At 55.4% G+C, this 230,686-nt stretch carries 194 protein-coding genes (2 of these 194 only partly in view); 121 read left to right on the top strand and 73 right to left on the bottom strand.

The annotated features are described in order from the left end of the window. The 3 genes in view from L1F30_RS00845 to L1F30_RS00855 are tightly spaced (at most 45 nt apart) and all read left to right on the top strand, a layout consistent with a single transcriptional unit that may run on beyond the window. A protein-coding gene (locus tag L1F30_RS00845; protein ID WP_253358302.1) for a bifunctional diguanylate cyclase/phosphodiesterase crosses the window boundary here: on the top strand, positions 1 to 1,621 show its 3' portion. It extends 671 nt beyond the left edge of the window; the window shows 1,621 of its 2,292 coding nt (coding positions 672-2,292); the start codon falls outside the window, past its left edge; it ends in the stop codon at positions 1,619 to 1,621. Between the two features lie 45 nt (positions 1,622 to 1,666). Beyond that, the gene (locus L1F30_RS00850) at positions 1,667 to 2,545 is read left to right on the top strand and encodes a DUF3034 family protein (RefSeq protein ID WP_253358303.1); all 879 of its coding nucleotides are present in this window, start codon (positions 1,667 to 1,669) and stop codon (positions 2,543 to 2,545) included. 35 nt (positions 2,546 to 2,580) lie between these two features. After that, positions 2,581 to 3,000 (top strand): group 1 truncated hemoglobin, encoded by a 420-nt coding sequence (locus tag L1F30_RS00855; RefSeq protein WP_253358304.1) that lies wholly within the window; start codon positions 2,581 to 2,583, stop codon positions 2,998 to 3,000. A gap of 10 nt (positions 3,001 to 3,010) precedes the next feature. Here the strand turns inward: L1F30_RS00855 and metE are convergent, their stop codons facing one another. Further along, positions 3,011 to 5,311: a 5-methyltetrahydropteroyltriglutamate--homocysteine S-methyltransferase gene (metE, locus tag L1F30_RS00860; RefSeq protein ID WP_253358305.1), complete on the bottom strand. Its 2,301-nt coding sequence runs from the start codon at positions 5,309 to 5,311 to the stop codon at positions 3,011 to 3,013. A 117-nt stretch (positions 5,312 to 5,428) separates the two neighbouring features. Here metE and L1F30_RS00865 point away from each other — a divergent pair, with 117 nt between their 5' ends. Further along, positions 5,429 to 6,358: a LysR family transcriptional regulator gene (locus L1F30_RS00865; protein ID WP_253358306.1), complete on the top strand. Its 930-nt coding sequence runs from the start codon at positions 5,429 to 5,431 to the stop codon at positions 6,356 to 6,358. 27 nt (positions 6,359 to 6,385) lie between these two features. Beyond that, positions 6,386 to 8,113, top strand: coding sequence for a DUF3592 domain-containing protein (locus L1F30_RS00870; protein ID WP_253358307.1), 1,728 nt, complete (start codon positions 6,386 to 6,388; stop codon positions 8,111 to 8,113). Positions 8,114 to 8,124: 11 nt separating this feature from the next. Here L1F30_RS00870 and L1F30_RS00875 read toward each other — a convergent pair whose 3' ends face one another. Further along, positions 8,125 to 8,982 carry an HDOD domain-containing protein gene (locus L1F30_RS00875; RefSeq protein WP_253358309.1) on the bottom strand — a complete coding sequence of 286 codons (858 nt, stop codon included), beginning with the start codon at positions 8,980 to 8,982 and terminating at the stop codon, positions 8,125 to 8,127. Between the two features lie 188 nt (positions 8,983 to 9,170). On the opposite strand from L1F30_RS00875, the gene L1F30_RS00880 reads away from it, so the two are divergent. Then, positions 9,171 to 10,364 carry a class I SAM-dependent rRNA methyltransferase gene (locus L1F30_RS00880; protein ID WP_253358311.1) on the top strand — a complete coding sequence of 398 codons (1,194 nt, stop codon included), beginning with the start codon at positions 9,171 to 9,173 and terminating at the stop codon, positions 10,362 to 10,364. Positions 10,365 to 10,485: 121 nt separating this feature from the next. On the opposite strand, the gene L1F30_RS00885 is transcribed toward L1F30_RS00880, so the two are convergent. Both L1F30_RS00885 and L1F30_RS00890 read right to left on the bottom strand, forming a co-directional pair. Then, complete coding sequence (locus tag L1F30_RS00885; RefSeq protein ID WP_253358312.1) at positions 10,486 to 11,637, bottom strand: imelysin family protein; 1,152 nt, start codon at positions 11,635 to 11,637, stop codon at positions 10,486 to 10,488. 17 nt (positions 11,638 to 11,654) lie between these two features. Continuing rightward, entirely contained in the window at positions 11,655 to 12,308 is a 654-nt protein-coding gene (locus tag L1F30_RS00890; RefSeq protein ID WP_253358314.1) for an HAD family phosphatase, read from the bottom strand. Positions 12,309 to 12,464: 156 nt separating this feature from the next. Between L1F30_RS00890 and rppH the strand changes: the two genes are divergently transcribed. Both rppH and ptsP read left to right on the top strand, forming a co-directional pair. Continuing rightward, positions 12,465 to 13,031 (top strand): RNA pyrophosphohydrolase, encoded by a 567-nt coding sequence (rppH, locus tag L1F30_RS00895; RefSeq protein ID WP_253358316.1) that lies wholly within the window; start codon positions 12,465 to 12,467, stop codon positions 13,029 to 13,031. 23 nt (positions 13,032 to 13,054) lie between these two features. Further along, positions 13,055 to 15,310, top strand: a complete 2,256-nt coding sequence (gene ptsP, locus L1F30_RS00900) for a phosphoenolpyruvate--protein phosphotransferase (protein WP_253358318.1) — start codon at positions 13,055 to 13,057, stop codon at positions 15,308 to 15,310. Between the two features lie 322 nt (positions 15,311 to 15,632). Here the strand turns inward: ptsP and L1F30_RS00905 are convergent, their stop codons facing one another. Then, the gene (locus L1F30_RS00905; RefSeq protein ID WP_253358319.1) at positions 15,633 to 16,448 is read right to left on the bottom strand and encodes an NRDE family protein; all 816 of its coding nucleotides are present in this window, start codon (positions 16,446 to 16,448) and stop codon (positions 15,633 to 15,635) included. A gap of 76 nt (positions 16,449 to 16,524) precedes the next feature. Here L1F30_RS00905 and lgt point away from each other — a divergent pair, with 76 nt between their 5' ends. From lgt to L1F30_RS00950, 9 genes are all read left to right on the top strand, one after another. Continuing rightward, on the top strand, positions 16,525 to 17,358 hold the full coding sequence (lgt, locus tag L1F30_RS00910) for a prolipoprotein diacylglyceryl transferase (RefSeq protein ID WP_253358320.1): 834 nt from the start codon (positions 16,525 to 16,527) through the stop codon (positions 17,356 to 17,358). A gap of 13 nt (positions 17,359 to 17,371) precedes the next feature. After that, the gene (locus L1F30_RS00915; RefSeq protein WP_253358321.1) at positions 17,372 to 18,205 is read left to right on the top strand and encodes a thymidylate synthase; all 834 of its coding nucleotides are present in this window, start codon (positions 17,372 to 17,374) and stop codon (positions 18,203 to 18,205) included. Between the two features lie 8 nt (positions 18,206 to 18,213). After that, complete coding sequence (gene folA, locus L1F30_RS00920; RefSeq protein ID WP_253358322.1) at positions 18,214 to 18,720, top strand: type 3 dihydrofolate reductase; 507 nt, start codon at positions 18,214 to 18,216, stop codon at positions 18,718 to 18,720. A gap of 294 nt (positions 18,721 to 19,014) precedes the next feature. Beyond that, positions 19,015 to 19,797: a DUF3450 domain-containing protein gene (locus L1F30_RS00925; RefSeq protein WP_253358323.1), complete on the top strand. Its 783-nt coding sequence runs from the start codon at positions 19,015 to 19,017 to the stop codon at positions 19,795 to 19,797. Continuing rightward, positions 19,797 to 21,170 carry a MotA/TolQ/ExbB proton channel family protein gene (locus L1F30_RS00930; protein WP_253358324.1) on the top strand — a complete coding sequence of 458 codons (1,374 nt, stop codon included), beginning with the start codon at positions 19,797 to 19,799 and terminating at the stop codon, positions 21,168 to 21,170. Before L1F30_RS00925 ends, L1F30_RS00930 begins: the two co-directional genes overlap by 1 nt. Positions 21,171 to 21,180: 10 nt before the next feature. Then, positions 21,181 to 21,708 (top strand): MotA/TolQ/ExbB proton channel family protein, encoded by a 528-nt coding sequence (locus L1F30_RS00935; RefSeq protein WP_253358325.1) that lies wholly within the window; start codon positions 21,181 to 21,183, stop codon positions 21,706 to 21,708. Between the two features lie 74 nt (positions 21,709 to 21,782). Further along, positions 21,783 to 22,181 carry a biopolymer transporter ExbD gene (locus L1F30_RS00940; protein ID WP_253358326.1) on the top strand — a complete coding sequence of 133 codons (399 nt, stop codon included), beginning with the start codon at positions 21,783 to 21,785 and terminating at the stop codon, positions 22,179 to 22,181. Positions 22,182 to 22,187: 6 nt separating this feature from the next. Continuing rightward, positions 22,188 to 22,796 (top strand): energy transducer TonB, encoded by a 609-nt coding sequence (locus L1F30_RS00945; RefSeq protein WP_253358328.1) that lies wholly within the window; start codon positions 22,188 to 22,190, stop codon positions 22,794 to 22,796. Positions 22,797 to 22,811: 15 nt separating this feature from the next. After that, the gene (locus tag L1F30_RS00950; protein ID WP_253358330.1) at positions 22,812 to 24,161 is read left to right on the top strand and encodes a lipopolysaccharide assembly protein LapB; all 1,350 of its coding nucleotides are present in this window, start codon (positions 22,812 to 22,814) and stop codon (positions 24,159 to 24,161) included. Positions 24,162 to 24,456: 295 nt separating this feature from the next. On the opposite strand, the gene L1F30_RS00955 is transcribed toward L1F30_RS00950, so the two are convergent. The 7 genes from L1F30_RS00955 to L1F30_RS00985 form a co-directional block, all read right to left on the bottom strand. Beyond that, the gene (locus L1F30_RS00955; RefSeq protein ID WP_253358331.1) at positions 24,457 to 27,084 is read right to left on the bottom strand and encodes a TonB-dependent receptor; all 2,628 of its coding nucleotides are present in this window, start codon (positions 27,082 to 27,084) and stop codon (positions 24,457 to 24,459) included. 556 nt (positions 27,085 to 27,640) lie between these two features. Beyond that, a complete protein-coding gene (gene ilvD / locus L1F30_RS00960) occupies positions 27,641 to 29,485 on the bottom strand; it encodes a dihydroxy-acid dehydratase (protein ID WP_253358332.1) in 1,845 nt (614 codons plus the stop codon). A gap of 104 nt (positions 29,486 to 29,589) precedes the next feature. Beyond that, positions 29,590 to 30,927 (bottom strand): amino-acid N-acetyltransferase, encoded by a 1,338-nt coding sequence (gene argA / locus L1F30_RS00965; protein ID WP_253358333.1) that lies wholly within the window; start codon positions 30,925 to 30,927, stop codon positions 29,590 to 29,592. 40 nt (positions 30,928 to 30,967) lie between these two features. Further along, positions 30,968 to 32,116, bottom strand: a complete 1,149-nt coding sequence (gene argE, locus L1F30_RS00970) for an acetylornithine deacetylase (RefSeq protein WP_253358334.1) — start codon at positions 32,114 to 32,116, stop codon at positions 30,968 to 30,970. Between the two features lie 60 nt (positions 32,117 to 32,176). Continuing rightward, the gene (locus tag L1F30_RS00975; RefSeq protein ID WP_253358335.1) at positions 32,177 to 32,983 is read right to left on the bottom strand and encodes a PhzF family phenazine biosynthesis protein; all 807 of its coding nucleotides are present in this window, start codon (positions 32,981 to 32,983) and stop codon (positions 32,177 to 32,179) included. 344 nt (positions 32,984 to 33,327) lie between these two features. Beyond that, complete coding sequence (locus L1F30_RS00980) at positions 33,328 to 34,596, bottom strand: inorganic phosphate transporter (RefSeq protein ID WP_253358336.1); 1,269 nt, start codon at positions 34,594 to 34,596, stop codon at positions 33,328 to 33,330. 31 nt (positions 34,597 to 34,627) lie between these two features. Further along, complete coding sequence (locus L1F30_RS00985; protein WP_253358337.1) at positions 34,628 to 35,308, bottom strand: TIGR00153 family protein; 681 nt, start codon at positions 35,306 to 35,308, stop codon at positions 34,628 to 34,630. Positions 35,309 to 35,463: 155 nt separating this feature from the next. On the opposite strand from L1F30_RS00985, the gene L1F30_RS00990 reads away from it, so the two are divergent. The 12 genes from L1F30_RS00990 to hldE all read left to right on the top strand — a co-directional run bounded on the left by L1F30_RS00990 (position 35,464) and on the right by hldE (position 50,308). Further along, positions 35,464 to 37,233, top strand: coding sequence for a GspE/PulE family protein (locus L1F30_RS00990; RefSeq protein ID WP_253358339.1), 1,770 nt, complete (start codon positions 35,464 to 35,466; stop codon positions 37,231 to 37,233). A gap of 24 nt (positions 37,234 to 37,257) precedes the next feature. Then, entirely contained in the window at positions 37,258 to 37,842 is a 585-nt protein-coding gene (locus L1F30_RS00995; protein WP_253358341.1) for a hypothetical protein, read from the top strand. Positions 37,843 to 38,001: 159 nt separating this feature from the next. Further along, positions 38,002 to 38,346 (top strand): hypothetical protein, encoded by a 345-nt coding sequence (locus tag L1F30_RS01000; RefSeq protein ID WP_253358343.1) that lies wholly within the window; start codon positions 38,002 to 38,004, stop codon positions 38,344 to 38,346. 65 nt (positions 38,347 to 38,411) lie between these two features. Beyond that, positions 38,412 to 41,348 carry a bifunctional [glutamate--ammonia ligase]-adenylyl-L-tyrosine phosphorylase/[glutamate--ammonia-ligase] adenylyltransferase gene (glnE, locus tag L1F30_RS01005; RefSeq protein ID WP_253358345.1) on the top strand — a complete coding sequence of 979 codons (2,937 nt, stop codon included), beginning with the start codon at positions 38,412 to 38,414 and terminating at the stop codon, positions 41,346 to 41,348. A gap of 34 nt (positions 41,349 to 41,382) precedes the next feature. Then, positions 41,383 to 42,312: a branched-chain amino acid transaminase gene (locus tag L1F30_RS01010; protein ID WP_253358346.1), complete on the top strand. Its 930-nt coding sequence runs from the start codon at positions 41,383 to 41,385 to the stop codon at positions 42,310 to 42,312. 64 nt (positions 42,313 to 42,376) lie between these two features. After that, a complete protein-coding gene (locus tag L1F30_RS01015) occupies positions 42,377 to 43,504 on the top strand; it encodes a glycosyltransferase family 4 protein (RefSeq protein ID WP_253358348.1) in 1,128 nt (375 codons plus the stop codon). A 10-nt stretch (positions 43,505 to 43,514) separates the two neighbouring features. Further along, positions 43,515 to 44,273 (top strand): lipopolysaccharide kinase InaA family protein, encoded by a 759-nt coding sequence (locus tag L1F30_RS01020; protein ID WP_253358350.1) that lies wholly within the window; start codon positions 43,515 to 43,517, stop codon positions 44,271 to 44,273. Between the two features lie 10 nt (positions 44,274 to 44,283). Then, entirely contained in the window at positions 44,284 to 45,294 is a 1,011-nt protein-coding gene (locus L1F30_RS01025; RefSeq protein ID WP_253358352.1) for a dTDP-glucose 4,6-dehydratase, read from the top strand. A gap of 67 nt (positions 45,295 to 45,361) precedes the next feature. Continuing rightward, positions 45,362 to 45,913, top strand: coding sequence for a dTDP-4-dehydrorhamnose 3,5-epimerase (gene rfbC, locus L1F30_RS01030; protein ID WP_253358354.1), 552 nt, complete (start codon positions 45,362 to 45,364; stop codon positions 45,911 to 45,913). 88 nt (positions 45,914 to 46,001) lie between these two features. Then, on the top strand, positions 46,002 to 46,916 hold the full coding sequence (gene rfbD, locus L1F30_RS01035) for a dTDP-4-dehydrorhamnose reductase (protein WP_253358356.1): 915 nt from the start codon (positions 46,002 to 46,004) through the stop codon (positions 46,914 to 46,916). A 156-nt stretch (positions 46,917 to 47,072) separates the two neighbouring features. After that, a complete protein-coding gene (gene msbA, locus L1F30_RS01040; protein ID WP_253358357.1) occupies positions 47,073 to 48,854 on the top strand; it encodes a lipid A export permease/ATP-binding protein MsbA in 1,782 nt (593 codons plus the stop codon). A gap of 14 nt (positions 48,855 to 48,868) precedes the next feature. Then, a complete protein-coding gene (hldE, locus tag L1F30_RS01045) occupies positions 48,869 to 50,308 on the top strand; it encodes a bifunctional D-glycero-beta-D-manno-heptose-7-phosphate kinase/D-glycero-beta-D-manno-heptose 1-phosphate adenylyltransferase HldE (RefSeq protein ID WP_253358359.1) in 1,440 nt (479 codons plus the stop codon). Positions 50,309 to 50,406: 98 nt separating this feature from the next. Here the strand turns inward: hldE and L1F30_RS01050 are convergent, their stop codons facing one another. Continuing rightward, a complete protein-coding gene (locus L1F30_RS01050; RefSeq protein ID WP_253358361.1) occupies positions 50,407 to 51,522 on the bottom strand; it encodes an integron integrase in 1,116 nt (371 codons plus the stop codon). 348 nt (positions 51,523 to 51,870) lie between these two features. On the opposite strand from L1F30_RS01050, the gene L1F30_RS01055 reads away from it, so the two are divergent. The 15 genes from L1F30_RS01055 (at position 51,871) to L1F30_RS01125 (ending at position 64,121) form a co-directional block, all read left to right on the top strand. After that, entirely contained in the window at positions 51,871 to 52,464 is a 594-nt protein-coding gene (locus L1F30_RS01055) for an SLATT domain-containing protein (RefSeq protein ID WP_253358363.1), read from the top strand. A 19-nt stretch (positions 52,465 to 52,483) separates the two neighbouring features. Continuing rightward, on the top strand, positions 52,484 to 52,945 hold the full coding sequence (locus L1F30_RS01060) for a hypothetical protein (protein ID WP_253358364.1): 462 nt from the start codon (positions 52,484 to 52,486) through the stop codon (positions 52,943 to 52,945). A 503-nt stretch (positions 52,946 to 53,448) separates the two neighbouring features. After that, positions 53,449 to 53,871 carry a hypothetical protein gene (locus L1F30_RS01065; protein ID WP_253358366.1) on the top strand — a complete coding sequence of 141 codons (423 nt, stop codon included), beginning with the start codon at positions 53,449 to 53,451 and terminating at the stop codon, positions 53,869 to 53,871. 91 nt (positions 53,872 to 53,962) lie between these two features. Further along, on the top strand, positions 53,963 to 54,559 hold the full coding sequence (locus L1F30_RS01070; RefSeq protein WP_253358370.1) for a hypothetical protein: 597 nt from the start codon (positions 53,963 to 53,965) through the stop codon (positions 54,557 to 54,559). Between the two features lie 55 nt (positions 54,560 to 54,614). Then, a complete protein-coding gene (locus L1F30_RS01075; protein ID WP_253358372.1) occupies positions 54,615 to 54,947 on the top strand; it encodes a hypothetical protein in 333 nt (110 codons plus the stop codon). Positions 54,948 to 56,881: 1,934 nt separating this feature from the next. Further along, the gene (locus tag L1F30_RS01080) at positions 56,882 to 57,337 is read left to right on the top strand and encodes a lysozyme inhibitor LprI family protein (RefSeq protein ID WP_253358373.1); all 456 of its coding nucleotides are present in this window, start codon (positions 56,882 to 56,884) and stop codon (positions 57,335 to 57,337) included. 116 nt (positions 57,338 to 57,453) lie between these two features. Continuing rightward, the gene (locus tag L1F30_RS01085) at positions 57,454 to 57,666 is read left to right on the top strand and encodes a hypothetical protein (RefSeq protein WP_253358375.1); all 213 of its coding nucleotides are present in this window, start codon (positions 57,454 to 57,456) and stop codon (positions 57,664 to 57,666) included. A gap of 936 nt (positions 57,667 to 58,602) precedes the next feature. Further along, positions 58,603 to 59,115, top strand: coding sequence for a glutaredoxin (locus L1F30_RS01090; RefSeq protein ID WP_253358376.1), 513 nt, complete (start codon positions 58,603 to 58,605; stop codon positions 59,113 to 59,115). A 483-nt stretch (positions 59,116 to 59,598) separates the two neighbouring features. Beyond that, entirely contained in the window at positions 59,599 to 60,021 is a 423-nt protein-coding gene (locus tag L1F30_RS01095; protein WP_253358377.1) for a hypothetical protein, read from the top strand. Positions 60,022 to 60,489: 468 nt separating this feature from the next. Continuing rightward, positions 60,490 to 60,798, top strand: coding sequence for a hypothetical protein (locus tag L1F30_RS01100; RefSeq protein WP_253358379.1), 309 nt, complete (start codon positions 60,490 to 60,492; stop codon positions 60,796 to 60,798). An 852-nt stretch (positions 60,799 to 61,650) separates the two neighbouring features. Next, on the top strand, positions 61,651 to 62,205 hold the full coding sequence (locus L1F30_RS01105; protein WP_253358381.1) for a hypothetical protein: 555 nt from the start codon (positions 61,651 to 61,653) through the stop codon (positions 62,203 to 62,205). Between the two features lie 70 nt (positions 62,206 to 62,275). After that, positions 62,276 to 62,758: a hypothetical protein gene (locus L1F30_RS01110; protein ID WP_253358383.1), complete on the top strand. Its 483-nt coding sequence runs from the start codon at positions 62,276 to 62,278 to the stop codon at positions 62,756 to 62,758. A 91-nt stretch (positions 62,759 to 62,849) separates the two neighbouring features. Beyond that, positions 62,850 to 63,248 (top strand): hypothetical protein, encoded by a 399-nt coding sequence (locus L1F30_RS01115; RefSeq protein WP_253358385.1) that lies wholly within the window; start codon positions 62,850 to 62,852, stop codon positions 63,246 to 63,248. A gap of 319 nt (positions 63,249 to 63,567) precedes the next feature. Next, positions 63,568 to 63,834 carry a CopG family ribbon-helix-helix protein gene (locus L1F30_RS01120; protein WP_253358386.1) on the top strand — a complete coding sequence of 89 codons (267 nt, stop codon included), beginning with the start codon at positions 63,568 to 63,570 and terminating at the stop codon, positions 63,832 to 63,834. A 32-nt stretch (positions 63,835 to 63,866) separates the two neighbouring features. Further along, complete coding sequence (locus L1F30_RS01125; protein ID WP_253358388.1) at positions 63,867 to 64,121, top strand: type II toxin-antitoxin system RelE/ParE family toxin; 255 nt, start codon at positions 63,867 to 63,869, stop codon at positions 64,119 to 64,121. Positions 64,122 to 64,354: 233 nt separating this feature from the next. On the opposite strand, the gene L1F30_RS01130 is transcribed toward L1F30_RS01125, so the two are convergent. Together L1F30_RS01130 and L1F30_RS01135 are read right to left on the bottom strand one after the other, a co-directional pair. Then, entirely contained in the window at positions 64,355 to 64,627 is a 273-nt protein-coding gene (locus tag L1F30_RS01130; protein ID WP_253358390.1) for a Txe/YoeB family addiction module toxin, read from the bottom strand. Next, the gene (locus tag L1F30_RS01135; RefSeq protein WP_253358392.1) at positions 64,608 to 64,880 is read right to left on the bottom strand and encodes a type II toxin-antitoxin system Phd/YefM family antitoxin; all 273 of its coding nucleotides are present in this window, start codon (positions 64,878 to 64,880) and stop codon (positions 64,608 to 64,610) included. Before L1F30_RS01135 ends, L1F30_RS01130 begins: the two co-directional genes overlap by 20 nt. A gap of 334 nt (positions 64,881 to 65,214) precedes the next feature. Between L1F30_RS01135 and L1F30_RS01140 the strand changes: the two genes are divergently transcribed. After that, entirely contained in the window at positions 65,215 to 65,682 is a 468-nt protein-coding gene (locus L1F30_RS01140; RefSeq protein WP_253358394.1) for an OsmC family protein, read from the top strand. A 71-nt stretch (positions 65,683 to 65,753) separates the two neighbouring features. On the opposite strand, the gene L1F30_RS01145 is transcribed toward L1F30_RS01140, so the two are convergent. Genes L1F30_RS01145 through L1F30_RS01160 form a run of 4 tightly spaced genes read right to left on the bottom strand, consistent with a single transcriptional unit; the run spans position 65,754 to position 72,046 of the window. Beyond that, a complete protein-coding gene (locus tag L1F30_RS01145; protein WP_253358396.1) occupies positions 65,754 to 66,104 on the bottom strand; it encodes a hypothetical protein in 351 nt (116 codons plus the stop codon). Positions 66,105 to 66,140: 36 nt separating this feature from the next. Continuing rightward, the gene (locus tag L1F30_RS01150) at positions 66,141 to 68,087 is read right to left on the bottom strand and encodes a patatin-like phospholipase family protein (RefSeq protein WP_253358400.1); all 1,947 of its coding nucleotides are present in this window, start codon (positions 68,085 to 68,087) and stop codon (positions 66,141 to 66,143) included. Then, positions 68,087 to 70,366, bottom strand: a complete 2,280-nt coding sequence (locus tag L1F30_RS01155) for a cytochrome c (RefSeq protein ID WP_253358401.1) — start codon at positions 70,364 to 70,366, stop codon at positions 68,087 to 68,089. The genes L1F30_RS01150 and L1F30_RS01155 overlap by 1 nt, the downstream gene beginning before the upstream one ends. A 33-nt stretch (positions 70,367 to 70,399) precedes the next feature. Continuing rightward, the gene (locus L1F30_RS01160) at positions 70,400 to 72,046 is read right to left on the bottom strand and encodes a di-heme-cytochrome C peroxidase (RefSeq protein WP_253358404.1); all 1,647 of its coding nucleotides are present in this window, start codon (positions 72,044 to 72,046) and stop codon (positions 70,400 to 70,402) included. 247 nt (positions 72,047 to 72,293) lie between these two features. Here L1F30_RS01160 and L1F30_RS01165 point away from each other — a divergent pair, with 247 nt between their 5' ends. After that, entirely contained in the window at positions 72,294 to 74,006 is a 1,713-nt protein-coding gene (locus tag L1F30_RS01165; protein WP_253358407.1) for a diguanylate cyclase, read from the top strand. An 87-nt stretch (positions 74,007 to 74,093) separates the two neighbouring features. On the opposite strand, the gene L1F30_RS17520 is transcribed toward L1F30_RS01165, so the two are convergent. From L1F30_RS17520 to L1F30_RS01175, 3 genes are all read right to left on the bottom strand, one after another. Then, positions 74,094 to 74,222, bottom strand: a complete 129-nt coding sequence (locus tag L1F30_RS17520) for a hypothetical protein (RefSeq protein WP_256476016.1) — start codon at positions 74,220 to 74,222, stop codon at positions 74,094 to 74,096. A 497-nt stretch (positions 74,223 to 74,719) separates the two neighbouring features. Then, positions 74,720 to 75,049 carry a TfoX/Sxy family protein gene (locus L1F30_RS01170; RefSeq protein ID WP_253358409.1) on the bottom strand — a complete coding sequence of 110 codons (330 nt, stop codon included), beginning with the start codon at positions 75,047 to 75,049 and terminating at the stop codon, positions 74,720 to 74,722. Further along, the gene (locus L1F30_RS01175; RefSeq protein ID WP_253358411.1) at positions 75,046 to 75,663 is read right to left on the bottom strand and encodes a GlxA family transcriptional regulator; all 618 of its coding nucleotides are present in this window, start codon (positions 75,661 to 75,663) and stop codon (positions 75,046 to 75,048) included. The genes L1F30_RS01170 and L1F30_RS01175 overlap by 4 nt, the downstream gene beginning before the upstream one ends. Before the next feature lie 979 nt (positions 75,664 to 76,642). Between L1F30_RS01175 and L1F30_RS01180 the strand changes: the two genes are divergently transcribed. After that, complete coding sequence (locus tag L1F30_RS01180) at positions 76,643 to 77,539, top strand: DUF4382 domain-containing protein (RefSeq protein ID WP_253358413.1); 897 nt, start codon at positions 76,643 to 76,645, stop codon at positions 77,537 to 77,539. Between the two features lie 53 nt (positions 77,540 to 77,592). Here L1F30_RS01180 and L1F30_RS01185 read toward each other — a convergent pair whose 3' ends face one another. The 3 genes from L1F30_RS01185 to L1F30_RS01195 are packed head-to-tail and all read right to left on the bottom strand — an operon-like array spanning position 77,593 to position 82,113. Continuing rightward, positions 77,593 to 78,738, bottom strand: coding sequence for an acyl-CoA dehydrogenase family protein (locus tag L1F30_RS01185; protein ID WP_253358414.1), 1,146 nt, complete (start codon positions 78,736 to 78,738; stop codon positions 77,593 to 77,595). Further along, on the bottom strand, positions 78,728 to 80,893 hold the full coding sequence (locus L1F30_RS01190) for a 3-hydroxyacyl-CoA dehydrogenase NAD-binding domain-containing protein (protein WP_253358415.1): 2,166 nt from the start codon (positions 80,891 to 80,893) through the stop codon (positions 78,728 to 78,730). The genes L1F30_RS01185 and L1F30_RS01190 overlap by 11 nt, the downstream gene beginning before the upstream one ends. After that, positions 80,890 to 82,113 carry an acetyl-CoA C-acetyltransferase gene (locus tag L1F30_RS01195; RefSeq protein ID WP_253358416.1) on the bottom strand — a complete coding sequence of 408 codons (1,224 nt, stop codon included), beginning with the start codon at positions 82,111 to 82,113 and terminating at the stop codon, positions 80,890 to 80,892. The genes L1F30_RS01190 and L1F30_RS01195 overlap by 4 nt, the downstream gene beginning before the upstream one ends. Before the next feature lie 148 nt (positions 82,114 to 82,261). Here L1F30_RS01195 and L1F30_RS01200 point away from each other — a divergent pair, with 148 nt between their 5' ends. Both L1F30_RS01200 and L1F30_RS01205 read left to right on the top strand, forming a co-directional pair. Further along, positions 82,262 to 83,170 (top strand): histone deacetylase, encoded by a 909-nt coding sequence (locus L1F30_RS01200; RefSeq protein WP_253358417.1) that lies wholly within the window; start codon positions 82,262 to 82,264, stop codon positions 83,168 to 83,170. 43 nt (positions 83,171 to 83,213) lie between these two features. Beyond that, positions 83,214 to 83,780, top strand: coding sequence for an alkylphosphonate utilization protein (locus L1F30_RS01205; RefSeq protein WP_253358418.1), 567 nt, complete (start codon positions 83,214 to 83,216; stop codon positions 83,778 to 83,780). Between the two features lie 156 nt (positions 83,781 to 83,936). Here the strand turns inward: L1F30_RS01205 and L1F30_RS01210 are convergent, their stop codons facing one another. The 3 genes from L1F30_RS01210 to L1F30_RS01220 form a co-directional block, all read right to left on the bottom strand. Beyond that, positions 83,937 to 84,530: a PEP-CTERM sorting domain-containing protein gene (locus L1F30_RS01210; RefSeq protein ID WP_253358419.1), complete on the bottom strand. Its 594-nt coding sequence runs from the start codon at positions 84,528 to 84,530 to the stop codon at positions 83,937 to 83,939. Positions 84,531 to 84,727: 197 nt separating this feature from the next. After that, the gene (locus tag L1F30_RS01215) at positions 84,728 to 85,516 is read right to left on the bottom strand and encodes an aldo/keto reductase (RefSeq protein WP_253358420.1); all 789 of its coding nucleotides are present in this window, start codon (positions 85,514 to 85,516) and stop codon (positions 84,728 to 84,730) included. Further along, positions 85,513 to 86,748 carry an FAD-dependent oxidoreductase gene (locus L1F30_RS01220; protein WP_253358422.1) on the bottom strand — a complete coding sequence of 412 codons (1,236 nt, stop codon included), beginning with the start codon at positions 86,746 to 86,748 and terminating at the stop codon, positions 85,513 to 85,515. The genes L1F30_RS01215 and L1F30_RS01220 overlap by 4 nt, the downstream gene beginning before the upstream one ends. Positions 86,749 to 86,871: 123 nt before the next feature. Here L1F30_RS01220 and waaA point away from each other — a divergent pair, with 123 nt between their 5' ends. Beyond that, positions 86,872 to 88,131 (top strand): lipid IV(A) 3-deoxy-D-manno-octulosonic acid transferase, encoded by a 1,260-nt coding sequence (waaA, locus tag L1F30_RS01225; protein WP_253361869.1) that lies wholly within the window; start codon positions 86,872 to 86,874, stop codon positions 88,129 to 88,131. Positions 88,132 to 89,076: 945 nt separating this feature from the next. Here waaA and L1F30_RS01230 read toward each other — a convergent pair. Beyond that, positions 89,077 to 90,450, bottom strand: coding sequence for a TolC family outer membrane protein (locus L1F30_RS01230; protein ID WP_253358424.1), 1,374 nt, complete (start codon positions 90,448 to 90,450; stop codon positions 89,077 to 89,079). A 136-nt stretch (positions 90,451 to 90,586) separates the two neighbouring features. Next, on the bottom strand, positions 90,587 to 91,606 hold the full coding sequence (locus L1F30_RS01235; protein WP_253358426.1) for an AraC family transcriptional regulator: 1,020 nt from the start codon (positions 91,604 to 91,606) through the stop codon (positions 90,587 to 90,589). A gap of 163 nt (positions 91,607 to 91,769) precedes the next feature. Between L1F30_RS01235 and L1F30_RS01240 the strand changes: the two genes are divergently transcribed. From L1F30_RS01240 to L1F30_RS01305, 14 genes are all read left to right on the top strand, one after another. Then, complete coding sequence (locus L1F30_RS01240) at positions 91,770 to 93,413, top strand: GMC family oxidoreductase (RefSeq protein ID WP_253358428.1); 1,644 nt, start codon at positions 91,770 to 91,772, stop codon at positions 93,411 to 93,413. 155 nt (positions 93,414 to 93,568) lie between these two features. Next, positions 93,569 to 94,234, top strand: coding sequence for a DUF3313 family protein (locus tag L1F30_RS01245; protein ID WP_253358430.1), 666 nt, complete (start codon positions 93,569 to 93,571; stop codon positions 94,232 to 94,234). 128 nt (positions 94,235 to 94,362) lie between these two features. Further along, positions 94,363 to 94,938, top strand: a complete 576-nt coding sequence (locus L1F30_RS01250; protein ID WP_253358432.1) for a hypothetical protein — start codon at positions 94,363 to 94,365, stop codon at positions 94,936 to 94,938. A 19-nt stretch (positions 94,939 to 94,957) separates the two neighbouring features. Then, positions 94,958 to 95,575, top strand: a complete 618-nt coding sequence (locus L1F30_RS01255; RefSeq protein ID WP_253358433.1) for an NUDIX domain-containing protein — start codon at positions 94,958 to 94,960, stop codon at positions 95,573 to 95,575. 72 nt (positions 95,576 to 95,647) lie between these two features. Continuing rightward, the gene (locus tag L1F30_RS01260; RefSeq protein WP_253358434.1) at positions 95,648 to 96,118 is read left to right on the top strand and encodes a DUF1249 domain-containing protein; all 471 of its coding nucleotides are present in this window, start codon (positions 95,648 to 95,650) and stop codon (positions 96,116 to 96,118) included. 36 nt (positions 96,119 to 96,154) lie between these two features. Beyond that, positions 96,155 to 96,964, top strand: a complete 810-nt coding sequence (gene cpdA, locus L1F30_RS01265) for a 3',5'-cyclic-AMP phosphodiesterase (protein ID WP_253358435.1) — start codon at positions 96,155 to 96,157, stop codon at positions 96,962 to 96,964. After that, positions 96,964 to 97,548: a YqiA/YcfP family alpha/beta fold hydrolase gene (locus tag L1F30_RS01270; RefSeq protein ID WP_253358436.1), complete on the top strand. Its 585-nt coding sequence runs from the start codon at positions 96,964 to 96,966 to the stop codon at positions 97,546 to 97,548. Before cpdA ends, L1F30_RS01270 begins: the two co-directional genes overlap by 1 nt. After that, positions 97,549 to 98,604 carry a phospholipase A gene (locus L1F30_RS01275; RefSeq protein ID WP_253358437.1) on the top strand — a complete coding sequence of 352 codons (1,056 nt, stop codon included), beginning with the start codon at positions 97,549 to 97,551 and terminating at the stop codon, positions 98,602 to 98,604. A 75-nt stretch (positions 98,605 to 98,679) separates the two neighbouring features. After that, positions 98,680 to 100,569, top strand: a complete 1,890-nt coding sequence (parE, locus tag L1F30_RS01280) for a DNA topoisomerase IV subunit B (RefSeq protein WP_253361871.1) — start codon at positions 98,680 to 98,682, stop codon at positions 100,567 to 100,569. 85 nt (positions 100,570 to 100,654) lie between these two features. Continuing rightward, positions 100,655 to 101,236 carry a DUF4136 domain-containing protein gene (locus L1F30_RS01285; RefSeq protein WP_253358438.1) on the top strand — a complete coding sequence of 194 codons (582 nt, stop codon included), beginning with the start codon at positions 100,655 to 100,657 and terminating at the stop codon, positions 101,234 to 101,236. Between the two features lie 139 nt (positions 101,237 to 101,375). Further along, entirely contained in the window at positions 101,376 to 102,023 is a 648-nt protein-coding gene (locus tag L1F30_RS01290; protein WP_305879914.1) for an MBL fold metallo-hydrolase, read from the top strand. Next, positions 102,023 to 102,460 (top strand): hotdog fold thioesterase, encoded by a 438-nt coding sequence (locus L1F30_RS01295; protein WP_253358440.1) that lies wholly within the window; start codon positions 102,023 to 102,025, stop codon positions 102,458 to 102,460. The genes L1F30_RS01290 and L1F30_RS01295 overlap by 1 nt, the downstream gene beginning before the upstream one ends. Continuing rightward, positions 102,457 to 103,173 (top strand): M48 family metallopeptidase, encoded by a 717-nt coding sequence (locus L1F30_RS01300; RefSeq protein ID WP_253358442.1) that lies wholly within the window; start codon positions 102,457 to 102,459, stop codon positions 103,171 to 103,173. The genes L1F30_RS01295 and L1F30_RS01300 overlap by 4 nt, the downstream gene beginning before the upstream one ends. A 73-nt stretch (positions 103,174 to 103,246) precedes the next feature. Further along, entirely contained in the window at positions 103,247 to 103,609 is a 363-nt protein-coding gene (locus L1F30_RS01305) for a DUF2750 domain-containing protein (RefSeq protein ID WP_253358444.1), read from the top strand. A gap of 236 nt (positions 103,610 to 103,845) precedes the next feature. Here the strand turns inward: L1F30_RS01305 and L1F30_RS01310 are convergent, their stop codons facing one another. From L1F30_RS01310 to mnmH, 7 genes are all read right to left on the bottom strand, one after another. After that, positions 103,846 to 104,322 (bottom strand): hypothetical protein, encoded by a 477-nt coding sequence (locus L1F30_RS01310; RefSeq protein ID WP_253358446.1) that lies wholly within the window; start codon positions 104,320 to 104,322, stop codon positions 103,846 to 103,848. 108 nt (positions 104,323 to 104,430) lie between these two features. Then, positions 104,431 to 106,650, bottom strand: coding sequence for a selenide, water dikinase SelD (gene selD, locus L1F30_RS01315; RefSeq protein ID WP_253358448.1), 2,220 nt, complete (start codon positions 106,648 to 106,650; stop codon positions 104,431 to 104,433). Between the two features lie 54 nt (positions 106,651 to 106,704). Then, a complete protein-coding gene (locus L1F30_RS01320) occupies positions 106,705 to 106,977 on the bottom strand; it encodes a hypothetical protein (RefSeq protein ID WP_253358450.1) in 273 nt (90 codons plus the stop codon). Between the two features lie 201 nt (positions 106,978 to 107,178). After that, complete coding sequence (locus tag L1F30_RS01325; protein WP_253358452.1) at positions 107,179 to 108,660, bottom strand: ABC transporter permease; 1,482 nt, start codon at positions 108,658 to 108,660, stop codon at positions 107,179 to 107,181. After that, on the bottom strand, positions 108,645 to 109,295 hold the full coding sequence (locus tag L1F30_RS01330; RefSeq protein ID WP_253358454.1) for an ATP-binding cassette domain-containing protein: 651 nt from the start codon (positions 109,293 to 109,295) through the stop codon (positions 108,645 to 108,647). Before L1F30_RS01330 ends, L1F30_RS01325 begins: the two co-directional genes overlap by 16 nt. Before the next feature lies 1 nt (position 109,296). Next, positions 109,297 to 110,166, bottom strand: a complete 870-nt coding sequence (locus tag L1F30_RS01335; RefSeq protein ID WP_253358463.1) for a putative selenate ABC transporter substrate-binding protein — start codon at positions 110,164 to 110,166, stop codon at positions 109,297 to 109,299. Positions 110,167 to 110,279: 113 nt separating this feature from the next. Continuing rightward, positions 110,280 to 111,404 (bottom strand): tRNA 2-selenouridine(34) synthase MnmH, encoded by a 1,125-nt coding sequence (mnmH, locus tag L1F30_RS01340; RefSeq protein ID WP_253358464.1) that lies wholly within the window; start codon positions 111,402 to 111,404, stop codon positions 110,280 to 110,282. A 222-nt stretch (positions 111,405 to 111,626) separates the two neighbouring features. Between mnmH and ppc the strand changes: the two genes are divergently transcribed. Beyond that, a complete protein-coding gene (ppc, locus tag L1F30_RS01345) occupies positions 111,627 to 114,242 on the top strand; it encodes a phosphoenolpyruvate carboxylase (RefSeq protein WP_253358466.1) in 2,616 nt (871 codons plus the stop codon). A 55-nt stretch (positions 114,243 to 114,297) separates the two neighbouring features. Here the strand turns inward: ppc and L1F30_RS01350 are convergent, their stop codons facing one another. Beyond that, the gene (locus L1F30_RS01350) at positions 114,298 to 115,170 is read right to left on the bottom strand and encodes a hypothetical protein (protein WP_253358468.1); all 873 of its coding nucleotides are present in this window, start codon (positions 115,168 to 115,170) and stop codon (positions 114,298 to 114,300) included. A gap of 414 nt (positions 115,171 to 115,584) precedes the next feature. Here L1F30_RS01350 and L1F30_RS01355 point away from each other — a divergent pair, with 414 nt between their 5' ends. Both L1F30_RS01355 and L1F30_RS01360 read left to right on the top strand, forming a co-directional pair. Continuing rightward, positions 115,585 to 116,529 (top strand): cation diffusion facilitator family transporter, encoded by a 945-nt coding sequence (locus L1F30_RS01355; RefSeq protein ID WP_253358470.1) that lies wholly within the window; start codon positions 115,585 to 115,587, stop codon positions 116,527 to 116,529. Between the two features lie 151 nt (positions 116,530 to 116,680). Beyond that, complete coding sequence (locus L1F30_RS01360; RefSeq protein WP_253358472.1) at positions 116,681 to 116,998, top strand: hypothetical protein; 318 nt, start codon at positions 116,681 to 116,683, stop codon at positions 116,996 to 116,998. 308 nt (positions 116,999 to 117,306) lie between these two features. Here L1F30_RS01360 and L1F30_RS01365 read toward each other — a convergent pair whose 3' ends face one another. After that, positions 117,307 to 118,509: a TonB family protein gene (locus tag L1F30_RS01365; RefSeq protein ID WP_253358473.1), complete on the bottom strand. Its 1,203-nt coding sequence runs from the start codon at positions 118,507 to 118,509 to the stop codon at positions 117,307 to 117,309. Between the two features lie 243 nt (positions 118,510 to 118,752). On the opposite strand from L1F30_RS01365, the gene L1F30_RS01370 reads away from it, so the two are divergent. Continuing rightward, a complete protein-coding gene (locus L1F30_RS01370) occupies positions 118,753 to 120,171 on the top strand; it encodes a sodium:solute symporter family protein (RefSeq protein ID WP_253358474.1) in 1,419 nt (472 codons plus the stop codon). On the opposite strand, the gene L1F30_RS01375 is transcribed toward L1F30_RS01370, so the two are convergent. The 6 genes from L1F30_RS01375 to ppk1 form a co-directional block, all read right to left on the bottom strand. Then, positions 120,168 to 122,354 (bottom strand): patatin-like phospholipase family protein, encoded by a 2,187-nt coding sequence (locus L1F30_RS01375; RefSeq protein ID WP_253358475.1) that lies wholly within the window; start codon positions 122,352 to 122,354, stop codon positions 120,168 to 120,170. The two genes, L1F30_RS01370 and L1F30_RS01375, sit on opposite strands and share 4 nt — an antisense overlap. A 3-nt stretch (positions 122,355 to 122,357) precedes the next feature. Then, positions 122,358 to 123,833 carry a 4-hydroxy-3-polyprenylbenzoate decarboxylase gene (ubiD, locus tag L1F30_RS01380; protein WP_253358476.1) on the bottom strand — a complete coding sequence of 492 codons (1,476 nt, stop codon included), beginning with the start codon at positions 123,831 to 123,833 and terminating at the stop codon, positions 122,358 to 122,360. Between the two features lie 50 nt (positions 123,834 to 123,883). Continuing rightward, complete coding sequence (locus L1F30_RS01385) at positions 123,884 to 124,699, bottom strand: mechanosensitive ion channel family protein (protein ID WP_253358477.1); 816 nt, start codon at positions 124,697 to 124,699, stop codon at positions 123,884 to 123,886. 273 nt (positions 124,700 to 124,972) lie between these two features. Next, positions 124,973 to 126,232 carry a transcription termination factor Rho gene (rho, locus tag L1F30_RS01390; RefSeq protein WP_253358478.1) on the bottom strand — a complete coding sequence of 420 codons (1,260 nt, stop codon included), beginning with the start codon at positions 126,230 to 126,232 and terminating at the stop codon, positions 124,973 to 124,975. A gap of 372 nt (positions 126,233 to 126,604) precedes the next feature. Then, entirely contained in the window at positions 126,605 to 126,931 is a 327-nt protein-coding gene (gene trxA / locus L1F30_RS01395; protein ID WP_253358479.1) for a thioredoxin TrxA, read from the bottom strand. A 157-nt stretch (positions 126,932 to 127,088) separates the two neighbouring features. Next, positions 127,089 to 129,164, bottom strand: coding sequence for a polyphosphate kinase 1 (gene ppk1, locus L1F30_RS01400; protein WP_253358486.1), 2,076 nt, complete (start codon positions 129,162 to 129,164; stop codon positions 127,089 to 127,091). 197 nt (positions 129,165 to 129,361) lie between these two features. Between ppk1 and L1F30_RS01405 the strand changes: the two genes are divergently transcribed. The 3 genes from L1F30_RS01405 to L1F30_RS01415 all read left to right on the top strand — a co-directional run bounded on the left by L1F30_RS01405 (position 129,362) and on the right by L1F30_RS01415 (position 135,378). Further along, on the top strand, positions 129,362 to 131,473 hold the full coding sequence (locus tag L1F30_RS01405; protein WP_253358488.1) for an FAD-dependent oxidoreductase: 2,112 nt from the start codon (positions 129,362 to 129,364) through the stop codon (positions 131,471 to 131,473). A 70-nt stretch (positions 131,474 to 131,543) separates the two neighbouring features. Next, complete coding sequence (locus tag L1F30_RS01410) at positions 131,544 to 132,122, top strand: isochorismatase family protein (protein ID WP_253358490.1); 579 nt, start codon at positions 131,544 to 131,546, stop codon at positions 132,120 to 132,122. 202 nt (positions 132,123 to 132,324) lie between these two features. Beyond that, on the top strand, positions 132,325 to 135,378 hold the full coding sequence (locus L1F30_RS01415; protein ID WP_253358492.1) for an ATP-binding protein: 3,054 nt from the start codon (positions 132,325 to 132,327) through the stop codon (positions 135,376 to 135,378). A 172-nt stretch (positions 135,379 to 135,550) separates the two neighbouring features. Here L1F30_RS01415 and L1F30_RS01420 read toward each other — a convergent pair whose 3' ends face one another. The 7 genes from L1F30_RS01420 to L1F30_RS01450 all read right to left on the bottom strand — a co-directional run bounded on the left by L1F30_RS01420 (position 135,551) and on the right by L1F30_RS01450 (position 144,137). Next, entirely contained in the window at positions 135,551 to 137,944 is a 2,394-nt protein-coding gene (locus L1F30_RS01420) for a response regulator (RefSeq protein ID WP_253358494.1), read from the bottom strand. Between the two features lie 91 nt (positions 137,945 to 138,035). After that, on the bottom strand, positions 138,036 to 139,217 hold the full coding sequence (gene hemW, locus L1F30_RS01425; protein ID WP_371922642.1) for a radical SAM family heme chaperone HemW: 1,182 nt from the start codon (positions 139,215 to 139,217) through the stop codon (positions 138,036 to 138,038). Positions 139,218 to 139,224: 7 nt separating this feature from the next. Beyond that, entirely contained in the window at positions 139,225 to 139,836 is a 612-nt protein-coding gene (locus tag L1F30_RS01430) for an XTP/dITP diphosphatase (RefSeq protein ID WP_253358495.1), read from the bottom strand. Then, a complete protein-coding gene (locus tag L1F30_RS01435; RefSeq protein WP_253358497.1) occupies positions 139,820 to 140,299 on the bottom strand; it encodes a DUF4426 domain-containing protein in 480 nt (159 codons plus the stop codon). Before L1F30_RS01435 ends, L1F30_RS01430 begins: the two co-directional genes overlap by 17 nt. A gap of 2 nt (positions 140,300 to 140,301) precedes the next feature. After that, a complete protein-coding gene (metW, locus tag L1F30_RS01440; protein ID WP_253361876.1) occupies positions 140,302 to 140,889 on the bottom strand; it encodes a methionine biosynthesis protein MetW in 588 nt (195 codons plus the stop codon). Positions 140,890 to 140,891: 2 nt separating this feature from the next. Further along, positions 140,892 to 142,049: a homoserine O-acetyltransferase gene (locus tag L1F30_RS01445; protein WP_253358501.1), complete on the bottom strand. Its 1,158-nt coding sequence runs from the start codon at positions 142,047 to 142,049 to the stop codon at positions 140,892 to 140,894. A gap of 102 nt (positions 142,050 to 142,151) precedes the next feature. Continuing rightward, positions 142,152 to 144,137 (bottom strand): dynamin family protein, encoded by a 1,986-nt coding sequence (locus L1F30_RS01450; RefSeq protein ID WP_253358503.1) that lies wholly within the window; start codon positions 144,135 to 144,137, stop codon positions 142,152 to 142,154. A gap of 243 nt (positions 144,138 to 144,380) precedes the next feature. Here L1F30_RS01450 and L1F30_RS01455 point away from each other — a divergent pair, with 243 nt between their 5' ends. Then, positions 144,381 to 145,346, top strand: coding sequence for a calcium/sodium antiporter (locus L1F30_RS01455; RefSeq protein ID WP_253358505.1), 966 nt, complete (start codon positions 144,381 to 144,383; stop codon positions 145,344 to 145,346). Positions 145,347 to 145,503: 157 nt separating this feature from the next. Here the strand turns inward: L1F30_RS01455 and L1F30_RS01460 are convergent, their stop codons facing one another. From L1F30_RS01460 to L1F30_RS01470, 3 genes are read right to left on the bottom strand one after another with little or no spacing between them, the layout of a single operon-like run. Then, positions 145,504 to 146,094, bottom strand: coding sequence for a YggT family protein (locus tag L1F30_RS01460; protein ID WP_253358507.1), 591 nt, complete (start codon positions 146,092 to 146,094; stop codon positions 145,504 to 145,506). Positions 146,095 to 146,097: 3 nt separating this feature from the next. Continuing rightward, positions 146,098 to 146,913 (bottom strand): pyrroline-5-carboxylate reductase, encoded by an 816-nt coding sequence (proC, locus tag L1F30_RS01465; protein ID WP_253358509.1) that lies wholly within the window; start codon positions 146,911 to 146,913, stop codon positions 146,098 to 146,100. Positions 146,914 to 146,973: 60 nt separating this feature from the next. After that, complete coding sequence (locus tag L1F30_RS01470; protein WP_253358511.1) at positions 146,974 to 147,663, bottom strand: YggS family pyridoxal phosphate-dependent enzyme; 690 nt, start codon at positions 147,661 to 147,663, stop codon at positions 146,974 to 146,976. A gap of 137 nt (positions 147,664 to 147,800) precedes the next feature. Here L1F30_RS01470 and L1F30_RS01475 point away from each other — a divergent pair, with 137 nt between their 5' ends. Beyond that, a complete protein-coding gene (locus L1F30_RS01475; protein ID WP_253358513.1) occupies positions 147,801 to 148,835 on the top strand; it encodes a type IV pilus twitching motility protein PilT in 1,035 nt (344 codons plus the stop codon). Between the two features lie 12 nt (positions 148,836 to 148,847). Then, positions 148,848 to 149,990, top strand: coding sequence for a PilT/PilU family type 4a pilus ATPase (locus L1F30_RS01480; RefSeq protein ID WP_253358515.1), 1,143 nt, complete (start codon positions 148,848 to 148,850; stop codon positions 149,988 to 149,990). 13 nt (positions 149,991 to 150,003) lie between these two features. On the opposite strand, the gene ruvX is transcribed toward L1F30_RS01480, so the two are convergent. The 4 genes from ruvX to gshB all read right to left on the bottom strand — a co-directional run bounded on the left by ruvX (position 150,004) and on the right by gshB (position 153,053). Continuing rightward, on the bottom strand, positions 150,004 to 150,420 hold the full coding sequence (ruvX, locus tag L1F30_RS01485) for a Holliday junction resolvase RuvX (RefSeq protein ID WP_253358517.1): 417 nt from the start codon (positions 150,418 to 150,420) through the stop codon (positions 150,004 to 150,006). A 111-nt stretch (positions 150,421 to 150,531) separates the two neighbouring features. Continuing rightward, positions 150,532 to 151,125, bottom strand: a complete 594-nt coding sequence (locus L1F30_RS01490) for a YqgE/AlgH family protein (RefSeq protein ID WP_253358519.1) — start codon at positions 151,123 to 151,125, stop codon at positions 150,532 to 150,534. A gap of 50 nt (positions 151,126 to 151,175) precedes the next feature. After that, positions 151,176 to 152,081: an energy transducer TonB gene (locus tag L1F30_RS01495; RefSeq protein WP_253358521.1), complete on the bottom strand. Its 906-nt coding sequence runs from the start codon at positions 152,079 to 152,081 to the stop codon at positions 151,176 to 151,178. Between the two features lie 3 nt (positions 152,082 to 152,084). Continuing rightward, positions 152,085 to 153,053, bottom strand: a complete 969-nt coding sequence (gene gshB, locus L1F30_RS01500; RefSeq protein ID WP_253358523.1) for a glutathione synthase — start codon at positions 153,051 to 153,053, stop codon at positions 152,085 to 152,087. A gap of 299 nt (positions 153,054 to 153,352) precedes the next feature. On the opposite strand from gshB, the gene pilG reads away from it, so the two are divergent. The 8 genes from pilG (at position 153,353) to L1F30_RS01540 (ending at position 165,716) form a co-directional block, all read left to right on the top strand. After that, positions 153,353 to 153,748: a twitching motility response regulator PilG gene (gene pilG / locus L1F30_RS01505; protein WP_253358525.1), complete on the top strand. Its 396-nt coding sequence runs from the start codon at positions 153,353 to 153,355 to the stop codon at positions 153,746 to 153,748. A gap of 61 nt (positions 153,749 to 153,809) precedes the next feature. Next, positions 153,810 to 154,172 (top strand): twitching motility response regulator PilH, encoded by a 363-nt coding sequence (gene pilH, locus L1F30_RS01510; protein ID WP_253358527.1) that lies wholly within the window; start codon positions 153,810 to 153,812, stop codon positions 154,170 to 154,172. Between the two features lie 31 nt (positions 154,173 to 154,203). Further along, entirely contained in the window at positions 154,204 to 154,758 is a 555-nt protein-coding gene (locus L1F30_RS01515; RefSeq protein WP_253358529.1) for a chemotaxis protein CheW, read from the top strand. A 70-nt stretch (positions 154,759 to 154,828) separates the two neighbouring features. Beyond that, complete coding sequence (locus tag L1F30_RS01520) at positions 154,829 to 157,003, top strand: methyl-accepting chemotaxis protein (RefSeq protein WP_253358531.1); 2,175 nt, start codon at positions 154,829 to 154,831, stop codon at positions 157,001 to 157,003. Between the two features lie 18 nt (positions 157,004 to 157,021). Then, positions 157,022 to 157,891 carry a protein-glutamate O-methyltransferase CheR gene (locus L1F30_RS01525; RefSeq protein WP_253358533.1) on the top strand — a complete coding sequence of 290 codons (870 nt, stop codon included), beginning with the start codon at positions 157,022 to 157,024 and terminating at the stop codon, positions 157,889 to 157,891. Between the two features lie 15 nt (positions 157,892 to 157,906). Further along, positions 157,907 to 164,212 carry an Hpt domain-containing protein gene (locus L1F30_RS01530; protein WP_253358537.1) on the top strand — a complete coding sequence of 2,102 codons (6,306 nt, stop codon included), beginning with the start codon at positions 157,907 to 157,909 and terminating at the stop codon, positions 164,210 to 164,212. Between the two features lie 23 nt (positions 164,213 to 164,235). Next, the gene (locus tag L1F30_RS01535; protein ID WP_253358539.1) at positions 164,236 to 165,147 is read left to right on the top strand and encodes a chemotaxis protein CheB; all 912 of its coding nucleotides are present in this window, start codon (positions 164,236 to 164,238) and stop codon (positions 165,145 to 165,147) included. Between the two features lie 77 nt (positions 165,148 to 165,224). Next, positions 165,225 to 165,716, top strand: coding sequence for a chemotaxis protein CheW (locus L1F30_RS01540; RefSeq protein ID WP_253358541.1), 492 nt, complete (start codon positions 165,225 to 165,227; stop codon positions 165,714 to 165,716). Positions 165,717 to 165,720: 4 nt separating this feature from the next. Here L1F30_RS01540 and L1F30_RS01545 read toward each other — a convergent pair whose 3' ends face one another. The 5 genes from L1F30_RS01545 to L1F30_RS01565 form a co-directional block, all read right to left on the bottom strand. Continuing rightward, positions 165,721 to 166,446, bottom strand: coding sequence for a 16S rRNA (uracil(1498)-N(3))-methyltransferase (locus L1F30_RS01545; protein WP_253358543.1), 726 nt, complete (start codon positions 166,444 to 166,446; stop codon positions 165,721 to 165,723). Between the two features lie 13 nt (positions 166,447 to 166,459). After that, positions 166,460 to 167,296 carry a methylenetetrahydrofolate reductase [NAD(P)H] gene (gene metF, locus L1F30_RS01550; RefSeq protein ID WP_253358545.1) on the bottom strand — a complete coding sequence of 279 codons (837 nt, stop codon included), beginning with the start codon at positions 167,294 to 167,296 and terminating at the stop codon, positions 166,460 to 166,462. Between the two features lie 81 nt (positions 167,297 to 167,377). Next, positions 167,378 to 168,802 (bottom strand): adenosylhomocysteinase, encoded by a 1,425-nt coding sequence (gene ahcY, locus L1F30_RS01555; RefSeq protein WP_253358547.1) that lies wholly within the window; start codon positions 168,800 to 168,802, stop codon positions 167,378 to 167,380. A gap of 71 nt (positions 168,803 to 168,873) precedes the next feature. Beyond that, a complete protein-coding gene (gene metK / locus L1F30_RS01560) occupies positions 168,874 to 170,028 on the bottom strand; it encodes a methionine adenosyltransferase (protein ID WP_253358555.1) in 1,155 nt (384 codons plus the stop codon). A 29-nt stretch (positions 170,029 to 170,057) separates the two neighbouring features. Further along, positions 170,058 to 171,041: a metalloregulator ArsR/SmtB family transcription factor gene (locus tag L1F30_RS01565; RefSeq protein ID WP_253358563.1), complete on the bottom strand. Its 984-nt coding sequence runs from the start codon at positions 171,039 to 171,041 to the stop codon at positions 170,058 to 170,060. A gap of 283 nt (positions 171,042 to 171,324) precedes the next feature. On the opposite strand from L1F30_RS01565, the gene L1F30_RS01570 reads away from it, so the two are divergent. Beyond that, on the top strand, positions 171,325 to 174,186 hold the full coding sequence (locus tag L1F30_RS01570) for a S8 family serine peptidase (RefSeq protein WP_253358565.1): 2,862 nt from the start codon (positions 171,325 to 171,327) through the stop codon (positions 174,184 to 174,186). Positions 174,187 to 174,256: 70 nt separating this feature from the next. Here the strand turns inward: L1F30_RS01570 and L1F30_RS01575 are convergent, their stop codons facing one another. The 3 genes from L1F30_RS01575 to L1F30_RS01585 form a co-directional block, all read right to left on the bottom strand. Then, a complete protein-coding gene (locus L1F30_RS01575; protein ID WP_253358567.1) occupies positions 174,257 to 174,874 on the bottom strand; it encodes an energy transducer TonB in 618 nt (205 codons plus the stop codon). Positions 174,875 to 174,951: 77 nt separating this feature from the next. Continuing rightward, positions 174,952 to 176,424 (bottom strand): M56 family metallopeptidase, encoded by a 1,473-nt coding sequence (locus L1F30_RS01580; RefSeq protein WP_253358569.1) that lies wholly within the window; start codon positions 176,422 to 176,424, stop codon positions 174,952 to 174,954. A gap of 18 nt (positions 176,425 to 176,442) precedes the next feature. Further along, positions 176,443 to 176,829 (bottom strand): BlaI/MecI/CopY family transcriptional regulator, encoded by a 387-nt coding sequence (locus L1F30_RS01585; protein ID WP_253358571.1) that lies wholly within the window; start codon positions 176,827 to 176,829, stop codon positions 176,443 to 176,445. 263 nt (positions 176,830 to 177,092) lie between these two features. On the opposite strand from L1F30_RS01585, the gene tkt reads away from it, so the two are divergent. The 19 genes from tkt to L1F30_RS01680 all read left to right on the top strand — a co-directional run bounded on the left by tkt (position 177,093) and on the right by L1F30_RS01680 (position 195,383). Continuing rightward, positions 177,093 to 179,093 (top strand): transketolase, encoded by a 2,001-nt coding sequence (gene tkt / locus L1F30_RS01590; protein WP_253358573.1) that lies wholly within the window; start codon positions 177,093 to 177,095, stop codon positions 179,091 to 179,093. Positions 179,094 to 179,363: 270 nt separating this feature from the next. Next, entirely contained in the window at positions 179,364 to 180,392 is a 1,029-nt protein-coding gene (locus tag L1F30_RS01595; protein WP_253358575.1) for a type I glyceraldehyde-3-phosphate dehydrogenase, read from the top strand. A gap of 84 nt (positions 180,393 to 180,476) precedes the next feature. Continuing rightward, positions 180,477 to 181,640 carry a phosphoglycerate kinase gene (locus L1F30_RS01600; protein WP_253358577.1) on the top strand — a complete coding sequence of 388 codons (1,164 nt, stop codon included), beginning with the start codon at positions 180,477 to 180,479 and terminating at the stop codon, positions 181,638 to 181,640. Between the two features lie 302 nt (positions 181,641 to 181,942). Then, positions 181,943 to 183,007, top strand: coding sequence for a class II fructose-bisphosphate aldolase (gene fba / locus L1F30_RS01605; protein ID WP_253358578.1), 1,065 nt, complete (start codon positions 181,943 to 181,945; stop codon positions 183,005 to 183,007). A gap of 36 nt (positions 183,008 to 183,043) precedes the next feature. Further along, the gene (locus tag L1F30_RS01610) at positions 183,044 to 184,072 is read left to right on the top strand and encodes an alpha/beta fold hydrolase (RefSeq protein WP_253358580.1); all 1,029 of its coding nucleotides are present in this window, start codon (positions 183,044 to 183,046) and stop codon (positions 184,070 to 184,072) included. A gap of 725 nt (positions 184,073 to 184,797) precedes the next feature. Further along, positions 184,798 to 185,106: a hypothetical protein gene (locus L1F30_RS01615; protein ID WP_253358582.1), complete on the top strand. Its 309-nt coding sequence runs from the start codon at positions 184,798 to 184,800 to the stop codon at positions 185,104 to 185,106. Between the two features lie 154 nt (positions 185,107 to 185,260). Next, entirely contained in the window at positions 185,261 to 185,632 is a 372-nt protein-coding gene (locus tag L1F30_RS01620) for a hypothetical protein (protein WP_253358584.1), read from the top strand. Between the two features lie 130 nt (positions 185,633 to 185,762). Continuing rightward, positions 185,763 to 186,218 carry a hypothetical protein gene (locus L1F30_RS01625; protein WP_253358586.1) on the top strand — a complete coding sequence of 152 codons (456 nt, stop codon included), beginning with the start codon at positions 185,763 to 185,765 and terminating at the stop codon, positions 186,216 to 186,218. 773 nt (positions 186,219 to 186,991) lie between these two features. Continuing rightward, entirely contained in the window at positions 186,992 to 187,369 is a 378-nt protein-coding gene (locus tag L1F30_RS01630) for a hypothetical protein (protein ID WP_253358588.1), read from the top strand. Between the two features lie 453 nt (positions 187,370 to 187,822). After that, positions 187,823 to 188,128: a hypothetical protein gene (locus tag L1F30_RS01635; RefSeq protein WP_253358590.1), complete on the top strand. Its 306-nt coding sequence runs from the start codon at positions 187,823 to 187,825 to the stop codon at positions 188,126 to 188,128. 165 nt (positions 188,129 to 188,293) lie between these two features. Continuing rightward, entirely contained in the window at positions 188,294 to 189,241 is a 948-nt protein-coding gene (locus L1F30_RS01640; RefSeq protein WP_253358592.1) for an RDD family protein, read from the top strand. A gap of 138 nt (positions 189,242 to 189,379) precedes the next feature. After that, positions 189,380 to 189,751 (top strand): hypothetical protein, encoded by a 372-nt coding sequence (locus L1F30_RS01645; RefSeq protein ID WP_253358593.1) that lies wholly within the window; start codon positions 189,380 to 189,382, stop codon positions 189,749 to 189,751. A 507-nt stretch (positions 189,752 to 190,258) separates the two neighbouring features. Continuing rightward, positions 190,259 to 190,870 (top strand): hypothetical protein, encoded by a 612-nt coding sequence (locus tag L1F30_RS01650; RefSeq protein ID WP_253358594.1) that lies wholly within the window; start codon positions 190,259 to 190,261, stop codon positions 190,868 to 190,870. A 929-nt stretch (positions 190,871 to 191,799) separates the two neighbouring features. Beyond that, a complete protein-coding gene (locus tag L1F30_RS01655; protein WP_253358595.1) occupies positions 191,800 to 192,171 on the top strand; it encodes a hypothetical protein in 372 nt (123 codons plus the stop codon). A 153-nt stretch (positions 192,172 to 192,324) separates the two neighbouring features. Continuing rightward, positions 192,325 to 192,633: a transposase gene (locus tag L1F30_RS01660; RefSeq protein WP_253358596.1), complete on the top strand. Its 309-nt coding sequence runs from the start codon at positions 192,325 to 192,327 to the stop codon at positions 192,631 to 192,633. Then, on the top strand, positions 192,630 to 193,496 hold the full coding sequence (locus L1F30_RS01665; RefSeq protein ID WP_253358597.1) for an IS3 family transposase: 867 nt from the start codon (positions 192,630 to 192,632) through the stop codon (positions 193,494 to 193,496). Before L1F30_RS01660 ends, L1F30_RS01665 begins: the two co-directional genes overlap by 4 nt. A gap of 48 nt (positions 193,497 to 193,544) precedes the next feature. Then, complete coding sequence (locus L1F30_RS01670) at positions 193,545 to 194,546, top strand: hypothetical protein (RefSeq protein ID WP_253358598.1); 1,002 nt, start codon at positions 193,545 to 193,547, stop codon at positions 194,544 to 194,546. Positions 194,547 to 194,580: 34 nt separating this feature from the next. Further along, positions 194,581 to 194,877 carry a barstar family protein gene (locus L1F30_RS01675; RefSeq protein WP_253358600.1) on the top strand — a complete coding sequence of 99 codons (297 nt, stop codon included), beginning with the start codon at positions 194,581 to 194,583 and terminating at the stop codon, positions 194,875 to 194,877. 125 nt (positions 194,878 to 195,002) lie between these two features. Continuing rightward, on the top strand, positions 195,003 to 195,383 hold the full coding sequence (locus L1F30_RS01680; RefSeq protein WP_253358601.1) for a VOC family protein: 381 nt from the start codon (positions 195,003 to 195,005) through the stop codon (positions 195,381 to 195,383). Positions 195,384 to 195,821: 438 nt separating this feature from the next. On the opposite strand, the gene L1F30_RS01685 is transcribed toward L1F30_RS01680, so the two are convergent. After that, entirely contained in the window at positions 195,822 to 197,366 is a 1,545-nt protein-coding gene (locus tag L1F30_RS01685) for a bifunctional aminoglycoside phosphotransferase/ATP-binding protein (RefSeq protein WP_253358603.1), read from the bottom strand. Positions 197,367 to 197,667: 301 nt separating this feature from the next. On the opposite strand from L1F30_RS01685, the gene L1F30_RS01690 reads away from it, so the two are divergent. From L1F30_RS01690 to L1F30_RS01730, 9 genes are all read left to right on the top strand, one after another. Further along, positions 197,668 to 198,882 (top strand): NupC/NupG family nucleoside CNT transporter, encoded by a 1,215-nt coding sequence (locus tag L1F30_RS01690; RefSeq protein ID WP_253358605.1) that lies wholly within the window; start codon positions 197,668 to 197,670, stop codon positions 198,880 to 198,882. Between the two features lie 31 nt (positions 198,883 to 198,913). Next, positions 198,914 to 200,176 carry a phosphopentomutase gene (locus L1F30_RS01695; RefSeq protein ID WP_253358607.1) on the top strand — a complete coding sequence of 421 codons (1,263 nt, stop codon included), beginning with the start codon at positions 198,914 to 198,916 and terminating at the stop codon, positions 200,174 to 200,176. Further along, complete coding sequence (gene deoD / locus L1F30_RS01700) at positions 200,173 to 200,883, top strand: purine-nucleoside phosphorylase (RefSeq protein WP_253358609.1); 711 nt, start codon at positions 200,173 to 200,175, stop codon at positions 200,881 to 200,883. Before L1F30_RS01695 ends, deoD begins: the two co-directional genes overlap by 4 nt. Before the next feature lie 3 nt (positions 200,884 to 200,886). Next, positions 200,887 to 201,513 (top strand): uracil phosphoribosyltransferase, encoded by a 627-nt coding sequence (gene upp, locus L1F30_RS01705; RefSeq protein WP_253358611.1) that lies wholly within the window; start codon positions 200,887 to 200,889, stop codon positions 201,511 to 201,513. Between the two features lie 97 nt (positions 201,514 to 201,610). Beyond that, a complete protein-coding gene (deoA, locus tag L1F30_RS01710) occupies positions 201,611 to 202,936 on the top strand; it encodes a thymidine phosphorylase (RefSeq protein WP_253358613.1) in 1,326 nt (441 codons plus the stop codon). Between the two features lie 90 nt (positions 202,937 to 203,026). Then, positions 203,027 to 204,064, top strand: coding sequence for a deoxyribose-phosphate aldolase (deoC, locus tag L1F30_RS01715; RefSeq protein WP_253358615.1), 1,038 nt, complete (start codon positions 203,027 to 203,029; stop codon positions 204,062 to 204,064). A gap of 9 nt (positions 204,065 to 204,073) precedes the next feature. Beyond that, the gene (locus L1F30_RS01720; RefSeq protein ID WP_253358617.1) at positions 204,074 to 206,470 is read left to right on the top strand and encodes an aldehyde dehydrogenase family protein; all 2,397 of its coding nucleotides are present in this window, start codon (positions 204,074 to 204,076) and stop codon (positions 206,468 to 206,470) included. A 170-nt stretch (positions 206,471 to 206,640) separates the two neighbouring features. Further along, positions 206,641 to 208,860 (top strand): TonB-dependent receptor, encoded by a 2,220-nt coding sequence (locus L1F30_RS01725; protein ID WP_253358619.1) that lies wholly within the window; start codon positions 206,641 to 206,643, stop codon positions 208,858 to 208,860. A 58-nt stretch (positions 208,861 to 208,918) separates the two neighbouring features. Beyond that, complete coding sequence (locus L1F30_RS01730) at positions 208,919 to 209,941, top strand: S1C family serine protease (RefSeq protein WP_253358621.1); 1,023 nt, start codon at positions 208,919 to 208,921, stop codon at positions 209,939 to 209,941. A 299-nt stretch (positions 209,942 to 210,240) separates the two neighbouring features. Here L1F30_RS01730 and L1F30_RS01735 read toward each other — a convergent pair whose 3' ends face one another. Together L1F30_RS01735 and L1F30_RS01740 are read right to left on the bottom strand one after the other, a co-directional pair. Next, entirely contained in the window at positions 210,241 to 212,388 is a 2,148-nt protein-coding gene (locus tag L1F30_RS01735) for a TonB-dependent receptor (RefSeq protein ID WP_253358622.1), read from the bottom strand. Positions 212,389 to 212,609: 221 nt separating this feature from the next. Further along, positions 212,610 to 213,191: a phosphoribosyltransferase gene (locus tag L1F30_RS01740; RefSeq protein ID WP_253358623.1), complete on the bottom strand. Its 582-nt coding sequence runs from the start codon at positions 213,189 to 213,191 to the stop codon at positions 212,610 to 212,612. Between the two features lie 665 nt (positions 213,192 to 213,856). Between L1F30_RS01740 and L1F30_RS01745 the strand changes: the two genes are divergently transcribed. Together L1F30_RS01745 and L1F30_RS01750 are read left to right on the top strand one after the other, a co-directional pair. Continuing rightward, on the top strand, positions 213,857 to 216,985 hold the full coding sequence (locus tag L1F30_RS01745) for a TonB-dependent receptor (protein ID WP_253358624.1): 3,129 nt from the start codon (positions 213,857 to 213,859) through the stop codon (positions 216,983 to 216,985). A 249-nt stretch (positions 216,986 to 217,234) separates the two neighbouring features. Further along, positions 217,235 to 218,533 (top strand): endonuclease, encoded by a 1,299-nt coding sequence (locus tag L1F30_RS01750; RefSeq protein ID WP_253358625.1) that lies wholly within the window; start codon positions 217,235 to 217,237, stop codon positions 218,531 to 218,533. 39 nt (positions 218,534 to 218,572) lie between these two features. Here L1F30_RS01750 and L1F30_RS01755 read toward each other — a convergent pair whose 3' ends face one another. Continuing rightward, a complete protein-coding gene (locus tag L1F30_RS01755) occupies positions 218,573 to 219,262 on the bottom strand; it encodes a TetR/AcrR family transcriptional regulator (protein ID WP_253358627.1) in 690 nt (229 codons plus the stop codon). A 215-nt stretch (positions 219,263 to 219,477) separates the two neighbouring features. Between L1F30_RS01755 and xdhA the strand changes: the two genes are divergently transcribed. From xdhA to L1F30_RS01790, 7 genes are read left to right on the top strand one after another with little or no spacing between them, the layout of a single operon-like run. After that, positions 219,478 to 220,896, top strand: a complete 1,419-nt coding sequence (gene xdhA / locus L1F30_RS01760) for a xanthine dehydrogenase small subunit (RefSeq protein ID WP_253358634.1) — start codon at positions 219,478 to 219,480, stop codon at positions 220,894 to 220,896. Further along, the gene (gene xdhB / locus L1F30_RS01765; protein WP_253358636.1) at positions 220,889 to 223,291 is read left to right on the top strand and encodes a xanthine dehydrogenase molybdopterin binding subunit; all 2,403 of its coding nucleotides are present in this window, start codon (positions 220,889 to 220,891) and stop codon (positions 223,289 to 223,291) included. The genes xdhA and xdhB overlap by 8 nt, the downstream gene beginning before the upstream one ends. Continuing rightward, positions 223,284 to 224,153: a xanthine dehydrogenase accessory protein XdhC gene (gene xdhC / locus L1F30_RS01770; RefSeq protein ID WP_253358638.1), complete on the top strand. Its 870-nt coding sequence runs from the start codon at positions 223,284 to 223,286 to the stop codon at positions 224,151 to 224,153. Before xdhB ends, xdhC begins: the two co-directional genes overlap by 8 nt. After that, a complete protein-coding gene (gene uraD / locus L1F30_RS01775; RefSeq protein ID WP_253358641.1) occupies positions 224,140 to 224,643 on the top strand; it encodes a 2-oxo-4-hydroxy-4-carboxy-5-ureidoimidazoline decarboxylase in 504 nt (167 codons plus the stop codon). The genes xdhC and uraD overlap by 14 nt, the downstream gene beginning before the upstream one ends. 19 nt (positions 224,644 to 224,662) lie before the next feature. Further along, the gene (uraH, locus tag L1F30_RS01780) at positions 224,663 to 225,076 is read left to right on the top strand and encodes a hydroxyisourate hydrolase (protein WP_253358643.1); all 414 of its coding nucleotides are present in this window, start codon (positions 224,663 to 224,665) and stop codon (positions 225,074 to 225,076) included. 2 nt (positions 225,077 to 225,078) lie between these two features. Continuing rightward, positions 225,079 to 226,404 (top strand): guanine deaminase, encoded by a 1,326-nt coding sequence (guaD, locus tag L1F30_RS01785; protein WP_253358645.1) that lies wholly within the window; start codon positions 225,079 to 225,081, stop codon positions 226,402 to 226,404. 10 nt (positions 226,405 to 226,414) lie between these two features. After that, complete coding sequence (locus tag L1F30_RS01790) at positions 226,415 to 227,695, top strand: urate hydroxylase PuuD (RefSeq protein WP_253358647.1); 1,281 nt, start codon at positions 226,415 to 226,417, stop codon at positions 227,693 to 227,695. A gap of 15 nt (positions 227,696 to 227,710) precedes the next feature. On the opposite strand, the gene L1F30_RS01795 is transcribed toward L1F30_RS01790, so the two are convergent. Together L1F30_RS01795 and puuE are read right to left on the bottom strand one after the other, a co-directional pair. Beyond that, positions 227,711 to 228,958, bottom strand: a complete 1,248-nt coding sequence (locus tag L1F30_RS01795; protein ID WP_253358649.1) for an ectonucleotide pyrophosphatase/phosphodiesterase — start codon at positions 228,956 to 228,958, stop codon at positions 227,711 to 227,713. Positions 228,959 to 229,118: 160 nt separating this feature from the next. Then, positions 229,119 to 230,045 (bottom strand): allantoinase PuuE, encoded by a 927-nt coding sequence (puuE, locus tag L1F30_RS01800; protein ID WP_253358651.1) that lies wholly within the window; start codon positions 230,043 to 230,045, stop codon positions 229,119 to 229,121. 274 nt (positions 230,046 to 230,319) lie between these two features. Between puuE and L1F30_RS01805 the strand changes: the two genes are divergently transcribed. Beyond that, a protein-coding gene (locus L1F30_RS01805; RefSeq protein ID WP_253358653.1) for an ExeM/NucH family extracellular endonuclease crosses the window boundary here: on the top strand, positions 230,320 to 230,686 show its 5' end (the start). Its footprint extends 2,042 nt past the window's final position; only the first 367 of its 2,409 coding nucleotides appear in the window; its start codon is at positions 230,320 to 230,322; its stop codon lies beyond the right edge, outside the window.

Below are 230,686 nucleotides of genomic sequence, written 5' to 3' on the forward strand. Positions count from 1 at the left end.
CGTCTGGCTTTCTGGCGCCGGGGGCGATGAACTCAGCGCATTGCTCACGGTTTCTGCCTCAGATATAAAGGCGCAATTTAATCAGTTGCAACGCCGGTTGGTGATCATTGCAGCGGTCACGTTAATACTAATTATTCTTGCTGTGTTCAGTATTGCCAACGGCTTAAGCCGGCCGCTTTCGGTGTTGGCGGCGGCGGCAGATCGCATGGCCGCCGGCGACTATGGGCGCGAAATTTCTTTTAGCCGCGCCGATGAAATCGGCCAGCTGGCAAGTTCTTTAAACAGTATGCAGGCGGCCATTAAAGACCGTGAGGCACACATTACCTATGTAGCCGAGCACGATGAGCGTACCGGCCTGCCCAATCGCGAGAAGGCCCAGCAAATTCTCAATGAACTGTTTGATGAGGGCACAAGTTTTACCGGGGTATTGCTGCGGGTAACCAATATAAAGCGCCTTAACGATCTTTACGGCATCTTGTTTGTGCAACGCTTTGTACCCCTAATGGCCGAGCGCATGCGCAATGAAGTAACAGCCTGTGGCACACTCGCGCGCTTGGGTAGCGACGAATTTTTACTCATCATGACCGCAGGTTCAGTGATTAACCGCCAGGAAATCACGGCCTTGGCTGAATGTTTCAAGCACCCTTTTAGCCTTGATGGCGTGCAAATTGTATTTGAAGCCGCAGCCGGCGTAATAGAGTGCCCGGAGCAGGCGGCAAATTATGAGGAGCTGATTCGCCGCAGCAATATCGCCTTGGCAGAATCCGTGCGGGCAGGCAAAAACTTCTACGACTATCAAGCCGGTGCCGATGAATCGCACTTAAGAAAGCTCAACATCACCGCGCGGTTGCAGCAGGCCATTGCCAATCATGGTTTTGAGTTGTTTTATCAGCCCCAGCAATCATTGCTAGACGACTCCATTGAAGGCCTTGAGGCATTGATTCGCTGGGAAGATGAGGTTTTGGGGAAAGTGTTTCCTGATGAATTTATCCCTCTGGCCGAGGAGTCTGGCCTGATCAGCGATATTACCCGCTGGGTGCTTGCCCAAGTGCAACAGGACCTAAAGCACATTGGCGAGGCCGGGGGTGCGATAGAAGTGAGCATTAATTTATCGGCGAAAGATATTCTTGATACCGATATGCTCGATACCCTAACCCGGGCCGCTACCCAAACGATGCCGGCCGGCTGCAGCCTGGCTTATGAAATCACGGAAACGGCTCTGGTGACCGATGCACATTCGGCTCGCGAGAATTTGCTGGTATTACAGCGCGCCGGCATCCGGCTTTCCATGGATGATTTTGGCACGGGCTTTTCTTCGCTTTCGCAGTTGAAGATGTTGCCGGTTTCCAAACTGAAAATAGATAAATCTTTTGTGCTTGAATTGGCCAAAGATCAGGATGATCAGAAAATTGTTGAGGCAACACTGGGGCTTGCCAGGGCACTGAACCTCTCGGTAATTGCCGAGGGTGTAGAAGATGAACAGGCAAAAGCCCTGCTGCGGCGATGGGGCTGCCAAAGTATTCAGGGCTACTATCTGGCAAGGCCAATGACCCTTGCTGCCACACTAAAATGGCTGACGGAATACAACAGCGCATCCATGGAAAGCCGCACGCATTCCTGATAGTGAACCCAACCCAATGTCCGTGTCTGCATGAGAGGATGTTAAATGAAAATAAAGTTACGCCAACTGGTGCTATTGCTGTTGTGTAGCTGGCTGTTGCCGGCGGCCGCGCAACACCGCATTCTGGCAACCCCCGGGGCCATGCAGCTTGAGGGTAGCGCCGGCGGTGGTTTGGTGCCTTGGGCTGTGATTGGCAGCTACGCGCACCGGGACGAATGGGCGGCCTCCGCTGCCCTTACGGCAGTGCAGCTAGAGGATTTCACACTTTCCCAGGCGGCACTGTTAGTTGGTTGGGACAACCGGCTAGAGCTTAGCTACGCACATCAAACCCTGCGCCTTGGCGATCGTGCCGCCGATGAGCTGGCCGCTATCACCGGCGGCGCCTTTTCAAGCCTTACCATCGAGCAGGATGTGTGGGGTGCGAAGGTGCGCCTGGCAGGTGATGTGATCTATGGCGCCCTGCCACAGGTGAGCGCAGGCGTGCAATACAAAATAAATCGCAATCCGGCGATTGCCACCAAGGTGCTGGGCGCAAAATCTGATACCGGCATCGACTATTACCTGGCGGCCTCAAAGCTTTACCTGGATGCCCTCTGGGGCCGCAACGTTTTACTGAATGCAACGGTGCGTCATACCAAGGCTAACCAACTCGGCTTGTTAGGCTTTGGTGGCGATGGTGATGCAAGGCTGCATGCAGAGCTTGCAGCCGCTGTGTTTTTTAATCCGCACTGGGCAATGGGCGTGGAATATCGCCAAAAGCCGGACCTGTTAGCCGCAGTAAAAGAAGACCCTTGGGCCGATGCCTTTGTGGCGTGGTTTCCCAGTAAGCGGCTATCAATAGTGGCGGCCTACGCAAATCTTGGCAATATTGCGCTGTGGGATAACCAGCGCGGTTGGTATTTATCGGTACAGGTAAATAACTGATGTTGGGAAAATTATTAATAATACGGGCAGGTTTTTTGGCCGCGGGTTTAGCGCTTGCAGCCTGCGTTCAGGCGCCGCACAACCAGGATGCCAATAGCCTCTATCAGCGGCTTGGAAAAACCCCGGGCATTAGCGCGCTGGTAGATAATTTTTTATATGAAATTGGCGATAGCGAATTATTGCGCCCGCACTTTGAGCAAACGGATCTCGAGCGCTTTCGTGAAAAGCTCATCGAGCAGCTGTGTGAAGTAAGCGGTGGCCCCTGTGAATACACCGGCGACTCCATGCAGGAAGTACACAGCGGTATGGCCATTAATAATCGCCACTTCGATGCCACAGTAGCGGCACTTATACGTGCCATGAACGCCACAGGTATAGATGTAGCAAGCCAGAATGCTCTCTTGAAGCGGCTTGCCGCCATGCACCCCGAGGTGATGGCGGAGACTTTGGATTAACAGTTTGATGTTATGCCGCGGCGCCTTCTAGCTTTTTTCTGAGGCTCTTTGCCGCCTGTACCATTACCGTTAATGCCGCTTTGGTTTCAGGCCAGCCGCGGGTTTTTAAGCCGCAGTCAGGGTTAATCCATAGATTTTGTGCGGGTATTTTTTCAGCCGCCCGGGTAATCAGGCCTTCAATCCAGCCTTGGTTTGGCACATTGGGCGAATGAATATCGTACACACCCGGGCCTATGTGATTGGGGTAGGCAAAGTGATTAAAGGCATCCAACAGTTCCATTTTCGAACGCGATGTTTCGATAGTGATCACATCGGCATCGAGTGCGGTAATGGCCTCCATGATGTCGTTGAACTCTGCGTAGCACATGTGGGTGTGAATTTGGGTGTGGTCTGCCACTTCGGCGCAGCATACGCGAAAGGCGTGCGTGGCCCAGGCGAGATAATGTGGCCAATCCTTTTTGCGCAGCGGTAAACCCTCGCGCAGTGCTGGCTCATCGATTTGAATGATGCCAATGCCCGCAGCCTCTAAGTCTTGCACTTCATCGCGTATGGCTAGCGCAATTTGTTGGGCCGTGGTGCTGCGTGGTTGATCGTCGCGCACGAAAGACCAGCACAAAATAGTCACGGGCCCCGTGAGCATGCCCTTCACGGGTTTGTTAGTAAGGCTTTGGGCGTAGCGGGCCCACTCAACGGTGATGGGCTGGGCTCGCGCAACATCACCCACAATAATGGGCGGCTTTACGCAGCGTGAGCCGTAGCTTTGCACCCAGCCGCACTGGGTAAATACAAAGCCTTCCAGTTGTTCGCCAAAGTACTCCACCATGTCGTTGCGCTCGGCTTCGCCGTGTACCAGTACATCCAGGCCGATCTCTTCCTGCACGCGGATGGCGTGTTTGATTTCCTGTTGCATGAGCGCGGTGTAGTCGCGCTCGCTGAGTTCCTGGGCTTTGTAAAGCCTGCGTGCCCTGCGGATTTCGGCCGTTTGCGGAAACGAGCCAATGGTTGTGGTGGGCAGTGGTGGCAATGTGAATGTTTGCTGCTGGATTTTAATGCGCTCTTTAAAGGCTGTTGGGCGCAGTGCGTTGTGATCACCCAGGCGCGCAACCCGGGTGTGTACCGCGCGCTGATTTATGCGCGGCGATTGTTGGCGAAGCGCGCGTTGTGCACGGTTTTCTGCCAGCGCCGCTTGCACCTCGGGGTTTGCCGGTTCACGCAGTGCGCGCGCAAGTAATGCAAGCTCCTCAAGCTTTTGCTGGGCAAAGGCAAGCCAGGGCTTTACATCTTCTGGCAGCGCTGTTTCAGCCGCTAAATCTACGGGCACGTGCAGTAGCGAGCACGAAGGTGCAAGCCATAGCCTGTCGCCCAGCCGCTCGGCAATGGGCACAAGGCGCTCAAGGGCGGCGTTAAGGTCTGTGCGCCAGATGTTGCGCCCGTTAATAATCCCCACACTTAATACCTTGTGCGGGCTCAGGCGATCGAGCAGGCGATTGATGTCTTCGGCGCCGCGCACGGCATCAATGTGCAGGCCTGCAACGGGCAGTTGCAGCGCTACCGACAAATTATTGCCCAGTGAGCCAAAGTAATTCGCCACCAGTTGATTGAGCCCGCGAATTTGCAATTTGTGATAGCAGGGCTCAAAGGCCTGTGCCCACTCTATGGGCAAATCGAGCGACAGTATGGGTTCATCTATTTGTACCCATTGGGCACCGGCATCGTGTAGCTCTTGCAGCAATTGACGATACACAGGCAGCAAGTTTTCCAAGAGTGAAAGTTTATCTGTTGCAGGCTCTGTGCATTTGCCCAGCCACAAATAAGTGAGCGGGCCGATGATTACGGGCTTGGCGTTACGGCCTTGGGCGCGGGCTTCGCGGGTTTCATCAATGATCTGCCGGTAGCTCAGTCGAAATTGCTGGTTGGCTTCAAACTCTGGCACCAGATAGTGGTAATTGGTATCGAACCATTTGGTCATCTCGCTGGCGGCATTGGCCGCGCAGCAATCCTTTTGAGCGCGCCCGCGAGCCACGCGAAAAATAGTATCCAAGTCCACCGGCTGGCCCGGCGTGAAGCCCGCTCGTGCCGGTATTACACCCAGTGTGGCAGAGAGGCTTAGCACCTGGTCGTACCAGGCGAAATCCCCCACGGGCACCCAGTTAAGCTGTGCTTGGCGCTGCCAATGGGCGCGTCGCAAGTTTTCGCCGGTTGCAAGGAGTGTGGGCAGATCGCTGTTGCCGGCCCAATAGGCCTCTAGGGCGAACTTGAGTTCTCGCTTGGCGCCAATGCGCGGAAAGCCTAGGTTGTGTATCTGTGCCATGAGGTGCCTGCCTGTTGAAAAGTTAACGTGGCGGCATTGTGCGAAGCCTGATAGGGTGAATCAAACTGATTGTTTTTCTATTTAAAGTGAAATTAATTCATATATCTGCGAACCCCAATGAACCTTGAAATTCGTCAACTGAAAACCCTGGTGGCCCTGCGCGAAACGGGCACGCTGGTTGAAGCTGCGCACAGGTTGTGCTTAACCCAATCGGCACTGTCGCACCAAATGAAAGAGCTGGAGCTGCAACTGGGCGGCCCGGTATTCGTGCGCAAGAGCCGCCCCATTCGCTTTACGGGCGCGGGCCTCAGGCTTTTGGCGCTGGCCGATACGGTGTTGGGTGCGCTCGCTGATGCCGAGCGCGATATTCAAAAGCTGGTGCACGGTGAAGCAGGGCGGCTATTTATGGCCATTGAGTGCCACAGCTGCTTTAACTGGCTGATGCCGGTGATAGACGCGTATCGCCCCCACTGGCCGCAGGTGGAGCTGGATTTTTCCGGTGGCTTTACCTTTGAGCCACTGCCTGCCTTGGTGCAGGGGGAGGTGGATCTTGTGATTACCACCGACCCGCAGCCCCTCAAAGGTATAGTGTATGCACCCCTGTTTGACTGTGAAATGCGCCTGGCCGTGGCGCCCGGCCACCCCCTTGCCTGCCGTGAGCGGGTTGAGGCCGCCGATATTGCGCAAGAAACATTGATTACCTACCCGGTATTGCCAGATAGGCTTGATATTATTTCCCGCTTTCTGGCGCCAAAGGGTGTGGCACCGGCCATTCGCACCACCGAGCTTACACTGATGATGGTGCAAATGGTGGCCTCGGGCCGGGGCGTGTGCTGCTTGCCCAATTGGGTGCTGGATGAATACGCTAACCTTGGCAAGCTGGTGAGCCTGCCCCTTGGTGATGGCATGTGGAGCCGGGTGCAACTGGCCATGCGCGCAGACACCCAGGCCACCGCTTATGCGCAAGATTTCATTCGCCTGGCGCGCGCGCATTGCTTTGCCAGCCTCTCGGGTATTCGCCCGGTGCAGTTAGAATCAGACAGTTAATCAAAAATAAGAAAAGGGATGAACGCTATGGCGCCCACCAAACCGAAAAAAACCAATACCCGCGGCGCCTGGCTGCTGAGTTTGTTCGCCCTGCCCTTTGCCTGCGTGGGCGTGGGCTTTTTGCTGTTCAGTATTATTCCATCGGTTGTTGAATGGGCCCAGATGCAAAGCTGGCAGCCTGTGAGTGCCGAAGTTCTGAGCGCCAATACGCGGGTGAGTCGCGGCGACGACAGCACCACCTACGAAGCCCAGGCGCGCTATCGCTACGTGTACCAAGGTGGGCAATATGAAAGCGCGCGCGTGGGCATTATGTCTGGCGCAGATAACATTGGCCGTTGGCAGCAAGCGCGTGGCGCCGAGCTCAAGCGCGCGTTACAAAACAAGCGCGCTATTACGGTGTATGTGAACCCAAATGAACCGCAGGAGGCCGTGGTCTACCGCGAGCTGCGCTGGGGCATGCTCGCCTTTAAAAGTATTTTTGTGGTGGTGTTTGGGGGCGTGGGCATCGGCCTGATTTGGCTTGCCTGGCGCAAGGCCGATGAGCCGGCAAGCCTTGAAGGGGAGCCCGAGCCTTGGCGGCTTCGCAAGGCGTGGGCAAACCCCGTGCACTCCAACAGCAAGCTGGGGCTGTATGTGATCACGGGGTTTGCGATTGTATGGAATGCGCTGTCGCTGCCGGTGGTGTTTGTGGTGCCAGAGGAGTTGGCCAAAGGAAATCAGGCAATACTTTTTGCATTGGTTTTTCCGCTGGTGGGAGCCGGTTTAATTATTGCGGCCATAGTGAAGTGGCGCCAGTGGTTGCGCTTCGGTGCCGTGCCCTTGCACATGAACCCCTGGCCCGCGCAATTGGGTGGCCAACTGGCGGGCAAGCTGGCCTTTGCCCTGCCCTATAACCCGCATGCGCGCGTAGAGTTACGCTTAAGTTGTATTCACAGCTATTACAGCGGCACCGGAAAAAATCGCGAGCGCAGAGAAAAAATAGTTTGGCAGGCAGAAGGTTATGCCAACACAGAGCCCGCACCGGTAGGCAGCGCTGTTGAGTTTGCCTTTGATATTCCGGCCGACCTACCCCATTCGCAACTGCCGGATGAGCGCTACCATTTTTGGCGTTTGGATGTGTCTGCCAATATTCCGGGTGCCGATTTTTCACAGCAATATGAGGTGCCGGTATTTGCCACAGGTGAGGCGCCTGCGCGCCGAATGGCTTGTGCGAGCGCGCACCCGGAAATGGCAGCCCTGCGTGAGCAGCGCCTTGAAAAGCTGCTGAATGCGCGGCAAATTCCTGAGGGTATCGAATTGTTTTATGGCATCGGCAGACGCCTGGTGGGGCGCACCATCGGCTTGGTGATCGGCGCGGGAATGGCCGTTGGCGGTTGGATGATGGGCAGCTCAAATGCGCCCATTATTTTCCCCATTGTGCTGGTTGGCATAGGCGCAATTATGGCCTTGGTGTGTGCCTATGGTTTGTTAAACAGCTATTTGGTGAAGGTGGGCACGCGCGGTTTGTACACCGAGCGACGCCTGCTAGGGGTGGTGGTAGCCAAGGGTTTTATCGCGCCGGCTGAAATCAAAGGGCTGGAAATAAAATCCAAGGGCAGCTCGCAGGTTGGCACTAAACACACAGAGCACTTTGTTATTGATGCATTGTTGAATAATAAAAAGCGCGTGCGTGTAGTGGAAGATCTGGATGGCCGGGCTATGGCCGAGCAGGCGCTGGAAGCGGTTAGTTTGCTAAGTGGCGTGAGGCCACTTTAGTGCCGCAGGTTTTACAACAAGCCCTGATCACTCAATTGCTGGCGCAGGTTTTCGAAATCGTATTGGCTAAGGCCCACGTAAATAAGAATTTGTTCTTGCAGCCGCTGCCATTCGTGATCTTCGGTTTGCTGGCCAAATATTTTGTAGTTGCCGCAAAAATGCTCGGCAATTTTTAATACTGCAAGCAGGTTTTTTTCGCGGCTATCTACGCTATCGCTCACCAGTTGTTGCGCCACTTGGTGATGATTGTGAATGGCCTGGCACAGATGCTGGGGCAGCTTCCACGAGCGCGCCACATAGTAACCCACCACGCAATGGTTGGTGTGTAACTCGGCATTTTCGGTGGCGTTAATGGTGTTGATCGGGTCTGCGTAGGCGCGCTGCATCACCTCCGGGTAGTTTTCGTAGCGCATCATCAACAGCGGGATGCCGCAGTTGTGAAATAACCCCAAGGTATAGGCTTCTTCCGGTGAATCTATGCCTATCTGCTTGGCGACGTGGGTGGCCACCTGGGCGATGTCTATGGCGGTATCCCAAAATTTGCCGAGCGCAATAATTTGTTCGTCAGACAGGGCACCTCGAATGGAGTGCGCATTTACCAGGCTGATTACACTGTCTATGCCAAGCAAGTTCACTGCCTGCTGGATAGACGAAATTTTATTGGTGAGGTTAAAAAACGGCGAGTTCACGGTTTTTAACACCGCCCCTGCCAAGCCCACGTCCTGGCTGATAATTTTGGCCAGCGCGTTAATGGAGCACTGCGGGTCGAGCTGCTCCATCTGCAGGTCTACTAGCACCTGCGGTTGGGGGGGGATGTTAATCCCCTTCAGGAGCGAAGAAATTTGTGCGTCTGTCAGTTCCTGGGGCATGAAATGTTCCGGCTGGTTGGCAGGTTCAGTTTAGATGATGGCTGCGAAAACGCAGCCCGAACACTAGTTTTTTGTGGCATAAAAAGTGGCCAGGCCTGAACCGACGCGGCCCGCCCGCCCGGCAACACAAAGCGCGCACGCCCAGGCCCCAGCGGCTATACTGCGCGCTTTTACGCTGAGGTGGCGCCATGTCTCTTCCTGTTTTACAGCTTAAATCGCAGGCCGATCGCCGGTTGCGTAAAGGCCATTTGTGGATTTACAGCAATGAGGTGGATGTGGGTGCCACACCGCTCAAGGCATTGGCTGCCGGTGATCAGGTAGAGGTCACCAGTGCCAATGGCAAAAGCCTGGGGGTTGCCACGGTGAACCCCGCCAACCTGATTTGCGCGCGCTTGGTGAGCCGCGATACGCGCTACCCGCTGGATAAGTCGCTGCTGGTGCACCGCGTAAAACAGGCGCTCGCCCTGCGCGAAAGTTTTTTCCCGGCGCCTTACTACCGGTTGGTGTATGGCGATAGCGACCTGCTGCCGGGGCTGGTGGTAGATCGCTTTGGCGATGTGCTGGTGGTGCAGATTGCCAGTGCCGGTATGGAGCGGGTGCGCGATGACATAGTGGCGGCAATGGTGCAGGTGTTAAAACCTGCGGGCGTATTGCTGGCCAATGAACACAGCGCGCGCGAGCTGGAGCAGCTGCCGCTGTATACAGAAGTCGCCTACGGTGAGGTGCCCGCGGAAGTCGAGCTGACAGAAAACCACACCCGCTTTTTGGCGCCGGTGCGCAGCGGCCAAAAAACCGGCTGGTTTTATGATCACCGGTTAAACCGTGCGCGGCTTCAGCAATTTGCCCCCGGCAAGCGCGTGCTGGATGTGTTTTCCTACATTGGCGGTTGGGGCCTGGCGGCGGCACAGGCCGGTGCCCGCGAGGTGGTGTGCGTAGATGCCTCTGAAGCTGCCATGGCGGGTGTGGCGGCCAACGCCGCGCTGAACGGTTTTAGAGAGCGCGTAAGTACATTGCAGGGCAAGGCGATTGCCGTGATGAAGCAGCTGATTGATCAGGGCGAAGTGTTCGACATTGTGGTGCTGGACCCGCCTGCATTTATCAAAAAGCGCAAAGACCACAAGGCGGGCCTGGCGGCCTACCGGCACATCAACGAGCTGGGCATGCGGCTGCTGGGGCGCGATGGCCTGTTAGTCTCTGGCTCTTGCTCTATGCATTTGGCCACCGGTGAGCTTGAGTTGTGTATTCAGGGGGCGGCGCGCCACCTGGATCGGCAGGCGCAGTTAATCGCCCGTGGCAGCCAGGGGCCCGATCACCCGGTGCACAGCGCCATTGCGGAAACGGAATATTTGAAAGCCCTGTTTTACCGCGTGTATCACGCCTAGGCCGAGTGCCCATTGCAGCGTTGGGCGTGTCCACAGTGCGATAGACGCCTGCACTTTCACCTTCTTGGCTATGGTGGCTGGCGTAAAAAGATCGGCTGTAAGCTGTAAGTTGGCCCGGGCGCTAGTGCACCTGGGGCTCGGGTTTCAAGGGTTCGGCCAGCTGTTGCAGCGCGGCAATGGCGGCCACCCACTGGGTTTCTGTGGCATCACCTTCCTCCGGCAATTTACTCACCAGGCGCACCGCCGCCTGCCACTGGTTGCGCCAGCTTGCGCTTGCGCCCTTGGTCCAGTGATCCAGCAAGGCGTTGGCTGACGGTGTGTCTTGCGCCAACAGCGCAAGGCTTCCCAATTGGGCGCTCAGGGCATTGCGCCCGCGCCCGCTGTAGGCGTTGTGGGGCTGATAATCCAGCTCGGGCATCGCCTGCACATCTAATTGCGGTTGCAGTTGTTGGTTGATCAATTGTTGCTCTATTAAGTAAAGCGTTGACGCCCTCAGTATTTCCGCCCGCTGATGAGGGGTCAGCTGCAGGTAGGTTTGCGCAAGCGCACCTTCTGCAGCCCAATGGCTTTGCAAGCGGGTAACGTCTTCAATGGCGAGTTCAACCATTAACCCCAGCAACGCACGGCGCCGGTTGTTGGGCATGTCTGCCACTTTGGGGGCATCTTTGCCTGCCGCGGCCGGGGTTTGTGGCGCATAGTCTGAGGCCGGGCGCTGGCCGTTGCTGCCCCATAGCAGGTAAGCGATGGGGTGCAGGCCAAGGGCGCGATCTTGTTCATCAAACTGTTGGTGGGCCTCACGCAGGGCTTTGGCGGTTACTGCAATGGCGATGTCGTTCACCAGCCCCGAGTGGGTGTAAACATCGTAGTAGTCCAGAAATCCCGGTTGAATAGGCCAGCCATCCAGGTAGTTGTATTGGGTGTCCAGCGGTACCAAGAGCCCCGGGTGGGCTTCAGCCATGGCAAAAAACAGGCTCAACGCCTGCAGGCTGTCGTGGGCCTGGTGCCATTGATCGCGCGCCTTGGCCAGCTGCGTGGCATCGGGGTTGGCCAGCAGTGCCGCCACCGCTTCACGCAGCACCACCAGTTGTTCGTGGCTTTGGGCAAGTAACGGCGTGCCTGCCTCCCAGATGGCGCGCGAGGGTTCATCCAGCTGGGGCTGAGGGCTCGCCTTGGCGGGTGCGGCTACTTCGGTGGGCGCCGGCGTTTCGGATTTCTCCTGGCAGGCGGCTAAACACAGGCTGGCCAAGGCCAGGGCAATAATGAGCGTGCGCATGGTTCGATCCTGAACGGTTATCGCAAACTGATAATAGGCCAGCCCCGTTGTTCGGCGGCGGCGCTGAGCTGTGGGCATGGGTCTACAGCTATGGGGTGGTCCACTTCGGCAAGCAAGGGTAGGTCATTTATGGAGTCGCTGTAAAAGTAGCAGGTCTCACCTTGGCGTTTTTGATCGGCCATAAAGCCTTGCCAGCGCGCCACCTTGCCCGCCTGGTAGCAGGGCGGGTCGATAATTTCGCCGGAAAACTGCCCGTCGATGACCTCGGGCTCGGTGGCGATCAGCTGGTCCACGCCCAGTGCCTTGGCAATGGGCGCGGTAATAAAGCTGTTAGTGGCCGTGATAATCAGCAAATAATGGCCCTGGGCGCGGTGGCTGGCCAGCAGTTCGCGGGCTTTGGGCAGCATCAGGGGCGCAATTTTGGTTTGCATGAAATCTGCCAGCAGCGCCGCGCGCTGGGCGCTACTGAACGCGGCCACCTGGGTGAGCACAAAGCGCTGGTAGGCGTGAATGTCCAGCTCGCCACGCTGGTAGTCGGCGTAGAATTGATCGTTGGCGCGCCGGTAGTGATCGGCATCAACCAGCTCGCGCTCCACCAGAAACTCGCCCCAGCTGTGATCGGAATCGCCGGCAATGAGGGTGTTGTCTAGGTCAAAAATCGCTACAGTCACGGCTTTTCCAGGGTTGTTTTGTGGGCGCGGCAAGGATAGCGACTTGGCTCGGGCCATACAATGGATTGTTATCAGGCGTGCGAGCGTGCGGTTAAATTGCTGAATACACAGCAGTTATGGAACAATAGCCGGCAGCATGAATAAAAGGATCACACCGTGATAGACAGTGATGGCTTCAGACCCAATGTGGGTATCATCGTAGCGAATGATCACGGGCAGGTATTGTGGGCGCGCCGCATCGGCGGCCAGGATGCCTGGCAGTTCCCCCAGGGGGGGATCAACCCTAACGAATCTGCCGAGCAGGCGCTGTTTCGCGAGCTCTATGAAGAAGTGGGCCTGGCCCCGGACGATGTAGAAATTGTCGGAAGTACGCGGGGTTGGCTACGCTATCTACTGCCAAAAAAATTATTGCGCCGCGGCTCTAGCCCGCTGTGCATTGGCCAGAAGCAGCGCTGGTACCTCTTGCGCTTAAAGGCCGATGAATCAAAGATCGACTTGCATACCCAGAAAAAAGACGAGTTCGATCACTGGCGCTGGGTAAATTATTGGTACCCGCTCGGCAAAGTGGTGTCGTTCAAGCGCGATGTGTACCGCAAAGCGCTGCGCGAGCTGTCGCCTTTGATGTGCCGGCTGCAGCGCGAGGGCGAGCAGCCCGCACCTGCCAATGGGAGCAAGGCTGCCGGGCCCAAGCCCGCATCAACCACCGGAACCTACGGAACATAGGAGCGTAAACTTTGGCCGCGAGCATGCTCAATTCGCTGCGCAATATCGTGCAGGAAGTTAACGCCGCTCGCGATCTGCAGTCTGCGCTGAATATTATTGTGGCGCGCATCAAGGCCGCCATGCACACCCAGGTGTGCTCGGTTTACCTGCGCAACGACCAGCGCCAATACGTGCTCATGGCCACCGACGGCCTGCACCCGAAGGCGGTGGGCAAGGTCAGCCTCAAATCCGAAGAGGGCCTGGTGGGGCGCGTGGTGAGTCGCGAAGAGCCGCTCAACCTCGAGCACGCCGAAACCCACCCCAGCTACCAGTATTTCCCTGAAACCGGCGAAGAGCGCTTCAGCTCATTTTTGGGTGTGCCCATTATTCACCACCGCGAAGTGTTGGGGGTGTTGGTGGTGCAGCAGGTGGAGCGGCGCCGGTTTGATGAAGGCGACGAGGCCTTTTTGGTCACCCTTTCCGCCCAGCTTGCCGGGGTGATTGCCCATGCCGAGGCCACCGGCGTGGTGGTGGCGGTGGCACAGGGCAAGGGCGAGGCCAAATTCATAGGCACCTCTGGCTGTGCGGGCGTGGCCATTGGTGAGGCAGTGGTGATCAGCCCGCCGGCGGACCTGAACTCTGTGCCTTATCAGGTGGTGTCTGACATAGAAGAGGAAACCGCCTTCTTCTACCGTTGCCTGGGTGCGGTGCGCGACGACATCCGGCGCATGGGCGATGAGCTGCGCAGCCGCCTGTCGCGCGAAGAGCAGGCGCTCTTTGATGCCTACCTCGCCATGCTCGACGATGCCTCCCTCGGGCGCGAAGTGATCGAGCGCATCAATCAGGGCGTGTGTGCGCCCTATGCCTGGGCTGAAGTGATTCTCGAGCACGAGCGCAACTTTTCCTCCATGAACGATGCCTACCTGCGCGATCGCGCCGCCGATGTGCGCGATCTGGGGCGCCGCGTGCTGGCCTACCTGCAGGAATCGGCGCAGCTTTGTAAGGTCTACCCGGACAACACCATTTTGGTGGGCGAAGAGCTCACCGCCTCCATGCTTGGCGAAGTGCCGGCAGAAAAGCTTGCAGGCCTTGTGTCTGTTGAGGGTTCGCGCAACTCCCACGTGGCCATTCTGGCGCGCGCTATGGATATTCCCACGGTGATGGGCGCGATTGATTTGCCCTACACCAAGCTCGACCAGCGCAAGCTGATTGTGGATGGCTATAACGGCATCGTGTATGCCGACCCGTCCAAGCCGCTCAAGGCCCAGTACAAGGCCATCTTCAAAGAAGAGCAGGCGCTGCAGAAAGACCTTGAAACCCTAAAAGACAAACCCTGTGAAACCACCGATGGCCACCGGCTGCGGCTGTGGGTAAACACGGGGCTGATGGCCGATGTGATGCGCTCGCTCGATCGCGGCGCCGAGGGCGTGGGCCTGTATCGCACCGAAGTGCCCTTTTTGTTGCGCGACCGCTTCCCCGGCGAGGCCGAGCAAACCAAAATCTACCGCGAGCAACTGGCGGCCTTTGCACCGCGCTCGGTTACCATGCGCACCCTCGATGTGGGCGGTGACAAAGCCCTGCCCTACTTCCCCATCGATGAGGCCAACCCCTTTTTGGGCTGGCGCGGCTTGCGTGTAACCCTCGATCACCCGGAGATCTTTCTGGTGCAGGTGCGCGCCATGTTAAAAGCCAGTGAAGGCTACGATAACCTGCGCATCATGCTGCCCATGGTTACCAATATTCCGGAACTTGAGGCGGCCACAGCGTTGATCAAGCGGGCCTTCAACGAGGTGATGGAAGAGGGCCACCGGGTGGTATTCCCGCCGGTGGGCGTGATGGTGGAAGTGCCGGCGGCTGTGTATCAGGCGCGCGAATTTGCCGCCCGCTCGGATTTTTTGTCGGTGGGCAGCAACGATCTCACCCAGTACCTGTTGGCGGTTGATCGCAACAACGCCCGGGTGGCCGACATCTACCAGAGCATGCACCCGGCGGTGCTGCGCGCACTCATCCAAGTGGTTGAAGGCGCCCACGCCGAGCAGGTGGATGTGTCTATTTGTGGCGAAATGGCCGGCGACCCGGGTGCTGCAGTGCTGCTGATGGCCATGGGCTTTGATGTGCTCTCCATGAGTGCTACCAACCTGCCCAAGGTGAAATCGGTGCTGCGGGCTATCTCCAAGGTGCAGGCCGAAGACCTGCTGGCCGAGGTGATGCAGTTGTGCACCGCCGAAGAAGTAGAGGCCACGCTTAATGATCGCATGCAAACCATGGGCATCAAGCGGCTGTACCGGCCCAACGTTTAGCGGGCTGACGGAAAACTGCCTCGCCTTTAACCGCTGTTCCACCGTTCTTGAGACTTGAGACTTGAGACTTGAGACTTGGGATTCGGGATGAGGTTTGTGTCCGTCACCCGCATGGGTTTATGCAACTGTTGGCAAAGCTTTGCTTTGTGGTTGCTTAAACGCCAGCAAGCAGCGCTTACAGGCCGGCCCCGGTGGGTATTCACGCCGTGTCGCAAACCTCATGCCGGATTCCACGTCCTGCCAGTAGTTAGGGGCCTGCGCTGAAGGTATGTCCTGTATCCATTGAGTATTGAACGTAAAAAATGGATGAGCGATGACTGCGTCAGGGTTTTTCACTCAAGGCAAAGTTAAAGCTGACCTCGCCCGTACAGGCGCCCTGCCTATCAAAACTCCGTTCCAGAAACGCCACATGGCCCAAGGCGTCGCACAGCAGCAGGGTGCTGGCCCGGGTGCCGTATTCGGGCGAGACGATAAACCGGCTCGACAACAGGCGCTCCGCAGTCTGACCCACGCCTGTGTCGGGCAATTGGTCTGCCGGTGCCTGGCTGCAATCGGCCAGTAAATCCCACAGGCTGTGCTTCAATTGGGCCGGATCCGGTGAGCTGGCCACTAGGCGTTCGAGCGCGCGCTTGCCGGTTGCCACTTTGGGCCAGGGCGTGTTCAGGCTGGCGTTGCTAAGGCCGTGCAGCCCCGGTTTTAGTTGCTGCTGATAAAGCCCCTCCGCAACGGTGCGATTGCTGCCGATGTGCAGCTGCCAGTGGCCGCCGGGATGGGTCGTATCGGGCAGCCATTGCCCCACCAGCAGGTTGAAACCGGTGAATTGGTTGGCGTCGATACCGCCCAAGTAGCCGGCCGGCGACTGCCCGCTGGCCAGATACCCCGTCACCAGCTCGCCCCGGCTGCGGCTGCCCTGGGGTTGGCTTGGGTTGCGTACATTGGTGAGCAGTGCCAGCCGCCCGGCCCGGCTCAGCGCCATCCAGCTGCCGCCGGCCGCGAGATCCCTGCCGCCCAGCCAGTCTGGCTGCTCCGGCCAAAAGCCCGCCGCGCGCGTGGGCCGGGCGTGCAGTTCATCGCGGTTTGCGGCAACGATCAGCCGCCACTGCGGGTGGTGTTGGTGGGCTATAAAAACAAGGCACATGGCTTTGGGGTTTCAGCTGGCGATGGAAGGCAGCATAATGCCCGCCTCTAGAGTGATACAACCCAATGGATGCCCTATGAAATACCCCGATTTAGACCCCGTCGCCTTTTCGATTGGCCCGGTTGAGTTGTTTGGCAGCAGTTGGGGGCCGCTCAGTGTGCATTGGTACGGGTTGATGTATCTGGCAGCGTTTTTGTGTGCAGGCTTTATTGCCAACCGCCGCGCGCGTAAAGCGCACAGCCCGGTGACGCCGGCGCAGGTGGAAGATCTCATCATGTACGGCGCCTTCGGGGTAATTCTGGGTGGGCGTTTTGGCTATGTGTTGTTCTACAACTTCGACCGCTTTCTGGAAGATCCGCTGTGGCTGATCCGCATTTGGGAAGGCGGCATGTCGTTCCACGGCGGCCTCTTGGGCGTACTGATTGCCATGTTCGTTTACGGGCGGCGCATCAACCGCGGCTTTTTCCAAATCACGGATTTTATCGCCCCTATTGTGCCCCTGGGCCTGGGCTTTGGGCGGCTCGGAAACTTTATTGGCCAGGAGTTGTGGGGCCGCCAGACGGATGGCCCATGGGGCATGGTATTCCCGCGCGACCCCGAGGCCTTGGCGCGCCATCCCTCGCAGCTTTATCAGGCGGCGCTCGAGGGCTTGCTGCTATTTATTATTCTCATTTGGTTCTCTGCCAAGCCGCGCCCGCGCATGGCTGTGAGCGGGCTTTTCCTCGTGTGTTATGGCAGCTTCCGGTTTTTGGTGGAGTTTGTGCGCGAGCCGGATAACCACATCAACTTCGACCTCTTTGGTTGGGTAACCCGCGGCCAGGTGTTGTCGGCGCCAATGATTTTGATCGGGCTGATCATGCTGGCACTGGCCTACCGCAAGGGCGCAGCCAACGCCAAAAACGCTAAATAACAAGGGGCAAATCATGCAGCAATATCTCGATTTAATGCGCCATGTGCGTGACCAGGGTGTACAAAAGGGCGATCGCACTGGCACCGGCACCAAGAGTGTATTCGGCTACCAGATGCGTTTTGATTTGGCCGAGGGTTTCCCCCTTGTGACCACCAAAAAGTGTCACCTGAAATCCATTATTCACGAGCTGTTGTGGTTTCTAAAAGGCGACACCAACACCCGCTACCTGAAACAAAACGGCGTGAAAATTTGGGATGAGTGGGCCACGGAATCGGGTGATCTAGGCCCGGTGTACGGCCATCAGTGGCGCTCCTGGGAGGGCCCCAACGGCGAGGTGGTTGATCAAATCACCGAGCTTGTGCAGATGATCAAAACCAAGCCCAATTCGCGCCGCCTGTTGATATCGGCCTGGAACCCCACCGCCCTGCCCGATGAATCCCTGTCGCCCCAGGAAAACGTGGCCCAGGGGCGCATGGCGTTGGCGCCCTGCCACACCCTGTTCCAGTTTTACGTGGCAGAGGGCAAGCTGTCTTGCCAGCTGTACCAGCGCAGCGCCGATATTTTTCTGGGGGTGCCGTTCAATATTGCCTCCTACGCGCTGCTCACATTAATGCTGGCGCAGGTATGCGACCTGGCGCCCGGTGATTTTGTGCACACCTTTGGCGATGCCCACCTCTACAGCAACCACGCAGAACAAGTAGAGCTGCAGCTTTCCCGCACACCCAAGCCTCTGCCCACCATGCGGCTCAACCCCGCGGTGAAAGACATCTTCAGCTTCACCTACGAAGACTTCGAGCTCACAGGTTACGACCCGGATCCGCACATCCCGGCACCTGTGGCCATTTAAGGATCTCCATGACAGAAATCGCACTCATCGTTGCCATGGCTGAAAACCGCACCATCGGGCGCGACAACCAGCTGCCCTGGCACCTGCCGGACGACCTGGCCTATTTCAAGCGCGTTACCCTGGGTAAGCCGATAATCATGGGTCGCAAAACCTATGAATCCATTGGGCGCCCTCTGCCGGGGCGCGCCAATCTGGTGGTTACCCGCCAGCCTGGCTGGGCCGCCGACGGTGTTACAGTCTGTAACTCTCTAGAGGCCGCCATCGCGCAGGCGCGCGCGCAAGCGCTGGCCGCGGGAGTCGACGAAGTGATGGTTATTGGCGGCAGTGAGATTTACGCACAGGCCCTGCCGGAAGCCAGCCGGTTATACTTGACCCAGGTGCACGCCCAGATAGACGGCGATGCGCATTTTCCACCGCTGGATGCGGGTCAGTGGCAGCAGGTTAGCGAAGATCGTCGGGCGTCAAGTGGTTCCAATCCGCACGACTATTCGTTTATAGTGCTGCGTCGAACGTGATTCTTGGCGCAATTTGCGGCAAGTTCACAGCGAGTCACCAAGCAGTTGTGTGTTTTTTGGGCTGGTGTTACCGCTATTGGATGTACATTCCGACAGTTGTTACCCATCTGTTACCGCGATGTTACCTAAAAGCACAAACTGATTTTGGGATTTCGTCTAGTCGTTGAATCTTGGCGAAGGGGGTCTTTACAATGCCTCCCTTAACTGTCGCCAGAGCAACGCGGATATACGTGTGTGTGGCAGTTGAACTGACGCATACAAGTTGATTGCAAAAGCACCCGAGTTGGGGGAACTATGAAGAAGCAACGATTGAAAGCCGTGGCCTTGTCCACCGTGCTTTCTGCAGGCGCACTGATTGGCAGTGTGGCCCAGGCAGACCAAACCCTGAATGCGATTCTGCAGACAGGCCAAGCTAAAACTACGGCGGCTAAGCAGTCTCAGAAGCGTATCGACAAGATCGCTGAAGACACCAACGCGCTGCTGCAGGAATTCAAAACTGTTAACAAGCAGATTGAAGGCTTGCGCGTTTACAACGCCCAGCAGGAAAAGCAGATTGCTAACCAGTTGGTGGTGTTGAAAGATCTGGAAGAGTCCATCGATCAAGTGACTGTGATGGAGCGTCAAATCCAGCCCCTGATCCTGCGCATGTTGGATGGCCTGGAGCAGTTCATCAATTTGGACGTGCCCTTCCACCTGGACGAGCGTCTGGAGCGTGTTGAACAGCTGCGCGCCAACCAGGAACGTGCCGACATTACCGTGGCCGAGAAATTCCGCCAGGTGCTTGAAGCCTACAAGATTGAATCTGAGTACGGTCGCAAGATCGATACCTACAAAGACACCCTGAACATCGGTGGTGTTGATCGCGAAGTGAACATTCTCCGCGTTGGCCGCGTTGCGTTGATGTACCAGACTACCGACACCAAGTTGTCCGGTGCCTGGGATGCCCGTCAAAAGGCATGGGTAGAGCTGGATTCCGGCGAATACCGTTCATCAATCCTGCAGGGTATCAAGATCGCCAAGAAACAAGCGACCAACGATATCATGGGCTTACCGATTCTGGCTCCGGAGGCTAAATAATGAAGATGTTTGCTAAGCGCTGCCTGATCGTTGCAGCCATGGGCTTGTTCGGCGCCAGCACTGCCGTTGCGCAGGACGACAAGGCCGCCTCACTGGACCAGCTGTTAAAGATGGTTCAAAACTCCAAAGTTTCCGAGTCTCGTGAACACAAACAGCGTGAAGCTGAGTTCCTGCGCGACAAGGCCAACCAGCAGTCTCTGCTGAACAAAGCCAAGGCCACCAAAGCGGCTGAAGAGCGTCGTTCAGAAGAGCTGGAAAAGAAATACAAAGAGCAAGAAATTCAGGTAGCAGCCAAGCGCAAGCAGCTGCAAGAGCGTTTGGGCTCACTGAAAGAATTGTTCGGCCACCTGACTTCAACTGCCGGTGACCTGCGTTCAAACGTAAACAACTCTGTTGTTTCTGCTGAGCTGGGCGATCGCACTGAATTCCTGGACACCCTGATCGACAAGATGAACTCTGCAACCAAACTGCCTTCAATCGAAGAGATTGAGCGCCTGTGGTTTGAAATGCAGCGTGAAACTATCGAAGGCGGTAAGGTTTCAAGCTTCCAGGCCAGCGTAATCAAGCCAAACGGCGACAAGTTGAATCAAACTGTTGTGCGCATCGGTAACTACAACCTGGTTTCCGAAGGCAAGTACCTGAGCTACACGCCCAAAGACGGCAAGATCGAAGAGCTGGTTCGTCAGCCCGATGATCACCTGTCTGGCGCAATGGCACTGCAAAACGCAGACAGCGGCTTTACCAAAGTAGGTATTGACCCCACTGGCCCATCAGGCGGTTCACTGCTGGCGGCGCTGATCAACAGCCCTTCACTGGAAGAGCGTTGGCACCAGGGCGGTACCGTGGGTTACATCATCTCTGCGGTGGGTGTATTCGCAGCCCTGCTGGCTCTGTGGCGCTTCATCGTGCTGATGGGTATCAGCAGCAAGGTTTCTGCCCAGCTGAAAGCACCTAAAGCCAACACCAACAACCCACTGGGTCGCGTGTTGAAAGTTGCCGAAGACAACCCAGGCATGGACGGTGAAACACTCGAGCTGAAACTCGAAGAAGCCGTACTGAAAGAGCGCCCTGCGATTGAATCTGGCCTGCAACTGTTGAAGATCATCTCTATGGTTGCCCCGCTGCTTGGTCTGTTGGGTACTGTGACCGGTATGATCGTAACCTTCCAGGCCATCACCATCTTCGGTGCAGGCGATCCTAAGGCCATGGCCGGCGGTATCTCCGGTGCTCTGGTAACTACGGTACTGGGTCTGGTAGTCGCTATTCCGACAGTTCTGATGCACACCCTGGTTAACACCAAGGCCAAGCGCGTTATCCACATTCTGGATGAGCAAAGCGCTGGCATCATTGCTGAAAACGCCGAAAAGAAGTAGGAGATAAACCATGTTGGCATTGATGGACGCGTTAGCAGCCATTGACGCCTTTATGGACTCGGGCGGCCCGATCCTTAAATGGATCGCCGTCCTGACCTTTGTCATGTGGACCCTCATTTTCGAGCGGGTTTGGTATTTCAAAGGCAGTCTGAAAGGCGACGTGCAAACTGCACTCGATAGCTGGGAGGCTCGTAAAGAGCGCAAATCCTGGGCTGCGCATCAGGTGCGGTACGCGCTGATTTCACGCATCTCGATTAAGATCAATAGCAACATGGACATGATCGCAGCAATGGTTGCGCTGTGTCCTCTGCTCGGTCTGCTCGGTACCGTGACGGGGATGATCGAGGTATTCAACATCCTGGCAGTGACCGGTGGTGGTGATGCCAAATCCATGGCGAGTGGTGTGTCTCAGGCCACCATTCCAACCATGGCTGGCATGGTAGCTGCGCTCTCGGGCGTATTTGCCAATACCTTCCTGACCCGAACAGCAGCCAATGAATCCCAGTTGCTGGCCGACCATCTCACGATGGATCATTAATCGCTAACGCGAGGCCAGGCGAAGCGGCGGGTCTTAGACCCGTCGCCCGTTAACCAGTTACAACGAGAACCGTCATGAGTAAAAGACCAACCCAAGAAGAGGAAGCCGGCGCGATCGATTTGACGCCCATGCTCGACGTGGTATTTATCATGTTGATCTTCTTCATCGTGACCGCATCGTTCATTAAAGAAGCCGGTATTGAAGTTAATCGCCCGGACGCTACTACTAGCCTCCTGAAAAAGAATGCCAACATTCTGGTTGCGATTAATGCCAATAACGAAATTTGGATTGCCAAGCAGCAAGTGGATGAGCGCGATATCAAATCGCACATTGAGCGTCTGCACGCAGAAAACCCGAAGGGTGCGTTGGTAATTCAAGCGGATAATGATGCTCAAATCGAATTTGTCCAAAAGGTTATCGAGGCTGCGCGTGAAGTGTCTGTTCTCGATGTGTCAGTCGCCACAGAGAAGTAACTCGCTATGAACATCTTTAAAATTGGTGTAGCAGCGGCACTGGCGGCGGCTACCACAGCAGGTTTGATTTTCCTGATGCAGTTTCTGATTGCCTCGAACATGAAGGCACCGGAAGAAGTTGAAGACATCAAAGTGGTCGACATTCACATGCCTGACCGCGAAATTAAAACCGAATACGACACCGACCCGGCTGTAAAGCCAGACGACCCGCAGAATCCACCGCCAGAAATGCCGGAAATGGATTTTGATACTCCCGACCTCAACCCTAACGCCATCAACATGGGCGCACCCAAAGTATCGGCTAGCCTGAAAGTGGGTGGTATTGGCGGCTTTGCCAGCGATGGTGAATACCTGCCAATCGTGAAAGTACAGCCTGTGTACCCCCGTCGCGCACTGCAGCGTGGCATTGAAGGCTATGTGATTGTTGAGTTCGTGGTTACCAAGAATGGTTCTGTACGCGACCCAGTGGTTATTGAAGCAGAGCCTGAGGGTATTTTTGATCGCGCCGCGATGAAAGCCGCACTCAAGTTCAAATACAAGCCGCGGGTTGTAGATGGCGAGCCCATCGAAGTACCTGGTGTACGTAACAAAATTTCCTTCGCGATTGCGAAGTAACTGACGGGAGTGACTATGAACGTTAAAACAGCAGTTACCCGCATCGTCAGGAACACCCTGTTTGCCGCGCCGCTTTTATTGGCGCCGGCATTAAGTGGTGTGGTGTTGCAGGACACAGTGCTGGCCAAGCAGATTTCATCAGGCGTCGCAGTGGCGCAAGATGATAAAGCCAAGCCCCAGCACAATACCCGTAAAACCCCCGCCCTGCGGGAAAACGTTTACAAGAAGCTGGCCGAAGTTCAGGTGTTCACCGATGCCGGCGATTGGAACGGTGCGCTCAAAGAGCTGAACGAGCTTAAAGGCGATACGGGCAAGTGGAACGGCTATGAAATGGCCCAGCTGTGGAACTACTACGGCTTTGTGTACTATTCCCTGGAGCGCTACGATGACGCGCTGCGTGCCTATGAGCGCGTTGTAGCCAACCCGGATGACATTCCGGTGGGTTTGGAAACAGCCACGCTCTACACCATGGCGCAGCTGGCTTTCATTCAGGAAGACTACCCAAAAGCTATTGATATGCTGACGCGCTGGATGAACATGTCGCCCATCGTAGGTGCAGATGCCTATGTGCTGCGTGGTCAGGCCTACTACTCGCTGAACAACTTCGACAAGGCGCTGCCCGATATCAACTGGGCCGTTAACGACTATGAATCCAAAGGCAAAGTGCCCAAGGAAAACTGGTTTGCCTTGCAGCGTGCGATTTACTACGAGAAAGGCGACAACAAAAAAGTTGTACAAATTCTTGAGAAGCTCGTAAAGCACTACCCTAAGGCCTCTTACTGGCGCCAGCTGGGTGGTATGTACGGCGCGGTTAATCGCGAAAAAGATCAGCTGCACGCGCTGGAAGCAGCCTACCTGATGGGCGCTGTAACCAACGAGAAAGAGCTGCTTAACATCGCTTACCTGTTCCTGGGTGAAGAAGCGCCTTATAAGGCCGCTAAAATCATCGATAAAGGCATTAAAGATAAGCGCATTGAGCCGACTTCAAAAAATCTGGAAACCTTGGCTGCCGCTTGGCGCATGGCCCAGGAAGTGAAGAAGTCGTTGCCGGAAATGGAAAAGGCTGCGGCCAAATCCGATAACGGTGATCTCTACGCCCGCTTGGCAGGCATTTACTTGGATAACGACATGTTTGACAAGTGCATTGATGCTGGCGAAGTGGCTCTCAAGCGCAAGGGCATCAAGCGCGAAGATCAATTGCAGATTGTGCTGGGCATGGCTCACGTAAACAAAAAGCAATACGATTCCGCCATTAGGGCCTTCAAGAAAGCGGCAGAAGATAAACGCTCTGCCAAGTTTGCCCGTCAGTGGATTCAGTATGCTGAAAGCGAGCGCGAGCGCGAAAAGCAACTGGCACTAGACTAGTAAACCACGCTTTAAACAAAGCCGGCGCAAGCCGGCTTTTTTGTGCCTGTTATATTTGTTGTACCTGTTGTACCTGTTGTACCTGTTGTATCAGTGTCGCCAAATCGGTTTTCAAAAAAATTATCACCAAACAACCAGCGAGTGCGGGTGCCACCCATTGGCGCGTTATATTACAGATGGCTGAGCCGATGTCGTGGTAATTGCAGCCAGCGCAGTGACCAAGAGCAACGTGAAGCGACAGCCGCATGGCAACCCCGTTTTAAGAGGCTGCCACGCAAACTACCTAAGGCCTGGGTTAGAAGCTATAGGTCACTTTACCGTACACAAAGCGTCCTCTTGGGCTGTGCTGGCCGGAAACATAGCCGTAGAGGTCTGAATCGCCATCGCCAATGGCGAAGGGCACGTCTTCATCCAGTGCGTTATCTACACCGAGCGACAGGTTTACATCGGTAAAGCCCGTGTAGCGTGCTTGCAGATTCAGCGTTACAAATGCCTCAACGGTGCGCGAGGTGTTTGATTCATAATCCAGCGTGCCATCAAAGTCGAAATCCGGCGTGTCTTCAAATTCACCTGTGTAATTAACGCTCGCGGTAAACCCGAAGTTATCCATATCCCAGTCACCGGCGGCCACCCAGCGGTGCACGGGGTATTCGTATTCACCGGCCAAATCTGTGGTTTTAAAGCTGGTGCCGTCGGAATCGAGTTCTACGCGCTCGAATTCCAACAGGTAGGCGTAGTCCAATCGCAAATTCAGGCTGCCACCGGCAAGCTCCAGCCCACTGTAGCGCGCCGCGAAATCAATGCCTGTAACATTTTGCTCGCCAATGTTGATGAATGTATTGTTGATTGACTGCAGCGCACCCAGGCTGTCGCCGGTTTGCGGTGTAGAGCGCACGCACACAGTGCTGTTTTGATCGTTACAAAATTGCGCATATATGAAGCCAAGTGGTGCGTCGTCAATTTTGCCTTCTTGCTGGATATTCCAATAATCAAGAGACAGTTGCAGGTCGTCCATCGGTTCAAAAATCACACCCAGGTTATAGGATTCTGATTCTTCGGCCTCAAGATCAGGGTTGCCTGAAAACACGATGTTGTAATCGGTGCTCGCACAATAGGCGGCGTTAATGGCGCAACCATAGGTATCAATAAAGAATTTGGATTCCTGCGATGGCCCAAGGCCGATTTGTGCAAGCGATGGCGCCCGGAAACCTGTGCCCCAGGAGCCGCGTACAGACAAGCTGTCGGTTATCTGCCAGCGGCCGTTGAGCATCGGGTTAACGGTATTGCCGAAGTCTGAATAGCTGTCGTAGCGCGTGGCCAGGCTCACGTCGAAGTTATCCATCACAGGCAGTGCAACTTCTATGTATGCCGAGGTGATGTCGCGTTTGGCTTTCGCTGAAACAGACTCAGTACCGAAGATAAGCCCGCGTTGGAATTGGTCATCGGGAATGTCGGTCGCCTTTTCTTCCCGGTATTCAACGCCTGCAGCCATAGCTGCATTGCCGCCAGCCAGCTCAAACAATTCGCCACTCACGTTGAAATCGAAGGCCGTCAGCTGCGAGGCGCCACGCCTCACCAGGCTCGTGGTTATGGCATCGATCACACTCTCAGGATTTTGGGTGCCGCCAAAGGGGTTGTAGCGGCCGGCATCTATTTCCTGTTGCAGGAAGTCGGTACGCACCCAGCCCTGGGAACGGCTACCGGTTTGCATGGATTCACTGCGGGCGCGCTGTACGCTGGTTTCCCAGCGCCAGCCATTGACTTCACCGCGCAGGCCGAATACGCCACGCAGATTGTCGGTTTCAATATCCCACTCCCGTGCGCCGGCATCAACGGTGCGGTAGCGCCCGATATCAATAGTCGTTGCGCCTGCAAAGGGGCTATCCGGATGGGAGGCGGGAACGGTAAGGCCTGCGCTTTCATCCAGCGGTGTGGGCGCACCGCGGGCGCTGGACTTGTTGTGTTGCACGGCAATTTCTGTAAAGAACTCTATGTCGTTGGTTAAATCCGTATGGCCCATTAGCGTAAGGCCTGTGCGTTCGGCAGCCGGTGTAAGCACATTCCAGGGGCCGTAGTCGTAGGCACATACATCGCCGCCACCCACTACTTGGTCTGCCGGGCAGGCCGGGTCAATGGTAATGTCGCCATCCACGTAAAAATAGCCTGGGTAGCCACGGGATGAACGGAAGTCCATGCCGCCATTGGCCGATTGATTGGCCGTACCCAGCCGCCCGCGATCTTTATTCATGAGCGCAGAATTACTGAAGTAGTCGAAGATGAGGGTTAAGTTGGAATCCTTTTCACCATTAACACCCCAGATGGCAGAAAAGGTTTTTTCGTCGTTGTCGGAATTGGTGGTGTTGCCGTACCCGGCAGACACTTCAAAGCCTTCGAAATCATTGCGCAGAACAATATTTACCACGCCGGCTACAGCGTCTGAGCCGTAAATAGCAGAGGCGCCGTCTTTCAATACTTCCACGCGTTCAAGGGCACCCACGGGGATGGTGTTGATATCCACAAAGTTGGTGGTAATGCCCTCTGCAAAGGCGCTGATGGCTACACGCCGCCCGTTTACCAGCACAAGCGTTGCGTCTGCGCCCATGCCGCGCAGGCTCACGGCGGCCGCGCCGTTAGCGGTGGAGTCCTGGTTGTTGCCGCGGGTAGAAAAGGTGCCGTTACCGGCAGCGGGGGATTTTTCAAACAACTGCTGTAAGTTGTTGTAACCGGATTTCTCGATGGTTTCCCTGTCTAGCACTTCAACGGGCGTGGGGCTGTTGAAATCGGCGCCGCGGGCAATGCGCGAGCCTACAACTGTCACTTCTTCAATGGTTGCGGTATTTTGCGCCAGTGCGGGCATGGTACCGGTTGCAGCAAGAATGGAGGCGTACATCAATGTGTGCGTAAAGCGTGTCTTGAATTCCATGTGCGTAATCTCTTTTGCTGTTGACGTTATTGTTGGCTCGATTAGCTGAGCACGCCATGGTTAGCAATATGGCTTGCAAAAATCGATAGCTAAAACGATGAGATGCAAAAAACTGGCACGAATGCACAGAAAAACACGATGAAATAAAAACTTATTGTCCCCAACTAGTACGCAGGTTTTACAGGTTGCGAATCAGAAAAAGAAACGCTCTAAACCCTTGGAAAATAAATATAAAAAAGTACTAGAGGAACTAGTCTCTTTGCCCGTAGCGCAGGGTTTTGTGTGAAGGAAAAGGCGCGTGAGAAGGCGTAAATATTGTGCAAGGTATAGCCGTAAAAAAGTAAAACCCAAAAAACTTAAATTAATCGCACAGGCTCTAAGGCCTGTAGCTGAAAAATTTGCAACGCCTGCAGCGGCTGTAAATTTTGTGCGCGGAGCATGCCCGCAAATTGACGCGTAAACGCGTGCGTAGAACGGCCGTTAAAAGCCGAACTGAAATGCGTGAAAAGATAAAGCTTATGGGAAGTGGCGGCAGCGTGCTGCTGCCGCCACGGGGTTAGTCGAGCTTGGTAAGATCACGAACTGCGCCTTTATCGGCGCTGGTAGCCAACAGGGCATAGGCCTTGAGTGAGGCAGACACCTTGCGCGGGCGCACCTTGCGGGGCTTCCAGGCGTCTGCTCCGCGGGCTTCTTCTTCGGCACGGCGGGCATCAAGCTCTGCCTGCGTGAGTTTCACGTTAATGCTGCGTTCCGGAATGTTTATTTGAATCACATCACCGGTTTTTACCAAACCAATGGCGCCGCCGGCCGCAGCTTCCGGCGATGCGTGGCCAATACTCAGGCCCGAGGTGCCGCCGGAGAATCGGCCATCGGTTAGCAGTGCGCAATGCCTGCCCAAGCCCTTCGATTTCAAATAGCTGGTGGGGTAGAGCATCTCCTGCATGCCCGGGCCACCTTTCGGCCCTTCGTAGCGAATGATGACCACGTCGCCCTCTTTTACCTTGCCGTCAAGAATGTCGGCCACGGCGTCTTCCTGGCTTTCAACCACGTAGGCGCTGCCCTCGAATACCCAGATATCTTCATCTACGCCCGAGGTTTTTACCACACAGCCGTCTTCGGCAATGTTGCCGGTAAGCACTGCCAGGCCGCCCTCCTGGCTATAGGCATGCTCAACGCTACGGATACAGCCGTTTTCGCGGTCGCCGTCCAGGCTTGGCCAGCGGGTGGCTTGAGAAAACGCCGTTTGGGTGGGAATACCGGCGGGACCTGCCATAAAAAACTGCGCAACTTTTTGATCGCCGGTTTGCACAATGTCCCACTTGGCCAGGCCTTCGGCCAGGGTATCGCTGTGCACGGTGGGCACGCTGGTGTCGAGCAGCCCGCCGCGGGCAAGTTCACCCAAAATGCCAAACACGCCGCCTGCGCGGTGCACATCTTCCATGTGGTATTTGGGTGTATTGGGGGCCACTTTGCACAGTTGCGGAATTTTGCGTGAGAGTGCGTCTATATCTTTCATATCGAAATTCACACCGCCTTCTTGCGCTGCAGCCAGCAGGTGCAAAATGGTGTTGGTAGAGCCGCCCATGGCGATGTCGAGCGCCATGGCGTTGTTGAAGGCCGCAAGGGATGCGATGTTGCGCGGCAGCAGGTGTTCCTGCTCTTGTTCATAGTAGCGCTTGGTGATGTCTACAATGCGGCGCCCGGCCTCCAGGAACAATTGCTCGCGATCGGCGTGGGTGGCCAGCATGGAGCCGTTGCCCGGCAGCGATAAACCCAGCGCCTCGGTCAGGCAGTTCATGGAGTTGGCGGTAAACATGCCAGAGCAAGAACCGCAGGTGGGGCAGGCAGAGCGCTCGTAGGCGGCGACTTTTTCATCGGATGCGCTGCTGTCGGCGGCAATCACCATGGCGTCTACCAGGTCTAACTTGTGTTCGGAGAGCGCAGTTTTACCGGCCTCCATGGGCCCACCGGAGACAAAAATCACGGGGATGTTCAGCCGCATGGCGGCCATCAACATGCCGGGGGTGATTTTGTCGCAGTTGGAAATACATACCAGGGCATCGGCGCAGTGGGCGTTCACCATGTACTCTACGCTGTCGGCAATGATGTCGCGCGAGGGTAGGCTGTAGAGCATACCGTCGTGGCCCATGGCGATGCCGTCATCAACGGCGATGGTGTTGAACTCTTTTGCCACGCCCCCGGCTTTTTCAATCTCGCGGGCCACCAGTTGGCCCATGTCTTTCAGGTGCACATGGCCTGGCACAAATTGCGTGAAAGAATTTGCCACCGCAATAATTGGCTTTTGAAAGTCGTCGTCCTTCATGCCTGTGGCGCGCCAAAGGGCTCGCGCGCCGGCCATGTTGCGGCCGTGGGTGGAAGTTTTAGAACGATAGGCTGGCATTGCGCACTCCGAAACTCAACTGGGTCGATAAAAGGTGGGCCAGCATACCAGAATCCGGTGCACTGGCCGACCCTTCGGGTGGCCTTTGTTAGCAGTAAAAAACGTTAGGGCGCCAAGCGCTTTACGAAAATTTTGGATTTGCGCTGATAGTTATACAGAGATTGCTTCTCGTCGGGCAGGGCGTTGATGTCGCCTTGCACGAAGCCCTGCTCTAAAAACCAGTGGGCGGTTTGGGTGGTGAGCACAAACAGCTCGCGAATGCCGGCGCGAATGGCTTGGCGTTCCAGCTGCGCCAGCAGCTTTGCCGCGCGCCCGCCTTTCTGGTAGCCGGGGTGGGTAACCACACAGGCCAGCTCGGCTTTGCCGGTGGCGTAGGGGTAGAGGGCGGCGCAGGCCAGCACGGTGCCGTCTTTTTCCATTACGAAAAACTTTTCTATTTCGGTTTCAAGCATTTCCCGCGAGCGGCGCACCAACACACCGGCGCGCTCGAGCGGCTCGATCAATTCAATGATGCCGCCCACGTCGTCGATGGTGGCCGTGCGCAGTTGCTCGTAGTTATCGCGGTACACCATGGAGCCTGAGCCGTCGCGGGTGAACAGCTCCTTCAAAAAGGCGCCATCTTCGCTGAACGACACGATTTGTGCGCGCGGCACGCCCTGGGTACAGGCCTGGTAGCAGGCGGTGAGCGCCAGCCGGCTGCCGTGGGCCGGGCGGCTGTTGGGGGAGTTCAGGTATTGCTCGGCCTCGTGCAGCATAAATTCCCGAATCAGCCCGCCGGTTTCGTCTTCAACGCCGCGACCCTCCACGAAGCTTACAATTTTATCGGCGTTTAAATTCACCGCCACCTGGGTGGCCACCTCGGCAAAGGAGAGATTAAACACCTCGCCCGTGGGCGAATAACCCAGCGGCGATACAATCAAAATGGCGCCCAAATCCAGCGCCTGCTGCATGGTTTTGGTGTTGATGCGCCTGACCTTGCCGGTGAATTGTAAATCGGTGCCGTTGATCACGCCCATGGGCATACCGGTGACAAAATTGCCGCTAATGGCCTGAATTTGCGCACCGTGCATGGGCGAGTTGGGCAGGCCAGTTGAGAGCGCCGCCTCTATGTCTACCCGCACTTCGCCGGCGGCCTGAATGATGGCGGTCATGGCCTCTGGGTCTGTGATGCGCAGGCTCTCGTGAAAGTGCGAGGCCATTTCATCGAGCTCTAGGCGCTCCTGAATTTGCGGGCGGCTGCCGTGCACAATGACCAGCCGCACGCCCAGGCTGTTGAGCAGTGCGATGTCGTAAATGATGTTGTGAAAATTGCTGTGGCGCACGGCCTCGCCAGGCAGCATCAGCACAAAGGTTTTACCCCTGTGGGCGTTGATGTAAGGCGAGGAGTCGCGAAACCAGTCGACATACTGCTGCGCGAGTGTGTGATTATTTTCCTGGGTCATTGCTGAGCCTGATTTAACAAAATGAACGTTGTGCGAAAATTTAGTGGCAGTAGTGGGCGATGAGTTGTCGCAACAGGTGTGTTGCCGGGGCCAATTGTGCCATGGGAATAAACTCGTTGGGCTGGTGAGCCTGATCAATAGAGCCCGGCCCCAACACCACGGTTTCCATGCCGAGGCTTTGTAAAAACGGCGCCTCGGTTGCGAAGGCGGCACTCACCGCCTGCTGGCCAGAGAAGGATTCACAGGCGCGCACCAGCGCGCTCCCGGCCGGTTGCTCGAAGGCGGGCACGTCGTCAAATAGCGCACGCAGCGTGATATCCACATTCAAGGCTTCTGCCACCGGCCGCAGCCGTGCCCCAAGTTGTGCGTGCAGCTCATCGTTATTCATGCCCGGCAGCGCACGCAAATCAAATTGCAGCTCGCAATCGCCACAAATCCGGTTGGGGTTGTCGCCGCCGTGAATGCAGCCAAGGTTTAAGGTGGGCACCTGCACGGTAAAACCCGGGTGTGAAAACTGCGCCTGTAATTCTCTGCGAAAGCGTATCAGCTCACCCATCACCTGGTGCATGGCCTCCAGCGCGTTATTGCCAAGCGCAGGGTCTGAGGAGTGGCCGCTGTGCCCGCGCACATGCACTGCCTCCATCATGATGCCTTTGTGCATGCGAATGGGTTTGAGCGCGGTGGGCTCGCCAATAATTGCCGCGCGCGCCTGAAAGCCGCCACGCAGCGCAAGGGCGCGGGCACCCGCCATGGAGGTTTCTTCATCGGCGGTGGCAATTACGGTGATAGGTGCTTGCAGCTTGTTGAGGTCCAGCCCGCGCAGGGCTGCCAGCACCACCGGGAAGAACCCTTTCATGTCGGTGGCGCCCAGGCCGTAGAGGCGATCGTCGCGCAGGGTTAAATCAAACGGATCTTGCTGCCAGCTGTGGGCGTCATAGGGCACGGTATCTGTGTGGCCAGCCAGCACCAGGCCGCCAGGGCCATGGCCGCGGGTGGCAATCAGGTTGGCCTTGTGGGGCTGATCGGGCAGGGGTTGAAGCTCGCAGGCAAAGCCAAGGTCTGCCAGCCAGTTGGCCAAAAGCTCCACCACCGCGCGGTTGCTGGTATCCAGGCTTGGCGTGGCACAGCTGACCGAGGGCAGGGCCACCAGCTGGCTTAATTCCTGTGTGTAGCGCTTGATATCCACCATACCGCAATCCTTGGGCCGTGAGCCTATAGCTTGATGGCAAGCGGCCCCGCTGGCAATGGGTTAAAGGGCAATCCGGCCCTCGAGGTATTGCACCGCATAGCCACGCAATAACACGCGCGAGGCCTGAAGCTCGCACTCAAGCTCGCCGCCGCGGGCTGACACCTGGCGTGCACTGAGCAGGTTTTTACCCAGCTGCTCGGCCCAATAGGGGGTGAGCTTGGTGTGTGCAGAGCCTGTTACCGGGTCTTCATCTACGCCCACCGCGGGTGCGAAAAACCGGCTGACAAAATCACACTCCGTACCCGGTGCCGTGGCAATAATGCCGCGGTAGGGCAGCTCTGCCAGGGCCTTTGGGTCGGGTTTGATGGCGCGCACAGAGGCTTCATCGGGGCAGCGTACCAGCAGGTCTTCATGGGCAAAGGTGGCACCACAGCTAAGCCCAAGCCCCGCGTTCAGATGCTCTTGTTCGGTGTCACTTAACAGCACCGGCGTTACCGGCTGGGCGGGGAAATCCATCTCCAGCCGGCCGTCTGCCAAGCGCCCAACCGTGAGCAGGCCGCTCTGGGTGTGAAAGTGCACCTGCGCCAAGTGGTGCTTGAGGTTCGCAAATATTACCTCCGCCGTGGCCAGCGTTGCGTGGCCGCACAGGGCAACTTCGTGGGTGGGGGTAAACCAGCGCAGGTGAAAGCCGTCGCCTTTGGCCACAAAAAACGCCGTTTCAGAGAGGTTGTTCTCGCCGGCGATGGCCTGCAGCAGGTCATCGGGTAGCCATTTATCGAGGGGAATCACCGCCGCGGGGTTGCCCTTGAAGCGCGTCTGGGTGAAGGCATCTAACTGGTAAATTGGCAGGTGGCTCACGGAACTCATAGGCCTGTGCTCTTGAGGGTGTGGCCGTGATTGTGGGCGTTTTGAGCGCGCTTGCCAAATGCAAAAAGCTCGACCCCATCAGAATTTGTACCAGGCAGGAATGTGCATGGGCGGTATTTGGTGGATGGTAATAGGTGGTGGGCGGGCTTGGGGCACAGCTGCTAGGTTGTCGCCGGCAGGGAGCCGAGAGCAGGCACACTCGCGGAAATTTTACATTTTAGGGGCTATTCCAGCGCAAAAAATCGTGATTTAGGATTGCCCTGCCACCACTCACTTGCATTTTTGTTCTATAAAAAAGCCCCGGCACAGGCCGGGGCTTTTTAATTGGCTATTGGTCCCAAACCTTAAGAGAACATGCCCTTGAAGGTAAAGAAGAACAAAATGGCCAGCAGCGCACCGGCGGGCAGCGTCACAATCCACGACAGGAAAATGCTGCCAATCACGCGCAGGTTCAATGCGCCAATGCCGCGCGCCAGGCCCACGCCCAATACCGCACCCACCAGCGTGTGGGTGGTGGAAATGGGCAGGCCGGTGCCAGAGGCCAGCACCACAGTGCCGGCGGCACCCAGCTCGGCGGCAAAGCCACGGCTTGGGGTCAGCTCGGTAATCTTTTTGCCGATGGTGGCCATCACCCGGTAACCGTAAGTGGCCAAACCAATCACAATACCAATGGCGCCCACCAGCAAAATCCAGCCAGGCATTAACGCCTTGGCGCCAATGGCACCGGTTTTCACGGTGGATACAATGGCGGCCATGGGGCCTACGGCGTTGGCTACATCGTTTGAACCGTGGGCAAAGGCCATGGAACACGCGGTGAAAATCATCAGAATGGCAAACACTTGCTCAACGTTGGCAAAGCGCGATTGCTCTGTGCTCACAGGCTTCACGCGCGACAACAAGTAAATACCAAAGCCCGCAACCAATAGGCCCACCAAAATAGAAATGCCGGTGGATTCCAGGAAGTTGAGCGACAGGCCGCTGTCTTTGAATACGTGTTTCAAGCCCTTCAGCAGGGTGACCATGCTGATTAAAAAGCCCACGAAGAACATGTACATAGGCACATATTTCTTGGCGTTCTCAAGCGGTGTGGCGGTGTTCAGAATGAGGTGTTGAACGCTTCTGAACAGCAAAAACGACATGGTGCCGGCCAGTACCGGCGAGACAATCCACGAGGCGGCAATGGTGCCCACCTTGCCCCATTCCACGGCCTGCACGGAAATACCGGCCACGGCAAAGCCCACAATGGCGCCCACAATGGAGTGGGTGGTAGACACAGGCCAGCCCAGTACCGAGGCAATCAGCAACCAGGTGCCGGCGGCCAAGAGCGCGGCCATCATGCCGTAAACCAGAAGCTCCGGGGTGTCGGCAATGGCGCTCGGGTCGATAATCCCCTTGCGAATAGTGGCGGTTACTTCACCACCGGCGAGGTAGGCGCCTAAAAACTCAAACACCATGGCGATGATGATCGCCTGCTTGATGGTCAGGGCTTTGGAGCCCACCGAGGTGCCCATGGCGTTGGCAACGTCGTTGGCGCCCACACCCCAGGCCATGAACAGACCAAAGATACAGGCCATCACAATGAAAATATGGCCGTATTCAGCAATTACTGACATGGAAAATTCTCCGCAGTTAGTGAGTTGGCGCTTAGCGCGCCAGCAGCAGCTCTAGCCGGCTGCCTACTTTTTGTGCACGGTCGGCAACATCGCCCACCCAGTCGATCACGCGGTAGAGGAACATCACATCCACCGGTGGCATTTCAGATTCCAGCGCAAACAGTGCGGCACGGATTTGAACTTCCATTTCATCAGCCCGGTTTTCCAACCGGTCCAGCTCGTCGATCATGTTGGCAACTATGTCTACCTCACGACCGGAAAAGCCGGTTTCCAGCAATTCATCCAGCTCGTTGATGGCCTTCAGCGATTGCTCCACGGTTTCCACCGCCGAGCCCACAAACTCCAGCATCTGGTCGCCCAGTGCTTTGGGCAGCTTCATTTTGCGGCCCAGCATGATGCCGGCGATGTCTTTGGCGCGGTTGGCAATGCGATCCTGGCCCGAGAGCAGCTCCAGCAAATCCGAGCGGGGCACGGGCAAGAACAGGCTTTTGGGCAGGTGCAGGCGCAGATCTTTCTTGAGCTTGTCGGCTTCGTTCTCCAGCTCGTGGATCTTGTGCTGCACGCTCTCGGCTGTGGTCCAGTCGTTGGCGATCACCGCCTCGAAGAAGGGTTTCAGCAGGCTTGCGGCATCACTCACCACGGCCATGTGTTCCTGCATGGGCTTGATGGGGGACTTGCCAAATAAAATGGCAAAAGGGTTGGCGCTCGGCATGATTTGCTCTCCCGTAGTTCAGTGCGCGCAGTATAGGGAGAGATGTGCACTGGGTCACGCAACAAATGGTCATATTTCTTTCATATGGAGACCGCAAGGCGCGTATTTCGGCGGTGTGTTACATTCTGCCTATTGCCAGAAGAGAGCGAGGGAAGATGAACCAGTTGGCCGGCCCAGACAGACCATTGGAATTGCGAAAAGTAGCACTGGCGCTGCTGGAAGACGGGCGCATCAGCCAGGGCGACGCCAACCTGCTCATGGGCACGCCGCTCTCTGAAAAGCAAAAAGCCCGCAACCCGCTCGCAATCATTGCCCAGCGCAAGCTGGCAGACCCTTCCCGCAAAGACAAACCGCTCGATGGCGAACAGCTGTCGCGCTGGTTGGCCGAGCGCAGCAATCTGGCCTGGGTAAACATAGATCCGCTGGAAGTGAACGTGGCCCGCGTGACCGAGGTGATGTCGTTCGCCTTTGCCCAGCGCCACAAAATCCTGTGTGTGAAAGTGCTGCCCGACGAGCTGGTAGTGGCCACCGCCGAGCCCCACGTAAACAACTGGGTTGAGCAGCTCACCCACACCGCCCGCAAGGGCATCACCAAGGTGATTGCAGACCCAGACGACATAGACCGCTACACGGTGGAGTTCTACTCGCTGGCCAAATCCATCTCCGGGGTGGGCGCCGGTGGCACCTCGGCTGCCAATAATTTCGAGCAGCTGCTGGAAGTGGGCGCCGCCAAAGACCCGGAGGCCAATGATCAACACATCGTCAATATTGTGGATTGGCTGCTGCAATACGCCTTCGAGCAGCGCGCCTCCGACATCCACATAGAACCCCGGCGCAACATTGGCCGGGTGCGCTTTCGTATCGATGGCGTCTTGCACCAGGTCTACGAGCTGCCCATGAACGTCACCACGGCCGTCACCTCGCGCTTGAAGGTGCTGGGCCGCATGAACGTGGCCGAAAAGCGCAAGCCGCAAGATGGCCGCATCAAAACCAAAAGCCCCGATGGCAACGAAGTGGAGTTGCGTTTATCCACACTGCCCACAGCCTTCGGCGAAAAAATGGTGATGCGTATTTTCGACCCAGACGTACTGCTGCGCTCGTTCGAGCAGCTGGGGCTGGTAGGCGATGACCTCATCCAGTGGCAAGACATGCTCGCCAACCCCAACGGCATCGTGCTGGTGACAGGCCCCACGGGCTCCGGTAAAACCACCACGCTCTATTCGTCGCTCAAGCGCCTGGCCACCGATCAGGTGAATGTCTCCACCATTGAAGACCCGATCGAAATGGTGGAAGACGCCTTCAACCAAACCCAGGTGCAGCACAACATAGGGCTCGATTTTGCCGCCGGCGTGCGCACCCTCATGCGCCAGGATCCAGACATCATCATGGTGGGTGAAATCCGCGATCTGGAAACCGCCGAGATGGCCATTCAAGCATCGCTCACAGGCCATTTGGTGCTCTCGACGCTACACACCAACGATGCGCCGGCAGCAGTGGCGCGCATGGTGGATTTAGGCGTGCCTGCCTACCTCATCAAGGCCTCGGTGTTGGGGGTGATGGCCCAGCGGCTGGTGCGCACCCTCTGCCCGCACTGCAAAGAATCGCAACCGGTAGATGCCGCCGCCTGGCAACAACTGGTCGCCCCTTGGAAGGCCGCGGCACCGGCCAAGGTGTATCAACCTGTGGGCTGCCTGGAGTGCCGCAATACAGGCTACCTTGGGCGGGTGGCCATCTACGAAATTATGGTGCTCTCAGATGCCATCAAAGCGTTGATTAAAGACGACGGCGATTTAATGGTGCTTAGAAAACAAGCCGTTAAAGAAGGCATGCGCACCCTGCGGCTTGCCGGCGCGCAAAAAGTGGGCGCGGGGCTTACCACCATTGAAGAAGTGATGCGTGTGGCACCGGCGCCGGATAAGGATTAGTTCAATAAATTAATAGGGAATGTTATGCGTTGGTATTACGGATTTTTAGTGCTGCTCATGGGTTGTAGCACAATGAAACAATCGCTACCGCAAGATGCACAAGTCAGCATGGGCAGCGCCTATATTTTTGGAAGTTTCGAGCTGGAAAGCCATAAGTTGTTGGGTTTTACCTGTGCAGGAGGAGTAGCGTTAGCCTTAAAGGGGCCTACACGGGAAGATTTCCTGGCGTTTGACGAACCAAGGCATTGGAGCCATGGTGTCAAAAGTTATTCTGTTGTGCCTGGGGAGTATCAACTGAATAAGTGGCTAGGCACGCACTCCAGAATTGGAAAAGATGGAGGCCAACATACTGGGCGAAAAGCGGTTGATTACCCTTTCAGTCTTTCCTTTACCGCCGAACCTGGAACCTTGTATTACATAGGTGATTTTGACGGACGGGCTCAATGTATGTGCGCTAGCGGTAAGCACTGTGCATACATCTCAGCGCCGAATGATAATTTTAATGCACGGTTGCAAGAGCTGCTGGAAGTGTATCCGGCTTTGAAAGATCTGCGGCCGGTTAATCTGATGCCACAGTTTGTGTATACAGGAGGCGGTGGAGATTTGTAGATGGTGGCTATGCACGGCTTTGCTGATGTAAGAGCGCCACAAACTTCGTTTCTTCGTTGGCCATAATATGTTTCGCATTGCTTGTGTTTTTACAGGTGCATTCAGCGAATGTTTACACCATTCTCGTTGTCGGGTAATGAATACAAGAGTGGCGTTTTAATGCGTCTTTTTTTGTTCTCTATCGCGCTCAGTTTACTTACCGGTTGCGCTGCTGAAGTATCATTAAGCTCTCAACAAAAAGAAATAAATGATTTCGCCCAAGCCAATTGCCTGTTTTGGTATTTCAAAGATCAGGGCTTGCCATTAGAGGATATACGCGCGATTGCCGGCGGCATGGTGGAAACCAGCAATTTACCGGCTGAGGTGTTCCAGGAGATCGCCCAAGCTGTGCAGTCTTTTACGCCTGTCACTGGCAGCAAAGCCAATATTGATCCCAATTTATCCCGTTGCTTTCAGTTGCACGAAAACGCGGCCTTGCAGGCGATAGTGAATCGCTACCCTTAGTACCTTGCAGGCTGTTTCACACCAGCAAATTCAGGCATTATCAACTCCAGGGTTAAGGAGAAGATATGACCAGGTTGGATGTGACAGCGCCACTGCAATTGCAGGCACCAAAAGACGGCTGGGGGTGCGACCTCGATGCCCTGTTGGCAGGGGTAGATGAGGTAATAGATCAGGTTAACGTACCTCACCTCCAACGCCTTTTCACCGCCAGCAACTTTGCCGCCGAGCAACTAACCAAGCACCCCGATTGGCTGCCCCACATAGCAGACGACAGCCTCTATCCAGCAGGCGCACCCACGCGCGATTTTGATGCATTGCTCAGGCAAACCCTCACCGGTGAAGAAGACGAAGACGCCTTCAACCGAGCGTTGCGATTGTTTCGCCACCGCGAGCAGGTGCGCTTTATTTATCGGGAGTTCAACGGCCTTGCACCACTGGCAGAAACCACCGCCGAGCTTTCGGCGCTGGCCAGTTGTTTGCTAAACGCCGCGCTGGCCTGGCATTACCCGCGCCTGTGTGAACAGTTGGGTGCGCCCATCGGGCGCGCCTCGGGCAAGCCGCAACCCATGGTGGTGCTGGGTATGGGCAAGCTGGGTGCCTGGGAGCTTAATTTATCGTCGGATATCGATCTGATTTTTGCCTTCCCAGAGTCCGGTGAAACCAACGGCGCGCGTGCGCTCGACAACCAACAATTTTTTACCCGCCTGGGCCAGCGGCTGATCAAAAGCCTGGATACCCTCACAGCCGAAGGCTTTTGTTTTCGTGTAGACATGCGCCTGCGCCCGCACGGCGACTCCGGAGCATTGGTGTCTAACTTCAACGCCGTGGAAGACTACTACCAAACCCAGGGCCGCGACTGGGAGCGCTTCGCCATGATCAAGGCGCGGCCCGTGGCGTGGGTGGGCGAGGGCGGTGCTGTTGCCGCCGAAAAACTCATGGCCCTGCTCACGCCATTCACCTACCGCCGCTATGTGGATTTTTCCGCCTTCGATTCACTGCGCAACATGAAAAACCTGATCAGCCGCGAAGTGCAGCGCAAGGGTTTGCAAGACGACGTCAAGCTTGGTGGTGGCGGCATTCGCGAAGTGGAATTTGTGGGCCAGGCGTTCCAGCTGATTCGCGGTGGGCGCGATATGGCCCTGCGCGAGCGCCGGGTATTGCCCCTGTTAAACCTCCTGGCCGAGTGGGAGTTACTGCCGCCCAGAGCTGCCGAAGATTTGGCCGGTGCCTATGTTTTTTTGCGCCACACAGAGCACGCCTTACAAGCGCTGGACGATCGCCAAACCCAATCGCTACCGGCCGAACCCGCCGCCCAGCAACGCCTGGCCCGGGTCATGGGTTTTGCTGATTGGCCCGCCTTTTATGCGGTGCTCAGCAAGCATCGCGCGCGCGTGCACGAAGAGTTCAAGGCCGTTATCGCAAGCCCGGATGACGAAGACGAAGCCGCCGAAGAAACCGACATCCAGCACTGGGCAGACTTTTTGGCGGGCTTGCACAAAACCGGCCAGGGTGTAGATGCCGAACAGGCACAGGCCTGGCTTGAGGCATTGGGCTTTGATGCGCCGGCGGCGGTGTTAAGCCAGCTGCAAGATTTGTATGGGTTGCGTGCATTGGCCATGATGCAGGCCAGCGGCCGCGACCGGTTTGATCACTTCATGCCGCGCTTGATGGCGGTGCTGGCGCAAACCTCGGCCAGTGCCGAAACCCTGCAGCGGGTGCTCAAACTCGTTGTGGCAGTGCTGCGGCGCTCGGCCTACCTAGTGCTGTTAATTGAAAACCCCGCCGCACTGGCGCAACTGGTTACCCTGTGCGCCGCCAGCCCCTGGATTGCCGATCAGCTCTCGCGCCACCCGGCACTGCTCGATGAACTGCTGGATACCCACAGCCTCTATCACCCGCCCAACCGCGCTGAACTTACCGACGAGTTGCGCCAGGCCACGCTGCGCATCAACCGCGATGACCTAGAGGCCCAGATGGAAGCCCTGCGTTACTTCAAGTTGGCCCACGGCCTGCGGGTTGCCGCCTCAGAGGTTGCAGGTGTACTGCCTTTGATGAAAGTGAGCGATTACTTAACCTGGCTTGCCGAGGCCATACTCGACTATGTGCAGCAGCTGGCCTGGGAGCTGATGGTGGCGCGCCACGGCTACCCGGTGGTGGCGGGCAACGCGGTTACCGAGCCCGAATTCATTGTGGTGGGCTACGGCAAGCTGGGCGGCATTGAGCTGGGGCACGGGTCAGATCTGGATTTGGTGTTTGTGCACAACACCGACATCAACGGCTACACAGACGGCGAGCGCTCGCTCGACAACCAAAGCTTCTACACCCGCATGGGCCAGAAAATCATCCACATCCTCAATACCCAAACCATTTCAGGCCAGGTGTATGAAGTGGATATGCGCCTGCGTCCTTCAGGCAATTCAGGCTTGCTGGTGACATCGCTCACAGCCTTTGAAAAATACCAGCGCAACGAAGCCTGGACATGGGAACACCAGGCCTTGGTGCGCGCGCGGGTGGTGTGCGGTGAGGCCGCCCTTGCCCGGCGCTTTGAACAGTTGCGCCTTGAACTTTTGTGCCAGCCCCGCGATCTCGCCAAATTGGCGGCTGATGTAGTGGCCATGCGCGAGAAGATGCGCGCAAGCCTGGGCTGCACCAAGGCCGGCCTGTTCCACCTCAAGCAGGATGCCGGTGGTATCGTAGATATTGAATTTATGGTTCAATACGCCGCTTTAGCTTGGGCCCACCAAGTGCCGGCGCTGGTGCGATACTCGGACAACATTCGCATACTCGGCTGTCTGGAAGAAGCAGATCTCATGGCGGCAGACGATGTTGCCAGCCTGATCCGAGCCTACAAAGCCTACCGATCAACGGGTCACGCACTGGCGTTACAACGCCAGGCAGTAACCCTTGAAGACAGCCAATTTCGCACAGAGCGCGCTGCCGTAACAGACCTATGGCAACGGTTGTTTGGGCCCGTAACCGAGACCAAGCCCCCGGGCAGTTAACCCGTGCGGGGCACCGAATTGTTAGGAGTAGGCCATGAATTTTGCCGATCGCGACGGCGTCATCTGGTTGGATGGCGAACTAATCCCCTGGCGTGACGCCAAGGTACACGTACTCACCCACACGTTGCACTACGGCATGGGTGTGTTCGAAGGCGTGCGGGCCTACAACACCGAAAGCCATGGCACGGCCATCTTCCGCCTGCAAGAGCACACAGATCGCTGGTGCCGCTCGGCCCACATCATGCGCATGGACATGCCCTTTGATAAGGCCACGCTCAACGAAGCCCAAAAACTTGTGGTGCGCGAAAATAATCTCGAAGAAGCCTACCTGCGCCCCATGGCATTCTTGGGCAGTGAAGGCATGGGCCTGCGCGCTGATAAATTGCAAACCCACGTGATGGTAGCCGCCTGGGAGTGGCCCTCGTACATGTCGCCCGAGGCGCGCGAGCAAGGCATAAAAATCCGCACCTCCAGCTACACCCGCCACCATGTGAACATCTCCATGTGCAAGGCCAAGGCCAACGGCAATTACATCAACTCCATGCTGGCACTGCGTGAGGCCATCGAGTGCGGTTGTGAAGAGGCGCTGCTGCTGGATAACGAAGGCTACGTGGCCGAAGGCAGCGGTGAAAACTTTTTCATGGTGCGCGATGGTGTGATTTACACCCCCGAGCTCACCTCCTGCCTGGACGGCATCACCCGCAACACCATTTTCCAGTTGGCGGCCGAAGCCGGTTACACCATCAAGGAAAAACGCATCACCCGCGATGAAGTGTACGTGGCCGACGAAGCCTTCTTTACCGGCACCGCCGCCGAAGTGTTGCCTATTCGCGAGCACGATGGCCGCGTAATCGGCGAAGGCCGCCGCGGGCCGATTACCACAGTATTGCAGGCGGCCTACTTTGACGCCGTGCGCGGGGTAGGCAACAAGCACCCGCAGTGGCTGGCGCCGGTAAGCGCCTGATTTATGCGCAGCGCTATAGCGCCAATGCTCTACAGTTAGCAGCAGGTTTATTTAACGGTTACCCATGGATATAGCGCTCAGCATTTATCACTACTCGCCCTTCCAGGGCCACGCGCGCCACTGTGCCAACATTGCCCGCGAACTGGTGCGCCGTGGCCACACCGTACGCGCCTATGCCATGAAGTGGGAAGGCGATGCCCCAGACGGCGTGCGCTTTGTGCAGGTGCCGGTAAAAAGCAAAGTACCTGAAGAGCGCAACGCCTTTTTCTACCGTTGGGTGCAAGCGCATTTGCAAAAATTCCCCGTGCAATGTCACGTGGGCTTTAACAAAATGCCCAAGCTGGATGTGTGCCTGGTTACCGAAGGCTGCTACAAAGCCCAAGTGGCTGAAAGCTGCACCTGGGTGCACAAGATGACACCCGCCTACAAATTTTGGGCTGGCTGTGAAGAGGCCGTGTTCGGGCCTGAATCTTCAACGCAAATCCTGTTGATGTCTGGTGCCCAGCGCGCGATTTTTGCCAACCAGTTCCCTGATGCCACCGCGCGTATGCACCTGTTGCCGCCGAGTGTAACCAGTGATCGCAAGGCCACCCTTGAAAGCGAATTGCACAAGCTGGAATTTCGCCGCCAGCAGCAGGTCAAACCCGATGAGCTGGTGTTGCTGTGCGTCATGACGCGCTTCAAGCGCCAGGGGCTCATGCGGCTCATTGAAGCCATGGCCGCGTTGCCTGCGCCATTAAAAACGCGCGTGCGCCTATGGGTGGTGGGCAATGATAAGCCAGACCCCTACGTTGCCCAGGCGGCAACCCTTGGAGTTGCAGAGAAGATTATTTTCTTTGGTGGCCGTGAAGACGTACCCCGGTTTATGCAAAGCGCCGATTTACTGGTGCACCCGGCGCACCGCGACATGACCGCCACCGTACTGCTTGAAGCCATGGCCTCGGGCCTGCCGGTACTGGCAACCACCACCTGTGGTTATGCGCCTCTGGTGAAAAAAGCCAATGCCGGTTTGGTGGCGCCTTTTCCCTATCAGCAAACGGAGTTCAATACGTTGCTGGCAAAGGCGCTCGCCACCGACGAGCGCATGGATTGGGGTAACAACGCACTGGAATTTACCGACAACCGCGATATCTACTCACTCGCCCAGAAGGCGGCAGATATCATTGAAGCCAGCGTTACCCGCGCCGGTTAGGATTAAGCCCATGTTTCATTGTGATGCCTCGCTTGAAACCCTGCTGAAAAAACACCACCTGCACGATGCCGCCCGGCTGTGGGATTGGTGTGCGCAAAAAATAAATTTCGCCCCGGGCCAGGGCTTGTCTGATAAAAAAACCGCAGACATCAACTTCGATGGTGACAGCGCAAGCTACCGCGTTTACATCAGCCAAAACCAGTTAGAGCGCAAGGGCTGGTTGTGGCAAACCCGGCCTAAGCTGCGCGAGCTTTACCAGAACCATTTGTTGTGTGAAGCCCGCGGCATCGCCACTACAGAGGCCGTGTGTTACGGCGAGCAGCGCCTGCCAGATACCCAGTGTTGGCGCGCGTTGATGCTGGTGCGCACACCCACAGATTTCAAAAGCGCACACGAGTTTGTAAAGCAATGGCCAAGCCTTGCGCTTGCAGAGCGCCAGCCAGTGCTGGATACCTGGGCCACCCACATTGCCGCTATGCACAACCAGCGCTTAGCGCACCACAATTTGCATTCGGTTAATGTGCTGATGAACGCCCAGCGCGAGGTGCGCATAGATCACCTTGAGCGCTTGGGTTATCAATGGCGCACGGTGGTGGCAAGCGTGAATGACCTTGCCTGTTTTATGCGCGGCATGGCCGCCTTCGACACCGCAGATACCGAGTATTTTTTGCAGCAGTACTGGCGCCATTGCAAGTTAGGCTTAACCTACCAGGGTTTGCGTCAGCGGGTATTGGCGCAAGCCGCAAGCACAGCAACCCAGGCCCAATAGCAGGCAACACATGCACACTGTATTGGTAACCGGGGGCTGTGGTTTTATCGGTTCGGCCTTGGTACGCAGGCTTTTGGCGCGCGGCTTTTGTGTACACAATATTGATAAGCGCACCCAGGCGGCCAACCCCTCGCTCGATCATCTGGAAGGCCCGCAATACCATTGGCACAATATCGATCTGGCCCAGGGCCCCGCGCCGGTTGCAGCACTGTTAGCGCGCACAAAGCCGCGCTTTATTTTTCATTTGGCCGCTGAAACCCACGTTGATAATTCCATTGCCGCACCCTTGGTGAGCGTGCAAAACAACGTGTTGGGTGCGGCAAATTTGTTGGAAGCGGTACGCACCAGTGGCGCGCAAGCCGCGCAAATGCTTGAAAAAATTGTGTGGGTTTCAACCGATGAAGTGTACGGCGATTGCGCAGACACAGGCCCAAACCACGCGTTTTTGGAATCTCACAAGCTGCAGCCCAGCTCGCCTTATTCGGCCTCTAAATCCGCCGCTGATCAACTGGCGCTGGCCTGGCATCGCACCTTCGGTGTGCCGGTGGTTTTATCGCGCTGCAGCAACAATTACGGGCCCTGGCAATTTCCCGAAAAATTAATCCCCAAATTTATTGCGCGGGCCTTGGTGGGCAGCCCATTGCCACTGTATGGCGATGGCTTGCAACAGCGCGAATGGCTCTATGTTGAAGATCACGTAAGCGCCTTGATGCTACTGGCTGAGCGCGGGCAATTGGGTGAAATATATAATGTGGGCAGTGACGCTCTGTGCACCAATCGCGAATTAATTAATACACTTTGCCAGCTATTGGATGCAGCCAGCCCCGCGGGCGCGCCCCACGCAACCCTTATTACACAAGTAGAAGATCGCCCCGGCCATGACCGCTGCTACAAAGTATGCTGGCAAAAGATCAAGGCGTTGGGCTGGGCGCCCGCCACGTCACTGGCTGACGGCCTGCAGCAAACCGTTGCCTGGTATTTGGCTAACCGCAAATTTTTAGCCGCAGGTGAAAGCAAATGAGTACGCGAAGGCACTTAACTTGGCAAATGCAACTCGCAAGGCAAAATCGCATCACAGGGCGCGCACTGTGAATAGCGCTGCAGTTGAGCAGATCACCATAACGCCCCTGGCGCTACCCGGTGTTTTATTATTGCGTCCGCTCACACATCGCGACAGCCGGGGAGCGTTCACCGAAACCTGGCGGGCAAGCACCTACCGCGCGCTGGGCCTGCCAGATTTTGTGCAAGATAACCTGGTGCATTCCAAGGCCTGTGTACTGCGCGGCATGCACTATCAAACCCGCAAGCCCCAGGGCAAATTAATTTGTGTATTGCAAGGCGCAGTGCAAGACATAGTGGCCGATATTAATCCGCGCAGCGCACATTTCGGGCAGCATGTTTCGGTGCAATTAGATGCACAGGCGGGCGATCAACTCTATGTGCCGCCGGGTTATGCGCACGGCTATTACACGCAATCGAACTCGGCAATGGTGCTGTATAAATGCACCGACTATTATGACCCAGAGGGCCAGGGCGGTTGCCGCTGGGACGACCCGCTACTGGCCTTGCCTTGGCAGCTAAAGGGCGCTCCCACAGTGGCACCGCGGGATGAAAAGTGGCCGCCGCTGGCAGCGCAGTAGCTGGGCCTGCACGTTTTCAGCCGATCTCGCGCGGCGATAAGACATCTGGGTTTTTTTGATTTTTTTGAAGGCTGGATTATAAAAGCGCATGCAAAATATTTTACTTTTAGGCGCAACAGGCCAAGTGGGGCAGGCATTGCGCGCAAGCCTGCCCGCAGAATATTTTTTAACAGCGCCCATGCGCGCCGAGGTAGATTTTCAGCAAGCTGGTGAGCTGGCTGCAACAGTGAGCGCCCATCGCCCGGCGCTGGTAATTAATTGCGTGGCCTACAATCAGGTCGATGGCGCCGAGCTCGATCCCGCCTTGGCTATGCGCATCAATCACAGTGCGGTGGCGGAACTTGCCGAGGCCTGCGCGGCCCATGACATTCCGCTCATTCATTTTTCAACGGATTATGTCTTTCCAGGGCGAACTGTAGAGGACGGGGCCTTGCCCGCACTTTATACCGAGGCCGATGCAGTGGGGCCCGTAAACCACTATGGCCGCAGCAAGTTGGCCGGTGAGCAGGCAGTGGCTGCCGTGGCACGCAATCTGGTGTTGCGGGTGAGCTGGGTGTTCAGCGAATTCGGCACCAACATGGGCAGCCGTATAGTGCAGCAGGCGGCACGTGGGCAGACGCTGGCAATGGCCTGCGACCAATTCGGCTCACCCACCTATGCAGGCCACATTGCCGAGGCCGTGTGGTTGCTTGCCGCCGAACTGCTAAATGGCACGCAGGGCGGGCTCTACCACCTTTCCGGCACGGCAGCGGCCAGCCGCCTTGAGCTTGCCCGTGCTTTGGTGGGTGCCGCCACCGATGCCGGCATCGCAGCCGAGGGCGTCAGCATCAAACCCGTGAGCCAGCAGCAGTTTGCAGCCCAGGCCACCTCACCCATTGCGCCAAGGCCCCAGTGGTCGCCATTGTGTGCTGCAAAGCTCGGTGAGCGCCTCGGGCGCACCTTGCCGCACTGGCGTGAAGGGCTTGCGCGAACGGTTCAGGGCCTTAAGGTGCGGGGGCTATAACGAGGTCTTTATAGAAATGATGCCTTTTTGCCTTGAACGTCCGCCAACCGCCCTTAAAAGCAGAGAAAAAAGGCTACTCTGTGGGGCTGCCTCCAACGCAGATAGTTTTGGCCTAGCCTGTTAGAATAGCGCCCTCAGTAATTCAGACCCATCACTATGAGCAAATCCAAATCCCCTAGGGTTAGCCACCCCGAAGAGGTTCAACCGCAAACCGCGGGGCAAATATACCTGCGCCTGCTTGGTTATGTGCGCGCCCATGCCGGCCTGTTTGCCATCAGCATTGTGGGGCTTGCCATATTTGCGGTATCTCAGCCTATGTATGCGTGGGTGATGGAATACCTCATCGACGAAGCCATTCCCAATAACCGCCCCGAAGACCGGTGGATAGTCCCGGCGGCACTGATTGCGATTTTCGCTGTGCGCGGCCTGGGCCAGTTTATTGGTAACTATTTTATTTCGCGGGTGTCTTACGCCATCGTACACATGCTCAGGCGCCAGCTGTTCGACCAGCTGACCCACATGCCTGGCAGCTATTTCGACAACAACAACTCAGGCCATTTAATTTCACGCATTACCTACAATGTGCAGCAAGTAACGGGCGCCGCCACAGAGGCTTTTAAAGTGGTGGTGCGCGAGGGCCTTACCGTAGTGGCCCTGATGTCGTACCTGATATACAAAGACTGGAAGCTCACGCTGATTTTTTTAGGCGTGGGCCCGTTGATTGGCCTGATTGTATGGCAGGTGGGTTTGCGCCTTCGCAAGCTTAGCGCCAAGGTGCAAGCCTCTATGGGTGATGTAACCCATGTGGCCTCAGAAATGATTAACGGCTACCGCGTCATGCGCTCATTTGGCGGCGAGCAATATGAAAAAGACCGCTTTGAAAAAGCCTCTGCGCGCAACACCAAACAAAACATAAAAATTTCTCTCACCAGTTCTGCCAATACCCCGGTTATCCAAATACTGGTGGCCGTAGCCATGGGCTTTGTGGTGTATCTGGCGCTAACATTCATGGGCACATCAGAGCCTGGCGCCTTTGTGGCCTACATCACCGCTGCCGCACTTATCCCCAAACCCATTCGCCAGTTGAGTGAAGTGAACTCCACCATTCAAAAAGGTATTGCAGCGGCCAGCACCATCTTTACCCAGCTCGATCAAATTACCGAGCAAGATACCGGCACGCACCAATCCGGCCGTGTACGCGGCGAGCTGACCATTCGCAATTTGAATTTTGCCTACGAAGGCGACAAGCGCGTTCTACACGATATCAACCTCACCGTGGCACCTGGCAAAACCGTGGCGCTGGTAGGCCGCTCAGGTAGCGGAAAAACCACACTTGCCAGCTTAATTCCACGGTTTTATCAGCACCGTGAAGGCGAGATTTTACTGGATAACCTGCCCATACAAGATTACACCTTGCAAAGCCTGCGCGAACAAATTGCGCTGGTGGGCCAGCAGGTCACCCTATTTAACGACACCATCTACAACAACATCGCCTACGGCACTTTAGCCTCTGCCAGCGAAGCAGAGGTTATGGAAGCCGCGCGCGCAGCCCATGCCCTTGAGTTCATCGAGCAAATGCCAGAGGGCATGCAAACCCTCATTGGTGAAGATGGCGTGCGGCTCTCGGGCGGCCAGCGACAGCGCTTGGCTATTGCCAGGGCACTTTTGAAAAACGCACCGCTGTTGATTTTAGATGAGGCCACCTCCGCGCTTGATACCGAATCAGAGCGCAGCATTCAATCCGCGCTGGAAGCCGTGATGCGCAACCGTACAACGCTTGTGATCGCGCACCGCTTATCGACGATTGAAAGCGCCGATCACATTGTGGTCATGGATGCCGGGCGCATCGTCGAGCAAGGCACGCACGAAACACTCATCGCCCAGCAGGGTTATTACGCCAAATTGCACTCCATGCAATTTGAAGAACACAACGAATAAGCACGAGGCTCACCATGCTGTTAAACATGCCGCAATTTACGCAATCACAGGTGCTGGTTATTGGCGATGTGATGCTCGATCGCTATTGGCATGGCGGCACCTCACGCATCTCGCCCGAAGCGCCAGTGCCGGTAGTAAAAGTTGATCAGGTAGAAGATCGCCCAGGCGGTGCTGGCAACGTTGCGCTAAACATTGCCGCACTTGGTGCTGGTTGCGCACTTGTGGGTATAGTTGGCAACGATGAAGCAGGCGATGCACTAAAAACAAGGCTTTCAGCCGCCAACGTGCATACAGATTTTCAAGTGGTGGAGGGTAAGCCCACCATTACAAAGTTACGTGTACTGAGCCGGCACCAGCAATTGCTGCGCATGGATTTTGAAGAGCCTTACGCACCGCAAGACAGCTCGGAATTTGCCGCCAAGGCCGAAGCGCTCATTGCACACATGGGTGCGGTAATTTTGTCTGACTACGCAAAAGGCAGTTTGGCTGAAGTGCAAACACTCATTGCCCTTGCCAATAAACACCAAGTGCCCGTACTGGTAGACCCTAAAGGCTCAGATTTCAGTCGCTACCAACATGCCACCTTAATGACACCCAACCTGCACGAGTTTGAAACCGTTGTGGGCAAATGTGAAACCGAAAGCCAATTGGTTGAAAAGGGCTTGGCGCTACTTGAGCAGCTGGGTTTACAAGCGCTGTTAATCACCCGTGGTGAGCACGGCATGACACTGCTTCGCAAAGGTAAAGCCGAATTGCATCTGCCCGCGCGGGCACGCGAAGTGTATGACGTCACCGGTGCCGGCGATACGGTTATATCTGTACTGGCTGCAAGTCTCGCCGCCGGCGAAGAGTTGCCACAAGCCGTGGGGCTTGCAAACCTCGCAGCCGGTATTGTAGTGGGTAAACTCGGCACGGCCACCATCAGCGCTCCCGAGCTGCGCCGCGCAGTAAAGCTTGAGCAAGGCAGCGAGCGCGGTGTGCTCATAGAAGAACAATTGCTGATGGCAATTGAAGAAGCTCGCGCTGCGGGCGAACGCATAGTATTTACCAACGGCTGCTTCGACATTATTCACGCAGGCCATGTGGGTTATCTGGAAGATACCCGCGCCCTGGGCGACCGGTTAATTGTGGCAATTAATTCCGATGCCTCGGTAAAGCGCCTTAAAGGCGCCGGCCGCCCAATCAACCCGGTAGACCGAAGAATGGCAGTACTTGCTGGTTTGGAGGCGGTAGATTGGGTGACTTTTTATGACGATGATACGCCCGAAAGGCTACTTAAACTCATCAAGCCCGATGTGCTGGTAAAAGGCGGCGACTACACAGAAGATCAAGTGGTAGGCCATGAAATTGTAAAAGCCTATGGCGGCACCGTAAAAGTGCTGAGTTTTTTTGAAAATGTCTCTACAACCGCCATTGTTGAAAAAATTCAACGTGATCATGAACGCAAAAAATAGTCACCGTTACTTTTGTGCCTAAAAAGCATTACACGCGGTGATGGCAATAAACTTTGTTAGCCTGTGTTTTCCAAAGGTCTTGTCAGCTGGCCAGACTTTTACGCTGTATGTTGAAAAGGCAGGCGAGCGTTAGTGTTAGGAAGAAAGGCTGCCGGCGTTGCAAGCCGTAATTGGTCTGGCTGTTGCACCCAATAACTTGCCGGCGCCTCACCAATTTGATCCATTGGGCTAATCACACCCAGCTTGCCCCTGTTTACTACGTGAGTATAAATCTCTGTGGTTTTCAAATCGCTGTGGCCCAACAACTCCTGAATAGTGCGTAAATCATAGCCGCGCTCTAATAGGCGTGTTGCAAAACTGTGCCTGAAAGTGTGGCAGGTTACGTATTTGTCTATATCAAGTTGCCGCACCAGCTTACGCAGGTGCTTACTTACTGCAGATTGATGCAAATGATGCCTGCGTATTTCGCCTGTGCGTGGGCAGCCTCCAACCGATGTTGCAGGAAATAAAAATTGCCACTTGGTTTCGCTACTCGCCTTCGGGAACTTCTTGGCTAGCGCATTGGGCATATACACCTCGCCGTATCCGCGGGCCTGATCATAAGCATGCAGTTTTCGTACGGCATCTATCTGTTGTGCCAGCGGGGCCATCAAGCTTGCCGGCAAAATACAGGTGCGATCTTTACGGCCTTTTCCGCTTCGCACTACCAAAATCTGATTGTCAAAATCCAAATCAAGAATACGCAGGTTCAACACTTCAGCAATTCGCAGGCCCGCGCCATACATAATCGAAAACATCAGTTGATACGGCTTCTTGGCATTGCCAATAATCAAGGCTGCCTCCCGGCTCGACAGCACAACGGGAATGCGCACGGTGGCTTTGCCAAACCGGTAGTTCAACCCTTCAATTGGGGTTTGCAAAAACTGGTTATACAAAAACATCAGCGCATTCAGCGCCACTTTTTGGGTGTTTACAGACACATTGTTATGCGCAGCCAGGTGGGTTAGAAAGGCCTCAATATCAAGAGCTTTAAGCCGCAAGGGGTGCGCCATCTTATGAAATCGAATAAATCGCACTATCCAATGGATGTATGTTTGCTCAGTTCGATAAGCCAAATTCCGGTAGCGAATAAACGCCCGTAATTGGTCCAGAAACCGAACAGGCTTTTCGGGAACATATACCGGAACATCGTCTATAGGTTCCACTTTTTGCATGGCCTTCCACCTAAAATATATATGTATATATATACAGTATATCTAAATGAGCACTTCGTCAAATACCTTTTTTCAGTAGCTATGGCTCAGTTTTCTCTGGGCATCTAATGCAGTTTTTATGTATGTTTCTTGTTAAAATTAAGAGGTTATGCGGTATATTTCGAGAAGTTCTCTCGGAGATACATTGCCAGCATTACTTTGGCGGGCATGAAATTAATGATTTAGGCGCCAGAAATATCAAGCCAAAATCAAAAATACAGGGACCCAGCGTGGAAAATGCAGATTTTTAGAAAATAAATATCCGCGCTTCGTCCGTTGAATAAGCTGTTAGTTTCTTAGGAGTATTGAATGGAATCTGTTCCATATACGATTGAAGTGATAGAGAAGTTAAGGTGGAATTCCCATCTTGGGAAGCATAGCCATTTCTATGCGTCGCAAAGTGGTCGGCACCTTCATATAATATGTGGTATTCCAATAGTCTTAATTAATTTGATTCTTGGCTCGGTATTTTTTGCACTTCTTGGCACTGAGCTTCCAGACTGGAGTAAGTGGGTTGGTGCTATATTAGCCTTAACCGCGGCTCTACTTGGTGGCGTTCAAACTTTTTTCAACTTCAAAAAAAGCTATGAAGGTCACCGTGAAATTGGCAATGAATACCTCGCCGTAGCACGAGAGTGTGAACGCCTTATTGCGCTGTATTTTGATCAAATACTCGACTTAGAGCACCTGTCCAACAAAATTGAATCTCTTAATTCTCAGTACTCTTCAATTAACCAGAGAGCTGAAGAGTACATAGTAACTGAGAAAGCATATAAAAAGGCTTTAGAGGCGCAGAATAAAAAAGCAGAAAAAGAGCCTTCTTTGGTTCAAAAGATGCAGTCTGCGAAGCCAGAAACTAACAAATCAAGCCAAGGGACGCAGCCAAGCTGCGCCCCTGCTTGAGGCGTTAGCGGTACAAAGTATGAAGCACATTACCGGTCTTATAGTTGTCCTGCTATTAAGCTTTGCCAGCGCATCACAAGGAATTGAAATGAGTGAATATCAACAAGAAATAATGAATCGGAGAGTTTCTGAAGCACGAGTGCTCTGGAATACGATGGAATCTGAAGGGTTTACTCCAGCAACTGTTGCGGCACTAGATTTTGTGTTCTTCTCAAACTCAGAGAATGAAGCTAAAGAACTAATAGAACAACTTTCTGAAAACTATTCATTAGAACTGGCACCAGCATCTGAAAAGGATTATGTACTAATCAAGGGAACTACTCGGCCATATGGCAATGAGTTCACCTTTGAACAGTGGTTAAACTGGGTGGAGTTTATGGTTTCTGTTGGATTTAGTCACAATGCAGTATTTTCAACATGGTCGGTATATGCTCAAAGTAGCAAAACCACTTGGTCCTCAGAATCTATTGAGGTTCAGTAATGTGCCAATACACCGCTAACAAGGCCATCAAAAATCGCTCCACTACGTTCCGCTGGACCTCCTTACGCTGCGCTCCAGTCGGCCCTTTATGGCGGCGTTATGCGGAAAGGCGAAATCCTGAGGTTGGTGGCACACAACTTACTTCGTAGTCATGATCAGCGCGGTATCAAAGTGAAGCGGCTCAAAGAAGTAAGGCTGCAAATAGAATTAATTAGGCTAGCCAATTGTTGATAACTTCGTAGTCAAGAAAATCTCGGCACCAAAGAGCAGCATCATAAAATATAGCGTTGTATTCTCACACTTTCTGAGTGTATGTTGTTGCTCTACAAGGTAATGGCAATGTTGGTTAAAAAGTAGTGGGTCTAAGGTAAGTCAATATTAACAAAGGGCGGTGCGTAACTAGGTCGCGCATAACAAGCGGTTCTAGGGTCGCCGCAAAAAAACGCGGCTGGGACGGCCTACGCTGACGCTCCGGCCGCCCCTAAACCGGGCGTTAACTGCCTATGAAGTATTGGAAGAAAGTCATATCTTGGACGGTAGGATTGTTTGTGTTGGCATTTGCTTTGCCAATCGCGGTTCTCTATGTGGCTGGTTTAGCTACAGGTATGTGCGCCAACCAAGAATATGCATCAATTCAGAGTCCAGCGGGAAACTATAAGGCAGTAATCTTCCAGCGAGATTGTGGTGCTACTACAGGGTACAGTACGCAAATTTCAATATTATCCGCGGGTGAATCACTCGGAAATTCCAAAGGTAACGTATATATAATTGATGGTCACCCTGACTCTGCATCGCCCAAAGTTGGCTGGGAATCCGAAAATCAACTTATAATTTATCGCCCGCTAAATGGCTCAGAATATAAAGCAAAGTCAGAGTTTGGGTGGTTTAAAAAGGTTGCAATCAAGTATGGTGCAGGCAGCAGTTAACAAGGCCATCAAGATTGACGTCTTTTCCGTTGTTTGGTTTGTGGTTTAACGCTACGCTACCACAAACCAAACAACTCCAAAGCCGCAACTTATGGCGGCGTTAGAACTTATGAAATATTTAGACAAATTATCACAAGCCCATAGCGATACAAAAAGTATCGATCTAAAGGCCCCAAAGAAAATTAAGTTTACAGCAAGCTCAAAGATATCAAGGTATAAACTTGAACAAATTCATAAGCTTTGCCTAGAAGCTTTTTCAAAGTTTGGGTGGGTAACCAGCGATCACATCCACAATCAATGTGTTTTTGCAAACACCGCTGCTTATAAAGTTATTTCTGAGGTGTTAGGTATTAAATGCTACTTAACCATTGGCTATACAAAGGCATACGGAGCAACGATAAATAAATCATCTCTCTCAGAGTTGAAATCAGAGTTAAAGTCACCAAATATTGATAACCCATTGCAGATGCATGTCTGGGTAACACTCAGCGATGGCACAATTATAGATTGGACAACTGAAGCTTTTCTAACGCATAGAGAAGGAGAAATTAAAGATATTAAGTCGTGCATGCTACATATTGATCCAGAAAAAATAAAGGAAATCTCTTATCACCCGATATTGGTTGGTGATGATTATTTAAGTAAGGTTGGCGCTTTTAGAGTTGGTTCTAACAATCACCAGCAATAGGACGCGCAAAAAAACGCGCGCCTTTGTGGTGGGCGTTAGGCAAAGCACTATGAGCATGACGAATCAAACCATCCAAATTCCGGTAGAAAGGCTTCCTCACCCTTTCGCAGATGCTCATCTGGTTTTGCGTGGAATTAGCCTTTTACGAGCCAAAGAATTAATAAAGATACCCGAATTAAATATTGTATTAGCCAATGTCGGGTTTGATTTTGAAATAGTTGATCTAACTAATCGTTATGGCATCTTCAAAAATGAAATTTCACCGAGAATCTGTACAGATCTTGAGCGCATAGAGTTATCTCAGTATCCTGGTAACTATTGTTATGTTTTGTCTGAATGGCTTTGTAAGAACGGTAGTTTTACATTGTTGGCTGAAGTGCACCACTAAATGCCTAACAAAGCGGTCAAACATCGTTCCGCTTCGCTTCACTGGACAGAATTTAAGTCGCGGTTTTGTGGTTTTGCTGCGCAAAAGTATTCCACAAACCCACAACTTAAATTCTGCCGTTTACCGCGGCGTTAAGGTGCTCTAGATAATTTTGATCAAGTAAGTATCTGGAAGAAAGTTTTTACACAGTTTCAAAGAATTCCGGCATCAGGGAGTGTGCCGCGTCAGAATCGCAGTTTCTCCCCATGCCACAAAGTAGTCCGTAGTGGCGCAGAGTTCACAGCATCGTTCGGTAAACTTTTAGGGTTAGCAAGGTGGTCTAGCTATGGCATTCTTGCGGGTAATTTTATCTAGGTTGCGGTTTCGCTGCCGCTCCACAACGTGCATGGTAGCAGGTATGGTAGATCGCATCCTTAACAAGGGTGGTCATGTCGCAGCTAACGCTGCTGGACGGCCTCCGCTGCGCTGCGGCCGCCCATGCCACCGGCGTTATGTTGAAAGGGCTCGATGAAGAAGATTAGTGTTAGGCATTTTGCGTCGAAGACCGTTCCATATAGAAGGACAGTGGACTGGGAATCTTCCCTAGTCGAAATTTTCGTAGGTTTAATGCTGGGTGTCTTTGCCTGGATTGGATACTCAGGTGGCCTAGGCCTGCTATTTGTACTTTGTGGTATTGGTCTAATTATTTGTTTGTTATCTTTTCTTCACCGCGTTTATCTTTGGGTAAGGTATGGTTGGCAAAGCTAGTTCAAACATAACAAGCGGTTCTAGTCACCGCACAAAAAACGTGCGGCTGGGACGGCCTACGCTGACGCTCTGGCCGCCCCTAAACCGGGCGTTAAAATGCTCTGCGTATTTGTGAAAGTCGCAAGAATCAAAGTGAGCACATGAAGTCTAGTATTCGGCATCAGGGAGTGTGCCAGCGTCAATATCGCAGTTTCTCCCGTGCCACGTTTAAGTCCGTAGTGGCTTACAGTTTGTAGCTTCTTTCGGTTTAATATTAAGGTTCGCAGGTTGTCCTGTTTGTGGCATTCTTGCGGGTAAAATTAATTAGGTGTGGGTTACGCTACCGCTTCACAACGCACTTTGTAGGTCGTTTGGCAGATCGCAGTTTTAACAAGGGTGGTCATGTCGCAGCTATCGCTGCTGGACGGCCTCCGCTGCGCTGCGGCCGCCCATGCCACCGGCGTTATTGAGCCAAGCCGTTTTTACAAGTAGATAGTAAGGGAATGAAATCAGCAGTGTGCCAATAGTCGGCATGCCAGTATCAAGGAGTGTGCTGTACCTAAGTACGTAGTTTTGTTCATCGTGCTGCTTAGTAGTCCCGAAGTTTCATCACAAGCATGCCTTGATTGTGGTGTGCCCTAAGCGGGTTTTAAATGGCATTCGGGTGAAGTATTCTTACCAAAATTAATTGCCGTAGGCTGCGCTGGCGCTTCGCATCGTGCGTTGTATCAAGTGGGGCAGGTGGCTTCAATAACAAGCGGTTATAATCGCCGCACAAAAAACGTGCGGCTGGGACGGCCTACGCTGACGCTCCGGCCGCCCCTAAACCGGGCGTTAAAATGCTCTGCGTTTTTGTGAAAGTCGCAAGAATCAAAGTGAGCACATGAAGTCTAGTATTCGGCATCAGGGAGTGTGCCAGCGTCAATATCGCAGTTTCTCCCCGTGCCACGTTTAAGTCCGTAGTGGCTTACAGTTTGTAGCTTCTTTCGGTTTAATATTAAGGTTCGCAGGTTGTCCTGTTTGTGGCATTCTTGCGGGTAAAATTAATTAGGTGTGGGTTACGCTGCCGCTTCACAACGCACTTTGTAGGTCGTTTGGCAGATCGCAGTTTTAACAAGGGTGGTCATGTCGCAGCTATCGCTGCTGGACGGCCTCCGCTTCGCTGCGGCCGCCCATGCCACCGGCGTTATATTTACCAAGGAAGTCCAGTGGTCATTACCAGAATAAGTTTATTAATTACTTTACTGTTTAGTCTCAATGTTTATTCCGAAGAAACAATGTCTTGTCTTGAAACGGCAATGAGTCAGCGAGATATGAATCAATGTGCAGGAATTGATTACAAAAAAGCTGAGTTCGAAATGCACCGAGTAATTAAAGAGATTCGAAGGCTATATAAAGGTGAGGTGAAATTTCTAACCAACCTAGAGAAATCGCAACAAAACTGGGAAACTCAACTTGAGTTAGATCTGGATTTGAAATACCCAAAAGCAGATGAGCCCATGTATTACGGAAGTGTTTTTCCAATGTGTTACTCTGGTTATAAAACAAGACTTACGCTTCAACGAATTGCCTTTTTGAAAGAGTGGTTAAAGGGTAGTACAGAGGGTGAAGTTTGTTCTGGTTCAGTAATGCACGAATACTATTTAAAGAATGGCAAAGGGTAAATATAACAAGCTGTTCAAGCGGGACAAATTACAGTTGGCTGGTTCCGCTTCGCTTCACATTTTAGCCAACTACAATTTGCCCCTTAACAGGGCGTTAGAAATGCAAGGAGAATTTAATGTTTAAGACTACGATAATTCCGGCGGCAGTTGGGCTTATGACTATGTTTTTGGTATGGGCTATTCTGACCATATTTAAGCCAATAGATACTGGAATAGATAAGGCTCTAGATGGATTAATTATGATGATTATAGTAATTGCTTCCTTCAGTATTCCCTATCAGATGCTACAAAAACGTGCGAAGAAAAAGCTTTTAAACCAAGATTCATAAAGTTTCTAACAAGCGGTTGTAGTGCAGCCGCTAAAGGCGCGGCTGGGACGGCTTCCGCTACGCTCCAGCCGCCCCTAAACCGGGCGTTAGCCGTACACAAATCGGCGCATGAGAAAGAAGAATTTCATGGCATTAAAAAGGCCAAAAGCGATCATAATTCACTCGCTGATTCTTGCGATTACAATTTCCTGCTCAATCGTGCCAAATAACGATTCGCAAGAGATATTTTTGTTTCCTGACAAGTATGTCGGGCAAGAAAAAACAATCTGTGGTTACGTAATTCACGAATTCGAAAATACCAACATTTGGCCAAGTCGATCGAGCCGCAAAGATGGTGTGGGCCTGTATCTTGTTAACTATCAAAACAGTAAAGAAATAGTAAAATCTAGCAAAATTAATCAAAAAAATGTTTGCCTCTATGGTGTCATTGAGTACGTAGGATGTTCGGTAGAGAGTATTTGTACATCTAGCAACTTCGCCTACGGTTTAAGAGTTATTCGTCTAGAGGAATAGTTTATAAAAAGAAGGGTTCAATGTGCTACCTGTTGCATTCCCTGTTTATAATCTACGGCTAACAAGTTGGTGTTGTGCGCCTTCGGCTGGGACGCCGCAAAAGACGCGGCGCCCCAAACCAAAGCGTTAAGGTGCTCTAGATAATTTTGATCAAGTAAGTGCCTGGAAGAAAGTCTTTACACAGTTTCAAAGAATTCCGGCATCAGGGAGTGTGCCGCGTCAGAATCGCAGTTTCTCCCCATGCCACAAAGTAGTCCGTAGTGGCGCAGAGTTCACAGCATCGTTCGGTAAACTTTTAGGGTTCGCAAGGTGGTCTAGCTATGGCATTCTTGCGGGTAATTTTATCTGGGTTGCGGTTTCGCTGCCGCTCCACAACGTGCACGGTAGCAGGTATGGTAGATCGCATCCTTAACAAGGGTGGTCATGTCGCAGCTAACGCTGCTGGACGGCCTCCGCTGCGCTGCGGCCGCCCATGCCACCGGCGTTAGAGTTCCAAGCATCATAGCCATGAGCGAGCTAAATCTAAAAATAAAAAGTTCAGTTTTAAACGCCCTGGTGGCTGTAGTCGGAGTACTGTCGCTTTCGTATACGTTATTGGAAAATTTAGAGGGCGCAACGGTTGTACTCACTGGTTTTTCATTTCTATCAGCCATGATTTTTGGCTGGTTGTTTTCCGGGTGGTATAAGCTAATTCCGGGTGAAAAATTCCAATTTGAGCCTTATGTTGTAACTGTGCTAGTAAGTTTTCCATCCGCACTAGTTTCTGGGTTGTTATATATGGGTGTAATGGCGTTAAGCTCCGGCTCAATACCAATTTCAGAAGTGTTAATGGCTGGTATATTGGGTGGCTTTATAGGAGCGGTATTTGTACTACCAATTTCAATAATTCTAGGCGTAATTTTAGGTTGGTATCTAGTTCATGGGCAAAAACTCTAACAAGGCTGTCATAGGGACATTTTTTGCTTCGCTCCGTTTTGGGGTGGCTGCGCCACTTTACCCCAAAACTCCACTACACTAAAAATGCCCCATACAGCGGCGTTATTGAGCCAAGCCATTTTTACAAGTAGATAGTAAGGGAATGAAATCAGCAGTGTGCCAACAATCGGCATGCCAGTATCAAGGATTGCACTGTACCTAAGTACGTAGTTTTGTTCATCGTGCCACTAAGAAGTCCCGAAGTTTCATCACATGCGTGCTTCGATTGTGGTGTGCCCTAAGCGGGTTTTAAATGGCATTTGGGTGAAGTATTCTTACCAAAATTAATTGCCATAGGCTGCGCTGGCGCTTCGCATCGTGCGTTGTATCAAGTGGGGCAGGTGGCTTCAATAACAAGCGGTTATAATCGCCGCACAAAAAACGTGCGGCTGGGACGGCCTACGCTGGCGCTGCGGCCGCCCCTAAACCGGGCGTTAGGCAGCCATGAGAGAAACTACCATCTTCGAAAATAAGAACCTTATCGAAATTCGAACGGGAATAAGTCATGATGAAGTTCATTCGGCTTGGAAAGATGATGCGAACGAGGGTTTTCTTTTTTGCTATTCGATTGAATTGGTTTTTGATGATCAATCTACATTCACGATTAAGCCGTGCGAAGTAGAACTGCCAGGTCGCTTTCCCGCGCTCGGGCTGAAGGTGAGTGAGGGGAAATTTCAGGAGCAGTCTTTTCTACTTGAAATGGAGGGCCTTCCTTCAAAAATATTGGAAATAAAGCAGGATGATTACCTTGGCGAGGGTGTAGAAAACCAAACGAAATTCACGCTCAAAAATGACAAAAAGGTAGTAATAAGGCATGTGTTTCCTCCGATGACACTGGGTATTAAAATCGAGGCAAGCAATGCCTAACAAACAGCTCAAACTGACCTCCACTGCGTTGCTCGTTTTGTGCTTTTCCGCTACGCTCGCACAAAACAATCAACTCCGTTCCGGCGGCTTAGCTGGGCGTTAAGGTGCTCTAGAAAATTTTGATCGAGTGAGTGCCTGGCAGGAAGTTTTACGCAGTATCAAAGAGTTCCGGCATCAGGGAGTGTGCCGCGTCAAAATCGCAGTTTCTCCTAGTGCTACAAAGTAGCTTGTAGTGGTGCGTAGCTCGTAGCAACTTTCGGCACAATTTTAGGGTTCGCAGGCTGTCCAAGCTGTGGCATTCTTGCGGGTAAATTTATTCTGGTTGCGGTTTCGCTGCCGCTCCACAACGTGCACGGTAGCAGTTATGGTAGATCGCATCCTTAACAAGGGTGGTCATGTCGCAGCTAACGCTGCTGGACGGCCTCCGCTGCGCTGCGGCCGCCCATGCCACCGGCGTTATGTGAAAGTATGAAATCTGAAGTCCGAGAAAAGCTAGAGGAAATGAGGCTTCAATTTGAAGGGAAGTCTTTCGATGATTTAAAGGCGATGGGATGGATAGATAAATCACCAATTGCCATTAATAAGAAGAAATATCACCCAGCGATCTGGTCTCAGTCTTTCGGTGATGATGAATTGCTACTGGTGGTACAACTTACTCGTTGGTATTTTTTGAAAATGATTGGTTCAACAGATTGTATAGGTTTTACCCTAACCAAAGAGGGCGAGCTAAACCACGTAGATGAATATTGGTTAATGCATGAGGTTGGGCATCCATGAAATCACATAACAAGGTGGTCAAGTTCACTCCGGCCGCAAAAAGCGCGGCCTGCGCGGGACAGCCTACGCTGCGCTCCGGCTGCCCCTTACCACGGCGTTAGCAGTACAAGGTGCATTCAATCAAAAAGCCTCTTATTTTCTGGTTTGTTTTAATTGGCTTACCTCTGATTACATTTTGCGTAATACAACTTGTTAGTTGGGGGCTAGTGCCTTTATTTATTGAGGTTATTTACTTCCTACCTATATCATGGATTGGTGAACCATTATTTGTTTATTCACCTGATATTGGGGCTAGTATAGCCACTAATATTGGCCGGTTTTGGGGTGTTATTATTTACAGCTCTATTTATTGGAGTGTATATTTTGTACTTCGTAAATATCGAAAGTACTGCTAACAAGTGTAGCCACCTGACACAAATTACTACGCGCCTTTTTGTGTTTTCGCTACGCTCAATTTTACCCAAAAAGGCACTTCGAAATTCGTGCAAGTGCTACAGGCGTTATATTTTCGGAGGATCAGGTGAGCCCGCGAAATAAATTTATATCTGTAGGCCTCATTGTTCCCCTGATGGTTCATGTAGTGTCATCGCTGGTTTATGCCTACGGTGGTTATGATGGAGTTAACTGTGCAGGTCTTCTTGATAGCGTGTGGAAATGCACTGAGTTTCAATACTACATAGATTGGCTCATAAATCCATTTGTCCTAGTTGCGCTACTTGGATGCCTTACTATTTCAGGCTTAATTACCACTATTGCTTGGTTTTCATACAAAAAATATAACAAGTCAAACCAAGCCGACGCGCAAAAAGCGCGCGCGGCTGTTTGAGGCGTTAGGCCCCTCAGGGAGGGATTATGAGATTACTGCTAGATCAGCTAGAACAATCACTGGATTCAGGAAACTATTATCTTTCGCTCTTTACAGCACTTACACTACCTGATATCGCCGGAGCACTAGACTCCGATAATGGTCTTGCTACCGGCGCAAAGTATAAGGCTTGGTATGAAAAGTGGGGCCGGCCACGAATCATGGATACGGTGTTGGCATCTATTCCAGAGCACGCACGGGAACACATTACCGACATAGAAAATCCACTAGATGGCGAAGCCTGCTACTTGTTTCGATGCTCCTTGCTACATCAAGGAAGGACAGTACATCCGAAAAGTCAGTATTCTAGAATGATATTTATAGAGCCAGGAGCAACTACAAACGTTGTGCATTATGGTGTTATGAATGATGCTCTTTGCATTGATTTGGCCTCTTTCTGTAAAGAGATGATACTCGGCGTGCGCATGTGGCTAGACGAAGTTGAAACAACAGAAAAATACCAAAAAAATTATGCAGACTTCGTTAAAAGACATCCAACAGGCCTGTCGCCATACATTGGTGGTGTGCCAGTAATAGGCTAATCGGCCTAACAAAAACAGGCATCAGGACGCTCGCAAGCTCGCGCCTCTGCTGTAAGCGTTAACTGCAACCATGAATAAAGCACTTTCAATAATTTTTAGTCTGTTCTCCGTCTCTGTATATGCAGAAGATTGTGTGTTCGATGTGGAAGAACAAAAGAAATATGTAAGTGAATACCTTGCTAAAAACCAAGAAAGCCACCTATCAGATGATGGTTTTTATATAACTATCCCAAGAGGCGAAGAGATAATTACGTTTGGGCGCGGTGGGTGTGTACATTTCGGCATACAAGTAAACTCTGAAATAAGTAGAGACAAACCATTCACGGAACAGGAGTTCTTTGAAAAGGTTGTCGCTTATGTCACCGAATTTGGCTCAGAATTGGTCAAAAAAGAAACTATAGTGAATTCTATTGAGTCAAGGTCCTATAGCACCGAGGTTAGCAATAACAGAACCTACTACTATTTTAGCGCTCCAGAAGTGGTTGGCTTTGAGGCCTCATTACACTATGAAAATGCAAGATCGTTTGTGTATGTTAGTTTCTATATCAACTAAGCAGTTAACAAGCGGCTGTTGTGCGCCGCTGAAAGGCGCGGCGGGACGCGCAAAAAGCGCGCGCCCCAAAGCCGGGCGTTAGGCGCATGATATGAGACTTTTTTCGATTTTATTGTTTTTGATAATCGCCCTCAAAGCAAATGCAACAGCTGAAGCTCAATTTAGCAATTGTGGGTATAAATCAGTGCCTATTGATTTGGTTGTTGAGAGGGAGAGAGGGGGGCTATTTTCGGTAGATATAATTGCTCCTATATATCACGAAGATGGTTACCTTCATTCAATGCAATTTAATAAAGCGGCAAATCAAATTTCTATGTATGAGGGGTACAGAGAAGAGGGTGGTGTCGCAATATACTTCATTCGTGGTTACAAAGATTTTTTGCAGGACTCTGAGATCTCTGCTTTCTATAAACCAAAAAGAAGAAAATGTTTTCATGTAGAGTTTATTCGTTGGGCCGATATCATTAAGCGTTGTAATAACTGTGAGTAAGAGCCTAACAAGGGTGGTCATGTCGCAGCTAGCGCTGCTGGACGGCCTCCGCTGCGCTGCAGCCGCCCATGCCACCGGCGTTGAGCCTGTAGAAAAACATCAGGGTCATAAGTTGTACGCGCGCTACGATAAAATCTAGGTTGGTTTAATGGTTAAACCTATACAGGCTTCAAGTTGAGGCATATTTTTAGGGTGAAATACATCCAAATTTCTAAGAAAAATATTGGCGGGGAGTTTTTCTACAGTCTCGTTATAAATCAAGTCTAGCCCTGAATCTCCTGCCGTATTACAATGTAATACAAAGTTTGTAGGAGGTTCTATGAGTATTACTAGTGTTCGCCTAAATGATGATATTGAGAAACCACTTGATCTTCTGGCTCAGAAACTCGACAGAAGTAAAAGTTACCTTATAAATCAAGCGGTTAGGGAGTTTGTCGCTAGGCAGGCAGTCGAAGAGTCTCGCTGGGAAGAAACTCTTGAAGCAATCGATTCTGTAAGGCGGGGTGAGCTTATAGACGAGTCTGAGGTGAATGCTTGGCTCAATAGCTGGGGAACCGAAAGCCTTCTGAAAGCCCCAGCAAAATGAGGCTGCATTATACACCGCAGGCGGTTGGTGACTTGAGACGCCTTCATGATTTTATGGCACCTAAAAGCCCTTTGGCTGCAAGAAAAGCTGCCATAGAAATCCAGGAAGCTGCAGAAAGACTTAAAGTGTTTCCGAAAGTTGGTCTTCCGGTTTCCCGTGCAGAAAACCCAGATCTACTTCGTGATCTATATATTGGCAACTATACCATCAGGTACCAAATATCTTCATCGGAGGCTATCAACATTCTCCGTATTTGGCACAGCAAAGAAAATGAAAAAAATTTATAACAAGGCAGTGTTGTTCGCGGCATACGCGGCCGAACTTGCTATTGCTCGCCGTAAATTGGGGCGTTCAGACTGTAGAAAAACATCAGGGTCATAAGTTGCACCCGCGCTACAATAAAATCTAGGTTGGTTTAATGGTTAAACCTATACAGGCTTCAAGCTGAGGCATATTTTTAGGGTGAAATACATCCAAATTTCTAAGAAAAATATTGGCGGGGAGTTTTTCTACGGTCTTGTTAGGGCTGATCGTAGTGTCCACCGATGGCAAAAATATAAATGGAATTTTCATCAAACCGATATATTAGCCGGTCCCTTTGAGAGATGCGCCTTGACCACAAGCCGGACAAATTATGCTTTAGCGGTTCAGGCTTGCCGGGGCCAGATGAAGGGTCCTCTGATCGGAGCATCTCTTTGAGCAATTTACAAAGCGCCTTGTGCAATTTTTTATCCTTTTCGCGCATAGCTTCATAAGCGCCCCAAGTATTGCCTTCAAATACCAGTGATCTCATTCAGTTGCTCTTCATTCGCTCTGTAGCCTTGCCCGTGTTTATGGGTCTCAAGAGAAGTAGCAATTTGCAGCATCAGATCTTTGTTCTGGAGTACATGCAGGGTCTCTTGTTCCCGCTCCCAGTCATCGGCGCTCAAAACCACAAAAGCTTCGCCGGCCCGCCGGGTCACTTTAAGCGGCTCGTGCCTGCTAACTACTTGTTCTACAAGGGTTTTCAGGTTGTCTCTAAACTTGTTTACACTAATGGTATCCATAATATCACCGTTATGTACGGAAATGCCGTACAACTATATATCAAAAGCCCTAACAACGCCAAGCACAATCGCCCAATGCCAAAAGCTGCATTGGGCTGGCTCTTGCTACCGCTCGGCCTGTGTTGGCGGCGTTGAAGCTGTAGAAAAGCGCTAAGAAAACTGACATTTTTATAAAATCTAGCATCGCTAAACAGATGCTAGGAGAGGTATTGAAGGTGGGCTGTGGTGTGGAGTTTCAAATGGTTAAGTTGATTGCCGCGCGGTTATATTCGTGTACGCAGCAAAAAAATAGATGGCTTAGTAGGCAAAGGCACGCTAGGTATAGGTCGCGTTGATGAGTGAATTTGCGGCGAAAATTTTATGGCAAAGGGCGGCGAGCGAAGCGTTTGTAGATAATCAGTATAGCCGCGCGCACCATTGGAGTTTTGATGGTGGAGTAGTGGTGCCTGCGTCTGCATCGCCCCATATTGTGCCACTGCCTTTGTCGGTGGCTGAAAACGTAGATCCTGAAGAGGCCTTTGTGGCGGCGCTTTCAAGTTGCCATATGTTGTTTTTCTTGTCTTTTGCTGCCAAAAAGCGCTATTGCGTAGATTTCTATCAAGATGATGCTAGCGGGCGTATGGCTCGTGATGCGCAGGGGCGTGAGTGGGTTGGTGAAGTTATTTTGCGCCCTGAGGCAAGATTCAGTGGTGAGCGCAGGCCCAGTGACGAAATAATTAGTAAGCTGCACCATTTGGCGCATGAGGCCTGCTTCATTGCGAACTCAGTTAAATCTAATGTACACATTGAGCCTGTAGTTTAGGCAAGTAAGTTTACGCCCCTATAAAAAAACCACCTGTCGGTGGTTTTTTTATAGGGGCAGCAGTCAGTAGTTTACTGTCCGTCTGCACCTTCGGCGGGTTCAATTTCAGTATCTTCTGCTGTAGTGTCTTGTGCATTTGATGTCGATTCACTGCCGCTTAGCTCACAAGCCCAGCCCCAGCTTGATTGTTTATCGGCAAAAGCCCGAGCTTGCGATTCACAGTAGCCGCTTTCGTTTTGCGCGCGCCAGAGGATGCGGCTTTCGCCATCTTTGGTGTACTGCACTTCACAGGGTACCGCTTGGCCAGGTTCCAGGTATACAACGCTGATGCTGCGTTCCATGCCGCCGTTGGTACACACGTAAGTTTCGGCGGTGGCTGCAGAGGTGAGTGTGATGGCGACGGCGAATAAGGCGTATTTCATGGTGTGGCTCCTTGAGTGATTGTTGCCAAGCTTAGATTAAATGTCGGCACTTGCCAGTGCAGCTTGCATGTTTTCATAGCCCAGTTTGCGATAGGCATCGAAGTGTTGTTCATCGTAAAACTGGTTGGCGGTGCTGTCGTTTGGAAATGTTGGGTCGAGTTTAGCAAAAGCCTGCACTTGCGCACTGCTGTTGGCAGTGAGTAGTGATTTGACGAACACTAAGGTGCCGGTACGCCCTGATGCATAGTGAATTTTTCCAGTTGCGTGGCAGGCATTATGGAGCCCGTTTTCAGCCAGTGTGAGCGCTGAAGTATCAATGCTGATTTGGCAGTTGAAGTCTGCTTCTGCGCGCTGGATTAACAGGCCAAGGTCGGCAAGGCTTGTGGTTGGGTCTGCCCCGGCATCGCCTGCGATAATTAACGGCACTTCTCGTCGCAACAGTTCGTAAACGCCCAAGTTTTCGAAGTGGCCGCCGTCTGTTAAATGCAAATTCTGGTATTGCTCGCCAAGGCCGGCGCCGAACATTTCACGGGCGATTAGCCAGTAAGGCATGCGTTGCCAGCGATTCACCGGCGCGCGCGGTGCCCGCACCCAGTAGCCCAAGCGAAAATTAAGCAGCGCCATTAAAAAGCTGAGGCTGCTATTGGCGGTTTGCGCGGTACCTGGGTCTACGGCCGCACCGGAGGTGGTCATGGCTTCCCCCAGAGTTAACCGGCCATATTGGAATTGCGCTGTGGGTGCAAAGCCTGTGGCGGGCGCGCCGCAATAAAGTGGCGACAAAGTAAAGCTTGCCCCGAGCCTTGCACGCCAAAGAGAAGCCGGCGAGTTACGGGTGCTAAGGGTGGTGTTTATGAGCGGCAGCGGCGCGCCTGTGCCGGGTGTGAGTGAGGCAAGCAGTGTGTCGTTTTGCTGCGCGGGTACGGCACGTATGGGGGCGAAAAATGCGTTGCACAGCTGCGCCAAATAGTAACTGTGCATAGAGGTGCGGTTGATCGACGCCCATGCCAGCAACACCAGTGCCACGCCAAGCCACAGATGAAAGAGGCGCGTATCGGCAAAGCCTATATGAAACACGCAGTGATAGGCCGCTGCCGCCAGGCCGTAGAGCAATAGCGTAAGCCCAAGCAGTGCCAAGCGTGGGCGGCTTTTCGACCGCCACAGGGTTGCCAACCCGCCCAAAAAGGGCAGGGCGTAATTCAGGTGTGTGGTCCAGTCGCCCAGTGCTTCTGATTCCGCAGCGGCAACCAAGGCATCGCCCAGTTGGGCCGCTATGGGCAGTGAACCAACAAGACCCGCCACCAGGCTAAAGCCCAGCAGCTGCCCTTGGCGGCGGCGTGCGCGAAAACTGTGATGGCGTGTGTGCTGCCGCCACAGCGCCATGGTCGGAATGCTTAATAGAAAAAGGCCCAAGCTTGCGGCTGAAAGCCAAAGCGCAATTAAATAGCCTGCGTGGCCTTCGATGTTTTCCGCACCGGGTAAATGCCAATGGCCTGGCCAGCTAATGCTTGTGTGAGGGAGGCCCGCAAGCCAAACAATAGCGAGCAATAGCGGTACCACAATGAGTAAATTAAATAGGGTACTGGCAAGCAGACCTGAGGCCAGTGTGATGCTGGATACGGATTTTCCATCGATTAAAAACTTGCCGTGTGCGCGCAGCCAATCAAGTACGGAATCGTTACCGGCCGGTTGTGAAAATAGGGTTTCGTTGTTGGCATCTGAGGCAAAATGTTTCAGCCACTGAAAACAGGCGCCGATATAACCACCGCCTGAAACGCTGGAAAGGTAGTCTACCTCGCGCAGCTTTCCTGATGCTTGCAGTGCTTGTAAAACGCCCAGGTGAAAACAAGCAGAGCGAATGCCGCCGCCGGAAAAAGCAAGCCCAAGCACGGGCTTGCTTGCGTCTACGCCGGCTTTAGACCGGCGCTCTGCAAGCCAGCCTTGTTCGGCGGCTTGTACCTGTTCGAAGGTGCTTGTCTCGGCCATTAGCGATAGCTCGCAAGGCAGGTGTTGCCAGGTACGAACTGGTAGCCTTCAGGGTTATCGCGGTGCACTTTCAAATACTCGATCAATGCCATGCGTTGTTCGTGGCTAAGTACCGGGCCAATGACACCTTTGGGCAACGGGTTGGCTTTGTAGTCTGCTTTGTAGGCAGCCCACTGCTGTTTGGAGGCACTAAAGCCGTGGCCGGTATTGTGGTTGCCGGTGATGCTGGTATCAAACCACATGCCGTCTGTTTCACGCCCGGAGGCTGGGCTTGTTACATAACCCAGATGCACGGGATCGTAATCGCGCCGGCCTACAAAAAAGCGTTTATCGCGCTCTTCAGGCGGTGTAAGCATTTGATAGATATTGGGTACAGAGCCGTTGTGCAGAAAGGGTGGTGTAGCCCATACGCCTGCAAGCGGGCGCGGTTTGTAACCGGCAATTTGCTGGGGTAAGTCCAGCGTGCCGAAACCTTCAAGGCACTGGATTTGTTCGTGGCTCAACTGGTTGTCTTCGTAGTAGCGCGCTTTAATAAGTAACCCCACAACGTTTAGCCCTACGCCTTCTGTGAGCGCCTTAGGGTCTAGCGCGTCGAGTTTTTTCGCCACTGCCGCCCGGCCGTAGTCTATATCCCACCAGAGTGCATTCACCTGGCACTGGGTGCTGCAGCCAAGCTGGCGGTAGGGTTGATAGTTGGCGTTGACTTTTTTGCTGGGCAAGTAATTGCTTGCTTGCAATGCGCTGCGAATGGCCTCGAAGGGCGCATCGTGAAAATCGTTGAGCGCAAGTTGGTCTGGGTCTGGGTAGTTAGCCGCCAGCTGGGCAAAGGGCGAATCTACAATGCCTGCCTGTTCATCGGCCTCTGCCAGTGCTTCCAGGCGTGCCAAAACATCGCGTGCCAGTTGTTTATCAAACAGTGGCGTCAGCACGGCTTTAATGGTGGCCCGATCAATTCCTGCCGGGGTGAGATCGTAGGTTTTATCCAAAAATCCGCGCGCGGCGTTCGGGTCTGTGCCTATGTGATCCAGATCAATTACTTCAATTAGCCATTGATCTTCGGTTGTGGTTTTCAGCGGTGCCTCTGCGCGCATACGCGCGGCAGTGGCGCGGTGCGGACCGTGGCATTCTACGCAGTGGTTTTCAAACAAGGCTTTGCCCTGTGCAGCCAGAGCTGCATCTGGCTCGCCAAAAATTTCTGCGGGCCACTCGGGCTCTTGCAGGGTTTGCAGCGTGTGTTCAATGCGCTCTATGTCTGGAATGCGCACAGAACTGCGAAAGCGTGCGTGTGCCGGCAGCGGGCCGCCTTCGGGGTTCATTAGGGGAATAACCGCACCTACGCCCAGTGCTTCGCCAATGTTGCGCGCCAGTGGCTGTGATACCGAGCCATTGTACTGCACCCAGTTAAATTTCCAGATGTTCCAAAGGTAGGGGTAGCTTACCGGGGCGTTGCCCACCTGCATGTTGGACTCAATCAAATGATCGCCAAACAAGGTGTTGGCAATGCGCCCGAGTGCATCGGTGCGTCCGTAGCCTTCGCGGGTGGGGTATAGATGTTTGAGCGGGTTGTTTTGTTTAATGCCCAAAAAGGCTTTAAGGGAATGGCCAAGCTGGGTTTTTAGTGCACCGCGATCACCACCATCGGCCAGTACCTTGTCGGCAAAGCGATCAAATTTTACAGGGTTTGCCCAGGTTTCCAGCAGTGCGGTGATTAAGGTGGGGCCAAAAGTGCCGCGGTTTAAATCGGTGAAGGCGTGCATGGCCTGGCCGCCGTCTACACGCACAGCGTAGTTCACGTCGCCTTTTTTGTAGTGCAGCTCTCCTGTGTGGCAGGCGGCGCAGGTGATGTCTAATACATCTTCACCCAAGTCTGTATTGAAGTGTTTAGTAAAGCCTACTGGCAGGTGATCAGGGTTGGCAGTGCTGGGCGCGGGATCTACCAAAAATTTAAACCGGCGCATATTGCCGGGCGCGGCAAAGCGCTCGGTAGATAGCGGCATTTCCAAATTTACAAACCAGCTGTAGCGCAGCGCGCCGAGATTAGCACCTTGCGGCACCGAGGTGCCCTGCGGGGTGTAGTAGTAGGTGTCTCGTGCGGTGCTATCCCAGTGTTGTTTTAAGTAGACGGTTTTATCGGTAACTTCTTCTGGCGGCTGTAGTGCTTTGGATGATTCCACAATATACACAAACGCCATGATGATAACGCCCGCCAGTGCAACAGCTATCCCGAGTAACCAACGCAGCCAGCGCAGGCCCGCTATTTTTTTTATCCAGCTTGTCATAGTGAGTTCCTTTTTGTTGGGGTGCCAGCGTGGCTACAGGGTTTTCAAATATTCAAGCAGTGCGTGCTTTTCTGCTTCAGTGAGTGCGGTGCCATACAGGTGCCCGGCGTTGCTGTTGGCGGGCAGGGTGGTATCAAAGGTGTGGGCCTGGTTTTCATCAAGCATGTTTGTGCTCAAGCCTACTTTGATAGGATCGAACTCCACTTTGCCCACGGGAAATTGCGCGGGCCTTGCGGCTGGCCCGCTGAGCATTGCGTGCAGTGTTGGCACTGAGCCGTTGTGTAAATAAGGCGCAGAAGACCAAATGCCAGACAGTGGGCGCGCCTTGTAGTAGTGGGGCGCGTGATACAGTGGCGCCTTTTCAACCTTGTGGTTGCTGAGTGCCGCCTGCCAGGTGGCGGCCAGCGGGTGGTGTAAAAGTGCACCCACGGCTGCGTGCGCAACCAGCTCAATGGTGGGCGCGGTTTCGCCAATCACATCACCGGCGGCAAAGAGTACTTTCTTGCCTTCAAAGGCACCGGTTTTTGCTGTTGCGCTGGTGAAGTTTTGCGCCATGGTTGGGTCTGTGCCAACCGCGGCAATATCCACAGCGGTACTTTTCAGAATGCGTTTCGGGTTGTTGCGATCAGATAGGGTGTGGCACTGTAAACACTCGCGTGCGTAAATACTTTCACCTTGGGCGGCCAGTGTTTTGTCTATTTTGCCCAGCACATTCTCTGGCCATTGGGGCGCGCTAAGTTGGTACCACTGATCTTGAATGGGGCCCAGATTTTCCATTTCGATGGTAGAAGGGTAGCCCAGGCCCGAGTGCTCGGCGCTCACGTTCAGGTGGCCGAACACCGCCAGTGCGGTGGTGGCATTTTGAATTAACGGGCCCGGGCCTGCATTGGGTGCCGAGGCATTCCACTGCACCAAATCCAGGTGCGAGGCATCCCACAATACGGGGTAGCTTACCGGCGCGTTCGGGTCGCGGCGGTTTTCGGGAATGTTGAGGAAATCTGCCGCCACGGCGTTGAAGATCTGGCCGAAGGCATCGAGGCGCCCATAGCCGTAGTGGCTTTGTGTGCGGTTGGTGTGTTGGCGTGCACGCAGGGTGCTGGCCCAGTTGCCCACCTCTGTGCGCAAGGCTTCAGGCTCTGCAGCTTGAAGGCGACTGGCAAAGCGCGCGAATTTTTCCGGGGTGCTTAGGGTTTCTTCCAGCGCTTCTATGGCCGCTTGCTCAAAGGCCTGGAAGTCTAACAGCGCTGCGCCGCCATCAATGTGGATGCGGGTGTTTTTATAAAATACCTGGCCCGAGTGGCAGGCCGAGCAGCCCAAGCCCAGCCATTGGTGGCCTTCGCGCTCGGGTGTGACGGTCAGTCCGATGGCGAGGTTGTTGGGGTTGGCCTCGCTGGCACCGGGCACGGCAAAGCCAAAGGCTTCAAGGTATTGTGGGTTGTTAAAGGGTGTGTTGCGCCCTGGCTGCTCAAGGGCCAAAAACCAGCTCTCGGGCATCACACGTGAACCGAAGGAGGTAAACCAGGCCTTGTTGCGGGTGGCGTCGTCCCAGTTTTGGTCTAGCAGTAACAAACCGCTGGGTGTGTGTGCATGGCGTTCAGCGGGCGAGTGGTCGCAGGCGGTGAGGCAGGTGGCGGCTATGGCCGCATAAAGGCCGAGCCTTCCCCAAGATATTCCGGTCACGGGATTTCCTTGTTATTTTTGTGGGAGTAATTTCCAGCGCGTTTTTTACCATATTTCGGCAGCTATTGCGTGCCTTACGGCCGGTTGCATGGCCGTTTGGCATTTCGCTGGCGGAATTAACTTGGCACAATAGCGCATAAGGCATGGGTGTCGTGAAAAGTCAAAGATGATTTATGCGACAATGGCGCCAGCTCGGGCGCCAGATGCCAACCGTTGCGATGACAATAACGACAAAAAGGTTGCCTTCATGAGCAAACTTCACGCGCTGTGTTTACTGCTTTGCCTTGTGTGCGGAGGCCGGGCAGAGGCCAATAGCGACTCGATACCGGTGCAGGCGAATATGCCGGTTGTAAAGCTTGCAGAGCACATGTCGCTCATGGAAGACCCAAGTGGCGAGCTGTCTTTAGCCCAGGTGATTGCAGGCGATACCCCGGGGTTTACCCGCTGGCATTCGCCGTCTGCAAATTTCGGGTTTACCGCCTCGGCCTACTGGGTGGCGCTCACCTTCGAGAATACCCAGGCGCGGCCCGCAGATTTGTTTATTCGCCAAGACTACCCCCTCATCGACTACCTGGATTTCTGGTATCAGGATGCCAATGGCAACTGGCGCAACCACGCTACAGGCGATCGGCGCCAGTTCAAAAGCCGGCCTGTGGGCGTACGCGATTTTGTATTCCCTTTGCAGGTGCCGGCACACGCAAAAATGCGCGTGTATTTCCGCTTCAAGTCAGATGGCCCCATCAACATCAGCTTGAGTGTGGCCGCGCCCGGCCCCGCGCTTACGCAGGTGGCCAGTGAGCAGCTGTTATTTGGCGCCTACTACGGCGGCTTTTTGGTGCTGGTTATTTATAACCTGATTTTATTCTTGGCCGTTAAAGATCGCGTATACGTGTTTTACATGGTGTATGTGGTGAGCTATGGCTTGTATATGTCTGTTCACAACGGTTTGTCGTTCCAGTATTTCTGGCCCAATAGCCCCTGGCTTGCCAATCAAAGCCTGCTGCTGTTGCTTGGTATTTCGCTGCTCTTTGGCTTGCAATTTTCCCGCGAGGTAAACGGCACCCAAAAGCTTGCGCCCAAAACCGACAGGGTTGCTGTGGTGCTGCAAATGGCCAGCGGCGTGTTGTTGCTGGTCACGCCCTTTCTTGCCTACCAGCAGCTGGTGCTGGCCTACTCGCTGCAAACCATTTTCGTGTGCAGTGTGATTTTGGTGTTGGGCACCTTGTGCTGGCTGCGCGGTTCTGTACCGGCGCGCTACTTCATGGCTGCCTGGCTGCTGTTTATGGTGTCGGTACTGGTGTACATGTTTAAACAGTTCGGATTGCTGCCGCACAATTTCTTTACCCAAAACAGCTTCCAGATGGGCTCGTTGCTGGAGATGGTGTTGCTGTCTTTGGCGCTGGGCGCGCGCGTAAATGAAATGCAAAAGCTCGGCTATTCCGATGCGCTCACAGGCCTGGCTAACCGTCGCCATTTTGACGAGCGTTTGCCAAAAGAGCTGGATCAGGCGCAGCGCGCCGGTGCGCCTTTGTCTTTGTTGGTATTAGATATTGATCTCTTCAAGCGCATTAACGATGCCCACGGCCACGCCAAGGGCGACCAGGTTATTGCCGCCGTTGGGCGCATACTGCGTAAGAATGTGCGCCGACCAAGCTTTGCCAGCCGCTATGGCGGTGAAGAGTTTGCGGTGCTTCTGCCCAATACGGCCATTGATCAGGCGCAAGTGCTGGCCGAGCGGTTGCGTAAGCTTGTGGAAACCGAGCGCCCAGGGGGCATGGCTATTACCGCAAGCCTCGGCGTTGCTTGCTGTGAAGATGGCCTGTTAACCGCACCGGGTGCGTTGTTTGAAGCAGCCGATACCGCACTTTATCAAGCAAAAGCCGACGGTCGAAATCAGGTGTGTTTGTACGAGGTGCCGGCAGCCAGCCGCCGGGTTGAAGAAGAGCCAGAGCGCAGTTAACAGCGGGCGTGATATTTACAGTTAGCTAACTGGTGCTTGGCGAGACTAAAAAGTGGCGGCAACTGCCGCCACCGGATGTGCGTTTTTTTACTTACCCTTTTTGCCGGGTGCGCTTTTGGCGGGCGCGGCCACTTTGCCGCTGGCTTTAGCGGGCTTTGTGGGCACTTTGGAAACAGCACTGGGAGCCGCTTTATTGCCACTCGGGGTTTTAGCCATTTCTTTCTCCTGGAAAGGATGAAGGCAGCCAAAGTCTCTTACTGTTGGCTATCGCTTCGGTTACCAACCAATTGTTGGCTCCTTAAATATATGCCCAATTTTGCGCCGCGCAAGAGGGTAAAAAAAATATATTTTCGCACAGCCCCTGCCCCTTCAACCGTACATTGAATGGCCAGCCTGCGCCCGGACAATGGGCTTTGGTGTTTGTGGTGGTGTTGGCCGTGTTTCTGAGTCGGCTGTTTGTTAGGGGCGATGGTCGTGTGCGCTGACTCAGGCCCGCGCCCTGTGTCTGGGCTTGGCTCCGAACCCGAAAGCTGAAGCCCGCTTAAACGCGATAGGTGAAACACAGTGTGGTTAATAGCTTGCAGCTACGCCGAGTTAAGGTACGTAACGCTTGTTTGAAAATGCGGGTGCTAAAGCTGTGGGTGCGCTGGTGCAATGGCCAGCTTTGATAGTTGCAAGTATTGGCTACTCGTAATAGGTACTTCTAGTGCTAGCTACTTGGGCGCCAAACTCAGGGCAAAGGATTCGCTGAGTTCAATCCAGGCGGCCAGTTGCTTTTCGGAATCTACCCCGGCTGCCGCTATGTACACCATGCCGCGCAATGGCTTGCCAGTGAAATCCATTTGCCGCACGTAAGGTACCTTAAGGCAATCTTCATAGCGCTCGGGGCCCACCCGCGCCATAAGCTCTTCGCCCACCACGCCGCAACACATGTTGCCGTTGAGCATCATGGCAAGGCCGCCAAACATTTGTTTCTCTTGATAGTTGTCGTGATGACCTAAATGCTTTCTTACGCGCGTGGCTAGCGCTTCGCTGTAGCTCATAATATTTCTTCCTCATGGGATGCGTGAGCCGCCCAGGGGTAATCCATTTGTCGGGCGGTAGCGGTGGCCAGCGGCGTTGAGCAATTGCTTGCCACCCAGTGCAGGCAGGCATCGATACCTGCGGCCACACCTGCGGTTGTAAAGGTATGGCCATGGTCAATAAAGCGGTGTTCTGGTTGAACGTTAACTTGGCTGAATTCGCGCGCCAGCTGCGCGGCATCTTCCCAATGTGTGGTTACGCTCAGGTTATCCAGCAAGCCTGCGCCTGCCAAAATAAAGGCGCCGTTACAGATGCTGGCTAAGGTGCTGATATGCGGGCGTTGGGCAATCAACCATGCGTTAAGTGCCGGGTTGTCGCGCTCGGCCTCCACTCGCCCACCGGGCACAATAAATACATCGAGTGCCGGGCAGTCTGCCAGTGAGGTGTCGGGTGTGATGTGAAGGCCTGCACGGCAGCGCACAGGCTCGCCGGATGCGCTTAGGGTGATCACCCGCAGTAGGCTAGACTTTGTTTGTTGTTCATGCAGTCGGTTGGCGGTGGTAAATACCTCCAGCGGGCCTGCAAAGTCTAACAGCTCTGCTTGGTCAAAAAGGTAAATGCCGATTGTTAGCATGGTGTCTTCGCATTTAATGCTGTTATTGCATTCATTTACGCTTTCTCATTGCGATGGTTTTCTCATTGTAACTTTGGCGCCACATTAAAAATGTATTCAAGATGGCGCAAGCAATGTTGTGTGGCAAATTCGGTTCTAACACTGGCAATGTGTAGTTGGCAGCTGGCCTGCGTTTACATGCAAAAATCAAAGAGGTATTAGGCAATGAGTGTGTCACGAAAAATGCTCGCGGCTAACAAGGCCTACGCGCCTAGAGCGCTTTTAGAGGGTGCGTGGTGATGTAAATTGCTACAGGTATACACACTGTTAACCTTTAACAAGCTGTATGCCTGCAATGAAAAGATACCTGTAAATGCCAGTGCCATTTTAGGCTTAGGTGTGGCATCTTTTAACGCATTTTCACCTTCTAGGATATTTTATTGCCTAGAATTTCACCACCCTGCCCGCGCGAAAAAAGGCTTTTATCTTTGCAGGGCTTTGCCCTAAATCTATTGGCTTATGCCAGCGCGCCTTTCGTGTAAATTTCACATTGCAGGGCTACACCCGGTTAATTGCTTGCTCTTTTACTGCATTTCTCCATTGCTTTGTAACGCTTTGTTACTTGCAGCTCAGTTATTGCATGTTTTTCTATAAAACTGCCTGCCTCTGGTGGGCGAATGTGTTGCTGGAATGCAAGCCAGCAAGCCCGCAAAACCCGAGGCATAAAAAAGTGGGCGGTGCCGATCGAAGGGCTAGAACCACCGGCACCGACGCCACACAACGCTTTCAGTTTAGCACATGATTGACGTTGCAAAGCTTGGCAGGCTGGCCGTGGTGTTAGTTAATTGCTTTTTCTCAGTCCAGCCTGAAAAAACGGCGATTGGGTTATAATGTCAGCGTTGTAAACTTGTGTGCCGGTTCACGGTAATAAATGAATGACGGCGGCACACTACTGGCGTCTAGAATTACGTCCATTTTTGGATGAGTAAGAGGTGTATAAATGCGATATCTAAGTAACGGTTTTCTTATAACACTATTGGCTACCTGTGGCCTGCTGGCTGCCTGTGGTGGCTCTTCGAGTGATGACGACAAGGCAACCTTGAACTTGGCAATAGTAGATGGCCCAGTGGATGCGGCCGATGCAGTGGTTATTGCATTTACAGAATTGGAACTGAAGCCTGCAAATGGTTCAAGTGTGGTGGTAACGCTTGATGAGGCGGCAACGTTAAATTTGCTGGATTATCAAGGTGAGGTGAGCGCGCCGCTGGTGAGCGATCTTGAATTGGATGCCGGCGAATACAATTGGGTGCGTTTAGGGGTAGACGCGGCTGCGTCTTACATTGAAATTGACGGCGCACAGTACCCGCTGGAAATCCCCAGTGCGGCACAAACCGGTTTGAAGTTGAACCGTGGTTTTACCCTGGCCGCCGGTGGCATTACCGATTTCACCATCGAGTTTGATTTGCGTAAATCGGTACACCAGGAAGGCACGGGTGATTACAAGCTGCGCCCAACGCTGCGCATGGTGAACAACCTTGAGGTGGGCACCGTGGTGGGTACGGTTAGCCGCGCGCTCATTGAAGACGTAGCCTGTGAAAACAACGGCGACAACAATGACATGGGCAATGTGGTGTATGTGTATCAGGGTGCAGATGTCACCCCGATGGATATTCAGGGTGCCGAAACTGACCCAATTACCTCTGCAACTGTCATGTACGAAGAAAGCAGCGACAGCTTTGTGTTCACCGTGGGCTTTTTGGCCGCCGGCGATTACACGCTGGCATTCACCTGTGATGGCCTGATTGACGACGCGCTAACTGCCGACGAAATTATGTTTGGTGCAACGGCCAATGCCGCTATTACCGCCAACGCGGCAACACCCATTGCGCTGCAATAGTTTTTTGTAAGCAGGCATTAAAGCGGGCTTTGCCCGCTTTTTTTATGGCTGGGTTATTTTCCTAGAAGATCGCGGGCAATAATGAGTTTCATGATTTCATTGGTGCCTGCATAAATTTTTTGCACGCGGGCATCGGCCCAGGCGCGGGCCACCGGGTACTCCCACATATAGCCGTAGCCGCCGTGCAACTGCAGGCACTCGTCGGCCACCTTGCACTGGAGTTCTGTGGCGATGAGTTTGGCTTTGGCGGCGGTGGGTACGTCTAACTTGTCTTGCACGTGTAATTCCAGGCACTTGTCGATAAACACGCGCATGGCGGTAATTTCCGCACTGAGCTGAGCCAGCACGAATTGCGTGTTCTGAAAATTGGCTACGGGCTTGCCGAAAGCGGTGCGCTCTTTTACATAGGCGAGCGTGTTGGCAAGTACGCTTTCAGCAGAGCTGATGGCGCCAATCGCCACAGACAGCCGTTCTTGTGGCAGCTCTTGCATGAGGTATACAAAGCCCTGGCCTTCTGCCCCCAGTAGATTTTCCTTCGGTACTTTTACATCCTGGAAAAAAAGCTCTGAGGTATCTTGGGCTTTCATGCCGATTTTTTCGAGATTTTTGCCTTTACTAAAGCCCGGGCTGTTGGCCTCAACCAACAGCAGGCTGGTGCCGCTGGCGCCGGCGGCTGGATCTGTTTTGGCAACCACAATCACCAGGTCTGCCAGTTGGCCATTGGTAATAAAAGTTTTGGCACCGTTTAACAGGTAGTGATCACCCTCAAGCACGGCGGTGGTTTTAACACTTTGTAAATCGGAACCGGTGCCGGGTTCTGTCATGGCAATGGCGGTTATTATGTCGCCGCTTATGCACCCCGGCAGGTATTTTTGCTTTAGCGCCGCAGAGCCGTATTTGTAGAGGTAGGGTACGGCAATGTCTGAATGCAGCCCCCAGCCAATGCCGGTAAGGCCTAAGCGCGCCACTTCTTCGTCAATAATGGCGTTGTAGCGAAAATCCACACCCAGGCCGCCATCGGCTTCGGGAATGGTGGCGCCCAGAAAGCCCTGCGCCCCGGCTTTGTGCCAAAGCGCGCGATCCACCTGGCCATGCTTTTCCCACTCGTGGTGAAAAGGCACAGCTTCGGCCTCCAGAAATTTTGCTACGCTGTCGCGAAATTGTTCGTGCTCTGTATCGTAAACGCTTCTAGCAATCATGATCGGCCTCGTTATTGTTGTCTTGAAACAGGCGGTTTTCGTGGGCGGCTTTAATGAGAATTTCAGGCGGGGTGAAGCGCTCGCCGTAGCGCTCGGCTAGTTGTTCGGCGCGGGCCAAAAACGCGGCCAGCCCCGTTTGATTTACAAATTGAATGGCGCCGCCCGTCCAGGCAGGGAAGCCGATGCCAAAAATAGAGCCGATGTTGGCATCGCGCACGGCATTGATTACACCCTCCTGGTAGCAGCGCAGGGTTTCAATGGCCATTATGTAGAGCAGCCGGTCTTTGGCGTCTTCCAGGCTTAGATTTTCCGGTTGCACATTAAATTGCGCGATCAGTTCCGGCCACAGGTGCTTGGGGCTATCTTTTGGGTAGTTGTAAAAACCTTCGCCTGCGGCTTTGCCGCGGCGGTTCAGTTCAAGCATACGATCGAGCACTGCCTCGGCCGGGTGATTGGGGTAGGCCTTGCCCTCGGCTGCCAGATCTTGCCGGGTTTGTTCGCGCACTTTTTCCAGCAGTGTGAGGCTGACTTCATCTATTACCGCAAGCGGCCCCACGGGAAAGCCTGCCAGGAAGGCGGCGTTTTCAATGAGTGCCGGGTGGCTGCCTTCGCCTAGCATGGCCATGCCCTCGTGGGTAAAGGTGCCGAATACCCGCGAGGTAAAAAAGCCACGGTTGTCGTTCACCACTATGGGGGTCTTGCCAATTTGTTGCACGAAATCGTAGGCGTGTGCGAGGGTTTCGTCGCTGGTTTGCGCGCCGCGAATAATTTCTACCAAAGGCATTTTGTGCACCGGTGAGAAAAAGTGCAGGCCAATAAAACGCGCGGCGTCGTCGGCGGCGTGGGCCAGCCCCGTGATGGGCAGGGTGGAGGTGTTGCTGGCAATAATGGCCTGGTTAGAAAGATGCGTTTGCGCCTCGCGGGTGACACTGGCTTTGAGCTCGCGGTTTTCAAATACTGCTTCAATTACCAGCTCGCAACCGCTGAAGTCTTCGGGCAAGTCGGTGGGCGTGATGCGCGCCAAAATGGCCTCGGCCTCGGCGGCTTGCAATCGCCCGCGCTCAACGCGTGCCTGCAAAATTTTCCCCGCCTGCTGCTTGCCCTTGTTGGCCGCTTGCATGTCGATATCTTTAAGCACTACTGCAATGCCGCGATTGGCGCATTCGTAGGCAATGCCGGCACCCATCATGCCCGCGCCCAGCACGGCCACTTTTTTGATAGGCGCGCGCGCTTCACCGTCGGGCCTGCTGGCGCCGCTTTTTATTTCATTGAGCTGAAACCAGAATGTATTGATGAGGTTTTTACACACCTGCCCCCGGGCCAGCGTCACTATGTGGCGCGATTCAATGCGCGTGGCCGTTTCAAAATCCACTTGTGCGCCCTCAACGGCGCAGGCCAGAATTTTTTCAGCCGCCGGTAAACAGCCGTGGGTTTTTGCGCGCACCATGGCAGGCACTATGGGCAGTGTGCGCGCCAGTGCCGGTTGCGTAGGCGTACCGCCCGGCATTTTGTAGCCCTTTTGATCCCAGGGTTGCTGCACCTCTGGGTGGGTGGCGGCCCAGGCTTCGGCGCGCGCAATGAGGCCGGTGGTGTCTTCCGCAAGTTCGTGAATCAGCCCCGCGGCGAGCGCGGCCTCGGGTGAGAGCTGCTTGCCTTCGGTTAGCAGCGGCAGGGCCGCCTGCAAGCCCAGCAAGCGCACCATGCGGGTTACGCCGCCCGCACCTGGCAACAGGCCCAGGCTCACCTCTGGCAGGCCGATCTTTACCTGCGGCTGATTGAGCGCTACCCGGTGGTGGGCAAACAAGCACATTTCCCAGCCGCCGCCGAGTGCGGCCCCGTTAATGGCGGCCACCACCGGTTTGCCGGCGGTTTCTATTTTGCGCATGCAGGCTTTCATTTGCTCAACCATGTTGAAAAAATCTGCCGCGTTGTCGTCGCAAACGTTGCACAGGGCTTTGAGATCGCCGCCGGCAAAAAAGGTGTCTTTGGCGGAGCAGAGCACGAGCCCGCGCCACTCGCTGGCAAACAGTTCATCGGTCGCTTTTTGGAAATCGTCAGCGAAGGTTTGATCCATTAAATTGGAGCGGCTGTCGGGCCTGTCGAGCAACAGGTGGTGAATGCCGTTTTCGTGTTTAACAAGTTTTACGCTGCTCATTGGCACTCCTCCACGCGTTCAATCACCGTGGCGATGCCCATGCCGCCGCCAACGCATAGGGTGATTAAGCCAAATTGTTTGTCGCGGGCTTCCAGCTCGTCCAGCAGGGTGGCAGTGAGCATGGCGCCGGTGGCACCCAGGGGGTGGCCCATGGCAATGGCGCCGCCGTTGACGTTAATTTTTTCCATGGGTACGGCAAGCTCGCGGGCAAAGCGCATAACCACCGAGGCGAAGGCTTCGTTTACTTCAAACAGGTCTATGTCGTCTGCGGTGAGGCCGGCAATGGCCAGAGCTTTTTGCGCAGCCGGTGCAGGCCCTGTGAGCATTATGGTTGGGTCTGTGCCCACCAGTGCCGTGGCGCGCACCTTCGCGCGTGGCGTTAAGCCCCATTGGCTGGCGGCATTGGCGCTGCCGAGTAATAACACTGCCGCGCCATCCACTATGCCAGAGGAATTGCCGGCGGTGTGCAGGTGATGAATGCGTTCAACTTCCGGGTATTTCGCGCGTGCCACACCGTCAAAGCCCATGGCGCCTATGTCTGCAAAGGAGGGCGTGAGCGCGCCCAGGCTTTCCAGCGATGCATCGGGGCGAATGGTTTCATCCTGGGCGAGCAGGGTAAAGCCGTTGGCATCTGTCACGGGTATGACCGAGCGATTGAACGCGCCTCTGGCCCAGGCAGCAGCAGCCTTGTGGTGCGAGTGCATGGCGAACTCGTCGAGCTGGGTGCGGCTGAAACCCGCCAGGGTGGCGATTAAATCTGCGCCTATACCCTGTGGCATGAAGCCTGTGCGCGCGTTGGTTTCCGGGTCTAGCGCCCAGGCGCCGCCATCGCTGCCCATGGGTACGCGCGACATGGATTCCACACCGCCGGCCACCACCAGGTGCTCCCAACCCGAGCGCACTTTTTGCGCGGCCATGTTGACGGCCTCAAGGCCAGATGCGCAAAAACGATTGAGCGTGACACCTGCCACATCATCGTGCCAACCGGCGGCGAGTGCTGCGGTTTTGGCGATGTCTGCGCCTTGATCGCCTATGGCGGTTACGCAGCCCAGCACTATGTCGTCTACCTGATTGGTGGGGAAACCCCCGTTGCGCGTATGCAAATGGCCGAGCAGTTGCGTGAGCAGGCTGATGGGCTTGACCTCATGCAGCGCGCCGCTCGCTTTGCCGCGCCCACGGGGTGTGCGCAGGGCATCGAAAATAAAAGCGTCTGATGTCATGGCTTGTTCACTTCCTGATGTGTGGCGTGTGGTTTTAACTATAGGCCAGCGCACAGTTGCAATTTAATGACCCTTAGTGACAATGCCAGTGATCGCAGGTCTTGTGCAACGCCGTACACGAGGCAAACCGAGCAACCAAGGAGCCCGCGTGCTGCCGCTTGTTACCCACCCAGCTTACAGCTACCCCTTTCCCGCCAAGCACCGGTTTCCCATGCAGAAATTCGGCTTGCTGCACGCCTATTTGCAAAGCCTGGGCATCGCCACGCGCACCAATACCCTGAGGCCAGGCCGTTGCCAGCCGGGGCTGCTCACCCTGGCACACGATGAGGCCTATGTGGGCCGGTTTGTGAGTGGGCAACTCACCCATGCCGAGGTGCGCCGCATGGGCCTGCCCTGGAGCGAAGGGCTTAAACTTCGCACGTGTATTTCACCGGCCGGCACCTTGCTGGCCGCGCACTATGCGTTGGAATACGGCGTGGCTTGCCACCTGGCCGGCGGCACCCACCACGCGCACCGCGATTTCGCCTCGGGCTTTTGCATCTTTAACGATTTGGCCATAACCGCGCGCGCGATGCTTGCTCACACCCGCGTGCGCAAGGTGCTGATTTTTGATGTAGACGTGCATCAGGGCGATGGCACCGCGCGCATTCTTGAAGGCGATACGCAGGCTTTTACCTGTTCAGTTCACTGCGAAAAAAACTTCCCCGTGCGCAAGGCCGCCAGTGACTTGGATATCAACTTGCCGGTGGCCATGGGCGATGATGCCTACCTCAGTGTGGTGTCGCACACCTTTGCCAAATTGCTGCGTGAAGAGCGCCCGGACTTGGTGCTTTACGACGCCGGTGTTGATGTTTACGCAGACGACCCTCTGGGCTTGTTAAATATTTCAGAGGCGGCCATTGCCGCGCGCGATCGCGATGTATTGCGCCAGGCGCGCGAGGCGGGGGTGCCCATTGCCACTGTTATTGGTGGTGGCTACGACCGCGATCAACAGGCACTGGCGCGCCGCCATGCGCTTTGTGTTGAACAGGCGGCAATGGAGTTTGCGGGCATCTAGCGGCATTGGCTGCTGGTATACTTGCGCTTTTGGGTGGTGTGTTATGTCTGTATTGGTCGCGCTGCAAGCGCGCAGCGACTGTTGTGAATTGTGCAAAGCAACCGAAAACCTGAGCGCGCTGGAAGTGGGCCCGGATGCGGCGGCCAACTCGGATCGCCAAATTCTGGCCTGCGCCACCTGTGCCAACCAATTGGGCGGCAATGAGGCACTCGATGAAAATCACTGGCGGTGCCTGAACGATGCCATGTGGAGCAGCGTGGGTGCCGTGCAAGTGCAGGCCTATCGGCAATTGCAGGTGCTGGCAACGAATGCCCACTGGGCGCAAGAGCTGCTGGATGTGATGTATTTAGCGCCCGAGCTTGAAAGCTGGGCCAAGGCGCAGGCAGCCCAGCAGTCGGTGGTGCACAAAGATTGCCACGGCAATGTGTTAAGCGCCGGCGACAGCGTGACGCTCATCAAAGATTTGCCCGTTAAGGGCGCGAATTTCACCGCCAAGCGCGGCACTGCCGTGCGCGGTATTTCATTGGTGGCCGATAACCCCGAGCACATAGAAGGCAAGGTGGAGGGCCAGCGTATTGTGATCCTCACCCAGTATGTGAAAAAGAATTAAGTGCCCACGCCATTGGGCACGCAACCGCCCAAGACAACCGGCTAAGTCAGCAACCGCTTAATACAGCGGCCGCTTAATCGGCGGGGCTAGCAACGCGCAACTAACAATGAGTCGCTCGCATCTAAATTGCTGCCCGGCCTTTCGGTAATTTACAGCTCAACTGCGCGCGGTTTTGCGGCGCGCAACGGCCAGCATCAAGGCGCCAAAAAGCATTAACAAGGCGCTGTTGGGCTCTGGCAGGTTGGTGACCATTTTAGAGGCGTAAAGGTTTATGTGAGATAAGCCGCCGCCTTTGCCAAACACATTGTGAAAGGCCCAGTCGCCACTGCTGACGCCCTGCTGGATTTCAAATACAAACCACTCGTCTGGCTGGCCGCCGGTGCCGAACTTAAAGCCGAGTGCGGCATCTTCGTAGTGGTTCCAGAAGTCGCTGTCGAAGCTCCAGGTGCCGGTGCTGGATTTGTTGGCGCCGGCCACGATGGAAAAGTTGATATTGAACGGGTCGAAGGGATCGAGCGCTGTGTCTACATCGTCTTTGCTTTTCAATACCCAAGGGTCGCTGGTGGCCAGCAGGAAGGCATCGGTGGCGGGGTTGCCGCTGATGTTGCCGGTGCCTGCGTCCAGGCAGCTCATGGCCTGGGTATCGCTCATAGACATGTAGTTATTGCTGGTGTCAGCACAGTTTATGGGGGTTGCGCTTACCTGCGCGGCCGCCAAAACCAGTGTGCAAGCGACGAGAATCCGTTTCATTTTTCTTGCCTCGCGAATTTGTAGGGTTGCCGAGCTACCGCCGGGTAGCTGTGTCGCCCATTTCAACGCAAAAAGTGTTCCCGAAAAATAAAATCTAATTAATTCAATGGCTTACGCTTTTCTCGCCACTCGACGTTTGGCGCCTATGTTAAGAAAACCGACGTTAAGAAAATCGACGTTAAGAAAATCGGCGCGCGCTAGCACTCTAGCGCCTTGTTCGCACGGGCAAGATTATCGCGCAGGTGCTGCGGGTTGATGGTGCCTACAATGGCGCTGGTAACGCCTGCAGTTTGCAGCACGAAATCCATGCTGGCTTGCACAGGATCCGCGCTTTGGCCGTTGCACAGATGGCCGCTGGCGAGCGCCTTTTTAATGAATACGCCTTTTTGGTGGCTGTGGCAGTAGTCGATAACGGGCCGCTCGGCCTGCTCGTTCAGGTTGTAGGTCACCATCACGCCATCGGCAATTTGTGCAGCCTTTAAACCGCCCTCAACGGTTTTGGTAGACATGCCAAAGGCGCGGATTTTGCCTTCGCGCTTGAGCTCGGCCAGCTGCTCCAGCGCGCCTTCTTGTTCGATAATGTGCAGGTCATCGCCGTTGGAGTGCACCAGCACTATGTCGATTACATCTGTGTTTAGCCGCTGCAGGCTGCGCTCGATGCTGTGGCGTGTGTGGGCTGCGCTGAAATCAAAATGCGATTCGCCGTTGCTGAATTCCTCGCCCACCTTCGAGCAAATAACCCATTGCTGGCGCTGGCCCTTAAGCAGGTGGCCCAGGCGCGTTTCGCTGGTGCCGTAGGCGGGGGCCGTGTCGATTAAATTTACGCCCAGCTCGCGCGCTAAATTAATGAGTGCCAGTGCCTCGGCGTCGCTGGGCAGCTCAAACCCTTTAGGGTATTTCACGCCCTGATTGCGGCCAAGCTTGACGGTGCCAAGGCCAATGGGGCTTACCTCGATACCGGTGGAACCAAAGGGGCGTTGCATCATGATTGTTGTGCCTCGGTGGTGGGGAAGGCGGTATCCCACGGGGTGGGGGCAATGGGGGCGGCCGGCAGAAATGCCACGGGGCTTTGGCGGTGGGCGGGGGCAATGCCGTCTGCCTCAAGTAATTGCAGCAGGCTTGTGGCCATGTTCGGGGCCAGTGTGAGCTTGGTGGGCCAGCCCACCAGTATGTTGCTGGCGCGCCCGTCTGTGCGTTGTGCCCGTGCGGCAAAGGCTTGATCGGGGCGGGCGAAGTTGCGCTGGCGCGGCTCGGCGCGATCAACGCTCAACGTGGCCCATTGCGCCTGGGATAAATCCACCCAAGGCATGAGCTCGGCCAATTCCTGTTGCGCGCGGGCAATCAGTTGGGCCGGGGTGTCTTGCACGCCCTGTTCGGCCAGGCTGCCGCCCAGGTACCACACAGTGGCGCCATCGGCGCAGGGGTGGCTTGAGATGGTGAGCCTTGGGGTTTTATCGGCGCCCAGGCAGTGGCCGTAAAACCTGTAGCCCAAATGGTGCTTAACCATCACCTGTTGCAGCGGGCGCAGTTGCATCCGGGGCTGGCTGCAGCCGGCGGCCGCCAGCAGCTGTTCGTTGCCGCGCCCGGCGGTAAATATCACTCGCCTGGCGTTAATTTGATGGGTTTGCCCCTGGTGTTCGGTAATCACCGAAACGCCCTCCGGGCCCTCGGTCAAACGGCTGTGCGCCCAATCGACTTGCCGGCAGCGGCCTTCGAGGTTGGCCGCCAGCGTTTGGATCACGCTGGGTACGTCTAACACCAGATCTACCAGCTTGTAGAGGTCGAACTTGCGCCCGGCGGCCGCCAGCAGTGGCGGGTAATCTTTCGGCTGCAGGGCATCCACACGCCCGCGCAGTGCCTTGCTGGCAAAAAAGGTGGTAATGCGTGAGGTGACGCTCTGGCTTGCCCACATGTAAAAGTGTTCAGATAACACCCGAGCACCGGTTAAATCCACGTCGCCCTTGCCTGCAAGGCAGGCCGCCCAGTGGGCGGGCATATCGGCAATGGCTTCACTGGCGCCGGTGAGGCTGCCGGTGAGCGCATATTTTACGCCGCCGTGAATCATGCCTTGGGATGCCATGGATTGCTGATCGCCCAGGCCCGACTGCTCCAGCAGCAAGGTGTTGTACCCCGCGCGCATCAGCCGATTGGCCAGCCACAGGCCCGCCACGCCGCCGCCGATGATGAGGGTATCGAAATGGTGTTGCTGCACTGTCATGGGCGCTTCCGTACAAAATTTCGCGAATTATACGGCAAAGGCTCAGGCCCGGCTGCCCCGCCGCCGTGGTGGCAGGCTGCGGCATTCGGTATGCTTGCGCCTTTGTCAGCCACTGCCCCCACTATGATGCGCGCGTTTTACACACTGTTTTTGTATTTGGCCCTGCCGGTGATTGCCCTGCGGCTCTTGTGGCGTGCGCGCCTGGCACCGGCCTACCGGCGGCGCTGGGGCGAGCGCTTTGCCCTGACGGGCGAGCTGCCCGCGGGCCCGGTGATTTGGGTGCACGCTGTGAGCGTGGGCGAAACCCTGGCTGCACTCGACATGATTCGCGCGCTGCAAACCCGCTACCCCGATCACCGGGTGCTGGTTACCACCACCACACCCACCGGTTCCGAACGCGTGCAAAGCGCCTTGGGCACAACCGTATCGCACGTGTATTTGCCCTACGACCTGCCCGATTGCTGGTGGCGGTTTTTCAGCCGCGTGCAGCCTGCGTTGCTAATTGTGATGGAAACCGAGCTTTGGCCCAATTTGCTGGCAGCCTGCGCCGCCCGCCAGGTGCCGGTGTTGCTTGCCAATGCCCGGTTATCCGCCCGCTCTGCGGCCGGTTATGAGCGCTTGGGTGGCCTCACCCGGCCGATGGTTGCGCGGCTGAGCAAAGTGGCGGCCCAACAAGCCCCCGATGCCGAACGCTTTCGCGCACTCGGCGTTGCGCCTGAGAAAATCACCATTACAGGTTCCATCAAATTCGACCTCACCCTCACCGAGGCCCAGCGACGAGCTGCGGCCGTACTGCGCCAGGATTGGGCCCCGCGCGATGAAATACTGTGGCTGGCCGCCAGTACCCACCAAGGTGAAGATGAAATTATTTTGGCCGCCTTTGCCAAGGCCCGCACCCAGTGCCCGGCGCTGCGATTGATTTTGGTGCCGCGCCACCCGGAGCGCTTTGATCGCGTAACTGCCCTGTGTGAGGCGGCAGGCTGGCACACCCAGCGGCGCAGCCGGCGCACCGAGGCGAGCTTTGATGTATTGGTGGGCGATACCATGGGCGAGCTGCTGATTTTTTTTGGCGCGGCGCATCTGTGTTTTGTGGGCGGCTCGCTGGTGCCCACCGGCGGCCACAACATGATTGAACCCGCGGCCTGGGCCAGGCCCGTGTTGTGCGGGCCACACCTCTTTAACTTTGCCGAAGTGTCGCGCCTGATGATAGACGCAGGCGGGCTGCAAACAGTGAGTGACGCCGATGCAATGGCCGAGGCGGTAGTCGCGCTCGCCGGCAGTGAGGCGCACCGCGCGCGTATGGGCCTGGCCGCGCAAGCGGTGGCAGAAGCCAATCGCGGCGCGCTGGCCCGGCTGCTCGCGGAAATAGATCAGCTGGTGTGAAGGCTCTAAATAGGAAAATCGGTTGCCCATGAGTTTGAGCGAATTATTCAAATGGCAGCGCGGCAGGCAAGCAACGGGCTACCACAAAATGTTTCTTGGCGGCGCCCGTTGGCCAGTTGCCTTCGATATGTATTTACTGAAATTCCCCCAGGGCAGTGAGATACCCGAGCATACAGACGCAGTGCCCAGTGGCCGCCATTACCGCCTAAATATTGTGTTAAAAAAGGCCAAAAAAGGCGGGGATTTCACCACTGTTGTCCCATAGTTTAAGTTTCCATGGAAGGCAGACGTTGATACTACCTATATCTCAGAGTTTCTAAGCGATATCTGGACATGAAATCTGGGGCGAAGTTTGTGACACGACGTAAATACATCCATGTAGTCTCGACACCCGCGTCCATGCGGGTGACGGTCACAACTCCGCCCCATATTCCATGCCTGTAGATTTGTGGGACAGCTGTGGGCGCTTCACGTGTTCAAAGCCCATATTCGAAACCCGGAGAATAAAAATATTTCGCCCGGATGTCGCTGCCCACTCTGTGAGTAAAATTTTAATGGGTAGCCGTTATGTGCTGAGCATTGGTTGGCTTTTACGTGAGTGAACCTTGCCCTAAACCGCGTTGCCGCTGGCTTGTGGCATTGGGTGAAATGCTGTTGCCTGAGTCGCCCGGAACTGGCTGCCGGTATTTACTTTCAGTGCATTAGATTGCCGCAACGGGCATGGGTTTTTGGTGGCGCATTTTTCAGCCAAGCCACACATTTTTCATTTCACTTTCTGCGCAAACTTTTCAGGTTTGATGTGTGCGACCGTTCGCGTTTTTTAAAAGCGCTACTGCACAAATAGCGCCTTGGGAGCAAAGGCTTGCGAGAATTTTTGCGGCAAAAAAACACGGCCAATCAAGCGGGGCTTGATTGGCCGTAGGGTGTTGCGGGCAGTAAACGGGTTTACTGTTCGTACTTGGCGCGGTTAACTGCGGCCAAATCATCAAGCCACTCGTTGATTTGCACCACATCGGCGGGCGTTAAATTGCCGGCTACCGCTTTCAGCTGGAACTGGTTAATCACATAGTCGTACAGGGCGTTGGAATAGTCGCGGCGCGCCTGGTAGAGGGTGCGTTGTACTTGCAGTACGTCTACCAGGTTGCGGGTACCCACTTCATAGCCCGCCTGGGTTGCTGAAACCGCGCTCAAGCTTGAGGTAATGGCCTGCTTGCGCGCGGCTACCCGTGCGACATCGGTGGTTACCAGTAAGTGCAGCGAGCGCGCCTGTTGAATGGTGTCGCGCATGGCTTTGTTGTACAGCTCTTCGGCTTGCATGGCCGTGCCATAGGCCTGGCGCGAGCGCGCACTGGTGCCACCGCCTGCGAAAATCGGCACCGAAAGATTAACGCTTGCCGTGGTGCCGTTACTGGCGCGATCGAGCAGGGCGTTTTCCAGGTTGTCGCTATCTGAATCGCTATAGCCAATGCTTGCACTTACGGTGGGGTAGTGGGCCGCGCGGGCGCTTTGCGCACCACGGCGTGATGCTTCGGCGGCGAGCTTGGCAGATTTCAGCTGGTAGTTATTTTTTAAGGCAAACTCTACCCAGTCGGCGCGTGTCTCGGGTTGCGGTTTGCGCACGGGGAAATCTTCTTTCAGCGGCGCAATGGTGTTGTGGGCCTTGCCGGTTAATACTTCCAGGGCTTCAAAGGCAATGCCAAGGTTGCCGCGCGCGGTGAGCGTTTGTGCCGTGGCAATATCGTACGAAGCCTGGGCTTCGTGTACATCGGTGATGGCCGTTAAACCCACCTCAAAGCGCTGTTTGGTTTGCGCAAGCTGGTGCGAGTTGGCGTTTTCTTCGGCAATAGAGGCTTCCAGCGTGTCGATGGCGCGCAGCACATTAAAGTAGGCCGTGGCCACACGCACAATCAAATCCTGCTGGGCGGCGCTGAAGTCGGCTTCGGCTTTGTCCGTTAAATCCACGCCTTGCTGGTAGCCAAACCAGGCGGCCATGTTAAACAGCGGCTGGGTGAGTGTGGCGCCCCAGCTGGTGGTTTCTGTGTTGGATACTTCCGGTACACCCACCTGGGTCACATCCAAATCGGATTTGCTGTAGCTGGCGTTGGCGGTGATCAGTGGCAGCAAGTTGGCCAGGCCGATATTTTTGGCTTCGCGCGCGCTGCGGTAGGCTGCGGCATCGGCTTTGATCTGGTGATCGTTCTCAACGGCCTGTTGGTAGATGTCGTTCAGTGTGTCGGCCTGGGCAAATGGCAGGCTGGTGAGCAAGCCTGCCGCGCAAATCCAGCGCAGTGCTTGGGCTAGCGGTGTACGGGAAGACATAGACGCATCCTTCGATGACGGTTTACTGAGGGTTATGAGCGGCAAGGTTACCTTAACAATTCTGTACCTCCTAGTATGAATTGCCTAAAGAATCGTTAATTTAGGGTGAACAGAATGCCCATTGAGACGGGCCGGGTCATTTGTGCATGGCAGGTGCAATTTGGCGTTGGTGCCTGGCGCGCCAGGTTTGCGGGCTTACCCCAAACCAGCGCTTGAAGCTGCGGGTAAAGGCCGAAAGCTCGGAAAACCCGAGCATGGCTGCCACATCGGTAATGCGGTAAAACCCGTTGCCCAAATAGTGCTGTGCTTGTTGCTGGCGCACGGATTCCTGCACCTTCTGAAAGCTCGTACCCTGTTGCTGCAAGTGGCGCTGCAATGTGCGGGCGCTGTAGCCGATGGCGCCGGCAATGCGTGAGAGCTGGCATTCATCGGTGGCCAGGGTTAAGGCGATCACTTCGCGCAATTGCTGCAGCAAATCCTGCCCGTGGCGTTGTTCCAAATGCTGGCGCAAGCGCTCCGGAAATTGCGCCGCATCCGGGTGTAGGGGGTGACTCAGCAACTTGCCCTCCAGCACCAGTGCCAGGTGTGGGTGGTCAAAGCCGATGGGGCAGTGAAAAAACTGGCCGTAAGGTGCGATGTTTGCAGGCGCCGGGTGGCTGAAGTACACAGCCCTTGGGCGCCAGTGGTTGCCGCAAAAAACCTGAATCAAATCGTAGGCCAGTGCCAGCGCGTGATCCTGGAAGGTGGGGGTGCGGGCAATTTGGTCAAACCGCCCGCGCACAATCAGGTGGGCAAGTTCGCCTTGGTGCATCAGTTCGATATCTACCGTTTGCACCACCATGGAAAGATGCTGGCTAAACACCGAAAGCGCCTCTCCCACGGTGCGACACTGGCGGGTAAGGCTCGCCAGCGGGCCGAAAATAAACAGCCCCTGCCGGCGCGCCAGTACCAGCCCAAGGTGGGGCCAGCCCAGCGCCTTGGCCGCAAGTAGCAGCAGCCGGTTGTGGCACTCGAAGGGAATCAGGTCTTGGGCGGCGTCTTGCAGCGCAAGTGCCAGGCCCGCCTCGGCAAACAGCGGCGCCGGGGCTATCCCTTGCTCTGCCAACAATTCCGGCAAGCCTGTGAGAAAGTTTTTGCTGATCAGCGGGTAGGGCATAACGTGCCTTAAACCTGGCCATAGCTAAATTAAGGGGTGGCAAAGTGCCGTGCATGGCGCACAAGGTCAAACCTTTGGCGTGTAAAGTCAAGCCGAGGGTGCGTATTTCGCTAGACTCCTAGCCATTCATCGCTGCTGCGGGCGGCCAGACAGGGAGCAAGGCATGGCAAAACTCTACGACTACGTGATAGTGGGCGGCGGCTCAGCGGGCTGCGTATTGGCCAACCGGTTGAGCGCCGACGGCAGCACCCGGGTGTGTTTGCTAGAGGCCGGCGGGGCCGGCAACAGCGCGTTAATCCGCACGCCGCTGGGGGTCATAGCGGCCGTAGCCGGTGGCCTGTTCAACTGGCGCTACTACACCAAAATTCAACCACCGCTGGGCAATCGCCGCCTTTACTGCCCGCGCGGCAAGGCGCTCGGTGGCAGCAGCGCCATTAACGCCATGCTATATGTGCGCGGCCAGCCGCAGGATTTTGACCGCTGGGCAAAGGATGAAGGCTGCCCCGGTTGGGATTGGGCCAGCGTGTTGCCCTACTTTAAAAAAGCCCAGCACCAAGAGCGCGGCGAGAGCGAGTTTCACGGTGTGGGTGGGCCGCTAAATGTGGCAGATCTACGCCACCGCCACCCCTTGTGCGAGGCGTTTATCGAGGCGGCCCAGCAGGCCGGACTTGCGCGCAACGACGATTTTAACGGGGCCGAGCAGGCAGGCGTTGGCTGGTTTCAAACCACGCAAAAAAATGGCCAGCGCTGCAGCGCGGCAGCGGCCTACATTGAGCCGATAGTGGCCGAGCGACGCAACCTCACGGTGATCACCCACGCGCACACCCGCAAGGTGTTGTTTGAAAATAAACGCGCGGTGGGGGTGGCGTACGAGGTGGACGGCCAGGTTTTTAGAGCGCGCGCGGCGCGCGAAGTGATTCTCAGCGCCGGGGCTTTTGGCTCTCCGCAGCTGCTGTTGCTCTCGGGTGTTGGCGCGCCGGAAAAACTCGAACCCCACGGCATTGAATGCGTGCACAATTTGCCCGGCGTGGGTGAAAACCTGCAAGATCATGCGGATGTATTGGTGGTTTGCAAAGATAAATCGGCACTCAGCTGGGGCACCTTGCGCCCGCGGCAAATGCTGCGCAGTGTGTGGGCGCTCGGGCGCTATGTGTTTCGCAAAGACGGTATGTTCAGCTCTACCGTGGCCGAAGTGGGTGCGTTTTTTAAGGCGCAGCCAGAGGCCGCCACGCCCGATGTGCAGTTGCATGTGTCTCCCATCGCCATGGCCAATCACGGCCGCCACCTGCCCTACTATTTTCGCTACGGGTTAACGGTACACGTGGGGTTACTCAGGCCCCACAGCCGCGGGCGCATTACCCTTGCCAGTGGCGACCCAAAAGCAGCCCCGGTGATTGATTTGAATTTGTTGGGTGACGCACGGGATGTGGCGCCCCTGGTGGCGGGTGTGCAAAAGGTGCGTGAAATTTTGCGCCAGCAGGCCCTTGCGCACAGCTATGCAGGCGAGCTGCGCCCGGGCGACGATGTGCAATCCGAGGCCGAACTTGCAGCCTTTGTACGCGCTGAAGCCAACCACATTTATCACCCGGCCGGCAGCTGCAAAATGGGTACTGATGCGCAGGCGGTGGTAGATCCACAGCTGCGCGTGCACGGCTTGGCGGGCCTGCGGGTGGTGGATGCCTCGGTAATGCCATCGCTCATTAGCGGCAACACCAATGCGCCCACCATAATGATTGCGGAAAAAGCCGCCGATATGATTTTGGCGCAAGCAGACGAGGCGTCTTTGGCCAGCAGCGCAACAGCGTGATTGAGGTTTAGCTTGTGTGATTTAGGCGGTAAACCAGCAGCTTTCGTTGAACGTTGATGAACTATCAGGGCGTTTGCCACTCCAAAAAAAGGTAAAACACCCTGCACCCATTAATTGCATGGCGCGCTACTTTTTTGCCAAACATAGGGGTCACCATGAAAAGCCTTTCTTCAAAAACGTTGTTTGCAGCCGCAGTGGCACTGGCGGGTGTGCTGATGATGCCGGCTTCCAATGCCTTGGCCGAGTCCGCACCAGCCGATGGTCTGGCGCCTGTGAAAGTGAAGCGCCTGGATGAGGTGCGAGCCAAGCCCGGTGTGGCCTGGGGCGAATACACCCATGTGCAATTGCTGGCGCTGGATGTGAGCGATGTTGCAATTAAGGCGCCTGCGCAGACCCACAAGCGCGATATCAAACCACTCACAGATAAACAAAAAGCGGCCTTGTCGGAATCTTACGCGCGTGCGTTTACCCGTGAGTTGATTGAAGACGGTATATTTAAAACCGCCGAGCAAGGTGCGGCCAATACCCTGGTGATTCGCGCAAAACTTGTAGAGATTGCGCCCAATTATATTCCCAGCAGTGGCTTTGCAATGTCTGGCAGACATCGCGTGTACGCAGAAAACGCGGGCAAAATGACCATGACATTTGAATTGCTCGATGGCGCGAGTGGTGAGTTGCTGGCACAAATTACCGACGAGCGCGAGGGCACGCGCATGTGGCGTGAAATCAATCCCGTAGAAGTGCGCTCGCAAACGAACCAGATCATGAGCAGTTGGGCGCGAATTTTTCGCAATCACCTCGATGACCTGGGCCGCCACTGATCTGCAATCGCCTCGGCCACACCGGCGCGCCCGCGGGTTTGGCCAGTTTTAAATACTGCTATACACTCCCTCTGTTACCCCATCGGCCAAAGGCCGCTCTATTCACGGTGCACCAAAAGGAATGCCCTATGCAGCGCATCTTTATTGCAGGCTTGGCCCTCATGCTGGCGGCTTGTGCCTCCGAGCCCAAACAAACGCCCCCGCTCAAAAAAGAGCAGGCCGATCTGTCGGCGTTTTCGGTGATCAGCGTGACAGATCCCGCTTTTAAACCCGAGCCTGGCAATACCATCAGCTGGGTGTCTGATGTGATTTTTGTGGGCCAAGACGATGCCCAAGACGACCCCGACATGCTCGAATTTGTAAAGGCCAGTGTGAGTGAAAACTTATCCGTCAAAGGCTATCGAATGGGCGAGGGCATGAACGCCGACTACCGGGTGATTGCACTGGTGCAGGTGGGCGATGAAAAATTATCCGATGAAATGCGCGAGTTGTTCCGGCTCTACCCAAGCCTTGGGCGCGACAGCCAGCTGCACAAGGGCATGCTGATTGTGGCCATTGCGCGCCCCGGCAGTGTGGAAGCCCTGTGGCGCGGTGCCATTAAAGTATTCTTGGATGATCATCACGTGCTCACCCCCGAGCAGCGCCTCCTGCGCCTGCGCATGGCCGTAAATAAAGTGCTGGCATCAATGCCCAAGGCGCGTTGAGCAAAGGTTGCAGCGTAAAATGATCGAGCCGCAGTTTCAGTTGGGCGACGTGGAAGTTGCCGAGAAAGAAACCACCTACCAAGGGTTTTTCCGCATGGCGCGCCTGAAGCTGCGCCATAAATTATTTGGCGGCGGCTGGAGTGGCTGGATGACCCGCGAGCTGTTTGAGCGCGGAGATGCCGTGGCGGCTATTTTGTATGACCCGCAGCACGATCTGGTGGGCTTTGTTGAACAGTTTCGCGTGGGCGCACTCAAGCAACCCTACGGGCCCTGGTGCCTGGAAGTGGTGGCCGGCATGACCGAGCCCGGTGAAACCCCAGAACAGGTGATGGCCCGCGAAATAGAAGAGGAATCCGGCCTGCAGGCGGCGCGGCTCATTCCCATTTGTAACTACCTCAGCAGCCCCGGCGGCACCGATGAACAGCTGCACCTGTTTTGTGCAATCTGTTCACTGCAAGGGGCGGGCGGAGTGTTTGGCCTGGCCGCTGAAAACGAAGACATTCGCCTGCATGTGGCACCGGCCGGAGAGGTATTTGCCAACCTCTATCAGGGCAGGTTCAACAATGCCGCCACCCTCTTGTGCCTGCAGTGGCTCCAGATTCATCACGCCGAACTGCGCAGTGGGTCAAGTCTCTAGCGTTCAAAGGGTGAGTTTGGCCGCAACTTGTGCCATGCTTAGCGGCATATAGAGGCATTTCGGGCCAGAATTATGGCAACTTATTCAGCTATTCGTGCGCGCCGCCGCCACCAGGTAGATCTGGTGGAGCAACAGGCGTTGGGCGATCTGAATTACGCGGCCATTATGCGCCTGTTGCCGGATTTATCGCACCGCAGCCAGTGGTGTTTTAATGTCTGTGCGCCGCAGCGCGACTGGCGCATTACCATTTCTGTGGATGAGCGTGCGAGATTCACCACCAGCGTGATAATATCGCGCCATCAGGGCGACTGCCGTTGGACCCGTTCGCCCGTAATGAAGGTGCGCTTGTACCACGATGCACAAATGGCCGAAGTGGTAGCCTGGGAGCGGCACCGCGTAAACCGCGGGCACTATGCCTACCCCAATACCAAGATGTATCACGCCGATGAGAAAGTGCAGCACAATCGCTTTCTCAAGGAATGGTTGGCGCACTGCCTCGCCGAAGGCAAGGTGCTGGATGCCAACTTGAAGTTAACCGGCTAAGCCCGGGCAACGGAAGAATAGGACTGGTTCAACCGAATGGACTTCCCAAAACACATTGATTTCCCCGCCGATCGGCCCTTTCGGTTGCTGCAGATTACCGATTGCCATTTAGGTGAGTACCCGGGCGAAGAACTCCTGGGCCTCAACACCGATGAAAGCCTGCACGATGTGTTGGCCATGGTGGCAAACGAGCCGGCGGATCTAATCATCAACACCGGCGATGTATCCAGCCACGGCCACAAAGGTTCCTACCGCCGCTACCAAACCTTGGTGGATGGCTACACCAATGTGCCCCACGCCTGGTTGCCCGGCAATCACGATTTACCCGAAGCGATGGATGCCTCAGTAAAAGGCGGCAGCCCCCGGGTGATAGAAGCCGGCCCCTGGCAGTTCATTTTGTTAAGCACCTACGTGCCCGGCCACGAGCACGGCGATTTAACCGCGGCCGAGCTCGATTTTCTGGCAGCAACCCTTGCGGCTTCCAGTAAGCCTGCGTTGGTTTTTTTGCACCACCAGCCGCAGCCGGTGGGCAGCGCCTGGATTGATCAATACACAGTGCGCGCCAATAAGAAGTTTTTTGAGCTCATTGATCCGTGTGCCCGGGTCAAGGGTGTGGTTTGGGGCCATGTGCACCAGGCTTACGATCAAATGCGCGGCCACATTCGCATGCTGGCAAGCCCCTCTACCTGCATCCAGTTTTTGCCCGATAACGACGAGTTCGCCCTAGACGACGCCATGCCCGGCATTCGCTGGTTTGAGTTGCACGCCAATGGTCGCTTCGACACCGGCGTTAAGCGCATTGCACAAAAAGATTACCCCATCGATTTTAACTCCACCGGCTACTGATGCCCCGACTGCTGTACATACACGGTTTTTTAAGCTCACCGGCATCGGCTAAAGCCGTGCAGGTGCGCGACTGGCTGGCCGTGCAGCACCCGGAGGTTGAGTTCATTTGCCCGGCGCTCTCGCCGCACCCACAAGCCACGGCCGAGGCGTTGGAGGCTATTGCAGGTGCCCGTGACGAGCCCCTGGGCGTGATGGGTTCATCGCTTGGCGGCTTTTGGGCCACCTGGCTGGTTGAGCGCTTCGGTGTGCGCGCGGCGCTCATTAACCCGTCAACCAACCCCATGGCGCTGCTGCCGGCATACATCGACAAGCCGGTTAAAAATTATCATACCGACGCAACCTACACGCTCACGGGGCAAGATCTTGCAGACCTTGCCCAGTACAACCGGCCTGTGATTGAACGGCCTGCCAACTATTGGCTGCTGGTGCAAACCGGCGATGAAACCCTCGACTACCGTCTGGCGGTAAAAAAATACCATGCCTGCCGGCAAACAGTAGAGTTGGGCGGCGATCACAGCTTTCAGAACTTCGAACGTTTTATTGCCCCGGCGGTGGATTTTGTGCTGCCGGGTCTGGAGTCTTAAATGGTTAAATTGCCTTGGGCTTTGGGCCTGATGCTGGCCACCGCTGCATTGCCGTCACTGGCAGATCCTCTGGCCACCGATGCGCCCGATAGCCAAGCATCACAAACCCCTGCACCCATAGTCACTGGCCCCTCCAAGGCCATGCGCGAATGCCTGCTGGAGAAGCTTAAAACCGCAAGCGATGAACTGGAGCTGGGAGACTTGCGCGCAAGCTGCGCCAAGGTGCAGGAATTAAAACAGCGTGAATTGGTGGAAACCGAAACCCGGGGCGAGCCCAGCCCGGTAACCGAGCGGCTGCTGGCCGAGCAGGAATCGCTGGATAACCCCTTTGAAATCTCTGCATACCGGCGCAATTACGTGCTCTTGGGTTCATATAACGACAACCCGAACACCGAGATCTGGGCGCAGGACTACCCGGATTTCAACATGAACAACACCGAGGTAAAACTGCAACTCTCGTTCAAGGCGCTGGTGGCGCGTGGCATTTTGGGGGCAGATTTATGGGCCGCCTATAGCCAACAAAATTGGTGGCAGCTGTACACAGATTCGGCGCCCTTTCGTGAGGCCAACTATGAGCCCGAGCTGATATTGCGCTGGGATACCCACCTCACAGGCCTGGGTTTCACCGTGCGCGCACTCACAATGGGTTTTAATCACGAATCCAATGGCCGCGCCGGCGAACTGTCGCGCAGTTGGAACCGGCTGATGAGCACGGCAGTGATCGACAAGGGCAACCTGGTGATTGTGCCCAGGCTCTGGTGGCGCCTGCCTGAAGACGAAGGGCAAGACGATAACCCGGATATCGACGACTACCTGGGCGTGGGGGATCTCGCGGTGGCCTACAAGTGGGATGAGCAATTGTTCACCACCACACTCAAGGGCGGCCAGCAGCGTAACTTCAACCACTACGGCGTCCAGCTGGATTGGACCTTCCCCTTAGGCGGGCGCTTCAAGGGCTACGTGCAGTACTACAACGGCTACGGTGAAAGCCTGATTGACTACAACCACCGCAACCACCGCATCGGCTTTGGCATATTGCTGAACGACTGGCTCTAGCCCCATCGCTCAACAAAGCGGCCGCAACTGCGGTATAGTGGCCGCTGCACAATAACCCTATTCAAAAGCCTTCATCTGATGTCTAACTATAACGCCCAAGATATTGAGGTCTTAACAGGCCTGGACCCGGTTAAAAAACGCCCGGGCATGTACACCGAAACCACCCGCCCGAACCACCTGGCGCAAGAGGTGATTGATAACTCGGTGGATGAAGCCCTGGCAGGCCACGCGCGCCAGATAGACGTGGTGCTGCACAAAGATCATTCGCTTACCGTCAGTGACGATGGCCGTGGCATGCCGGTAGATTTACACCCGGAGCAAAAAAAGCCCGGCGTTGAAGTGATACTTTCAACGCTGCATGCCGGCGGCAAATTCTCCAACAAAAATTACCAGTTTTCCGGCGGCCTGCACGGCGTGGGTGTGTCGGTGGTGAATGCCCTGTCTGAGCGTTTGGTGGTGACCATCAAGCGCGACGGCGAGGTACACCAAATTGAATTTTCCAACGGCGAAAAAACCCGCGACCTCACCGTGATAGACACCTGCGGCAAGCGCAACACGGGCACCGCAGTGCACTTTTTGCCGAACCCAAGCTATTTCGATTCCGCCAAGTTTTCGGTATCGCGCTTGCGCCATGTGCTGCGCGCCAAAGCGGTGCTGTGCCCCGGCTTAAAAGTCACCTTTAAAGACGAGCAAAGCGGCGAAACCGATGAGTGGTATTACGAAGATGGCCTGTCTGATTATTTGAACGCCGCCACCCAAGGCTGGGAAACCCTGCCCAAGGCGCCCTTTGTGGGGACCTTTACCGGCAGCACCGAGGCCTGCGATTGGGCCGTGCAATGGTTGCCCGAAGGCGGTGAAGCCATTCAGGAAAGCTACGTAAACCTGATTCCCACCGCCCAAGGTGGCACCCACGTGAATGGCCTGCGCACAGGCCTGCTGGAAGCCATGCGCGAGTACTGCGAGTTCCGCAATTTGTTGCCGCGCGGCGTGAAACTGGCACCGGAAGATATCTGGAGTGCCTGCTGTTATGTGATGTCTTACAAGCATCACGATCCGCAATTTTCCGGGCAAACCAAAGAGCGCTTGTCGTCACGAGAGGCCGCGGCGTTTGTATCGGGTGTGGCCAAAGACAGTTTCAGCCTCTGGCTGAACCAGCACACAGAAGATGGCGACAAGCTTGCAGAAGTGTGCATTAGCAACGCCCAAAAGCGCGTGCGCTCCAGCAAAAAAATTGCCCGCAAAAAGGTTACCCAAGGCCCGGCGCTACCCGGCAAGTTGGCCGACTGTTCCTGCGAGGCCGAGCGCGGTGAATTGTTTTTGGTAGAGGGTGATTCGGCCGGTGGCTCTGCCAAGCAGGCACGCGATCGCGAGTGCCAGGCCATCATGCCGCTGCGCGGAAAAATCCTGAACACCTGGGAGGTAGATTCCGCTGAAATTCTGGCAAGCCAGGAAGTGCACGACATCGCCGTGGCCCTGGGGGTAGACCCGGGCAGCGATGATTTAAGCGGTTTGCGCTATCACAAGATTTGCATTCTGGCCGATGCCGACTCAGACGGCCTGCACATTGCCACGCTGCTGTGCGCGCTGTTTTTGCGTCACTTCCAGCCGCTGGTAAAAGCCGGCCACGTGTTTGTGGCCATGCCGCCTTTGTACCGTATCGATTTGGGCAAGGAAGTTTTTTACGCCCTGGATGAAGCGGAAAAGCAGGGCATTCTGGATCGGCTGGAAGCCGAAAAGAAAAAGGGCAAACCCAACGTGCAGCGCTTTAAGGGCCTGGGTGAAATGAACCCATTGCAGCTGCGCGAAACCACCATGGCCGCCGATACCCGGCGCCTGGTGCAGCTCTACGTTGACGACGGCGACGACACCGCGCAAATGATGGATATGATGCTGGCCAAAAAGCGCGCCTCAGATCGCAAGCAATGGCTTGAAAGCAAAGGTAATCTGGCAGACATTGCACTATAAATTGGCGCTTCGGGTCGATACTGCGAGCTGATGCTGCTAGCCACAAAACTGTGGGAAAAGTTGATACTCAACCAAGGTGTGACACATGAACAAACTGACTACTTGGGGCTTGGTTGCAGTGTTTACACTGCTTGTCGGGTGCAGCAGCTTGCCGCAGGCAGACAGCGACTGGGATGAAAATTTCGACTTTTCCAAGGTGAAAACCTACAGCTTTATCGATCGCGCCAAGCTGCGCGACATGACACCGCTCACCAGCGACATCACCCGCAATCGCATTGAAAATGCCGTTGAGCGGAACATGGCGGCCAAGGGCATTGCCTACGAAAAAGACGCTACCAAGGCCGATATTCTGGTGAGTTATCACGTCACCACCAAAGACAAGCAAGACATCCGCACCTACAATGCGGGCGTAAAGCATTGCTGGAATTGCCGTTGGGGCATTGGCATGGGCATGGGTGTAAGTACCCGAGAGGTGCGCGTAATGGATTACGTAGAGGGCACGCTGATCATGGACATGATAGATACGCAGTCACAGGAATCCGTGTGGCGCGGCATGCTGAGTGCACGCATCAGCGATTTGAAAACCCAGCGCGAGCGCATCGAATCCATCAACTTGGCGGTAAACACCATTCTGGCGCAGTTCCCGCCTGCAGCTGATGCAAAATAACCCTGTTGGGTGGGGTGTGTGAGCGGGCCTCGGCAGTTTCAGGTTAGCAAGCTAAATAGTGTGTGCCTTTGTATGGGCTGTTTGCCCTCAAGCGCGAGCTTGGGGTTGGCGCGTACAGAGCAAGTTGTGAGTAGGCAGTATGTTGCAGTACAAAATAATTCCCGTAACGCCGTTTCAGCAAAACTGCTCGTTGATCTGGTGTGATGAAACCCAAGAGGCCGCGCTGATAGACCCGGGCGGCGATCAGCACCTGCTGGAGGCCGCCATCAAACAAGCTGGCGTGCGCCTTACTAAAATCTTTCTCACCCACGGCCACCTGGATCACGTGGGTGCTACAGCGGCGCTGGTAAAACAATACAACCTGCCCGTTGAAGGCCCCCACAAAGAAGACGCCTTCTGGATTGATCAGCTGCCCATGCAGTGCCAGATGATGGGCTTTGCGCCGGTGGAAAATTTTCAGCCAGACCGCTGGCTCACCGAGGGCGACACACTTCAACTGGGCAATGAACGCCTGGATGTTCTCTTTTGCCCCGGCCATACGCCGGGCCATGTGGTGTTTTATCACGCGGGGCGAAAGCTTGCCTGGGTGGGCGATGTGTTGTTTGCAGGCTCCATTGGGCGCACGGATTTTCCGCGTGGTGATTACGACACATTGGTGCGAGCCATTCGCGAAAAACTCTGGCCGCTCGGTGATGATGTGAGCTTCGTGCCAGGCCACGGGCCCATGTCTACACTGGGTGCCGAGCGTAAATCCAACCCCTTCGTGGCAGATCACAGGTTCGGCTAATGACAGATTCAATTTGGCAAAGCCCGGCAACGGTTGAGGAACTCAACGCCTTGGGCAAGCGCACGGCGGCAGAATTTTTAGGCATAGAAATTACCGAAGTGGGCCCGGATTTTTTGCGGGGCACCTTGCCTGTTAACGAGCGCACTGTGCAACCCATGGGGTTGGTACACGGCGGCGTGAATGTGGTGCTGGCAGAAACCCTGGGTTCTATGGCCGCCAACATGGCGGTGGATACGCAAAAATATTTTTGTGTGGGCCAAGAGGTTAACGCCAACCATGTGCGCGCCGTGCGCTCGGGCAAGGTAACTGCCACCGCGCGTGCGAAATACATTGGCCGCACCTCGCAGGTTTGGGAAATCGAGCTGCTAGACGATCGCGGCCGCCTGTCTTGTATTTCGCGCTTAACCATGGCCGTGGTGCCACACGGTAAAGCGTGAACGCACAGGCCCTGCCTCAGGCGCTACTTGATCAACTGCGCGTGTGCCGCTCGCCCAGACGCACCACCGTGGGTATTCGGGTGCTGGCCGATGGCGTTCAGGTGAGCGTGCCCAAGGCGCTGCCCGATGCCCACTGGCTGCCCTTGGTGGCAGCCAAACAGGCCTGGATTATTGCGCGCCAGGCCGACATTCGCGCCCGCCAGGCCGAGGCGCCCAGCTACGGTTTTACCAGCGGCGAGTGCTTACCCTATTTGGGCCGCCACTACCCTTTGCAGATTTGCGAAGGTGCCCGCACCCATGTTCAGTTGGTGGATAACCAGTGGCAGGTAGCCCTGTCTCGGCGTGGGCGCAAGCCACAAGCGCTACGCGTACAAGCGGCCATGGCCGAGTGGTACCAGGCGCAAGCCGGCATGTTGCTCACGCAAAAAAGCCGGCAGCTGGCTGCCCGCATCGGGCGTTCAATAGGCCGGGTTACAGTTAAGCGTACGCGCTCGAAATGGGGCCATTGCACAAGCCTTGGCGACTTGCAGTACAACTGGCTGATAGTGCAGGCGCCGGAGGCGGTGGTGGATTATCTGGTGGCCCATGAGGTTAGCCACCTGCGCCACCCGAATCACAGCGCGGCGTTTTGGGCGCAAGTGGGCGCGCTTTGCCCCGATTATTTGGCGCAGCGGCGCTGGCTCAAGCGCCACGGCCACAGCCTGTGTTTGTAATTGTTTGTACCAAGGCTCTGCGCATCAGTTATAGTAGCCGCGCAGACTTTTTCTCTTTAGCCAGGGCCCACCCATGACCGAACTCAGTGACGATTTTGATGAAAACTACGACCGCTTTGTAGTGGAAGTGGCCGAGCATGGCATCGTCTGGGCGCTTGAGGGTGAAGAGGGCTTTGCCGTGTGCCCGTCGCTGCGCCATGAGGAAACCGACGTCATGCCGTTTTGGTCTTCCAAAGAGTTGGCCGAGGCCGTGTGCGTGGATGAGTGGGAAGTGTACAAGCCCGTGCCCATTGATCTGGAAGAGTTTCTCGACGACTGGCTGCCCGGTATGCACGAAGATGTGATTATTGTGGGCGTAAACTGGAACAACGATCTGGAAGGCCCGGAAGAAGAACCGCTGGATTTGTTGGAAGATCTGGACGAAGAGCTGGGCTGAGGCCTTGGCCTTTGCGAAGCGGGGTTTCTGGTGCTGAGTTTCTAGTTCTGAGTACTGAGTTCCGTTTTCTGATTAAAAGCTGGCCGCCATATTCAAGGCCTAAACCCGCCTGCGATTTTTAACTCGGCAAGTGTTTGTACCCAAAAAAGCCTGCTCTCACGCCTTTTACGCCCTTGGTTCCCACCATTGTTGTGCTGTAACAGTGGGTGTATTTAACAGGCACCGTTAAAGGGTGCTCAATTCCCGGCCTTGAGCAAGGCGTCGAGAGGTTCGGCCTGGCTGCCCACGCGGGCGTTTTGCAGAATGTTTTTTTCGCCATCCACCAATACCCAGGTGGGCTGCCCGCGCACACCATAGTGCTTGCCCACGGCGTGGGCTTTAAACAGCGGCGCCATGGCTGTTGGTAGCGCCGGTAATTCAGACTGTTGGGTGTGGGCAGAATTGAGCAGTAAATAGGTTTTAATGCCCGCCGCTTGCGCCTGTTGGTTCAGCTGCTCCATAGCCGCCAGGCAGCGCTTTTTGCAGGTGGGTGTCCAGAACATCAACAGGCTTGCCTGATTGTCGCTGTCTTCATAAAACGACACATACTCACCCTGGGCATTACTTAACAGCCAGTCGGGCGCTTGGCCGTGCAGCGTTTGCTGGGCGCAAGCAAGCGCCGGGGTTATCAAAGTTGTGAGTGCCAGAGCTTGCAGCCACCAAGTCATTTTCACGCGTGTCACTCCTGCGAGATCATGGCTATTAGAGTGTACTGCGCGGGTGAAAGTTCCTTCGAGCCGCGGCCTTGACGGTTTTACCCAATGCCTGTGTGGCGCACACAATCAGCTGGGTGTGTCTGCCAGTTGTACCAGTGTCTCCGCTGCCGGATACACTTCGCCAATGCAGGCGGCTTCAACACCTTGCGCGGCCAGTGCAGCCAGCAGGGCGTCTGTGTGCGATGCCGCCACGCCGGCCAGCAGGCCACCGTTGGTTTGCGGGTCGAACAATAGCCCGTAGCGCGGGTGTTGTTGCCAGCTGGCCCAATCGCCCAGTGCCGTGCGTTGCTGCAGGTTTTGGGGCTGCAAGCTGCTTTGGTGGCCGAGCGCCAGGCAGGTTTCAGCGCCGGCAAGCACCGGCAGCTGCGCGAGGTTTAGCCGGGCAGACACACCGGCTGCGCGCAGCATCTCAACCAAATGGCCCAGCAGGCCAAAGCCCGTTACATCGGTGCAGCTCTTCACCTGGTGGGCGCGCAGCGCTTGTGCGGCGGGCCCGTTAGAGCGCGTCATCTGCGCCAGGGCCTGGGTTATCCAGTCGCCCTGGGCTGCGCCTGCTGCGCGCGCGGCAAACAGGCAGCCGGTGCCCAGCGGTTTGGTCAGTATGAGATTGTCGCCCGGGCAAAGGGCTGCCTTGGTAAGCAGCGGCTCAGTGCCTAGCCCATTTACCACAAAGCCTGTGGTGAGCTCGGCGCCTTCGCTGGTGTGGCCGCCGGTAAGCTGGCAGCCTGCCGGTGTAAGTTCGGCCAGCGCGCCCGCCATGATTTGGTGCAGATCCCGCGCCTGAAGTGCCTCTCGTGCATGGGGCAGGCTGATGAGCGCCTGGGCACTTTGCGGCTCGGCGCCCATGGCGTAGAGGTCGCTCAAGGCGTGCAGGGCGGCCAATCGGCCTTGGGTGTAGGGGTCGTCCACAATGGCGCGAAATTGATCCACACTTTGCACCAGCCGGGTATTGGCAGGTAGCTGCAGCACGGCGGCATCGTCTGGCGATTGCAGGCCCATCAGTACGTCATCGCGCGCAAGCGTGTCGAGTGAGCCCACCACCTGGGCCAACACACTGGCGCCCACCTTGGCGCCGCAGCCGCCGCAGCGCATGGTATTGGGCGAAACGGGGGCGGCTTCATCACCCCAAAGGGCCGCGGCCGGCAGCCCCGTTGGCTGCATAGGGTTGCTGTGGAGTCCGCTGAACATCGCCATAAAGCGCTTGTCTATGCGGTTTTTCCAGCGCCACACCCAGCCCCCGCTGAACACGGGCAGCCAGCCGCCCACGCGGGTGGCCAGAGCCTGGCCATCGCCGAGCGATAACATACTCAAAAAGGCCCGCTGCGCCCGGTAGCGGTTAAGCGGCAACTTGAGCAGCCAGGCCCTGAGGTTGTGGGCCAGCACCGGCGCCTGGCGCACGGCAAACACGCCGGCCTTGGGGCGTGCTTGGCCGCTTAGGCTTGCCACATCGCCGGCGGCAAAAATGCCCGGGTGGCTGACGCTTTGCAGTTGATCATCCACCGCAATAAACCCCTGCCCATCAAGTTCAAGGCCCGTTTGGCGCAGCCATTCGGGTGCTGCGGCCTGGGTGCACCACAGCAGCTGGTCCACGCTGTGTGATTTATCGCCTGTCCACAGGCGGTTGGGCTCCACGCGGGTGACGGGCTGGCCGCCGTGAATGCTGATGTTGCGCGCCGCCAGCGCGCGCGCGGCCGCACGCTGTGCGCGCTTGCCATAACCCGCAAGCGGGCGAGCTTCTGCACAAAACAGGCTGATGGCCGCCACGGGCGCCTTCACGCGCAGGGCGCAGGCCAGCTCAACAGAGGCAGCGCCCCCGCCCACAAGGGCAATGTGGGCGTGCGGCTTCTCTGCAAGGCTTGCCTCAATGGCTTGCCAGCGGGCGTAAAACTGGCTGATGGGCTTAACGGCAATGGCGTGTTGTCGAGCACCTGGCACTGCCTGCGATGGGGTGGCGCCAATGTTGATGGAAAGCGCATCGAAGCCGAGCGCCGGGCGCCCTTCAAGGTGAATGTGCTTGGTGTGTAAGTCTAGCCCGGTGGCGGCTGCACGAATGAAACGCACCTGGGCGCGGGCACACAATTGATCGAGGTCTATGTGGGTATCGCGGTAGGTGTAGTGGCCGGCAATCAGCCCCGGCAGCATACCGGAATAGGGTGTGTGGGCCTCGGGTGAGACGAGCGTCAAGCGCACGCCGGGCAAAGGTGCCATGGCCCAGCGGGCAATCACCAGCGCATGGGCATGACCGCCGCCAAGCAGCACCAGATCTTGCAGGTGGGGAGCATTCATGGCGGCGATTATAGCGCCGCCCGGGGCCCGTGTGGGCGCTAATTGTAGCGGTGCCTAGTGGGTGAGGGCGCCGTCGCTGCAGAGGTAGTCGTGCAGGATATCCACCATGTGTTGGTGCACGTGGGCTTCCAGCGCATCCAGATCGTTAAAGGCGGGGGTGATGCTGCCGGCCTCTTGCGGGGCCAGTGAAAATTGGTTGCCGTGTTCTACCACTCGAAAATTAAAATCCATGCATAAACGCATGAGGTGCGGGTAGATGGCATCTTGGCGGCTTGCGAAGTGGACTTCCTTTTCCCCTGCGCCGGTTTCCACAATCTGGATGGGCATAAGCAGAGTAACCTTAGTCAATTGTGCCAGCCTACTGCTTGGCAACCGATTAGAACGTACGCGTATAGCGACGCAGTGGATTAGAACACAATAGCTATCAGGCTTCGTGTGACATAGGTCACACAAAGCTGGGGTGCAGGGGCGATTATTTGTGCCTGTATGGTCAACTTTTAAGCGGTGTGCGGATTTGTAGGCTCGGTGTTAATCCCGCTCGGGTTGCGCGTGCAGTGCCAAGTGTGTGCGCAGCCGGTAGGCCAGGGCATCGGCGCCCAGTGTGAGCAGGCTGGAGGCGGCTATCAATAGCAGTGCCCGGTCAAATTGCAGCAGCTCGAAGGCGGAATCTATGTAAAAGCCCAAAGTGGGCACACCCAGCACGCCCAACATGGCGGTTTCACGCATGATGATCTCCCACCGGTAAAGCACATAGGCCATAAACTGCCGATAGAGCTGGGGCAGCACATAAAAGCCGTAGCGGTTGAGCCCGCGCGCTGCAAAACAGGGCTCTGGCAGCTGGCTGCTGTGGCCGCCCAGCAGGTGCGCAATTATGGCGCCATTGTGCAGGCCCATGGCAATGATGGCCGGCAGCATGGAAGGCCCAAGCAGTATCAGCCCCAAAAAGTTCAGCAGGTACTCGGGTAATGTGCGCAACACTATAAGCAGCCCGTCGCCACAGGCGCGCAACCCGCGGTTGCCAAAATGGCGGCTGTTCAGTGGCAGCCAGGCAAGGCTCAGGAGCCCTGTGATCACCAGCGCTATCTGTGCCACCAGCAGGGTATTGAACGTGCCCGGCAGCAGGGACTGCGCCCAAAGCTGTTGCCACCAGTGGCTTGCCTGTGCCTCGCTCAAGCCCAGGCGCCAGGGCGCGGGAATCAGCGATTCGGCAAAGGGCCCCAGCAGCCCGGGTGCCCAGTGCCAGTCAATAGGTACAAAGTAAAAACTGGCCGGCAGCGCCAAGGCCAAAAGCCAGGGCCTAAGCCAGAACTTCAGGCTTACCACCAGTGCAATCAGGGCATAAATGAACGCCGCGGCCTCATTGTACTGGCCTTGGCGCAGGGCGGTTTCCAGCGCGAAACCCAGGGTGGGCAGGCCAATAAAGCCCAACACCACAGACGAGCGCAGCGCGCATTCAAGGCGGTAGCTGGTGTAGTGCACCATGGGCGCCCAAACGAGTGGCAGTTCTGTATAGAAAAAGCGGCTGATACGCCCGCCATCGCTAATGGCAAGCGCCGGTTGCCGGTCGGCTTCGGCCCATTGTTCGCCGTAGATTTTCGCGAGCGTGCCCGTGTAGGGCAGCAGCAAGGCCAGCAGGCCCGCCAGGCTGGAAAGGCCTAGCAGCTGAATAAACAGCAGTGCCCAGAATACCTCGTGCACCGAGCGCAGCAGGGCGGCAACCAACCGCACCGGCCGGTGCCGATAGCCCAGGGCCATGGCAAAGCCCAGTACAGCCGCCAGGGCAATGGCCTGAAGGGCAAAGGCTGTGGTGTACAGCAGCGCTTGGGCCAGTGCCTGCCAATCGCTCACAGTGGGTGCCAAAAAGCCCTGCCCCATGGCGGCAAGCTCGGCCAGCGGTGAGCCAGTGCTCACTTCCAAATCGGCAAACCAGAGGCAGGCCAGTGCCACCAGCACAAAGTAGCCACTCACGCGCCTCGGGCTGTGAGTGGGCCTGGCTATTGATACAGCCATGCAAGCTCGCGAGCGTTGAGGTTGGCGGCGGGTGCATCAATTTGAATGCGCCCCTCAGCTAGGCCGATAACCCGCGTGCAGTGAGCGAGCGCCAAATCCACATGGTGCAGGGCAATGACCGCCGTTTGATGTTGCGCCATTAACCAGGGCAGCAGTGCCGCACCTTGATGGCCATCAAGCGCGGCCACGGGTTCATCAGCCAGCAGCAAAGGCTGTTGTTGGTATACCGCGCGCGCCATGGCCACCCGGCTTTGTTGGCCGCCGGAAAGCTGGCCGGCGGGCGACCAGAGGCAATCGCTCAACCCCAGCGCTTGTGCCAATTCGCCAATTTCAGAGCGCCAGGGCTCGGCCGGAAACAACAGATTGCGCAGGTTGGTAAGTGCCCACTGGCGGCCTAGCCCACCTGCGTAGATGTTGTGAAACGCCGAGAGCTGCGGCACCAGCGATGCCTGTTGCGGGCACCAGGCGGCGTGGCCGTTGGCCAGCGTGCGCAAATGCGCAAGCAGGGTAGATTTACCGCTGCCGCTCTTGCCGAGCAGTGCCACCCGCTCGCCTTGGGCGATATGTAGCGCAACATCGGCCAGCACCCGGTGCTTGGGGCCATAGCCAATGGCTGCGCTTTTCAGGGCCAGCATCTTACCAGCTGTTCATCAGCTCGATGGCGCGGGCGGTGTCTTCTATGGGCTGGTAAAACCCGTTGTTGGCCGGCACAAAGCGCTGGCGAGGGAAGCTTTGCAAGAGCGCCGGGTCATCTATGGTCAGCAGCGCGCGGGTGAGCTTTTCGGTAAAGCCTGCGCCAAATTGTGCGTCTAGATCACCGCGCGCGCTCCACTGGTAATCGGGGTAGGTGGGGGTGGTCCAGATGAGTTGTACCTGTTCGGTATCTACCTCACCCTTGGCCACCGCTTGATCCCATACCGAATAGTTGAGCGCGCCCACTTGGTAGGCACCCGATTGCACCAGCGCCAAGGTGCGCGAGTGGTCACCGCTAAAGCCCACGCGCTTAAAGAGCGCCTCGGGTGCAATGCCGAAGGCTTCGCGCAGGTAAAATTCGGGCATCAAGCGGCCCGATGTTGAACCTTTGGCGCCAAAGGTGAAGGTTTTTCCGCGCAGCGCCTCGGGCAATTGTTCGCCAGGTGTAAGCCCTGCACTTTTGTGGGCGATGAAATAGCTTTTGAAAAACTGGTCTTCATAGCCCTGGGCCAGTGCCACAGAACCCGGCACCAACGCGCGTGCCTGCACACCGGAAAGGCCGCCAAACCAGGCCAGTTGCACCTGGTTGTTGCGAAAGGCGGTAATGGCGGCCGGGTAACTTTTTACCGGAATGTAACTGACCGGCAAACCCAGCTGTTCGCTTAAATAGCTGGCCATCTGGCCGAAGCGCTCGCGCAGCTGCGCCTCGTTTTGGTCTGGAATGGCAGTAAAAGTAAATTCTGGCTGGGTTTTCTCGGCAGCAAAAACGCCAAGGGAAACGAGCAGCGCTGCTAAAGCAGTCAATAACCGCACGGGGCTTTCTCCTTAGTAATCTAGGTTGTGGTTTGAGTAACGGGTGGTTCAGTTGTTTGTGTAATGGTGGCAAGTGCTACACCGCCTTGGGTTAAAAGGAGCAGCCGGAGCTATTATCCCTGTGCACAGTTGGCTAGATAATCCTCCGCCCAGGCAATAAATTCCGGCGCCCGGCCGCGAAAAATCTCACGCCCCTGACGCTGGCTTTTTTGGTAGTCGTACATTGGGTCGTAGTAGTCGGTAAGCAATAATTCAATGCCCGAGCGAAACTGCGAGGCGTCGCCGTGGCTGAAAAAGTGGCTGAGCGCCTGATCAAACTGCTGGTGTAACTGCTGGTGCCGGGCGGCGCCCAGGCGTTTGCGAATGCGGGCCAGGTTATCCAGAATGTGCGCGCGAAAGGCGCATTCAGCGGCGCTTGTGTCTTGTGCAAAATGGTCTAGGTATGCAGGCCAGGCCTCGGTGACATAATCGGCCAGCGCAATGTCTATGCGTGTTTCTATGGGCGTTTCCAACACCGCCAGTGGCGCTTGTTCCATGCGCGCCTTAAATGGGAGCGGCATGGAAACCCGGCCGATAAGCTTGCCTTCATCTTCAATGAAAATGGGTGTGGCAGGCGCGCTGTTAAGTTTTTTTAACAGTGCGATGCTCAGCGCGTTTTCAAAATCAATTTGTGTGGGCTGCGGGGTGATCTGGCGGCCAAAGGCGCTGCCGCGGTGGCGGGCAAGCCCTTCAAGATCAATAAAGCGCGACAATTGTTTCAGCAGTAACGTTTTGCCGCTGCCGGTGCGCCCGCTCACCAATACCAGCGGCGCACGCGCGGTATTTTTGTCTAATTCATCGATTAAAAACCGCCGCATGGCTTTGTAGCCGCCGGTCACCAGGGGGTAGGGGTTGCCTGCCTCGGCCAGCATTTGCTGGGTCAGCCGCGAGCGCAGGCCGCCGCGAAAACAGTAGAGGTAACCCGTGGGGTGCGCCTTCACATGGGCCAGCCAGCGCGCCAAGCGCTCTGCTTTTATGGCGTCTGTGGCCAGCTCCCACCCCACGGCAATGGCGGCATCCTGGCCCTGTTGCTTGTAGCGTGTGCCTATAATTGTGCGCTGCTCGTCGTCTAGCAGCGCGATGTTTACCGCCTTGGGGAAGGCGCCTTTGTGAAATTCCACCGGCGCGCGCACATCCATCAAGGGCGCGTCTTCCAGAAACAGGCGGCGGTAGTCTTGGCAGTTTTCGCGGTTCGTCAAAGCGTTCGGGCCTTAAGGCAAGTGCGGGCCCGGCAGAGTGTACTCAAGCAGGGCCTTCGGTGCCAGCACGCTGCAGGCTTTGCCCGGCACTGGTACAATGGCCGCCGGCGCCGCCTTTCGTGGGGGCGCAAAATGGTAGGTGCAGCCATTTCCATTCAAAAGCTCCGTTAGAGGGCGATCAAAGTTCACAGGTAAGAATCGCAAGATTCGCAGGAGTAAACGATGAGCGCATTGCGCAATCAAGTGAAAGCGCTGGGCACCCTTTTGGGGCAGACCATCGCGGATGACAGAGGTCCTGAGTGCTTGGACCTGATCGAAGCCATCCGTTTGCAGGGCAAGGCCATTGATGCCGGTGATCAAACCGCGCTGCAAGCGTTGATGGAAAAAATCGGCAGTGCCGATGACGAAACGCTGCTCACCATTACTCGGGCATTCAGCCAGTTTTTGAACATGGCCAACATTGCCGAGCAGATTTATACCGTGTCTGATGAAGCGCGCACTCTCATCGACAGGCCAGACCCGTTCGCCAGTTTGCGCGAGCAGTTTGAGGGCAAGCGTTGGGGCAAGGCCGAGTTTCTAAGCGCAGTAGATGCACTCAACATTGATCTGGTGCTCACCGCGCACCCCACCGAGGTAACGCGCCGCACCCTCATTCACAAGTACCGCAAAATTGAAGCGCAGCTGCGTCGCGGTGATGAAGCCGATACCCGCCGCGTGCAGGAATTGATGGCGCAAGACTGGCACACCAATTCCATTCGCCGCATTCGCCCAACACCGGTAGATGAAGCCTCCTGGGGCCTTGCGGTCATCGAAGATTCACTCTGGAGTGCGCTGCCAAAATTCATGCGTGACCTGGATGAGCAGGCCGAGGCCTACACCGGCGAGCCGCTGCCACTCACTGCAGCACCGGTGCGCATGAGTTCCTGGATGGGTGGCGATCGCGATGGCAACCCCTTTGTGACCGCCAAGCTCACGCGCCAGGTAATTGCCATGTCGCGCGCTAAAGGTGCAGAGCTGTACGGGCGCGATCTTGAGCAGCTCTCTATGGAGCTTTCAATGATGAAAGCAAGCGACGAGCTCATAGCCGCGTTGCCTGAGGCCCACAAAAACTCCGAGCAGCCCTATCGCGAAATCATTCGCCCGTTGCGCAAACTGTTGGCCAGCACCCACGAGCAGATGGACGCCCTCTACCGCACCGGCAGTGTGGCTGATGCACGCGCGCCTGTGTTGCTTAAAGCCAAAGAGCTTCTGGAGCCGTTGCACCTTTGTTATCGCAGCCTGATGGCGTGCGGTTTAACCAGCATCGCACGCGGTTACTTGCTGGATGTTATTCGCCGCATTCAATGTTTTGGTATCGGCCTGATTCGCCTGGACATTCGCCAGCACTCAGAGCGACACAACGAAGTGTTGAGTGAAATCACCCAGGCATTGGATCTGGGTGACTACCTCAACTGGAGTGAGGCCGAGCGCCAGCAATTTTTGCAGGCAGAAATTGCCAACCCGCGCCCGCTGCTGCCCACCTATTGGACCCCTTCAGACAACGTCAAAGAAGTGCTGGACACCGTTGAAGTGATTGCGCAAACGCCCGCTGAAATGTTGGGCATTTATATTATTTCAATGGCCAGCCAGCCCTCTGATGTATTGCTGGTGGAACTTTTGCAAAAAGCCTGTGGCGTGCGTAAGCCTCTACCGGTGGCACCACTGTTCGAAACCCTGGACGACCTTGATAACGCAGAGCAAGTCATGACTGATCTCATGGCCATGCCCGGTTACAAAGAACGCCGCTATGGCCACCAGTATGTGATGATCGGCTATTCGGATTCGGCCAAAGATGCCGGCGTGTTGGCGGCCTCTTGGGCGCAATACCGCGCGCAGGATGCGCTCATTAAACTGCATCAGAAAGAAGGCCTGCGGCTCACCTTGTTCCATGGCCGTGGCGGCACCATCGGCCGTGGCGGCGGCCCGGCACACGGCGCAATTTTGTCGCAGCCACCGGGTTCTGTTAGCGGTGGCCTGCGGGTGACTGAACAAGGCGAAACCATTCGCTACAAATTCGGTATGCCCAAGCTTGCGGTGCGCAGCCTGTCGCTTTATGCCAGTGCCATATTGGAAGCCATGCTTGTGCCGCCGCCCGAGCCCAAGGCCGAGTGGCGCGCGCTTATGGACAACATGGCTGACAAAGCCTGTGCCACCTACCGGGGCTACGTGCGCGATCAACCCGATTTCGTGCGCTATTTCCGCCAGGCCACGCCCGAGCAGGAGCTTGCGCAGTTGCCTTTGGGTAGCCGCCCGGCAAAGCGTAAATCCACAGGCGGCATTGAATCACTGCGCGCCATCCCCTGGATTTTCGCCTGGACGCAAAACCGTTTGGTACTGCCCAGTTGGTTGGGCTTTGGCTCGGCGTTGGGTGCTGCGCTGAACGATGGCCAGGCTGATTTGTTGAAAGACATGCAGCGCCAATGGCCCTTCTTCCGCTCGCGGCTGGCGATGATGGAGATGGTGTACAGCAAGTCGAAAGTGGAAATTAACGAGCTTTACGACAACCGTTTAGTAGATGATGCGTTAAAACCCATGGGGCGCGAGCTGCGCAAACAGCTCACAGACGACATTCAAACCTTGCTCGGTTTTTTGGGGCAGGAACGATTGCTGGAACGCGATGCCTGGGGCCAGCAATCGCTGGATGTGCGCCAAAGCTATTTGGTACCACTACACTTGGCGCAAATCGAATTGCTGGCCCGCGTGCGGGCCAATGGCGACGACAATCAAGTAAGTGACTGCAACCGGGCCTTGATGGTTGCCATGACCGGTATCGCCGCCGGTATGCGCAATACCGGTTAAACAACGCAACTACGCAAACGATTCAAGCCGCGCACTCGCGCGGCTTTTTTTATACTTAATCAGGGTAATAGGTACAGCGAATTTCATTGCCACTAGATGCGCACTCCATGTGGCCTAAGCTTTGATTGCCGGACCCGCCTCCTGGCGAAGTTGATATGCTGACGCTACCGAAATTCTTTGCTGCTCGCTGCCAAGCTGCAAGGGTGCCGGACTCTGAAAAATATGCAAATGTGGTGGAAAATTCATCAAGGGTTTCTGGAAGGGGGTTTTCTTCTGCATCTTTTCCAGTACCAGTCACTGGCAAGTAAACCACTTCAGACCCGATAATGAACCCATTTGCATCGGTAATAACCCGAAACTCTTTAAACTTAAATTGGTGGCTGCTTCCGTATGGGAAGTTGACAGTAACCGCTGTTTGAAGCAAATCCTTCATTGCTGATTCTATAATGTGTTCAATCGCACCGTTACTTTGCCCGTGAGCTTGAGCGCCAATGTATGAGCTAAGCCGTTGTGCTACCTCACGTCTGTTTCTTTCTGAATTAATCAGATAGCCAACATTGGGGTAGTGAACACCAATATCTTGTGAGCTAACAGATTTTATGGTCTTGATTTTACTGATGGTATTGAAGGCGCTAGTGACCGATTGCAGTACGGTTGAAGGGGTGGATACTGGTTGTGCATTAAGGCTTACTCCACCCTGAGGGTCGATTCCGCCAAAATCCAGAATAACCAAGAAGCTTTTTGTGGAACTATCTACTGCATCAATGACGTGAACGGTTGGGGTGTCCTGTGCGCTGTTGCTAGCTATACCAAGTGCTTCAACCGTTTTTTGGTGGTTTGTGCAGCCATCACAGCGAGTGTAGATGTCAGCTGCATTGGTTAGGGATGACAATAAAAATAGCGCAAGAGAAATTAAATACTTATTCATACTACAATCCTTGTAGTGTTTGCCGCTTTATAGGGCTGAGCGATCGACCCTACAAGATTTTTGTATGCTACGCAATAGTTCCAATCCCAGTTCTGCTTGCGTGAACAATGTACACAATGGGATGGTTCGATCCATCAGCAACCTGTTCATGCAAGCTCTCTAATCAGCCGCGCCAGATGCGCAAATGCGAAGGTCTGCTGTAGTTCGAAATTAGAGTGATCCATTCGGGGCAGTGCGCCTTGGTTGGCCTGCAGCTACACTAAAGCGCAATGGATTAAATGTAGAAAGCTATTGGCAATAAGTAAAAGCGGACCGCAAAAATTTAGTGGTCGTAAATGACTTGTTGTAAGTCATGTGAAATGCAGGCATAGCACAGGCGTGTATCGCCGGAAAGAGAATAGAGCGGGAAGCCTTATGGTAAATATTGATACTACCAAAAAGTTGAAGGACAAGCGTGTGCGTAAAGAGCAAAAAGCCCTGCGCATTTCGCTTGCAGGTGTGGTGTTTTTTGTGGTGTTGGCGCTGGGCTTTGCCATCTACACCAAATCCGATGCGATTTTATTTGACGGCATCTACTCGCTGGTTTCCTTTGCCACGGCGCTGCTCACCATGCGCGTGGCGAAACTTGCCGAGCGCCCGGACGACGATCAATTTCATTTTGGCTACACCACCCTTGAGCCCACGCTGAACTTATTCAAATCCCTGATTACCATCGTGGTGTGTGTATACGCCGCCGTTGAGGCCACCCAGCGATTGCTGGCCGGCGGCACCGAGGCGGCTTACGGCTGGGCAGTGGTGTATGGCTGCCTGGCCACGGGCGGCTGCTTTGTGGTGGCGTTGCTGTTGCGTAAATACGGGCGTGATTGCCGCTCGGACCTGGTGAATGTGGAATCCAAGGCCTGGTTTGTAGATAGCCTGTTAAGCGCCTCTGTGTTGCTCGGATTTTTGTTTGCCTGGGGCCTTACCAAAACCGAACACGCCCACTGGGCGCCTTACGTAGACCCGATATTATTGATCGGTATTATTCTGTTGGCACTGCCCATCCCTGGGCGAATTTTTTTAGACAGCCTGCGGGAAATTATAGTGATGGCACCGCCTGAATCGGTGGTGGATGAAATTGGCGAACGGCTGCGCCCCACCCTCGCGGCCGTGCCCCACGAGCTCATTGAATACCGCGTGAACAAGCGTGGGCGCAATACCTACTTGCTGGTGCATGTGCTGGTGGCGGCAGATTTCAAGCCGCAATCCATTGAGGCCCTCGATGAAATTCGGCGTGAAAGCAGCCGGCAAATGAAGGCCTGGAACCCGGAGATTGTGATGGATGTACTGTTTGTGCGGGATAAATCGCTGATTTACTAAAAGGAATTTGCTCTAATGGCGCCAATGTTGCGGCAGGCTATGCAGGCTGCGCTAATGGTGATGCGTTTGCTTGCCATTGAACGAGACCGGTACACCCATTGTTAACGCTCTGTAAAAGCGTGGTAAAAGTTTTTGTAAAAAGGTACACACCATGATCAAACACCTGATGATTGCAGGCATCTGCCTGGCCATGGCAAGCCCGCTTGCCTACGCCAAAAAAGATAAAGACCACAATGAGGCCCTGCCACCGGGCCTGCAAAAGAAAGTGCAGCAGGGCAAACCCCTGCCGCCAGGCTGGGAGAAAAAGCTCTCCCGCGGAGACCGGCTAGATGACGATATATACGCCCGTGGCCGCGTGGTGGTGCCCATCGGCCGTGATGGCAGTGTCACCATCGAAGTGGATGGCCGCCTCATACGCCTGCATGAAAAAACCCGCGAGATTCTGGATATTCTAACGCCTCACCATTGAGTGTTGAGTGAAGCTGGGGCACGTAAATTTTGCAATAAAAAGGCGAGCACAATGCCACTGCTGTCCCATAGTTTAAGTCTCCATGGAAAACAGACGTTGAAACTGCTTATATCGCAGAGTTTCTAAGCGATATCTGGACATGAAATCTGGGGCGCAGTTTGTGACACGACGTAAATACATCCATGTAGTCTCGACACCCGCGTCCATGCGGGTGACGGTCACAAACTCCGCCCCATATTCCATGCCTGTAGATTTGTGGGACAGCAGCGAGCACAATGCCCGCCTTTTTGCGCAGTGTTAACCAGTTGCTACAAAGGCAAATCGTAGTAGAGGGTGGTTTCAAACTCGAACGGATCTGCTTCAAGCCCCGTGGGCGGTGGCGTGAAGGGTTGGGCATTGCCCACGGCTTCAAGCGCTTGCTCGTTAAACATATCGTGCTTTGAGGGCTCAACAATTTCAACTTTTTGCAGCTTGCCTGCGCTATCTAGCGTAATGGCCAAGCGCACAGAGCCTTCAGCGCGGCGGGTAAATGCGCGCTGGGGAATATGCTTGTGAATGTTGATCTCGCGGTTCAAGCGCTTGAGGTAATCCTGACGCAACAGCAGGCGCGCGGCTTCTTCCTCTTCTGTTAGTACCGGGGCCGCCTTGGCCACCGTTGCGGGGGCGGGCTGGGCTTTTGGTTCAGGCTTGGGCGCAGCCGCTTTGGCGGCCACTTTTGGCGCGGGCTTGGCAGCTGGCTCTGCTTTAGCCGCGGGCGCTGCTTTGGCCACAGGCGCGGGTGTTGCGGCAGGCTTGCTGGCAACGGCCTCTGGCTTGGATGCGGCCTTTGGCGCAGGTTTGGCTTGCGCCTTGGGCGCGGCAGCAGGTGCCGCCACTGCAACGGGCGCTTCAGTTGGCGCGGCTGCTGCGGCCAGCAGTTGTTGCACTTGCTCGCGCCGGTTGGCCGACGGTTGGGCTGTGTTAAACAGGTCAACTATGTCTACGGGGGTAGATTCCTTACCCAGGATTTCGCGTTTAACGCGGCTGGAAATAGGCACATCGCCAATCCAGGTAGAGAGCAGCATACGGTAGAAATCGGGGGCCTCATATTGCGCCAGCTGAACGTCGTTCAGGCTCAGGGTAACCTGGCTTTTGCCGTCGAAGGCGAATTTCAGCTGATCGTTTGGCTGCAGCTCCGTGGGCAGGGCGTTGCGGGCGCGCGAGATGTAACCGGCATTCTTGGCGAGCAGGCGGGCATCGCTGTTAACGGCAATGGCATCGGCAATCAGCTTGAAGAAGCGGCGATTGTTGATGCGGTCTGAAATAATGCGGTACTCCATCACTGAGGCCGGTGTTTTGCTTAGTAGCTCGCGGGCATCGGGTTGGCCAGGGGTCTCCAGGCGGGTGGCGAACTGGGGCTGGTTGGCCTGTACCAGGGCGCTGTAATGCTGGGTTTGTGCCGCCGTGTGACTGGCAAGTCCCATTGCCAGGGCGGCTAGCAGTACTGAGAAAACATGGTGCAAATACTTCATTCAATTGCCTATAAATTGCGGTTTTCGAGAGTTTTGGGCTAGATTTTTCACTCAGAGGCGGGCCGCTGGTCAGCTTTCTCTAAGATTAGACGGAAGTACGTATTTTCGCCGCTGTGCAAAAAATGTGCAAGTTGGCCAAGGGGGGTATTTTGGCTAACCAAATGGGGGAGTGTGTCACCCATTTGGCTTAGGTAGACTAGCCTAGCCCGAATTTGTTAGCCGCCCAAACCAAGAGAACGCCCTATGTTGCTCCAGTTGATTGCCCTGTACCTGCTGATTTCCGTGGCCCTGGGGCTCTATGCCTCGCTCAAGGTCAACTCCACTGAAGATTACGTGAGTGCAGGCCGCAGCCTGCCGATGATTGTGGTGATCGCCATGGTGTTTGCCACCTGGTTCGGGGCGGAAACCGTGCTGGGTATCCCCGCCACCTTCATGAGTGAAGACTTGGGCGGGCTAATTTCAGACCCTTTCGGCACTACCCTGTGCCTGGTGTTTTTCGGCCTGTTTCTGGCGCGGCCCTTGTACCGCATGCACCTGCTCACCATTGGCGACTACTACCGCAAGCGCTTTAACCGGCCCATTGAAGTGGCCGTGAGCCTGGCCATTGCCGCCTCTTATTTGGGCTGGGTGTCGGCGCAAGTGGTGGCGCTCGGGTTGGTGCTAAGTGTGCTTACCGAGGGGGCCGTGAGTATGCAAAACGGCATTTTGCTCGGAACTTTTATTGTCACCTTGTACACCTTGTTTGGTGGCATGTGGTCGGTGGCGCTCACCACCTCGTTCCAGATGGTGGTGATTGTATTGGGCCTTTTGTGGATTGGCTGGCTGGTGAGCGAGCAAACCGGCGGTATTGCACCGGTTATAGAACAAGCACAGGCCGCCCAGAAATTCAATTTCTGGCCAGAGCTTGAATGGGCGGCGGTCATTACTTTTGTGGCGGGCCTATTAACCATGGCGCTGGGCTCTATGCCGCAGCAGGATATCTTCCAGCGCGCCAACACCGCGCGCAATGAAAACATTGCCGTGTGGGGCACGGTGATCGGTGGCCTTGTGTATTTCGTGTTTGCGGCGGTGCCCATATTTTTGGCCTATTCAGCCAACCTCATAGACCCCGCCATGACCGCCACATTGCTTGAAAAAGATCCGCAGGAAATTTTGCCAAGCCTGATACTCAATCACCTGCCGCTCTACGCGCAGGTGATATTTTACGGTGCGCTGTTATCAGTGATTATGAGTACCGCCTCGGGCACTATGCTTGCGCCCTCGGTGACGATTTCAGAAAACATCATTAAAGGTATGCTGCCAGATGGCTACTTTTCCGACCGCCAATTTCTTTGGCTCACGCGCGCCGTGGTGGCTTTTTTTGCGGTGCTGGTTGCACTTTATGCGCTTTATTCCACCGGCCAATCCACCTCTATTCACCACATGGTGGAAAACGCCTACAAGGTCACCATGGTGATGGCGCTGGCGCCATTGCTGTTTGGCATCTACTGGAAAAAAACCTCAAGCTTTGGCGTGGGCTTGGGGTTGATCATGGGTGTGGGTAGTTGGCTGGTGTGCGAGATCTTCTGGGCAGATGAACCCCTGCCGCCACACTTTGCAGGCTTTCTGGTGGCTACCGTGTGTTTGATTGGCGGCAGTTTGTATCGGCCTACGCGCGCCTAGAGCGCGCGCCCGATAGAGAAATACACCGATTGCTGATCGGCCGAGTTAAATCCGTAGCTGAGCACTACCGGGCCCACCGGTGAATCCATGGCGACCCCCAGGCTGCCGGCGGTGACATTGCCCATGTCGAAGGGGATTGCGCTGGCCCTGTCGTTCCAGGCGCGGCCATGTTCAAGCGAGGCTACAAAGTAGTAGCGGGTATCGAATACCAGCAGTGGTGAGTTCAACAGCCGTAAATAAAACAGCGCCGCCAAATCGTGGTTTTGCGTCACAATGCTGTTTTCAGGCATGCCCGAGATCTGGCCAAAGCCACCCAAAAAATACACACTGGAAGGCAGCGCATTTTCGCCGTTGGTGCGCACACTTTGCAGCCGCCCGATAAAGGTGTTTTTACCTGCCGTATGTGCGTGCGAAATAAAGGCTTCGGTTTCCACATAATCTGCGTTATCTATTTTCTGGTCGTAGTACTTGCGGTGGCGCAAATTCACGCGGCTGCCGGAGGTTGGGAAATAGATGTTGTCTTCGCTGTCGTATTGCAGGGCTATGTCTGTAAAGTATTGCTGGTAGCCGTAGTTATCAATATCGGCCGTACCGGTTTGCACATTTAACCGGCCATCGGCGGCTCCCATTGCCACACTGATATCCGTGTAGTGGCTAAATTGCAGGCCGGCTGCCAGTGCGCCGGTTACGCGTCTGTCTCTTAGCATCAACAGCTGTGTTTCCAGGTTGTCGTCGTACACGGGTACATCGCGGGCCAGGTATTCGGCTGTGGGCTTTATGTAAAAAGGCGATTTGTAATTAAGTGGTACAAAGAGCTCGGTGGCAATGCGGATGTCGTTGCCAAGCTGCACTTGGGAGAACCATTCTGCGCCCGTGTCTGTTATGCCGGTTTGGTTGTAGCCCAGCGAAATATTGTAATAGTTGTCGCCGGTAAAATTGTCGCTGGCGTTAAAGCCAAAGCGGATAAAACCTTTGTGGCGTTTATCGCCTTTTACTCTCAAATGCAGCCGTTTGCCATCGCCCTCAGTGAGCAATGCGTAATTAATGGATTCAAAATACTCAAGGCCGTAGAGCGTATTGATGTTGCGCTCAAGCTGCTTGCGGTTAAAGGCGGTGCCCGGTTTTTGCTCAATAAATCCAAGCAGTGCCTGATTATTCAGGTAGCTGTCGTTTTCCAGAGTGGTGCGGGTGATGGTGGGCGATGTTTCAATAGCGATATCCGGTGTGGGGCCCTGGCGAGCGCCGGCCAGGCTTGCCAGTTGCGGCTGCGCGGCCATGGCTGCTGCATAGCCGAGCGCGATGGCGTCGCCGGCGCGGGTAAAATCGAGCGAGGTTATGCCTTTCAAATCCGGTTGCAACAGTTGGTCTGTTGTTGTGAGGGTGGCGATTTGCTCCTGCACATTTTTGATGGTGAGAAAGGTGGTCACTTGATTGGAAATGGCAAACACATTGCCCAGTTCATCGGCATTGCTCAGTGGCGAGCCGATATCAACAGCGATTATGCGCTCTGCACCTAGCGCACGTGCCACATCCACGGGCATGTTGTTGGCCATGCCGCCATCGGCCAGTAGCCGGCCCTTGTGGCGCACAGGGGTGAGCATGCCGGGAATCGACATGCTGGCCCGAATAGCGCGCGCGAGCGAGCCGTCGGCCAGCACCACTTGGCTGCCGGTTTCCAAATCGGTGGCGATGGCTCGAAAGGGAATGGGCAGTTGATCGAAGTGATTGATGTCGTCGGTTTGGCGGAAAATATTTTGCAGTAGCAAGTCCAGGTTCTGGCCGTCCAGTACGCCCGCCGGTAGTCGCAGGGTGCCATCTACCACCGTTAGTTTTGTGCGCAATAAATGGCGCCGGTCGTCTTGTTTGCGCCTGAAGGTGAGATCTTGCCGTGGCGGCGTATCGGTAAGTGCATAACCCCAGTCGAGTTCGGTGCCGAGCTGTTCAATCTGATCAACGCTGTAGCCGCTGGCATACATGGCGCCGATGATGGCGCCCATGCTGGTACCGGTTATGATGTCTACTTCAATACCCTGTTCTTCCAGTGCGCGCAGCACACCAATGTGCGCAAGCCCACGGGCAGCGCCGCCGCTGAGCACCAAGCCCACGCGTTTGCCATCGGCATCTTTGGCGTTCAATGGCAGCCACAGGGCTGTGCAAAAAAGTAAAACCAGCAAGCGCTGCATGGGTTAATCCTTCAACTCAATGCCAAGGTCGGCCCAGATGGCGTCTATTTTTTTCACAACCTCCGGGTCGCGGGTAATGGGTTCACCCCACTCGCGGTTGGTTTCGCCGGGCCATTTGTTGGTGGCATCTAGCCCCATTTTCGAGCCAAGGCCCGACACAGGTGAGGCAAAATCCAAGTAGTCGATGGGTGAATTTTCAATCAGTGTGGTGTCGCGCGCCGGGTCCATGCGGGTGGTGATGGCCCAGATTACATCGTTCCAATCACGCGCGTTGACATCGTCGTCGGTGACTATCACAAACTTGGTGTACATAAACTGGCGCAAGAAAGACCACACCGCCATCATCACGCGCTTGGCGTGGCCGGCGTACTGTTTTTTGATGGTTACAATGGCCAGCCGGTAAGAGCAGCCCTCCGGCGGCAAATAAAAATCCACAATTTCCGGAAACTGTTTTTGTAAAATGGGCACAAACACTTCATTGAGGGCTTCACCCAGTACGGCCGGTTCATCCGGTGGCCGGCCAGTGTAAGTGGAGTGGTAGATGGCATCTTTACGCAGGCTCATGCGTTCAACGGTAAACACCGGGAATTGGTCTACCTCGTTGTAGTAACCCGTGTGATCGCCATAGGGCCCTTCGTCGGCAAGCTCTGCAGGATCTATGGTGCCTTCCAAAATAATTTCCGCACTGGCAGGTACCTGCAGATCGCAATCTGTGCAGTTAACCAGCTGGGTTTTTTCGCCGCGCAATAGGCCCGCAAAGGCGTATTCCGAGAGGGTGTCTGGCACGGGGGTCACCGCACCTAAAATGGTGGCCGGGTCTGCGCCTAGGGCTACGGCTACCGGGAATTTCTTGCCAGGATTTTGTTTGCACCACTCCTGAAAATCCAATGCGCCGCCCCTGTGCGATAGCCAGCGCATAATCAGTTTGTTTTTACCGATCAATTGCATGCGGTAGATGCCGAGATTTTGCCGTGGTTTGTTGGGGCCGCGGGTAATCACCAGTGGCCAGGTAATCAATGGCGCGGCATCGCCGGGCCAACAGGTTTGGATGGGCAGTTGGTGCAGGTCTACCTCGGCACCGGTCTTTACGCTGTACTGCCAGGGCGCCTTGTTCACAACCTTGGGCGACATGTTTAGCACTTGTTTAAAGATGGGCAGCTTTTCCCAGGCGTCTTTAAAGCCTTGCGGCGGCTCGGGCTCTTTCAGGTAGGCGAGCATTTTGCCCACCTCGCGCAGTGCAGAAACCTTTTCTTCCCCCATGCCCATGGCCACCCGCTCGGGCGTACCGAACAGGTTGGCCAGCACCGGCATATCAAAACCCACCGGATTTTCAAATAGCAGTGCCGGGCCGCCTGCGCGCAAGGTGCGATCGCAGATTTCGGTCATTTCCAGGTGTGGGTCTACGGGGTGGCTTACGCGTACCAGCAGGCCGCGTTGTTCCAGCTTTTCAATGAAGTCGCGCAGGTCAGAATATTTCAATGGTATTGCCCTCTCAGAGGGCAATACCTTAGCACAAGCGCCTGTTGCGATTAAGACACCTGATGCAGGTGTACGTCGCGTTGCGGGTAGGGGATAGAGATGCCGTTGGCATCGAAGGCTTTCTTGATATTTTCATGCATGGCGTAAAACACAGACCAGTAATCGGGCGAGAGCACCCACACGCGCACGCGGAAATTCACCGAGCTGTCTGCCAGGGCGCAAATGGCGATGAGCGGTTCGCGGCCTTCCTCGGTTTTGATGATGGCGTCTATGCTGTTGATCACCTCGCTGATGGTGGCGCGGGCTTTGTCTATGTCGTCGTCGTAGCCGATGCCAAATTCCATGTCTACCCGGCGGTGAGACTGGGCAGAAAAGTTGGTGATGTTGCCATTGGCCAGCGGCCCATTGGGCACAAAAATCAGCTTGTTATCACCGGTGAGAATGCGCGTGGTAAAAATTTGAATGTCTTTCACCGTGCCGGCTATGCCCTGGGCCTCAATGAAGTCGCCAGCCTTGAAGGGCTTGAACAATAAAATCAGCACGCCGCCTGCAAAGTTCGACAGGCTGCCCTGCAGCGCCAGGCCAATGGCCAGGCCCGCGGCACCGAGCACTGCCACAAAGGAGGTGGTTTGGATGCCCACCATGGAGGCCACGCTGATAATCAGCATCACTTTTAAAATCGAGCCAATCAGGCTGGCCAGGAACTTGCGCAGGGTAACTTCTGCGTTGCTGCGCTCCAGGGCCTTATCGGTAACTTTTACGATGCCCCCAATGACTTTCCAGCCCACCCACAATACCAACAGGGCAAGGAGTGCTTTCGGGCCATAGGCGATGGCCAGTTCTTCAAATTGCTTTACCCAATCCATGTTTGTCTCCTTTAATAATCAACGGCTTAACTTTAGCAAAGCCATGGGCGGTTAACTGTGTGTTTTGTGAATTCCTTCGCGTATTAATTTAGCAGTTTACGGGGGCGTTGGCCGTAAAGATTAACCGGTGGGCAAGCGCGGGCATCGTTTGGCAGGAGTGTGCGGCCGGCTTTTGCATTGTGTTCTTATACACCACAATACCCGTGCAACAGTTCTAAATATTGCAGTGGGGAAAACTTAAGCAAAAAAAAGCCCGCAGCTGCGGGCTTTTAACTATTTGCGCTTCATCGACAAGAAAAACTCATCGTTGGTTTTGAAGTCTTTGAGTTTGTCGGTCAAAAACTCGGTGGCGCCCAGATCTTCCATATCGTGTAAGAGCTTGCGCAAAATCCACACGCGCTGCATTTCGTCTTCTTTCATGAGCAAGTCTTCACGGCGGGTGCCTGAGCGGCGAATATTGATGGCCGGGTACACGCGTTTTTCGGCAATCTTGCGATCCAGGTGGAGTTCCTGGTTGCCGGTGCCTTTAAACTCTTCGTAAATTACTTCGTCCATTTTAGAGCCGGTATCTACCAGCGCTGTGGCCACAATGGTGAGGCTGCCGCCTTCTTCAATGTTGCGCGCCGCGCCAAAGAAGCGCTTGGGCTTTTCCAGTGCGTGGGCATCTACACCGCCGGTCAAGACTTTGCCCGATGATGGAATCACGGTGTTGTAGGCGCGCGCCAAACGGGTGATGGAGTCTAGCAGAATGATCACGTCTTTTTTGTGTTCAACCAAACGCTTGGCTTTCTCGATTACCATTTCGGCAACCTGCACGTGGCGTGCCGGTGGTTCATCGAAGGTTGAGGCCACTACTTCGCCGCGCACGCTGCGCTGCATTTCGGTAACTTCTTCAGGGCGCTCGTCAATCAGCAATACAATCAGGTGGCACTCTGGGTTGTTGCGGGTGATGGCCTGGGCGATGTTCTGCATCATGATGGTTTTACCGGCTTTCGGCGGTGCCACAATCAAACCGCGCTGGCCTTTACCGATGGGGGCAATCAAATCGATGATGCGGCCGGTTAAATCTTCGGTGGAGCCATTGCCCGCTTCCAGTACCAAACGGTCGTTGGGAAACAGGGGCGTCAGGTTTTCAAACAGAATTTTGTTGCGCGAGTTTTCCGGGCGATCGAAGTTGATGTCGTTAACTTTCAACAGGGCAAAGTAGCGCTCGCCTTCTTTGGGAGGGCGAATTTTGCCGGAAATGGTGTCGCCGGTGCGCAGGTTAAAGCGGCGAATCTGGCTGGGCGATACGTAAATGTCGTCTGGCCCGGCCAAATAGGAGCTGTCTGCCGAGCGTAAAAAACCAAAACCGTCTTGCAAGATCTCTAACACGCCGTCGCCGTAGATGTCTTCACCGCTTTTTGCGTGGCGCTTGAGAATGTTAAAGATGATGTCTTGTTTGCGTGAGCGTGCCAGGTTTTCCAGGCCCATGCCTTTGGCGATTTCCAGCAGCTCTTCGATGGGTTTTGTTTTTAGGTCGGTTAGATTCATAAGAAAGTGCTTTATGGGGGTAAGGGAGTCCATCACCGCAATGAAAAGGCGGCTGGGAGTTTTGCGCTAAATAAGAAGTTAAAAATTATCAATATAAATCAGGTAACTGAATGTATTGGGGGTACTCGTTGCGCCGGGTGCTCTTGGGGAGTACCACGCCTTGGGCGGTGCGCGTTCGGGGGTAGGCACCATTGCCAGTAGTCTGTTGCTTTCCCAGGGTAAATCCGAGCGGTTTTGTGGCCGGTTGGGCCCTTTGTTCTAAAGTTGCGATCGGGGGAAGGTACAGACGGGAACTCAAAGTTGAGCTGAGTATAAACGCATATTTCCGATAGTGCAAAAACTGAGCGCCGCTTTTTTGCGGCGCTGCAGGGATTACAGTGCGGAGTTGATGAACTCAACCAGCTGCGACTTGGACAGCGCACCCACTTTCATGGATTCCATCTGGCCGCCCTTGAAGATCATCAGCGTGGGAATGCCACGGATGTTGAACTTGGCAGGGGTTTCTTTGTTGGCATCAACGTCCATCTTGGCGATGGTGATCTTGCCGGCCAGCTCGCCAGCCAGCTCGTCCAGTACCGGGGCAATCATTTTGCAAGGGCCACACCAGGCTGCCCAAAAGTCCACCAGAACTGGGCCTTCAGCCTTAAGTACGTCTGCTTCAAAGCTAGCGTCGGATACGTGAACGATAGCATCACTCATTGGGAAATCTCCGTTGGTTCTAAGGTCTTACACCTAGTGGTTTAGCCGAGCATCATAAGGTTAGAGCCGAGCCTGTACAAGTTGGCCACCGAGGTTTGACCGGGTAATTGCGGTAAGTGGGTGGTTAATGGGGGCAATCTTGCCCATTTAAAGGGCACTATTTGGTCAATTCGCTCAGCAGCTGCTGCTGGGCCGATGATCTGGGTGCGCCGTCTTCGCATTCTAGCCTTAAATAGTGGCCTTGGGTGTCTAATTGCCAGCTTTGGTGGCTGTCGCTCAGGTAGCTCTCAAGATCTGCCATGAGCCGCCGTACCAGGGCCGGCTCTTCCACCGGGAAGCACACCTCCACGCGCCGGTTCAGGTTGCGCTCCATGAGGTCTGCGCTGCCGCAGTAGAGCCCGGGCTGGCTGTTGGCGAAGTAGAACACCCGGCTGTGCTCCAGAAACCGGCCCACCACTGAGATCACCCGGATGTTGTCAGACACGCCGGCGATGCCCGGGCGCAGGCAGCACATGCCGCGAATAATCAGGTCTACCTGCACGCCGGCCTGGCTTGCCTTGTAGAGCGCCTGGATCACCTTGGGTTCGGTCAGGCCGTTGCACTTGATGATAATGCGCCCGCTATTGCCCGCCTCTACGGCTTTTACCTCAGCGTCGATCATGCGCAGTAGCTGGCGCTTGAGGGTAAAGGGCGCGTTGAGCAGTTTTTTGGGGCGCTCGGTTTTGCCCATGCCGGTGAGCTGCTGGAAGATAATGTGTACATCGGCGCCCAGGTCTTCATCGGCCGACATCAGCGAGTAGTCGGTATACAGGCGCGCGTTGCCCGAGTGGTAGTTGCCGGTGCCCAGGTGCACGTAGCGGCGCAGCTTGCCGTTTTCGCGGCGCACAATAAGAATCATCTTGGCGTGGGTTTTGTAGCCCACAACCCCGTACACCACCACGGCGCCTGCCTCTTGCAGGCGGCTGGCCAGCTCCAGGTTTTCCTCTTCGTCGAAGCGCGCGCGCAGTTCTACCACGGCGGTGACTTCCTTGCCGTTGCGCGCCGCCTCCAGCAGGGCATCCACTATGGGGGAGCTGGAGCCTGTGCGGTACAGGGTTTGTTTGATGGCCAGTACATCCGGGTCTTTGGCGGCCTGGCTCAAGAGCTCCACCACTGGCGTGAATGATTCAAAGGGGTGGTGCAGCAGCTGGTCGCGGTGGGCAATGGCCTGGAAGATGTTGTCTTTGCGGGTGAGCCCTTTGGGGATGGTTTGCACAAAGGGCGCGTACTGCAAGTCCGGCCGGTTGAGAGACTTCTCGGCGTCCATCAGGCGTTTGAAATTCACAGGCCCATTCACCAGGTAGAGCTCTTGCTGGCTTAAGCCCGTTTCGCGCAGCAGAAAGTGAATCAGTGGCTCCGGGCAGTCGTCTACCACTTCCAGGCGCACGGCGTTGCCAAAGCGCCTGGAGTGCAGCTCGCCCCTGAGGGCCCGGGCCAGGTCTGCCACGCCTTCGGTGTCGAAATCCAGGTCGGCGTTGCGGGTAATGCGAAACTGGTAGCAGCCTTTGATGGTCATGCCCGAGAACAGCTTGTCGGCATTGGCGTGAATGATGCTCGATAAAAACACGAAGTTGTCGCCGCCGCTCACCAGCTCATCGGGGAACTTCAAAATGCGCGGCAGCGAGCGCGGTGCCGGCACAACCGCCAGGCCCGTCTCGCGCCCGAAGGCGTCTTGGCCCTCGAGCGACACAATAAAGTTCAGGCTTTTGTTCACAAGCCTGGGGAAGGGGTGCGCCGGGTCTAGCCCGATGGGGCTGATGATGGGCAGCACATCGGATTCAAAAAATGCATCGGCCCATTCGCTTTGGGCCTGTGTCCATTGGTTGCGTGGAATGAAGTGAATTTCTTCTGCGGCCAGCGCCGGTAAAATGACATCGTTCAGAATGCGGTATTGTTCAGCCACCAGCTCGTGGCACTGCTGGCTGATGGCGGCCAGCACCTCTTGCGGGCTTGAGCCGTCAAGCTCGGTGATTTCACGCTCCATGGCGATGCGCTGGCGCAGGCCGGCCACGCGAATTTCAAAAAATTCATCCAGATTGGCCGAGCAAATCAGCAAAAATTTCAACCGCTCAAGCAGCGGGTGCGAGTTGTCGAGTGCCTGGTTGAGCACCCGCCGGTTAAAGTGCAGGTGGCTTAACTCCCGGTTCAGGTAATAGGCCGGGTTATCCAGAAATTCGCAGACCAGATCGTTCATGGTATTCCAGGGCTTGCTATTGTGTGGGTGGTGCGTGGTTTACTTGCCGCCATGGCGCGCACTGGCTGGCACAAAGCGATAAAACCTGTGCGCCGGTACCATTCATTATTTGATCTGGGTGGGCGCGTAACAAGTATAGTGAACAGGGCTCAAATCAGCCGCATCCTACACCTTCTAAATGAAATAAATGTGACCTTATGAAAAAAATATTCTTGCTGCTGGCCATTGTGGCTGCAGTGGCGGCGTTTTACGGGCTGGGTGGCGAGGCGCTGCTGGAGCCTCAAGTGTACCGGCGTTGGCTGCAAGAGCAGCCGCTGTTGGCGGGCTTGGGCTTTGGCGCCATCTATGTGCTGGTAACGGCCTTATCGCTGCCGGGGGCTGCGGTGCTCACGCTCATTGCCGGCGGGCTCTTCGGGCTTTGGTGGGGGCTGTTGATTGTCTCTTTTGCCTCAAGCATTGGTGCCACGCTCGCCTTTCTGGCCGCCAGGCTTTTGCTGCGCGATTGGGTGCAAGCCAAGTTCGCGCGCCAATTGGCCACCATTAACCGCGGGCTTGAAAAAGACGGCGCCTTTTACTTGTTCACCCTGCGGCTGATTCCATTGGTGCCCTTTTTCGTGATCAACCTGGTGTTTGGGCTTACGCGGGTGAAAACCTTTACCTTCTACTGGGTGAGCCAGCTGGGCATGTTGGCGGGCACGGCGGTGTATGTGAATGCCGGTGCGGAGCTTGGCCAGCTTGAAGAGCTGTCGGTCAGCGGGGTGATGTCGGCAGAAGTGTTATTGGCCTTTGCATTGCTCGCGGTATTCCCCTGGCTTGCCAAACTGCTCATGGCGCAGATCAACCGCTGGCGGGTGTATGGCCCTTACCAAAAGCCCAAGCAGTTTGATACCAACCTGGTGGTGATTGGTGCCGGCAGTGGCGGCTTGGTGTCTGCTTACATTGCCGCGGCCGTGAAGGCCAAGGTCACACTCATTGAAAAGCACGCCATGGGCGGCGATTGCCTCAACACCGGTTGTGTGCCCTCCAAGGCCTTAATTCGCTCGGCGGCAGTGGCGCAATCTATGCGTGAGGCCGAGCACTTCGGCGTACAACCGGTTGTGCCTGAGGTGGATTTCAATCGGGTGATGAGCCGCGTGCACGAGGTGATAGGCCAGGTGGCCCCGCACGACTCCATTGAGCGCTACACCGCACTCGGGGTTGATTGCATCACCGGCAGTGCGCGCCTGGTTTCGCCTTGGGAGGTGGAAGTAAACGGCAAGATTATTCGCACCCGCGCCATTGTGCTGGCCACCGGCGCGCGCCCCAGCATCCCTGCAATCGACGGGCTTGAGCAGGTGAATTACTACACCTCCGATACCATCTGGTCACTGCGGGAAAACCCGGGCCGGCTGCTGGTTTTGGGCACCGGCCCCATCGGCTGCGAGCTGGCGCAGGCCTTTGCACGGCTGGGTGCGAACGTTACCCTGCTTGGGCGCGCGGCGCGCATTATGCCGCGCGAAGATGCCGATGTATCAGAGGCTATCAGCCAAGCGTTTGTGCGCGAAAAAATTCAGCTCATCAATGGCGCAACGGCGGTGGCCTTTGAGGTAGAAAATGGTGAACAGCGCCTGGTGTATGAACAAGATGGCAAGCGCACAAGCCTTGTGTTCGATACTTTGTTATTGGCCGTTGGGCGCACGCCCAACGTGGAGGGTTTTGGTGCCGAGGCATTGGGCCTTGCCCTCACTGACAATGGCAGCCTTGCCGTAGACGATAAGCTGCGCACGCGTTTCCCCAATATTTATGGCTGCGGCGATTTGGTGGGCCCCTACCAGTTTACCCACATGGCCTCGCACCAGGCCTGGTACGCGGCGGTAAACGCCTTGTTCAGCCCGTTAAAATCTTTCAAAGTGGATTATAGCGTGGTGCCCTGGGCCACCTTTACCGCGCCGGAGGTGGCGCGCGTAGGCTTGAGTGAAGCCGAGGCACAGGCCAAGCACATTGAGTATGAAATTACCCGCTACGGCATTGATGATCTGGATCGCGCACTGGCCGATGGCACCGCCACGGGCTTTGTGAAAGTGCTCACGCCAAAGGGTAAAGACCGGATACTGGGTGCGGTTATTGTGGGCCACCACGCCAGCGAATTAATCACCGAGTTCATCAGCGCCATGAAACACGGGCGAGGGCTAAACAGCATACTCGGCACCGTGCACATCTACCCCACCATGAGCGAGGCCAATAAATTTGCCGCCGGCAACTGGAAGCGCGCCAATGCGCCCCAGCAATTGTTGGGCTGGGTGCAAAAATTTCACGCCTGGCGGCGCTGATAGATTGCGCTTTTTTACAAGCTGATTACACTTTGGGCATTCGTTGCTGAATGCCCAAGCCCTCACTTATATGCCGCACCTTCTGCCTGCCACCTTGCTGATTATTGATGTGCAAAAAGCCATTGATGATCCGCTTTGGGTAAGTCACGGGCCGCGCGCTAACCCGGAGGCCGAAACCCGCATAGCGGCGTTGCTGGCACACTGGCGTGCGCACCGTTGGCCGGTTGTGCATTTGCGCCACTCCTCGCAACTGGCCGGCTCGCCCTATAGCGCAAAAAGCGCGGGCTTTGCCTTCAAGTATGCGGTTAACTCCGGCCCCTTGGAGCGGGTGGTGACCAAGCGCAACAATAACGGCTTCATCAATACCGCCTTGCACGCAGAGCTTAAACAACTGCATTGCCAGCAGCTGGTGGTGTGTGGTGTAACCACTAATCACTCGGTAGATGCCACAGTGCGCCACGCGGCAGGTTTGGGCTACCGCGTAACCCTCGCCACAGATGCCACCGCCGCCATTGCGCTGGTAACGCCAGAAGGTGAGGTGATTGATGCAGACACAGTGCAGCGCGTGTTTCTGGCAAATCTTGCGGGCGAATACTGCGCCCTTACTCTAAGCGATGACATCATTGGTGCACACCAAAGTATTTGCTAGCACGTAACCATCAGCGCCCCTTAGGTGCACAACCCCCTGCTGAAACCTTGTCTATACTCAAACCCTGCAACTATGAGCGCGCCCGGGGCCCTTGGCCTGTTGACGATCGCTGTTGTGGGCGTAGTTCAGCTTTTCTACCCGCGGGGCATGCCAGTTGGCCCTTGTACTTAACTAAGGATCTATTGCTTTAAGGATGTAGCCTATGAAGCTGCTGAGCGACTCCTACGCCTACCTGCGCTTGGTGCGGGCCTCGGCGCTTGTATTGCTGGTGGCTTTTGCAGCATTAATCTGGTTTGTGATTGAAAGCGGCCGAAGTGGTGCCTTCAAAAACCTCTCCCGTGATCTAGATAAAAGCCTTGAAGTTCAGCGGCAAATGGTAGAGAGAACCTTATCCGAGCAGCGCAACGAGCTGCGGTTTCTCTACGATACGCCGCCTATTCAGGGCATAGCACGTGCCGCCAACAACCAAGGTACAGACCCGCACGATGGCACTTCCATTGCCGAGTGGAAGCAGCGTTTGGCCACCATTTTTACTGCCTACCTAAAAACCAATGCCGATGTGAACCAGGTACGCTACATAGGTGTGGCAAACAATGGCCTTGAGCTAGTGCGTGTTGAGCGCGACCAAATGTCGGTAGAAGTGGTAGAGAATGCCTTTTTGCAAAAAAAAGGTGAGCGGGATTATTTTACTGAAACGGCCCGACTGCCCATTGGACAAATCTATACCTCTGACATCAATTTAAACCGCGAGCACGGTAAAATTGTGTTTCCACTCGAGCCAACCTACCGATTGGCCATTCCCATCTATGACCGCGTAGACAGTGTGTTTGGCATATTAATTATTAACTTTAATGCCGAGTTTCTGTTTGAACGCATGCGCGACACCTTATCTAGCCGGCAATACCTGTTTCTGGTTAACAGTGATGGCGGCATCATTGTCGATGGTTATGGGCAGCACAGTTTCGGCTTCGAACAAGATCAAGCAAGCACCTGGCACAACCATTACGTTGAGTTTGCCGCTGGCGGCGGTGCAACCAGAATAGTCTCTCAAGAAGGGGCTGAACTCTTTGCCAGGGCGCGCGAATTGAGCGTATTGGGTGTAGAGCACCATAATGTCTTGCGGCTGATTGTAGCTATTGGTTATGACGCAGTAGATGACCTGATGAATGCACAGGTTATGGGCGGCATTTACGCGGCATCCGGCGGTATGTTGGTGTGCCTTGTGTTGCTATTTATGTATCAATCGAATGTCCAGCAGTCCGTCAAGCTCAAAGAGGCTCACGCCAACTTCCGTGCCCTCATTGAAGGCTCGCAAGATGCCATTCTCACACTGGATGAAAGTGGCAGAATTACTTCTTGGAATTTGGCGGCTATTGAAACCTTGGGTTACAGCGAAGGTCAGGCACTCGGTAAGCCTATTGATTTCCTTTTTTCCAACGACACCCACCAGCAGATGTTTGATGCGTTGTTTAACAGAGTGTTGAACAACGAATTTACCGAGCCCCTACGCTTGCCGGTGGTGCGTGCGGATAATCAGCAGCTGGAGGTGGAAGTTAAACTTTCACCAATTAAAACTTCAGTGGGCAATGTGGGTGGTGTGTCGGCATTTGTTCGCGACGTGAGCGTGCAGGTGCAAGCCGAGCAGGCCATTCGCGATGCCAATAAACAGTTAGAGGCACAGGTGGAGTCGCGCACCAAAGAGCTTGCCCGGGCTGTTGATCATGCCAAGGCTGCCAACGCTGCAAAAAGTGGATTCATTGCCAATGTGAGCCATGAAATACGCACCCCACTCAATGGCATTGTAGGTATGCTGAGGCTATTGCATAAAGATCTTGAAAAACAAGAGCGTGAAAAATATCTAAGCTTGGCAGAAAAGAGCGCGGTGGTGCTTTCGAGTTTAATAAATGATGTGCTGGATCTCTCCAAGATTGAAGCCAATAAACTGGACATAGATTCGTCACGCTATTGCCTGACCACAGTGGTTGATGACCTGGTGAATTCACTCGCCATTAAAGCCAATGAGCAGAATATCGATTTCGTACTCAATGCCGCAAAGGTTAAGCACCATTATCTGATTGGCGATGGTAAACGCCTGCGTCAGGTGCTCACCAACCTTATCGGTAATTCACTTAAATTTACAGAGTCGGGTTATGTACATGTAAGTCTTGAGACTGAAATTATCGAGCACGATAAAGTCCGGGTTTTTGGTGTAGTGAAAGACTCCGGTATAGGTATTGCGGAAGACAAACTGAAGGCTGTTTTCGGAGCCTTTGCCCAAGCAGACAGCAGTGTGACCCGCGAATTCGGCGGCACAGGGCTCGGGTTGTCGATTTCGCGACAAATATGCCAGTTAATGGGCGGCGATATTGCGGCCACCAGTGTGGCGGGCAAGGGATCGGAATTCTCGTTCACTCTTGTACAGAGGCTAGATCCCGCAGACAGAAATCCGTTTCAGGATGTAAGCCTAAATGGCATGCGCGCTTTGGTACACACAAGCCAGGAATATGTAAGCCGCAGTTTGAGCGATTATCTAAAAGTCTTGGGAGTGACCAAGATTGAGTGGCCGGCCAACACCAAAGATGCAGCATTTAATGCCGAAGACTACGACCTGGTGTTTATTGACATACACCTGCTAACTGACAGTCGGGTGATCTTGTCTGAGGCCAATAGCATTATTCTTCACAAAAGTATTATGCATGCCAGCAAGCAACTTAAGGGCTTTGAAAATTTTCGAAAGCTTAACAAGCCCGTCACCCTCACAGACCTTGTAGATCTTTTAAGGTTGATGCAAAACGGAGGCAAAAAAGCGGCCGGTATGCCGGAAATCCAGGCGCAAAGTGGCGCATCACCGCTGCAGCTATTAAAGGGGCGCGCAGCGCTACTCGTCGATGATAATCAGGTGAATCTTGAGATCGCCGTGGGTTTACTGGCCGATATCGGCATGCAGGTGATCACGGCGGAGAACGGCGAAGATGCGTTGGCAAAGCTAAATGACCCGGCCAATGCCTTTGATATTATTCTAATGGATTGCCAAATGCCCGTGTTGGATGGTTATGAAACGTCCAGGCTAATTCGTGAGGGCAAAGGCGGTTTACACAATGCCGATCTACCTATCATTGCCATGACGGCCAACGCCATGGCGGGCGACAAAGACCGTTGCCTGGTGGCAGGGATGAGTGACTATTTAACCAAACCCCTGGACCCAGAGGAGTTTGATAACATGCTGTACCGCTGGCTAAAGCCCGAGCTTAAGTAGGGTGTGGCAGGTACCTGCGCCTGTGCGCGCCGGCACTGATTGGCTCTTACATGCAAATAACCTTTATGGCTTTATGCGCAACTTCCTGTACTTAAAAATATAATCCGCAAAAGGGCGGAGCGATTTAGGCCGTGTGTTTATCCGGTGATGCGCAGGTAGTGCTTGATGACGTTTAGATCATAGCTTGTGCGTGAGTTTTTAAAATGCCCACTTTCTCAAAGGCCTGCTTTAAGGCTTCAACGGTGACCGGTTTACTCAGGTAGTGGTTCATGCCACTTGCGTAAACGGCTTCACGGTGCTCTTGCATGGCGTGGGCGGTAAGCGCCACGATGATGGAATCTGGCAGCATGTTGCGGCGCTCGTACTCGCGAATGCTGCGCGTGGCCTCAAAGCCATCCATCTCGGGCATCTCGCAATCCATTAACACCAAGTCAAAATCTGCATCACCTGCGGTAACCGCCTCGAAAGCCAGGCGGCCGTTTTCCACAATGGTGGGCTTGATGCCAAATTTACCGAGCAGCCCTTTAATCACCATGCGGTTAACCTGGTTGTCTTCGGCTACCAGTACTTTCAGGTTGGCATAGAGATTGTTTGTGCTGTCGCTTTTTGTTTTGGCGGTTTCCGTTTTGTGGCCCAAAAGGCCTGCCAGAATCAGTCGCAATTTGTTGGGCGTGACCGGTTTTCTATGCACCTGCTGAATGCCGGCTTCGGCCAGCTGGTGGGCATCTGGCATGGTGTCGCCACCGGTTTGCATGGCAACGGGTAGCGTGGGGCTTGCGAGGTTGCGAATTTTTTTGCTAAGCGAAAGGCTATCCAGTTCGGGCATGTCGTTATCGAGGTAGGCGAAATCAATCGTTGGGCTATTTTCTGAATCCAGGAGGGCAAGGGTTTCTGCCTCGTTGGTGGTTTGATGTACCTCTATACCCCAGCTGCGCGCATGCTGGTTGATAATGCCGGCCAGGTAGCTGTTGTCTTCCACCACCAGCAGCTGCTTGCCTTGCAACAAATCGGCCGGCACTTCCGGGGGCAGGCTATCGGTTTCGGCCGCCAGTTCGAAGCGCGCGGTAAACCAGAAGGTAGAGCCTTCACCTTCGGCTGAGTCTACGCCTATCTCTCCGCCCATCATTTCTGCCAGGCGTTTACAAATGGCAAGGCCTAGGCCTGTGCCGCCAAACTTGCGGGTGGTTGAGCTGTCTGCCTGGCTGAAGGATTGAAACAGCCGCGCGATGCCCTCTTCGTTAATGCCGATACCGCTGTCGCGAATGCTGAAACAAATAAGCGGCGCATCGCTTTCGGGTTTGCGCAAGCACCGGGCTTCCACAATCACGAAACCTTCACTGGTAAATTTAAAGGCGTTGCCAATTAAATTGATGAGCACCTGGCGCAGGCGGGTTTGGTCGCCCAGCAAGTTGAGCGGCGTGCCGGGGGCGACGCTGCCAATTAATTCTATGTGGCGTTTGTTGGCGGTGGCGCCGAACAATTGCACGCAATCTTCCAAGAGGTCTTCCAGGTTGAAGGGCGCTGCTTCCAGCTCCATTTTGCCGGCTTCAATTTTGGAGTAATCCAGAATGTCGTTAATGATGTCGATCAGGGTTTCGCCCGAGCGGTGAATCACATCCAGGTAGTGTTGTTGGGTGTTGTTGAGCGGCGTGTCGCGCAGCAGCTCCACCATGCCAATCACCCCGTTCATGGGGGTGCGAATCTCGTGGCTCATGGTGGCCAGAAATTGGCTCTTGGCGCGGTTGGCAGATTCGGCCACGGCTTTTTGCCGTTCGGATTCAAGCTTTTGCTGTTTTTCGGTGAGCAACGCGGTTTCAATGGCCTGGCGCTGTTCGATATCTTCCAGCAGCGAGTTGCGCATTTGGTTAAAGGCGTTTACCACGTTGTCTAATTCATCGGGTTGGGCCGGGTCTTTGTGGCGCTTGAGTTTGAGCGGCGTTGAGAGGTTATCGAGGCTGAGCTGGCGGGCGTACTGGGCGATGGTTTCCATGTGGCGGGTTAGCAGCGAGCGCACCAGCCATAAAATAAATAGTGAGATCAACAGCGTTTTGGTGCCCTGCAATACGCCGATGTAAATGGCGCGCCCCCAAAGTTTGTTGTACACGCTGTTGAGGCTTGCGGTAATAATCAGTTTGCCGAGTTCCTGCTCGGGGGTGTTCGGATCTGAGTAGATGAGCGGGTATTCTTTTACCAGCGTGCCGCGGCTGTTTTCTTCGCTAGTATTGACCGCTCTGTTGCCGGAGCTTGCGGTCATGGCTTGATCGGTATTGTTCCAGTCGCGCCACACCACTGTCACCTGGGCTACGTCTTCTACTTCCAGTACCGATTGAATTTGCACGTTGAGCTGCTCTTCATCGAAGCCCCAAAGGCTTTTGGTGATAGAGGGCAGGGTGCTGATGCGCACCTGGTCTAATCGCTTGTTGAGCGCGTCTATGTCGTCGTTAAAGCTCACATACAGCTGCACCAAAATGGCAAACAGCGCCATGGCCGAGCTGCTGATAATGATCAGTGCCAGCAGTCGTGTTGCGATGGGGTTTTCGCGGCGGTAGCGGGTCAGGCTGAACATAGTCGCAGGCGATTTCCTTTGGCCAAAAGCGGTGGCTTGGGTGCGCCCGCCTTCGGCCGCACCTCAGAAAGTGTAGCAGCTAAACGGCGGGCTATTCGGGCTCGAAGGCCAGCAATAGCCGGTTCAAAAACCGGCTGCCCAAAGGGGTGGCCTGCAGCCTGTCCGGGGTTATCAGGCCTTGATCGCGCAGGCGGCCAAGGGTGGGCTCCAGTGCCTTGAGGCTCAAGCCCGTGCGGGCTTCAAACAGGCTGGCCTCTACGCCTGCGCTTAAGCGCAGGGCATTCATCATGAACTCCAGCGGCAGGTCGGCTGGGGCAAGTGGCTCAGTGCTGGCGGCAAAGCTGAAGTGGCTGCCGGGCTGGGGCGGTTGGCCCGCGCGCTGCAGGTAGTGCTCGGGTGTGCGGGTTTTCCAGCGGCGCACCATCGCGAGCCTGCCTTCATGAAGGTGGCTGAGTTTGCCGTGGGCACCGGCACCCACGCCCACATAGTCGCCAAATTGCCAGTAGTTGAGGTTGTGGCGCGCAGCCTTGCCCGGTTTGGCATAGGCCGAGATTTCGTACTGGCCAAGGCCCGCCTCTCTCAGTGCCGCGGCGCCTGCGTCTTGAATATCCGCCAGGGTGTCTTCCACGGGCAGTGTGGGCGGGCGCCTGAAGAACTCGGTATTGGGCTCGATGGTGAGCTGGTACCACGAGAGGTGGTTGGGTTCCAGCGCCAGCGCCTGGCGCAAATCCTCTGCTGCATCGGCGGGCGTTTGATCGGGCAGCCCGTGCATTAAATCCAGGTTGAAGTTATCTATGCCGGCCCGTCTGGCCATGATGACCGCCGCCTGCGCCTCAGCGCCGCTGTGAATGCGGCCAAGGTGTGCAAGCTGCTTGGGGTTGAAACTTTGCACCCCAAGGGAAAGCCGGTTCACGCCGGCGGCCCGGTAGCCGGCAAAGCGCTGCTGCTCGGCGGTGCCGGGGTTGGCCTCAAGGGTGATTTCAATATCTGGCGCAAAACCAAAGCAGCGCTCGGCGCCCTCAAGCAGTGCGCCAATAGCGTGTGCGCTAAACAGGCTGGGTGTGCCGCCGCCAAAGAAAATGGAGGTGAGCGGCCGGTTGTGGGTGAAGGGCTGCTCTTGCGCCATATCGGCCAGCACCGCGGCCACGTAGGCGGCCTCGGGCAGCTCTGCACCGGCCTTATGGGAGTTGAAATCGCAATAGGGGCACTTGCGCACGCACCAGGGAATGTGGATGTAAAGTGACAGCGGCGGCAGGCAATCGGTGGGCATCATCGGCGTGTCAGGCGCTGTGGCTCGCTGACAATTCAGCCAACAGTTTTTTCAGTGCCTGACCGCGGTGCGACAGCGCGCTTTTTTCTTCCTTGGAAAGTTGTGCCGAGGCGCATTGGCGCTCAGGCACCCAGAATAACGGATCGTAGCCAAAGCCATTGTCGCCCGCAGGTTGCGTGAGAATCTCACCGCGCCATTCGCCCTGGCAAATGATCGGCACCGGGTCGTCGGCGTGGCGCACCAGTGCCAGCACACATAAAAAGCGTGCCGTGCGTGCGCTTCTGGGTTGGCCTTCCAGTGCTTGCAGCAACTTGGCGTTGTTGGCGGCATCGTTGCCGTGCTCGCCTGCGTAGCGCGCAGAATAAATACCGGGCGCACCCTTGAGGGCGTCTACGCACAGGCCCGAGTCGTCGGCGAGTGCCGGGCGGTTGGCAATACGGGCTGCGTGCCGGGCTTTTAATATGGCGTTTTCCACAAAGCTCAGGCCCGTTTCTTCGGCATCTGGGATGTCAAAAGCCGACTGCGGCACTACGCGAATACCGCACTCGGCCAACAGGTGATTGAGTTCTGTGATTTTGCCGGCGTTGTTGCTGGCCAGCACAATTTCACTGATCGTTGACATAGAGTTTCCGGGAAAAGCTAACGTCTATCGCCGTGCCATCTGGCGTGGTGACGGTTAAGGCGAAGTGCATGACTTCTTCATTGGTAAAGCGCAGCTCGGCCAGGTAGTAGGTGGCGTTGGGCTCTTCCACAGGTTTGAAGCTCAGGCTTTTGCGCTGTTGCATTAGGTTGGTGGCCGCCCCTTCCACGCCTGCGGGCAGGCCCAGTGTAAAGTGCCCGTCGGCCTGCTTTTGGGTGAGTGCCACATTCACGATGATGCGATCTTTGGCGCGGGTAAAGCCCAGCGCGCGCGCGGCATTGGCAGGCAGGAAATCGCTGGTGAAGGTGCTAAAGTGCACGCGATAGTCGCCACTGTCGTGCCAGGGGTTGGTGGTCACGGGGGTGGCCGTTGGCGGCTCGGGTTGGGCGTGTACAAACGGGGCCCAAAGGGTGGCGAGCAATACAAAACCCAGCAGTGTTTTCATGGCTATTTACTCAGGTGGTAGATGGCATTGACCGCCAGCAGGTTGGGCGCAAGGTCGATGAGCCCGTGGGTGCCGTGGGCGCCGGTCACTTGGCGCTGCAAAATCTTGATGCCCTTTTCAGCACACAGCACTTCAAAATCGCGCACGGTACAAAAGTGGATGTTGGGGGTGTCGTACCATTGGTAGGGTAGCAAGTCAGACACCGGCATGCGCCCGCTGGTGGCCAAATGCCAGCGGGCTTTCCAGTGGCCAAAGTTCGGAAAGGCAATAATGCACTCGCGCCCCACGCGCAGCATTTCATCGAGCACCAAATGCGGAAAGCGCATGGTTTGCAGGGCTTGGGTCATTACCACCAAATCAAAACTTTTATCGCCAAAGCGGTTGAGGCCTTCATCCAGGTTGTGCTCGATAACATTCAGGCCCTTTGCAATGCAGGCGTTAATTTCATCGCCACCAATTTCCAGCCCGTAGCCTTCAATCTGGCGGCTTTTGCGCAGCAGTTGCAACAAGGTGCCATCGCCACAGCCGAGGTCCAGCAGGCGCGTACCCGGCGCCACCCAGCTTTCAATAATAGAGTGATCAATGCGCAGGCTCATGGTTGCACCTGCGTGTGGGTATCGATGGTTTGCATAAAGTGGGTGAACACCTGCTCGTAGCGGGAGTTGGGTAACAAGAAGGCATCGTGGCCGGAATTTGATTCAATCTCCGCGTAGCAAACCGAGCGGTTGGCGGCCATGAGTGCATGGGCAATTTCGCGCGAGCGCTCGGGCGAAAAGCGCCAGTCGGTGGTGAAAGACACCACCAAAAAGCGCGCCCGGGCCCGGGCGAATGCTTGTACCGGGTCGTCGTTGTATTCGCGCGCCAGGTCAAAATAATCGAGCGCGCGGGTCATCAGCACGTAGGTGTTGGCATCGAAGTTGTCGGAAAACACATCGCCCTGGTAGCGCAAATAACTTTGCACCTGAAATTCCACCGGTTCATCCACCCCTTGGGCAAAGCTGCCGCGGCGCAGGGCCCGGCCGAATTTTTCACCCAGCCCATCGCCCGACATATAGGTTATGTGGCCAATCATACGCGCGGTGGCCAGGCCATTTTTGGGCGTGGTGTTGTGGGCCAGATAGTCGCCTGCGTGGAAGTTGGGATCCGAGGTGATGGCGTTGCGCGCGGTTTCATTAAAGGCAATGTTTTGCGCGGTAAGCTTCATGGCCGAGGCAATCACAACGCAATTGCGCACGCGCTCCGGGTATTCCAGCGCCCAGCGCATGGCCTGCATGCCGCCGAGCGAGCCGCCCACCACGGCCGCCCAGTTGTGAATGCCGAGCGCCTCGCCCAGTTTGGCCTGTGAATGCACCCAGTCGCGCACGCGCAAGGGCGGGAAATCCGGCCCCCAGGGTTTGCCTGTAGCAGGGTTGATGCTGGTGGGCCCGGTGGAGCCCGCGCAGCCGCCTAAATTGTTCAGCGCCACCACAAAAAAGCGGTTGGTATCTATGGGTTTTCCCGGGCCTATGTAGTGATCCCACCAGCCGGGTTTGCGATCGTCTTCGCTGTGGTAGCCGGCTGCGTGATGGGTGCCCGAGAGTGCGTGGCAAATGAGCACTGCATTGCTGGCATCGGCGTTGAGTTGGCCGTAGGTTTCGTAAATGAGCTGGTAGCTTTCCAGCACGCGGCCGCAGGCCAGCTGCAGCGGCGCTTGTGATTCATAAATTTGTGGCGTTACGAGGCCAACGGAGCGGGCGTCTGACTTGGGCACCTTCTGCTATCCAGTCGCGGTTAGGGTGGCCGCAAGTCTAAGGACGCACCCGCGTCAGGGCAAGCGGGCAGCGCGGTTTTTCACGCGCAGCGCTGTTGGCATTTACAGGATAGAGGCGTTTTTGGCGCGCAGATTTACCACGTTCGAGCGCGCCTGGCCGTCCGGTTGCAGGGCGCGGGTGCTGTTGATGATGGTATCCAGCTCCATCAGCGCGGTTTCGAGCTTGGCGATTTGCCCTTTCAGCATGCCCACTTGTTCTTGCTGGGTGTGGTTTTGCAAATTCAGGTTGGCCAACTGCAGCAGCTGCTCATCTAGCAATTGCTTTTGGTAGAGGTTGCGGTGATTGAGCGGTGCCAGGGCGTCTTTCAGCCAGTTGTCGAGATCGGTGCGCAATTCTTGCATGAGCGCGCGGGTTTCGTTGGCCACGGTATTGAGAAAGCGCTCCATAAGCGTCTGCTTGCTGGTGAGCAGGTTGCCAAGGCCCAGGGAGTACTGCTTGCTGTGCGCGCGCAGCTGGTTGGTGCGCGCGCGGTAGTGGCGCAAATTGAACTCGTGATTGCGCAGCAGATCCGGGTTGACGTTGCTGTCTTCACGCTTGTAGATAGACAACATCACCTTGTTGGCCTGTAGCAATTCGTGGCTCAAATTCGATAGGCAGTGATCGATGTTGTCGAAAAATTCCTGCACCACGCGGCCCACGCCGAAGGTGTGCCAGCTCTCGGCCAGCGCCTGTTCGGCGGCCTGAATTTGCTGTTCGATCACCGCCTCGCCAATGGGGCCCAGCAGGCCGTCGCGCTGGCGGTACAGCAGGCGTTCGCTGGATTTTAGCGACAGGCTTTGCTTGTGGTACTGGTGGTGAATGCGTTTGATATTGGCACGCAGCGACACCAGTGTGGCCTTGTGCTCGGCATCGCCACGGGCACCTTCTACCTCGGCCAGGTCGCGATCGGCAGCGTACAGGCGCTCGCGCAAGAGGTTGCTGGTGTCGTCCATGATGGTGAGCAAATCGCTGATCAACCGGTGGCTCGCCAGCCGCGTGCGGCTATCGATGAGTTTTTCGGAAAGTATTTTTTCAAGCTTGGGCATCTGGCTGCGGGCCAGCAAGGTGGCGTCGCCCTTGGCGCGGGCAATGAGTGATTGCTTGGCCGACAGCGTAAGTACCTGGTCCATAGGCTGCTGCAATTGGCGCGCGGTGGTTTCGCGCACCTTGTGAATGGCCAGCAGCACGTCCTCTTGGGGCAGCAGGTCGTCCCAGAGGGAATCGATTTTGTTGAGCAGGGTAATCACTTCGGCATCTTGCGTGGCGCGCAGTATGTTGATGTGCTCGTTCCAGATTTCCATGTCGGTGGCGGTGAGGCCCGTGTCGGCCGCGAGCAAAAACAGCATGGCCTGGGCGCTGGCCAGGGTACCCAGGGCAAGCTCCGGCTCGTTGCCCAGGGCGTTCAGGCCGGGCGTATCCAGAATGCGCAGGCCGCGCGCCAGCAGCGGGTGGTCGAGGCTCACCAGCGCGTGGCGCCACACGGGCACTTCTACGCGGTCTACGCTCTCGCGCGAGCGCACCAGGCTTTCAATGTCAAACCCCAGGGTTTCGGCTTCGGCCACAGACACAGTTTTTACCTCGGCGATGCGCGCCATAGCCTCGGCCACTTGCTTTTGGTCGTAGGGGTCGAAGTGGGTGGTGACCCACTTTTGCGGAATGCGCTTGAACGCCGCCAGCGCCACGTTCGAGCGGCGGGTTTCGATGGGCAGTAGCCGCACGCAGCCCTTGGGTGTGTGCGGGTCGCGGTAAATTTCGGTGGGGCACATGGTGGTGCGCCCGGGTTGCGAGGGCAGCAGGCGGTGGCCGTATTCGGCAAACAGCAAGGCGTTGATCAGCTCGGTTTTACCGCGGGAAAATTCGCCCACCAGCGCCAGGGTGAAGTGATCGTTGGCGAGCATAGTGCGCGCGTGCTTGAGGCTCTGCTCGGCCGCCCTGGAGGTAATCTTGTGGGCTTCCAACCACTGCAAAAAGGCCTGCAGTTGGGTGTTGAGCTGTTGTTTCCAGCGCTGGAAACCGGACAGCTGCCGGTAGAGTGAGGCGTGATCCATAGTGCAACCTGTGACCTGAGCATCGTCGCCTGGGTGGCGAACCGTGCCCTATTCTTGTTTTTTGGGCCGACTATTAAAACCGAATGGCGCCCAACTTCAAAGTTTTGGTTATATCGTTTTCGCTTTATTAGGCATTTTTTATGGCTTTTTAGCGCCAGGGCCCAGCTGCAAACCGTGTTATTTGAGGCCTGTATGCATACAATGGCGGCCAATAAATCTTCATCCACACAAAAGAGGTAGAGCGTGCTGATAGCAGTAGGTGGACTCATCGTAGGCTTGGTGTTGCTAACCTGGAGCGCAGACAAATTCATCGACGGTGCGGCGGCGGTGGCCCAGCTGCTGGGGATGTCGCCGCTGTTGGTGGGCATTTTGATTGTGGGCTTTGGCACCTCGGCGCCGGAAATGCTGGTGTCTGCCATTGCGGCCTGGCAGGGCGAACCGGACCTTGCGCTTGGCAATGCCCTTGGCTCCAACATCGCCAATATTGGCTTGATTGTGGGGGTGACCGCGTTAATGGCGCCCATTGCTGTGCATTCGCGGGTAGTGTCGCAAGAGATGCCGCTGATGCTGGTGGCGACGGGTCTGGGTGTGTTGGCGCTCACTAACGACTGGTTGGGCCGCGGTGATGCGCTGCTGCTACTCGGCGGGCTGGCCGCCTACATCGGCTTTGGCGTGTGGCAGAGCATGGGCTCGCCCGACGATTCACTGGCAGACGATGTGCAAGCCAGCGTCTCGCATGAACAAAGCGGCATGAAGGCGGCCATGGCGCTGCTGCTGGGCTTGGTTGCGCTGTTGGCCAGCTCCCGCATGCTGGTGTGGTCAGCCACCGAGATTGCCCTGGCGCTGGGTATCAGCGAGTTGATTATCGGCCTGACGGTAGTGGCGCTCGGCACCAGCCTGCCGGAGCTTGCCGCCAGCATAGCCAGTGTGCGCAAACAGCAGCACGACCTGGCCATTGGCAATGTGATTGGTTCGAACGTGTTCAACATTCTGGGCGTGGTGGGTATTGCGGGGCTGATTCACCCGGATGTTGTAGCACCCGATGCCCTCGGGCGCGATGCGCTGGTGATGGTGCTTTTATCTGGCGCGCTGGCGGTACTGTGTTACCGGGCGCTCAACCGCGGCGCTATCCAGCGCTGGCAGGGGGCCTTGCTGGTGTTGGCCTACGTTGGGTACAACGCGGCGCTGGCGATGCAGGTTATCGGCTAGCTGCTGCGCGCGCGGGCGTTAATGGGTGATGGTTTGCTGAGAGCTGGTTTGATCAGCGCAGGCTTACTCTGTTGCGTGCTCTGTTGCGTTTCGGTGACTTAAGCGCTGTGGCATTTGCAGCGCGCGCCGGTGTGGTAAACACCGGCGCAGGCTTGGGCTAGAAGCCCAAAAACAGCCAGCGTGGCATACCAAGCTGCATGGCAAATTCCGGAATCAGGAAGTTGCTGATAATTTGCAAGATGATGATCACCACCAGCGGGCTGAAATCCAAGCCGCCCATGGGCGGGATGATGCGCTGTATGGGGTTCATGATCGGTTGCATTAACTGGCGAATCAGCAGCAGCGCCGGGTGGTAACTTTGCGGGGCTACAAAGCTTGCGATTACCAGAATAATCAACGCCCAAAACAGCAGGCTGGCAAGGCTTGAAAGCACAATCACCGCAGACCAGGCCAGCAGGTACAGCGGGTTCAGAAAACCAAACCCCTTTAGCAAAATAATGCCCTGCACCGTCACCAGTGCCACCAGCAATGCCAGCACAATGGAGGCAAAGTCGATACCCATGATGCCGGGTATGACTTTGCGCAGCGGCAGCAATAGCGGGTTGGTGGCTTTCACCACAGCCTGCGACAGCGGGTTGTAGAAATCGGCGCGGGCGATTTGCAGCATCAGCCGCAGCAGTACCACCATCAAATACAGGCTGCCGAAGGTCTTAACCAGAAAAACGATAATTGCTACCAGTGTCTCCAAGGATCAGTTCCCCATTTCCTTTGCCATTTCAGCGGCGCGGTTTGCGCAGCAGGTCATTGCGCGGCTCACAATAGCGCGAATATCGTCGCGCTCAAAGGAGAATACCGCCTGCTCGGTGGTGCCGCCGGGCGACATCACACGCCGGCGCAGTTCGTCTACGGGCACATCTGCACTGGCGGCAAGCTCGGCGGCGCCGGCGGCGGTTTGCAGGGTAAGTGCACGGGCGGTTGCGCGATCCAGGCCCATGGCCTCGCCTTGATCGATCATGGCTTCCATCATCAAGAAGAAATACGCCGGTGCCGAGCCCGCCACGGCAATCACGGCATCAATGAGCGACTCTTCGGCCACCCAGGCGGTAACGCCCACGGCGCCCATCATTTCCTCTACCCGCGATTTTTGCAGATCGCTCACCCGGGCGTTGGCAAACAAGCCGCTGGCCCCTTTGCCCACCAGCGACGGGGTGTTGGGCATACAGCGCACAATGGCTTGATCTGCACCCAGCCACTGCTCGTAGCGGCTCATGGGCAGGCCCGCGGCCACGGTCACGATAAGCGGCTTGTGGCCCAGCGACGGCGCCAAATCCAGGCACACATCTTTCATCATTTGCGGTTTTACCGAGAGCACCACCACATCGGCCTTGGCGGCCTGGTGGTTGTCGGTGCTGGTGTGAATGCCGTATTCGTCTGCCAAGGCCTCGAGTTTGGGGGTGCTGCGGTTACTGGCGATGATGCGCTCGGGCGCCACACCCTGCTTGACCATGCCGCCTAAAATGGCGGCGCTCATATTGCCGGCGCCGATAAATCCGATGCGATAACTCATGGGGCTTCCTGTTGTGAATGTCTGTGTATGGTGGGGGCAAATCTCGATTTTTCCAGCCCGCTAACGGGCCATGCGCGGCCCGAAGATATCGGTACCCACGCGCACCAGGGTCGCACCCTCGGCAATGGCGGCCTCCAGATCACCAGACATACCCATGGAGAGCGTATCGAGCGCCAGCCCCTGGGCTTGCAGTGCATCCTTAAGCGCGCGCACCCGGGCAAAGGCCTGCCGCTGGGCTTCGGGGTCTGTGCAGGGGGCGGGAATGGCCATCAAGCCGCGCAGGCGCAGGTTCGGTAGCTCGGCCACAGCAAGCGCCAGGGCGGGCAGCGCCTCTGGGCTCGCGCCGGATTTGGTGGCCTCGCCGTCGATGTTGACCTGCAGGCAAATGTTCAGCGGGCCGGCCTCAGGCGGGCGCTGCTCACTCAGGCGTCGCGCGATCTTCAGGCGGTCTACACTGTGTACCCAGTCGAAGGCCTGTGCGATGGCCTGGGTCTTATTGGATTGGATGGGCCCGATGAAATGCCACTCGATGGCGAGGTCGGCCAGGGCCTGCTGCTTGTCTTGCGCCTCTTGCAGGTAGTTCTCGCCAAACCGGCGCTGGCCTGCGCTGTAGGCCTCGCGCAGGCGCGCGGGGGGCTGGGTTTTGCTGACCGCCAAAAGGGCGATGGCGTCACGGGGGCGGTGGGCCGAATGGCTTGCCTGTTGCAAACGGGCCTCGACCTGCATTAGTTTGTCGGCAATCATGTGCATATACTGAAAATGGTAAGGCGTTGATCGGTACGCGCGGTTAATTAACTCACGGTTTGATTAATTGTTGTGCAGTCATCGGCAGTCTAGCGCTTTGCAAAATACCGGCTCTGCAAAACTTAGAATAGTAAGGTTGTTGTATGGATATTACGGAACTTCTCGCCTTTAGCGCAAAACAAGGCGCCTCAGACCTGCACCTTTCCTCCGGGCTGCCACCCATGATACGCGTAGACGGCGACGTGCGCCGTATTAATTTGCCGCCCATGCAACACAAGCAAGTGCACGGCTTGATCTATGAAATCATGAACGACAAGCAGCGCAAAGACTACGAAGAATTTCTGGAAACAGACTTCTCCTTTGAGGTGCCGGGCGTGGCGCGTTTCCGTGTAAACGCCTTTAACCAAAACCGCGGCGCCGGCGCAGTTTTCCGTACCATTCCCTCGAAAGTGTTAACCATGGAAGAGCTGGGCATGGGGCAGGTGTTTCGCGATATCTGCAATACCCCGCGCGGCATTTGCCTGGTAACCGGGCCTACGGGTTCCGGTAAATCCACCACCCTTGCGGCCATGGTGGATTACATTAACGACAACAAATACCAGCACATCCTTACCATTGAAGACCCGATTGAATTTGTGCACGAAAGTAAAAAGTGCCTGATTAACCAGCGGGAAGTGCACCGCGACACCCACGGCTTCTCTGCCGCATTGCGCTCGGCCTTGCGTGAAGATCCGGACATTATTCTGGTGGGTGAGATGCGCGACCTTGAAACCATCAAGCTCGCCCTGGAAGCGGCCGAAACCGGCCACCTGGTGTTCGGTACCCTGCACACCCAGTCGGCGGCAAAAACCATCGACCGGATCATTGATGTATTCCCGGCCGCTGAAAAAGCCATGGTGCGCTCAATGCTGTCGGAATCATTGCAGGCGGTGATCTCGCAAACGCTGATGAAGAAAAACGGCGGTGGCCGGGTGGCAGCACACGAAATCATGCGCGGCACGCCCGCCATTCGTAACCTGATTCGTGAAGATAAGGTGGCGCAAATGTACTCGGCGATTCAAACCGGCGCATCTACCGGCATGCAAACCATGGATCAATGCCTGGCCGATCTCGTGGCGCGCCGCGTGATTAACCGCGACGTTGCCCGTGAAAAAGCAAAAATTCCAGAAAATTTCTAAGAGGATCAGGCTGTGGATTTTGATCGTTTATTGAGCCTGATGGTAGAGAAGGGCGCCTCGGATTTATTCATTACCGCCGGTGTGCCGCCATCAATGAAATTGCACGGCAAGGTGGTGCCGGTAACCACCACGCCGCTCTCGCCAGAGAAATCCCGCGAGGTGGTGTTGTCTGTGATGAATGAAAAGCAGCGCAACGAATTTTTGGAAAGCAAAGAATTAAACTTTGCTATTTCCGCGCGCGGTATTGGCCGTTTCCGTTGCAGTGCGTTTTATCAGCGCAACCTGGCGGGCATGGTGTTGCGTCGCATTGAAACCAATATTCCGAAAATTGATGATTTGGGCCTGCCTGAAATTATCAAAGAGCTGGCCATGACCAAGCGCGGCCTGATTATTTTTGTGGGCGCCACCGGTACCGGTAAATCCACATCGCTCGCCTCCATGATTGGCCACCGCAATCGCAATTCCAAAGGCCACATCATTACCATTGAAGACCCCATTGAATTTATTCACCAGCACCAGGGTTGCATTGTGACCCAGCGCGAAGTGGGTATTGATACCGATTCATTTGAAGTGGCGTTGAAAAACACCTTGCGGCAAGCCCCCGATGTGATTTTGATTGGTGAGGTGCGCTCGCGCGAAACCATGGAGCACGCCATCGCCTTCGCTGAAACCGGCCACTTGTGTTTGTGCACCTTGCACGCCAACAACGCCAACCAGGCGCTCGACCGGATTATTCACTTCTTCCCGGCTGATCGTCACGGCCAGTTGTGGATGGACTTGGCCCTCAACTTGCGCGGCATTATTGCCCAGCAGCTGATCCCAACGCCTGATGGCTCTGGCCGGCGCGCCTGTTTGGAGGTGTTGTTAAATACGCCGTTGGCGCAGGATTTGATTCGCAAGGGCGCGGTGCATGAATTAAAACCGCTCATGAAAAAATCCACCGAGCTTGGCATGCAAACCTTCGATCAGGCGCTGTACGATTTGTACGACCGCGGCGAAATCACCTACGAAGATGCGCTCTCCTATGCGGATTCACCGAACGATTTGCGCCTGCTGATCAAGCTGGGGTCGGAAACCGATGCCGACTACCTCTCCAACGCGGCCGACGAACTCACCATCGAGAAAGACGAGTCGCCCAGCCACAAGCTTTACTAGCGCACGGGCTGGCTCACGCTTGTGCGGCCAGCCAACTTTCCAGTATGAGGCGCGCGGCAATGGAATCTACCGGGTCGCTTTTGTAGTGGCCCTTGTGGCCGCGCTCGCGGGCTTCGGCTTTGGCTTCACGGGTGCTCAGGCGCTCATCCCACATCACCACCGGCAGCCCGAAGCGCCCGTGCAGGCGGTTGCCGAACTTGCGCGCGCGCGCAGCCAGCTCTGATTCGCTGTCGTCCATGTTCAGGGGCAGCCCCACTAACAGCTGCTGCGGTTGCCACTCTTTTATGAGCGCCTCTATGGCGTGCCAGTCTGGTACGCCGTCGCGGGCTTTGAGTGCCGGCAGTTCGCGGGCGGTGCCGGTGATGGATTGACCATAGGCCAGGCCGATATTGCGGGTGCCGTAGTCAAAGGCGAGCAGGGTATTTGGCATGCAGGGTACAGGGTAGAAAGTTAACAGTGGCCAGCTTACAGCAAGGGCGCGCTGTTCGCCTGCCACCCGGTGGCTTTATTTGATTGCCCGGGGTGTGGCTGCGCGCGTGCGCTAGGCGTGGCCTGCACTGCTGGAAATCAGGTTGAGGTCAAAGCCCAGTAGTTTTGCCGCCGCCGCCCAACGCTGTTCGGCCGGGGTATTAAACAGCAGATCGCTGTCGGCTTGCAGGGTAATCCAGGCGTTGTTGGCAATTTCGTCTTCCAGCTGGCCGCCATCCCAACCGGCATAGCCCAGCGCCACTATGGCGTTGTGGGGCCCGGTGCCTGCAGCCATGGATTCCAGAATATCGCGCGAGGCAGTCAGTGCCACCGAGGGCGACACATCAATGGTGGATTCCCAGCGCTGATCCGAGGGGTGCACCACAAAGCCGCGTTCTTGCTGCACCGGGCCGCCGGCAAAAACCGGTAGTTGCGCGGCAGACGGCGCGGCGGTTAAGTCCATCTGTTCGAAAATATCACCCAGCGTCAGCTCACCCAGCGGGTGGTTCAGCACCAGCCCCATGGCGCCGTCATCGCTGTGGTCGCAAATCAGGGTGATGGAGTGGTTGAAGTGCGGGTCTCTGAGGCTTGGCATAGAAACCAGAAACTGGCCCTTGAGGGAGCCGACGGTGAGTTCTGCACGGGGCGGTTCGGTAAACTTTTTCATACGTTTCAGTATGGGGTTTGGTGGCCGAAAAACAAGGTGGCGTTGGCGGCTTAGCGCGCCGCCTGGGCATCGCCCGAGCTCAGGCCTGTGATTTCAAAGCGCAGGGTGCGCACAATTTCCAGGTGGGTGTGGTTTTGCAGTACGGCGTGGGGCACCGGGGCAAAGGGCGAGGCATCGCGAATGATATTGAGGGCGGCGTCATCCAGCAGCCGGTAGCCCGAGGGGTGGGTGATCTCTACCTGATCCAGGCGGCCATCGGGGCGCACCCTTACGGCGAGCGTGACGGCGCCGAATATCTCGCGGTTTAAAGCTTCTTGCGGGAAATTGCGGTTGCCCACGTATTCCACTTTGTCGGTCCATTTCAGCAGGTAGGCGGCCTCTGCGGAGCTTTTGGTGGCCACCGAGGTCAGGTGGCGAATGCGTGGGCGCTTGGCGTACTGCTGGCGCTGGCGGTCTATTTCGGCCATCAGCGAGGCAATTTCTGCGTGACTGTTGGGCCGTTCCTGGTTTTCACCCGGGCGCTCTTCGGCCTCGGGCGTGGGTTTATCGAGCTTTAGGCTGGCACTGTGGCTGCTGCGGCTGGTGGTGGTAACCAATTGCTCTTCGCGCCGCTCGGTGGGCTTGATCTGCCGTTGCTGGGGTGTGGGGTTCACCTCGTTGATTACCGGCGCGAAGAATTCGGCCGATTGATCGGTGGTTTGCGCCTTGGCCTCATCAATGGTGCCGCTGGCTTCCTGGTTTTGCTGGGCCAGGAAGTCGGCCTTGTCGGGCTCGCTGGCACTCTTGTGGTTGGCCAGGGTAATTTCCAGCGTGGGCGTGCGCGCCTCGCCTTGGTCCACCTTGAAGGTGAGGCCAAACAGCACCAGCGCGTGCACGGCAAGTGCCACAAACAGGGTAAATATCAGCCGGTCGTTCTGGCTTTCAGCGGGTGCCTGGAGCATGGAGCTTGCGGCCATGGGCTAGCGCGCCTCCAGCCGTGTGGCGATGGCGTCCATCAACAGGCCGCCGATATCCGTTTGGTAGGCGTTATTGATTTCCCGGGCGCAGGTGGGGCTGGTGACGTTGATTTCTGTCAGGTAGTCGCCAATGACATCCAGGCCCACAAACAACAAGCCCCGTGCCACAAGCTTCGGCGCCACCTGATCCACAATCCACTGGTCGCGCTCAGACAGCGGCTGCGGGCGGCCACTGCCCCCGGCGGCCAGGTTGCCACGGGTTTCGCCAAGGCTCGGGATGCGCGCCAGGCTATAGGGCACAGCTTTGCCGTCAATGACCAGAATGCGCTTGTCGCCGGCTTTGATCTCCGGCAGGTAGCGCTGGGCCATAATGGTTTCCTCACCAAAGCGGGTGAGGGTTTCAAGGATCACGCCCACGTTCGGGTCGTCGGCCTTGACCCGGAAAATACCGGCGCCGCCCATGCCGTCCAGCGGCTTGAAGATGACATCCTGATGCTGCTTGTGAAAAGCGCGCAGACGGGCGTTGTTGCGGGTGACCAACACCTCCGGGCAGCACTGGGGGAACTGGGTGGCGAACACCTTTTCATTGCAATCGCGCAGGCTTTGGGGGTTGTTCACCACCAGCGCGCCCTCGCGCTGGGCGGCCTCCAGTACATAGGTGCTGTAGACGTATTCGCTGTCAAAGGGCGGATCGACCCGCATCAGCAGCGCATCCAGCTCGCCGAGCGCCAGATTTTCGGGCTCGCCCAGCTGGTACCAGTCGGGCTGCCCGCTGGTGTGGGCATCGTCGGCCACCCGCACGCGCCGGCCCTCGCCCATGGCGCGGCCCTGTTCCAGCCACAGATCGCCCTGCCCGAACACCAGCAGCTCCCAGCCGCGGGCCTGGGCGGCCTGCATCAGCACCAGTGTGGTGTCTTTTTTGGGGTTGAAACTCTGGATGGGGTCCATCACGATGCCGACGCGATAGGTCATGGTTTACCTCTGGCTGAAAACGTTGCGCAAGCCTGCTTAAATTTATCAGGCGATGAGGATAGCGCTATCGGCTGGCGGGGGCTATAGCCACGCTCACGGATGAGGCAAATTCCCATTTTATTCAGTCGCTTATAGCGAAACCTTAACAACTGTGTTAAAACATCCAGTCGGCGTAGTCTTCGCCGCAAATCCAGGTTCGGCCGCCGCTGAGTTTTCGGCTGCTATGCTGATTGGGCGATCATCCGCCACTGACCCGGCCTGGTCGAGGTAAAAAATAAAGCGAAAGGCATAAGCTCATTATGGACGTCAATCTGGAAAGCCTGAAAGTGATGGTGATCGACGATAGTAAAACCATTCGTCGCACCGCTGAAACCCTCCTTAACAAGGCCGGCTGCACGGTAATTACCGCCACTGACGGTTTTGATGCACTGGCAAAAATCGCCGATACCCGGCCAGATATCATCTTTGTGGATATCATGATGCCCAGGCTCGACGGCTATCAAACCTGTGCGCTGATCAAGAACAACAGCGAGTTCAAATCAACGCCTGTGATCATGCTCTCGAGTAAAGACGGCCTGTTCGATAAGGCCAAAGGGCGCATTGTGGGGTCGGATCAATACCTGACCAAGCCCTTCTCAAAAACCGAACTGCTCGGCGCTATTCAGGCGCACGTGGGGCAGGCGAAAGCTTCATAACGTTGGATTGGGCGCGTAGCCCTGATCGATATAACAAAAAACAGATGTTCCTGGGGGACTTATGGCAAAAGTGCTAATCGTTGACGACTCACCCACTGAAACCTACAAACTGACCAGCATCCTGGAAAAGAATGGCCATGAGGTTATTACCGCTGAAAACGGCGAGCAGGGTGTTGCGGTGGCGAAGAAAGAGCGCCCTGATCTGGTGCTGATGGATATCGTCATGCCGGGCCTCAACGGCTTTCAGGCGACGCGTCAGCTCAGCAAGGCCTCGGAAACTTCCCACATCCCCGTGATTATTGTGACCACCAAAGATCAGGAAACAGACCGCGTGTGGGGCATGCGTCAGGGCGCCAAGGCCTACCTGACCAAACCCATTAGCGAGAAAACCCTGGTGCAGGCCATTGCCGACGCCATGGCCTAGCCGTGGTTTGGGTTAACAGTATGGGGATCCCATGACCGAGCCACAGGCAAACGAATCACGAGCTTTCAAGGCGCTGGTTGAACTGGCCGGGCGCAGTAAGCACTTTGCGCGCGGCTTGCCGGCGCAGGTGGCGATCAAACCGCACTGGAGCGGCATTGGTTTCTCCTTGATGGGGCGCCGCTTTGTGGCACCCATGGATGAAGTGAGCGAAATGCTCGAAGTGCCCCCCTATACGCGCTTGCCCGGTGTACAGCCCTGGGTGCGCGGCGTGGCCAATGTGCGCGGGCGGCTGTTGCCGCTGTTTGATCTGGCCGCCTTTTTCGGCTCAAAAATTTCCAGCCACCGCAAGCAGCGGCGCGTGCTGATTCTTGATCGCGATGAACTCTACTCCGGGCTCATTGTGGATCAGGTATTCGGCATGCAGCACTTTCCGGTGGATACCTTCAGCGATGACAACAGCGATTTACCGAAATCCTTGGCGCCCTTTGTAAGCGGCGCCTACCGGCAGGGCGAGAACCAGTGGAATGTGTTCAGCCCCGCCAGTCTCGCCGATGAACCCCGATTTACCAACGCGGCTGAAGATTGAGCCGCTTTTTTTTCAGGGCGGTTTTACCGCTTTATTTTAAGTAACACGCAACGTTGGTCAGGAGCGTAGCATGAAGAACGAAACAAGAGGCCTGGTCGCAACCATGCGCGGCAACCCGGTGATGGCAGCGCTAGGTGCTGCACTGCTGGTTGTATTGGTGCTAATGGGTGTGAGCTTTTACTTGGTGCAGCAAAACACCGCGAAAGATCAGGGCTATCTGCAGCTAACCGCAGAATTGCGCGCCTTGTCATTCCGGGTGACATCGCTGGCACGTGAAGCCACCTCAGGCAACGAAGAGGCCTTCCCCGAGTTGGCCAAAGTGGTTGCCGAGATGGATGGCCTGTGGAATCGCCTGCGCGCTTCTGATACCGATACCCGTACCGCGCTGGCTGAAGAATTTGCCGGTTTCGATGCGATTTTCCAGAGCGTAAAAAGTAACGCCAACAGCATTGTGACCAACAAAGACACCATCATCTTCCTGAATGATGTTGCGATCACCCTTAACGAATCGCTGCCGGAACTGCAGGCAGAGCACAACAACATCGTTGAGATTCTGCTTGAAAGCGGCGCACCGGCCGATCAGGTATCGGTTGCGCAGATGCAGTCCTGGCGTGCTGAACGTATTGGGCGAAACGTAGACAAGATGCTCCGTGGTGGTGGTGATGCCGACCAGGCCGCCGACCAGTTCAACCTCGATGCCAACTTGTTCGGTAAGGTACTTGCCGGCATGAAGGGCGGCGATGTGGCCATGAGCATTTCGCGGGTAACCGAGCCCGAGGCCGTAAGCTCCCTGAACGAAATTTCCGAGCTGTTTGAATTCGTGAACAGCTCCATTCGCGAAATCTTCGAGGCGTCGCCTGCACTGTTTAAGGCCCGTCAGGCCACCAACCAGATTCTCGATGATTCGCCACGCTTGCTGGAAGCCCTGACCACCCTGTCGGATAAAATCGTTGAGAACGCCGGCAACCGCCAGCCCAATAACCTGACCATCGCAATTTTGGGTGCCATTGGCCTGTTGGCAATTATTTTGATCGGCTTGCAGTGGACGCAGGGCACGCGCCAGCGACTGCAGGTAGAGGAAGAAACCAACGAACGTAACCAGAACGCAATTTTGCGACTGCTGGACGAACTGGCCGACCTCGCAGACGGTGACCTGACCACCACCGCCACGGTAACCGAAGACTTCACCGGTGCCATTGCCGACTCCATCAACTTCACCATTGACCAACTGCGGGTACTGGTATCGCGAATCAACGAAACGGCTGTGAACGTATCGTCGGCCGCCCAGGAAACCCAGCAAACTGCACTGCACCTGGCCGAGGCCTCTGAGCACCAGGCGCAGGAAATTGCCGGTGCATCGGCGGCGGTTAACGAAATGGCCGTAACCATTGACCAGGTATCTGCTAACGCCGCCGAATCAGCCGCGGTAGCCGAGCGGTCGGTATCGATCGCGAGCAACGGTGCAAAAGTGGTACAGAATACCATCCACGGGATGGACACCATTCGTGAGCAGATTCAGGACACCTCGAAGCGGATTAAGCGACTGGGTGAATCGTCACAGGAAATTGGTGACATCGTATCGTTGATTAACGACATTGCCGACCAAACCAACATTCTTGCACTTAACGCTGCGATCCAGGCCTCGATGGCCGGTGACGCAGGTCGAGGCTTCGCGGTGGTTGCGGATGAGGTACAGCGTCTTGCGGAACGTTCTGCTGCGGCAACAAAGCAGATTGAGGCGCTGGTTAAAACGATTCAGAACGATACCAACGAGGCGGTAATCTCGATGGAACAAACCACCGCAGAGGTGGTGCGCGGTGCACGTCTGGCACAGGATGCGGGTGTGGCACTGGAAGAAATTGAAAACGTATCATCGTCGCTTGCGGAATTGATTCAAAACATTTCGAACGCCGCCCGCCAGCAGGCATCGTCGGCCGGCCACATCTCAAATACGATGAACGTAATTCAGGAAATTACCTCGCAAACCTCGGCCGGTACATCGGCCACGGCACAGTCGATTGGTACTCTGGCCGAAATGGCCCTCGACCTGCGTGAATCAGTAGCAGGCTTCAAGCTCCCAGAAGAGCTGGATGACAGCTACGGCGCCGAAACCCTCACGCTCGACGACACCGTAGATGACATGTCTGAAGGCCTGGACGGAGACGAAGAAGTCAGCTTCGATCTGGACGGCGAGTTCAATGCAGAACTCAGCAGCCTGGAAGACGAACAATCCAATCGAGCCTGATAAGCGAGTAGCCGTAGCGTGGTGTGGTCGTTACGGGCGCTGCCCGAACTAACGGATAACGAATTCCAGCAGTGGAGCAAACTGCTGGAAGACCGTACCGGCATTCAAATTGCGCCGCACCAGCGCGCGTTTTTACAAACGCAGATTGCCGGCCGCATGCGCGAGCTTGAGTGTGGCGACTACACAAGCTACATGAAGCAGGTGCGCGAAGGCCTGCAGGGTATGGTTGAGTGGTCGGTGTTGGTGGATCGCCTGGTGGTGAAGGAAACCAGTTTTTTCCGCCACCGCCCGTCTATCGAATATGTTCGCCGTTTGGTACAGGCGCGCATCAATAACCAAACGCTCAATGATAGCTTTGATGTCTGGAGTGTGGGCTGCGCCACGGGTGAAGAACCCTATGCGCTGGCGATGGTGGTAAACGACTGCTTCGAGCTGGCAGCAATAGACCCCTACTTCGGCGTGACGGCAACCGATATCAGCATGCCCTCGCTGCACAAGGCGCGCGCAGGCATTTACCCTGCACGCAAGGTAGATCAAGCCACACCGCAAGAGCGCGCCAGGTACTTTGCATCTGCAGGCGCAAACCTGCAGGTGGTTGAAAAAATAAGAGATCGGGTGTGTTTCACCCACGGTAATGTGTTGGATCTGGGCAAGATGCCGGCCGTGCCTATGGATGTGATTTTTTGCCAAAACGTGCTGATTTATTTCCGTCGCTGGCGGCGGCGTGAAATTCTTAATCAGCTCGTAGATCGGCTCAAGCCCAACGGGGTTTTGATTGTCGGCCTTGGTGAAGTCACAGATTGGAATCACCCTAAGATGAAGCGCGTGGGCGGCGAAGAAATTCAGGCCTACCAACGCTCCGCTCCTGGCACTGCCAAGAGCGCATAACGAGAGGACGGTCCCTTGGGAGACAACCGTAACTTTGCAGCCCTCGATTGGGTTATTGGCGAAATTGGCGAGACGCTGAAAGAAGCGCGTCAGGCCCTTGAGGCCTATGTGGAAAACGCCAAGGATGCCACGCGCATCCGTTTCTGCCTGACCCATATTCACCAGGTGCACGGCTCCCTGAAAATGGTGGAGTTTTACGGCGCGGCCTTGATGGCCGAAGAAATGGAGCAGCTGGCCACAGCGCTCATGAACGGCGCCGTTAAAAATGAAGCCGAAGGGCAAGAAGTGCTCATGCGCGCCATCTTGCAGCTGCCATTGTATTTGGAGCACGTTAAAAGCAGCCGCAAAGATCAACCGGCCATGGTGCTGCCGCTGCTGAACGATTTGCGTGCAGTGCGCGGGCAAAGCCTGCTCACCGAAACCCAGTTGTTCACCCCGGATATGTCGGCTGCCAAGAAAGTAGTTGGCCAGCCAATAGCCGCGGCACAAGATGCCAAGCAATTTGCCGAGATGATCACCAAGTTGCGGCAGATGTACCAAATGGCCGCGGCCAGTTTAATTCGTGGTGTAAAACCCGATGAAAGCCTGGCTTATTTACAAAAAGTTTTTACCCGCCTGCACAAATTAACCCAGGGCACGCCCCGGCAACCCCTGTGGGAAATTGCTCTCGGTTTGGTTGAGGGTTTGCAGAGCGATGCCATTGAGGCGAGTGTTTCTGTAAAAAACTTGCTGCGCCAATTGGATCGCGAAATCAAAGTGCTGGCAGTGTACGGCCTGAAGGCGCTCAAAGCCGGTACCGAACACGAGCTGCTTAAAAACCTGCTGTATTACATCGCGCGCGCGGAAGTCAATTCACCGGTTATCACCCGCCTGAAAGAAAAGTACCGGCTGGCAGAAGCACTGCCCAAAGATAAAGTTGAAGATTTAAGCGACGACGAACTCCTGTCTGGCCCAGACAACGAAGCCATGCGTTCGGTGGTGTCTGCCATTGGCGATGAGCTGGATATCGTCAAACATGCGCTGGATATGTGCTTATCCGGTGAAGACTCCAGCGCCCATGTACAAGAAGCGCTGCCGGTCATGCAGCGTGTGGCCGATACCATGGCCGTGTTGGGTATTGGCGCTTTACGCCAGCAAGTATTGGCGCAAGCGGCAGTGCTTGAACGCGCGGTGGCCACACCAGAAACCCTTACCGCCGATGTGTTAATGGGCGTGGCCGGTGAAATTATTGATATCGAAAACAGCCTGCAGGCGCTAGTGCGCAACATGGGCGTTACCGACGGCCGGGGCAAGGTGAGCGATGTCAATCTTAACGAAGCGCAAGAGCAGGTTTTGCGCGAATGCCGCAATGGCCTTGAGCAAGCCAAAGACGCAGTTATCGAATACATTGCGTCCCAGTGGGATCAATCGCACCTGAACAATGTGCCCACCTTGCTGCGTGAAATTCGTGGCGGGCTGGACATGGTGCCACTCGCACGGCCGGCGCGCATCATTGGCGCATGCGCGCGCTTTGTTGAAGATAAGCTCGTTAATGTCGAGAATCCGCCGGAGTGGTCAACCCTTGATATCCTGGCCGATGCCATCACAAGCGTAGAGTACTACCTTGAGCGGTTGGGCGGCGATCTTGAAGAAGACGACGACCTGCTGTTGAGCGTGGCAGAAGAAAGTGTTGAGGCACTGGGTTACGCCGTGGCCTCCAGCAAGCCCAAGGCAGGCACCGAGCAGCGCTCTGATGCTGAATCGGTATTGAAGAAAATGGTTGACGTTGAAGACGTCAACATGGACGTACCGGTTGCGCAAGATTCAACCGAAGCTGACAACGCAGAGGCACCAGCAACTGCAGCCGGGCAGGCAACCAGCCCAGAGCAGGCTGTTGATGATGCAAGCCTGGAAGAGCGCACATCAGAAGACGGCGCAGTAACCCCTGCGCCCGCCGATGCTGTTGCCGATAGTGCACAACAGGATACATCGCTAGCCGCTGAGGACACTGCTGCTGAAAGCGTTGAAGAACCTGAAGACGAAATTGATGAAGAAATTTTGGAAATCTTCATCGAGGAAGCCGAAGAAGTTACCGAAACCATCAATGAATTCTTCCCCCGTTGGAAAGAAGATTTCAACGATGAAGAGGCACTTACAGAGTTCCGCCGTGCCTTCCACACGCTCAAAGGCTCCGGGCGCATGGTGCAGGCAATGGCCATTGGCGAGCTGGCCTGGTCTATTGAAAATATGCTCAACCGGGTGCTTGATGGCAGCATTCAGCCCAACAGCATTCACGTAGATTTGATCGAGCGCGTGGTGGGCCGCCTGCCCTCCATGATAGAAGCCTTCCGCGATAAAAAGCCCGTGCCAGACAAGGCCACGGTAGACCAATACCAGGCCTGGGCCGAGGATTTATCCAAGGGCAACATGCCGGCGGAATTACTGGCAGGCATTGACGGCGCTGAGCCAGCCGCCAGTGACGCGGCGCCTCAAGCTGAAGTGGCACCTGCGGGTGAGGCACCAGAGGCTGCACACACCGAAACGGATCTGGCCGACGATGAAGACGACGGCGAACCCGACAGCATGCTGTGGGAGATCTTCGGTTCAGAGGCCAGCACGCACCTTGAAGAGCTGGAGGCCTTTATTGCAGAGATGCAGGAAATGGCGCCACTCTATACGCCACCCAGCGAAAATATGCAGCGCGCTTTGCACACCCTCAAGGGCAGCGCCCATATGGCCGATGTAGCGCCCATTGCTGAGATGGCCACCCCCCTTGAGCGCTTTGTTAAAGAGTTGCGCTCCTACCAGGTAAATATCGACGACGACATTCTGCAACTCCTGCGCGACGCCGTAACCTACACCCGTGAAGCGCTGGCCGACATTGCCGCCGGGCGCGAAGTGGAAATTCCACGCCTGCAACAGTTCCTGGCGCGCGTGGCAGAACTGAAAGAGCGCTCCGTAGGCCCGCTGATCCGTCAGCAAGAGGCAGAGGCGCAAGGCAAGAAGAAAGTCGACCCTGAGCTGTTGTCGATTTTCATGGCCGAAGAAATGAACCTCTTGCTGGATGCCGACCAAATGCTCCAGCAGTGGGAAGCCTCCGGTATAGATGCAGCCCAACTGGCATCACTGCACTCGGAGCTTGCCAACCTCGAGAAGGGCGCAGAGCACGCCAACCTCGTGCAAATGAGCGGCTTGAGTGGCCAGCTGAAAGTTGTGTACGAGGCCGTGCGCGAAGGCCATTTAACGCTTGATGCCACAGGGTTTGAAAAACTGCATCACGGCCATGAAGCGCTGCTGGATATGGTTGATGCCGTGGCCGCCGGCCAAAATATTGTGCCCGTTGATGACCACATCATGGCCGCATTGGTTGCCATGGCACCCTTTGAAACCGAAGGGCTAGACCCCGCCGATGAGCTGCCAACGGAATCTGAAGAAGACTTGTTGTTCGCCGCCACCGATGTAGAGGTAGCGCCCGAACACGAAGAGGTGCCCAAGCCAGACGTTGAAGTGATCAACAACCTTGAAGAGCTGGCACAAGATATTGAAATAGAGTTGCCCGATGTGACAGACATCGAGCGCGAAGAAGAGGAAGACGCCAGCGCCTTTGATCTTACGCCCGCAGAGGTTTCGCCAGACGAGCCTGCACTGCCCACCATCAGCGTTGATGAAACCTTTGCCGAGCCGGAAGCTTTTGACACAGATGAAGCTGAACTGCCGGAGGTTGTGGAACCTGAAGCTGTAGAACCAGAACCAGAACCAGAACCAGAACCAGAGCCGCAAGCCGCGGCACCGGTTGTTGAAGCTTCTGCGCCCGAAGAAACAGAGGCAGTAGACGCTGAAGAAATTGATCCGGAAATTTTTGAAATCTTCCTAGAAGAGGCCGACGAACTTCTGGAAGAGGTTGATCACGCCATCAATGGCTGGTCAGACGACTGGAATAACAACGAACACCTGGAAGAGCTCAAGCGCATTCTGCACACCCTCAAGGGGGGTGCCCGCCTGGCAGGCCTTATGGGCCTTGGCGATATCGCGCACGATTTCGAAACCTACCTCATTGCCCGTGAAAACGAAAACGTGCCGGTGGATGACGGTTTGTTTGAAACCATGCACCGCTACCAGGATCTGTTGTTAAACGGCACCGAGAAAGTTCGCCAGGCTGTGCACAACTACGAGCCCGAAGGGCTGGCCGAGGCCATGCGCTCAATTGAGCAATCGGCGCGCTCAGGTCTTGCAGCCGTTGAAGGCAGCGAGGCCGCGCCACAGGCTGCTAACGAGGCCGAATCACCACAGCCCGCGTCAGACGAGCCAGAAGAGCCGCAAGAGCCAGAGCAGGATGCAGCGGCCAATGAGCCGCAGATGCCCGCGGCACCGGCCAGCGAGCCTGCGGCCAAGCCGTTCACCAGTGCTGATGTCATTCCCTTTAACCCCCGTGCGCCAGCGCCTTCGGTGGCCGGTAAAACCGTGGCCGATAAAACGTCGCGCCCGGCTGCGCAAATGGCGGTCAAGCGCAACCAGCCGCAAGAGGTTATCAAGATCTCCGCGGACTTAATGGAAGAGTTGGTTAACCTCGCCGGTGAAACCTCTATTTCCCGTGGCCGAATGGAAGAGCAGGTCAGTGAGATCGGTTTTGCCATTGATGAAATGGAAGCCACCATCAACCGCTTGCAGGAACAGCTGCGTCGCCTGGATATCGAAACCGAAGCGCAGATTATTTTCCGTCAGGAGCAGTTGGCTGAAACAGAGGACTTCGATCCACTCGAGATGGACCGCTACTCGCAGCTGCAGCAACTTTCACGCTCGCTGATTGAATCGGCCTCCGACTTGCTCGACCTCAAGAGCACGCTCAACGATAAAACCCGCGATGCAGAAACCCTGTTGCTGCAGCAGTCGCGCATTAACACCGATTTGCAAGAGGGCTTGATGCGCTCGCGCATGGTGCCCTTCTCGCGCCTGGTGCCGCGCCTGCGCCGTATCGTGCGCCAGGTATCATCCGAGCTGAATCGCCAGGTTGCCTTTGAGCTGGATAACGCCGAAGGCGAAATGGATCGCTCGGTATTGGAGCGCATGGTGGCGCCGCTTGAGCACATGCTGCGCAACGCGGTAGACCACGGCATCGAAGATGCGGCCACTCGCGCCGCTGCGGGCAAACCCGCCGAAGGCAGAATTGTACTCAGCCTCGGCCGCGAAGGCGGTGATGTAGTGCTGCGTCTGGCCGATGACGGCCGCGGTATTAACCTTGAGCGCGTGAAGGCCAAGGCCATCGAACGTGGCTTGATGACAGAAGATGCGCGCCTGTCTGATCAGGAAATCATGCAGTTTATTTTGTCGGCAGGTTTCTCTACGGCAGAAAAAGTGACGCAGATTTCAGGCCGCGGTGTGGGCATGGATGTGGTGCACTCCGAGATCAAACAGCTCGGTGGCGCCATGTTTATCGACTCGCGCTACGGTGAAGGCACCGAGTTTATTATTCGCCTGCCGTTTACGGTGTCGGTAAACCGCGCCTTGATGGTGATGATAGGCGAGGATCGCTATGCAATTCCGCTCAACACCATTGAAGGTATTGTGCGCGTGAGCCCTTTCGAGCTTGAGCACTACTACCAGGATGTGGATGCCCGCTTTGAATACGCCGGTGAAAATTACCGCGTGCGCTACTTGGGTAACATGCTCAACAAAGAGTTGCGGCCGAAACTTGAAGGCCAGGCACTGCCGCTGCCGGTAATTTTGGTGCGCAGCTCCGAGCACTCTGTGGCCCTGCAAGTAGATACCCTTATGGGTTCGCGGGAAATTGTGGTTAAAACATTAGGCCAACAATTCAGTGCGGTGCAGGGGCTTTCGGGTGCAACCGTAATGGGTGATGGCTCGGTGGTGGTGATTCTTGATCTGCACGCCATGATCCGTAAAGAAGCGGCCCTAAGCCTTGGCCACGCACAGCTGTTGGATGCACCTTCATCCATTGAAGAAGATACCTCGCGCCTGGTGATGGTGGTGGATGATTCGGTAACGGTGCGCAAGGTAACTACCCGCTTCCTCGAGCGCGAAGGCTACAACGTTATTACCGCAAAAGACGGTGCCGATGCCCTGCGCGTGCTGCAAGACACAGTGCCGGATGTGATGCTGCTCGATATCGAAATGCCGCGCATGGATGGCTTTGAAGTGGCGAAAAACATTCGCTCAAGCAGCCGCTTGAAAGGCATTCCCATTATTATGATTACCTCGCGTACCGGTGATAAACACCGCGAGCGGGCCTTTGGCCTGGGCGTGAATAAATACATGGGTAAGCCCTACCAAGAGGATGCGCTGTTGGCGAATATCCGAGAGCTCAGCGGTGAAGATCAGCAATAGCACTCGGGTGTGCCAATTCAGGGATGAATGCATTGCAAGGTGAATTGCGGGTGGGTTTGCTACTGGAACAAGCCGCCCAACACACACAATACCAAGCGCTGATTGCGCAAAACGGTTGCCAGTTAGCGGCCACCATCAGCTGCGAAAATATCGGCAGCATTGCGGAGGTTCAGGCCGATGCCTGGCTGATTGTGGCAGATACCGCCATAGAAAATGCGGCCTTTACCAGCTGGTTGGCCGAAGTAGATGTGCCGGTGATTTTTGAAGAGGGCGCCGGGCAATCCCATGAGGGCTGGCAGCGGCGCTTGAGTATTAAGCTGCAACAGCTTGCCGGTGTGATCAACCTCGGCAGCCACCCCGTCAAGCCGCGGGAGGTATGGGTGCTGGCGGCCTCCACCGGTGGGCCTGCAGCGGTTAAACAGTTTTTACAGGCGTTACCCGAGGGGCTGGATGTAGCCTTTGTGTACGCACAGCATATCGACGGCGGCTTTGATGTGACCCTGGCACAAGTGATCAGCAAGGGTTCGGCATACCCGGCGGTACTGGCCGGCCACGGGTCGCTGGTGGCGGCCAACAGTGTATTGATTGTGCGGCCCGATCAACGTGCCGAGGTACAGGAAAACGGCACCTTGATTGTGCACAACGAGTGCTGGCCCGGCCAATATCGGCCGGCCATCAATCAAGTGATTGCCAATGTGGCGGCCATTTATGGCGCACATTCGGGCGTGATAGTGTTTACCGGCATGGGTGACGACGGCAGTGCCGCGCTAAAAATGATGAAGCAACAAGGCGGCACGGTATGGGCGCAGACGGCAGAAACCTGCACTGTGTCCAGCATGCCCGATGAGGCAATCGCAACGGGCACCGTTTCCTACACCGGCTCGCCCGAGGCCTTGGCCGTTAAACTGGCCGCGCACCTTGGCGCGCGTCATTAGGTAACACACCAAGAACGACCGGTGGGCAATGCATAGATTGCCCAAACCGGGAATAAAACAGTAATTCAGGCAGGCATATGAAAGCAAAAGCAGCGCTCGAACAACGTGCAATGGAAATTCCCAGTCTCATATTGCCCATGAGCGAGCACTTCATGTTGGCGCCCACTGTTTCGATTGCTGAAATCGTATCCTACGTCAGGCCCGTGCCCGTGCAAGACGGCCCCGATTGGCTGCTTGGCACCTTCGAGTGGCGCAAGCAACCGGTGCCTGTGGTGTCGCTTGAGGTTTTGCGTGGTGAGGCGGTGGGCGACATCGGCCAGCGCTCGCGCCTTGCGGTGTTTAACAACACGGGTGTGAGCGAAGATCTGCCCTTTTTTGCAGTGCCCACCCTCGGCATTCCGCGTTTGAGCCGCGTGCAGGAAGCCTCTATTCACGAAGTAAAAGACGTACCCCTCAAACCCTTTGAGCGCATTCGCGTTGATCTTGAAGGGGAGATTTGCGCCATTCCGGATGTGGCTGCCATGGAGCAGGTAATTCTGGATTTTCGCCGCAACGGCGGCAAAATCTGACCCGTTAAAAATCACCCCATTGGTATTGCAGTAAACTTAGGGCAACAATGGGTGCGGTTTCTGTGCGAAACACCCGCGGGCCCAAGGTGAGCTGTTGAAAGCCCTGCGCCCTTGCCGCTTGAATTTCATCGTCGTCCAGCCCACCTTCCGGGCCAATTAACAGCGCCGCGGATTTCGGCGCCTCATGTTGCGACAGGGTTTTATCACTGCGATGGTGCAGCACCAGTTTCAATTCTTCTGCGCGTGGGCCTAACCAATCATCGAGCTTTGCCGGCGCATTGATTACCGGTGGCACATTGCGTTGGCATTGTTCACTGGCTGAAATAGCAATTTGCTGCCAGTGCGCCAATTTTTTCTCTGCACGTTCGGCGTTCAGTTTCACTTCCGCGCGGCTGGTGAGCAGCGGGGTGATTTCGTTAACGCCAAGCTCGGTGGCCTTTTGAATAACCCAGTCGAACCTGTCGCCCTTGGAAAGCCCGATACCAAGGGCAAGTGTTAAGGGCGATTCGCGGTTGTCTGCGTTGAATTTGCCTACGCCAATACTCACCTGCTTTTTGCCGGCTGAATGTACGGTGGCCAAAAACTCGCCGCCTTCACCGTTAAATACTATGAGCGGGCGGCCCACCTCCATGCGCAATACGCTGCCAATATAGCGGCTGGCGGCTGCATCCAAATCGACCACCTGGCCACTGGCCAGGGGTTGTTTCACATAGAGGCGGGGGATACGCATAGTCCGGTCTCTGCTATTCGCCGTTCAGGTTTTTCAATATCTGGGCGGTGGGGTTGGTCTGGTTCATGGTGTAAAAGTGCAGGCCGGGCGCGCCGTTTTCCAGCAGGGTTTCACACAGCTCGGTTACCAGGTCTACGCCAAAGGCCTGCAGCGATTCGGTGTCGTCACCAAAACTTTCAAGCTTCTTACGCAACCAGCGTGGAATCTCGGCGCCGCAGGCGTCTGAAAAACGCGCGAGATTGCGGTAGTTGATAATCGGCATGATGCCCGGGTAAATAGGTGCATCTATGCCTGCCTGCTGGCACTGGTCTAAAAAGTGGAAGTAGGCATCGGGGTTAAAAAAGTACTGGGTAATGGCGCTGTTGGCACCGGCATCGAACTTGCCTTTCAGGTAGCGGATGTCGTCGCTGTAGCTTTTCGCCTCCGGGTGAATTTCCGGGTAGGCCGCCACTTCCAGGTGAAAGTGGTCACCGAATTTTTCGCGAATGAAGGCCACCAGTTGATTGGCGTACACCAGCTGCGAGTGCCCGCCCATGCCCGATGGCAAATCGCCGCGCAGGGCTACGATGCGCTTGACGCCAAAGTTCTGGTAATCGGCAATCAGCGCTTCAACGGCGGCCTCATCATCGCCACCAAAAGACAAGTGTGGCGCGGCGTCTATGCCTTGGTCGATGAGAGATTTCACCACCCCGCGGGTGGTGTCGCGGGTGGTGCCGCCGGCGCCGTAGGTAACTGAAAAGAAATCCGGGTTAAATTGTTGCAGTTCTTCGCGCACCTTATACAGCTTGGCTTTACCCTCAGCGGTTTTAGGCGGGAAGAATTCAAAACTGATGCGAAGTTCATCGCTCATGGTGTAATCCTGTGACTTTTTTAGTTTTTTGGTCTCTAGTTGCTAGCCCCTAGAGACTAGCAACTAGAGACTAGAGACTTACTAATATTTATAAGATTCAGGCTTGTAGGGGCCTTCTACCTTTACGCCTATGTACTTGGCCTGGGTTTCGGTCATTTTGGTGATCACGCCACCAAAGCCTTCTACCATGTCTTTGGCCACTTCTTCGTCCAGCTTTTTGGGCAGCACTTTTACGTAAATGTTTTGCGCTTTTTCGCCGGCGGGCAGGTCGGCAAATTTCTTCTCGTACAAATACATTTGCGCCAGTACCTGGTTGGCAAATGAGCCGTCCATAATGCGTGACGGGTGCCCGGTGGCGTTGCCAAGATTTACCAGGCGCCCCTCAGACAACAAGATCAAGTGATCGCCTTTGGCGGCGTCTTTCTGCGCTGCGCGGTATATTTTGTGCACCTGCGGCTTCACTTCTTCCCAGTGCCAGTTTTTGCGCATGAAGGCGGTGTCGATTTCGTTGTCAAAGTGGCCGATGTTGCACACCACGGCGCTCGATTTCAGCGCTTGCAGCATGGCGCTGTCGCACACGTTCACGTTGCCGGTGGTGGTAACAATCAAATCGGTGGTGCCAAGTACGGCGGTGTTGATATCTTCAATTTTGCCGGTGTTGATGCCGTTGTTGTAAGGCGAAACCACTTCAAAGCCATCCATACACGCCTGCATGGCGCAGATGGGGTCGATTTCGGTGACCTTTACAATCATGCCCTCCTGGCGCAGTGAGGCGGCAGAGCCTTTGCCCACATCGCCGTAGCCGATAACCAGCGCTTTTTTACCGGCCAGCAGGTGATCGGTGGCGCGCTTGATGGCATCGTTCAGGCTGTGGCGGCAGCCGTATTTGTTGTCGTTTTTCGATTTTGTTACGGCGTCGTTTACGTTGATGGCCGGTACCTTCAGGCTGCCTTCTTGCATCATTTCCAGCAAGCGGTGCACGCCGGTGGTGGTTTCTTCGCTGATGCCGTGAATCTTGTCCAAAAGGCTTGGGTACTTTTCATGGCACAACTGGGTGAGGTCGCCACCGTCATCTAGAATCATGTTGGCATCCCACACGGCGCTGCCGTCTTTTTCTGCCAATACGGTTTGCTCAATGCACCACCAGAACTCTTCTTCTGTTTCACCTTTCCAGGCAAATACCGGAATGCCAGCGGCGGCGATGGCCGCGGCTGCGTGATCCTGGGTTGAAAAAATATTGCACGAAGACCAGCGCACTTCAGCGCCCAAATCCACCAGGGTTTCAATGAGCACAGCGGTTTGAATAGTCATGTGAATGCAGCCCATGATCTTCGCGCCTTTGAGTGGCTGCTCGGCGTGGTACTTGCGGCGCAGCGCCATCAGCGCGGGCATTTCGCCCTCGGCGATTTCAATTTCGCGGCGGCCCCAGGCGGCGTCTTTTTCAAATTGGGCCAAATCTTTGGCGGCTACTTTAAAGTCGGTAAAACCGTTTGCTGAATAAGTCATATGTTTAATCTCTAAAAATTACTCGTCACTAATGCCTAGTTGCTAGTGACTAGCAACTAGAGACTGATTGTTTAAAGCGCTTTGGCGAGCTCGGCGGCTTTGTCGGTGCGCTCCCAGGTGAAGTCGTCAAGCTCGCGGCCAAAGTGGCCGTAGGCGGCGGTTTGGCGATAGATGGGGCGCTTCAAATCGAGCATGGCAATCAGGCCTTGCGGGCGCAGATCAAAATGCTCGCGCACCAGGTTGCCAATTTCCGCATCAGACAATTTGCCAGTGCCGAAGGTGTTCACCGCAATGGAGGTGGGCTCGGCCACGCCAATGGCGTAAGACACCTGAATTTCGCAGCGATCGGCAAGGCCCGCGGCCACAATGTTTTTGGCAACGTAGCGGCCGGCGTAGGCGGCGGAGCGGTCTACCTTGGAGGGATCTTTGCCCGAGAAAGCGCCGCCACCGTGGCGCGCCATGCCGCCGTAGGTATCCACAATAATTTTGCGCCCGGTCAGGCCGCAGTCACCCACGGGGCCGCCAATGATGAACTGGCCGGTGGGGTTGATGTGAAACAATGTGTCTTTGTGCAGCCACTCGGCCGGCAGCACGGGCTTGATAATTTCTTCAAGCACCGCCTCGCGCAGGTCGGCCTGTTTGATGTTGGGCGCATGCTGGGTAGAAAGCACAACGGCGTCTACGGCAACGGGTTTGCCGTTTTCGTAGCGCAGGGTAACCTGGCTTTTGGCATCGGGGCGCAGCCATTCGAGCACACCGTTTTTACGCAGTTTTGCCTGGCGCTCAACCAGGCGGTGCGCGTAATAAATGGGGGCGGGCATCAGCACGTCGGTTTCGTTGGAGGCAAAGCCGAACATCAGGCCCTGGTCGCCAGCGCCCAGGTCTTTGTTGTCTGCTTCATCTACGCCCATGGCGATGTCGGCGGATTGTTTGCCAATGGCGTTGAGCACCGCGCAACTTGCGCCATCAAAACCTACGTCGCTTGAGTTGTAGCCGATGTCTAACACCACATCGCGAATTAGATCTTCCAAATCCACGTAAGTGCTGGTGCGCACTTCACCGGCAACCACCACCATGCCGGTTTTTACCAGGGTTTCAACGGCTACGCGCGAATCGGCATCGTCGGTGAGAATGGCATCGAGAATGGCATCGGAAATTTGATCGGCCATTTTGTCGGGATGGCCTTCCGAGACAGACTCGGAGGTAAATATGGCGTACTCAGACATGCTGTGTCTCCGTTGGTATAAGCGTTAATTCAAGGCGCCAATTGAAATTGGCGAATTTGTATTTGAAATCCGTTGCGCAATGCAAAGTAGGCGCTTTGGCCTTCTTCCAGGCCCGCGCGCTTGGCCCAGTGGCTGAAATCTTCCGGTTCAAAGCCCTGCCACAGGTCGCCGCAATTGGCCTGCGCCCAGGATTGTTCGTGGCGGCACAAATCGGTAATCACGAGCCACCCGCCAGGGGTTAGCAGGCCGGCCAAATCCTGAAACACATCGGCCGGGCTCGGCGTATGGTGTAGCACCATATTGATGACCACGCAGTGGGCGGTGAGCTGTTCGCCAAGGGCGGTGCGGGTATCGCCCAGTAAAAAGTTGACGTTTGTAAGGCCCTGGTTGTTGGCGCGCGCTTGGGCCAACATTTCCGGCGCGTTGTCGATGGCCGTTACCGAGCGAAAGTGCTCACTCAGCCAGGGCAGCAGTTCGCCGGCGCCCGGGCCCACCTCAATGGCGGTGGCGTTATCAGGCCAGCTGATGGCTGCCAGGGCTTCGCGCACGCTGTCGCCGTATACGGGAAAGCTTGCAATCAGATCTTGCTGGGCCTGAAATTTTTCGGCGTTTTCGGCAAAAAACTGCTGCGAGGTTTGGCTGCGGGCCTCATACAGGGCGCTCAGGCGTGCACGCCGTTCGTCGCTCAAGGGCTGTTGATCAATGGTGGCCAAGAGCGCCGCCTTGGCGTCGTTCAACGGGTGGCCGGGCAGGAGCGGCTTGCGGCGGTAGTAAATGGAGTTGCCCTCGCGCCGGGTGGTAAGCCAGCCGCCTTTGCTGAGCACCTTTAAGTGGTGGCTCATGCCCGATTGCGGCATGTCCAACAGCCCTGCCAGCTCCAGCACGCCGTAGGAATCCTGGGCGAGCAGGCGCAATATCTCCAGGCGCAGCGGATCGGCCGCAGCTTTCAGCAGGCTGCTGAGCTGTTGCGGATCTACGCTTTGGGCATCTTTCGGGGGGTGGCTGTGGGTCATGGCGGCAAGTCTAGCAGTGAAATGGTGCTATATCAAAAAATTTTGATATAGGTTTTAAAGGAATAAAGCCGAGCCATTAACGTTAATTTGTAGGGCTGGCTGCAATAATGAACTGGCAGTGCGCGCAGGCCGTAGCACTCGGGTAATCAACTTAACGGGCGCAAAGCCTTTCGCACGCTGCCCCTGAATGCTTGCGTTAGTTCGGTCTAGGGCTAGTGTTAGCCCTGCTTTGGCACTAGTGTTAACAGGTGCATTGGGCGCAATTGATGATTCGGGAGTAGGTATGATTCACAGGCTTTGGCAAACCGCCAATTGCGCGCAATGGGTAGGCAGGCTCGCTCTGGTGCTAACCCTGTGCACCTTGCTGGCCTGTGGCGGCGGGGGCGGCAGTGATGCCCCGGCCAACGTGGCACCGGTTGCGGCCTTCACGGTGACGGCGGCAAGCCTCAGTGCGCCGGCAACGCTGGTGTTTAACGCCAGTAGCTCATCGGATTCAGACGGCAGCATTACCAGCTATCAGTGGGATTTTGGCGATGGCACCGCGGGCACGGGTAGCCAGGCCAGCCACCTTTTTCAAAATGCCGATACCTACAGCGTGACCCTGACGGTGACCGACAACGACGGCGCCACCCATAGCCTTACCCAAACGGTCACTTTAACCCAGGGCTTTAGTCTGTCGGGCACGGTGACGGCCGCGGCCCAAACGGCGGTGGATTCCGACACCAACGACCCGTTCAGCCAGGAGCAAGCCAACAATACCCTGGCTCAGGCGCAGGTCATCAGCAACCCGGTGAGCCTCAGCGGCTATGTCACCAATGAGGCCACGGGCAACACGGACAACAGCGACCGCTTTGCCAGCCGCGCAGATGTGTCTGACTTCTACGAGGCCAACCTCACCCAGGGCCAGGAGGTATTGCTGGAAATCAGCGATTGGGCCGGTGGCGGCACGGATCTGGATTTGTACCTCTACGATGCCAATGGCCTGATTGTTGGCTCGTCGACGGGTGTTAACGACACCGAGGTTATCAAGCCCTTGGTGGACGGCCGCTACCGCATCGAGGTGGTGGCCTATGCTGGCGCCTCCAACTACCAGCTGAGCCTGGTGGTCAATAGCGAGGCAACCACTGCCCGGCGCCACGGGATGAACGACCGCTCGCCGGTGCGCCCGGGCGAGTTGATTGTGGAATACGAGGGCAGCCTGATTCTCAGCCGCCAGGGCTTGGCGCTGCGGGCCGAGGGCCTGGGCCTGTTGGCGCAAAACCCGGTGCCCGGGCGCGCCAGCCTGAACCATTTTGATGCGGCAAGTCTGGGCCTTGGCACCGATGCACGGTTGGCCGCCATGGCCGAGAGTGCCTATGTGCCGCGCACGGCCCGGGCGCTGCAGCTGATGCGTGCGCGCTACCAAACCATCATGAAAGCCAAGGCGCTGGCGCGCGACCCGCGGGTAAAAGCGGTGGGGCTGAATTATCAGGTAAAACCGCAATTCACCCCGGCAGACCCGCACTACCTGCAACAGTGGCACTACCCGGCCATCGATTTACCTCAAGCCTGGGATGTAAGCATCGGCACCAATGCGGTGGTGGCCGTGGTGGATACCGGTGTGTACCTGGCCCATGAAGACTTGGCCGGCCAGTTGGTTGGCGGCTACGACTTCATCAGCAATGCCAACAATGCGCGCGATGGCAACGGCATAGATAACAACCCAGACGACCCGGGCGACAGTGGCGTGGCCGGCAGCAGTTCCTGGCACGGCACCCACGTGGCAGGCACCGTGGCCGCCGCTGCCGGAAACGGTAAGGGCGGGGTGGGCGTGGCCTTTGGCGCCAAGGTGATGCCCATGCGCGCGCTCGGCCAAGAGGGCGGCACCACCTACGATATTTTGCAGGCCGTGCGCTACGCTGCCGGCCTCAGCAATGATTCGGGCACTGTGCCAAGCCAGGCGGCACAGGTGATTAATCTGAGCCTGGGTTGCCAGTTTTGCTACTCCGCCATTGAAGAAAACGCCTACCGCGAGGTGCGCAATGCCGGTGTGATTCTTATTGCCGCCGCCGGTAACGAGGCCAGCACAGATCCGGGCTACCCCGCCTCTTACGATGGCGTGGTGTCTGTGTCGGCCACCGACCGATTCGACAACATCGCCCCCTATTCAAACACCGGCGCCTTTGTGGATGTGGCGGCCCCCGGTGGCGCCCAGCGTACGGGCGCGGTAAACGGTGTATTGAGTAGCCTGGTGGAAGAGTCGGGCAGTGCCCGGCGCAGCGGTTACGCCTACTATCAAGGCACCTCCATGGCGGCGCCCCACGTGGCCGGTGTGGCCGCCTTGATGGTGTCTATTTACCCGGATCTCACGCCCGATCAGTTTGATGCCGCACTTTCAAGCGGTGCCATAGTGGATGATCTGGGCGCCAGCGGCCGCGACAACAACTTCGGCCACGGGCGCATCAATGCGCGCAAGGCCGTGCAATATGCCACGGCGCTCGCCGGTGGCTCGGTGCAGGCAACTTTGGTGGCCTCGCCCAGAGAAGTGGATTTCGGTTCAACGCAAACTGCCGGGAGTGTGACTATCAGCCAGTCGGGCAGCGGCAATGTGCAGGTGACCGGCGTGCAATCCAGTGCCGCCTGGCTCACGGTTGCCGCCGCCAATGTGGATGCCGAGGGCCTGGGGGAATACAGCCTGAGTGCCGATCGCTCGGGCCTGGCCGATGGCCCCTATCAGGCCATGGTGACCTTCAGTGCAAGCTCTGGTGCCAGCCTGCAGGTGCGGGTAAGCCTCTACCAGGGCAGCAATGTGGCGCAGGCAGGCGCCGGCCACCAGTGGATTTTGCTGGTAGATGGCGATTACGAGTATGTGAATCAGGTGCATCTGGATGCCGATAACACCGGCGCCTACCCCTTCACCTTCGAGGGCCTGGCACCGGGGGATTACTATCTCATCGCCGGTACCGATTCCGACAACGACCTTGAGCTGTGTGATGCCGGTGAAATTTGCGGTGCCTACCCCACCGTGGGCTTGCCCACAAAGATCACGGTGAACGGGGATGTGAGTCAGGCGGATTTCAGCGTGCTCATGGGCGGTGCGCTGGGCGCGGCCGAGGCCCAGAGCGCAGGGCCAACATCGGCAGCCCCCAAGGTGCGCCGCCGCTAAGGCAATAACTGCGAAAGGGCGCCTTCGCGCCCGGGTGATTGAGTTTTATTGGTGGTGTTTGGCTTCGCACTTACTGCTCAATAGAAAACCGCACCCGCTCGCGCAGCCCCTGTGTGGGCACGGGTTCGTTGTCGATCATCTGCGGGCGGAATTTCCACTTCGCCACCGCCGCCAGTGCGGCTTTTTCAAACACGCCCTCCGGTTCTGCGCGCAGCACCTGCAGGTTGGTGGTGGTGCCATAGGCGGTTACGTCATAGGCCACATCCACAAAGCCTTCAATACCTCGCGCTAATGCGCGGCGCGGGTAGTTTGGGGCAATCATCACTTGCTTCACCAGATTGCCGCCGCCCAAATCAATACCGGGAATGTGGTCGGTAATTACGGGTTTTGAAAATCCCGGCAGCAGGCCCGCCACTTCCATGTCGCCCGCGTGTGGTTCAAATTCCGGCGTGGCGGGCAGGGGTTCCGGCTCCTGGGGTTTGGTGGCCTGTTCGTAGAGCACTTCAACGGGGCCTGGGTCGTCCATTACCACATTGATTACCGGCAAATCGGGTATGGCATCGGGCTCGGTGTAATCCCGGTCAATTAACACATGCATGCCGTAAATCAGCGCGATGGTTGTGAGTGCGGCACTCGGCAGTGCACTGGCAAAGCGAAATTCAGGGCGAGCGAAAGCTGCGGTGTTCATAGACACCCTCCTTAAACAAACGTCATGGGGTTAGTGGTGGCGCACCCGCCCGGGCAGGTGCAACCGGTGGACAGTGATCAGGTGTCCGGTGGTTCAGTGGTAAGGCTAAAGCGGTATTGCTCGGTCAGCCCGGTGAGGGTGAACGGCTGCTGGTGCAGGCGCGGGCGCGCGTAGCGCGATTGCGCAAGGGCCTGGGCTGCGGCCTGGCTAAGCCAGGGGTGCGGGCTTGATTGCACGCGGATGTCCTGCGGGCGGCCATCGGGTGCGATGGCAAAGGCAAGTGTTACCGTGCCTTCAATGCCGCGCTTGATGGCCCGCTGCGGGTAGGCGGGCGTTACCAATTCCAGCGGCATCACATTGGCAAACTGGGGCCTGCCCACGCGCACTTCTGTGGCTAAATCCCGGGCCGCCGGGCGCTGGGGGCGTGCGGCAATAACGCGCACGGTTTCAAGGGCGGCCGGCCTCGGCTGCCCGGGTTGGCGCGGCACCTGGGTAAGCGCCTGGCGATCAGGGTGAGCGCTTGGGGTATTGCCGGAAGTATCGCCTGAGGCGGGCAGGCGGCTTTCGGCTGCCTGAACTTCCTTCGGCATAAGGGTGACCATAAGTGTTGGGCGCATGGCTGTGGCCTGTGGTGCCACCTGCACGGCGCCTATCAGCAAGGCGCTGGCGCCCACCACCAGCGCCGCCTGCAATGCCGATTGCGCCTGGCGGGGCTCGCGGTCGAGGTTGTCGTCTAACAACAAGGAGACGCGCTGAAACAACAGAGACCCCGTAAGTGCCTGGGTGGGCAGCGATTCGGCGCGCAGGGCGCGGGCGCTGCTGATCAGAAGCTCGGCATAGTCGCTCGGGCGCTGGCCGCGGGCCAGTACCCAGTCGTCGGTGGCGCGCTCGGCTTGCTGTTGCTGCAGGTAGGCCAGCCACCACACAGGCGGCAGGTACCAAAACAGGGCGCACACCGCGCGGCTCAGCTGGTTAATTAACCAATCGCGGCGCTGTATGTGGCCCAGCTCGTGCAGCAGTGCGAGGGTTTGCAGGGGTTCGGGTTGATCGTGAAAATTCACCGGCACCAGAATTTCAGGCCGCCGCCAGCCCCAGGTTTGCGGGCCGGTTACGGCGCTGCACACTTTCAGGCGGGGCAGGGGCTGGGCGGTGAGTGAGGCCAATTCTGTGAGCTGTGGTGAATGGATACTGCGCCCGCCAGCGCTTACCCGGGCCAGCAGCGCGTAACCCAGGCATTGGTAAAACACACAAAACAACAGCCCGAACAGGTACACAGCCAACACTGCCTGCACGGCCGGCTCGCTGAGGCTCTGCCACACCGGTTGGCGCCATAACGCGCTGGTGCCCGCCAGCCACTGGCTGTGCAGCGTGATACCCGGCAGCCAGATTGCCAGCACACACAGCAGCGGCAAGCCCCACAGCAGGCCCGTGGTGAGCAGGTGGCTGTGGCTGGCCGAGCGGCGCTGCTCTTGGGCAATCAGCCACCAGGCCAGCGCAATCAGCACAACCGGCTTCACAACCAACAGCAGCAACACATCAAGGGTGGGCATGGCAGCCTCCGGCGGTGTTTATTGGGCGCGTTTTTTTGCACGCGCTTTGTTGATGGCCTGCTCCAGTGCGTCCAGCTCGGCATCACTCAACTGATCGCCACGCTCGCCCAGCAAGGCCTGGGTAGCCTTGGCAATAGAGCCATCAAAAAAGGTTTTTAACATGCGGGTAAGTGCCGAGTGCTGCGCTTGCTCGCGGGCCTGGGCCGGGCGGTACACATATTTGGTGCCCTCCTGGCGGTGGTTTACCAGCCCCTTTTCAATCATGCGCGCCAGCAGTGCGCGCACCGAGGAGTAGCTGGGTGGGTCTGGCATCAGCGCTTGCACCTGTTGGGCGCTGGCTTCTTCGGCCTGGTAGAGCACGTCCAGAATTTCCCGCTCGCGGCGGCTGATTTTGGGTTTGGTCACGGTGGCTCCTGTGGGGCGTTGAGTGGGTTTACCTGCTAATTTTTTAGCATGTGCTAAAAAATTAGCAGGTGGTTGGGGGCGGGTCAAGCAGTATTTAGGTTGGAGAAACCCAACTTAATGTTTATCAATGATGGATATTTTGATTATTGCCTTTACGCTCCATGCCCGTTACGCGAAAATAGCGCCCCTTTTAAGCCCCCGCCCGCAAGGTGGGTTGCCCGCTGCGCTTTGCCACACATACGCCACACAAAGGAGCCTCTCCAATGGCCGCACGCAATGATCTCGCCAATGCCATCCGTGCCCTCAGCATGGACGCCGTCCAGAAAGCCAAGTCCGGTCACCCCGGTGCCCCCATGGGCATGGCCGATATTGCAGAAGTGCTGTGGAACGATTATCTGAGCCACAACCCCGCCAACCCCAACTGGGTAGACCGCGACCGCTTCGTGCTCTCTAACGGCCACGGCTCCATGCTGATCTACTCGCTGTTGCATTTGTCTGGCTACGATTTGCCCATGGCCGAGCTCAAGCAGTTCCGCCAGCTGCATTCCAAAACCCCGGGCCACCCGGAGTACGGCTACGCACCGGGCGTTGAAACCACCACCGGCCCCTTGGGTCAAGGCATCGCCAATGCCGTGGGCATGGCCGTGGCCGAGAAAACCCTGGCTGCGCAATTTAACCGCGACGGTCACGACATTGTGGATCACTACACCTACTGCTTTTTGGGCGATGGCTGCATGATGGAGGGCATCTCCCACGAAGTGGCCTCCCTGGCAGGCACCCTGGGCCTTGGCAAGCTGATCGCCTTCTACGACGACAACGGCATCTCCATCGACGGTGAAGTAGAAGGCTGGTTCACCGACGACACGCCCAAGCGCTTTGAAGCCTACGGCTGGCAGGTGATCCCCGCGGTAGATGGCCACGACGCAGCCGCCATTAAAGCGGCCATCGAGGCAGCCCGCGCCGAGCACAACAAGCCCACGTTGATTTGCTGCAAAACCATCATCGGCTTTGGCTCGCCCAACAAGCAGGGCAAAGAAGATTGCCACGGCGCGCCATTGGGTGACGACGAGATTGCACTCACCCGCGCAAAACTCGGCTGGAACCACCCGCCCTTTGAGATCCCCGCCGATGTCTACGCCGGTTGGGATGCCAAGGCAAAAGGCGCCGAGCGCGAGCAGGGCTGGAACGCCAAATTCGAGGCCTACAAAGCTGCACACCCCGAACTTGCCGCCGAGTTTGAGCGCCGCGTAATCAAGGGCGACCTGCCCGCCGATTTCGCCGCCAAGGCCGAAGCCTTTATTGCCGAAACCCAGGCCAAGGCCGAGAAGATTGCCTCGCGCAAGGCCTCACAAAATACCCTCAACAGCTTTGGCCCCATGCTGCCCGAGCTACTGGGCGGCTCGGCCGACCTGGCGGGCTCCAACCTCACCCTGTGGAGCGGTTGTAAAGGCCTCACCGCCGAAGACGCCAGCGGCAACTACATCTACTACGGCGTGCGCGAATTCGGCATGGCGGCCATTATGAACGGCGTGGCCCTGCACGGCGGCTTCGTGCCCTACGGCGCCACCTTCCTGATGTTCATGGAATACGCCCGCAACGCCGTGCGCATGGCCGCGCTGATGAAACAGCAAAGCATTTTTGTGTTCACGCACGACTCCATCGGCCAGGGTGAAGACGGCCCCACCCACCAGCCCATCGAGCAGATTGCCAACCTGCGCATGACGCCCAACCTGAACACCTGGCGCCCGGCTGATGCCACCGAATCTGCCGTGGCCTGGAAAGCCGCCGTGGAATACCGTGATGGCCCAACCGCGCTGGTATTCAGCCGCCAAAACCTCGACCCAATCGAGCGCAACAGTGCCCAAGTGGCCGATATCGCCCGCGGTGGTTACATCCTGCGCGACAGCGATGGCGAGCCGGAGGCCATTCTGATTGCCACGGGTTCCGAAGTTGGCCTGGCGCTGGCTGCTGCCGATAAACTTACAGCGGCCGGGCGCAATGTGCGCGTGGTGTCTATGCCGTCTACCAATGTGTTTGACCAGCAAGACGCTCTCTACAAAGAAAGCGTGTTGCCGCTGTCGGTATTGCCGCGCGTTGCCATCGAGGCCGCGCACGTGGATTACTGGTACAAGTACGTGGGCCTTGATGGCCGCGTAGTGGGCATGACCACCTTTGGTGAGTCGGCCCCGGGTGCGGCACTGATGGAGCACTTCGGCTTCACCGTAGACAATGTTGTAGGTGTGGTTGAAGAGCTGCTGGATTAACTCGGTTTTTTAGCGTCAACCTCGCGCGGCGCGTTGCGCTGTCGAGGTGCGATGCAGAAGGTCGGGAGCAGGTCAGGTACAGCGGGGCGTCGGCGGCAGGGAAGCCGCCGTCGAGCTACAGGGAAGTATTTATGCGTCCCCGCTGTGCCTGACCTGCCCACGGCCGCAAGGTGTCAGGTGTGTTTATCGGGTCGCCCTTTTAAGACACGGTCAAATTAAGACACGGTCAAATTAAGACACGTTCAAAGCTTTCCCATTGCAGGGGTATGCATGGCAATACGGGTTGCAATAAATGGCTACGGCCGCATTGGCCGTTCGGTATTGCGCGCGTTATTTGAGGCGCAGCAGGCAGGCCGCGCCCAAAATTTACAGCTGGTGGCCATTAACGAACTGGCCGACGGCGCCACCATCGCCCACCTCACCCGCTACGATTCCACCCACGGCCGCTTCGGCGCGCAGGTGGCCTTGCAGGATGAAGGCCGCATTCGCATCGCCCATTGGGACATCGCACTTTTACACGAAGAAAATCCTGCCCGGCTGCCCTGGCGCGCGCTGGATATCGACCTCGTACTCGAATGCACTGGCACTTTTAGCGATCGCGCCACCGCCCAGCTGCACATAGATGCCGGTGCCAAACACTTGCTGTTTTCACACCCAGCTACCAGCGAAGTGGACGCCACCATCGTCTATGGTTTCAATCACCAAAGCTTGCGCGCCAGTCACACTATCGTGTCGAACGCCAGCTGCTCCACCAACTGCATCGTGCCGGTAATTCACTCGCTGCACGAAGCGCTGGGCATTCGCTCGGGTATGCTCACCACCATTCACTCGGCCATGAACGACCAGCCGGTGATTGATGCCTACCACCACACGGATTTGCGCAAAACCCGCTCGGCGTTTCAATCGATTATTCCGGTGGAAACCGGCCTTGCCCGCGGTATAGACCGCCTGCTGCCAGCCCTGGCGGGCAAGTTTGAAGCCCAGGCCATGCGCGTGCCGGTGGTGAATGTGTCGGCCATTGATTTGAATTTGGTGGTGGCGCAAGAAACAGACGCCAATGCCGTAAATGCGATTTTATCGAATGCCGCGCGCGCGCAGTTCGATGGCGTGCTGGGCTATACCGATGAACTGTTAGCCAGTTGGGATTTCAACCACGATGCCCGTTCCGGCATTGTGGATGGCGGCCAAACCCGCGTGGCCGGCAGCCAGCATGTCAAGGTGTTAACCTGGTTCGACAACGAGTGGGGCTTTGCCAACCGCATGCTCGATACCGCAAGTTTTTGGGCGCAAACATTTTAATGGCGCGGCCTTTGAACCGCGCGCAACGCAATACCTATAAGAAAAAATCCGTCACACATTTTGAATGAAAAAGGGGTAGTTCCAATGGCTGTAAAGCTGATGCAGGATCTGGATTTAACGGGCAAGCGCGTATTGATTCGCGAAGACCTGAACGTGCCGGTAAAAGACGGCAAGGTCACATCCGATGCGCGCATTCGCGCAGCACTGCCAACCATCAAGGCCGCCGCGAGCGCCGGTGCCCGGGTGATGTTGATGTCGCACCTCGGGCGCCCGGAAGAAGGCGTGTTCGACGAGGCCGCATCACTCAAGCCCGTAGCTGCGCACCTGAGTGAGCTGCTGGGTGCCCAGGTGCCCGTGATCAAAGACTGGCAGGCAGGCGTTACCGTTGACGCGGGGCAAGTGGTGCTGCTGGAAAACGTGCGTTTTAACAAAGGCGAAAAGAAAGACGACGAAACCCTCGCCAAAGCCTATGCCGCCCTGTGCGATGTGTTCGTGATGGATGCCTTCGGCACCGCCCACCGCGCCCAGGCCTCTACCCACGGCGTGGCCAAATTTGCGCCCGTGGCCTGCGCAGGCCCCCTGCTGGCCGCCGAGCTGGATGCACTGGAAAAGGCCCTGGCCAAGCCCGAGCGGCCGCTCGTGGCCATTGTGGGTGGCTCGAAAGTTTCCACCAAGCTCACCGTGCTGGAATCCCTCTCAGATAAGGTGGATCAGCTGATTGTGGGTGGCGGCATCGCCAACACCTTCCTCGCCGCCAGCGGCAAGCCCGTGGGTAAATCCCTGTGCGAGCACGACCTGATCGACGTGGCCAAATCCCTCATGGCCAAAACCCACATTCCCGTGCCTGTGGATGTGGTCACCGGTAAGGAATTCAGCGAAACCGCCGAGGCCACTGCCAAAGCGGCCGATGCCGTAGCCGAAGACGACATGATCTTCGACATCGGCAGCCAAACCAGCGCCCAGCTTGCGGAAATATTAAAAACGGCCAAAACCATCATCTGGAACGGCCCGGTGGGTGTGTTCGAGTTTGATCAGTTTGGTGCCGGCACCCAGGCGTTGGCGCAAGCCATTGCCGAATCCAGCGCCTTCTCCATTGCCGGTGGTGGCGACACCCTGGCCGCGGTAGATAAATACGGCATTGCCGAGCAGGTGTCCTATATTTCAACGGGCGGCGGCGCCTTCCTCGAATATGTTGAGGGGAAAGTGCTGCCAGCCGTTGCAATGCTGGAATCGCGCGCGGCCGAATAACCCTGTGCCCGCGCACAGGTTGCGTGCGCGGGCCGCGGGCTGCAGGCTTTTGAGTATAGATGCACACCAAGGCGCCGCAGAGCGCCACACCGGCTTTGTTTTTTGGCCGGGTTTAAAATGAACGATTTACAGAAGTTAAGAGTTACAGAAGTTAAGAGTTACAAGGTTGCAGAAAATAAAGACCGTAGAGTCTTAGAACGCAAAGTTCACACACGCTAGAACTAGACCGGAAAACCGGCACTACACTTAACGAGAGCGGCAGGGCAAACACCCGCTGCAAGAGAAACGAGAAGGAACCCAACATGGCCTTAATCAGCTTGCGTCAGCTGCTGGATCACGCCGCCGAACACAACTACGGTGTGCCGGCATTTAACGTTAATAACCTCGAGCAAATGCGCGCCATTATGGAGGCGGCCGACAAAACCGACTCGCCGGTAATCGTGCAAGCCTCCGCAGGTGCGCGCAAATATGCAGGCGCGCCCTTCCTGCGCCATTTAATTCTGGCAGCTATAGAAGAATTCCCGCACATTCCCGTGTGCATGCACCAGGATCACGGCACCAGCCCCGCCGTGTGCCAGCGCTCTATTCAGCTGGGCTTTTCCTCAGTGATGATGGATGGCTCCCTGAAAGAAGACGGCAAAACGCCGGCCGACTACGAATACAACGTGCGCGTAACCCAAGAGGCCGTAGCCATGGCCCACGCCTGCGGTGTATCTGTTGAAGGTGAGCTGGGTTGCTTGGGATCGCTTGAAACCGGTGAAGCCGGTGAAGAAGATGGCATCGGAGCCGAGGGCAAACTCACTCACGATCAAATGCTCACAGACCCGGAAGAAGCCGCCGATTTCGTGCGTAAAACCCGGGTAGATGCCCTGGCCATTGCCTGCGGCACCAGCCACGGCGCCTACAAGTTCACTCGCCCGCCAACCGGCGACATCCTGGCCATCGATCGCATCAAAGCCATTCACGCGCGCATCCCCAATACCCATTTGGTTATGCACGGCTCATCGTCTGTGCCGCAAGAGTGGTTGAAGGTGATCAACGAATTTGGCGGCGACATACCCGAAACCTACGGTGTGCCCGTTGAGCAAATTTGCGAAGGCATCAAATACGGCGTGCGCAAGGTGAATATCGACACCGATCTGCGCCTGTCTTCTACCGGCGCTGTACGCAAATTTCTGGCGGAAAACCCCCGCGAATTTGACCCGCGCAAATTCCTGGCCAAAACCACCGAAGCCATGCGCGACATTTGCATTGCGCGCTATGAAGCCTTCGGCACCGCCGGTAACGCCAGTAAAATTAAACCCCTGAACTTAGAGGCTATGTACCTGCGCTACGAAAATGGTAGCCTAGATCCAGAAGTCAACTGAGTGAGATAACGGCAGCTTCGGCTGCCGTTTTTTGTTATGTCTGAATTATCCACCGCCATTACCGCCATCCACACCCAGTGGCAGCCACTGAGCGGCAGCGCGCAATGCGAAAAGCCCTGGCGCGAGAGCGCGGCCTTTCAAACCTACTTACAATTTTATGGCCTCACCCGACTACAGGCGCGCTTTCAAAACCTGCGCCACGGCTTTGGTTACCTGAATGTTTCTGCACAAAAAATTGCCGCCCACTATTGGCTGCCCAGCGCGCCCAAGGGTGTGCTACTGGTGCTGCACGGCTACTACGACCACGTAGGCCTGTACGGCAACGCCATCGAATTCGGTTTGCAACAAGGCTTTGCCGTAGTCGCCTTTGATCTCCCGGGCCACGGACTTTCTGAAGGCCCGCGTGCAAGCATTGACGATTTCAGCCAATACACCGCAGCACTTGCCGCTGTGGTGAACCTAGCCGCAGAGCTGCCGGTTGACGGCCCAACCTTTGCGCTCGCCCAAAGCACCGGTTGCTCGGTATTGCTGAAATACCAGCTGGACATGCACGCGCAAGTAGAGCACGCAGACATACTGGATGGCCAAATACTGCTCGCACCACTGGTGCGCCCGCACGGCTGGCATATAAGCCGCTTCGCGCATTTCTTTCTGCGCCACTTCATCAAGCACCTGCCACGAGTGTTTACCCACAACTCCCACGATGAAGCGTTTCTGGAATTTCTAAAGCGAGACCCACTGCAACCCACACAGCTTTCTGTGCGCTGGGTAAGCGCCATGAAAATGTGGTTGCACCAATTCTGGCGCTGCAAGCCCCTCACCTTGCCTACGCTCATCATCCAAGGGCGCGAAGACACCACTGTCGATTGGCGCTTTAACATCCCCGTACTCACCGCACGCCTGCCGAACCACCAATTGCACTGGCTAACCCATGCGCGTCACCAGCTCATTAACGAGCGCTCCGACATCCGCGCTGAATACCTCACGGTAGCGGCACAGTTTCTTGAAAGCCTGCGCGTAAAGGCTAAAGCCAAATCCGAGCGACTGGCCAGCAAGGCGGGGTAGATGAGTGTTGCGCTAAGATTGCAGGCTAGCTACCTGGCGTCCAGTGCGCTTATTGACAAGGTTATTATCAGGCTTCTTTAGGGTTGATATAGGGTCAGCGCTGGTACGGCCTTTGCTGCTTTGAAATCGTATCTATGCATCTGTGTATTTGTGCATTTGTATTTGAATGCTTGCGCTCAATCTCCGCAAACCGCAAACCGCAAACCGCAAACCGCAAACCGCAAACCGCAAACCGCAAACCGCAAACCGCAAACCGCAAACCGCAAACCGCAAACCGCAAACCGCAAACCGCTGGCGCCCGCGCCCAAACATATTGCTCTATGCCTGCCAATAAGCGTTGGCTTGCTTAAATGGGCATCCCTGGTGATTTTTTAAAAATTCAGGTGGCGGTGATTGGTGTGGGCGGCCATGTCATGTAGATCAGTTGCGCACCAAGAGTGTGCCCCGATGCCGTTTTTCAGTAGCTAGGTCTCAGTTTTATCCTCAAGAAATTCAATGTTTTTTCGCCATTTATCGTTTTTAATGAAGGGCTTATCGGGTATATTTCGACATGGTCTACGGGGAATATATTGCCAACCGCTTTAGGTATTGGCAGTGATATGTTGATTTTCACGCCAAAATATATTGCCAAAACCAAAAATACAGGGACCCAGCGTTGGATTTATCCAATATTTTGAAAATAAATATCCGCGCTCCGTCCGTTGAATAAGCTGTTATGTGAAGCTATGAAAGATCAGGTACGAAGTGTTCTCGAGGAAATGAGAGCCAAATACTCAGATTTCTCGTTTGAACAAATCAAAGAGATTGGCTGGGTAAATCTTGAAAGTATAAGAATAGAAGGTAAGAAGTACTGGCCCTCTATATGGTCACAGGTGCACAAGGACGATGACTATATACTGGTAGTACAGCTTACGAGGTGGTATTTCCTCAGAATAGTTGGTTCTACAGACTGTATCGGTTACAGATTTCATAAGTCCGGTGGCATTGAAGAAATTGATGAGATATATCTAATGAACGAAGTGGGGCATCCGTGAAATCACATAACAAGTGCATCTTGTTCGCCGCTAAAAAGCGCGGCGGGACGGCTACGCGTTCGCTTCGCCGCCCCAAATGCAGGCGTTAAGTGTCTGTTCAGCGTCGGTTCATAATTAGGCAGGATAATCTCATATTTTTAAAAGGAGCTTTGCAGTGTATAAATATCTTGTCGCAGTGGTAACTTTGTTTACTAGTTTTTTCGCATATTCATCAGATCGCAACATTACTTATCTAGTCGCATACGATGCTGGAGAAGTCGCATCGACTAAAACATACAGTGTAGCTCTCACTTCAGGTGGTGCGGAGACGGTTAAGCTCGATGGTGGGTATTCGTTAAAGGTGGCTGGCACCACAGAGGGTGTATCTACGGTATTATTGAGTCCAGCAGGGGAGACTCAGTTGGTTACGAATCAAAGTTCGGAATCTGTTCTAAATGGTAACTTTTTACTTGTTTGTGCAAAAGACGGTTTTACCAAGCGTATTAGTCCTATTCCAAGCGAGCTACCCTCCTGCAACCCCACTTAACAAGGCCATTTTGCCTCGCCAGCAAAGCTGGCTGGACAAATTTTCCGTGGCTCGTTTTGTGCTTTGACGCTACGCTAGCACAAAACGCCCCACTCCAAATTTGCCGCAAATGGCGGCGTTATATTTCACTATGAATCGAATACTGTATTTACTGTTAATCTTGTCGCCGCTATCGAGTGCGTGTGAACTCACTAAAGAGTATCGAGAAGTGCGCACCCAGATAGTCAAAGACGCCAAATATGCGTATCGTGCATGTACAGATTCAGTGGATAGCTTTCATTATTGGCAGGAAGTTGCCGTCTGCGAGAAAGAAGGCGGTGGTGAAAATATTGGTGGTGGTTGCCAGCACATTGTAGCCAACAGGGTTTCTAAAGTTAAGCGCAGCTATGAACACTGTGGAATATTTGAAATAAGTTCCGATGAAATCCAAAATTATTTCGAGGAATACGTGAAGTCAAAAAATATAACAAAGTGTTCAACCACCGCTACGCCTTCGGCTTCGCTGGACAGTCAAAGCGCTGGTTCTTTTGTGCATTTGCTTCGCAAATCTTCGCACAAAAGCCCCAGCACTTTGCCTGCCGGTTAACACGGCGTTAAGTGTCAAAGATGGAAATGATCAATTCGGTAGTTTCAACAATTTTATGCTCTGTTGTCCTGGTAATTGGCGGGCTATGTTTCTTTAAGGGTTTTTATTACTTTATAAAGGCACTAGCTAATCGAAATGCCGAGGTAGCAAAGGGAAATTACTTCACGTCATTCAATTTTACCAATGCACTATGGTTACCAAATGCACTAACCATAGAGGGTAAAAAATACAGGGGTAAAGCAGTTAAAAATATTGGCTGTTTATTCTGCCTATTAATCGCGTTAGTGTTATTAAATAACTATGTTCTCTAGTCGCAAAAAAGCACTTAACAAGGCCAGCCAGCATCGCTCCCTGCGGTCGCTGGACCTCGTTTCACTCGGCCGCTGCTGGCGGCGTTAAGGTGCTCTAGAAAACTTTAATCAATTGAGTGCCAGGCAGGAAGTTTTTACACAGTTTCAAATAATTCCGGCATCAGGGAGTGTGCCGCGTCAAAATCGCAGTTTCTCCCAGTGCCAAAAAGTAAGCCCGTAGTGGTGCGTAGTTCGCAGCATCTTTCGGCATAAGTTTAGGTTTCGCAGGGTAGCCAAGCTGTGGCATTCTTGCGGGTTAAATTAATCAGGTTAAGGTTTCGCTGCCGCTCCACAACGTACGTTGTAGCAAGTTTGGTAGATCGCATCCTTAACAAGGGTGGTCATGTCGCAGCTAGCACTGCTGGACGGCCTCCGCTGCGCTGCGGCCGCCCATGCCACCGGCGTTATGTGTAAGGGGAGGGTATGAAATTTACAGCTGGAGCAATTCTAGTATTAATAGCTAGAGTTTTAGTATTTGTCGGCGCGTTAGAAATATATCTCTTATATACAGGCGAAATATCTTTTAAAGAGGGGCGTGAATTAAAGATTGAATACGGAGTACTATTTATATTAACTGGTATAGCTTTGTCATATATTTCTTGGCGTTGGTTTGCTGATACGCAAGTTGGTTGGTCTCAAATTCCACATCAGTCATTTGCAATTGTTGCGGCGATTGTAGCCTTGGCCACGGTTTTTGAAATATTTTCAAATTACGCACAGTTAAATAACTATATCGTGTTTATTGTATCTACATTTATTGCTGGCAGTTGGTGGTATCGTGCTAAATCTAAAAACACATAACAAACCAATCAACGATGCTCCCTGCGGTCGCCGGACCTCGCTGTCGCTCGGCCCGTTATTGGGGCGTTAAGGTGCTCTAATAAATTTTGATCAAGTGAGTGCTGGGCAAAAAGTTTTTACACAGTTTCAAAGAATTCCGGCATCAGGGAGTGTGCCGCGTCAGAATCGCAGTTTCTCCCCATGCCACAAAGTAGTCCGTAGTGGCGCAGAGTTCACAGCATCGTTCGGTAAACTTTTAGGGTTCGCAAGGTGGTCTAGCTATGGCATTCTTGCGGGTAATTTTATCTAGGTTGCGGTTTCGCTGCCGCTCCACAACGTAAGTTGTAGCAAGTTTGGTAGATCGCATCCTTAACAAGGGTGGTCATGTCGCAGCTAACGCTGCTGGACGGCCTCCGCTGCGCTGCGGCCGCCCATGCCACCGGCGTTATGCAGATCAAAAGGAATTAACAAGCCATGGATTTAGCAAGTGTTAAAAAGGCTGGTCTCAGTAGTCTGCTAATGCTCGGAGTAGGGTTTGGTCAGGTATTATCTGCCTGGTATGTCGGTAACCAGTCAGAAAATATTCTTATTGTTGGTGCAATATTTCTTTGTTTAAGTATCGCAACATTTTGTGGGGTTTACTGGTTTCATATCTGGTGGTCTATTAAGCGCGCAAGGTTGGGAAATTCAGAACCAATGCCACTACTGTTTTCGCCATTGGTGTGGGTGCCCATGGTGGCAGCTCTAGTATATTTAGGCATTCAACTTCACAATGCATAACAAAGCCAAGCAGGTATAGCCGCTAAAATACAGCGGCTAGGACAGCCAACACTACGCGCTTTTTGTGTTGTCGCTATCGCTCCAAATTAACACAAAAATCGCTACATGTTGTCTGCCCCTGTTGGCGGCGTTAGATTACTATCAAGATCCAACCAAGGAATAAGAATGACAGAAGAAGTGCAACAAAACTGGATAGCAAATTTTTGGAGGAGAATCGGAGCTCTTTTTATCGACACTCTGATTCTTGGGTTAGTGGGTTTTCTATTGGGGTTAGCCCTTAAGGCTACGTTTGTTCAAATCGGTGGCTGGGGGCGTTTAATAGGTTTTGGTATTGCTTTAGCCTATTTCGGGTTAATGAATAGCAAGCTGTCTAATGGACAAACTATTGGAAAAAGGCTTTTAAATCTTAGAGTCGTTGATTTAGATAACCATACAATACCTTTAATTAGGTCTGTATTTCGATACATTGTTTTGGCCGCTCCTTTTTCTTTAAATGGGGCCCAGTTTTCAAATGAAGCGTTACTTTCGTATTTAATGTACCCGCTCTCTATGATCGTTTTCGGCGGGTTATTTTCTATAATTTATTTGTACATATTTAACAGAGTAACCAGGCAGTCACTTCATGACCTTGCAGCTGGCACCTTGGTGGTCAATGCCAACATTGAAAAGCAAGAGGTTGGCAAAGTTTGGAAGCTCCATCTAGTAATAGTTGCAGTATTTTTTGTCGCTGCTGCAATAGTCCCTGCCTTTACTGGGAAACTGGCACAGAATGAACCATTTAAAGACATGCTTGCGGTTCAGTCGGCTCTCTCAAATGAGCAAGAAGTATCTTATGCTACGGTTACTACCAGTACGACGACTTTCAGCTCTGTAAATGAGGGGACCAAAACAACAACATATGTAACTGCTCAAGCCGTTCTCTCATCCAATAAAGTTAGTGATGTTGAGCTTGCTCGAAAATTAGCCGCTATTGTTATCCAAAATTACCCCGAAGCAGTGAATAAAGATGCTCTTAGAATTACTCTAACATACGGCTATGACATAGGTATCTGGTCTCAGTGGTCAAGCCATACACATGATTTCAATCCTGGTGAGTTTGCTGGTTCTGAGTAAGCGTAATCTAACAAGCGGCTGTTGTCGGACGTGCCTACGCTACGCTTCGGCACGCCGCAAAGCCGGGCGTTAAGTGTCTGTTCAGCTTCGGTTCATAATTAGGCAGGATAATCTCATATTTTTAAAAGGAGCTTTACAGTGTATAAATATCTTGTCGCAGTGGTAACTTTGTTTACTAGTTTTTTCGCATATTCATCTGATCGCAACATTACTTATCTAGTCGCATACGATGCTGGAGAAGTCGCATCGACTAAAACATACAGTGTAGCTCTCACTTCAGGTGGTGCGGAGACGGTTAAGCTCGATGGTGGGTATTTGTTAAAGGTGGCTGGCACCACAGAGGGTGTATCTACGGTATTATTGAGTCCAGCGGGGGAGACTCAGTTGGTTACGAATCAAAGTTCGGAATCTGCTTTAAATGGTAACTTTTTACTTGTTTGTGCAAAAGACGGTTTTACCAAGCGTATTAGTCCTATTCCAAGCGAGCTACCCTCCTGCAACCCCACTTAACAAGGCCATTTTGCCTCGCCAGCAAAGCTGGCTGGACAAATTTTCCGTGGCGCGTTTTGTGCTTTGACGCTACGCTAGCACAAAACGCCCCACTCCAAATTTGCCGCAAATGGCGGCGTTATTGAGCCAGGCCATTTTTACAGGTAGATAGTAAGGGAATGATTTCAGCAGTGTGCCAACAATCGGCATGCCGGTATCAAGGATTGTGCTGTACCTAAGTACGTAGTTTCGTTCTTCGTGCCACCAAGAATTGTGTAGCTTCGGCAAGTGCATGCCTTGTTTGTGGTGTGCCCTAAGCGGGTTTTAAATGGCCCATAGGTAAAGTATTCTTACCAAAATTAATTGCCATAGGCTGCGCTGGCGCTTCGCATCGTGCGTTGTAGCAAGTGGGGCAGGTGGCTTCAATAACAAGCGGTTATAATCGCCGCAAAAAACGCGGCTGGGACGGCCTACGCTGACGCTCCGGCCGCCCCTAAACCGGGCGTTAAGCATTAGGGTATATCAACCATGTTCGAAGAATTACTAAACAACATCGAATGGCTTTTTAGTGGTCTCGGTGTTGTTATTGGAATTGCAGCGTTAAACTTTATTAGGAAGTTAAAGTTTTCTGCGCCTGCAAAATTCCTTACTCACATCTCGGAATATTTGGTCAGTTTATTTAGATCTTCGGAAGATATCGCTAAGAATGTAGATTTAGATCTGCGGCCTAGGAATACCCCTTTCGAGCTGTGGCTTCATGAGCTGCCTAGAATCCAAGCATGGTTAAAAGTAATAAACCTAAATCCATTTTCGCTTTCCATTAAAAATATTTCGTTGGAATTTGGTTATGGTGGGTTAACTGCCAAGTCTAAAACTGATTTTCACGACCTAAAGGTGGAAAAGTATTCAGTACATGATGGGATCTTGGCTGAAGGTGATTTAACAGGTGAGCAGGCTGACTATATAGCAAAATATCAGGATAATCCTCAGTGTCGGATTACTATTAGAGCTACCCTAAAGTCACCATCTAAAGAAATTTCTTATGAGAATAGCTGGCTGGAAGGTGTTCCTGTACGGCTGGTTAACGATCAACAAAGAAAAGCAAGGTTATTAGTAGAAAAAATTGGCGAAAATGCTTAACAAGTTTGTCCAGTTGACGCTTTGGTCTACGCTTCGTTTTTGGCGTGGCTGCGCCACTGTACACCAAAACTACACTACAACCAAAGCGCAACTGACAAAGGCGTTATGTTGAAAGGACTCGATGAAGAAGATTAGTGTTAGGCATTTTGCGTCGAAGACCGTTCCATATAGAAGGACAGTGGACTGGGAATCTTCCCTAGTCGAAATTTTCGTAGGTTTAATGCTGGGTGTCTTTGCCTGGATTGGATACTCAGGTGGCCTAGGCCTGCTATTTGTACTTTGTGCTATTGGTCTAATTATTTGTTTGTTATCTTTTCTTCACCGCGTTTATCTTTGGGTAAGGTATGGTTGGCAAAGCTAGTTCAAACATAACAAGCGGTTCTAGTCACCGCACAAAAAACGTGCGGCTGGGACGGCCTACGCTGACGCTCCGGCCGCCCATAAACCGGGCGTTATGTTGAAAAAAGGGACATTTGTGGGGTGTGAATGAGGTGCAGATATCTGGTTTTTTCCCTTGCGCTATTTGTATCGGATTCAGTTCTTGCGCATGGGGCCCCCATACCATTTTATAGGTTTATTTGGTTGGTTGTTTACTTAATACCAGTGGCGCTTTCTGGGGCTGTTGTTACTTCGATGGTCATAAATAGAAAAAGAAAAGGGTTGGAACCCATACCTTGGTGGATCTATGGGTCGATTTTTTTACTATTATTTGCCGTCGTACTGTCGGCTATTATGATCATCATGTTCAATGGATTTGATTGGTTCTATTGGTGCGCAGAGTCTTCAGTTGTAGAGTGTATGTTTGGTTGGCTTAAATAGATGTTTATCAACATAACAAGTGGCTTTTGTAGGCCGCAAAATACGCGGCGGGACGGCTCCGCTGTCGCTCTGCCGCCCCAAAGCCAGGCGTTACATTTATTGAGGGAGTCGTGAGGATTCTAGCCAAATTTCTGCCAGTTCCAATTTTTATGTTTTTTTCGGCAATGCTGTTTTGCGTCCTAGGTGCATTGGCATCCCCATTTGCAGTTAACGCATATCGAGTCAATCATGGTCTTGAGCAACTGTCGTTGATACAAATGGCTGGTTTATTTTTGGCGCTCTCTGTTGCCGCATTTATGTTTTACAGCGCAGCAAAAATGAAGTTACTTTTTATACCTATAGCTCTAGTGTTGTTGCATGGTTTTTTCTGGTTGGGTGAGGTGAGCGTTTATTGGCACTTAGTAACCATGGTTGCAAGTATTCCAGTGTTAAGTGTTTTCGCGATTTTTATCAGTCAAAATGTAACAAGGCAGTCAAATTGACATCTTTTCCGTTGCTTGCTTATGTGGCGGCCGCTACGCTGCCACAATGCAATCAACTTCAAAGCTGCAATTTACCGCAGCGTTAGTTTTCCAAGTTACCCACGAAAAGTAGACACCCTGTATAGTTGTATTTGACTGATATGGAGGTGTCGAATGGCACGTAAAAAACACCAGCATTACACCGAAGAGTTTCGAAAAGAAGCGGTCAAGCGCTCTGAGCAGCCGGGCGTTACCCAGGCTCAGGTGGCCAAAGAGCTCGGCATTAGCGCCCAGCAGATATCAAACTGGAAGCGTCAGTTCACTCGCTTGTCAGACAAGCAATTTAATACGGTTGATGGCGTGGACTATTCCAAGCAGGAGAGCGAAGAGCTCCGTAAGTTGAAGCGCGAGAATAAACGCCTGCGAGAGGAGATGGAATTCTTAAAAAAGGTTTCTGCGTACTTCGCGAAAGACCAAGAGTGAAGTACGAGCTGATAGAACAGCATGCCGATCAATATGACATAAGATTGATGTGTCGAGTGTTGGTGGTCCACCCATCAGGCTTTTATCGCTGGCGGGATTGTCCATCTAGCCCGAGAGAGCAGCGGCGAGACCAGATCACTAGCTTGGTTAGAGATACCTACGAAGAGTTTGAGGCCGCTTATGGCGCCCCCAGAATCGCACGGGAGCTTAACGAGCAAGGGTATAAGTGTTCGATCAACTATATTGCCAAAATCATGCAGGAGCAGCGGATAGTCGCCCGTAACGGGAAGGCTTTCAATTATGGCGGGCATGCTTTGACGATGCATAACGTCGCAGATAATCTGCTGTGGAGGGATTTCACTACAGAGAGGCCTAATCAGAAGTGGGTAACGGATATCACCTATATCTGGGTTGAAAACCAATGGTTGTACTTGGCAACGGTAATGGATCTTTACTCGCGCAAAATCATCGGCTGGAGCTTCGATGAGAGTATGACAGTGGAGCTGATTACCGAGGCGATGCAAATGGCGATTGATGCCCGAGGTGTAAGCCCAGGCCTAATCGTTCACTCTGACCGTGGAACCCAGTACCGCTCGAACGAGTATGTAGGGTACCTTGAGCGACACGGAATCAAGCGTAGCATGAGCCGAAAAGGTAACTGCTGGGACAATGCGGTGATGGAATCATTCTACGCTCGGTTAAAGGTAGAGCTGATCTACGCCAAGAACTACCAGTCGATAGAGGCTGCACGTTCAGGTATATTTAGCTACATTGAAATATTTTATAACCGCAAGAGAAGGCATTCTGCAAACGACGGGGTTAGCCCTGTTGAGTTTGAGGAGAGGGCAGCGATTGCTGCATAGTTGGAGTGTCTACTTTTTGTGGGGAACGCCACCACACAGGAAATCTATATGCGAATAATATTTACTGTTTTAATGCTCTGTATCACGGCAAGCTTTGCTTTTGCTAATGAATGGATATCTCCAATCGATAAAAAATATAAAGCCAAAAATATTGAACTTTACAATAACTTTGACAGAGCAAGGGCGTTGTTGGATTCTTGGCGTGGACAAGGTCAAAGACTTGACGAGGCTGGAAATATACTACAGCATATTCTTGAAAAGGATTCTAACTACGCACCCGCTTATAGAGAGCTTGGCCGTTTGTATATCATGGCCGGCCACATAAATTATGATAATTTTGAAAGAGGCAGCCTCCCTCCTTCCGAATTTGCTATCTTAAAATCGATAGAAATAGAACCTGAATACGCTGACTCTTATGTGTTGCTTGGACATCTTTACACGCAGATGAAACGTTATAAGGATGCAGAAAATTCCTTAAAAAAGGCTGAAGCAATTGGAACTGAAATTCCATGGCTGCACTTGAATTGGGCAGGCTTGCTTGAACAATATGGCCGGTATCAAGAAGCAATGCAGCGATATCAATACGTCGTTGAAAAAGGGACGAATAATCGCAAAGCTTATGCAAGTGCTCTTGCTGGAATAACAACAATGTACAGAAAGATGAGGCAATACGATAAAGCTAATGAATCTTTTAAGAAAGAGATAGAATATGAACCTGACAATGCATGGAGTTGGGGTGATTATTCTAGCTTCTTATTATTTACATACAATGATGTTGATGGGGCCATCAAAAATGGCAGAGAAGCTATCAATATCATGAACTATGGGATGGGGCGATTTACTTTAGGTTGCGCACTATATACGAAGTGGGCCATGTTAAAGGATAACCCCGCAACCGCTCTTCTAGCACAGCAATATTTTGATGAGGCGCGGGCTATATATCCGTATCCGGAAAAAGTAATTGAAAAAACGTCAGGCTATAAGTATACATTTATCACAGCAAAGGAACTGCAAAAGTGGTTAACAAGTCAAAGCGCTCGGACGCAATAAATTGGGCCGGTGTTTGAGGCGTTAGAAGTTAGCCATGATTAAGTACATTATCGATTGCTCCGGAATAAAAACAGAGGATGAGTTCTGGGATGCATATGTCGGCAATGTCGACACTTACGAACCGGAAAAGTTCGGACGTAATCTTGATGCTCTATGGGATGCATTGCATGCCGGCGCACCGGGTTCCCCAACGAAGTCCTGTTTTATATCGGTTAGAAAAACGGAAAATTTAAAAGCTCTACGTGAGGGCTACTTTTATGATCATCTTCGGCAAATCGCTTATGATCTAAGTACGATTCCTGGCAATCCCATAAAATTTCGTGTGAACTAAAAGTTCTAACAAAGCCATCATGGTGGGGGGGACTTTTCCGTCGCTTCATTTTGTGCTTTGCTATCACAACATAAATCAACTACAAAGCTGCCCCATATGGCGGCGTAAGCCACTTGGAAGTTTAAATGGAGATGAACCAAGTCACTCTTCCAGTTAATAACATGGAAGAAGCGGTAAAGTTCTACCTGGCTCTTGGGTTTGTTCAAATCGTAGATGCGCCACACTATGCGAGGTTTTCTTGCCCAAAAGGTAATTCTACTTTTTCTCTTTCTCTTCAATCAGAAGAGTTTAAAAATGGTGCTATCATATATTTTGAAACTGATGAGCTAGAAAAACTTGTGGAGTCTTTGGTTGAAAAAGGGATTCAGTTCATGCAGCTCCCTACGGAACAAAGATATCTCTGGAAAGAGGCTGTTTTAAAAGATTCATCGGGAAACAAAATTAAACTGTTTTGGGCTGGAGAAAACCGTTTGTCACCGCCGTGGAAAGTCAACAAAAGTGGCTAGCAAGGCCCCGACTCGCTTACTGGGTTCGCTGGGGTAATAACACTGCGGTGCTTCGTACTTTTCCGCAGTGTTTTTGCCCGTTAGCGCAGCGTTAAATGGCCAGCATCCCCACACGTTTTAGGCATCTTCGTAAGTTATATTTAGCGTGAACGGCGAGAAAAAAGCACGTTTATTCGTGTGCGTCAGCTGGGCCGGTAACTTCGAGTTCAGTCAAACAATGCTACTGCAAGCCCGCAGTGCGCATATGCCATTAATACCCAAATAGTAAATGGAGCTTCGGCCATTAACAAAGCACCAAGCTTTGCGACAGTCGGTTCTACCTCATCCCGCTTTAGCAATTCTCATTGTTAGCGCTTTTGATTCTCACTCTTTGGGCTGACGGCCGCATGTACGCCTGGTGATAAGCAAGCGCGCACTATGCTGTGCGCGCTCAGTTGTTTATGGCAGGCGCAATTGTTCCGCTAAAAGGGCGGGTGGCTGGGTGGTGTCTGCCACCAGGGTGATGGCTTGCTCTTGTTCGGTGAGCGGCTCGTAGTGGGCGAGCTGTTGCGCCATTACTGCTTCATCTGCCTCTGAGGCATCAATACCTTCGGCTTTGCGGTTGGCCAGGCGCTCGCGAATAATGTTTTCCGGTGCCTGGCAGTTAATTATGCGCACCGGTGTGGCCGTATTGCTGGCCAGGGCAAGTGCCGGTGCTCGGTCGCTCGCGCGCAGGAAGGTTGCATCGAGTATGCAGCTAAAGCCTGCATCCAAAACTTTTTGTGCTTGGGCAACCAGCTGGTTGAGGGTGTTGGTGTTTGCCTCTGCGCTGTAAATATTTTGGCCGGGCGCGCTTGCTTGTTCGGGGCGCAGGTTAAATAGCCGTTTGCGCTCTACATCCGAGCGAATGGCAATGGCGCCTGTGTGATCGCACAGGGTTTGAGCCAGGGTGCTTTTGCCGGTGCCAGAAACGCCGTGCATCAAATTGAGGCTGGGGCGTGTGGGTACGGTGTAGCTTAAAGCTTGCGTGAGGTAGTGGCGGAAGGTGTTAAACGCCGGGGCGTTAAGCAGGGCGTGATCTTGCGGGCTAAATTGCATGAGCGTGACTTTCGCGCGCACGGTGGCGTAGTAGCAGCGGTACAGATCAAGCAGCGCAAGGCTTTGGTAATCGCCGGAATATTCCAGGTAGCTGTTTAGCAGGCGGCGGGCTTCGGTGGTGGCGCCGCGGGCAATCATGTCCATGGTGATGAAAGCGATTTCAGCCACAGTATCCATAATGCGAAAGCCCGGGTTGAATTCTATGCAATCAAAAAAGCGGATCTTGCCATTCACCAGTGCGATATTGCCCAGGTGCAAATCGCCGTGCAGATCTTTTACAAAGCCATCGCGTAGGCGCTGGTTCATTTTACCTTCAAGCCGTTCACAGGCATTGCAGGTGGCCTCGGCCAGCGCGTTTAGCTGCGCGCGCTCGGCATCGGGCAGTGGGTAGGCGCCGATTTGCTCGAAGTTTTGATCTATGGCGGCTTTCAAGGTGCCGGGTGTGCCGGGGCCGTCTTCGGGGAAGAGCGCGGGCAGGCCTGCGTAGGTGTCTGCCAGTTGTTGGCCGATGGCGCGTATCAGCGCGTTGTTTAGCTCACCGCGCTGGTAGATGGCATCCAGCAGTTGGTCTTGATCAAACTGGCGCATTTTCACAGCGTAATCCAGTGGGTGGGCGCCAGCCTGGGCCAGGCTTGGGGCGGCCTCGGTGCCGGTAACGGCCACCAGCCCTAGGTAGATTTCGGGGGCAAAGCGCTGGTTCAGGCGAATCTCTTCCTCACAAAAGCCTCGGCGTTTGGCCAGGCTGCTGAAATCCAGAAACCCCAAGTCCAGCGGCTTTTTGATTTTGTAGGCGTATTCGCCTGTGAGAATAACCCAGGAGATGTGGGTTTCTATGAGCTGGAGGTTGGCCACTGGGTGGTCGAAGGCCTCTGGGCGCATCAGCGCCTGAATAGATTCGGCTTGCATGGGCGGGCTCTTGGTTTATTAACGGGGGATGTCTGCGTGGCAGGCGTGCTTCCGGGGGCGCAATGCTACCGCAATCGGCCCCTGAAGGCACCCGCGTGGGGCCTGTTGATGGCGCGCCCCATGGGCGTTTGCGGCCAGCGGCCTTGGTTGACACCTAAAACCTGAGCCTATAACCTTCTTTATTTCCGCTTAAACGATTAAGTTTTTAACCCGGGCGCCAGAAAACGCGCTCGGGCGCATTGCGGCTGTGGGTACTAAGATCTAAGCAGCGACACATAAAATCCAATAATAAGGTGAAAAGATGGGCATTTTAGGGGTGGTAGCGTTATTGGCGATTGCCTATCTGCTGTCGGATAACCGCCGCGCAATTAACCTGCGCACGGTGATTGGGGCGTTTTTGCTGCAGGCAAGTTTTGCCGCACTGGTGCTGTATGTGCCCTGGGGTAAGGAAGCGCTCGCCAGTGCGGCGGCGTCTATCCAGCATGTAATTGATTATTCAAACGATGGCATCCGGTTTTTGTTCGGCGGCCTGGCCAGCGATTCCATCGGCTTTGTATTTGCCATTCAGGTGTTGCCGGTGATTGTGTTTTTGTCGGCGTTGATGTCTGTGCTGTATTACATCGGCGTGATGCAGCGGGTGGTGGAGTATTTGGGTGGCGCCGTGCAGCGGCTGTTGGGCACATCGCGCACGGAATCGCTGTCGGCGGCGGCCAACATATTTATGGGGCAAACAGAAGCGCCCTTGGTGGTAAAGCCCTTTATTAACCGCATGACCAACTCAGAGCTGTTTGCGGTCATGGCCGGTGGCCTGGCCTCCATTGCCGGTGCGGTGATGGCCGGTTATGCGGCCATGGGCGTTGAGCTTAAATATTTGATTGCGGCAAGTTTTATGGCCGCCCCCGGTGGCTTGCTGATGGCCAAGATCATCAAGCCTGAAACCGAGGCGCCACGGGTAGACGATGTGGTAAGTGCCTCCTTTGACGAGCAAGACAAGCCCGCCAATGTGATAGATGCCGCCGCCGGTGGCGCGCTCACGGGTATGAAGCTCGCCATGAATATTGGCGCCATGCTGGTGGCATTCATCGCGCTCATTGCGTTGCTAAACGGCATGTTGGGTGGCGTTGCGGGCTGGTTTGGCGTAGACGGCCTCACCCTGCAGCAAATTCTGGGTTGGCTGTTGGCGCCGCTGGCGTTTTTGATGGGTGTGCCCTGGAGCGATGCAGTGGCCATGGGCAGCCTGGTGGGCCAGAAGCTTGTGTTAAACGAGTTTGTGGCCTACATCGAATTAATAGGCGTGCGCGAGAGCTTATCGGCGCAAACCCAGGTGATTGCCACCTTCGCGTTGTGCGGTTTTGCCAACTTGTCGTCTATCGCCATTTTGCTGGGTGGCCTAGGCGGTATGGCGCCCGAGCGCCGTCACGACATCGCCCGCATGGGCTTGAAGGCCGTAGCGGCGGGCACCTTGTCGAATTTAATGAGCGCCACCTTGGCAGGCCTGTTTATCAGCCTGGCCTGAGGCGCACGATGAACGTAAGAGGTAAGGTTTAATGAAGCGCGCAATTTTTCTGGTGCTGGATTCCTTCGGCGTGGGTTACACCGCCGATGCACACACCTTTGGCGATGAGGGCGCAGACACCCTGGGCCACATTGCCGAGCACTGCGCCAAGGGCCTTGCCGATGTGGGCCGTAAAGGCCCGCTCGCGCTGCCGAACCTTACGCGCCTGGGGCTGATGCATGCCGCACGTGAAAGCCGTGGCGAATTCCCCGCCGGAACCGATACCCGCCTGCGCATTGAAGGCGCCTTTGGCCACGCCGCTGAAATGAGCAGCGGCAAAGATACCTCCTCAGGCCACTGGGAAATGATGGGCGTGCCGGTGATGTTTGATTGGGGCTACTTTACCGATAAACAAAACAGCTTCCCGCAAGCGTTGTTAGATGAATTTATTGCGCGCGCCAAGCTGCCGGGCGTGTTGGGCAACTGCCACGCATCGGGCACTGAAATTATTGCGCGCCTGGGCGAAGAGCACCGGGCCACGGGCAAGCCCATTGTGTATACCTCAAGCGATAGCGTGTTCCAGATTGCCGCCCACGAGGAAAGCTTTGGCCTTGAGCGGCTGTTGGAAATTTCCAAAATTGCGTTTGAATTACTGGATGACTACAACATCTGCCGCGTGATTGCGCGCCCCTTTGTGGGCCGCGATGCCGCAAGCTTTAAACGCACCGGCAACAGGCGCGATTTTTCGGTAACACCGCCTGCACCCACCTTGCTGAACCGGTTGGTTGATGATGGCGGCACCGTGCTGGCGGTGGGCAAAATTCACGATATTTTCGCGGGCTCCGGCATCAGTGAAAAAATCAAAGCCACAGGCCTGCCGGATTTATTTGATACCACCATGGAAACACTGGCCCGCGCCGGCGATCGCAGCCTTGTGTTCACCAATTTTGTGGATTTTGATTCCGAGTTTGGCCATCGCCGCAACGTGCCCGGCTATGCGAGCGCCCTTGAATATTTTGATGGGCGGCTACCGGAATTGTTGGCCAAGCTCGGGCCTGACGATTTACTGATTATCACCGCCGATCACGGTTGCGACCCCACCTGGCCCGGTTCCGACCACACCCGCGAACACGTGCCCGTACTTGCCTATGGCGCGGGCTTGGCGCCCGGCTCCTTGGGGCGGCGCAGCACCTTTGCTGATATGGGCCAAACACTGGCCGAACACTTCGGCCTGGCACCGCTTTCGCACGGCACCAGTTTTCTTGGCCACAAGCCAAGCCATTCTATCCAAGACTCTGAGGTAACCCCTGCATGACTCCCCACATTAACGCCAAGGCTGGCGACTTTGCCGAAACCGTATTAATGCCTGGCGACCCGCTGCGCGCAAAATACATTGCAGAAAACTTTTTGGAAAACGCACGGCAGGTTACGGATGTGCGCAATATGTTGGGCTTTACCGGCGAGCACAAAGGCAAACGCATTTCGGTAATGGGCTCGGGCATGGGCATTCCCTCGGCCTCAATTTACGCGCGCGAGCTTATGGCCGAGTACGGCGTGAAATCCATTATCCGTGTGGGCAGCTGTGGTGCTGTGAGTGACGACATCAAGCTGCGCGACTTGGTAATTGGCATGGGTGCCTGCACAGATTCCAACGTCAACCGCGTGCGCTTTAAAGGCTACGACTTTGCCGCCATTGCCGATTACAGCCTGCTGGAAAAGGCAGTGAACGCCGCGCGTGCACGCAATTTACCGGTGCGGGTGGGCAATGTGTTTTCAGCCGACTTGTTCTACACGCCAGATACAGAAATGTTCCAGGTAATGGCCAAGTACGGCGTGTTGGGTGTTGAAATGGAAGCGGCGGGCCTCTATAGCGTGGCCGCGGAAATGGGGGGCAAGGCGCTCGCCATCTGCACCGTTACCGATCACATTTTGCGCGGTGAGGCCATGGCCGCTGCCGATCGCCAAACCTCCCTTACCGACATGATTGAGCTGGCGCTGGAATGTGCCTTGCAAGAGGATTAAGCCATGAACGTGCATGAAATTCGCCACCCACTGGTATGCCACAAGCTTGGAAAAATGCGCGAAGGCGGCATTAGTACACTGCGTTTTCGCCAGCTCGCCGGCGAAGTGGGCGCACTGCTCACCTACGAAGCCACGCGCGATCTGGAGCTTGAACCTTATCAGCTTGATGGTTGGAACGGCCCGGTTGAAGTAGAGCGCATTAAAGGCAAAAAATTCACCGTGGTGCCCATTTTGCGTGCGGGGCTCGGCATGCTCGATGGTGTGCTGGAATTGGTGCCCAATGCCAAAATTTCGGTAGTGGGTATTTATCGCAATGAAGAAACCCTTGAGCCAGTTACCTATTTTGAAAAGCTCGCGCCCGATATTGGCGATCGCTTGGCATTGATTGTAGATCCCATGCTGGCCACCGGTGGCTCCATGATTGCCACCATCGAGCTGTTAAAAAAGCACGGCTGCACCAGTATTCGCGCTTTGGTTTTGGTGGCTGCACCCGAGGGTGTGAAGAAAGTAAATGAACTCCACCCGGATGTGGAAATATTTGCAGCAAGCGTAGACGACGGCCTGAACGAGCAGGGGTACATACTGCCGGGCCTGGGTGATGCCGGCGATAAAATTTTCGGCACCAAGTAAATTACTCACCGCGCACAGCGCGGCTTTCCGTGCGACGGTGCCCGTGGGGATGCGGGCTCGTTGTACGATTTTTTATTTTTGAAGTAGGGAATAACACATGCTTGTACAAGACATTATTCGTCGCAAGCGCGATGGCCAGCCCATGAGCACGGCCGAAATCGATTTCTTTGTAAAGGGCCTAACCGACGGCAGTATTTCTGAAGGGCAGGTGTCTGCACTGGCCATGGCGGTTTTCTTTCGCGATTTGAATCTGGATGAAAACGTTGCACTTACCCGCGCCATGCTGAATTCCGGCACCACCTTGCAGTGGCAGGCGCTCGGCTTGAATGGCCCGGTGCTAGACAAGCACTCAAGCGGTGGCGTGGGCGATAAGGTATCGCTCATGTTGGCGCCTATGCTTGCCGCGTGCGGCGCCTATGTGCCGATGGTCTCTGGCCGTGGCCTTGGCCACACAGGCGGCACGCTGGATAAATTAGACAGCATTCCGGGTTACAACTCTGTGCCGGGCAACGAGCGGCTGCAAGAGGTGGTGGCCAAAGTGGGTTGCGCCATTGTGGGCCAAACCGAAACACTGGCACCGGCAGATCGCCGCTTTTACGCCATTCGCGATGTCACCGGCACAGTGGAATCGCTGGCGCTGATTACCGCGTCTATTTTGTCTAAAAAATTATCCGCAGGCCTTGATGGCCTGGTAATGGATATTAAAACCGGCAGCGGCGCCTTTGCCGATACACTGGAAAAAGCGCAAGACCTGGGCGGGCGCATTGTAAAAGTGGGCACGGGCTTGGGCTTGCCCATTGCCGCGGTAATTACCGATATGTCGCAAGTGCTGGGCACTACCGCGGGCAATGCGCTGGAAGTGCGCGAAACCCTTGATTACCTCACTGGCCGCGCACGCGAGCCGCGCCTGCATGAAAATGTACTGGCGCTGGGTGAAGATTTATTGGTGCTGGCAAAGCTTGCCCCCGATGCCGCCACTGCCCGCCGCCAGTTGCAGGCAAGCCTGGATAGCGGGCGCGCCACCGAAATTTTTGCGCACATGGTGCACACCCTGGGTGGGCCTAAAGATTTGGTTGAAAACCCGGATGCCCATTTGGAAAAAGCCCCCTTGGTGGTGCCGGTGTACGCCGAGCAAACCGGCTACTTGGCCAGCATGGATACCCGCTCTGTGGGCAACGCCGTGGTGGAACTTGGCGGCGGGCGCAGGCGCGTAGAAGATCGCATTGATCCCGCCGTGGGGCTCACAGAAGTGGCCGCCATTGGTCAGGCGCTGAATGCCGATGCACCTGTGGCATTCGTGCACGCGCGCGATCAAGCCAGCGCCGATGCGGCGGCGGCGCGCATTCGTGCAGCTATTACCGTGGCCGATGCCCCAGCAGCTGCACACAGCGTGATTTTAGAGCGCATAGGGCGCACGCAGTAAGCGTTGAAGGCGGGCTGCCCGGCGTTTTGCCGGGCAAAAAAAGCCTGTAGAACATAAATACCCGCCCACAGCGGGGACGAGAGAGACATCATGACAGCAGTGAAAAAATCACCCCGCAGCGGTAAAAAGCGCGCCGCTGCCAACAATGTGGTAACACCCATGTTTGCCTCGCGCGCCATCGCCGAGCGCAACCCGGGCACTGAATTTCACCCACACTGGCTTGCCGATATCGCCATTAACCAGAGCGCCGTTGAGCGCAGGGTGGCCACCATGAAGGCGCGCCGTTCAGTGAAAAAAGCCTGGCAGTCTGCGTGGTTGTTAAAAGCCATTTCCTGCATTGATTTAACCACCCTCTCCGGCGACGACACCGAAGGCCGCGTGCGCCGCCTGTGCGCCAAGGCGCGCAACCCCGTGCGTGCAGACCTTATAGAAGCACTGGGCGCGCAATCGTTAAACATCACCACCGGTGCCGTGTGCGTGTATCACGTGATGGTGGAAGAAGCGGTAAAAGCTCTGGCTGGCAGCGGCATTCCCGTTGCCGCTGTGTCTACCGGCTTCCCTGCGTGCATGGCGCCGCTGGAAACGCGGCTGGCGGAAATTCGCGCCTCTGTGGCTGCGGGTGCTGCGGAAATTGATATTGTGATTTCGCGCCGCTACGTATTGAACCAGCAGTGGGGCAAGCTCTTTGAGGAAATTTGTGCCTACCGCGAAGCCTGTGGCGATGCCCGCATGAAAACCATTATCTCAACGGGCCAGCTGGCAACCCTCACCAATGTGGCCAAGGCCTCTATGGTGTGCATGATGGGCGGCGCCGACTTTATTAAAACCTCAACGGGCATGGAATCTGTTAACGCTACCCTGCCTGTGAGCCTGGTTATGGTGCGCATGATCCGTAAATACCACGAACTCACAGGCTTTAAGGTGGGCTTTAAACCCGCTGGCGGCATTAGCAAGGCCAAAGATGCGTTGGATTATTTAGTAATGATCAAAGAAGAGTTGGGTGTGGAGTGGCTTAACGCGGCGCTTTATCGCTTTGGGGCCTCAAGCCTGCTGGGCGATATAGAGCGCCAGTTAGAGCACCAGGTTACCGGGTGTTACTCCGCTAGCCACCGCCACCCAATTGCCTAGGAATTTCCCATGAACATTGAACAGATCTTTAACGACATGAGCTACGGACCTGCGCCAGAAGATAATAAAAACGTTGTCAATTGGCTTGCCGAACACGCCAAGGGCTTTGGCTTGTTTATTGATGGCCAGTGGCAAAAACCGGCGGCCGGTAAATACTTTAACAGCGCAAACCCCGCCACCGGCGAACAGCTGGCCAAGCTTGCCCAGGCCTCGGCCAAAGATGTGGATGCCGCCGTTTGCGCTGCACGGGCAGCGCAAGCGGGCTGGCAGGCACTGGGCGGCCATGGCCGGGCGCGCTACCTGTACGCCATTGCCCGCTTGCTGCAGAAACATTCGCGCAAATTTGCCGTGCTGGAAACCATGGACAACGGCAAGCCCATTCGCGAAACCCGCGACATAGACGTGCCTTTGGCCATTCGCCATTTTTACCACCACGCAGGCTGGGCGCAGCTGATGGAAACCGAGCTGCCCAATCACCGGCCGGTGGGTGTTGTGGGCCAGATTATTCCCTGGAACTTCCCCTTGCTTATGCTGGCCTGGAAAATTGCCCCGGCACTGGCCGCAGGCAATTGTGTGGTGTTAAAGCCTGCAGAATTTACAAGCTTGACCGCGCTGATGTTTGCCGAGCTTTGTGAAGAGGCAGGCCTGCCCAAAGGTGTGGTGAACATTGTTACCGGCGACGGCGCCACCGGCGAGCTGATAGTGAAACACCCGGATATCAACAAGCTGGCGTTCACGGGCTCCACAGAAGTGGGCCGGATTTTGCGCCGTGAAACGGCAGGCACTGGCAAAAAGCTCACCCTGGAGCTGGGTGGCAAATCGCCCTTTATTGTGTTCGACGACGCCGACCTAGACAGCGCCGTAGAAGGCCTGGTAGATGCCATTTGGTTTAATCAGGGCCAGGTGTGCTGTGCCGGTTCGCGGTTGCTGGTACAAGAAGGTGTGGCCGAGCAGGTAATCAGTAAACTGCGTGCGCGCATGCAAACCTTGCGCGTGGGCAACCCGCTCGATAAAGCCATTGATATGGGCGCCATTGTTGATCACAGCCAGCGCGAGCAAATTGCCAAACTGGTAGCGCAAGGCGTGGCTGAAGGTGCCACTCTTTGGCAGCCAGATGCCGCAGTGCCCGAAGGCGGCTGCTTTTACCCGCCCACCTTGCTCACTAATGTAGACAGCAGCAACACAGTGGCCAACGTGGAAATTTTCGGCCCGGTGCTTTCGGTGCTGACCTTCCGCACGCAACAGGAAGCGGTGCAGCTGGCCAACAATACCCGCTATGGTTTGGCGGCTAGCGTGTGGTCTGAAAATATTAATCGCGCCCTGGATGTGGCGCCGCAAATTAAAGCCGGCGTAATCTGGATCAATACCACCAACCAGTTTGATGCCGCCTGCGGTTTTGGTGGCTACCGTGAATCGGGCCTCGGCCGTGAAGGCGGGCTTGAGGGTTTATACGAATACCTGGCGCCCACGCCTTTTACCGCCAGCAAAGAAAAGCCGGTGCAAAAAGCGCAGGCTAAAAACCAGGAGCACACGCTGCCGGCCATTGATCAAACCACCAAGTTCTACATTGGCGGCAAGCAAGTGCGCCCCGACGGCGGCGCCAGTTTGCAGGTTGTGGGTGCCGATGGCTCGGTGATTGGCTGGGTGGGCGAAGGCAATCGCAAAGACATTCGCAACGCCGTAGAGGCCGCCAACGGTGCCGCCGGCTGGAGTGGCGCCAGTGGCCACAACCGCGCGCAGATTTTGTATTTCCTGGCCGAAAACCTGAGCTACCGCGCGGCGGAATTTGCCCGTCGCTTGCAACAAAGTACGGGCCATGATGCCGCGCGCTGTGAGCGCGAGGTAGAGGCCACGGTTGAGCGTTTATTTTATTACGCCGCCTGGGCCGACAAATACGAAGGGCGTGTGCATCAGCCGCCGATGCGCGGCGTCACCCTGGCCATGAACGAGCCCTTTGGTGTGGTTGGCCTGGCCTGCCCAGACAACGCGCCGCTGCTTTCTATGGTGTCGCTGTTGGCACCGTTAATGGCCATGGGGAACCGCGTGGTGATGCTGCCCTCTGAGCAGCACCCGTTGATTGCCACAGATTTTTACCAGTTGCTGGAAACCTCAGACGTACCCGGCGGCGTGGTGAATATTGTCACCGGTGAGCGTGACTCGCTGGTCAAGGTGCTGGCCGAACATTTGCAGGTAGATGCGCTGTGGTATTTCGGCTCGGCGGCCGGCAATGCCGCCGTAGAGCTTGCCTCGGTGGCCAATCTCAAGCGCACCTGGGCGCAGGGCGGCGGTGAATACGATTGGTTTGCACAAGATACCCAAGGCACCCGCTTTTTGCAGGAGGCAACCCAGGTGAAGAATATTTGGGTGCCCTATGGCGATGCCATTCAGTCTGGCGGTGGTTACTGATCAAAGCTGTGCTTAAATTAACTTAATTTGCAGGCCTACGGGCCTGTTTGCTTGTTTGCATATCTGTCTAATGGTAGAAAGTTAACCGATTAACTTATGGTTGCGTGAGCCGTTTCACCGGCCATAAGTCTGCATTACTACTATCTCTAAAAATCAATGAGGAAGAGACCATGAGCAGCCAGCACCCCGCCAAGCACCGCTTTATACGAGCGGCTCTAGGTGCAGCCATTGCAGCCAGCTTCAGTGCCACAGCGGTACAGGCGCAAGACGAATTCATTCTGGAAGAGGTAATTATTACCGCCCAGAAGCGCCCCCAGGGTTTGCAGGAAGTGCCTATTTCGGTAGCGACGCTCTCCGGTGACCGCATGGACGCCATATTCAACGATGGTTCAGACATTCTGGCCCTGGCCGCACGGGTGCCGGGTTTGTATGCCGAATCTTCCAATGGCCGCGCTTCACCGCGCTTTTACATTCGCGGCCTGGGTAATGTGGATTTCGATTTGGCCGCCTCACAGCCGGTTTCTGTAGTGATGGACGACGTGGTGATGGAAAACGTGGTGCTGAAAAGCTTCCCGCTGTTTGACGTGCGCCAGGTAGAAGTGGTGCGTGGCCCACAGGGCACCCTGTTTGGCCGCAACACCACCGCCGGTGTGGTGAAGTTCGACACCCGCCGCCCCACCTTTGAAAACGAAGGCTTCGTAAACCTCACCGCTGGCACCCTGGGTACCCGCAATCTTGAGGCTGCCTACGGCGGCGCGCTGGTTGAAGACAAACTGGCCGCCCGCGTTTCTGTGCTGTCTCAGCAGCGCTCAGACTGGATCGACAACGAATTCACCGGCGAAGACGAAGCCATGGGTGGCTTCACTGAAAACGCCATTCGCGGCCAGCTGTTGTGGACGCCCACCGATGACTTCAGCGCTTTGCTGACCCATCAGGATCGCGACCTCAACGGCACCTCGTCTATCTTCCGCGCCAACGTATTCACTACCGGTGAGTCTGGCCTGAACGACAACTTCGACCGCGACGTTGTGGCTTACGATGACGGCGACAACAACCCGCAAGGTGTAGACGGTTCCGGTTCTACCTTAAAGCTGGATTGGGATTTTGGTGAAACGGCGTTGACCATGATCACCTCTTACCAGCGCGCAGAGAGCTTCAGTAAGGGCGATATCGACGGCGGCAACCCCTCGGGCCCGGGTTTCATTCCCTTCCAGGCAGTCACCGAAGATCAGGCCAAGGTGTGGCAGTTCACCCAAGAGCTGCGCATCACCAGCGATTACGAAGGCCCCTTTAACTGGCAGGCGGGTGGTTTTTACTACGACTCATCACTGGACGTAACCACCATCGATGGCTTCTTCGGCCAGACCACAGTCACCCACGACAACACCACCTGGGCGCTGTTTGGCCAGGGTACATACGATGTCACAGACGACTGGGATGTAAGCCTGGGCTTGCGTTATACCTACGATGAGAAAACCCTGGAAGTGGGCGAGCAAAACGTAGACGGTTTTGCGTTGGTGATAAATGCCGCCAGCATTCAAACCTACGAGCCCGTTGAAGTGGACGATGGCCGCATGGGTTGGGAGCTTTCCACCAACTATCAGGTTACCGATCACTCAAGCCTATTCGGGCGTATTGCCAACGGCTTCCGCGCGCAATCTATTCAGGCGCGCGATGTAGCCTTTGAAGGCAACCCGTCGGTGGCCGATGCAGAAACCATTACGTCTTTCGAGCTGGGCTACAAGGCCGACCTGCTTGAGCGCCGCATGCGGTTGAACGTGGGCACCTTCTACTACCAGGTAAACGACATCCAGTTGTCTGCCATTGGTGGTGCCAACAACGGCAACAGCCTGCTCAATGCCGATAAAGGCGTAGGCTACGGTTTTGAAGTAGACCTCGAATACGCGGTAACCGATAACTTCTTCGCCACCGCCGGCGTAGGTTATGCGAAAACCGAACTGCAAGATAAAAACCTGGCCACCGCGCCTTGCGGCTCTGGCCAGTGCACGGTGCTGGATCCACTTGACGGCAACGGCAATGCCCTGCTCGATGGTAACCCCTTCCAGGCAGCGCCCGAGCTCACCGCTAACCTGACGCTGCGCTATGCGGTGCCGGTAAGCAGTGGTGAGTTCTACGGCTTCACAGACTGGGCCTACCAGGGTGAAACCAACCTTGCGTTGTATGAATCCGAAGAGTTTCAGACTGATGGCCAGTTTGAAGGCGGTATGCGTTTGGGCTACATCAACGACAACCACGGTTATGAAGTGGCGCTCTATGGCCGCAACATTACCGATGAGGAAAACGTGAAGGGCTTTATCGATTTCAACAACAATACCGGCTTCGTAAACGAGCCGCGTACCTTTGGTGTTGATTTCCGCATGGATTTCTAAGCGGAATTACCTAGCATTAAAGGCCCGGATTTCCGGGCCTTTTTTATGGAAGTTAATTATGAAAGTTGTCTTGGGGTTGGCCTTAGTTGGCATGTGCATGACACAGGCTTGCCTGGCACAAAACTGGCAAACCGTGGCGCAACAAGCGCTTGCGGCCGTGGTAAAAATTGAAGTAAAAGGGGAGCATAAAACACCTGATGTGCCTAAGGAATTAGCCAAGTTTTTTAGCGACAGGCAAGTGGGTGCTAGAGAAAGTACTACAACAGGCAGTGGTTTTTTGATCTCCGCAGATGGGTTGATTCTTGGCGCTTATTCAACATTGGAGGGCGCCAAAGACGTGCAGGTTACGCTACAGGATGGGCGCCGCTACGGTGCACGGCTTTTGGGGAGTGACCCACTGCTAGACGTGAGCCTGCTCAAAATAGAGGCTCAGGGGTTGCCCGCAATCAAGCTTAACACCCGGCAATTGGTAAAAGTGGGTATGCCAGTGGCTACGCTGGGTTTCCCTTTTACGCTTGATGCCTCCTTGACAACGGGTGTGGTCAGCAATCCGGCGATCCGCAGTATGGGAGCCGCCTGGCTGCCCTATATTCAGACCACCGTCTATACCAACCGGGGGCAGGCCGGAGGCCCGCTACTCAATGCCGAGGGCGAGGCCATTGGCGTAATCAGTGCCATTTTGGCCGTTGGGCCGCAGTTTTCGGGTATTTCATTCTCGGTACCCATGGCACTTATCCATGAAGTGATGCCTGCCTTAACTTCGGGTGAGCCGGTGGTGCGCCCGAGTGTTGGGCTTGTGGGTGACAACATCTGGTTGAAGCAAGAGGGCGCCGAATTTGAGCGCCAGTGGGCTGTGGTGAATCAAGTCGTCAAAAATGCGCCAGCCCACCGCGCAGGTTTTAAAGAAGGTGATGTGATTGTGGCTATTAACCAGCAGCCGATACATAGCTGGCTGCAGTTGGCCGAACAGGTGGGCAGAAGCAAAGCCGGGCAAGAATATGTTGTGGAAGTTCGCCGCGCAGGCAAGACAGTAAATTTAATTTTGGTTCCTGAGGTGCAGGCGCCATGGGGTGAAAATTAATGGCGTGAGAGCGCCAAGGTACGATTGGATAGTTCAGGAGCACATAAAAGCTATAGGGTGAGCTTTTGTGCTCCTATTTGGTAAAAGCCCAAGCGTGCGCTGCGGCCCCCAAATTCATCTCCATACATCGCTTAGAAACTCTGCCATATAGGTAGGTAGTTTCAAGGTCTGTCTTTCATGGAGGCTTAAACCATGGGGCAGCAGTGCGCATCATTCGGCTTTCTCCACCGTAAAAAAAGCCCCGCTAATGCGGGGCTCAGTTATGGTATGACTATGCAGGTGTTAGCTGCAGTAGGGCATTACATTTCTTTGGTCAGGCGGATACCGAACTCGCTGGCATCGTTGCTGAGCATCACCAACACATAGTCGCCGGTGTTCAGGCGGGCGTTGTCGTAGCGCTCATCGGTAATGTTGCGGCCGTACAGGCTCGCAGACCAGTTGCCATCGTGATTGCGGTAGGTGATGTCCATGTTGATTAACGCACGGCTATCCATTTTGGTTAAACGGCCCGGGTCTTTGCTGGGCTCGCCGTACATTTCGCTGCGGTAAGACCAGTCGGCACGGAAGCTCAGCTCGCCCGAATCCAGGCCCAGGGTGTACTCGGGGCTGATGGAGGCGGTGAGTTCCGGCGTTAAGGGCGCGGCCGCATCGTCGTCATCTACGTCGGCATCTATGTAGCCCAAGGTGGTGTGCAGCATGAAGCTGTCGGTAATGGCGAGGCTGCTTTCCCACTCGATACCGCGTGATACCTGGTCTACCAACAGGTTGCGGGTTTCAAAGCCGCCGCCGCTGGTGGTGCTCACCTGGTAGGGCAAATCCGAGTAAATGGTGTTAAACAGCGCCAGGCTCATTTTGAGGTTGTCCAGCGGCGTGCCCTTGATACCCACTTCATAGTTCATGGCCGTGACGTTGTCGTTGGCCTCAAAGCAGTTGGGGCGCGCGAGCTCGCCGGTGCCGAAATTGAAGCTGCCAACCAGGCAGTAAGGGCGCGCGGGGTATTGGCCGGAGGTGTAGCCGTTTTGAATGGTGGCGTAACCGCTCAGGTTTTGTGTTACGTCGAAATTGGCGGCCAGCTCCCAGCTGATTTCATCCCAGTCGCGTGTATTACGCTCTTCAATGGTTTCAAACAAAATGGTGTGTGCGCTTTTTTCATCTTGCGTATAGCGCAGGCCACCGGAAAGGCGCAGGCCATCGTTTACGTGATAACCCAGGTTGCCGTAAATGGCAGTGCTTTCCAGATCTTGTGCCAGGTAAAAGTCGCTCGGGGCGCCACCGTTGAATACGGTGTCGTCCTGGAAGTTGTGACCTTGCTCTTCAAAATAGTAGAGGCCGGTTACGAAATCCCACGCGCCCATTTCACCGTCTAGCTGGAATTCCACCGAGCGTTGGTCGGCTTCACCTTCTTCTGGGAACGACAGGAAATCCGCTTCAATGCTGTCGTCGTCCAGGCCCGAGGTGTACTCCGAGTGGCGATCGCTGTAGAGCACCTTGGCGTGCAGGCTGTCTGAAATATCGTAATCGAGGGTGAGTGAGTAACCGGCGGCCTTGTTGGTAACTTCGGTTTGATTCAGCTGGCCGGTGGCGTTGTCGTATGGATCGTTTGCGCGATCGCTGTTGCGATAGCCCGCTTGGTATACGGCCCCATTGGGCAGCTCGTCAATCAGCGTGGTGTAGGGGCGCAGGCCGTTCTTGCCGTCATTGGCGTCGGCTGCAAAGGTTACTGTGAGAGCATCGGTGGGCGTCCAGCGCGCGGCAACGCGGCCAGAAAAATCTTGCAGCTCGCCCACGTCCATATCGGCCTGAGGCAGGTTGGTGAACTCGCCAATGCCATCGCGGCTTTGGTAGGCCAGGCTACCGGATACCGCCAGGGTGTCGGTGAGCGGGGCGCTTGCGTAGATGTCGCCGTTCAGGCGTCCGCGGGTACCGAACTCGGTGCCCAGGTGCAGCTCGGGCTCTTCGGCCGGGCCACGGGTAATGATGTTAATGGCACCGCCAATGGAGTTGCGCCCGTAGAGTGTGCCCTGTGGGCCACGCAGTACTTCTACGCGCTCGATGTTAGACAAGCTCCAGTTTTGCCCCACCTGCCGGCCGAGGTATACGCCATCTACATACACGCCTACGCCCGGATCTGTGGTGATCAGGTGATCTTGTAAGCCGATGCCGCGAATAAAGGCGTTGTTCGATGAGGTGTGGCCCGCCGAGAAACCCGTGATGTTGAGGTTGGGCACAAATTTGCCGATATCGGTGAGGTCACTGATACCCTGCTTTTCCATGGTGTCGCTGGTGAAGGCGCTGATAGCTACAGGCACATCGTAGATGCTTTGCTCGCGCTTTTGCGCGGTAACCACAACTTCTTCGAAATAGCTGTTGCTTTCGTCTGTTTGTGCCCAGCTCATGCCTGAGGCCAGGGCCAGTGCAATACCGGCGACCAGGGGTTTGGTGTGCATCTCTGTCATCCTCTTTGGAGTTATATTTTAACTTTTGGGTGCTCGGGTGGGTGTAGCGTTTGCGAGGGCTGCTGGCACTTAAGTGCCAAAACATGTCCGGTTGGTTAAGTTATTGGCCGGCCCCTGGGCTGTCAAGCATATTGTGGCCCAGGGGAGATCCAGCGAGCCCCTGTGCAGTAAGGCCCACTCGGGAGTGGGCCTTACAGCGCATTATTTACCGTTTAGCGTTGTGCACGCTTTTCCATAAGTGCCAGCAGCTGGTCTTTCACATGGCCAAGCTCCGGCTTGTGCTCGCGAATTTCTTCCAGGGTGAGGCCGTGCAGTTCGTGTGGGAACACCAGCCACTGATCGGTTTTGTGGATGTAGAAATCCGGGTCTTGATCTGTCTGGTTATTGCCGGGCTTGAAGTAGGGCGTGGCCACTTTGATGTCGGGCGTGTTTTTACGGCACATGGCCTTCAAATCTTTAATGGCCTGCTGCACGCTAAGTCCGGAATCGTACACATCGTCTACAAACAGCACCGAGTCTTCCGCGTTGACGTTTTGCACCAGGTAGTTGAGCCCGTGCACAACCACCGTGCGGCTGCGCTCGCCAATACCCGTATAAGACGAGGTGCGAATGGCTATGTGGTCTGTTTTTACATCCAGCACATCCAGCACTTCCTGCACGGCAATGCCCACGGGTGCACCGCCACGCCATATACCCACAATGTAATTGGGGCGGTAGCCGCTTTCATAAATTTGCAAACCCAGCTGCAGTGAATCCACCAACAATTGTTGGGCGCTGATATAGGTTTTTTCCATGAAGGCTTCCCCGAGAAAAAAGCGGCGAATTTACACCAGTGCGGTTAAAAATCAACCGCATGGCCAGAATTAGCGCTAAGTCTGCGCTAGCCACCGGCCGGGCGCAATAAATCTTAGCTTAAATCCCGCTTAATTAAAGAAACATTTCCCGATCAAACCTGTTGCGCGCCCTAGCTTGCCAAAACCTGACCATACCGTTGGGTTAGTTTGGGGCAGAGGTGCACTTTGGCAGTGCATGGCATCCGAGGCGCTGCCCGTCGCTTCATACGCACGTGTGGCGCGGGCGGCGTAGGTTGCTGCCAAAGTGTGAGCAATGCGATTAAGTTATTGTTTTAATTAGTATTTAATAGTTTTTATGGCGTGGTTTGTTGGTCATAAAAAGTTCAAATTTAAGCCGAAAGCCTTAATTTCATTGCAATTTATATTGGTAACATAGCTGCGTCACACGTCTGTCATATGGCGTGCCGACAATCACGCAACATTTAGCTTTGACTATTTGGTCAGCAATGCTTGCCCTTGTGGTAAATGCAGAATGAGAGCTGTAGCGGTGTTTCACCGAGTGTTGGTGAAGGCCTGGCAGGGCTGGCCATAACAATAAATAAACAGATGCTGCGCAAAGCGGCCTGGAATCCAAAACCCAAGCATAGGAATGAGGGTGAACAACCATGAATGTTAAGAACTTATCTCGCAAGCCGTTGGCGCTTAGCGTGCTTTTGGCGTTGGGCGGCGCTGATGCCCTGGCTCAGGATACCTCCTCCGGTATTCGCGGCCTGGTTACCGGCCCCGATGGCAACCCCGCAGGCGCGACCCGTGTGATTATTGTGCACGAGCCGTCAAACAACACCACCGAGGTGGTTACCAACAGCTCGGGCCGCTTTACAGCCAATGGCCTGCGCGTGGGTGGGCCTTACAAGATTGTTGTGGATTCCGATGTTTACCAGGATGCCCAATACAAAGATATTTTCCTGAAGCTGGATGAGCCGCTGCGCTTCTCGGCCGCGCTGCAAGGCGGCACCATGGAAGAGATGACGGTAACGGCCGAGCAATTTTTGCGTGAGGGTAACTCGGGTACTTCCAGCGTATTTGGCGCAGATACCATTGCCAAAACGGCCTCTATGGATCGCGACATCAAAGATTTGGTGCGGCTGAACCCGCTTGCGGTGGTGCACCCGGGTGCAGATAACGAACTGTCTGTTGCGGGTATGAACCCACGCTTTAACAGCCTGACTGTTGACGGCATCAGCCAGAACGACGATTTTGGTTTGAACTACAACGGCTACCCAACCCGTCGCTCGCCAATTTCTACCCAGGCGCTTGAGGCGATTTCACTGGATACCACGCCCTACAATGTGCGCGCGAGCGGATTCTCCGGTGCGCAAATTAACGCGGTTACCAAATCCGGTGGCAACGAATTCCACGGCTCGGCCTTCTACGAAACCCGCGGCGACGAGCTGGGCGGCACTGCGCAACCCGATGGCCCGAAAGGCGATGAAGTGGATCTGGATTACGAGCGCACCAACTGGGGCCTCACCTTTAGTGGCCCCATTTTACAAGACACCCTCTTCTTCTTTACCAGTTACGAAAAGTACGAATCGCCCACAGCGCAAGAGTGGGGCCCCGATGGTGCGGGCCTTGCCAACAGCGTCAACCTGAGTGAGGCGGGCTATAACGAGGTGCGCAGCGCCATTAACAGCCGCTACGGTTTGGATGTGGGCGACTGGCGTGCAAGCCCGAACGAAGAAGACGAAAAGTTTTTGGGTAAGCTGGATTGGAACATCAGCGACGATCAGCGCGTGTCGTTAACTTACCAATACACCGAGGGTAACTCGCTGGAGTTCAGCGACTCGCGGTCCAACCGTTTTTACAGTGCCGGTGGTGCTTACAACAAAACGGAAACCCTGAAAAACTGGGCAGGCCAGTGGTACTCAAGCTGGTCAGACAATTTTTCTTCCGAGCTGAGTGTGAACTACAAAGATGTCGTGACCGAGCAGGTGTCGCTAAACGATGGCATGCCCGCTATTGTTGTTTTTCATGAAAACACCGAAGTGCACTTGGGTTCAGACCCGAACCGCCACGGCAACGAGCTGGAAAATCAGCGCTTTGGCCTGGAGTGGGTGGGCGAATACCTGATGGGTGATCACACCCTGTCGTTCGGTGCCAAGTACGACAAGATGGAAGCGTTTAACCTTTATGTGTACAACGCCAACGGCTCCTTCGAGTTTGATAGCCTGGCAGACCTGAACGCGGGTAATGCGGCAGTGTCTTACGACAACGCCTACACCAACGTAAAAGAAGATGCCGGCGCCAACCTGAGCATGGTAACTACCAGCCTGTTCGTGCAAGACACTTGGGCTATGACCCACAACTTCGAGCTGACCTACGGCTTGCGCTACGAGAAGATCACCGCCAATGAGGCGCCCAACTACAACAGCAACTTTGAAGCCAACTACGGGTTTTCAAACCAGGAAAATCTGGACGGCAAATCAATTTTGTTACCACGCTTGGGCTTCACCTGGGATATTCAAGACGATTTGCGCTTGAAAGGTGGCGTTGGTCGCTTCTCTGGCGGCCAGCCCAATGTATGGCTGGCCAACTCCTGGAGCAACGACGGTGTAACTTATGTAAGCGCCGGTGAGAACGACTACACGGGCCTCACCTCGCTCACTATTCCCGCCGACATGCTGCTCGATGAAACCGATCGTGGCGACGGTTCTACCAACGTGATAGACCCACGCTTTGACCTGCCTTCCGATTGGCGCGCGGGCCTTGATGTGTCTTACGTGTTGCCCTACGAGGTAGACCTGAACGCTAGCTACACCTACATCAAGCAAGACAACCCCGTGATGTGGTTCGACCTGGCCCGTGAAGAAATTGGCACCACTGTGGATGGCGGCCGCAAGATTTACCAGCCCACCCGTGGTGATAACTACGACCTGGTGCTAACCAATTCCGACAAAAACGGTAACAGCCAGATTTTCTCAACCAGCTTGTTCAAGCAGTGGGATAACGGCCTGTCTTCAAGCTTCTCTTACACCCATCAAGACATTGATGAAGGCACCTACGGTGGCAGCTCAACGGCGCACTCGAACTTCCGCTACGCCCCCGGCATTAACCGCAACGAAGTGTACATGGGCCGCGGTAACTACGAAGTTGAGCACCGCTTTGTATTGAGCCTGAATTACGACACCGAGTTTGTAGAGGGCTACCGCTCTACTTTTAACCTCTACATGCAGCGCATGTCTGGCAAGCCGTTCAGCTATGCATTGGGTGCGTTCCGCGATGGCGACCTGGGTGATCAATCCAAGTTCAACAGTGCAAACAACTACCTGCCCTATGTGCCCACCGGTGCTGATGATCCGGCCATGGCCTATGGCGACGGTACTGGCAGCGCGCTCACCTACGATGAAATCATGGAAATTTTCAACGCCGCAGGTTTGGGTAAATACGCAGGCGGCTATGTGCCTAAGAATGTGGGCACCCAACCCTGGCAAACCCAGATGGACCTGAAGTTCACCCAGGAAATTCCTGGCTTTATGGAAGGCCACCGCGGTGTGATTGAACTCACCATGAACAACGTGTTGGATTTCCTGAACGACACCGGCATTTACGAAAACGACATGGGCCGCATTCGCTACAAGCGTTTCAACGATCGCGCAATTGTTGATTACGATGTAATCAACGGCCAGTACGTTTACCGTGAAGCCTTTGGTGGCACCGACCTTCGCAACTGGGATACCTACGATGCTGAAGCCTCCACCTGGGCGCTGAAAGTTGGCGTGCGCTACGAGTTTTAATCGCGTGTGCTAGATCCTCACAACCCCGGCCCTGTGCCGGGGTTTTTTTTAGGTAAAAATTGGCGCTTTGTCATTGTGTTGACGTTTTAGCAGCTTACGTTAATGGATGACCGCCAAGAAGGCTGTGAAAGTCGCGCGGTTTGGCCTGTTGAACCGCCGCCGGGTTTTCAGTGGTGCTATGGCGCTCGCGCGTGTGAACGCAATTGCAGGCGTGCTGCGCCCAACGTTCAATTTGCAAAGGTAATTACAATGAAAAGATTACGCTTGTTGAAATGTGTATTCATTGCGGGGTTGCTTGGCGTGCCTGTGGCTAGCTTGGCAAACGTGATTAATGGTGACTTTGAAACCTGGAGTGGGTCTTCACCGGATGGCTGGACAACCATCGACAGTGGTATCAGCGTGACTAAATCCACTGCCGTTGTGCATAGCGGTTCTGCGGCGGCTGCGGTAAATGTCACCACCGGTTCGCAATCTTCAACAGATTTTAGGCAGTCGGTGAGTGTGAGCGCCGGGGAGACATACGATTTTTCTGTGTGGGTACAACATACTGAAGGCCGTGTTAAAGCGCGATTGTATGTAGATGGCTACCAAGGCTATTCAGACAACGGGTTAATAAATCAGTGGCAGCAACTGAGTCACAGTTACACCGCAACTTTTACGGGCACCATTGAGGTGGGGCTCAGGTTTTATGATCAATCGGGATTTGATGGCGCAGAAGTTGTCTACCTGGACGACTACACACCCAGTGCAGGTTCAGGAGGTGGCGCAGGAGGTGATGTAGACGGCTACTATAATGCCGCCCAGGGCCTCAGTGGTTATGCCTTAAAAACCGCACTGCACAATATTATTAAAGATCACAATGTGCAGGGTTACAGCGCCCTTTGGGGCTTTTATGCCGCCCATGAAGTGGATAATTACTACGAGCAAGATGGCAGCATTCTGGATATTTACTCTGAAAATCCCTCGGCTCCTGAGGCCTACACCTATACCGCAGTGGCTGATCAATGTGGCAGCTATTCCGCCGAAGGCCATTGTTACAATCGCGAGCACAGTTTTCCGCGCTCCTGGTTTGGTGGCGCAATCGAGCCAATGAATTCCGATGTGCACCACATATTCGCAACCGACGGCTATGTAAACGCCCTGCGCGGCAGCTACCCCTTTGGTGAGGTGGCGAGTGTGATAGCAGCCACCAGCAATGGCAGCCGTTTAGGTGATGGGCAGTTAAGCCAAGGCTACACGGGGGTGGTGTTTGAGCCCATAGATGAATTTAAAGGCGATGTGGCCCGTGCGTATTTTTACATGGCAACCCGCTATGAAAATGTGATTGGCGCCTGGGCATCCAACAGCAGCTATAGCGACGCCGTGCTTGATGGGAGCGGCCAAAAAGTATTTGAAACCTGGATGCTCTACCTGCTGATTGATTGGCACAAGGCCGACCCGGTAAGCCAAAAAGAGATTGATCGCAATAACGCGGCGCACGCCTACCAGGGTAATCGCAACCCGTTTATTGATCACCCCGAATACGTGCAGGCTATTTGGGGCCATTGACGCAAAGGCGCGCGGCGGTGCAGTGGTTCGCGCGTCGCGCTAGCGCTTTTTGGGCGGTGTTAAGCCGCAGCCTTTGAGGATCATGTGGCTCAGGAAATCCGCAATTTGCTCCACCATGGCGGGCTCGTACTCGGCGCGATTCATGATGGTGAGCACCTGGGTGTCGAAATCTGCGTAGTGCTGGGTGGAAGACCAGATTAAAAAGATCAATTGCACCGGGTCTACCTTGTCCATGCGGCCTTGGCTAATCCAGCTTTCCATTACCTGCGCGCGGGCACGCACCCAGGTGCGCATGTCTGAGCGGAAGTAGTCTTTCAGGTGTGGTGCGCCCTGAATAACTTCCATGGCAAAGAGCTTGGAGGCCCGTGGGTGCGAATAAGAAAGCGCCACTTTCTTGCGCACAAAGGCATCCAAGGCCACGGCTGGGTCGTCTGCTTCGGTAATGGTGTCGAAGAAGTCGTTCCACATCGAGATGATGTTGTTGAGGATGGTAACGTACAGGTTCGATTTACTTTTAAAGTAGTAGTGCACATTGGCCTTGGGCAGGCCTGCGCGATCGGCAATGGCCTGAATGCTGGCGCCCCGGTAGCCGTGTTGTACAAATTCCTCTTCTGCGGCGCTCAGAATATTGGCGAGATTGTCTTCGCGAATCTTGCCGGCCTTGTATTTGCCAGTGGGCGTTTCCTTGGGGTCGAAATCCTGGCCGTTATCTATTACAGGTTTATTCATGCGCTTGTTCAGTGTGTTAGAGGAGGGCGGCCTATGCCGCAGGCACTTTATACCATATTCGTTCAACGGGCGTGAGGTCAGGTATCCTGCGGGGGCTGCGGCCTGTGCTAGCGTTAGAGAGGGGAGTTCAATCGCATATTTTCAAATGTTGGCTATTTAGACAGGTTTTTGTTTAAATGGCGCGATAACAAGAACCCAGGCACGGAGGATAGCCGGTGCGCTTTTGGTTAAATGGTCATCAAACCACAGTAGACGATGCCTCAGCAGACACCACAGTGCTGCAGTATCTGCGTGCCAGCCGCACAAGCTTGGGTACCAAAGAGGGCTGCGCCTCGGGTGATTGCGGTGCCTGTACGGTGCTGGTGTCTGGTTCCCAAGGCGAGGGCCCAGGTGGCGCGCGCTACCAGGCGGTGAACAGCTGCCTGCTGCCCTTGGGGAGTGTGCAAGAGCGGCAGTTACTCACCGTTGAAGGTCTTTCCTGCGGCGCACAGTTACACCCGGCGCAGCAGGCGTTGATCGATTATCACGGCTCTCAATGTGGCTTTTGTACGCCGGGTTTTGCGATGTCGCTGGCCGCTGCCGCACAGGCAGCCAGCCCCGAAGATACCGAGGCCCGGCGTGCCCAGGTGTTGGATGCCATTTCAGGCAATTTGTGCAGGTGCACGGGCTACAAGCCCATTGTGGAGGCCGGCATAGCGGCCTGCGGGGCCGGTGCTGAATTGCCCTATGTGGCAGCCGCAGCCAAGCCCGCAGCCGAGCCCTTGAGGGGCTTTTTTCAGCCAGAAACCGAAACCGAATTGCGCGAACTGCTAGCGGCGCACCCGGAGGCGCGCATTATTGCCGGCGGTACCGATTTAATGCTGGAGGCCACCCAGGCCTATCAATCCCTCGCACCGCTGATAGACGTGAGCCGGATCCCAAGCCTCACCCGCATAGACAGCGCCGGCGACACCCTGTGTATTGGCGCGGGCTCAACCTACAGCGCCCAAGAGCAGGCACTGGCAGACATAGCGCCTGAGTATGTGGCGTTTCTGGCACGCCTTGGCTCGCGCCAGATTCGCAATCGCGCAACCCTGGGCGGCAATATATGCAATGCATCGCCCATTGCCGATACCCCGCCCTGGCTGCTGGTGCAGGAGGCCGAATTGATTATTGGCAAACCAGAAGGCGGCTTTCGTTACGAGCGGCTGGAAGATTTTTATCTGGATTACAAAAAAACCACCTTGCGCGCCGGTGAATACCTGGCCGATGTGCGCTTGAGCCGTGCGCGCTTGGCCTGCGCGGCCAAACTCTACAAGGTGAGTAAACGCTATGAAGACGATATATCCGCCGTGTGCGGCGCCTTTTTAATAAACCCCAACAATCAATTGCGCATCGCCTTTGGCGGCATGGCCGCCACGCCCAAGCGGGCACGGCTTACCGAGGCTTTTATTAATAAACAGCCTTGGCAAACGGCAGAAAATTGGGAGGCAGTTGTCGCGCAGGCGGGCGAGTATTTAGCGCAAGATTTCACACCGCTAACCGATGTGCGCGCCTCAAAAGATTACCGCTTGCAGCTCGCCCACAACTTACTGCGCAAAGCCTGCAGGGCCTGGGCGCTGGGCGCGGATGCCGAGGCGGGTGTCTATGCGTAAACTCACCGAAGGCCACGCCCATAAAGGCAAACCAGACGCGACCCCCACAGCGCGTGTGGCCACACCTGAACGTTTGCAGCCAGCAGGCACGCAACCACTGGGCTGCCAAACGCCCCATGAATCGGCGCATCTACATGTTACCGGGCGCGCACAATATGTAGACGACGCGCCTGTGCCCGAGGGCCTGTTGTACGTGGCCACGGGCCAGTCTGTGCACGCCCATGCAGACATTACCGCGTTGGATCTAACCGAAGTGAAGCGCGCGCCGGGTGTGGTGGATGTGGTGGTGCAGGGCGATATTCCTGGCAAAATTGATGTGGCGCCGGTGTATTCCGGTGACCCGCTGCTGGCCGGCGACAGTGTGCAGTATGTGGGCCAGCCGATCTTTGCCGTGGCAGCCACAAGTTTTGCCGCCGCCCAGCGGGCGGTGCAACGCGCGCAGGTAAGTTACGCCACGAAGCCTGCCGTGCTTGAAATAAAAGACGCCCTCGCCCAGGAAAGTTTTGTGCTGCCCCAGCACCGGCTGCTCATGGGCGACCCGGATGCCGCCATTGCCAATGCGCCCCACACGCTTGCCGGCGAAATCTATGTGCGTGGCCAGGAGCACTTTTATCTTGAGGGCCAAATCAGCCAGGCCACGCCATTGGAAGATGGCGCCATTCACATACTCAGCTCATCGCAACACCCCACCGAAGTGCAAAAGCTTGTGGCCGAGGTATTGGATTTACCTTTTCACAAGGTGGTGGCCGAAGTGCGCCGCATGGGCGGCGGTTTTGGTGGCAAAGAAACCCAGGCCGCACCGCTTGCCTGCTTGGCGGCATTGTTTGCCCAGCGCACCGGCCGCCCGGTGCGCTACCGGATGCCGCGCCACGACGACATGGTGCAAACCGGTAAACGTCACGATTTTTACAACCGCTACCGCGCAGGCTTTGATAGCCGCGGGCGCTTGCTGGGTGTAGATATGATTCTGGCGGGCAAGTGCGGTTACTCGGCGGATTTATCCGACGGTATTGTGGATCGCGCCATGTTTCATGCAGATAACGCCTACTACCTGGGCGCGGCCAGCATCCTGGGTTTACGCTGCAAAACGCACACAGTTTCCAACACTGCGTTTCGCGGTTTTGGTGGCCCCAAGGGTGTGTTGGCGGCCGAGTGCATGATTGACGACATCGCCCGCCACCTGCAGTTAGATCCGCTTGATGTACGCAAAGAAAATTTGTATCAGCCCGGGCGCGACGAAACGCCCTACGGCCAAAAAATTTCACAGCACCAGCTGCCCGATATTGTGGCGGCCCTTGAGCAATCCTCAGATTACCGCGCGCGCAGGCATGCCATCGGCCAATACAATGCGCGCCACTCGGTAACCAAAAAGGGGCTGGCGCTTACGCCCGTGAAATTTGGCATTTCTTTTACTGCCAAGCATTTGAACCAGGCCGGTGCACTCTTGCACATCTACACAGATGGCAGCATGCAAATCAGCCACGGCGGCACAGAAATGGGCCAGGGCCTGTACACCAAAATTCAACAAATTGTGGCCAATGCCTTTGGGCAACCCTTGGCGCAGGTGGCCGTGGTGTCTACCCGTACCGACAAAGTACCCAACACCTCGCCCACGGCGGCCTCATCGGGCACCGATTTAAACGGCATGGCAGCACTCAACGCCTGTGAAAAAATCAAAGCGGATTTGTGCAGCTTTGCGTGTGCGCATTTTAATGTGCAGCCAGCGGATGTGGCCTTCGCCGAGGGTCAGGTAAGGCTGGGGGCTGCGCGCATGGGCTTTACGGAATTTATCCAGCTGGCCTACCTAAACCGCGTGCCGCTGTCGGCTGCGGGGTTTTACCGCACGCCAAAAATTCATTACGACCGCGCCACCGCCAAGGGCCGGCCGTTTCTGTATTTTGCCAATGGCGCAGCGGTAAGCGAGGTGATTATTGATACCGAAACCGGCGAGTACCGCGTCACCCGCGTAGACATCTTGCACGATGTGGGCGCCTCACTGAATCCGGCCATTGACGTGGGGCAAATTGAAGGCGGCTTTATTCAGGGTATGGGTTGGCTCACCAGCGAAGAGCTGCTGTGGGATGACAAAGGCCGGGTGATTTCCAATAGCCCTGCCAATTATAAAATTCCCACCGCCCACGATGTGCCCACAGAATTTAACGTGCAGCTATTTGATCAGGCCAACGCAGAGCCTACAGTGCATCGCTCCAAGGCTGTAGGCGAGCCACCGCTGATGTTGGCCATCTCTGTGTGGGCCGCGCTGCGCGATGCCTGCGCCTCTGTGGCCAATTACCGTTTTAGCCCAACACTCAATGCACCCGCCACGCCGGAGCAGGTGTACTGGGCCGTTGAACAGGCGCGCGCGTTTAATGCCCGTGGGGGTGTGCATGAATAACCTTAAATGGGCTCAGGCCATTAACCATTGCCAGCAAGCAGGGCGCGGTTATGTGATTGCCACCATCGTGCATGCCCAGGGTTCAACGCCCCGCGATGGCGGCAGCAAAATGGTTATCGACAATCAGCACACCTACGACACCCTAGGCGGCGGCCAGCTGGAGTTTATGGTGTGCCAGGCCGCCCGCGAGCTGCTGCAAAAAAATACACCCGCCCAGCAATTGCAGCCGTTTCATTTGGCCGCCCAAACCAACCAATGTTGTGGCGGTGCCGTTACTGTGTTGCTTGAATGCTTTCCCGCCTGTGATTGGCAGCTGACTATTTTCGGTGGCGGCCATGTGGCAAAAGCGCTGCTGGCCATTGTGGGCGAGCTGCCCATGCAGGTGCGGTTTATTGACTCGCGCACCGGCATGTTGCCCGAGGCGCTGCCTGCCAATTGCCGGTTTGATCTCTCCGCCCAGCCGGTGGCCGAGGTGGCCAATCTGCCCGCCAATGGCTGGGTGTTAGTGCTCACTCATGATCACCAGTTGGATTACCAGTTGTGCCTGGCCTTGTTGCGCGCGCCCCGCTGGCGGTTTTTGGGTTTAATAGGTTCACAAACCAAAGCGCGGCGGTTTCAGCAGCGGCTCAAGCACGACGGCATTAGCGATGACCTGCTCGAGCAGCTGGTGTGCCCGGTGGGTTTGGCACAAGTGCAGGGCAAGCGCCCCATGGAGGTGGCGGTATCTATTGCCGCCCAGCTGCAATCGCTTTACTACCAGGGCACAAGGCGCCACAAGGCGCCGACCGAAAGTTGGCAAACCATTAAAAAAATGCTGCGCGCAAACACAGATACCGAGGCGCAAAGCCATGACGCACCCTAGCCCTTTGTCGCTCGCCCAATTCAACGAAAGTGCAGAGGATAGCGCGCGCGCCGTTATGTTAAACGTGTGCCGCTGTGGCGATTGGGCCGATGCCATGGTGGCCGGCCGGCCCTACGGCGATGTGCACCAGATCTTACACGCTGCACGCACCCATTGGCGTGGTGATGAGGCACAGTTGTTAGAAGCCTGTAGCGGGCACGCTAAAATTGGCGACACCCGCGCCATCGCCAAAGGCGGGCACAGTGCACGGGAGCAGGGCCAGGTGGCCAGTGCCAGTGATCAGCTATTGGCGGAGTTGGCAGCGCTCAATGGCGAATACCAAAAAAAGTTTGGCTTTATTTATTTGGTGTGCGCTTCGGGCCGCTCGCCAGACACACTGCTTGCGCTTTTGAAATCGCGGCTAACAAATTCGCGCAGCCAGGAAATAATTAATGCCGCAGCCGAGCAGGCGGCCATTACCCGGTTGCGCTTAACGCAGCTGTTTTTATAGCAGTGGCTGGATGCCACCCATGAATGCACCTGAGAACGCAACTGAAAATGCAACAGAGCACACAGCAGAGAACATAACGGAGAAAGCAGAAGTGCAAAATACCCCAAAGGCACCTATCACCACCCACGTGCTGGATCTAGACGCCGGTCGCCCTGCCGAGGGGCTGGCCGTCAGCCTGTGGGCGGGCGACGCGCTACTGGCCAGTGCCACCACCGATGCCGATGGCCGGGTGATTCACTGGCCTGCAGAGATTACCTTAACTGCGGGTGACTACTGCCTGGTGTTCGATGTGGCCCATTGGTTTGAGCGCCAGAGCCGCACCAGCTTTTACCCTGAGGTCAGCATCAGCTTTACTGTGGCCTCGCTCAATCAGCATTACCATGTGCCGTTGCTGTTAAATGCGCACGGCTATTCCACCTACCGAGGCAGCTAAGCGTGAGTGCACCAGCAAACCCGCCCGGCAGTGTTGCACTGCGCGCGCGCATTCTACACTTCACTGCCAAGCCCACGGGTAAGGGTGAACAAAACGCCGTGCAATATTTTGACGACGGCGTGCTGTTGGTAGAGAAGGGCCAGGTAACGGCCGTGGCACCGGCCGAGGCCATGGCGCAGCAGGGTTTTGACCTCAGCCGTTGCGAACACCTGCCCGATCATCTGGTAATGCCAGGCTTTATTGATAGCCATATTCACTGCCCGCAACTGGATGTGATGGCCTCTTACGGCGAGCAATTATTAGATTGGCTAAACCGCTACACCTTTCCCGCCGAGCTTAAATTTTCAGATCCGCAATACGCAGCGTTAATGTCTGAATTGTTTTTAGACAGGCTGCTTGCCGCCGGTACCACAACGGCACTTGCCTATGCCACAGTGCACGCCCACGCCGCCGATGCGTTGTTTCACGCGGCACAAAAGCGCAACCTGCGGCTGGTGGCAGGGCGCGTGATGATGGATCGCAATGCGCCAGAAAACCTTACAGATACCGCCGCCAGTGGCGAGCGCGACGACCGCAGGCTCATTGAGCAGTGGCATGGCCAGGGGCGCTTGCACTATGCGCTTACCCCGCGTTTTGCGCCTACCAGTAGCCCCGAACAATTACTGGCGGCCGGGCGCTTGTATGTCGAGTACAGCGGTTTGTACATGCAAACCCATTTGTCTGAAAATCTGGCCGAACTCGATTGGATCAAATCACTTTACCCCAAGGCCAAACACTACCTGGACGTGTACGATCAGGCAGGCTTGCTGGGCCCGCGTAGCGTATTTGGCCACGGTATTCACCTAAGTGACGATGAGCTGGCAAGGCTCGCAGCCACAGGTTCAAGCGTGGCATTTTGCCCAAGTTCCAATTTGTTTTTGGGCAGTGGCCTGTTAGATCTCGCGCGCCTGCAGGCGGCGGGTGTTGCCGTAAACATCGCCACCGACGTGGGCGCCGGCACAAGTTTCAGCCAGCTACGCACCCTGGCCGATGCCTACCGGGTACTGCAGCTGCAAGGCCAGTCGCTGGACGCGCTAACCGCGTTTTACCAACTGACTCTCGGCAATGCACAAAGCCTGCACCTAGATCACTGCCTGGGCAATTTCAGTGCCGGGAAAGACGCAGATTTTGTTGTGATTAACCTCGCACCCGATGCCCTGCAAGCGCGCCGCCAAAGCCAGGTTGCCTCACTTGAAGAGGCGCTGTTTGCGCTGATGATTTTAGGTGACGAGCGCAACATTGCGCGCACCTACGCGGCCGGCAGCTGCGTGTATCAAAATAATAATTAACGGAGTTCTCATGGAAGCGCTGGTGTTGGAGTGGTTAAATTTGGCGGTGCGTTGGTTTCACCTGGTGGCAGGTATCGCATGGATAGGCGCCTCGTTTTATTTTATTTGGCTCGATTTAAGTTTGCGCACCCCGCCCGCGGAAAAGGCGGCCCGGGGTATTAAAGGCGATGTGTGGGCAATTCACGGCGGCGGCATTTATGAGGTAAGCAAATATCACACGCGCCCCGAACAGATGCCCACAACCTTGCACTGGTTCAAGTGGGAGGCCTACAGCACCTGGATTAGCGGCACGGCGTTGATGGTGCTCTTCTACTACGCCCAGGCCGATATCATGCTGGCAAAAATGGGCGGCCCGCTTTCGGGCAGCCAGTCTATTGTGGCAAGTGTGCTATTTATTGGCGCGGGCGTTTTGTTGTATGAATTATTGGTGCGCGGCCCCTTGGTTAAACGCCCTGCATTGTTTGCCTGCACCTTAGTGGTTTTATTTACTGCTGCCAGTTATCTGGCGTTCGCACTTTTTGCCGCGCGCGCCGCCTTAGTGCACCTGGGTGCATTTATGGGAAGCGTGATGGTGGGCAATGTGCTGCTCGGCATCATGCCTGCCCAGCGCAAATTTCTGGCCGCAGTAGATGCGGGCACGCCACTGCCCGAGGCGGCCATGGCCATGGCCAAGCTGCGTTCTACCCACAACAATTACCTCACGCTGCCGGTGTTGTTGTGCATGATTGGCAATCACTCGCCGTTTTTGTACGGCCACGATCAGGCGTGGTTATGTGTTGCAGTTTTAGCGGCACTGGTGGCATGGGGCAGGCACTTTTTTAACCTGAAGCACCAGGGCATCGTGCGCCCGTGGATACTGGTGACCAGCGCCGCAGGTGTAGTGCTGCTGGCCATTTACATGGCCCATGCCACGGCCATTGCCCGCACGGTCGCGCCAGTGGCTGCAATGCCTGCCACTATGGCAAGTAAAGAGCCCGCTTCAAGTGCGGGTGAAGCCGCGAGTTCTGGCCAACATGAAGTAGTCGATGCCAGTAAAAACGTGGCCGGTGATTATCAAACGCTTGCGCAATTGGTGGCAACCCACTGCGCCAATTGCCACGCCAGGCAGCCAACCCAGGCAGGCTTTGCCGTGGCACCGGGTGGAATAATTATTGAAACGCCGGAACAATTGCAGGCTTTAAAGGCGCGCGCCTTACCCGCTATTGAATCCAATTACATGCCGCTGGGTAATTTCACAGAGCTTAGCGGCGCAGACCGCAGCGTGTTGATCCATTGGCTTTCGCAACAATAATGCGTGGGCTTCTGGTTAGTCGCTTTTAAGTAGCGGGGCCAGTGCCTCCAGCTTGCCGTCCAGTGCTGCAGGCTCCGGCAGTTTTATGCCCAGTATGTGCGCCAATAGCGGCATCACATGCACATTGTCTTGGGTGGGGAGCTTTCGGCCCTCGCCAAAAGCCGGGCCCCGGGCATAGAAGATACCGTGCATATCTATTGCGGCAGGGTCATCTTGTTCGAAGGCGGGCCAGCCGTGATTGCCCGCCGGAAATTTGTGATCCGGTGTTACCCGAATATTCCAGTGCGCGTTGGCCACACAAATAAAATCACCCATGCGTTCAGTGCCCTGCAGCCGGTAATGCTTCGGTGCCTGATTAGGTGTCATGCAGCGAAAATGTTTTGCGTGAGCGTTAATCTGTAGCACTGCGCGCTCGGCTTCTAGTTGAGCGGTGGCTGCGTTTTGTGCAGCTACAGTGCGGTAAAATTGCACGCTTGGGCCGCTGCCTACCGTGCGGAACTGTTTGCTCAAGGCATGAGTGGCCTCGTTAAACAGCGGTGTTGTTTGCGCTTTTTGCCGCGGGTACATGCCGTGGTCTGACACTATCACCAAATTTACCCGGCTGTCGCTTGCCTGAATGCCCTGCCACAGGGCGCTGAGTGCGGCATCCAATGTGTGAACGGCGTTGCGTGTTTGCCTGTGGTGCGGCCCGTAGTGGTGGCCTGCGTCATCCACGTGAGAAAAGTACAAACTCATAAATTGCGGCGCGTCCGGCCCTTGCATAGCTACCCAGCGCAATACCTCGTCTATGCGAGCCTCAATGGGTGTGTTTTTGTTATAGGATTTTACAATGGAGGGCTTTAGCCCGTGAATGGGGGCCTCTGAACCTGGCCAGAAGTAAGTGGCGGTTTTCAAGCCTTGTGCCTGTGCCAATACCCACAAAGGCTTGGCTAAATAGAAATCAGGGTTAGTTACTGCGGCGCTATCGCCAAGGCTGTATTCTGCGTTTAAATCCGGCGCGTAAAAGTGGTTGTACACAATGCCGTGGCGCGCAGGTACCACACCGGTAACCAGTGTGAGGTGATTGGGAAAGGTTTTTGACGGGAACACCGGGCGCAGCGAGTTCAGTGAGGCGCCGTCTTCTTTAAAGCGGCTTAGAAACGGCGGCTTGTGCAGGCGGGTGTAGTCGTGCCGGTAGCCATCAATGGACACCAGCAAAAGCCTGGGCTTATGGCCTTCTGTGGATGTGGCAGTCAGGCTTGTGGGTGCAGCGGCCGCAAACACCAGGCATGTAAATACTAAGGTTTTAAATACTAAGGTTTTAAATAGCCGCGCCCGCCTTTGGCCACCCGGTGTGGGAGTGTGTAATTTACTGCGAGCATCCGGTTTGCCTAGGCCTTTCATGTTTGTACATTCCTTATTTGCCTTTTCAGCAAGGCGCGATCTAATTCGCCTGTGGGGTTTGATAGGGGTGATGTTGTTGCCAGTGGCGGGCAATGTCTAGCCTGCGGCATACCCATACATCACCAAAACTTTCCAGGTAGTCCAAAAAGCGCGCCAGCGCCAGGGTGCGCCCGGGGCGACCCACAATGCGGCAATGCAGGCCCACGCTCATCATTTTCGGTGCCTGCTCGCCTTCGGCATAAAGCGTATCGAAGGTATCTTTCAGATAATTGAAAAACTGATCACCCGCGTTAAAACCCTGGGCGCTGGCAAAGCGCATGTCGTTGCAATCGAGGGTGTAGGGCACAACCAGGTGTGCGGCCTGTGTGTCTGTGGGGGGCAGCCAATAGGGCAGGTCGTCTGCGTAGGAGTCGGCATCGTAAACAAAACCGCCTTGCTCGCGAATGAGTGCGCGGGTGTTGGGGCTATCGCGCCCGGTATACCAGCCGAGTGGCGCACTGCCGGTAACCTCTGTGTGAATATCTATGGCGGCTTGAATGTGGCGGCGCTCTTCTTCGGGCGGCATAAACTGGTGATCTATCCAGCGGTAGGCGTGGCTTGCAATTTCCCATTGCGCGGCCTGCATGGCAGCCACTGCTTCGGGGTTGCGCGCAAGTGCCATGGCCACGCCGAACACCGTTACCGGCAGGTTGCGCGCTTCAAATAGCCGGTGCAGCCGCCAGAAGCCCGCACGGCTACCGTATTCGTAGAGCGACTCCATACTCATGTGGCGTGCCGGGTAGGCCTTGGCGCCGATAATTTCACTTAAAAAAGTCTCGGAGTGGGCATCGCCGTGCAGCACGGAGTTTTCTGCGCCCTCTTCATAGTTGATAACAAACTGCACCGCAATGCGTGCGCCCTTGGGCCAGTTTGCATGGGGTGGTTTGGCGCCATAGCCGATTAAGTCGCGGGGGTAGGGGGTTGTCATAAATGCCTCTTGGCCGCGCGCCACAGTGTTGTCACATTCTGGCGCTAGTGTGCTGAATTGTTGGGCAGTGAAACAACTTTTTATCTCAAACTTAAGTTGTAAATGCCGGGACATAATTGGAATCTAATCACATTCCTCGTAACTATTACATTCAAATCTTAACTGATTGGGCAGAAAATGCTTGGCGCCGAATCCCGCTTGGGCTAGCTTGCCTAAGCACGCATATGCGGTGCCATGCCCCATCAAAACAATAATGCAGGAGCGCAGAATTATCATGAAGATCCCGTTTAATTTTTCAGGCCTGAGTGTGGCCGTGCTTTTGGCCTGTGCCAGTACGCCGCTCGCCGCAGAAGTAGCCATTAGCGAAATCCATTACGACAACGCAGGCGCCGATACCGGCGAGGCCATTGAAATTTCCGGCCCTTTGGGTATGGATGTTACCGGCTGGAGCCTGGTGCTCTACAACGGCTCATCAAGCTCAGGCAAGCCCTATAAAACCCACACCTTTGCCGGCACCTTGCAAAGCAGTGGCGATTGCGATGGCCAGGGGTTTCAGGTAGCGGAAATTGCGGGTATTCAAAACGGTGCGCCCGATGGTGTTGCGCTGGTGGATGCAGACGGGCTGCTGGTTTCCTTCATCA

The sequence above is a fragment of the Simiduia sp. 21SJ11W-1 genome (genome assembly GCF_024138675.1).
In the GTDB taxonomy this organism is placed as follows: domain Bacteria; phylum Pseudomonadota; class Gammaproteobacteria; order Pseudomonadales; family Cellvibrionaceae; genus Simiduia.

Bases quoted from the DNA above. Each gene is read 5' to 3' on its own strand.
- L1F30_RS00850 (WP_253358303.1), top strand. From the start codon at position 1,667: ATGAAAATAAAGTTACGCCAACTGGTGCTATTGCTGTTGTGTAGCTGG.
- metE (WP_253358305.1), bottom strand. From the start codon at position 5,311: ATGGCACAGATACACAACCTAGGCTTTCCGCGCATTGGCGCCAAGCGA.
- L1F30_RS00865 (WP_253358306.1), top strand. From the start codon at position 5,429: ATGAACCTTGAAATTCGTCAACTGAAAACCCTGGTGGCCCTGCGCGAA.
- L1F30_RS00870 (WP_253358307.1), top strand. From the start codon at position 6,386: ATGGCGCCCACCAAACCGAAAAAAACCAATACCCGCGGCGCCTGGCTG.
- L1F30_RS00875 (WP_253358309.1), bottom strand. From the start codon at position 8,982: ATGCCCCAGGAACTGACAGACGCACAAATTTCTTCGCTCCTGAAGGGG.
- L1F30_RS00880 (WP_253358311.1), top strand. From the start codon at position 9,171: ATGTCTCTTCCTGTTTTACAGCTTAAATCGCAGGCCGATCGCCGGTTG.
- L1F30_RS00885 (WP_253358312.1), bottom strand. From the start codon at position 11,637: ATGCGCACGCTCATTATTGCCCTGGCCTTGGCCAGCCTGTGTTTAGCC.
- ptsP (WP_253358318.1), top strand. From the start codon at position 13,055: ATGCTCAATTCGCTGCGCAATATCGTGCAGGAAGTTAACGCCGCTCGC.
- L1F30_RS00905 (WP_253358319.1), bottom strand. From the start codon at position 16,448: ATGTGCCTTGTTTTTATAGCCCACCAACACCACCCGCAGTGGCGGCTG.
- lgt (WP_253358320.1), top strand. From the start codon at position 16,525: ATGAAATACCCCGATTTAGACCCCGTCGCCTTTTCGATTGGCCCGGTT.
- L1F30_RS00915 (WP_253358321.1), top strand. From the start codon at position 17,372: ATGCAGCAATATCTCGATTTAATGCGCCATGTGCGTGACCAGGGTGTA.
- folA (WP_253358322.1), top strand. From the start codon at position 18,214: ATGACAGAAATCGCACTCATCGTTGCCATGGCTGAAAACCGCACCATC.
- L1F30_RS00925 (WP_253358323.1), top strand. From the start codon at position 19,015: ATGAAGAAGCAACGATTGAAAGCCGTGGCCTTGTCCACCGTGCTTTCT.
- L1F30_RS00930 (WP_253358324.1), top strand. From the start codon at position 19,797: ATGAAGATGTTTGCTAAGCGCTGCCTGATCGTTGCAGCCATGGGCTTG.
- L1F30_RS00935 (WP_253358325.1), top strand. From the start codon at position 21,181: ATGTTGGCATTGATGGACGCGTTAGCAGCCATTGACGCCTTTATGGAC.
- L1F30_RS00940 (WP_253358326.1), top strand. From the start codon at position 21,783: ATGAGTAAAAGACCAACCCAAGAAGAGGAAGCCGGCGCGATCGATTTG.
- L1F30_RS00945 (WP_253358328.1), top strand. From the start codon at position 22,188: ATGAACATCTTTAAAATTGGTGTAGCAGCGGCACTGGCGGCGGCTACC.
- L1F30_RS00950 (WP_253358330.1), top strand. From the start codon at position 22,812: ATGAACGTTAAAACAGCAGTTACCCGCATCGTCAGGAACACCCTGTTT.
- L1F30_RS00955 (WP_253358331.1), bottom strand. From the start codon at position 27,084: ATGGAATTCAAGACACGCTTTACGCACACATTGATGTACGCCTCCATT.
- ilvD (WP_253358332.1), bottom strand. From the start codon at position 29,485: ATGCCAGCCTATCGTTCTAAAACTTCCACCCACGGCCGCAACATGGCC.
- argA (WP_253358333.1), bottom strand. From the start codon at position 30,927: ATGACCCAGGAAAATAATCACACACTCGCGCAGCAGTATGTCGACTGG.
- argE (WP_253358334.1), bottom strand. From the start codon at position 32,116: ATGGTGGATATCAAGCGCTACACACAGGAATTAAGCCAGCTGGTGGCC.
- L1F30_RS00975 (WP_253358335.1), bottom strand. From the start codon at position 32,983: ATGAGTTCCGTGAGCCACCTGCCAATTTACCAGTTAGATGCCTTCACC.
- L1F30_RS00980 (WP_253358336.1), bottom strand. From the start codon at position 34,596: ATGTCAGTAATTGCTGAATACGGCCATATTTTCATTGTGATGGCCTGT.
- L1F30_RS00985 (WP_253358337.1), bottom strand. From the start codon at position 35,308: ATGCCGAGCGCCAACCCTTTTGCCATTTTATTTGGCAAGTCCCCCATC.
- L1F30_RS00990 (WP_253358339.1), top strand. From the start codon at position 35,464: ATGAACCAGTTGGCCGGCCCAGACAGACCATTGGAATTGCGAAAAGTA.
- L1F30_RS00995 (WP_253358341.1), top strand. From the start codon at position 37,258: ATGCGTTGGTATTACGGATTTTTAGTGCTGCTCATGGGTTGTAGCACA.
- L1F30_RS01000 (WP_253358343.1), top strand. From the start codon at position 38,002: ATGCGTCTTTTTTTGTTCTCTATCGCGCTCAGTTTACTTACCGGTTGC.
- glnE (WP_253358345.1), top strand. From the start codon at position 38,412: ATGACCAGGTTGGATGTGACAGCGCCACTGCAATTGCAGGCACCAAAA.
- L1F30_RS01010 (WP_253358346.1), top strand. From the start codon at position 41,383: ATGAATTTTGCCGATCGCGACGGCGTCATCTGGTTGGATGGCGAACTA.
- L1F30_RS01015 (WP_253358348.1), top strand. From the start codon at position 42,377: ATGGATATAGCGCTCAGCATTTATCACTACTCGCCCTTCCAGGGCCAC.
- L1F30_RS01020 (WP_253358350.1), top strand. From the start codon at position 43,515: ATGTTTCATTGTGATGCCTCGCTTGAAACCCTGCTGAAAAAACACCAC.
- L1F30_RS01025 (WP_253358352.1), top strand. From the start codon at position 44,284: ATGCACACTGTATTGGTAACCGGGGGCTGTGGTTTTATCGGTTCGGCC.
- rfbD (WP_253358356.1), top strand. From the start codon at position 46,002: ATGCAAAATATTTTACTTTTAGGCGCAACAGGCCAAGTGGGGCAGGCA.
- msbA (WP_253358357.1), top strand. From the start codon at position 47,073: ATGAGCAAATCCAAATCCCCTAGGGTTAGCCACCCCGAAGAGGTTCAA.
- hldE (WP_253358359.1), top strand. From the start codon at position 48,869: ATGCTGTTAAACATGCCGCAATTTACGCAATCACAGGTGCTGGTTATT.
- L1F30_RS01050 (WP_253358361.1), bottom strand. From the start codon at position 51,522: ATGCAAAAAGTGGAACCTATAGACGATGTTCCGGTATATGTTCCCGAA.
- L1F30_RS01055 (WP_253358363.1), top strand. From the start codon at position 51,871: ATGGAATCTGTTCCATATACGATTGAAGTGATAGAGAAGTTAAGGTGG.
- L1F30_RS01060 (WP_253358364.1), top strand. From the start codon at position 52,484: ATGAAGCACATTACCGGTCTTATAGTTGTCCTGCTATTAAGCTTTGCC.
- L1F30_RS01065 (WP_253358366.1), top strand. From the start codon at position 53,449: ATGAAGTATTGGAAGAAAGTCATATCTTGGACGGTAGGATTGTTTGTG.
- L1F30_RS01070 (WP_253358370.1), top strand. From the start codon at position 53,963: ATGGCGGCGTTAGAACTTATGAAATATTTAGACAAATTATCACAAGCC.
- L1F30_RS01075 (WP_253358372.1), top strand. From the start codon at position 54,615: ATGACGAATCAAACCATCCAAATTCCGGTAGAAAGGCTTCCTCACCCT.
- L1F30_RS01085 (WP_253358375.1), top strand. From the start codon at position 57,454: ATGTTTAAGACTACGATAATTCCGGCGGCAGTTGGGCTTATGACTATG.
- L1F30_RS01090 (WP_253358376.1), top strand. From the start codon at position 58,603: ATGTCGCAGCTAACGCTGCTGGACGGCCTCCGCTGCGCTGCGGCCGCC.
- L1F30_RS01095 (WP_253358377.1), top strand. From the start codon at position 59,599: ATGAGAGAAACTACCATCTTCGAAAATAAGAACCTTATCGAAATTCGA.
- L1F30_RS01100 (WP_253358379.1), top strand. From the start codon at position 60,490: ATGAAATCTGAAGTCCGAGAAAAGCTAGAGGAAATGAGGCTTCAATTT.
- L1F30_RS01105 (WP_253358381.1), top strand. From the start codon at position 61,651: ATGAGATTACTGCTAGATCAGCTAGAACAATCACTGGATTCAGGAAAC.
- L1F30_RS01110 (WP_253358383.1), top strand. From the start codon at position 62,276: ATGAATAAAGCACTTTCAATAATTTTTAGTCTGTTCTCCGTCTCTGTA.
- L1F30_RS01115 (WP_253358385.1), top strand. From the start codon at position 62,850: ATGAGACTTTTTTCGATTTTATTGTTTTTGATAATCGCCCTCAAAGCA.
- L1F30_RS01120 (WP_253358386.1), top strand. From the start codon at position 63,568: ATGAGTATTACTAGTGTTCGCCTAAATGATGATATTGAGAAACCACTT.
- L1F30_RS01130 (WP_253358390.1), bottom strand. From the start codon at position 64,627: ATGAGATCACTGGTATTTGAAGGCAATACTTGGGGCGCTTATGAAGCT.
- L1F30_RS01135 (WP_253358392.1), bottom strand. From the start codon at position 64,880: ATGGATACCATTAGTGTAAACAAGTTTAGAGACAACCTGAAAACCCTT.
- L1F30_RS01140 (WP_253358394.1), top strand. From the start codon at position 65,215: ATGAGTGAATTTGCGGCGAAAATTTTATGGCAAAGGGCGGCGAGCGAA.
- L1F30_RS01145 (WP_253358396.1), bottom strand. From the start codon at position 66,104: ATGAAATACGCCTTATTCGCCGTCGCCATCACACTCACCTCTGCAGCC.
- L1F30_RS01150 (WP_253358400.1), bottom strand. From the start codon at position 68,087: ATGGCCGAGACAAGCACCTTCGAACAGGTACAAGCCGCCGAACAAGGC.
- L1F30_RS01155 (WP_253358401.1), bottom strand. From the start codon at position 70,366: ATGACAAGCTGGATAAAAAAAATAGCGGGCCTGCGCTGGCTGCGTTGG.
- L1F30_RS01165 (WP_253358407.1), top strand. From the start codon at position 72,294: ATGAGCAAACTTCACGCGCTGTGTTTACTGCTTTGCCTTGTGTGCGGA.
- L1F30_RS17520 (WP_256476016.1), bottom strand. From the start codon at position 74,222: ATGGCTAAAACCCCGAGTGGCAATAAAGCGGCTCCCAGTGCTGTTTCC.
- L1F30_RS01170 (WP_253358409.1), bottom strand. From the start codon at position 75,049: ATGAGCTACAGCGAAGCGCTAGCCACGCGCGTAAGAAAGCATTTAGGT.
- L1F30_RS01175 (WP_253358411.1), bottom strand. From the start codon at position 75,663: ATGCTAACAATCGGCATTTACCTTTTTGACCAAGCAGAGCTGTTAGAC.
- L1F30_RS01180 (WP_253358413.1), top strand. From the start codon at position 76,643: ATGCGATATCTAAGTAACGGTTTTCTTATAACACTATTGGCTACCTGT.
- L1F30_RS01185 (WP_253358414.1), bottom strand. From the start codon at position 78,738: ATGATTGCTAGAAGCGTTTACGATACAGAGCACGAACAATTTCGCGAC.
- L1F30_RS01190 (WP_253358415.1), bottom strand. From the start codon at position 80,893: ATGAGCAGCGTAAAACTTGTTAAACACGAAAACGGCATTCACCACCTG.
- L1F30_RS01195 (WP_253358416.1), bottom strand. From the start codon at position 82,113: ATGACATCAGACGCTTTTATTTTCGATGCCCTGCGCACACCCCGTGGG.
- L1F30_RS01205 (WP_253358418.1), top strand. From the start codon at position 83,214: ATGTCTGTATTGGTCGCGCTGCAAGCGCGCAGCGACTGTTGTGAATTG.
- L1F30_RS01210 (WP_253358419.1), bottom strand. From the start codon at position 84,530: ATGAAACGGATTCTCGTCGCTTGCACACTGGTTTTGGCGGCCGCGCAG.
- L1F30_RS01215 (WP_253358420.1), bottom strand. From the start codon at position 85,516: ATGATGCAACGCCCCTTTGGTTCCACCGGTATCGAGGTAAGCCCCATT.
- L1F30_RS01220 (WP_253358422.1), bottom strand. From the start codon at position 86,748: ATGACAGTGCAGCAACACCATTTCGATACCCTCATCATCGGCGGCGGC.
- waaA (WP_253361869.1), top strand. From the start codon at position 86,872: ATGATGCGCGCGTTTTACACACTGTTTTTGTATTTGGCCCTGCCGGTG.
- L1F30_RS01230 (WP_253358424.1), bottom strand. From the start codon at position 90,450: ATGTCTTCCCGTACACCGCTAGCCCAAGCACTGCGCTGGATTTGCGCG.
- L1F30_RS01235 (WP_253358426.1), bottom strand. From the start codon at position 91,606: ATGCCCTACCCGCTGATCAGCAAAAACTTTCTCACAGGCTTGCCGGAA.
- L1F30_RS01240 (WP_253358428.1), top strand. From the start codon at position 91,770: ATGGCAAAACTCTACGACTACGTGATAGTGGGCGGCGGCTCAGCGGGC.
- L1F30_RS01245 (WP_253358430.1), top strand. From the start codon at position 93,569: ATGAAAAGCCTTTCTTCAAAAACGTTGTTTGCAGCCGCAGTGGCACTG.
- L1F30_RS01250 (WP_253358432.1), top strand. From the start codon at position 94,363: ATGCAGCGCATCTTTATTGCAGGCTTGGCCCTCATGCTGGCGGCTTGT.
- L1F30_RS01255 (WP_253358433.1), top strand. From the start codon at position 94,958: ATGATCGAGCCGCAGTTTCAGTTGGGCGACGTGGAAGTTGCCGAGAAA.
- L1F30_RS01260 (WP_253358434.1), top strand. From the start codon at position 95,648: ATGGCAACTTATTCAGCTATTCGTGCGCGCCGCCGCCACCAGGTAGAT.
- cpdA (WP_253358435.1), top strand. From the start codon at position 96,155: ATGGACTTCCCAAAACACATTGATTTCCCCGCCGATCGGCCCTTTCGG.
- L1F30_RS01270 (WP_253358436.1), top strand. From the start codon at position 96,964: ATGCCCCGACTGCTGTACATACACGGTTTTTTAAGCTCACCGGCATCG.
- L1F30_RS01275 (WP_253358437.1), top strand. From the start codon at position 97,549: ATGGTTAAATTGCCTTGGGCTTTGGGCCTGATGCTGGCCACCGCTGCA.
- L1F30_RS01285 (WP_253358438.1), top strand. From the start codon at position 100,655: ATGAACAAACTGACTACTTGGGGCTTGGTTGCAGTGTTTACACTGCTT.
- L1F30_RS01290 (WP_305879914.1), top strand. From the start codon at position 101,376: ATGTTGCAGTACAAAATAATTCCCGTAACGCCGTTTCAGCAAAACTGC.
- L1F30_RS01295 (WP_253358440.1), top strand. From the start codon at position 102,023: ATGACAGATTCAATTTGGCAAAGCCCGGCAACGGTTGAGGAACTCAAC.
- L1F30_RS01305 (WP_253358444.1), top strand. From the start codon at position 103,247: ATGACCGAACTCAGTGACGATTTTGATGAAAACTACGACCGCTTTGTA.
- selD (WP_253358448.1), bottom strand. From the start codon at position 106,650: ATGAATGCTCCCCACCTGCAAGATCTGGTGCTGCTTGGCGGCGGTCAT.
- L1F30_RS01320 (WP_253358450.1), bottom strand. From the start codon at position 106,977: ATGCCCATCCAGATTGTGGAAACCGGCGCAGGGGAAAAGGAAGTCCAC.
- L1F30_RS01325 (WP_253358452.1), bottom strand. From the start codon at position 108,660: ATGGCTGTATCAATAGCCAGGCCCACTCACAGCCCGAGGCGCGTGAGT.
- L1F30_RS01330 (WP_253358454.1), bottom strand. From the start codon at position 109,295: ATGCTGGCCCTGAAAAGCGCAGCCATTGGCTATGGCCCCAAGCACCGG.
- ppc (WP_253358466.1), top strand. From the start codon at position 111,627: ATGAGCGCATTGCGCAATCAAGTGAAAGCGCTGGGCACCCTTTTGGGG.
- L1F30_RS01350 (WP_253358468.1), bottom strand. From the start codon at position 115,170: ATGAATAAGTATTTAATTTCTCTTGCGCTATTTTTATTGTCATCCCTA.
- L1F30_RS01355 (WP_253358470.1), top strand. From the start codon at position 115,585: ATGGTAAATATTGATACTACCAAAAAGTTGAAGGACAAGCGTGTGCGT.
- L1F30_RS01360 (WP_253358472.1), top strand. From the start codon at position 116,681: ATGATCAAACACCTGATGATTGCAGGCATCTGCCTGGCCATGGCAAGC.
- L1F30_RS01365 (WP_253358473.1), bottom strand. From the start codon at position 118,509: ATGAAGTATTTGCACCATGTTTTCTCAGTACTGCTAGCCGCCCTGGCA.
- L1F30_RS01370 (WP_253358474.1), top strand. From the start codon at position 118,753: ATGTTGCTCCAGTTGATTGCCCTGTACCTGCTGATTTCCGTGGCCCTG.
- L1F30_RS01375 (WP_253358475.1), bottom strand. From the start codon at position 122,354: ATGCAGCGCTTGCTGGTTTTACTTTTTTGCACAGCCCTGTGGCTGCCA.
- L1F30_RS01385 (WP_253358477.1), bottom strand. From the start codon at position 124,699: ATGGATTGGGTAAAGCAATTTGAAGAACTGGCCATCGCCTATGGCCCG.
- rho (WP_253358478.1), bottom strand. From the start codon at position 126,232: ATGAATCTAACCGACCTAAAAACAAAACCCATCGAAGAGCTGCTGGAA.
- trxA (WP_253358479.1), bottom strand. From the start codon at position 126,931: ATGAGTGATGCTATCGTTCACGTATCCGACGCTAGCTTTGAAGCAGAC.
- ppk1 (WP_253358486.1), bottom strand. From the start codon at position 129,164: ATGAACGATCTGGTCTGCGAATTTCTGGATAACCCGGCCTATTACCTG.
- L1F30_RS01405 (WP_253358488.1), top strand. From the start codon at position 129,362: ATGAAAAAAATATTCTTGCTGCTGGCCATTGTGGCTGCAGTGGCGGCG.
- L1F30_RS01410 (WP_253358490.1), top strand. From the start codon at position 131,544: ATGCCGCACCTTCTGCCTGCCACCTTGCTGATTATTGATGTGCAAAAA.
- L1F30_RS01415 (WP_253358492.1), top strand. From the start codon at position 132,325: ATGAAGCTGCTGAGCGACTCCTACGCCTACCTGCGCTTGGTGCGGGCC.
- L1F30_RS01420 (WP_253358494.1), bottom strand. From the start codon at position 137,944: ATGTTCAGCCTGACCCGCTACCGCCGCGAAAACCCCATCGCAACACGA.
- hemW (WP_371922642.1), bottom strand. From the start codon at position 139,217: ATGATGCCCACCGATTGCCTGCCGCCGCTGTCACTTTACATCCACATT.
- L1F30_RS01430 (WP_253358495.1), bottom strand. From the start codon at position 139,836: ATGTCAACGATCAGTGAAATTGTGCTGGCCAGCAACAACGCCGGCAAA.
- L1F30_RS01435 (WP_253358497.1), bottom strand. From the start codon at position 140,299: ATGAAAACACTGCTGGGTTTTGTATTGCTCGCCACCCTTTGGGCCCCG.
- L1F30_RS01450 (WP_253358503.1), bottom strand. From the start codon at position 144,137: ATGGATCACGCCTCACTCTACCGGCAGCTGTCCGGTTTCCAGCGCTGG.
- proC (WP_253358509.1), bottom strand. From the start codon at position 146,913: ATGAGTTATCGCATCGGATTTATCGGCGCCGGCAATATGAGCGCCGCC.
- L1F30_RS01470 (WP_253358511.1), bottom strand. From the start codon at position 147,663: ATGCACATGATTGCCGACAAACTAATGCAGGTCGAGGCCCGTTTGCAA.
- L1F30_RS01475 (WP_253358513.1), top strand. From the start codon at position 147,801: ATGGATATTACGGAACTTCTCGCCTTTAGCGCAAAACAAGGCGCCTCA.
- ruvX (WP_253358517.1), bottom strand. From the start codon at position 150,420: ATGCCAAATACCCTGCTCGCCTTTGACTACGGCACCCGCAATATCGGC.
- L1F30_RS01490 (WP_253358519.1), bottom strand. From the start codon at position 151,125: ATGAAAAAGTTTACCGAACCGCCCCGTGCAGAACTCACCGTCGGCTCC.
- L1F30_RS01495 (WP_253358521.1), bottom strand. From the start codon at position 152,081: ATGGCCGCAAGCTCCATGCTCCAGGCACCCGCTGAAAGCCAGAACGAC.
- gshB (WP_253358523.1), bottom strand. From the start codon at position 153,053: ATGACCTATCGCGTCGGCATCGTGATGGACCCCATCCAGAGTTTCAAC.
- pilG (WP_253358525.1), top strand. From the start codon at position 153,353: ATGGACGTCAATCTGGAAAGCCTGAAAGTGATGGTGATCGACGATAGT.
- pilH (WP_253358527.1), top strand. From the start codon at position 153,810: ATGGCAAAAGTGCTAATCGTTGACGACTCACCCACTGAAACCTACAAA.
- L1F30_RS01515 (WP_253358529.1), top strand. From the start codon at position 154,204: ATGACCGAGCCACAGGCAAACGAATCACGAGCTTTCAAGGCGCTGGTT.
- L1F30_RS01520 (WP_253358531.1), top strand. From the start codon at position 154,829: ATGAAGAACGAAACAAGAGGCCTGGTCGCAACCATGCGCGGCAACCCG.
- L1F30_RS01535 (WP_253358539.1), top strand. From the start codon at position 164,236: ATGAATGCATTGCAAGGTGAATTGCGGGTGGGTTTGCTACTGGAACAA.
- L1F30_RS01540 (WP_253358541.1), top strand. From the start codon at position 165,225: ATGAAAGCAAAAGCAGCGCTCGAACAACGTGCAATGGAAATTCCCAGT.
- L1F30_RS01545 (WP_253358543.1), bottom strand. From the start codon at position 166,446: ATGCGTATCCCCCGCCTCTATGTGAAACAACCCCTGGCCAGTGGCCAG.
- metF (WP_253358545.1), bottom strand. From the start codon at position 167,296: ATGAGCGATGAACTTCGCATCAGTTTTGAATTCTTCCCGCCTAAAACC.
- ahcY (WP_253358547.1), bottom strand. From the start codon at position 168,802: ATGACTTATTCAGCAAACGGTTTTACCGACTTTAAAGTAGCCGCCAAA.
- metK (WP_253358555.1), bottom strand. From the start codon at position 170,028: ATGTCTGAGTACGCCATATTTACCTCCGAGTCTGTCTCGGAAGGCCAT.
- L1F30_RS01565 (WP_253358563.1), bottom strand. From the start codon at position 171,041: ATGACCCACAGCCACCCCCCGAAAGATGCCCAAAGCGTAGATCCGCAA.
- L1F30_RS01570 (WP_253358565.1), top strand. From the start codon at position 171,325: ATGATTCACAGGCTTTGGCAAACCGCCAATTGCGCGCAATGGGTAGGC.
- L1F30_RS01575 (WP_253358567.1), bottom strand. From the start codon at position 174,874: ATGAACACCGCAGCTTTCGCTCGCCCTGAATTTCGCTTTGCCAGTGCA.
- L1F30_RS01580 (WP_253358569.1), bottom strand. From the start codon at position 176,424: ATGCCCACCCTTGATGTGTTGCTGCTGTTGGTTGTGAAGCCGGTTGTG.
- tkt (WP_253358573.1), top strand. From the start codon at position 177,093: ATGGCCGCACGCAATGATCTCGCCAATGCCATCCGTGCCCTCAGCATG.
- L1F30_RS01595 (WP_253358575.1), top strand. From the start codon at position 179,364: ATGGCAATACGGGTTGCAATAAATGGCTACGGCCGCATTGGCCGTTCG.
- L1F30_RS01600 (WP_253358577.1), top strand. From the start codon at position 180,477: ATGGCTGTAAAGCTGATGCAGGATCTGGATTTAACGGGCAAGCGCGTA.
- fba (WP_253358578.1), top strand. From the start codon at position 181,943: ATGGCCTTAATCAGCTTGCGTCAGCTGCTGGATCACGCCGCCGAACAC.
- L1F30_RS01610 (WP_253358580.1), top strand. From the start codon at position 183,044: ATGTCTGAATTATCCACCGCCATTACCGCCATCCACACCCAGTGGCAG.
- L1F30_RS01615 (WP_253358582.1), top strand. From the start codon at position 184,798: ATGAAAGATCAGGTACGAAGTGTTCTCGAGGAAATGAGAGCCAAATAC.
- L1F30_RS01625 (WP_253358586.1), top strand. From the start codon at position 185,763: ATGAATCGAATACTGTATTTACTGTTAATCTTGTCGCCGCTATCGAGT.
- L1F30_RS01630 (WP_253358588.1), top strand. From the start codon at position 186,992: ATGAAATTTACAGCTGGAGCAATTCTAGTATTAATAGCTAGAGTTTTA.
- L1F30_RS01635 (WP_253358590.1), top strand. From the start codon at position 187,823: ATGGATTTAGCAAGTGTTAAAAAGGCTGGTCTCAGTAGTCTGCTAATG.
- L1F30_RS01640 (WP_253358592.1), top strand. From the start codon at position 188,294: ATGACAGAAGAAGTGCAACAAAACTGGATAGCAAATTTTTGGAGGAGA.
- L1F30_RS01650 (WP_253358594.1), top strand. From the start codon at position 190,259: ATGTTCGAAGAATTACTAAACAACATCGAATGGCTTTTTAGTGGTCTC.
- L1F30_RS01660 (WP_253358596.1), top strand. From the start codon at position 192,325: ATGGCACGTAAAAAACACCAGCATTACACCGAAGAGTTTCGAAAAGAA.
- L1F30_RS01670 (WP_253358598.1), top strand. From the start codon at position 193,545: ATGCGAATAATATTTACTGTTTTAATGCTCTGTATCACGGCAAGCTTT.
- L1F30_RS01675 (WP_253358600.1), top strand. From the start codon at position 194,581: ATGATTAAGTACATTATCGATTGCTCCGGAATAAAAACAGAGGATGAG.
- L1F30_RS01680 (WP_253358601.1), top strand. From the start codon at position 195,003: ATGGAGATGAACCAAGTCACTCTTCCAGTTAATAACATGGAAGAAGCG.
- L1F30_RS01685 (WP_253358603.1), bottom strand. From the start codon at position 197,366: ATGCAAGCCGAATCTATTCAGGCGCTGATGCGCCCAGAGGCCTTCGAC.
- L1F30_RS01690 (WP_253358605.1), top strand. From the start codon at position 197,668: ATGGGCATTTTAGGGGTGGTAGCGTTATTGGCGATTGCCTATCTGCTG.
- L1F30_RS01695 (WP_253358607.1), top strand. From the start codon at position 198,914: ATGAAGCGCGCAATTTTTCTGGTGCTGGATTCCTTCGGCGTGGGTTAC.
- deoD (WP_253358609.1), top strand. From the start codon at position 200,173: ATGACTCCCCACATTAACGCCAAGGCTGGCGACTTTGCCGAAACCGTA.
- upp (WP_253358611.1), top strand. From the start codon at position 200,887: ATGAACGTGCATGAAATTCGCCACCCACTGGTATGCCACAAGCTTGGA.
- deoA (WP_253358613.1), top strand. From the start codon at position 201,611: ATGCTTGTACAAGACATTATTCGTCGCAAGCGCGATGGCCAGCCCATG.
- deoC (WP_253358615.1), top strand. From the start codon at position 203,027: ATGACAGCAGTGAAAAAATCACCCCGCAGCGGTAAAAAGCGCGCCGCT.
- L1F30_RS01720 (WP_253358617.1), top strand. From the start codon at position 204,074: ATGAACATTGAACAGATCTTTAACGACATGAGCTACGGACCTGCGCCA.
- L1F30_RS01725 (WP_253358619.1), top strand. From the start codon at position 206,641: ATGAGCAGCCAGCACCCCGCCAAGCACCGCTTTATACGAGCGGCTCTA.
- L1F30_RS01730 (WP_253358621.1), top strand. From the start codon at position 208,919: ATGAAAGTTGTCTTGGGGTTGGCCTTAGTTGGCATGTGCATGACACAG.
- L1F30_RS01735 (WP_253358622.1), bottom strand. From the start codon at position 212,388: ATGCACACCAAACCCCTGGTCGCCGGTATTGCACTGGCCCTGGCCTCA.
- L1F30_RS01740 (WP_253358623.1), bottom strand. From the start codon at position 213,191: ATGGAAAAAACCTATATCAGCGCCCAACAATTGTTGGTGGATTCACTG.
- L1F30_RS01745 (WP_253358624.1), top strand. From the start codon at position 213,857: ATGAATGTTAAGAACTTATCTCGCAAGCCGTTGGCGCTTAGCGTGCTT.
- L1F30_RS01750 (WP_253358625.1), top strand. From the start codon at position 217,235: ATGAAAAGATTACGCTTGTTGAAATGTGTATTCATTGCGGGGTTGCTT.
- L1F30_RS01755 (WP_253358627.1), bottom strand. From the start codon at position 219,262: ATGAATAAACCTGTAATAGATAACGGCCAGGATTTCGACCCCAAGGAA.
- xdhB (WP_253358636.1), top strand. From the start codon at position 220,889: ATGCGTAAACTCACCGAAGGCCACGCCCATAAAGGCAAACCAGACGCG.
- xdhC (WP_253358638.1), top strand. From the start codon at position 223,284: ATGAATAACCTTAAATGGGCTCAGGCCATTAACCATTGCCAGCAAGCA.
- uraD (WP_253358641.1), top strand. From the start codon at position 224,140: ATGACGCACCCTAGCCCTTTGTCGCTCGCCCAATTCAACGAAAGTGCA.
- uraH (WP_253358643.1), top strand. From the start codon at position 224,663: ATGAATGCACCTGAGAACGCAACTGAAAATGCAACAGAGCACACAGCA.
- L1F30_RS01790 (WP_253358647.1), top strand. From the start codon at position 226,415: ATGGAAGCGCTGGTGTTGGAGTGGTTAAATTTGGCGGTGCGTTGGTTT.
- puuE (WP_253358651.1), bottom strand. From the start codon at position 230,045: ATGACAACCCCCTACCCCCGCGACTTAATCGGCTATGGCGCCAAACCA.